217 protein-coding genes, 1 tRNA gene, 2 riboswitches and 4 other annotated features are annotated in these 230,686 nt (G+C 39.7%); of the genes, 49 read left to right on the plus strand and 169 right to left on the minus strand.

Features of this window, described 5'->3' with window-relative positions; genetic code table 11:
* Positions 1-226 precede the first annotated feature (226 nt).
* The 5 genes from AC1TPB_RS08490 to AC1TPB_RS08510 form a co-directional block, all read right to left on the minus strand.
* Positions 227-697: a GNAT family N-acetyltransferase gene (locus tag AC1TPB_RS08490; RefSeq protein ID WP_482076085.1), complete on the minus strand. Its 471-nt coding sequence runs from the start codon at positions 695-697 to the stop codon at positions 227-229.
* Positions 698-762: 65 nt separating this feature from the next.
* The gene (locus AC1TPB_RS08495; RefSeq protein WP_482076086.1) at positions 763-1,377 is read right to left on the minus strand and encodes a DJ-1/PfpI family protein; all 615 of its coding nucleotides are present in this window, start codon (positions 1,375-1,377) and stop codon (positions 763-765) included.
* 59 nt (positions 1,378-1,436) lie between these two features.
* Positions 1,437-1,515, minus strand: a riboswitch (ZMP/ZTP riboswitch).
* Positions 1,516-1,572: 57 nt separating this feature from the next.
* On the minus strand, positions 1,573-2,790 hold the full coding sequence (locus AC1TPB_RS08500) for a purple acid phosphatase family protein (protein ID WP_482076087.1): 1,218 nt from the start codon (positions 2,788-2,790) through the stop codon (positions 1,573-1,575).
* Between the two features lie 379 nt (positions 2,791-3,169).
* Positions 3,170-3,520 (minus strand): hypothetical protein, encoded by a 351-nt coding sequence (locus AC1TPB_RS08505; protein ID WP_482076088.1) that lies wholly within the window; start codon positions 3,518-3,520, stop codon positions 3,170-3,172.
* Complete coding sequence (locus tag AC1TPB_RS08510) at positions 3,514-4,071, minus strand: MFS transporter (protein ID WP_482076089.1); 558 nt, start codon at positions 4,069-4,071, stop codon at positions 3,514-3,516. Before AC1TPB_RS08510 ends, AC1TPB_RS08505 begins: the two co-directional genes overlap by 7 nt.
* 592 nt (positions 4,072-4,663) lie before the next feature.
* Between AC1TPB_RS08510 and AC1TPB_RS08515 the strand changes: the two genes are divergently transcribed.
* The gene (locus tag AC1TPB_RS08515) at positions 4,664-5,671 is read left to right on the plus strand and encodes an IS1595 family transposase (RefSeq protein WP_482076090.1); all 1,008 of its coding nucleotides are present in this window, start codon (positions 4,664-4,666) and stop codon (positions 5,669-5,671) included.
* Between the two features lie 69 nt (positions 5,672-5,740).
* On the opposite strand, the gene AC1TPB_RS08520 is transcribed toward AC1TPB_RS08515, so the two are convergent.
* The 8 genes from AC1TPB_RS08520 to AC1TPB_RS08555 form a co-directional block, all read right to left on the minus strand.
* The gene (locus AC1TPB_RS08520; RefSeq protein WP_482076091.1) at positions 5,741-6,244 is read right to left on the minus strand and encodes a hypothetical protein; all 504 of its coding nucleotides are present in this window, start codon (positions 6,242-6,244) and stop codon (positions 5,741-5,743) included.
* Between the two features lie 490 nt (positions 6,245-6,734).
* Positions 6,735-7,454 (minus strand): nucleoside phosphorylase, encoded by a 720-nt coding sequence (locus AC1TPB_RS08525; protein WP_482076092.1) that lies wholly within the window; start codon positions 7,452-7,454, stop codon positions 6,735-6,737.
* The gene (locus AC1TPB_RS08530; protein ID WP_482076093.1) at positions 7,455-8,129 is read right to left on the minus strand and encodes a sulfite oxidase-like oxidoreductase; all 675 of its coding nucleotides are present in this window, start codon (positions 8,127-8,129) and stop codon (positions 7,455-7,457) included. It lies immediately after the preceding gene.
* 96 nt (positions 8,130-8,225) lie between these two features.
* Positions 8,226-9,149 (minus strand): ABC transporter permease, encoded by a 924-nt coding sequence (locus AC1TPB_RS08535; protein ID WP_482076094.1) that lies wholly within the window; start codon positions 9,147-9,149, stop codon positions 8,226-8,228.
* Positions 9,133-10,200, minus strand: coding sequence for an ABC transporter permease (locus tag AC1TPB_RS08540; RefSeq protein WP_482061427.1), 1,068 nt, complete (start codon positions 10,198-10,200; stop codon positions 9,133-9,135). The genes AC1TPB_RS08535 and AC1TPB_RS08540 overlap by 17 nt, the downstream gene beginning before the upstream one ends.
* Positions 10,193-11,692 carry an ABC transporter ATP-binding protein gene (locus AC1TPB_RS08545; RefSeq protein ID WP_482076095.1) on the minus strand — a complete coding sequence of 500 codons (1,500 nt, stop codon included), beginning with the start codon at positions 11,690-11,692 and terminating at the stop codon, positions 10,193-10,195. The genes AC1TPB_RS08540 and AC1TPB_RS08545 overlap by 8 nt, the downstream gene beginning before the upstream one ends.
* A gap of 70 nt (positions 11,693-11,762) precedes the next feature.
* Complete coding sequence (locus tag AC1TPB_RS08550; RefSeq protein ID WP_482076096.1) at positions 11,763-12,818, minus strand: BMP family lipoprotein; 1,056 nt, start codon at positions 12,816-12,818, stop codon at positions 11,763-11,765.
* 207 nt (positions 12,819-13,025) lie between these two features.
* The gene (locus AC1TPB_RS08555) at positions 13,026-13,490 is read right to left on the minus strand and encodes a MarR family winged helix-turn-helix transcriptional regulator (RefSeq protein WP_482076097.1); all 465 of its coding nucleotides are present in this window, start codon (positions 13,488-13,490) and stop codon (positions 13,026-13,028) included.
* A 248-nt stretch (positions 13,491-13,738) separates the two neighbouring features.
* Between AC1TPB_RS08555 and ilvD the strand changes: the two genes are divergently transcribed.
* Positions 13,739-15,424, plus strand: coding sequence for a dihydroxy-acid dehydratase (ilvD, locus tag AC1TPB_RS08560; protein ID WP_482076098.1), 1,686 nt, complete (start codon positions 13,739-13,741; stop codon positions 15,422-15,424).
* A gap of 1 nt (position 15,425) precedes the next feature.
* On the opposite strand, the gene AC1TPB_RS08565 is transcribed toward ilvD, so the two are convergent.
* On the minus strand, positions 15,426-15,611 hold the full coding sequence (locus tag AC1TPB_RS08565; RefSeq protein WP_482076099.1) for a hypothetical protein: 186 nt from the start codon (positions 15,609-15,611) through the stop codon (positions 15,426-15,428).
* Positions 15,612-15,787: 176 nt separating this feature from the next.
* Between AC1TPB_RS08565 and AC1TPB_RS08570 the strand changes: the two genes are divergently transcribed.
* Positions 15,788-16,063, plus strand: a complete 276-nt coding sequence (locus AC1TPB_RS08570; RefSeq protein ID WP_482076100.1) for a hypothetical protein — start codon at positions 15,788-15,790, stop codon at positions 16,061-16,063.
* A gap of 74 nt (positions 16,064-16,137) precedes the next feature.
* Here AC1TPB_RS08570 and AC1TPB_RS08575 read toward each other — a convergent pair whose 3' ends face one another.
* Complete coding sequence (locus tag AC1TPB_RS08575) at positions 16,138-17,505, minus strand: polysaccharide deacetylase family protein (RefSeq protein ID WP_482076101.1); 1,368 nt, start codon at positions 17,503-17,505, stop codon at positions 16,138-16,140.
* A gap of 182 nt (positions 17,506-17,687) precedes the next feature.
* Between AC1TPB_RS08575 and ytvI the strand changes: the two genes are divergently transcribed.
* Complete coding sequence (ytvI, locus tag AC1TPB_RS08580) at positions 17,688-18,812, plus strand: sporulation integral membrane protein YtvI (protein ID WP_482076102.1); 1,125 nt, start codon at positions 17,688-17,690, stop codon at positions 18,810-18,812.
* Positions 18,813-18,920: 108 nt separating this feature from the next.
* Here ytvI and AC1TPB_RS08585 read toward each other — a convergent pair whose 3' ends face one another.
* From AC1TPB_RS08585 to cymR, 18 genes are all read right to left on the minus strand, one after another.
* Complete coding sequence (locus AC1TPB_RS08585) at positions 18,921-20,726, minus strand: peptidoglycan D,D-transpeptidase FtsI family protein (protein WP_482076103.1); 1,806 nt, start codon at positions 20,724-20,726, stop codon at positions 18,921-18,923.
* Between the two features lie 134 nt (positions 20,727-20,860).
* On the minus strand, positions 20,861-23,059 hold the full coding sequence (locus AC1TPB_RS08590; RefSeq protein ID WP_482076104.1) for a methyl-accepting chemotaxis protein: 2,199 nt from the start codon (positions 23,057-23,059) through the stop codon (positions 20,861-20,863).
* Between the two features lie 260 nt (positions 23,060-23,319).
* Complete coding sequence (locus AC1TPB_RS08595) at positions 23,320-25,419, minus strand: methyl-accepting chemotaxis protein (RefSeq protein WP_482076105.1); 2,100 nt, start codon at positions 25,417-25,419, stop codon at positions 23,320-23,322.
* Positions 25,420-25,860: 441 nt separating this feature from the next.
* Positions 25,861-27,117 (minus strand): peptidase U32 family protein, encoded by a 1,257-nt coding sequence (locus AC1TPB_RS08600; RefSeq protein ID WP_482076106.1) that lies wholly within the window; start codon positions 27,115-27,117, stop codon positions 25,861-25,863.
* A gap of 14 nt (positions 27,118-27,131) precedes the next feature.
* Positions 27,132-28,064 carry a peptidase U32 family protein gene (locus AC1TPB_RS08605; protein WP_482076107.1) on the minus strand — a complete coding sequence of 311 codons (933 nt, stop codon included), beginning with the start codon at positions 28,062-28,064 and terminating at the stop codon, positions 27,132-27,134.
* Positions 28,065-28,095: 31 nt separating this feature from the next.
* Positions 28,096-29,223 (minus strand): endolytic transglycosylase MltG, encoded by a 1,128-nt coding sequence (gene mltG / locus AC1TPB_RS08610; protein WP_482076108.1) that lies wholly within the window; start codon positions 29,221-29,223, stop codon positions 28,096-28,098.
* A 108-nt stretch (positions 29,224-29,331) separates the two neighbouring features.
* Entirely contained in the window at positions 29,332-29,646 is a 315-nt protein-coding gene (locus AC1TPB_RS08615; RefSeq protein WP_482061441.1) for a DUF1292 domain-containing protein, read from the minus strand.
* A gap of 5 nt (positions 29,647-29,651) precedes the next feature.
* Positions 29,652-29,942, minus strand: coding sequence for a DUF1292 domain-containing protein (locus tag AC1TPB_RS08620; RefSeq protein WP_482061442.1), 291 nt, complete (start codon positions 29,940-29,942; stop codon positions 29,652-29,654).
* 16 nt (positions 29,943-29,958) lie between these two features.
* A complete protein-coding gene (ruvX, locus tag AC1TPB_RS08625; RefSeq protein ID WP_482076109.1) occupies positions 29,959-30,366 on the minus strand; it encodes a Holliday junction resolvase RuvX in 408 nt (135 codons plus the stop codon).
* A gap of 18 nt (positions 30,367-30,384) precedes the next feature.
* Positions 30,385-30,645: an IreB family regulatory phosphoprotein gene (locus AC1TPB_RS08630; protein ID WP_482061444.1), complete on the minus strand. Its 261-nt coding sequence runs from the start codon at positions 30,643-30,645 to the stop codon at positions 30,385-30,387.
* A 48-nt stretch (positions 30,646-30,693) separates the two neighbouring features.
* Entirely contained in the window at positions 30,694-33,327 is a 2,634-nt protein-coding gene (alaS, locus tag AC1TPB_RS08635; RefSeq protein WP_482076110.1) for an alanine--tRNA ligase, read from the minus strand.
* 460 nt (positions 33,328-33,787) lie between these two features.
* Positions 33,788-34,858 (minus strand): AI-2E family transporter, encoded by a 1,071-nt coding sequence (locus AC1TPB_RS08640; RefSeq protein WP_482076111.1) that lies wholly within the window; start codon positions 34,856-34,858, stop codon positions 33,788-33,790.
* A gap of 187 nt (positions 34,859-35,045) precedes the next feature.
* Positions 35,046-35,600, minus strand: a complete 555-nt coding sequence (locus tag AC1TPB_RS08645) for a hypothetical protein (protein WP_482076112.1) — start codon at positions 35,598-35,600, stop codon at positions 35,046-35,048.
* Between the two features lie 71 nt (positions 35,601-35,671).
* The gene (locus AC1TPB_RS08650) at positions 35,672-37,057 is read right to left on the minus strand and encodes a hypothetical protein (RefSeq protein WP_482076113.1); all 1,386 of its coding nucleotides are present in this window, start codon (positions 37,055-37,057) and stop codon (positions 35,672-35,674) included.
* Positions 37,058-37,283: 226 nt separating this feature from the next.
* Positions 37,284-37,484, minus strand: coding sequence for a hypothetical protein (locus AC1TPB_RS08655; RefSeq protein WP_482061449.1), 201 nt, complete (start codon positions 37,482-37,484; stop codon positions 37,284-37,286).
* Between the two features lie 12 nt (positions 37,485-37,496).
* Positions 37,497-38,033, minus strand: a complete 537-nt coding sequence (locus AC1TPB_RS08660; protein ID WP_482061813.1) for a PRC-barrel domain-containing protein — start codon at positions 38,031-38,033, stop codon at positions 37,497-37,499.
* Between the two features lie 125 nt (positions 38,034-38,158).
* Positions 38,159-39,310, minus strand: a complete 1,152-nt coding sequence (locus AC1TPB_RS08665; RefSeq protein WP_482076114.1) for a cysteine desulfurase family protein — start codon at positions 39,308-39,310, stop codon at positions 38,159-38,161.
* 20 nt (positions 39,311-39,330) lie between these two features.
* Positions 39,331-39,759, minus strand: a complete 429-nt coding sequence (cymR, locus tag AC1TPB_RS08670) for a cysteine metabolism transcriptional regulator CymR (RefSeq protein ID WP_482076115.1) — start codon at positions 39,757-39,759, stop codon at positions 39,331-39,333.
* Positions 39,760-39,916: 157 nt separating this feature from the next.
* Between cymR and mnmA the strand changes: the two genes are divergently transcribed.
* The gene (gene mnmA, locus AC1TPB_RS08675; RefSeq protein ID WP_482076116.1) at positions 39,917-41,020 is read left to right on the plus strand and encodes a tRNA 2-thiouridine(34) synthase MnmA; all 1,104 of its coding nucleotides are present in this window, start codon (positions 39,917-39,919) and stop codon (positions 41,018-41,020) included.
* A 141-nt stretch (positions 41,021-41,161) separates the two neighbouring features.
* Here the strand turns inward: mnmA and AC1TPB_RS08680 are convergent, their stop codons facing one another.
* A complete protein-coding gene (locus tag AC1TPB_RS08680; RefSeq protein WP_482076355.1) occupies positions 41,162-41,998 on the minus strand; it encodes a hemolysin family protein in 837 nt (278 codons plus the stop codon).
* 370 nt (positions 41,999-42,368) lie between these two features.
* Between AC1TPB_RS08680 and AC1TPB_RS08685 the strand changes: the two genes are divergently transcribed.
* Both AC1TPB_RS08685 and AC1TPB_RS08690 read left to right on the plus strand, forming a co-directional pair.
* Complete coding sequence (locus tag AC1TPB_RS08685; RefSeq protein ID WP_482076117.1) at positions 42,369-42,938, plus strand: copper resistance CopC family protein; 570 nt, start codon at positions 42,369-42,371, stop codon at positions 42,936-42,938.
* Between the two features lie 64 nt (positions 42,939-43,002).
* On the plus strand, positions 43,003-44,031 hold the full coding sequence (locus AC1TPB_RS08690; protein ID WP_482076118.1) for a copper resistance D family protein: 1,029 nt from the start codon (positions 43,003-43,005) through the stop codon (positions 44,029-44,031).
* A 124-nt stretch (positions 44,032-44,155) separates the two neighbouring features.
* Here AC1TPB_RS08690 and AC1TPB_RS08695 read toward each other — a convergent pair whose 3' ends face one another.
* The 9 genes from AC1TPB_RS08695 to recJ all read right to left on the minus strand — a co-directional run bounded on the left by AC1TPB_RS08695 (position 44,156) and on the right by recJ (position 56,890).
* Positions 44,156-45,469: a replication-associated recombination protein A gene (locus AC1TPB_RS08695; RefSeq protein ID WP_482076119.1), complete on the minus strand. Its 1,314-nt coding sequence runs from the start codon at positions 45,467-45,469 to the stop codon at positions 44,156-44,158.
* A 35-nt stretch (positions 45,470-45,504) separates the two neighbouring features.
* Positions 45,505-46,335: a class I SAM-dependent methyltransferase gene (locus tag AC1TPB_RS08700; protein ID WP_482076120.1), complete on the minus strand. Its 831-nt coding sequence runs from the start codon at positions 46,333-46,335 to the stop codon at positions 45,505-45,507.
* A gap of 271 nt (positions 46,336-46,606) precedes the next feature.
* Positions 46,607-47,365 (minus strand): tRNA threonylcarbamoyladenosine dehydratase, encoded by a 759-nt coding sequence (locus tag AC1TPB_RS08705; protein ID WP_482076121.1) that lies wholly within the window; start codon positions 47,363-47,365, stop codon positions 46,607-46,609.
* Positions 47,366-47,394: 29 nt separating this feature from the next.
* Entirely contained in the window at positions 47,395-49,200 is a 1,806-nt protein-coding gene (gene aspS, locus AC1TPB_RS08710) for an aspartate--tRNA ligase (RefSeq protein WP_482076356.1), read from the minus strand.
* Positions 49,201-49,245: 45 nt separating this feature from the next.
* Positions 49,246-50,493, minus strand: coding sequence for a histidine--tRNA ligase (hisS, locus tag AC1TPB_RS08715; RefSeq protein ID WP_482076122.1), 1,248 nt, complete (start codon positions 50,491-50,493; stop codon positions 49,246-49,248).
* A 396-nt stretch (positions 50,494-50,889) separates the two neighbouring features.
* Positions 50,890-51,164: a binding site (T-box leader), on the minus strand.
* A 272-nt stretch (positions 51,165-51,436) separates the two neighbouring features.
* Positions 51,437-51,883: a D-aminoacyl-tRNA deacylase gene (dtd, locus tag AC1TPB_RS08720; protein ID WP_482076357.1), complete on the minus strand. Its 447-nt coding sequence runs from the start codon at positions 51,881-51,883 to the stop codon at positions 51,437-51,439.
* 71 nt (positions 51,884-51,954) lie between these two features.
* Positions 51,955-54,141: a RelA/SpoT family protein gene (locus AC1TPB_RS08725; protein ID WP_482076123.1), complete on the minus strand. Its 2,187-nt coding sequence runs from the start codon at positions 54,139-54,141 to the stop codon at positions 51,955-51,957.
* Between the two features lie 188 nt (positions 54,142-54,329).
* Entirely contained in the window at positions 54,330-54,842 is a 513-nt protein-coding gene (locus AC1TPB_RS08730) for an adenine phosphoribosyltransferase (RefSeq protein WP_482076358.1), read from the minus strand.
* 53 nt (positions 54,843-54,895) lie between these two features.
* Positions 54,896-56,890 (minus strand): single-stranded-DNA-specific exonuclease RecJ, encoded by a 1,995-nt coding sequence (gene recJ, locus AC1TPB_RS08735; RefSeq protein WP_482076124.1) that lies wholly within the window; start codon positions 56,888-56,890, stop codon positions 54,896-54,898.
* A gap of 104 nt (positions 56,891-56,994) precedes the next feature.
* Between recJ and AC1TPB_RS08740 the strand changes: the two genes are divergently transcribed.
* On the plus strand, positions 56,995-57,123 hold the full coding sequence (locus AC1TPB_RS08740; RefSeq protein WP_482076125.1) for a hypothetical protein: 129 nt from the start codon (positions 56,995-56,997) through the stop codon (positions 57,121-57,123).
* Between the two features lie 13 nt (positions 57,124-57,136).
* Here the strand turns inward: AC1TPB_RS08740 and AC1TPB_RS08745 are convergent, their stop codons facing one another.
* From AC1TPB_RS08745 to AC1TPB_RS08760, 4 genes are all read right to left on the minus strand, one after another.
* On the minus strand, positions 57,137-57,529 hold the full coding sequence (locus AC1TPB_RS08745; protein WP_482076126.1) for a cation transporter dimerization domain-containing protein: 393 nt from the start codon (positions 57,527-57,529) through the stop codon (positions 57,137-57,139).
* 306 nt (positions 57,530-57,835) lie between these two features.
* Positions 57,836-58,771, minus strand: coding sequence for a protein translocase subunit SecF (secF, locus tag AC1TPB_RS08750; RefSeq protein ID WP_482076127.1), 936 nt, complete (start codon positions 58,769-58,771; stop codon positions 57,836-57,838).
* A complete protein-coding gene (gene secD, locus AC1TPB_RS08755; protein ID WP_482076128.1) occupies positions 58,761-59,996 on the minus strand; it encodes a protein translocase subunit SecD in 1,236 nt (411 codons plus the stop codon). Before secD ends, secF begins: the two co-directional genes overlap by 11 nt.
* A gap of 82 nt (positions 59,997-60,078) precedes the next feature.
* Positions 60,079-60,336 (minus strand): post-transcriptional regulator, encoded by a 258-nt coding sequence (locus tag AC1TPB_RS08760; protein WP_482076359.1) that lies wholly within the window; start codon positions 60,334-60,336, stop codon positions 60,079-60,081.
* A 275-nt stretch (positions 60,337-60,611) separates the two neighbouring features.
* On the opposite strand from AC1TPB_RS08760, the gene spoVB reads away from it, so the two are divergent.
* Positions 60,612-62,213, plus strand: a complete 1,602-nt coding sequence (gene spoVB / locus AC1TPB_RS08765) for a stage V sporulation protein B (protein ID WP_482076129.1) — start codon at positions 60,612-60,614, stop codon at positions 62,211-62,213.
* 1 nt (position 62,214) lies between these two features.
* Here spoVB and AC1TPB_RS08770 read toward each other — a convergent pair whose 3' ends face one another.
* Complete coding sequence (locus AC1TPB_RS08770) at positions 62,215-62,985, minus strand: DUF421 domain-containing protein (RefSeq protein WP_482076360.1); 771 nt, start codon at positions 62,983-62,985, stop codon at positions 62,215-62,217.
* 191 nt (positions 62,986-63,176) lie between these two features.
* Between AC1TPB_RS08770 and AC1TPB_RS08775 the strand changes: the two genes are divergently transcribed.
* Positions 63,177-63,557, plus strand: coding sequence for a TIGR04086 family membrane protein (locus AC1TPB_RS08775; RefSeq protein ID WP_482076130.1), 381 nt, complete (start codon positions 63,177-63,179; stop codon positions 63,555-63,557).
* Positions 63,558-63,608: 51 nt separating this feature from the next.
* Here AC1TPB_RS08775 and yajC read toward each other — a convergent pair whose 3' ends face one another.
* Genes yajC through AC1TPB_RS08795 form a run of 4 tightly spaced genes read right to left on the minus strand, consistent with a single transcriptional unit; the run spans position 63,609 to position 68,265 of the window.
* The gene (gene yajC, locus AC1TPB_RS08780) at positions 63,609-63,920 is read right to left on the minus strand and encodes a preprotein translocase subunit YajC (protein ID WP_482076131.1); all 312 of its coding nucleotides are present in this window, start codon (positions 63,918-63,920) and stop codon (positions 63,609-63,611) included.
* Between the two features lie 14 nt (positions 63,921-63,934).
* Positions 63,935-65,071 carry a tRNA guanosine(34) transglycosylase Tgt gene (gene tgt, locus AC1TPB_RS08785; protein ID WP_482061469.1) on the minus strand — a complete coding sequence of 379 codons (1,137 nt, stop codon included), beginning with the start codon at positions 65,069-65,071 and terminating at the stop codon, positions 63,935-63,937.
* 38 nt (positions 65,072-65,109) lie between these two features.
* Positions 65,110-66,156: a tRNA preQ1(34) S-adenosylmethionine ribosyltransferase-isomerase QueA gene (gene queA, locus AC1TPB_RS08790; protein ID WP_482076132.1), complete on the minus strand. Its 1,047-nt coding sequence runs from the start codon at positions 66,154-66,156 to the stop codon at positions 65,110-65,112.
* Positions 66,157-66,159: 3 nt separating this feature from the next.
* Positions 66,160-68,265, minus strand: coding sequence for a SpoIID/LytB domain-containing protein (locus tag AC1TPB_RS08795; protein ID WP_482076133.1), 2,106 nt, complete (start codon positions 68,263-68,265; stop codon positions 66,160-66,162).
* A gap of 188 nt (positions 68,266-68,453) precedes the next feature.
* Here AC1TPB_RS08795 and AC1TPB_RS08800 point away from each other — a divergent pair, with 188 nt between their 5' ends.
* The gene (locus tag AC1TPB_RS08800; protein WP_482076134.1) at positions 68,454-68,582 is read left to right on the plus strand and encodes a hypothetical protein; all 129 of its coding nucleotides are present in this window, start codon (positions 68,454-68,456) and stop codon (positions 68,580-68,582) included.
* Between the two features lie 38 nt (positions 68,583-68,620).
* Here the strand turns inward: AC1TPB_RS08800 and ruvB are convergent, their stop codons facing one another.
* The 9 genes from ruvB to AC1TPB_RS08845 form a co-directional block, all read right to left on the minus strand.
* Positions 68,621-69,622 (minus strand): Holliday junction branch migration DNA helicase RuvB, encoded by a 1,002-nt coding sequence (gene ruvB, locus AC1TPB_RS08805; protein WP_482061472.1) that lies wholly within the window; start codon positions 69,620-69,622, stop codon positions 68,621-68,623.
* Positions 69,623-69,642: 20 nt separating this feature from the next.
* Positions 69,643-70,278 carry a Holliday junction branch migration protein RuvA gene (ruvA, locus tag AC1TPB_RS08810; RefSeq protein ID WP_482076135.1) on the minus strand — a complete coding sequence of 212 codons (636 nt, stop codon included), beginning with the start codon at positions 70,276-70,278 and terminating at the stop codon, positions 69,643-69,645.
* Positions 70,275-70,778: a crossover junction endodeoxyribonuclease RuvC gene (gene ruvC / locus AC1TPB_RS08815; protein WP_482076136.1), complete on the minus strand. Its 504-nt coding sequence runs from the start codon at positions 70,776-70,778 to the stop codon at positions 70,275-70,277. The genes ruvA and ruvC overlap by 4 nt, the downstream gene beginning before the upstream one ends.
* Positions 70,779-70,967: 189 nt before the next feature.
* Positions 70,968-71,648 (minus strand): BofC C-terminal domain-containing protein, encoded by a 681-nt coding sequence (locus AC1TPB_RS08820; RefSeq protein WP_482076137.1) that lies wholly within the window; start codon positions 71,646-71,648, stop codon positions 70,968-70,970.
* A 359-nt stretch (positions 71,649-72,007) separates the two neighbouring features.
* Complete coding sequence (locus AC1TPB_RS08825) at positions 72,008-74,554, minus strand: LysM peptidoglycan-binding domain-containing protein (protein ID WP_482076138.1); 2,547 nt, start codon at positions 74,552-74,554, stop codon at positions 72,008-72,010.
* 274 nt (positions 74,555-74,828) lie between these two features.
* Complete coding sequence (locus tag AC1TPB_RS08830; protein ID WP_482076139.1) at positions 74,829-75,563, minus strand: SWIM zinc finger family protein; 735 nt, start codon at positions 75,561-75,563, stop codon at positions 74,829-74,831.
* Positions 75,564-75,584: 21 nt separating this feature from the next.
* Positions 75,585-78,275 carry a DEAD/DEAH box helicase gene (locus tag AC1TPB_RS08835; RefSeq protein WP_482076140.1) on the minus strand — a complete coding sequence of 897 codons (2,691 nt, stop codon included), beginning with the start codon at positions 78,273-78,275 and terminating at the stop codon, positions 75,585-75,587.
* Between the two features lie 331 nt (positions 78,276-78,606).
* Entirely contained in the window at positions 78,607-78,915 is a 309-nt protein-coding gene (locus AC1TPB_RS08840) for a nucleotidyltransferase family protein (protein WP_482076141.1), read from the minus strand.
* Positions 78,916-79,031: 116 nt separating this feature from the next.
* Entirely contained in the window at positions 79,032-79,208 is a 177-nt protein-coding gene (locus AC1TPB_RS08845; protein WP_482076361.1) for an HI0074 family nucleotidyltransferase substrate-binding subunit, read from the minus strand.
* Positions 79,209-79,597: 389 nt separating this feature from the next.
* Here AC1TPB_RS08845 and AC1TPB_RS08850 point away from each other — a divergent pair, with 389 nt between their 5' ends.
* Together AC1TPB_RS08850 and AC1TPB_RS08855 are read left to right on the plus strand one after the other, a co-directional pair.
* On the plus strand, positions 79,598-79,726 hold the full coding sequence (locus tag AC1TPB_RS08850; protein ID WP_482076142.1) for a hypothetical protein: 129 nt from the start codon (positions 79,598-79,600) through the stop codon (positions 79,724-79,726).
* 60 nt (positions 79,727-79,786) lie between these two features.
* Positions 79,787-79,915 (plus strand): hypothetical protein, encoded by a 129-nt coding sequence (locus tag AC1TPB_RS08855; protein ID WP_482076143.1) that lies wholly within the window; start codon positions 79,787-79,789, stop codon positions 79,913-79,915.
* Between the two features lie 37 nt (positions 79,916-79,952).
* Here the strand turns inward: AC1TPB_RS08855 and pheA are convergent, their stop codons facing one another.
* From pheA to AC1TPB_RS09090, 47 genes are all read right to left on the minus strand, one after another.
* Entirely contained in the window at positions 79,953-80,825 is an 873-nt protein-coding gene (gene pheA, locus AC1TPB_RS08860; RefSeq protein WP_482076144.1) for a prephenate dehydratase, read from the minus strand.
* On the minus strand, positions 80,825-81,808 hold the full coding sequence (thrB, locus tag AC1TPB_RS08865) for a homoserine kinase (RefSeq protein WP_482076145.1): 984 nt from the start codon (positions 81,806-81,808) through the stop codon (positions 80,825-80,827). Before thrB ends, pheA begins: the two co-directional genes overlap by 1 nt.
* A 4-nt stretch (positions 81,809-81,812) precedes the next feature.
* Positions 81,813-83,099 (minus strand): homoserine dehydrogenase, encoded by a 1,287-nt coding sequence (locus AC1TPB_RS08870; RefSeq protein WP_482076146.1) that lies wholly within the window; start codon positions 83,097-83,099, stop codon positions 81,813-81,815.
* 49 nt (positions 83,100-83,148) lie between these two features.
* Positions 83,149-83,586 carry an ACT domain-containing protein gene (locus AC1TPB_RS08875; RefSeq protein WP_482076362.1) on the minus strand — a complete coding sequence of 146 codons (438 nt, stop codon included), beginning with the start codon at positions 83,584-83,586 and terminating at the stop codon, positions 83,149-83,151.
* Between the two features lie 114 nt (positions 83,587-83,700).
* Positions 83,701-85,041 carry a GTPase ObgE gene (gene obgE / locus AC1TPB_RS08880; RefSeq protein ID WP_482076147.1) on the minus strand — a complete coding sequence of 447 codons (1,341 nt, stop codon included), beginning with the start codon at positions 85,039-85,041 and terminating at the stop codon, positions 83,701-83,703.
* A 13-nt stretch (positions 85,042-85,054) separates the two neighbouring features.
* Positions 85,055-85,789 carry a Spo0B domain-containing protein gene (locus AC1TPB_RS08885; RefSeq protein ID WP_482076148.1) on the minus strand — a complete coding sequence of 245 codons (735 nt, stop codon included), beginning with the start codon at positions 85,787-85,789 and terminating at the stop codon, positions 85,055-85,057.
* A 150-nt stretch (positions 85,790-85,939) separates the two neighbouring features.
* Entirely contained in the window at positions 85,940-86,251 is a 312-nt protein-coding gene (rpmA, locus tag AC1TPB_RS08890; RefSeq protein WP_482061482.1) for a 50S ribosomal protein L27, read from the minus strand.
* Positions 86,252-86,267: 16 nt separating this feature from the next.
* Positions 86,268-86,612 (minus strand): ribosomal-processing cysteine protease Prp, encoded by a 345-nt coding sequence (locus tag AC1TPB_RS08895; RefSeq protein ID WP_482076149.1) that lies wholly within the window; start codon positions 86,610-86,612, stop codon positions 86,268-86,270.
* Between the two features lie 11 nt (positions 86,613-86,623).
* Positions 86,624-86,935, minus strand: coding sequence for a 50S ribosomal protein L21 (gene rplU, locus AC1TPB_RS08900; RefSeq protein ID WP_482061484.1), 312 nt, complete (start codon positions 86,933-86,935; stop codon positions 86,624-86,626).
* A 16-nt stretch (positions 86,936-86,951) separates the two neighbouring features.
* Positions 86,952-87,033: a sequence feature (ribosomal protein L21 leader region), on the minus strand.
* Positions 87,034-87,077: 44 nt separating this feature from the next.
* A complete protein-coding gene (locus AC1TPB_RS08905) occupies positions 87,078-88,289 on the minus strand; it encodes an Rne/Rng family ribonuclease (RefSeq protein ID WP_482076150.1) in 1,212 nt (403 codons plus the stop codon).
* Positions 88,290-88,322: 33 nt separating this feature from the next.
* Entirely contained in the window at positions 88,323-89,204 is an 882-nt protein-coding gene (locus AC1TPB_RS08910; protein WP_482076151.1) for a M50 family metallopeptidase, read from the minus strand.
* Positions 89,197-89,958 carry a peptidoglycan DD-metalloendopeptidase family protein gene (locus AC1TPB_RS08915; protein ID WP_482076152.1) on the minus strand — a complete coding sequence of 254 codons (762 nt, stop codon included), beginning with the start codon at positions 89,956-89,958 and terminating at the stop codon, positions 89,197-89,199. Before AC1TPB_RS08915 ends, AC1TPB_RS08910 begins: the two co-directional genes overlap by 8 nt.
* A gap of 676 nt (positions 89,959-90,634) precedes the next feature.
* Entirely contained in the window at positions 90,635-91,786 is a 1,152-nt protein-coding gene (locus tag AC1TPB_RS08920; RefSeq protein WP_482076153.1) for an FtsW/RodA/SpoVE family cell cycle protein, read from the minus strand.
* A gap of 5 nt (positions 91,787-91,791) precedes the next feature.
* A complete protein-coding gene (gene minD, locus AC1TPB_RS08925; RefSeq protein ID WP_482061489.1) occupies positions 91,792-92,583 on the minus strand; it encodes a septum site-determining protein MinD in 792 nt (263 codons plus the stop codon).
* Between the two features lie 4 nt (positions 92,584-92,587).
* A complete protein-coding gene (locus AC1TPB_RS08930) occupies positions 92,588-93,250 on the minus strand; it encodes a septum site-determining protein MinC (protein WP_482061490.1) in 663 nt (220 codons plus the stop codon).
* 58 nt (positions 93,251-93,308) lie between these two features.
* Complete coding sequence (gene mreD, locus AC1TPB_RS08935; protein WP_482076154.1) at positions 93,309-93,839, minus strand: rod shape-determining protein MreD; 531 nt, start codon at positions 93,837-93,839, stop codon at positions 93,309-93,311.
* Positions 93,836-94,720, minus strand: a complete 885-nt coding sequence (gene mreC / locus AC1TPB_RS08940) for a rod shape-determining protein MreC (RefSeq protein WP_482076155.1) — start codon at positions 94,718-94,720, stop codon at positions 93,836-93,838. The genes mreD and mreC overlap by 4 nt, the downstream gene beginning before the upstream one ends.
* Positions 94,721-94,759: 39 nt before the next feature.
* Positions 94,760-95,785 (minus strand): rod shape-determining protein, encoded by a 1,026-nt coding sequence (locus AC1TPB_RS08945; protein WP_482076156.1) that lies wholly within the window; start codon positions 95,783-95,785, stop codon positions 94,760-94,762.
* Between the two features lie 41 nt (positions 95,786-95,826).
* Positions 95,827-96,516, minus strand: coding sequence for a RadC family protein (radC, locus tag AC1TPB_RS08950; protein WP_482076157.1), 690 nt, complete (start codon positions 96,514-96,516; stop codon positions 95,827-95,829).
* 30 nt (positions 96,517-96,546) lie between these two features.
* Complete coding sequence (locus AC1TPB_RS08955) at positions 96,547-97,200, minus strand: Maf family protein (protein ID WP_482076158.1); 654 nt, start codon at positions 97,198-97,200, stop codon at positions 96,547-96,549.
* A 73-nt stretch (positions 97,201-97,273) separates the two neighbouring features.
* Positions 97,274-97,516, minus strand: a complete 243-nt coding sequence (locus AC1TPB_RS08960) for a DUF4321 domain-containing protein (RefSeq protein WP_482076159.1) — start codon at positions 97,514-97,516, stop codon at positions 97,274-97,276.
* Positions 97,517-97,574: 58 nt separating this feature from the next.
* Positions 97,575-98,909, minus strand: a complete 1,335-nt coding sequence (locus tag AC1TPB_RS08965) for a hypothetical protein (RefSeq protein WP_482076160.1) — start codon at positions 98,907-98,909, stop codon at positions 97,575-97,577.
* 193 nt (positions 98,910-99,102) lie between these two features.
* On the minus strand, positions 99,103-99,513 hold the full coding sequence (locus AC1TPB_RS08970) for a hypothetical protein (RefSeq protein WP_482076161.1): 411 nt from the start codon (positions 99,511-99,513) through the stop codon (positions 99,103-99,105).
* 163 nt (positions 99,514-99,676) lie between these two features.
* Entirely contained in the window at positions 99,677-101,068 is a 1,392-nt protein-coding gene (gene murC / locus AC1TPB_RS08975) for a UDP-N-acetylmuramate--L-alanine ligase (protein WP_482076162.1), read from the minus strand.
* 7 nt (positions 101,069-101,075) lie between these two features.
* Positions 101,076-102,458 (minus strand): bifunctional folylpolyglutamate synthase/dihydrofolate synthase, encoded by a 1,383-nt coding sequence (locus tag AC1TPB_RS08980; protein ID WP_482076163.1) that lies wholly within the window; start codon positions 102,456-102,458, stop codon positions 101,076-101,078.
* A gap of 23 nt (positions 102,459-102,481) precedes the next feature.
* Complete coding sequence (locus AC1TPB_RS08985) at positions 102,482-105,127, minus strand: valine--tRNA ligase (RefSeq protein WP_482076164.1); 2,646 nt, start codon at positions 105,125-105,127, stop codon at positions 102,482-102,484.
* Between the two features lie 247 nt (positions 105,128-105,374).
* Positions 105,375-105,611 (minus strand) — a binding site (T-box leader).
* Between the two features lie 60 nt (positions 105,612-105,671).
* Positions 105,672-107,405, minus strand: a complete 1,734-nt coding sequence (locus tag AC1TPB_RS08990) for a methyl-accepting chemotaxis protein (RefSeq protein WP_482076165.1) — start codon at positions 107,403-107,405, stop codon at positions 105,672-105,674.
* A gap of 197 nt (positions 107,406-107,602) precedes the next feature.
* A complete protein-coding gene (locus AC1TPB_RS08995) occupies positions 107,603-108,967 on the minus strand; it encodes a LysM peptidoglycan-binding domain-containing protein (RefSeq protein ID WP_482076166.1) in 1,365 nt (454 codons plus the stop codon).
* A gap of 85 nt (positions 108,968-109,052) precedes the next feature.
* Positions 109,053-110,018, minus strand: a complete 966-nt coding sequence (locus AC1TPB_RS09000) for an RluA family pseudouridine synthase (RefSeq protein ID WP_482076167.1) — start codon at positions 110,016-110,018, stop codon at positions 109,053-109,055.
* A gap of 206 nt (positions 110,019-110,224) precedes the next feature.
* Positions 110,225-111,523, minus strand: coding sequence for a glutamate-1-semialdehyde 2,1-aminomutase (gene hemL / locus AC1TPB_RS09005; RefSeq protein WP_482076168.1), 1,299 nt, complete (start codon positions 111,521-111,523; stop codon positions 110,225-110,227).
* Between the two features lie 5 nt (positions 111,524-111,528).
* On the minus strand, positions 111,529-112,524 hold the full coding sequence (gene hemB / locus AC1TPB_RS09010) for a porphobilinogen synthase (RefSeq protein WP_482076169.1): 996 nt from the start codon (positions 112,522-112,524) through the stop codon (positions 111,529-111,531).
* A gap of 14 nt (positions 112,525-112,538) precedes the next feature.
* The gene (gene cobA, locus AC1TPB_RS09015) at positions 112,539-114,089 is read right to left on the minus strand and encodes a uroporphyrinogen-III C-methyltransferase (RefSeq protein ID WP_482076170.1); all 1,551 of its coding nucleotides are present in this window, start codon (positions 114,087-114,089) and stop codon (positions 112,539-112,541) included.
* A 4-nt stretch (positions 114,090-114,093) separates the two neighbouring features.
* Positions 114,094-115,041 (minus strand): hydroxymethylbilane synthase, encoded by a 948-nt coding sequence (gene hemC / locus AC1TPB_RS09020; protein WP_482076171.1) that lies wholly within the window; start codon positions 115,039-115,041, stop codon positions 114,094-114,096.
* A 116-nt stretch (positions 115,042-115,157) separates the two neighbouring features.
* Entirely contained in the window at positions 115,158-115,787 is a 630-nt protein-coding gene (locus AC1TPB_RS09025; protein WP_482076172.1) for a precorrin-2 dehydrogenase/sirohydrochlorin ferrochelatase family protein, read from the minus strand.
* Positions 115,788-115,807: 20 nt separating this feature from the next.
* A complete protein-coding gene (locus tag AC1TPB_RS09030) occupies positions 115,808-116,626 on the minus strand; it encodes a cytochrome C assembly family protein (RefSeq protein ID WP_482076173.1) in 819 nt (272 codons plus the stop codon).
* 64 nt (positions 116,627-116,690) lie between these two features.
* Positions 116,691-118,064, minus strand: a complete 1,374-nt coding sequence (gene hemA, locus AC1TPB_RS09035) for a glutamyl-tRNA reductase (RefSeq protein ID WP_482076174.1) — start codon at positions 118,062-118,064, stop codon at positions 116,691-116,693.
* Positions 118,065-118,251: 187 nt separating this feature from the next.
* Positions 118,252-118,650: an adenosylmethionine decarboxylase gene (gene speD, locus AC1TPB_RS09040; RefSeq protein WP_482061511.1), complete on the minus strand. Its 399-nt coding sequence runs from the start codon at positions 118,648-118,650 to the stop codon at positions 118,252-118,254.
* Positions 118,651-119,055: 405 nt separating this feature from the next.
* Positions 119,056-119,649, minus strand: a complete 594-nt coding sequence (locus AC1TPB_RS09045; RefSeq protein ID WP_482076175.1) for a non-ribosomal peptide synthetase module — start codon at positions 119,647-119,649, stop codon at positions 119,056-119,058.
* Positions 119,650-119,934: 285 nt separating this feature from the next.
* Entirely contained in the window at positions 119,935-120,624 is a 690-nt protein-coding gene (yihA, locus tag AC1TPB_RS09050; RefSeq protein WP_482076176.1) for a ribosome biogenesis GTP-binding protein YihA/YsxC, read from the minus strand.
* A gap of 1 nt (position 120,625) precedes the next feature.
* Positions 120,626-122,968 (minus strand): endopeptidase La, encoded by a 2,343-nt coding sequence (lon, locus tag AC1TPB_RS09055; protein ID WP_482076177.1) that lies wholly within the window; start codon positions 122,966-122,968, stop codon positions 120,626-120,628.
* Between the two features lie 37 nt (positions 122,969-123,005).
* On the minus strand, positions 123,006-124,712 hold the full coding sequence (lonB, locus tag AC1TPB_RS09060; RefSeq protein WP_482076178.1) for an ATP-dependent protease LonB: 1,707 nt from the start codon (positions 124,710-124,712) through the stop codon (positions 123,006-123,008).
* Positions 124,713-125,162: 450 nt separating this feature from the next.
* Complete coding sequence (locus AC1TPB_RS09065) at positions 125,163-125,603, minus strand: hypothetical protein (RefSeq protein ID WP_482076179.1); 441 nt, start codon at positions 125,601-125,603, stop codon at positions 125,163-125,165.
* 266 nt (positions 125,604-125,869) lie between these two features.
* Positions 125,870-126,979 carry a flavodoxin-dependent (E)-4-hydroxy-3-methylbut-2-enyl-diphosphate synthase gene (ispG, locus tag AC1TPB_RS09070; RefSeq protein ID WP_482076180.1) on the minus strand — a complete coding sequence of 370 codons (1,110 nt, stop codon included), beginning with the start codon at positions 126,977-126,979 and terminating at the stop codon, positions 125,870-125,872.
* An 88-nt stretch (positions 126,980-127,067) separates the two neighbouring features.
* Complete coding sequence (gene clpX / locus AC1TPB_RS09075) at positions 127,068-128,330, minus strand: ATP-dependent protease ATP-binding subunit ClpX (protein ID WP_482061517.1); 1,263 nt, start codon at positions 128,328-128,330, stop codon at positions 127,068-127,070.
* A gap of 23 nt (positions 128,331-128,353) precedes the next feature.
* Positions 128,354-128,941, minus strand: a complete 588-nt coding sequence (clpP, locus tag AC1TPB_RS09080; RefSeq protein WP_482076181.1) for an ATP-dependent Clp endopeptidase proteolytic subunit ClpP — start codon at positions 128,939-128,941, stop codon at positions 128,354-128,356.
* Between the two features lie 253 nt (positions 128,942-129,194).
* Positions 129,195-130,484 (minus strand): trigger factor, encoded by a 1,290-nt coding sequence (tig, locus tag AC1TPB_RS09085; protein ID WP_482076182.1) that lies wholly within the window; start codon positions 130,482-130,484, stop codon positions 129,195-129,197.
* A gap of 99 nt (positions 130,485-130,583) precedes the next feature.
* Positions 130,584-131,444, minus strand: coding sequence for a hypothetical protein (locus tag AC1TPB_RS09090; protein ID WP_482076183.1), 861 nt, complete (start codon positions 131,442-131,444; stop codon positions 130,584-130,586).
* Between the two features lie 237 nt (positions 131,445-131,681).
* Between AC1TPB_RS09090 and AC1TPB_RS09095 the strand changes: the two genes are divergently transcribed.
* Positions 131,682-132,788 carry an HD domain-containing phosphohydrolase gene (locus AC1TPB_RS09095; RefSeq protein WP_482076184.1) on the plus strand — a complete coding sequence of 369 codons (1,107 nt, stop codon included), beginning with the start codon at positions 131,682-131,684 and terminating at the stop codon, positions 132,786-132,788.
* A 137-nt stretch (positions 132,789-132,925) separates the two neighbouring features.
* Here AC1TPB_RS09095 and AC1TPB_RS09100 read toward each other — a convergent pair whose 3' ends face one another.
* The 5 genes from AC1TPB_RS09100 to AC1TPB_RS09120 form a co-directional block, all read right to left on the minus strand.
* Positions 132,926-133,300: a hypothetical protein gene (locus AC1TPB_RS09100; RefSeq protein WP_482076185.1), complete on the minus strand. Its 375-nt coding sequence runs from the start codon at positions 133,298-133,300 to the stop codon at positions 132,926-132,928.
* A gap of 351 nt (positions 133,301-133,651) precedes the next feature.
* A tRNA-Arg gene (locus AC1TPB_RS09105) sits at positions 133,652-133,728 on the minus strand.
* Between the two features lie 110 nt (positions 133,729-133,838).
* Entirely contained in the window at positions 133,839-134,087 is a 249-nt protein-coding gene (locus AC1TPB_RS09110) for a YolD-like family protein (protein WP_482076186.1), read from the minus strand.
* Between the two features lie 15 nt (positions 134,088-134,102).
* Positions 134,103-134,576 carry a YhjD family protein gene (locus AC1TPB_RS09115; protein ID WP_482076187.1) on the minus strand — a complete coding sequence of 158 codons (474 nt, stop codon included), beginning with the start codon at positions 134,574-134,576 and terminating at the stop codon, positions 134,103-134,105.
* Positions 134,573-135,835 carry a DNA polymerase IV gene (locus AC1TPB_RS09120; RefSeq protein WP_482076188.1) on the minus strand — a complete coding sequence of 421 codons (1,263 nt, stop codon included), beginning with the start codon at positions 135,833-135,835 and terminating at the stop codon, positions 134,573-134,575. Before AC1TPB_RS09120 ends, AC1TPB_RS09115 begins: the two co-directional genes overlap by 4 nt.
* 191 nt (positions 135,836-136,026) lie before the next feature.
* On the opposite strand from AC1TPB_RS09120, the gene AC1TPB_RS09125 reads away from it, so the two are divergent.
* Positions 136,027-136,824, plus strand: a complete 798-nt coding sequence (locus AC1TPB_RS09125) for a DUF2935 domain-containing protein (protein WP_482076189.1) — start codon at positions 136,027-136,029, stop codon at positions 136,822-136,824.
* 83 nt (positions 136,825-136,907) lie between these two features.
* On the opposite strand, the gene pdxR is transcribed toward AC1TPB_RS09125, so the two are convergent.
* Positions 136,908-138,404 carry a MocR-like pyridoxine biosynthesis transcription factor PdxR gene (pdxR, locus tag AC1TPB_RS09130; protein WP_482076190.1) on the minus strand — a complete coding sequence of 499 codons (1,497 nt, stop codon included), beginning with the start codon at positions 138,402-138,404 and terminating at the stop codon, positions 136,908-136,910.
* 110 nt (positions 138,405-138,514) lie between these two features.
* Here pdxR and AC1TPB_RS09135 point away from each other — a divergent pair, with 110 nt between their 5' ends.
* Together AC1TPB_RS09135 and AC1TPB_RS09140 are read left to right on the plus strand one after the other, a co-directional pair.
* Positions 138,515-139,150: a pyridoxamine 5'-phosphate oxidase family protein gene (locus AC1TPB_RS09135; protein WP_482076191.1), complete on the plus strand. Its 636-nt coding sequence runs from the start codon at positions 138,515-138,517 to the stop codon at positions 139,148-139,150.
* An 85-nt stretch (positions 139,151-139,235) separates the two neighbouring features.
* A complete protein-coding gene (locus AC1TPB_RS09140) occupies positions 139,236-139,709 on the plus strand; it encodes a hypothetical protein (RefSeq protein ID WP_482061528.1) in 474 nt (157 codons plus the stop codon).
* 102 nt (positions 139,710-139,811) lie between these two features.
* On the opposite strand, the gene AC1TPB_RS09145 is transcribed toward AC1TPB_RS09140, so the two are convergent.
* Together AC1TPB_RS09145 and AC1TPB_RS09150 are read right to left on the minus strand one after the other, a co-directional pair.
* A complete protein-coding gene (locus AC1TPB_RS09145) occupies positions 139,812-140,648 on the minus strand; it encodes a sugar phosphate isomerase/epimerase family protein (protein ID WP_482076192.1) in 837 nt (278 codons plus the stop codon).
* An 18-nt stretch (positions 140,649-140,666) separates the two neighbouring features.
* A complete protein-coding gene (locus tag AC1TPB_RS09150; RefSeq protein ID WP_482076193.1) occupies positions 140,667-141,746 on the minus strand; it encodes a Gfo/Idh/MocA family protein in 1,080 nt (359 codons plus the stop codon).
* A gap of 252 nt (positions 141,747-141,998) precedes the next feature.
* On the opposite strand from AC1TPB_RS09150, the gene AC1TPB_RS09155 reads away from it, so the two are divergent.
* Positions 141,999-142,826, plus strand: a complete 828-nt coding sequence (locus tag AC1TPB_RS09155) for an AraC family transcriptional regulator (protein ID WP_482076194.1) — start codon at positions 141,999-142,001, stop codon at positions 142,824-142,826.
* Between the two features lie 203 nt (positions 142,827-143,029).
* Here the strand turns inward: AC1TPB_RS09155 and AC1TPB_RS09160 are convergent, their stop codons facing one another.
* Positions 143,030-143,629, minus strand: coding sequence for a P-loop nucleotide/nucleoside kinase family protein (locus tag AC1TPB_RS09160; RefSeq protein ID WP_482076195.1), 600 nt, complete (start codon positions 143,627-143,629; stop codon positions 143,030-143,032).
* A gap of 175 nt (positions 143,630-143,804) precedes the next feature.
* The gene (locus AC1TPB_RS09165; protein WP_482076196.1) at positions 143,805-144,146 is read right to left on the minus strand and encodes a hypothetical protein; all 342 of its coding nucleotides are present in this window, start codon (positions 144,144-144,146) and stop codon (positions 143,805-143,807) included.
* Positions 144,147-144,274: 128 nt separating this feature from the next.
* Between AC1TPB_RS09165 and asnB the strand changes: the two genes are divergently transcribed.
* Complete coding sequence (gene asnB, locus AC1TPB_RS09170) at positions 144,275-146,119, plus strand: asparagine synthase (glutamine-hydrolyzing) (RefSeq protein WP_482076363.1); 1,845 nt, start codon at positions 144,275-144,277, stop codon at positions 146,117-146,119.
* 40 nt (positions 146,120-146,159) lie between these two features.
* Here the strand turns inward: asnB and AC1TPB_RS09175 are convergent, their stop codons facing one another.
* The 3 genes from AC1TPB_RS09175 to rph all read right to left on the minus strand — a co-directional run bounded on the left by AC1TPB_RS09175 (position 146,160) and on the right by rph (position 148,141).
* Complete coding sequence (locus AC1TPB_RS09175; RefSeq protein WP_482076197.1) at positions 146,160-146,651, minus strand: hypothetical protein; 492 nt, start codon at positions 146,649-146,651, stop codon at positions 146,160-146,162.
* Between the two features lie 98 nt (positions 146,652-146,749).
* Positions 146,750-147,400, minus strand: coding sequence for an XTP/dITP diphosphatase (locus tag AC1TPB_RS09180; protein WP_482076198.1), 651 nt, complete (start codon positions 147,398-147,400; stop codon positions 146,750-146,752).
* The gene (rph, locus tag AC1TPB_RS09185; protein WP_482076199.1) at positions 147,401-148,141 is read right to left on the minus strand and encodes a ribonuclease PH; all 741 of its coding nucleotides are present in this window, start codon (positions 148,139-148,141) and stop codon (positions 147,401-147,403) included.
* A 408-nt stretch (positions 148,142-148,549) separates the two neighbouring features.
* On the opposite strand from rph, the gene AC1TPB_RS09190 reads away from it, so the two are divergent.
* The gene (locus AC1TPB_RS09190; protein ID WP_482076200.1) at positions 148,550-150,181 is read left to right on the plus strand and encodes an S-layer homology domain-containing protein; all 1,632 of its coding nucleotides are present in this window, start codon (positions 148,550-148,552) and stop codon (positions 150,179-150,181) included.
* A gap of 145 nt (positions 150,182-150,326) precedes the next feature.
* Here the strand turns inward: AC1TPB_RS09190 and AC1TPB_RS09195 are convergent, their stop codons facing one another.
* A complete protein-coding gene (locus AC1TPB_RS09195) occupies positions 150,327-151,379 on the minus strand; it encodes a GerMN domain-containing protein (RefSeq protein ID WP_482076201.1) in 1,053 nt (350 codons plus the stop codon).
* A 307-nt stretch (positions 151,380-151,686) separates the two neighbouring features.
* On the opposite strand from AC1TPB_RS09195, the gene AC1TPB_RS09200 reads away from it, so the two are divergent.
* Positions 151,687-152,226 (plus strand): phosphatidylglycerophosphatase A family protein, encoded by a 540-nt coding sequence (locus AC1TPB_RS09200; RefSeq protein WP_482076202.1) that lies wholly within the window; start codon positions 151,687-151,689, stop codon positions 152,224-152,226.
* A gap of 149 nt (positions 152,227-152,375) precedes the next feature.
* Here the strand turns inward: AC1TPB_RS09200 and AC1TPB_RS09205 are convergent, their stop codons facing one another.
* Complete coding sequence (locus tag AC1TPB_RS09205) at positions 152,376-153,377, minus strand: MBL fold metallo-hydrolase (protein WP_482076203.1); 1,002 nt, start codon at positions 153,375-153,377, stop codon at positions 152,376-152,378.
* A gap of 120 nt (positions 153,378-153,497) precedes the next feature.
* Here AC1TPB_RS09205 and AC1TPB_RS09210 point away from each other — a divergent pair, with 120 nt between their 5' ends.
* From AC1TPB_RS09210 to AC1TPB_RS09220, 3 genes are read left to right on the plus strand one after another with little or no spacing between them, the layout of a single operon-like run.
* Positions 153,498-154,835 (plus strand): spore germination protein, encoded by a 1,338-nt coding sequence (locus tag AC1TPB_RS09210; RefSeq protein ID WP_482076204.1) that lies wholly within the window; start codon positions 153,498-153,500, stop codon positions 154,833-154,835.
* On the plus strand, positions 154,832-155,950 hold the full coding sequence (locus AC1TPB_RS09215; protein ID WP_482076205.1) for a GerAB/ArcD/ProY family transporter: 1,119 nt from the start codon (positions 154,832-154,834) through the stop codon (positions 155,948-155,950). The genes AC1TPB_RS09210 and AC1TPB_RS09215 overlap by 4 nt, the downstream gene beginning before the upstream one ends.
* Entirely contained in the window at positions 155,928-157,025 is a 1,098-nt protein-coding gene (locus AC1TPB_RS09220; RefSeq protein ID WP_482076206.1) for a Ger(x)C family spore germination protein, read from the plus strand. The genes AC1TPB_RS09215 and AC1TPB_RS09220 overlap by 23 nt, the downstream gene beginning before the upstream one ends.
* A gap of 27 nt (positions 157,026-157,052) precedes the next feature.
* Here the strand turns inward: AC1TPB_RS09220 and fni are convergent, their stop codons facing one another.
* On the minus strand, positions 157,053-158,135 hold the full coding sequence (gene fni / locus AC1TPB_RS09225) for a type 2 isopentenyl-diphosphate Delta-isomerase (RefSeq protein WP_482076207.1): 1,083 nt from the start codon (positions 158,133-158,135) through the stop codon (positions 157,053-157,055).
* 265 nt (positions 158,136-158,400) lie between these two features.
* Between fni and AC1TPB_RS09230 the strand changes: the two genes are divergently transcribed.
* Together AC1TPB_RS09230 and AC1TPB_RS09235 are read left to right on the plus strand one after the other, a co-directional pair.
* Positions 158,401-158,952, plus strand: coding sequence for a copper amine oxidase N-terminal domain-containing protein (locus AC1TPB_RS09230; RefSeq protein ID WP_482076208.1), 552 nt, complete (start codon positions 158,401-158,403; stop codon positions 158,950-158,952).
* Between the two features lie 308 nt (positions 158,953-159,260).
* On the plus strand, positions 159,261-159,590 hold the full coding sequence (locus AC1TPB_RS09235; protein ID WP_482076209.1) for a hypothetical protein: 330 nt from the start codon (positions 159,261-159,263) through the stop codon (positions 159,588-159,590).
* Between the two features lie 99 nt (positions 159,591-159,689).
* Here the strand turns inward: AC1TPB_RS09235 and AC1TPB_RS09240 are convergent, their stop codons facing one another.
* The 3 genes from AC1TPB_RS09240 to mdh form a co-directional block, all read right to left on the minus strand.
* Positions 159,690-160,646 carry a sugar kinase gene (locus tag AC1TPB_RS09240; RefSeq protein ID WP_482076210.1) on the minus strand — a complete coding sequence of 319 codons (957 nt, stop codon included), beginning with the start codon at positions 160,644-160,646 and terminating at the stop codon, positions 159,690-159,692.
* Between the two features lie 117 nt (positions 160,647-160,763).
* Entirely contained in the window at positions 160,764-162,905 is a 2,142-nt protein-coding gene (gene recQ / locus AC1TPB_RS09245; protein WP_482076211.1) for a DNA helicase RecQ, read from the minus strand.
* Between the two features lie 132 nt (positions 162,906-163,037).
* Positions 163,038-163,991, minus strand: coding sequence for a malate dehydrogenase (gene mdh / locus AC1TPB_RS09250; RefSeq protein WP_482061552.1), 954 nt, complete (start codon positions 163,989-163,991; stop codon positions 163,038-163,040).
* Between the two features lie 98 nt (positions 163,992-164,089).
* Here mdh and AC1TPB_RS09255 point away from each other — a divergent pair, with 98 nt between their 5' ends.
* Positions 164,090-164,233 carry a hypothetical protein gene (locus tag AC1TPB_RS09255; protein ID WP_482076212.1) on the plus strand — a complete coding sequence of 48 codons (144 nt, stop codon included), beginning with the start codon at positions 164,090-164,092 and terminating at the stop codon, positions 164,231-164,233.
* 129 nt (positions 164,234-164,362) lie between these two features.
* On the opposite strand, the gene icd is transcribed toward AC1TPB_RS09255, so the two are convergent.
* Positions 164,363-165,658: an NADP-dependent isocitrate dehydrogenase gene (gene icd, locus AC1TPB_RS09260; protein WP_482061553.1), complete on the minus strand. Its 1,296-nt coding sequence runs from the start codon at positions 165,656-165,658 to the stop codon at positions 164,363-164,365.
* Positions 165,659-165,747: 89 nt separating this feature from the next.
* Between icd and AC1TPB_RS09265 the strand changes: the two genes are divergently transcribed.
* Complete coding sequence (locus tag AC1TPB_RS09265) at positions 165,748-165,921, plus strand: hypothetical protein (protein WP_482076213.1); 174 nt, start codon at positions 165,748-165,750, stop codon at positions 165,919-165,921.
* 1 nt (position 165,922) lies between these two features.
* Here AC1TPB_RS09265 and citZ read toward each other — a convergent pair whose 3' ends face one another.
* Complete coding sequence (gene citZ, locus AC1TPB_RS09270; RefSeq protein WP_482076214.1) at positions 165,923-167,035, minus strand: citrate synthase; 1,113 nt, start codon at positions 167,033-167,035, stop codon at positions 165,923-165,925.
* 299 nt (positions 167,036-167,334) lie between these two features.
* On the opposite strand from citZ, the gene AC1TPB_RS09275 reads away from it, so the two are divergent.
* Both AC1TPB_RS09275 and AC1TPB_RS09280 read left to right on the plus strand, forming a co-directional pair.
* Positions 167,335-168,858 (plus strand): Ppx/GppA phosphatase family protein, encoded by a 1,524-nt coding sequence (locus tag AC1TPB_RS09275; protein WP_482076215.1) that lies wholly within the window; start codon positions 167,335-167,337, stop codon positions 168,856-168,858.
* Between the two features lie 122 nt (positions 168,859-168,980).
* Positions 168,981-169,247 (plus strand): hypothetical protein, encoded by a 267-nt coding sequence (locus AC1TPB_RS09280; RefSeq protein ID WP_482076216.1) that lies wholly within the window; start codon positions 168,981-168,983, stop codon positions 169,245-169,247.
* Here AC1TPB_RS09280 and ppk1 read toward each other — a convergent pair.
* The 9 genes from ppk1 to AC1TPB_RS09325 all read right to left on the minus strand — a co-directional run bounded on the left by ppk1 (position 169,230) and on the right by AC1TPB_RS09325 (position 180,866).
* Positions 169,230-171,290, minus strand: coding sequence for a polyphosphate kinase 1 (ppk1, locus tag AC1TPB_RS09285; protein ID WP_482076217.1), 2,061 nt, complete (start codon positions 171,288-171,290; stop codon positions 169,230-169,232). The genes AC1TPB_RS09280 and ppk1 overlap by 18 nt on opposite strands.
* 117 nt (positions 171,291-171,407) lie before the next feature.
* Positions 171,408-171,800, minus strand: coding sequence for an FxsA family protein (locus tag AC1TPB_RS09290; protein ID WP_482076218.1), 393 nt, complete (start codon positions 171,798-171,800; stop codon positions 171,408-171,410).
* Between the two features lie 79 nt (positions 171,801-171,879).
* Entirely contained in the window at positions 171,880-172,341 is a 462-nt protein-coding gene (locus tag AC1TPB_RS09295; RefSeq protein ID WP_482076219.1) for an acyl-CoA thioesterase, read from the minus strand.
* A 200-nt stretch (positions 172,342-172,541) separates the two neighbouring features.
* On the minus strand, positions 172,542-174,296 hold the full coding sequence (pyk, locus tag AC1TPB_RS09300; RefSeq protein ID WP_482076220.1) for a pyruvate kinase: 1,755 nt from the start codon (positions 174,294-174,296) through the stop codon (positions 172,542-172,544).
* A gap of 188 nt (positions 174,297-174,484) precedes the next feature.
* Complete coding sequence (locus AC1TPB_RS09305; protein WP_482076364.1) at positions 174,485-175,468, minus strand: acetyl-CoA carboxylase carboxyltransferase subunit alpha; 984 nt, start codon at positions 175,466-175,468, stop codon at positions 174,485-174,487.
* Positions 175,458-176,324, minus strand: coding sequence for an acetyl-CoA carboxylase, carboxyltransferase subunit beta (accD, locus tag AC1TPB_RS09310; RefSeq protein WP_482076221.1), 867 nt, complete (start codon positions 176,322-176,324; stop codon positions 175,458-175,460). Before accD ends, AC1TPB_RS09305 begins: the two co-directional genes overlap by 11 nt.
* A 38-nt stretch (positions 176,325-176,362) precedes the next feature.
* On the minus strand, positions 176,363-176,551 hold the full coding sequence (locus AC1TPB_RS09315; RefSeq protein ID WP_482076222.1) for a glutamate decarboxylase: 189 nt from the start codon (positions 176,549-176,551) through the stop codon (positions 176,363-176,365).
* A 98-nt stretch (positions 176,552-176,649) separates the two neighbouring features.
* Entirely contained in the window at positions 176,650-177,138 is a 489-nt protein-coding gene (locus AC1TPB_RS09320; RefSeq protein ID WP_482076223.1) for a phosphatidylglycerophosphatase A family protein, read from the minus strand.
* Between the two features lie 68 nt (positions 177,139-177,206).
* Entirely contained in the window at positions 177,207-180,866 is a 3,660-nt protein-coding gene (locus tag AC1TPB_RS09325; protein ID WP_482076224.1) for a DNA polymerase III subunit alpha, read from the minus strand.
* A 454-nt stretch (positions 180,867-181,320) separates the two neighbouring features.
* Here AC1TPB_RS09325 and AC1TPB_RS09330 point away from each other — a divergent pair, with 454 nt between their 5' ends.
* The 3 genes from AC1TPB_RS09330 to AC1TPB_RS09340 all read left to right on the plus strand — a co-directional run bounded on the left by AC1TPB_RS09330 (position 181,321) and on the right by AC1TPB_RS09340 (position 182,974).
* On the plus strand, positions 181,321-181,650 hold the full coding sequence (locus AC1TPB_RS09330; RefSeq protein WP_482061564.1) for a YtrH family sporulation protein: 330 nt from the start codon (positions 181,321-181,323) through the stop codon (positions 181,648-181,650).
* Positions 181,650-182,162 carry a sporulation membrane protein YtrI gene (locus AC1TPB_RS09335; RefSeq protein WP_482076225.1) on the plus strand — a complete coding sequence of 171 codons (513 nt, stop codon included), beginning with the start codon at positions 181,650-181,652 and terminating at the stop codon, positions 182,160-182,162. Before AC1TPB_RS09330 ends, AC1TPB_RS09335 begins: the two co-directional genes overlap by 1 nt.
* Before the next feature lie 503 nt (positions 182,163-182,665).
* A complete protein-coding gene (locus AC1TPB_RS09340; protein ID WP_482076226.1) occupies positions 182,666-182,974 on the plus strand; it encodes a YtpI family protein in 309 nt (102 codons plus the stop codon).
* A gap of 6 nt (positions 182,975-182,980) precedes the next feature.
* On the opposite strand, the gene AC1TPB_RS09345 is transcribed toward AC1TPB_RS09340, so the two are convergent.
* Both AC1TPB_RS09345 and AC1TPB_RS09350 read right to left on the minus strand, forming a co-directional pair.
* Positions 182,981-184,363, minus strand: a complete 1,383-nt coding sequence (locus AC1TPB_RS09345) for a DRTGG domain-containing protein (RefSeq protein WP_482076227.1) — start codon at positions 184,361-184,363, stop codon at positions 182,981-182,983.
* Between the two features lie 129 nt (positions 184,364-184,492).
* Positions 184,493-184,801: a hypothetical protein gene (locus tag AC1TPB_RS09350; RefSeq protein WP_482061568.1), complete on the minus strand. Its 309-nt coding sequence runs from the start codon at positions 184,799-184,801 to the stop codon at positions 184,493-184,495.
* 182 nt (positions 184,802-184,983) lie between these two features.
* Here AC1TPB_RS09350 and AC1TPB_RS09355 point away from each other — a divergent pair, with 182 nt between their 5' ends.
* The 7 genes from AC1TPB_RS09355 (at position 184,984) to asd (ending at position 192,745) form a co-directional block, all read left to right on the plus strand.
* Positions 184,984-186,426 carry a YheC/YheD family endospore coat-associated protein gene (locus AC1TPB_RS09355; protein ID WP_482076228.1) on the plus strand — a complete coding sequence of 481 codons (1,443 nt, stop codon included), beginning with the start codon at positions 184,984-184,986 and terminating at the stop codon, positions 186,424-186,426.
* Positions 186,386-187,528: a YheC/YheD family endospore coat-associated protein gene (locus AC1TPB_RS09360; RefSeq protein ID WP_482076229.1), complete on the plus strand. Its 1,143-nt coding sequence runs from the start codon at positions 186,386-186,388 to the stop codon at positions 187,526-187,528. Before AC1TPB_RS09355 ends, AC1TPB_RS09360 begins: the two co-directional genes overlap by 41 nt.
* A gap of 165 nt (positions 187,529-187,693) precedes the next feature.
* Positions 187,694-189,070: a YheC/YheD family endospore coat-associated protein gene (locus AC1TPB_RS09365; protein ID WP_482061571.1), complete on the plus strand. Its 1,377-nt coding sequence runs from the start codon at positions 187,694-187,696 to the stop codon at positions 189,068-189,070.
* Positions 189,067-190,194: a YheC/YheD family endospore coat-associated protein gene (locus AC1TPB_RS09370; RefSeq protein ID WP_482076230.1), complete on the plus strand. Its 1,128-nt coding sequence runs from the start codon at positions 189,067-189,069 to the stop codon at positions 190,192-190,194. Before AC1TPB_RS09365 ends, AC1TPB_RS09370 begins: the two co-directional genes overlap by 4 nt.
* 24 nt (positions 190,195-190,218) lie before the next feature.
* Positions 190,219-190,716, plus strand: coding sequence for a hypothetical protein (locus AC1TPB_RS09375; RefSeq protein ID WP_482061573.1), 498 nt, complete (start codon positions 190,219-190,221; stop codon positions 190,714-190,716).
* Positions 190,673-191,773: a YheC/YheD family endospore coat-associated protein gene (locus AC1TPB_RS09380; RefSeq protein ID WP_482076231.1), complete on the plus strand. Its 1,101-nt coding sequence runs from the start codon at positions 190,673-190,675 to the stop codon at positions 191,771-191,773. The genes AC1TPB_RS09375 and AC1TPB_RS09380 overlap by 44 nt, the downstream gene beginning before the upstream one ends.
* A gap of 180 nt (positions 191,774-191,953) precedes the next feature.
* Positions 191,954-192,745, plus strand: coding sequence for an archaetidylserine decarboxylase (asd, locus tag AC1TPB_RS09385; RefSeq protein WP_482076232.1), 792 nt, complete (start codon positions 191,954-191,956; stop codon positions 192,743-192,745).
* Between the two features lie 61 nt (positions 192,746-192,806).
* On the opposite strand, the gene AC1TPB_RS09390 is transcribed toward asd, so the two are convergent.
* The gene (locus tag AC1TPB_RS09390) at positions 192,807-193,592 is read right to left on the minus strand and encodes a helix-turn-helix domain-containing protein (RefSeq protein ID WP_482076233.1); all 786 of its coding nucleotides are present in this window, start codon (positions 193,590-193,592) and stop codon (positions 192,807-192,809) included.
* 257 nt (positions 193,593-193,849) lie between these two features.
* Between AC1TPB_RS09390 and AC1TPB_RS09395 the strand changes: the two genes are divergently transcribed.
* From AC1TPB_RS09395 to AC1TPB_RS09405, 3 genes are read left to right on the plus strand one after another with little or no spacing between them, the layout of a single operon-like run.
* A complete protein-coding gene (locus AC1TPB_RS09395; RefSeq protein ID WP_482076234.1) occupies positions 193,850-195,157 on the plus strand; it encodes an aminotransferase class I/II-fold pyridoxal phosphate-dependent enzyme in 1,308 nt (435 codons plus the stop codon).
* A 36-nt stretch (positions 195,158-195,193) separates the two neighbouring features.
* Positions 195,194-195,451 (plus strand): hypothetical protein, encoded by a 258-nt coding sequence (locus tag AC1TPB_RS09400; RefSeq protein ID WP_482076235.1) that lies wholly within the window; start codon positions 195,194-195,196, stop codon positions 195,449-195,451.
* On the plus strand, positions 195,420-195,680 hold the full coding sequence (locus AC1TPB_RS09405) for a type II toxin-antitoxin system RelE family toxin (RefSeq protein WP_482076236.1): 261 nt from the start codon (positions 195,420-195,422) through the stop codon (positions 195,678-195,680). The genes AC1TPB_RS09400 and AC1TPB_RS09405 overlap by 32 nt, the downstream gene beginning before the upstream one ends.
* 102 nt (positions 195,681-195,782) lie before the next feature.
* On the opposite strand, the gene AC1TPB_RS09410 is transcribed toward AC1TPB_RS09405, so the two are convergent.
* The 14 genes from AC1TPB_RS09410 to AC1TPB_RS09475 all read right to left on the minus strand — a co-directional run bounded on the left by AC1TPB_RS09410 (position 195,783) and on the right by AC1TPB_RS09475 (position 208,182).
* Positions 195,783-197,018 carry an ABC transporter permease gene (locus tag AC1TPB_RS09410; RefSeq protein WP_482076237.1) on the minus strand — a complete coding sequence of 412 codons (1,236 nt, stop codon included), beginning with the start codon at positions 197,016-197,018 and terminating at the stop codon, positions 195,783-195,785.
* Complete coding sequence (locus tag AC1TPB_RS09415) at positions 197,018-197,770, minus strand: ABC transporter ATP-binding protein (protein ID WP_482061578.1); 753 nt, start codon at positions 197,768-197,770, stop codon at positions 197,018-197,020. Before AC1TPB_RS09415 ends, AC1TPB_RS09410 begins: the two co-directional genes overlap by 1 nt.
* A 141-nt stretch (positions 197,771-197,911) precedes the next feature.
* Positions 197,912-199,426: a DEAD/DEAH box helicase gene (locus AC1TPB_RS09420; RefSeq protein ID WP_482076238.1), complete on the minus strand. Its 1,515-nt coding sequence runs from the start codon at positions 199,424-199,426 to the stop codon at positions 197,912-197,914.
* A 100-nt stretch (positions 199,427-199,526) separates the two neighbouring features.
* Entirely contained in the window at positions 199,527-200,300 is a 774-nt protein-coding gene (locus AC1TPB_RS09425) for an SDR family NAD(P)-dependent oxidoreductase (protein WP_482076239.1), read from the minus strand.
* Between the two features lie 158 nt (positions 200,301-200,458).
* Positions 200,459-200,917 (minus strand): chemotaxis protein CheX, encoded by a 459-nt coding sequence (locus tag AC1TPB_RS09430; RefSeq protein ID WP_482076240.1) that lies wholly within the window; start codon positions 200,915-200,917, stop codon positions 200,459-200,461.
* 360 nt (positions 200,918-201,277) lie between these two features.
* Positions 201,278-202,171: a 5'-3' exonuclease gene (locus AC1TPB_RS09435; RefSeq protein ID WP_482061582.1), complete on the minus strand. Its 894-nt coding sequence runs from the start codon at positions 202,169-202,171 to the stop codon at positions 201,278-201,280.
* Positions 202,172-202,235: 64 nt separating this feature from the next.
* On the minus strand, positions 202,236-203,441 hold the full coding sequence (locus AC1TPB_RS09440; RefSeq protein WP_482076241.1) for an aminotransferase class I/II-fold pyridoxal phosphate-dependent enzyme: 1,206 nt from the start codon (positions 203,439-203,441) through the stop codon (positions 202,236-202,238).
* Between the two features lie 14 nt (positions 203,442-203,455).
* Positions 203,456-203,824 (minus strand): arsenate reductase family protein, encoded by a 369-nt coding sequence (locus tag AC1TPB_RS09445; protein WP_482076242.1) that lies wholly within the window; start codon positions 203,822-203,824, stop codon positions 203,456-203,458.
* Positions 203,817-204,971, minus strand: coding sequence for an RluA family pseudouridine synthase (locus AC1TPB_RS09450; RefSeq protein WP_482076243.1), 1,155 nt, complete (start codon positions 204,969-204,971; stop codon positions 203,817-203,819). The genes AC1TPB_RS09445 and AC1TPB_RS09450 overlap by 8 nt, the downstream gene beginning before the upstream one ends.
* Positions 204,971-205,543, minus strand: a complete 573-nt coding sequence (locus tag AC1TPB_RS09455) for a cob(I)yrinic acid a,c-diamide adenosyltransferase (RefSeq protein WP_482076244.1) — start codon at positions 205,541-205,543, stop codon at positions 204,971-204,973. The genes AC1TPB_RS09450 and AC1TPB_RS09455 overlap by 1 nt, the downstream gene beginning before the upstream one ends.
* A gap of 144 nt (positions 205,544-205,687) precedes the next feature.
* Positions 205,688-206,848 carry an aminotransferase class I/II-fold pyridoxal phosphate-dependent enzyme gene (locus AC1TPB_RS09460; protein WP_482076365.1) on the minus strand — a complete coding sequence of 387 codons (1,161 nt, stop codon included), beginning with the start codon at positions 206,846-206,848 and terminating at the stop codon, positions 205,688-205,690.
* A 65-nt stretch (positions 206,849-206,913) separates the two neighbouring features.
* The gene (locus AC1TPB_RS09465) at positions 206,914-207,414 is read right to left on the minus strand and encodes an Lrp/AsnC family transcriptional regulator (RefSeq protein WP_482061587.1); all 501 of its coding nucleotides are present in this window, start codon (positions 207,412-207,414) and stop codon (positions 206,914-206,916) included.
* A gap of 149 nt (positions 207,415-207,563) precedes the next feature.
* Positions 207,564-207,923 carry a spore coat protein gene (locus AC1TPB_RS09470; protein WP_482076245.1) on the minus strand — a complete coding sequence of 120 codons (360 nt, stop codon included), beginning with the start codon at positions 207,921-207,923 and terminating at the stop codon, positions 207,564-207,566.
* 40 nt (positions 207,924-207,963) lie between these two features.
* The gene (locus AC1TPB_RS09475; RefSeq protein ID WP_482061589.1) at positions 207,964-208,182 is read right to left on the minus strand and encodes a hypothetical protein; all 219 of its coding nucleotides are present in this window, start codon (positions 208,180-208,182) and stop codon (positions 207,964-207,966) included.
* A gap of 197 nt (positions 208,183-208,379) precedes the next feature.
* Between AC1TPB_RS09475 and AC1TPB_RS09480 the strand changes: the two genes are divergently transcribed.
* Positions 208,380-208,514, plus strand: a complete 135-nt coding sequence (locus AC1TPB_RS09480; RefSeq protein WP_482076246.1) for a hypothetical protein — start codon at positions 208,380-208,382, stop codon at positions 208,512-208,514.
* A 27-nt stretch (positions 208,515-208,541) separates the two neighbouring features.
* On the opposite strand, the gene cysK is transcribed toward AC1TPB_RS09480, so the two are convergent.
* The 5 genes from cysK to AC1TPB_RS09505 form a co-directional block, all read right to left on the minus strand.
* Entirely contained in the window at positions 208,542-209,459 is a 918-nt protein-coding gene (gene cysK, locus AC1TPB_RS09485; protein WP_482076247.1) for a cysteine synthase A, read from the minus strand.
* 94 nt (positions 209,460-209,553) lie between these two features.
* A complete protein-coding gene (locus AC1TPB_RS09490) occupies positions 209,554-210,771 on the minus strand; it encodes an MFS transporter (protein WP_482076248.1) in 1,218 nt (405 codons plus the stop codon).
* 97 nt (positions 210,772-210,868) lie between these two features.
* On the minus strand, positions 210,869-211,363 hold the full coding sequence (locus tag AC1TPB_RS09495; protein ID WP_482076249.1) for a hypothetical protein: 495 nt from the start codon (positions 211,361-211,363) through the stop codon (positions 210,869-210,871).
* 128 nt (positions 211,364-211,491) lie between these two features.
* On the minus strand, positions 211,492-211,914 hold the full coding sequence (locus AC1TPB_RS09500) for a DUF350 domain-containing protein (protein ID WP_482076250.1): 423 nt from the start codon (positions 211,912-211,914) through the stop codon (positions 211,492-211,494).
* 395 nt (positions 211,915-212,309) lie between these two features.
* Complete coding sequence (locus AC1TPB_RS09505; protein WP_482076251.1) at positions 212,310-214,670, minus strand: endonuclease MutS2; 2,361 nt, start codon at positions 214,668-214,670, stop codon at positions 212,310-212,312.
* Positions 214,671-214,880: 210 nt separating this feature from the next.
* On the opposite strand from AC1TPB_RS09505, the gene AC1TPB_RS09510 reads away from it, so the two are divergent.
* The 3 genes from AC1TPB_RS09510 (at position 214,881) to AC1TPB_RS09520 (ending at position 216,059) form a co-directional block, all read left to right on the plus strand.
* On the plus strand, positions 214,881-215,240 hold the full coding sequence (locus tag AC1TPB_RS09510; RefSeq protein WP_482076252.1) for a phage holin family protein: 360 nt from the start codon (positions 214,881-214,883) through the stop codon (positions 215,238-215,240).
* Positions 215,241-215,397: 157 nt separating this feature from the next.
* Entirely contained in the window at positions 215,398-215,784 is a 387-nt protein-coding gene (locus AC1TPB_RS09515; RefSeq protein WP_482076253.1) for a cupredoxin domain-containing protein, read from the plus strand.
* An 80-nt stretch (positions 215,785-215,864) separates the two neighbouring features.
* Positions 215,865-216,059, plus strand: a complete 195-nt coding sequence (locus AC1TPB_RS09520; RefSeq protein WP_482076254.1) for a hypothetical protein — start codon at positions 215,865-215,867, stop codon at positions 216,057-216,059.
* Here the strand turns inward: AC1TPB_RS09520 and zapA are convergent.
* From zapA to AC1TPB_RS09550, 6 genes are all read right to left on the minus strand, one after another.
* The gene (zapA, locus tag AC1TPB_RS09525; protein ID WP_482076255.1) at positions 216,042-219,146 is read right to left on the minus strand and encodes a cell division protein ZapA; all 3,105 of its coding nucleotides are present in this window, start codon (positions 219,144-219,146) and stop codon (positions 216,042-216,044) included. The two genes, AC1TPB_RS09520 and zapA, sit on opposite strands and share 18 nt — an antisense overlap.
* A 107-nt stretch (positions 219,147-219,253) precedes the next feature.
* Positions 219,254-221,695: a phenylalanine--tRNA ligase subunit beta gene (gene pheT, locus AC1TPB_RS09530; protein ID WP_482076256.1), complete on the minus strand. Its 2,442-nt coding sequence runs from the start codon at positions 221,693-221,695 to the stop codon at positions 219,254-219,256.
* 115 nt (positions 221,696-221,810) lie between these two features.
* Positions 221,811-222,845 carry a phenylalanine--tRNA ligase subunit alpha gene (pheS, locus tag AC1TPB_RS09535; RefSeq protein WP_482076257.1) on the minus strand — a complete coding sequence of 345 codons (1,035 nt, stop codon included), beginning with the start codon at positions 222,843-222,845 and terminating at the stop codon, positions 221,811-221,813.
* Between the two features lie 432 nt (positions 222,846-223,277).
* Positions 223,278-223,521, minus strand: a binding site (T-box leader).
* A gap of 14 nt (positions 223,522-223,535) precedes the next feature.
* Entirely contained in the window at positions 223,536-224,042 is a 507-nt protein-coding gene (locus AC1TPB_RS09540; protein WP_482076258.1) for a hypothetical protein, read from the minus strand.
* A 3-nt stretch (positions 224,043-224,045) separates the two neighbouring features.
* The gene (locus AC1TPB_RS09545) at positions 224,046-224,186 is read right to left on the minus strand and encodes a hypothetical protein (RefSeq protein ID WP_482076259.1); all 141 of its coding nucleotides are present in this window, start codon (positions 224,184-224,186) and stop codon (positions 224,046-224,048) included.
* Between the two features lie 29 nt (positions 224,187-224,215).
* The gene (locus AC1TPB_RS09550; RefSeq protein ID WP_482076260.1) at positions 224,216-225,394 is read right to left on the minus strand and encodes a copper resistance D family protein; all 1,179 of its coding nucleotides are present in this window, start codon (positions 225,392-225,394) and stop codon (positions 224,216-224,218) included.
* 210 nt (positions 225,395-225,604) lie between these two features.
* Here AC1TPB_RS09550 and AC1TPB_RS09555 point away from each other — a divergent pair, with 210 nt between their 5' ends.
* The gene (locus AC1TPB_RS09555) at positions 225,605-226,984 is read left to right on the plus strand and encodes a Glu/Leu/Phe/Val family dehydrogenase (protein ID WP_482076261.1); all 1,380 of its coding nucleotides are present in this window, start codon (positions 225,605-225,607) and stop codon (positions 226,982-226,984) included.
* Positions 226,985-227,350: 366 nt separating this feature from the next.
* Here the strand turns inward: AC1TPB_RS09555 and AC1TPB_RS09560 are convergent, their stop codons facing one another.
* The gene (locus tag AC1TPB_RS09560) at positions 227,351-227,626 is read right to left on the minus strand and encodes a hypothetical protein (RefSeq protein ID WP_482076262.1); all 276 of its coding nucleotides are present in this window, start codon (positions 227,624-227,626) and stop codon (positions 227,351-227,353) included.
* Positions 227,627-227,708: 82 nt separating this feature from the next.
* A complete protein-coding gene (locus AC1TPB_RS09565; RefSeq protein WP_482061602.1) occupies positions 227,709-228,668 on the minus strand; it encodes an aldolase catalytic domain-containing protein in 960 nt (319 codons plus the stop codon).
* Between the two features lie 167 nt (positions 228,669-228,835).
* Positions 228,836-228,996: riboswitch (cyclic di-AMP (ydaO/yuaA leader) on the plus strand.
* Positions 228,997-229,000: 4 nt separating this feature from the next.
* Here AC1TPB_RS09565 and AC1TPB_RS09570 point away from each other — a divergent pair.
* Positions 229,001-229,435, plus strand: a complete 435-nt coding sequence (locus AC1TPB_RS09570; protein ID WP_482076263.1) for a hypothetical protein — start codon at positions 229,001-229,003, stop codon at positions 229,433-229,435.
* An 81-nt stretch (positions 229,436-229,516) separates the two neighbouring features.
* Here the strand turns inward: AC1TPB_RS09570 and AC1TPB_RS09575 are convergent, their stop codons facing one another.
* The gene (locus tag AC1TPB_RS09575) at positions 229,517-230,587 is read right to left on the minus strand and encodes a branched-chain amino acid aminotransferase (protein WP_482076264.1); all 1,071 of its coding nucleotides are present in this window, start codon (positions 230,585-230,587) and stop codon (positions 229,517-229,519) included.
* Positions 230,588-230,686 lie beyond the last annotated feature (99 nt).

Raw genomic sequence — 230,686 nt, forward strand, 5'->3', positions numbered from 1 at the left:
ATTCCGTTTGAACATCCAACGTCATGTACATACTCATCTCTCCCTTGAGACAAGTATGTAGCATGTCGTCAAAACTGTACATCTTTATTCAAGCAATTCTGTACATATTTAGACTAGCATTTATATCTTCTGAAGTTCGATTCTTATTTGAGGCAACATAGCTTGCAAATTGCTAGTTCTTCCTAGCAGTATGTTGAGTTATAGTTTCCGGTTAGTTCAATAACTGTTAGCCCCACTTTTTCACAAAAGTAACTCTATGATAGTCTGTTTCAAAGAAATCCTTTTCAAAATCAACTTGCTCATAACCAATATTGCGGTAGAAAGTTAACGTTTTTTCATTTCCAACATGCCCCAGAGTTTGTAGAATCACCTTGTTCCCACCAAGTAAGTGAACTTGATTACATATGGTATCAAGCAATCCTTTTCCGATTCCCTTACGTTGACTTTCCTTATGAACTGCTACCCCAACTATTTCATAAAGTCTTTTTTCGACATCGAAAATATATCCAGCATGACCGAGAACAATATCGGTATGTGCCACGTAATAACCGCAAATCTTATGATCCTGTTTCTCCAGAAAATCAGACCACCTCAATGGGTATTTCTCAATGATGAATTTTGGAAATTGAAGAGGGTGACTTGCCATAATATTTTCAACATGACTTCGGTCATTATCTTCCAATAAACGTATAATCAAGCCTTCACCCCCCTGAATTACTGGAAGCTATTGATAAGTACAACTTCCAGTCGTAATCCTTAAGTTTAACAATATTCATCACTCGTGTGCGGCATGAAAATACTTGACAATTTCCCCGCCTGATAGTAAGGGTAATCCATCATCTTTTGGACCTTCTTCACCACATCCTTATTCGTTAGTGATTCAACAAGGTACAACCCTAAATCAATTGAAGCTGAAACACCTCCGCCGGTTAAAATATTCCCATCGCGTACAATCCGAGCCTTAACAACCTCTGTGCAATAAGGAATCAACAATTCATAAGCAGCTGGATTCGTTGTCGCTATTTTATCAGTTAAGAACCCTGCAGCACCTAAAAGCAAAGCCCCCGTACAAACAGACACTTTGTATTCCACATCTCGAGCAGTTTGTATCCAAGATATAAACTCTGTATCGTATCTCAATTCTCTGGTAGACATGCCGCCGGGAATAAATATTAAATCATACTTAGACAGATCTGGGCTAATATGCTTTATCTGTATTGTCATACCACGGTCGTCTGTAATTTCCTCGCGTTTTGCACAGAGATCCCAAGACACATTTTCTTTAACATTTAGAATTTTCAGCCAAGATACCGCTTCATAAAATCCGACAAAGTCCAATGTTGTCATCTTGTCAAAAAGAATATACGCTACTTTCACCCCATAACACCTTCCCTTTCATGGATAGAAACACAAAAAAGCATCTGATCTTAGATCAAATACTTTGCCCAGGCGAACGGCGTATGAAATATGTGCTTCCTCGTGGTACTCCACGTTTCGCCAGTCACACATACCAAATATTTACTTTATTATAGTCTGAATTATCTATTACATCAAGTTAATTTTTACTTATTATTACTGCTTAATCGTAAAGGAATCCAGTAAATCCCCGTTAACATCGTAAGCGTTGTAGTTCAGCTCAGTTGCGGAGACGGTTACTGTTCCAAACATTTGCAATCCATTCTGGAAATGAACGGCTTGATACTTTTTATACTTTTTCTTTTCATTAAATTTCGTCCCCGAAGCGTTCATCGTAACGTAAACCGTACCTTCAGTAATCGGATTGGATTGAGCCTCAACAACATTACCGTCGATCAACGGATAACTTCTCGAATATTCGTGGTTATGACCTTGCAACACGAGCTGAACACCATACTTATCAAATAATTGTACCCAATCATCTGCTTCATTAAAGCGACTGCCGCCATATACGCCGCGATGCATAGAAACGACAATCCACTTCTGCGGATGTTCCTCTAACACTTGTTCTAACCAACTCGTTTGTTCATTAATATCCCCTTCGGTATTCATACTAATATAGAGCATATTACTATACTCAAAATAATAACTTGTCTCTGCAATAAGCTTATTCGCCCCATTTAACGGCATCTTAAAATGTGAATGATAACTACTCGCCATTCCTTTCAGTTGTTCATGATTACCTGTTGTCGGCATAAATGGCTGACTCTTAAGTGATTTACTATATTGGAAGAACCATTTCCACTGTTGTTCAACATTTGGATCTTCAGTCATATCGCCGCTATGCACAATAAATTGAGCTTCTGGCAATGTGTTTATCGCTTTTGCTAATGTTTGTCCCCACACTTGATAATCATTTTCAGTCTCACCTTGTGAATCTGTTACGTGAATAAATGAAAACTGCTCCTGGTCAGCACTGTAGATTTGGAATATGGCATTGTCACTACGTAACTTTTTGTTCTCTCCACCAACACGATATGTGTAACTCATGTTCTCTTGCAGATGATCTAATCTCACAGAATAGCGATAATAAGTCTCGTCATTGCTATTCCTGTATTCCTTTACGGATGCTGCCGTTGTTATCACATGATCAGAATTCCATGAGTCGTATTCCGTACTACTAACCCACTCTATATAAGGTTGAACTTCTAACTGTGTAGAACTCCAACTTATAATACGCGTTGTATCATCTACAATCGAGATCGTTACTCCGTAAGGCTTCTCATTGTTATGTTTTTTCCAATACTCTACTATACCAATACCTATCAGCAATATTGCGATAATGATCACTATTATTAATTTATCTTTCTGCATGTAATCTCACCTGCTCTCATCCCTTTTACAAAAGTTTAACATGAAATTCTATTGACAACCATTCAGCGTACTTTCAGTTACTATTCATTTTCATATAAGCATTCGACTTTACAATATAACTATACATTGATTACTACGAAATAGAAATGAGGTGTACTATGAGTCAATCGTTAAAATATCGCAATGAGTTCAATTATTATATTAGTCCTCATCAACGTTACATGTGCTTTTTTCTATAATTCAACTATTATCGGCTCACTAGTTATAGATAACTAAAAAAGCTGAATGTATAAGTATAGGATCTGGATAGTTCCAGTCTTACTTAGCTGCATTCAGCTTTCTATTATACACCTATTAACGTTCATAGTTCACTTCGTCATCAAGGGCTTCTTTTCGAACTACCACTTAAAGTAACTACCTCTTGGGGCTCTTTTCGAATGCATAATAGTATTAAAAACTGTGCCGATGCCATCACTATTATTATGATTGGTAACCAAATCGAATCAAGATCATTTGCAAAAACAATTAATAAAATAATGGTACAGATCCGTCCTAAGTTAAGGAATAATTCCCTCATTACGACAGCTTCTACCTTCAATTGTCCCTTTAATGGTAATGTATTAATCGATCTGTAGAAATGCGATGTCAATGAGTTTGTAATTAATGGTGTACACATCGAGTATATAATCATAAAAATAACAACTGACCATAAATTAACTTCAATTAACAATAAAAGGGCTCCATCTGATGAATAATAAGTCCTGCTAATGCCGGTCCTGCCAACCCTGCTAAATTGAATGTAATCGTATTAATAGCTAGATAACGGATACGATTACGCTCGGTCGAAACATCATACTGTAAAACCAAATACCCCGTCCAGCAATACCCTCCAGCAATACCATTAAGCAATGCAAATATAATGTAGTATTGAGGTGCTGCTTCACCAGTTACAATAACTAGCAAATAGAAGATCGCGAAAAATGAAATTCCAAGTCGATACACTACCATTCGATCAAGTCTCTTTGCTACTAAGCCACCGACTGCAAATGCATCTGGCGTAATTGCAAAGTTAATCATGTTATACACCGCATTGATTGTAAAGTCACCTGTCAGTCTCCACAAGTACAAATTGAGGAATAATCCTGACATCGATGCTCCGAATTGAAAGAAAGCATGAATAGTAAGTGAGACGACAGCTTCTTTGCTGAGACGAAGATCTAGTGGTAATGAATCACTCGTAAAAAATTGCTTTATTCGAGCAACGAGACTACCTTGTGACATACTGTTCTCTTCCTTATATAAAACAGCTTTCAACTCGCCAAAATAATAAAATTATTGTCGTCTTACATTGTGATAGATGCAACTCCTATTGTAATACATCTTTATCACCGATACTTAACAATATTGTAGTTCCATTTGCAGTGTAGATTTTATATGGTAAGTTAGATTTAATCAGTTGTAGAGGGGATGAGACGATGGCTGGAAATATCTATTACATTATTTATTCAATTGGCTTAGTAATTGCGCTCTGTATTCTGCTGATCATAATAAAATTAATAAATCGCAAACGCGTAATGATAGTTGTGCTCATTATTTCTATTCCAAGCTTCATCCTATGTCAGACATACTTTTGGAATTTCACGTTCAATAGTTATGTAAAGAGTTATTTGTTCTCTAGCGAAAGTTTTGCCTGTGAATTTGAAAAGGAACTGAAAAACATTACAATACCACTGCCTGAGCGAACTGTACTTAAAGCTAAAGAAGATGCATGTTCACCTTTTTATTTTACTTATAGGCTGTTTTCGTATAAATTGTTGCTTTCTTGACCACCCTTATAAAGGGTTGCTATAATTGGGGTCAAGGAGGCGTTTTTATGTGGTTGAATGTGTATGAAAATGCAAATGAACTTTCAAGGGAAGAGCAATTAGCACTCTTCAACGCCTTGAAGAACGATTTGTTTCCAAACGAACCTGACAAGTTTTTGAAACTACTGACGGATATTCGTGAAAGCCGATTTAGCAATGGATTGGCTTGTTTACATTGTGGAAGTGTAGCGGTAAAAAGAAACGGAAAGTATAAATCACGTCAACGTTATCTTTGCAAGGATTGTAATAAAACATTCAACGATATGACGAACACTCCGTTCTCTGGCTCTCATTATCCTGAAAAATGGGTGAAGTATATAGAGTTAATGGTGGAAGGATACACATTGCCGAAAATCGCAAAACGCCTAAAAATACACATTTCTACTGCTTTTTATTGGAGACATAAGGTTCTATTTGCATTACGTTCGCACAAGTTTAATCAAATGCAAGGCATAATTGAGAGTGATGAAACATTCTTTCCAGAGTCATTCAAAGGAAGAATGGTCACACATCGGAAACCGAGGAAACGTAGAACTCCTGACGAAAAACGTGGAATTTCGGACCTTAAAATTGCAGTTGTAGTTGCACAAGACCGTAGTGATAATATAGTTGCAGTAAAGGCAGAAACGGGGCGTGTTAGAGCAGAGGAAATTGACACTGCGATTGGTGAGTATATTCCCCCCTCTTCTTTGCTATGTACAGATACAGCGACTAACTATAAGAAGTTCGCTAAAATCAAGGGATTACAGCACGAAACTATCAACGAAAGGCAAAAACAACGTGTAAAGAAAGGCATTTACCACGTTCAGAACGTCAATAACTTTCATAGTCGCTTAAAGACATGGATTAGAAGGTTCCAAGGGGTAGCCACTAAGTATCTTGATAACTATCTTTATTGGTTCAGATGGTTAGAAATAGACAAGCATTTGTCCTATGAAAAACAAGTAGAACAAATGCTCATTTCCGCATGTCAAAAATCTAATTACACAACAGTCGGAATGCTTAGGATTGCATAAAACCCCAATTATGGGGTATGAAGTAAATCAGTCCTTATTCGTCATTCTACTGTATTAGCAAAGCCATATTTAATTGAGCTTTATACTAAAAACTTGCTCTTTCGCTTCAATCGCTGGCGAATCAATCACTTTTTTAATTCTATCGAGTTTGCTATCGTCTATATCTTTAATGTAAATATATACTTTATTATCCTTTTCGTTTGTTGCAATAACAGATATACCTAAATCGAGCATATTATCAGTTAAGACTTTAACAACTTCATCAAGGTATTTTAGTGAATAGTTCACACTATGAAGTTCAACATTATCTAATTTCACCTTGTCCTTGAAATCATCTGTATCTCCAACAATATTAATATGATAAATGCCATTATCTATATATAACCCTGCATATTGTTCATCATTAAGATGTAAGCCAATTATATTAAGTATATATGGTTTTTGTCGTTCAGAAGATTGAGATACATTAGATTGGGAATCGCTTAATTGAGGAACCTTGGATTGAGTATTACAACCAAATAATACGATAGACATAAGTGCCAAAAATAAAGTAAATAGTAGTAATTTTTTCATTAACATAAACCTCCAACGTAATATATTCCTAATATTCTATATAGACGAAGGTGTACCTTGAAATGTTTCATTTAATGTATATATTAAAAAACAACAAACTTTACGAAAACAGCCTACTTATATTAGTGAAACTGAATTTCAATCCTTCTACGAAAAAGAGTTAACTAGACTGAAAACTTCAGATTTAATTCAAAACTACCATTTCATCCAAGAAGGTGTTCGCGGACAAAAGGATAGGAGCGGATTTTTTGTTAAGTTAGCTACTGGATCAAACATAGTTATTTCTTTTCAGGCAAAGAATGTTAATCATTTAGCCATTACATATGTACGGGACAATTAATTAGAGCTAACTGTAGCGTACGATCGAAACTATTAATTCAAGAGATTCATCTTACAATACATTTAAAGCAAATAGGGAACTTCATGATCTTCCATGAAGTTCCCTATTTGCTTTGTCGAGCATTATATATGTCTCAAGTTAATCATATGATTAAGCCAGTTTCACCATAGCTTCAAGCGCTGCTTTAATTTCACGTTCAACAGCATCACTTACTACGTTTGTATGTGGGTCATAACCTTCAGCTAGATCAGAATCTGCATAGCCATCAAGTGCTACAATTGCTCCAGCACGAATACCGCGAAGAGAAGCGATCACATACAATGCTGAAATCTCCATCTCTACTGCTAGTGCACCTGAAGCTTTATATAGTTTGTGAGGTATTTCTACTGGTCCATTGAAAAATACATCAAGCGTTACAGTAATACCTTTCTTCACAATACCACCTTGCTCTTCTGCAGAAGCAAATAGCGCATTAACAACTTCGCTATCGCCAATCGCCGGGAAACCATCAGGTACTAATTGTTTAGTTAATCCATCTGTACGAATGGTACCCGTACTTACGATCAAACTTCCTGCAGGATGATCAGCAGAGTAAGAACCTGCTGTACCTACACGAATAATCGTATGGACGCCACCTTTAATGAGCTCCTCGAAACATACCGCAGCACCAGGGCAACCTACACCATGGCTTACAACAGCTAATTGTACACCTTTATACGAACCAACAAATGTACGGTACTCACGAGCATAAGCCAGCTCAACCGTATCAGTTAGCATATCTGCAATTTTCTTCGCACGACGTGGATCTCCACATACGATAGCAAGACCTGGCAGTTGCTCTGAATTAACTTCAAGAATAGATAAAAACATTTAGTCAAACTCCTTCCCATGCCACTCATCTTCTGGAAGATCAAATCCATCTCCAGAGAAACGTTGTTCGGCAAATGGTTCTGCATAATTATGAAATCCATTTTGTTCCCAAAATCCTGGTTGATCCTCAACCATAAATTCAATTCCAGTAATCCATTTCACACTTTTCCAAAAGTAAAGATGAGGGATGACCATCCGTAGTGGTCCCCCATGCTTTTCAGTAAGTGGCTCACCATCAAAAGTATGTGCTAATAAGATATTGTCCCGCATCAAATCCGCTAAAGGTACATTAGCTGAATAATCACTATCCCCATGGATCATCACATATTTCGCTTCAGGCTTAACGCCGAGCAATGGTAACAAATCTGTAAACTTAATACCAACCCAAGTTGTATCGAGCTTAGACCAACGCGTTACACAATGAATATCACAAGTAATTTTCGTTTGAGGCAGCTTCATTAAGTCATCAAAGCTAAAGCTACGAATGCTGTCTACTTCACCAAACGCTTTAATACTCCATGTAGACATATCATAATACGGTACTTCACCTTCAGTAAGAATTGGAAAGCGATCAGTAACGGTTTGTCCAGGAGGTACACGATGTTGAAGCTCAGGTGGTACTTTAGCAGCTAATGGTGCCTTTACTTTTTTCAAACGTTCAGCTTTCTTATGCATATCGACGACCTCCTAAAACTTTTCTGCGCATCTTGGATTAACTTCCTTGTACAGAAAAGTACTTCGGAAGTATAAACTTCAACTTTTCTGCTCTTCCTAGCGTGAACTTCCGTTAGACTTTTTCGCTTCGTCTTTGTATCCATTGTTTTTGAAGAAGATCATCGCAATAATCGTTACAACAAACGGAAGCATAGCTGAAAGATTTGACGGAATAGAGAAGTTTTGCAGTCTATAGCTCAATGCTTCCATAAACCCAAACAATATACTCGCTCCGGCTACTCCAATCGGATTCGATTGACCTAGCATCGTTGCTACTAACGCGATAAAACCACGACCGCTAGTCATACCCTCATTAAACATCGTTACATTACCAAGTGACAGCTGAGCACCTGCAAGTCCACAAAGTGCACCCGAAAGTAATACCGCAAAGTATTGGATTTTACGAACCGGTAAGCCGATGCTACGAGCTGCCGTTGGATTCTCTCCAGCTGCAAGTAGGCGGAACCCTGATACCGTTTTATATAAGTAAAGTTGTAATAAAATTACGATCGCAATCGATACATACACAAGAATCGATTGACCAGAAATAACATCACCGATCCATGGGATATCCTTTATTAATGGAATATCAATCTTAGGTAGGCCCTGCATATCTTTATCGTAATAGGCTCCCTTTACATTGAAAATCGCACGAAGGGCAAACGTTGTTAGTCCAACGGCTAAGAAGTTAATAGCAATACCTACGACAATGACATTCGCCTGTAAATTAATACTCATATAGGCAAAGAGTAGTGCGAACAACAGTGAACAACCAATAGCGAACAAGATCGCCATTGTAATACTACCTGTTAAGTAATTACCAAGAATAGCGGAAAATGCACCGACTAAGATTAGACCTTCCAAACCAACATTAAATAGTCCAACTCGTGCGCATATTGCTCCACCTAAAGCTGCAAGCAAAATCGGTGTAATCATACGTAAAGCTGCAGCGAATAAGGAGACATCAATTAGTTGATCCATCTTTCGCCCCCGCTTTCTTGCGTTTAATGAATGAAATTGTAAACTTAGCTGTTATAAACAAAATTAATACAGCTTGGATAATGCTAGATACTTCTAGTGGAACATCGGTATTACGCTCCATTCCCATTCCACCAGTTTGCAATGCAGCGAGGAAAATAGCTGCAATGGCTGTACCAATAGGATTCGAGCTTGCTAGTAATGTAGCCATAATCCCCGTCCAAGCATAATTGGCAGATACTAATGAACCATCAAGAAAACGGTACGAAGTACCTAGCACATCAGATGCACCAGCAAGACCTGCAAAAGCACCACTGATCAGCATACTAACCACCATCAATCGGCCGCGATTGACACCACCATAGCTTGCAAACAGGGGATTACCGCCCAACATCCGAATTTGGTAACCTTTTTTCGTATATTTAATAAATAAAAACAATCCAATTGTCGCAACAATTGCGATGATAAAGCCGATATGAAGTGTCATCCCTGAAAAGAGCTTGGGAAACCATATTGTTTTATCAATCATTTGCGTCTGGGACAATGCTGAATTCGTTGTACTATCTTTGAACGGATAGGCAACCATATACCCCGCAAAAAGTGATGCGATATAGTTAAGTAAAAGCGTTGTAATTAATAAGTTCATGCCGAATCTAGAATCTAACCAGCCTGCAAGAGCAGACCAAAGACCAGCTACAACCATAGCTGCCATAATAGCTGCGATCGCTTTGAACCAAGCTGGACCTGGTACGTAAAGTGCTGTTATTGCAGCACTTAAAGCTCCTAGAACCATTTGACCCTCTGAACCCATATTGAAAAATCCTGCTTTGAATGCTAATGATGCACCAAGACCAACTAAAATAATCGGAGTGGCACGAGCTAATGTACTCGTTAAGAAATAAAAATTTCCGAAAGCACCGTTCCACATTTCTTTATAAGTTTCAATAATATTTCCATCAACGACCAGAATTGCGATCGCACCGATCACAAGACCTGCAACTATTGCAATTAGCGGCTGTAATAGCGACTGTAAAGTACTCTTCATCTTATCCAACAGCTTTTCCTCCCGCCATTAGTAGACTAATTTGCTCTTCAGTAGCTATAGCAGCATCTAATTCGCCAGCAATTTTACCTTCATACATAACTAAGATACGATCTGCAAGCTTCATAATTTCTGTCAATTCACTTGATACTAGCAAAATACCCGCTTTTTCATCACGACGTTTTAATAACTCTCCGTGAATAATTTCCATTGCACCGACATCTACACCTCTAGTAGGCTCAGCAGCAATAAGAAACGGCGTTTGCTGGGCAACCTCACGTGCAACAATCAGCTTTTGTAAATTACCACCGGATAAATATTGAGCCTTAGTGCCCAGTGAACCTGTTTTAATTCCATATCTTTGAACCCACTCAGACACGAGCTTTTTAATTTTATTGCCTTGAAGAATTCCATATTTACTCGTTGATTCCAAATGTCCCATTATTCCATTATCAGAAACGGTTGCATCTTTGGACACTCCCCAAAGGTATCGATCCTCAGGAATATGTGCAAGTCCACTTTCACGAATTTGCTTCACAGAAGCACCGGTTACATTCATACCTTGTATTGTAATCGTTCCTTCATCATAAGGCATCAATCCGGAAATTGCTTGTAGTAGCTCTGACTGACCATTCCCAGATATGCCAGCTATACCTACGATTTCACCTTCACGCACGTTGAAATTAATATCGTCTAGTAATGGCTTGGTTTTAGTACCTTTAATAGAGAGGGATTGTACATTAATAACTGGTTGTCCATATTCAAGCTTTCGACGTTCAAGCTTAACAAGCTCCCGTCCAACCATCATTTTAGATAGCTCTTCTTCATTCGTATCAGCAGCATTCACTGTGCCAGTAATATGACCATCACGAAGTACTGTAATACGATCAGCTACTTCCATAATTTCACCGAGTTTATGACTAATAATAATAAAACTTTTACCAGTGGCAGCAAGTTTTTTGATCGAAATCAAAAATTCTTTGACTTCTAGAGGTGTTAACACACCTGTCGGTTCATCTAGAATAATGATTTCAGCACCTTGATACAATACTTTCAATATTTCTACTCGTTGTTGCATTCCTAGTGAACAATCTGCAATTTTTTGCTTAGCATTAACTGGCATTCCGTATTGCTGGGATAATTGCAGTGTTTCTTCAATTGCTGTTTTACGATCAAACTTCAAACCTTTACTTGGCTCACGACCAATAACGATATTCTCTGCAATCGTAAATGCCGGGAACAACATAAAATGCTGATGTACCATCCCGATGTTTTGCCCGATAGCGTCCGTTGGATCATGAAATGCTACAGCTTTGCCATTAATTCTAATTTCACCACTTGTTGGGCGTTCCATGCCATACAAAATGCGCATCAACGTCGTTTTACCTGCACCATTTTCACCGATAAGCGCATGAACTTCACCTTTACGCAAATTAAAATTAACACTATGATTAGCAGTTACAGAGCCATACGACTTTGTTATACTGTCCATCTCAAGCAGCATATAGACGCTCCTTTCAAACAATTAAGCCGGCTGCAGTTACTGCAGCCGGCAAACTACTTATTAAAATATATTATTTTGTAATAGAAGTGTCGATAGTACCGGCTTTGATACCTTCAGCAATTTCTTGTAGCTGAGCAATATCTTCATCAGTAAGTTTTTCACTACGTGGAGATTCACTTTCTGTTGTTACGAAAGTAAGACCTACACCGCCTTCAGCTAAACCATAATAGCTAGTTCCGAAGTCAAATGTATTTTCAACGAATAGTTTAACTGTATCATAAGTAACAGTATCAACTTCTTTAAGTTGAGATAGGATAACATGCTCAGGATCGATTACCGTACGGTCAACGTCTTGTCCAGAAGCATAGAAGCCTTTATCTTTTGCAGCTTCAAATATACCAAAGTCACCAACTGCAGCCAAACCAGCGATAAAGTCAGCACCTTGTGCGTTTTGTTGAAGTGCAAGTTCTTTTGCTTTTGCTGAATCCACATAACTACCTACATAAGCAGTTAAAACTTTTGCATCAGGATTCGTATGAGCAAGACCTTTTGCAAAACCAATTGTATACTTGTCCATTTGTGCGCCTTCAACAGCAACAACATTACCTACAATGTTGGACTCTGTTACAAGACCTGCAGCAGCACCTAATAGGAAGGATGCTTGATTTTCAATGAAAGCAGCACTTCTAACATTAGGAATGCCTTCAATGACATGGTCAATAATTGCAATCGGAAGATCTGGGTTTTCAGCTGCGATTATTCTTAATGCATCTTCAGCTTGGTAAGTTGCAGTAATAATCATGTCATACCCTTCAGCAACTGCAGCGCGGAAGTGTTGTTCAAACATATTAGCATCTGAAGCTTCCATCGTTCTAATTGTAACTCCAAAGTCTTCACCAGCTTTTTTGAAACCTTTATCCATTAGTTCGAAGAATGGGTTAACACCAATTTGTTCAGGAAGAACCATAGCAATTTTAATATCTTTGTTTGCTCCATCAGTTGTACCCTCTGTGTTAGTACCGCTGTTGTTAGTACCATTTGAACCTTGATTTGCATTGTTACCACATGCAGCCAATAGGCCAATAACTAGAACCATTGACAATAATAAAGTAAGTCTCTTTTTCACTGTGTGTTTCTCTCCTCATCCAAATTAGAAATTCGACAAATTACTACCTTATCTTACACAATTATAGCTACAATTTAAGTGTTAATTAATAAACGCCACAAAAACGACACACTTAATAGCGTTTACACTGTCATTCTGCGACAAAATGGGGCTATTTGATATTAACTAAACTTAATTACATAGTAATTTGTGCCAAACGAGCCGTTTTCATTCTTTACCTGTAGAATTAAAATTCACCATATTTTGCTTCATTTTATTAAATAGATACATTCCATTCTCCATTTCTTCGCTAGTAAGGTCCGCGAATAAATGAATCATTAAGTTTTTCCGCACCGCTTTAATTTGCTCTACATGCTTTTCTCCGACTTCTGACAGCTTCAACAATACAACACGTCGATCATGCATATCTTTCTCTCTCGTAACAAATCCTAATTCGATTAGTCGATCTGATAAGCCTGTTACCGCTCCACATGTAATATATAACTTATCTGCAATATGTGATGCTTTCGTTGGACCATTTTCTGATAATTGTGTCATCATTCTAGCATGAGTGATACCGAGTCCCGATATACTGTATTTCCCCCAGTATGTATTAATGATGCTTCTGATCTCACGAAAGGATTCATCTAATCTATTCATTAACTCCTTATTATCTTCAAAATGATTATCCATTTCGGTCCCCTTTTCAAAATGCTTTATTTACTACGTTGATATAGAGTCTAGTATTCATTTTAATGACCAATTCGTATTATAGTATATCAAATAATACGCAACAATGGCGCAGTTCGGTTCACATTACGGTTATTACTTTGTAGCCAAGCACTATTGAGTATGCTAAAATTACAACTATAATCATTTATCATGATCATAACAATTTAACTATTTCACTATAGTGTATACGTACAAGGAGGAACTTCCACATGGCAAAGAAAAGAATGCGTTCTGATATGATTAAAAAAGGTTTTGACCGTGCGCCACATCGTAGCTTGCTACGTGCTGCTGGAGTAAAAGAAGAGGATTTTGACAAACCATTTATCGCGGTATGTAACTCATACATTGATATTGTTCCAGGTCATGTTCATCTTCAGGAATTTGGTAAATTAGTTAAAGAAGCGATTCGTGAAGCTGGCGGTGTTCCTTTTGAATTTAATACTATTGGCGTAGATGATGGTATCGCAATGGGTCATATCGGTATGCGTTATTCCCTTGCTAGCCGTGAAATTATCGCTGACTCTGTAGAGACAGTAGTTAATGCTCACTGGTTCGATGGTATGATCTGTATTCCGAACTGTGACAAAATCACACCTGGTATGATTATGGGTGCGCTTCGCGTTAACATTCCAACCATGCTAGTTAGTGGCGGACCAATGAAGGCTGGTAAAACATCTGATGGTCGTGCGATCTCACTTACAAGCGTATTTGAAGGTGTTGGTGCTCACCAATCTGGTCTTATCAATGATGAGCAGCTTTACGAACTAGAAGCATATGGTTGTCCTACTTGTGGTTCATGTTCAGGTATGTTCACAGCTAACTCAATGAACTGCTTAGCTGAAGGTCTTGGACTAGCATTACCTGGTAATGGTACGATTCTTGCCGTTGCTCCTGAACGTAAAGAATTCGTGAAACAAGCAGCTCGTCAATTAATGAAACTTATCGAAATGGATCGTAAACCTCGCGATATCGTTACAAAAGCAGCAATCGACAATGCTTTTGCCCTTGATATGGCGATGGGTGGTTCTACAAATACAGTACTTCATACACTTGCTATCGCACATGAAGCAGGCATTGAATATTCAATCGAAGAAATCAATGAAATTGCTGAACGTGTTCCTCATTTAGCAAAAATCGCTCCAGCATCTGATTATCATATTGAAGATGTGCACAATGCTGGTGGTGTTAGTGCTATCATTCATGAGTTATTGAAAAAAGACGGCGCATTCGACGGCGATTGCTTATCTGTATCTGGAAAAACAATTCGCGAAAATGTTGAAGGCTGTGAAATTCAAGATACGGATGTTATCCATACAATCGACAATCCACATACTGCTCGTGGTGGACTAGCTATCCTATTCGGTAACATTGCTCCTAACGGTTCCGTTATCAAAACTGGTGCCGTTGACAAATCAGTAGGCGGCTATCATAAAGGTCCTGCTATTTGCTTCGATTCTCAAGATGAATGTCTTGAAGCTCTAGCTCAAGGTAAAATCAAAGAAGGTCATGTTGTAGTTATTCGCTACGAAGGCCCTCGTGGCGGCCCAGGGATGCCTGAGATGCTTGCTCCAACTTCGGCAATCGTTGGTATGGGTCTAGGAGCTAAAGTTGCTCTTATCACTGATGGTCGTTTCTCTGGTGCCTCTCGTGGTATTTCTATTGGTCACGTTTCTCCAGAAGCTGCTGATGGCGGTCCAATAGCTTTTGTTAACGATGGCGATGAAATCGAAATCGATATGAATAATCGTACGATGAACCTGTTAATTAGTGATGAAGAGTTTGAAGCTCGTAAAGCCGCATGGCCTGGATTCGAACTTAAAATCAAACGCGGCTACCTAGCTCGTTACGCGCATTTGGTGACTAGTGCCAACACAGGCGCAGTAATGAAAATGTAACTTAGAGGTAGTTCAAAAAGTGGACTTTGATAACGATGATTGGCTGAAGTAGCTTATTCGACATCGCAGTTGGAACGAACTTGGAAAGTACGGTTCGCATGTACCAATAACGTACATTTGCGCTTCCGCCTTTCTCAAGTAGCGTCCCAACTACTCGGTTCTGAAAGCCCACTTTTTGAACACTCATTGTAAGTTAGTTCAAATATACAAAAAAGCATGCTGATTGATCAGCATGCTTTTTTGTTGTAACCAATATATAATTCACTGAAATAACCACTAATAGTATCCAAAACCCCATTTACAGTATTTATTAAAAATAGTATATTTAAGTTGTTTATTCAATGTAATTATGGAGGTTATTATATGCTTGAAAAGGTTCACCCTTATTATTATTTAGGTGGAATCATTGGATTAGTTGTAGGTTTTGTCATTTCAAAAATTTATCTAATATGGGCTATTTTACATCAGCAAAGTAACACACATTTGTCAACTTCGTGGAACAGTGATACACCACCACTTTGGTTAACAGCCACCGAACATTCAGCAATGTTTACTTTTTGGGTTGTCCTTATTTATATTATCATTGGTGTAATATTTGTGAGAATAAAATTCAGTGCAACCAAGAATAGAAATGACTAGAACAATAAACGAGGCTTCCCGGAAAGTCGAATTAGTTTCTACTTTCTAGGTAGCCTCGTTTTAGTTTTCATATATTAGTTCGTAGTTAACACTTCTTGCTGTGTACTAATCATTTCTTGTTGCTTCGTTGCACTATAAGTATGATCCAGTGGCATATATTGCTGCAGACGTTCGAGCGTCATTAGCAAGATTTTAGGTTCCTCTTGAACCTGCTCACGAACACGACGAGTAGCGGTAAAGGTCTGAGTTGGAGTTAATATTTTCATCAACCATTTCAAATAAATTTTAGTGCTCGATAGAAATAACCCCTTAGGCATCTCATGTATTGAAAAACCCAATTTATCCGCGCCACGATTAATCATAGTAATCCCTTGAATCGCTTTAATTGGCGTGTTCTTTGCCTCATCCGTAATTCGTAATGCTAATGCCGGCAATGCTCGCTCTACTTCACGAATTGTTTTCACTGCAACGACTAAAGGATTTTTCGATGTGAATGCAATATGAGATAGCTTCCTGTTGTCAAAGTGAAGCTCTACGATTCGGTCACCTTGTGAAAGAGTCTGCCCATCATTCATCATAAGCGATTTGCCTTTATATTTGATCAAACGATAATGGAACATCGGCCCGTTATGTGATTCGATATCTTTCAATCTCATAATCTGGTGAAATACTTTCTCCCAAGTTAGCCATAATGATATCATTATTTTTTTACTGCGCGAAAATTTTTTCTTACTATTTTGTTCGGTCACTTTAATCATGCTTTCAATGTTAACTAGCTTCATTTGCTGCATGGTTGCTGCTTCGAGAAATACTTCTAAAGCAATAAGCATACTACGCGGTGCGTTTACATCTGCACCAAAGGTTCTTCCACAGTCATGTAGTAATAGCACTTCACCTGGCTGTAGTTTCTTCATTAATCGAGCTTCTAACTTTTCCGCCGATATTTTTTTAAGCCAATCACCGAAAAGCGATGACCATAAAATAATATTAAGTCGTGACACATTGCCATAGTCGAACAAATTAACGATCCCCCATGGTGGTCGATAGTAAATGGAACGTTGTCCCGTTACCTCTTCAATAATATCATTGGTCATTTCAATATGTTTACGAACCGTTTTCGGTCTCATAAACCAATTCGTCTTATGCTCATAATTATGAACACCAATTGTATGCCCTTCATCTCTCATTCGTTTCAATAATTCAGGATTTTGTTTCGCATGTACTCCTACAACAAAGAAGGTTGCTTTTGCATCATATCTTTGTAATAAGTCTAGTAGCTGTGCAGTATAGTTAGGATCCGGTCCATCATCAAATGTTAATGCTATTTCATGATTCGCTTTCCCCTTTTTGAATACTTGATACCCAAATACTCTACTTAAAATTCCCGGAATAAATGCGTAGAAGGTCATGAAATAAAATCCCAATGTTAATATGCTCTCCATGATTGTCTTCCTCACTATAATAATGATATAGTCAATATATAATACATAATAAGACCTAATGCACTAACTTTAATTGTATCATAATTGCATTAAATTCTCACTAGTAAGATCAGTAAGATTATTTTTTTCGGGGTATGAACCTATTACTTGCCTTATTAAGCTATTGAAAGGATGATTGCTACTTGTTATCTTTCTACAAAAAATATTGGAGAACAGCTTTTGATATTGCGCTCATTATTGTAACAGTCCTTCTTATTATGTGGCTATTTAGTGTCGTGTACAATATTGCAAAGCCCATTTTTTACTCCTTTATTATTTTCATGTGTATTGAACCTCTTGCCAAACGTCTTAATAAATGGGGATTGAAAAAGAGCATTGCTTCTGCCATTTCCGCTGTACTATTCGTTCTCATTGCCCTTGGATTAATCGGCGCACTCATTATTGTTGCAACGATGCAAGGTATTGAATTAGTTAATTTACTCCCGCAATATCAGGAGCAGTTCACTTCAGAAGTGAATAGATGGCTACATTATTTCCAAGACAAGATGAATCAACTACCAATCGACTTTAGCTTAACTGATAAGCTTACAAATACACTAGAACAAGCATCTACGAAAATACAAGGATGGTTAATGGCTGGATTGACATTTGTTATCGGCTCGATCACTTCATTCACTTCATTTATAGTCAATGCCGCTGTCGGTCTAATCTTAGCCTATTTCTTAAGTATTGAAATTGTAGATTGGAAAAAGCTGGCATCCGATAAAACACCTAATACATTCAAAACTGCATTTTTCTTCTTAAGAGACAATGTATTAAAAGGGATTTGGATATACATTAAAGCGCAAAGTAAACTAATTAGTGTTACTTTTGTTGTTATTCTTATATCTTTATTGCTACTAGATGTTAATCATGCATTCGTTATTTCATTAGTTGCTGCTATCTTTGACGTATTGCCTTTACTCGGCGTAAGTACAATCTTTATTCCATGGATTACGTATTTATTTGTAGTTGGTGATACTGAATTAGCTATTTGGATTACTGTGCTTTGGCTTGTTGTTGTGCTAGCTCGACAAATGCTTGAACCCAAAATTACTGGTGATTCTTTAGGCGTATCAGCATTTACAATGTTAGCATTTATGATGATTTCCTTATCATTATTTGGTGTAGCTGGATTGATTCTATCACCAATTCTACTTATTCTGATTAAAGCGTTGCTCGATCAAGGATACTTAGAACAATGGATCAGAAAGCCCATTGGTGAATACGATAAGCCCGAAAAAACCATTGTAAATGAAGAGGACTAACGTCATCGCGCAAGTTCAGAACAATCATGAATAAATTAGATCGAATCCATAAAGGGGCAGTATCAAAGTAATCGCCAATAGCGACCTTTGATACTGCCCCTTCTTTAACTACTCATGCTCCGCTACAATATCCATAATTTCGCGAAATATTCTCGTAGCATGATTTCGCGAACCACTAGGCTGCTCTTGTACAAGCACCGATAGTGCATACTTTGGCTGTTCAGTCGGTCCATAGCCGATAAACCATTGATCATTATGCCCTGTATGTTTGCCGCTTAATTGTGCAGTACCTGATTTTCCTGCTACATGCCATTTCCCGCTAGCAATCGACATTCCCGTTCCCTGCTGAACGACTACTTGCATGTAATGCAAGATTTTCTCAGCCGTTGCTGGATGAATATTGTATTTATTTTCATGCCCTAGATGAACTGGCAGCTGCGCTAATGCTTGACCGTCAGCATAGTTTATTTGTGACACAATTCTATTCTCGTATTGTCTCCCACGATTAAGTAAAGTTACAACCATATTAGCAGCCTGCAAAGGCGTTAGGTGAACATCCCGCTGACCAATGCTTGACTGTGCAATGACACCTCCATCCTTCGTGTTCAAATCATGAAATACAACACCATTCTCTTCCTCCGCTAATAAGCGTAGAGGGGATGAGATCGGTGCGTTCCCTTCATCTTGATGCCAGCCTACTTTTTGAACGACGCCAAGTGCATTTGCCGTTTCATATAGTTGATTAGCTGTTAGCCGTTCTGCTAATGTGGCAAATACAACATTACAGGAGTTAGCGAACGCCTCTTCTAATGTTTGATCGCCATGTCCGCCTTCCTTCCAACAAGATAGGCCATATTTACCATACTCACCATTACAATAAAAATGTTCAGCATCGTCTACCACATTATATTCAATAGCAGCTGCTGCAGTTACAATTTTATAAATGGATCCTGGTGAATATGCTGTAAGTGCATGATTTCTAAGAACGTGATCATTACCTTGTCGTAATTGCCCAGGTAATAATTGCGGCCTGGATACCATTGCTTTCACATCACCATTGTTAACATCTAGTAAAACTACCGCCCCTTCAATAACATGCTGCTCATCCAAATATCGTTCAATTTTATTTTGAAGCTCAAGATCTATTGTCGTAACGATCGTAAGTGGATAATACGGATTCGTTGACTCGATACGTCTCAGTCCAATTCCAGCTAATTGATCATACCTGCCATCCAATGTGTAAGTGAGATAAGACGGTCCTAGCCCATGCAAATATCGATCAAGAGAATATTCCAACCCAACTATGCCAACCTTACTATCTCTACTCCAATTCGTTAATTGATTGATCTCAGAGCTATATACCTTTTCTGTCCATTCAGGAAACTCAGCAACAGTCCCAATAAAATGTTTCTGTTCATATTGTTTCGGGTAACGATCACGATATGCAACGATCTCTAGACCATAGAGATGCAGTTCTTGTATGTCGTCTACTTGTTGCTTAGTTAGTCTGATCGGCTCATTAGACATATCTTCTAGAAACGCCGCACTGTCCAATACACGAACGAATTGCTGTAGCTGCTCGGGCGATTTCCCTAGAATAGTAGCTAGCTTAGCAAAATGAGTAACATCAATTTCTTTCCATGCATGGACTGGATAAAATGCAACTGTATTATATTGTTGACTTGTAATTGATCGTCCATGTTCATCTACGAAATGTCCTCTTCCATCATCAATCATTAGCTTCTTCATTCGTTGATTCACTGCACCTTGCCGCCAATCATAATATTTATACTTACTACCATTTTGTTGAAACATGGTCGTCGTTGGACTAATCTGCAAGTAGATAAGTCGACATGTATACATAAACATTACGCTAGTAAATATAATAGCTAACCAAATTGCTCTACGCTGCATTGTTTTATTCTCCATGCTCATCATAATAACTCTAGTATGACTACTTACTATGCAGATTAAACAAGAACAACATTAGAAAACAGTAAAAAGAGCTAACGACGCGCAAATATCACATCGTTAGCCCTTATATAATATTAGATTCTGAACTTAGAAATCGAATCCTTCAAACCATTCGATACGGTTTCAAGTTTTACTGACAAGTCAACCAAGTTTTGACTAATACTTAATTGTTCTGTACTTAGTGATGCTACTTCTTCAGAAGTTGCCGAGGACTGTTGTGCTACTGCACTAACATTATTCATAGAATCACTTAATATTTCTTGTGACTTATTAAGCTCAACAAAGGCATCCGTCACTTGATTCATACTTTGTTTAAATGTATCCATCTGAGCTTGCACCGTTAAAAACAGTTGATTTGCCTCTTTAACAGAGACAATTTGCTCTTGGAACAATGGATATGCTTCCGATAGCACCCCCACGGTTTCTTCAATCTCACTAGTGATGGTACGCGTAATTTGTGCTACAACCTCAATTGAATTTTTCGATTGATCGGCTAGCTGTCTAATTTCATCAGCTACGACCATAAATCCTTTACCTGCAGCACCGGCACGAGCAGCTTCAATCGTTGCATTCAATGATAATATATTTGTTTGCTTCGTTACAGCATTCAATACATCAAGAATTTTCACAATCGATGTTGTACTTACTTTTAAAGCATTAACTTTATCTACCATTGCACGAGTCATTTGTTCAGTTGTACCAGTTTTATCAATTAGGACGCCCATATAACTAGTACCTTGAAGGCTCGCTTGTTCAACTTCATTCGCTGAAATTGACATTTGTACGTTATATTCATTAACTTGTATCATCTGATCATTCAAAGTATTCGTATGATCTGTACCTTTTTCCGCTTCCATAGCCAGACTTGACGCACCACCTGCAATTTCTTCGGTAGCAATGGCAATTTCTTTCGCTGCTATTGAAGTCTTTTGAGAGGCATCAGTTAATTCAGCTGCCGTTTTCAGTACTTCAGCAGCAGAATATGTGGTTTGCGTAGCTAGCAATGAGATTTGTTCCATCATCTCATTGAAATTAACGGAAAGCAGTCCGATCTCATCCATTCTTCTATTCAATGTTGATCGTACAGTCAAATCACCCTTAGCACCTTTTTGCATTAAGCCTGATAAAGCATTTAACGGTCTTCCAATGAATCTAATAATAATAATACCAATTGCTACTGCTAACAAACATGCAATAATCGCAGTAATAATCGTTATATTACGAATCGGTGCAGCTTGTGAAATCAAATTTTCGGTTGGAATAGAAGCCACTACTTTCCAATCTTCGTTACCTTGTAGAACTTCGTATATTGCCAAATACTGTTTATTATTTTCACCTTTAAGCTTCAAGCTATCTGACATTTCTGCTTGATCTTCTTTCTGGGGAATCACAATATTAGGAGTTTGACCGTATTGACTAGCGTCAGACGCCTTTACATATTGATTATTACTATTGACTATCACAATTTCACTACCATTACCGAAATCCACTTTCGCTAGAGACTCAAAGAAACTATCTATATTGAATTCTATCACTAACATAAATGATAATTCAGCATTATTCAAATTACGAACGACACGAGCTAGTCCAACTGTTTCGTAAGCGTTCGACTGGCTAATACCGTCTGCTTGAGGCTCAATCCAATTAGGACTACCCGCTTTTACTATAGTTGACTTGTACCATTCCGTATTTCGAAACGTTTCTGCATCTTTTTTCGTATTTTCAAGATCTTCATTCGTTCCAGTAATAATCGGTTCTAAAACGTCGTTAAATGGTATTACTGTAATATTTGTTATCACTGTATTCGTTACCATAAAAGTAGATAATTTATCGGTCACTGCTTGAGACGCTTGAATTTGCTCATATGTATTATCTGTTAATTGTAATGTATTCATATTTTCAAGAAAATCTTTGTCAAACATAATTTGAAACGACGTCTCATTATAGCTATTTAGTACCGTATCCGTACTATAACTAACTTGATTGATTGTTTGTATACTGGAGTTGGATACATTGCTCTCAATTAATCCTTTTGACTTTTGATATGAAATTGTTCCGATAGTAATAACACAAACAACAATACTAATAAAAATAAGTATAAATAATTGTACTCCAATACTGTTCAAGATCCCGATATTCCCTTTTTTATTCAGTTCTTTGACCTTATTCTTAGCAGTATCACTTAATATTTTCAAATTTCCCTTTATAGAACTGCTTTTCTTGTGAGAATCATCTTGTTTAACAGTACTGTCTTCGTTAAGAGATTTCTTCATGCTGACGAGCACCACCTTATTTTATTGTAAAACATTATCATTTTCTTCGAACGTACAGACCTATTTTACCATCCAGATTGTACTAATTCTATATAAATATTAGATTTTTTATGAAGTAGGTATAAAGCAGTTATAAAATAGGTATGAAGTGATATGGCATATTTTTCATAATTACCAATAATGGACCCAAAGAACTAATCACAAAAAAACTGTAAAGGATTGCTTTGAAAGCACAATCCTTTACAGCACTTATATTGTCGTTATTCTACTTTGAATTGGGATAATGCATCTTTTAATTTAGTAGAGACTTCGTTAAGTTCAGCAGATAATGTTACAAGATTATCACTAATACTTAATTGTTCACTACTCAAGCTTGCAACTTCCTCCGAAGTTGCAGAAGATTGCTCCGCCACCGCGCTGACATTCGTCATTGCATCATTCAAGACTGTTTGAGATGCTTCAAGTTTATTAACAGACTGTGTTACATCTTCAAGTCGAATAATTAGTTGATTCATCTGACTTTGAACACTTACAAATATACTATTCGCTTCTTTCACAGAGTTGATCTGCTCTTGGAACATTGGATATGCTTTTGATAACACATCAACCGTCTCTACAATCTCTGATTGAATACGATCAGTGATTTGTGCAACAACATCAATGGACTGTGTTGATTGGTCAGCTAGTCCACGAATTTCATTAGCTACAACCATAAATCCACGTCCAGCAGTACCCGCCCTCGCCGCTTCAATCGTAGCGTTCAATGATAGAATATTCGTTTGTTTTGTTACTGCATTAAGTACATCCAAAATTTTCACTATCGAACGTGTGCTATCTTTCAAGGAGTCCACCTTTTCAACCATCTCACGTGTCATTTCCTCGGTCATTCCTGTTTTCTCGATTAATTCAGCCATATAAGCAGTACCTTTGCCACTCGCACATTCCACTTCATATGCGGATTGCACCATTTCTAGATTAGCAGTTAGCACTTGTTTCATCTGATCGTTAATCATAATCGTTAGATCATTGCCTCTTTCTGCTTCAACAGCAAGACTTGTTGATCCGTTTGCAATTTCCTCAGTAGCTACAGCAATTTCTTTAGCAGATATTGCTGTCTTACTAGATGCGTTCGTTAATGTTTTCGCGGTTACCATTACAGCTTCTGCTGAATTTTTAGTTTGACTAGCTAACGCTGTAATTTGGATCATCATCGAATTAAAGCTTTTATTCAGCTGTCCAATTTCATCCTTGCGATTGTTATTTTTCGAACGAACCGTTAGATTTCCCTTTGCACCTTCAGTCATAAGATTTCTTAACTGAACGAGAGGTCTACTTATCGTGAGCATTACAACGATTGAAATAAGAATAGCAATAATTGCAGCAGCTATTGCTACAGTGACAGTTAAGCCACGAATAACTTCAGCATCTTTTACTAATTCCTTAACAGGAATTTGCCCAGTTAATGACCAATCAGCATATTCTAATTTTTTGTGCATTAATAGTACTTCTCCAATATTGTCTAGCGTAACACGTATACTATTTCCAATCGATCCATCTAATTGGAAAGGGGCAGAGTTAGCAATCAGACTAGAATCATAATTAATCATATATTCATTTTCACTATTCACTACCGTTATTATACTTTCTGATCCCAACGATACATTGTTAATTTGTTCTTGTATATCTTTAGTTGAAATATCTACTACTAAAATATAACTTGCAACACTTGAACTTGGATTTTTGATTACTCTGGCAACACCAAAGCTAGGTGTCGCCGAAGTATGTGTTATTGCCTCTTGTCTTGAAGGTAACCAAACTATTTTGCCTTGTGCATCAATTACTTCTTGAACCCATTCTTCCTGTGCTTCACTTTCCACTTTAGCAGTTTGAGAGGATCCAGCGGTAATAACACTAAGCTTACTATTAAGTGGAATAAGTGCGATACCTGTAATATTAGCATTACTAAACAAAAAACTTTGAAGCTTCGTCGTTAATAGCTTCGTCGATTCAAATTTCGAATAATCATCTTCACTTGCAATAATAGTATCTGTATTTTTTTGAAATTCATTATCAATCATAATTTGTATTGTGAGTTCTTCATAACTCTTCAATATATTATTGAGGTTAGCACCCAATTGATTGACAGTTTGTTGACTTGACTCCGATATTTTTCGTTCAATAATTGCTTTAGATTGATTATAAGCCAACATCCCCATCGTTATAACGCAGGCCAGAATCCCCCCCATAATATAGAGGAATAACTTGATCCCTACCGATTGAAACGGATTCGTTTTAATCTTCGATAATATTTCAGATTTCTCTAATTCTTTTTTATTGTTGGCTTTTTTCGTATTATTCAACTGACTGCACCATCCTTTAGCATTAACGTAAGAGCGCTTACAAAAAAGTGGTTACGTTTTCTTTTATTTTATGTATACTATTCCCTATTATTTTCTATATGCGTTTGATTGTCAATCTTTAAAACGAAAAAGACCCCTTTATGCATTATAAAGAGAGTCTTGACATATGTTCACAAGCATCAAAAACATTGTAACGAAACCCAGCAACGTGTACGGTACGAGTACACAAGCGGACATTTGTTCAGCACGAAGTTTCCAATAAAGGTTCAAAAAGTGGGCTTTCAGAACCAAGCAGTTGGAACGCTACTTGAGAAAGGAGGACACTCCAGTGTACGTTATTGGTACACGAGTCCCACACTTCCCAAGTTCGCTTCATATTCGATGCCGAATACGCTACGTCAGCATACGCATCGTTATCAAAGCCCGCTCTTTGAACTACCTCTAACGGATCTTTTTACGCATCATGTCCATCGGCTCTACCGGTTTCAAGGTACGGATACGAATTTTTTGTAGTGGATGGCGAGCGACATCTAGCGCATTCCCATCAAGATCAGTAATTTCAGTTACTGTTTGCTTGAAGAAGCGACCTTTTGGACCAACAAATTCTACTTCTTGACCCACTTTAAAATGATTGCGTTGTTCGATTATGGCAAACTGTGTAGCTGCATCATAATCATGGACAACTGCTGCAAAATCATAAGGTGCTGCTTTTTCCTCAGCAGTGTAAATATGATCTTCAGCACCCGGAACATCAAGGAAGAAGCCAGTATTAAGCGGGCGATTAGCTGCTTTGTGAATTTCATCAACCCACGCTTGCTTAACCTCATAATGATCTGGATCAGCCATATAAGCATCGATTGCTTGACGATAAGCATTAACTACAGTAGCTACATAATGAATACTTTTCATTCTACCTTCAATCTTAAAGCTATCTATGCCTACATCAATGAGATCTGGAATATGCTCTAGCATTCCCAAGTCTTTTGAACCCATTGTGAAAGGATCCTCTTCCCCTTCATTAACCGGAGCTCCCTCAAGAAAGAGATCATATTTCCAACGACACGATTGACAGCAACCACCGCGATTAGAATCACGATCGGTAAAGTGATTGGACAACACACAGCGGCCTGAGAATGACGAGCACATCGCTCCATGAATGAAGGCTTCTAGCTCAACATCAACATTTTTTTTGATTTGTTCAATTTCCTCGAAGCTTGTCTCCCGAGCAAGTACAACGCGTGGCAGACCTTCATCCTTCCAGAATTGAACAGTTTTCCAGTTCAAGACAGACTGCTGTGTACTTAAGTGAACTTCCATTTTAGGTGCTACTCGTTGTGCAGTTTCAACAATAATTGGATCCGCAGCGATAATCGCGGCAATACCAGCCTCTTCAAGATTTCGCAAATATTGTTCGATTCCAGCTATATCTTCATTATGTGCATAGATATTAGTCGCGACAAATACTTTAGCTCCATATCTCGCAGCAAATTCCACGCCTTCCTTCATTTCTTCGAATGTGAAGTTATCGGCGTTAGATCTCAATCCATATGATTGACCACCGATATAGACAGCATCTGCTCCATAATGCACTGCAAATCTTAGCTTTTCAAGATTACCAGCTGGTGCTAATAGCTCCGGTCGCTCTAATCGATTACGTTCACCATAATAACGACGCTTGCGTTTCATAGTAGTACTCATCTATTGTGTTCCTCCTAATATACTTGCTCTTTGAAGAAGAAGCCGAAGCTTAGTTCGCGGTTGGGATCTTGAAGCTCTCGAATGGTATCCAACAATTGCTCATCAAATTCATAGGTTTCAGGATCAGCCAAATATTGTTCAATCGCCATGCGATATGCTTTAACAACGGCTACGTTATATTCGGTAGATTTGAGGATACCCTCAATTTTCAAACTATCTACTTCACAATCTAGCAATTCATGTAAATTTTCTAGCATACAAATATCATCAGAACTCATAATATGGGTGCCATATTCATCTTCGAAGATCGGATATCGTTCGTCTGGGCGATCATTTTCCATAAGATATAATCCAGCAGCTTTTTGAATATTAGCATATCTCTCTTGTTCACCATGATAGTCTGTATAACTTTGAATTAGTGATCTTTTGGAATGATACATTGCCGTCATACCATGAACTTGTACTTGGATTTGTAGCGTGCTTTTTTCTTTTGTATCTACTACTTGTTCCATATTCAACTCACGTGCTAATACATAGCGTGATGTCCCACGACGCGCCCAATATTCAGCGGTTGCATAATTCGTAGAGGTCATCTCAGCATTCCAATGAAGACTTACATTAGGTGCATACTCTTTAGCGGCTACAAGCACTGCAGGATCGCCATAGACGATCGCGTCGACCTCATACTGTGCTAAAGTCGTCAAATAAGCTGGTAACAGTTCTACCGTCCTGTTATCCATTAGATTATTCATCGAAACATAAAGTTTACCATTTTTAGCATGTGCTATAACAACAGCTTCTTTGATCATAGCTAGATCAAATTGACCCGCTAATCTACTACCAAACTTCGCTTCCCCTACTACTAACGCAGTAGCTCCAGCATCTAACAATTGTGCACATTCATCCAAATTAGCAGCTGTACACAACAATTCCGGATTATAAGACATTAACGCTCACCTCACCAAAGTAAACGGCTCATTACTGAGCCGTCGCCTTACTCTTTTCAATATTTTTCAAATGCTGATTATAAGTTTCAGCAAATAAATGTGACTGTGTTCCATCTTTTTTCGTTACATAATAATAGTAGTTATGCTCTTCCGGATATAGTGCAGCCTTAATAGATTCTAAGCTTGGCGTTGCAATTGGTCCAGGCGGAATTCCATCAATAACATAAGTGTTATAAGGACTATCTAGCTTCGTATCCTCTATTGATAATAATTCCTTTTGTTCACCTAAAGCGTATTGAATCGTCGCATCTATTTGTAAACGCATTGGTTTCTTCAATCGGTTATAAATAACACCAGCAACTGTAGCACGTTCACTATCCACAACAACTTCACGCTCAATTAATGAAGCTATCGTTAACATTTCATGCATCGATATCCCTAACTCATCTAGCTCATCAGACCAATTCTCTGGTAATGTAGCGAGCTTACGATCCTGCTCCTTCAACATACGGATAATAACGTCTTCTTCCGTACTATCCTTGACAATTTCATACGTATCTGGGAAAAGATATCCTTCTATTCGATTGATTAATTGAGTGGTTTCCTCTGGGATATTAAGTACATTTTCTGCACCTGACCAACTACGAGACTCTTTCGTTAACGTAATGAACTTTTCTTTATCTACAAGTCCCTCAGTCGCTAGCTTGTCCGCCATTTGAGCAATCGTGAACCCTTCTGGAATGGTAAATGTGACCGTTTCCTGGGCAATGACATCACCTGCATTCAGCTTTGCAATTACTTCTGCTTTATCCATACCAGGTGTTAATTCATACTTCCCTGCTTTAAAGTTATCGCCCTCGTCTTTCAACACTAGGTAGTAACCAAAAATAAATCCATTTTTAATAATTCCATTTTCTTCAAGGAGCTTTGCTACACTATTAGCAGAGCTGCCTTTAGGAATCGTTACTTCAAGAGACGTTCCAGATTTGGTCGGTTCAAGCTGATTCCATAAATAGAACAAGCCACCCGCTGCAACGAGCACCATAAAGAAAAACAATGAGAAACATACCCAAAAAGAAACAGCCCATTTCTTAGGTTTATTACGTTTCCTCTTTGGCTTCTTTTTATTTTCTTCTACAGATTTTTCTACATTCTCCAAGAATCTAACACCTCAATATCTATCCGTTCTTCGGACATTTGATTATATTTTGAATATCCTCGTCAAAAAGAGCGGTGATATGCCGCTCTCTCTGTAAAACATTTTCAATTAAGGTCGTTCATCGCTAACAAATTGAAGATCATCGTATGCTTCAGAAACAGCTTCCCATTCCTCTTCATCAACGATACTCTCTAATTCAACTTCGTCATTTTGTTTATACACTCGAAGAAATTCAAACTCATCTTCAGCCTTCATCACCTCTGTTTGTAACACTACATATGTAATGTCTCCCCAAACAAATTCTTGTATAATGAAGAAAGCTTCAACACTTCCATCATCTGTAACAAGTTCGATTTCTAGACCAAAATGATCTTTAAGTGTGTCTCCAACAATTGGAGCTGTATTTGGATGCTCAAAAGCCATTACAATTATTCCTCCAACTCACCAAGTAAAGTGTTGAACGTTTCTTCAACAATTGCCCACTCTTCTTCATCATCAATTGTAAACAATTGAAGATCATCGCCTTCTTCTTCATAACGGAAAGCATAGACTTCGTCTTCTTCCTCATTTTCAGAAATAAGAGGAACAACCATCATATATTTTTTATCGGAATCATCTACTTCAAATTTCATAATGACTTCAAACTCTTCCTCGTTGCCATCTTCATCTGGAATATAGATAATTTCTGGTTCTTCATAGTTTTGCTCGTTATTTGTCATTTTTACCCTCACCTTTTCATTTAGAATCAAGATAATTTTGCAAAATAAGTGTAGCCGCTAACTTATCTACCACTTGTTTTCGCTTCTTCAGACTGATCTCAGCTTCTTTTAACGTTCGTTCTGCCGCAACTGTGGTCAATCTTTCATCCCAAAGGTGAACAGGTAATCCAAGCTTTTCCCCAATTTGCTGGGCAAATGCCATACAAATCTCACCGCGTGGACCGATCGTACCGTTCATGTTCTTTGGAAGTCCAACCACGACCTCAGAAACCTCATTTTCCAGTGCAATTTCCGCAAGTCTGTCGAGTTCTCCACCGTCTCGTCGTGTCTCAACAACGGTTAGCCCTTGTGCCGTCCAACGAAAAGCATCACTTACCGCAACGCCAATGCGACGATCACCATAATCCAAACCCATGACTCTCATATTTGTTCGGCCCCTCAATTACTCTTTCTTGTGCAAGAGATAAAAGCGAACTAACTCTTCAATGAGCTCATCACGCTCTTTCTTGCCGATCATACTTCTAGCATTATTATGACGCGGGATGTAAGCCGGGTCTCCTGACAACAAATAGCCGACGATCTGGTTAATCGGATTATAGTCTTTCTCAAGTAAGGCATCATATACCTTAAGCAGAACATCTTCTGAGGAATCATCACCCTCAATTTTCACGTTAAACTTCATCGTCTGATCCATTGAATTCATCAGCTACACCCCCTAATACGTATACCATACAAGTATGGCTTAGTTCTACTATATCACATTTGCTTGACTAACAACTAGTTCCTGTGCAAGTTTCAATGCATCATTAAGTTTTTCTACATCTTTACCGCCAGCTTGTGCCATATCAGGACGACCGCCGCCATTACCACCACATAACAACGCAGCTTCCTTAATGATTTTCCCTGCATGGAATCCTTTTTTCACAAGATCTTGTGATACTGCTGCTGCCAAATTAACTTTATCTTCTGCTGCTGCACCAAGTACGATAACGCTAGTTGGTAGCTTCGTTTTTAATTCATCTACAATACTACGTAAAGATTCCATATTGGATGCATTTACTTTCGCAGTTAAAATAGAAACTTCCCCTACTTTAACAACGGCATCTAACAATGAACCCGCTTCGATATGACTTAGCTTATGCTGCAGAGATTCATTGTCGCGAATTAATTCCTTCACTTGACCATTTAATGCATCAATACGTTTTGGCACATCAGTTACATTACTTTTCAGTTGTGCTGCCGCTTGTTTCAACAGATCAAGCTGAGATTCATAGTATAAATAAGCTTGTTTTCCAGTTACAGCTTCAATACGACGGACACCAGAACCGATCCCACTTTCGCCTAGCAGCTTGAACAGACCGATCTCAGATGTGTTGTTAACATGACAACCACCGCAAAGCTCGATAGAATATTGGCCCACTTGTACAACGCGTACAACATCACCGTATTTCTCACCGAACAATGCCATCGCGCCCATTGCTTTTGCTTCATCAATTTTCTTTTGCTGAATAACAACAGGCGTACCTAGCCAAATTTGCTCATTTACTCTTCTTTCAATATCTACTAGCTCTTCAGCTGTAATAGAACCGAAATGCGAGAAGTCAAAGCGTAAACGTTCGCCTTCTACTAATGAACCTGCTTGATTAACATGATCACCTAATACTTCTTTCAATGCTTTGTGTAGTAAATGTGTAGCCGTATGGTTTTTCACAACATCTTCACGAACCGCTTTGTTCACTTCCGCTGTTACGTCAGCATTCACTTTTGCTACACCTTCAACAACGATAGCATGATGAAGTGTTTGACCATGAGGTGCTTTCGTCACATTCTCAACTTCGATAACGAAGCCTTCACCAGTAATTGTACCTCTGTCACCAATTTGACCGCCACTTTCCGCATAGAAAGGAGTCTCATCAAGCAATAGCAATACTTGCGTACCAGCCACAGCTTCTTCTTGCAACAGTTCTTCGCCTACTAAAGCTGTTATTGTGGATTTTACTACCAATTCAGTATAGCCAACAAATTCACTTTTAATCGTAAGATCAGCAAGCGGTCCTCCTTGAATCTTCATAGAAGCAGTATCTTGACGAGCAGAACGAGCACGCTCTCGCTGTGCCTGCATTGCTGCATCAAAGCCATCGCGATCGACTGTCATCCCTTGCTCCATCGCAAAATCTTCTGTTAAGTCAAACGGGAAACCATACGTATCATATAATTTGAAAGCATCATCACCATTAATTACCGTAATGTTACTCGCTTTAGCTTGATCAACAAGATTAGACAGTAATACTAATCCATCTGACAATGTTTCGTGGAAACGTTCTTCCTCTATACGAATAACCTTCTCAATAAATTCACGTTTTTCCACTACTTCTGGATAGTAGACGCCCATTACATCACCAACGATGCCAGTAAGACCATATAGGAATGGCTTGTCTACACCTAGTGCTTTACCGTAACGTACTGCACGACGAAGCAAACGACGAATGATGTAACCGCGCCCTTCATTAGATGGCATAACGCCATCACCAACTGAAAATACAACGGTACGAACATGGTCAGCGATAACTTTCAATGCGACGTCTTGTTCTTCGGATACTTTATACGATACACCTGCAATTTCACATGTGCGATTAATAATCGGCATAAATAGATCTGTATCAAAGTTAGAATCTACATCTTGCAAAATAGAAGCTAGACGTTCTAGACCAGCACCTGTATCGATGTTTTTATTGGGAAGCGGAGTATAGCTACCATCTTTATTATGGTTAAATTGTGAGAATACAAGGTTCCATACTTCTAAGAAACGCTCGTTTTCACCACCTGGCCAACATTCAGGATCATTAAGATCACCGTATTTCTCGCCGCGATCATAGAAAATTTCTGTACAAGGACCACAAGGACCTTCACCGATATCCCAGAAGTTTTCTTCTAGCTTATAAATGCGCTCTGCTGGCACGCCGATCTTCTCATTCCAGTAGCGATATGCTTCCTCATCTTCTGGATAAACGGTAACAGAAAGACGCTCAGGATCGAATCCAATCCACTTCTTGTCCGTTAAGAACTCCCATGCCCAAGTAATAACTTCTTCTTTGAAATAATCTCCGATTGAGAAGTTACCAAGCATTTCGAAAAATGTGTGATGACGACGAGTTTTGCCAACATTCTCAATATCATTTGTACGAATACATTTTTGAGAGTTCGTAATACGTGGATTTGCTGGAATTTCACGACCATCGAAATATGATTTCAATGGTACCATACCTGCGTTAATCCATAGTAAAGATGGATCATTATGTGGAACTAGAGAAGCACTTGGTTCAATAGCATGTCCTTTACTTTCAAAAAAAGCTAACCATTTTGCGCGAATTTCACTTGCTTTCATTATTTAGCCTCCCAAAACTTTTCATATTATACTCGATATACTTCTCTGTGATGAAAAGTTACATCGATAGCTTAACCTTTTTTTCGTAACTACTTGTTATACTTCTACGTTATATTGCTGCATATTTTTGTGAACAAAGACAAAAAAGCCCCTGTTAGAACAGGGACGAATGTTATTTCGCGGTACCACCCTGGTTATTGTGTGCATAGCAACACAATCGCCTTCAAGGACAATAACGGGTCCACCCGATGAGTTTCACTCACACTCAGAAAATAGCTTTCTGTTATCCTTCATTAGAAGCGTTCTTCCAACCAATTCACTATGAATCGGAACGCTATCTCTGGCTAATGGGCTATAACATCATTGTTTTCGTCAACGCTTTGTTGTTATTGTATGTTCAACTTGTTGAACGACCCTTACAATAGTTCTGTTCAAATTATAGCTAGTGGATTTAGCACTGTCAAATAATCTTTCTGCGAACGTAGTAGGCAAACATATGCTGGACAATCACTTTACATGTCGCAAAGATCGGAATAGCTAAAATCATTCCTACAATCCCAGCAATTTGACCTCCAACTATAAGCGCAAAAATGATCAATAGTGGATGTAAATGTAACGTACGACCTACTACTTGTGGAGAAATAATGTTTCCTTCAAGAATTTGACATATCGTATTGACGATCACAACAAGCAACATCATTTTCAATGATACTGTCGATGCCATCAGTAAGGCTGGAGCAGCGCCGATAAACGGTCCAACATACGGAATAACATTAGTAATTGCAACGATGCTGGCGAGTAGCAATGCATAAGGCATGCCAACTAACAAATAACCGACATATGCTAACGTTCCAACAATAATACAGACTAATAGTTGTCCGCGTATATAACTTCCTAACGCATCATCAATATCCTTTAACAAACGAATCGTGTTTTTACGGTGTGACTTAGGAACATACTTAATTACGGCACGTTCAAACACATCAAAATCTTTCAAAATATAGAAAGCCAGAAACGGTACAACAAAAACTACGAATAATGTGCCAACCATCTCACCGATATTATTAACAAATGTAAGCAATGTTTCAGAGATACGTCGCTCCATTAATACTAATGATTTGTTGACACCTTCGCGCAAACTTTCTGGGAATAGTGCATTGTTATTAAAATCTATAACCAATCCCTGTGCTCGCATCGTTAGCTCGGGTAAATGTTTATTCAACTCCTGCATCTGATCGATGAACATGGGAATGAAATTAACGATAATGACCGTTAAAACCGCACAAAACACAGCATAAATTAATAATACTGCCATCGTTCGTGGTACTTTCCGTTCATGTAACATCGTCACCACAGGATTAAGTATGTACGAAATGATCATTGCCACAATAAACGGACCAAGAACAGCCTTCAAAAATGAAAAGATGGTTGCAAGAATCGGCTTAAGCAAAAGCAGAAAATAAATAACTACTAATAGCAATATCGCATAAATTAAAATAACAAAAAATCTATTTTTCGTAAATCGCTCCAATCGTCACACCACCTTTATTCTAACTATTCTTTGCCATTATATGTACAAGTATTCCTATTCAGCACAAAAAGCAGTAACTCTTAAGATAAAGAGTTGCTGTTTTTTGAGATAGTAATGACATATAGCTTAGACCAATGATGCGTTATGTTTCATTTGATGGACATACCAAATGTTATTAAGTTAGAAACTAAAGTATTTCATCTAGCAAGAGACTAATTGCCCCTAGGGAAATATTGTCTGGTAGATCCTCTTTCAATATACTAATAAGTGAAGTGACGTACACAGTCTCATCTGTATCTGAAGCTCCGGATATTTCATTGTTCACTCGCTTCGCAGAAATAGCTAATAATGGATCTGTATCCTGTTCGTCGTTCGGTATTGTAATTGATGTTATTACAAAACCTTCTGTAACTGAGTCTACCCCATATATACTTACACAAATGAAATATTCTGTGGACGTTTCTTCTATTATGTACCCTCCTGGTGCTATACGAGCCTTATCTTTATACTTATCCATTATTGCTGGTTGCACATCGTCAGAATTACCACTCTCCCAGTTGAGATGCGAGGAGTTTTTTGAGTATACTAGCTCTGTATATAAAATTGATAATTTCTTAGATTCATTTTCAATCGCATCCATACTAGGAGATGAAGAATCTTCATTGAGCATCAAACTCCCGCTACAACCTAACTGCAACCCTAAAATCAACACAATGATCATCAATTTTCGTATCGTCTTCATAGTTTCTTGTTCTCGCCCTCTCTCTCACAATTCACCATCTTAATGTATCCACTTAGTAATCCATAAATTTTTCAAAAGACGACAACCTGGTCTTGTGTGTTCATATAAACGAGATTGCCATCTGACATCCATCCCAATAATATCCCCACTCCTATAAATTCGAATGTGCGTAGCTCTGGGTCGTAAATCCATATTTGATTAGATGTAGCTTGAAAGGCCGCTAACCTGCCATCTATTGACCAATTCATTGTATAAAAGTACCAATAATCCGAATCGTTCATTTGCAAGAATATATCCTCGATCATCTGCTCGGATATCCGTTCATCCTTGTAGATCGTGAATTGCTTATCATTAATATTCAATAATACCTCACCCGTCGTATTACTTTCATTAATATCTGCTGGAAGAATAATATTATTGTCATCTTGCCAACTAAGCCGATATTCGAAAAGGAAACCATCACTATGAGACACAGATGCAGCATTTTCATAGGTATCAATAATCTTTCCTTTGTTATCCAAAATAACTAAGTCTGCGGAAGGTCCGATAGACTCATCATGTGCATATAAAATAGCAATTTTCTCTCCATCAGGCGATGAGGATATTCCGTACACCGGTTGATCAAATTCTTCTAATTTCTGCAAACTAAAGTTGTTCAGATCTACACGATACAACATCTTGCTTCCAACTACTATATAGGTATATCCATTATAAAATCTATCCGAGAACATCTCGTGGTATCCGGAGTCATTAATTCTCAAATTATAATTTTTATTATCGATGGAAGGTATATTAATTATCGAGTTTGTTGCAATATCAAAAAGATGGTGCTCATCACCACTATTGAACAGAAATAAAGGATCTTTCGATCCGTCAACTGTAATAGCTTTGATCGTAGGTCCGGCCCATGCTGACAATACTTTATTTACACCAGTAAGAGGATTTCTTAAAGTCATACTTGGTTGGTCTCCCTCAAAAAGTCCAACAAGTATGTTACGATATGGCATACTCTTATCTTCGAATAAATCTCCATCAACCGTAGTAGCTTTATCTAGATTGAACGAAAAAGAAAATACAATCTCATCTAACAATCGAAAACGAATGAGTAGAAACTGTGGTGACTGCCATTCTAGAGAGTATTGTAAATCTGCATCAGCATCACTTTTGATCAAACTAAGATCAATCGCTTGTTGCAGCGAGTCCTTATCCATATCAACTTTTGATCTCACTATGATGACTCGTTCACTACCATCTTTACTCGAAAGTTCTTCCATAGTAAGATATGGCTTTTCTTTAATTATTGAAGGATTCGGAGTTTCATTTATTTCGACAGGTGTTAATTGCTCCACTTTTTCTGTAAGCAATGGGATAGTTGAATCATTATTCGAGATCATCACTTCGCTCTTACAACCAGTAAGCGCTATGACTAAGATCAAGATTAATGTAAGGTAACGCATGCTTAACACTCCCTTATTCCAATTACAATTGATTAGAAGCTATATATATTACATTTTAACCCATAATAATACAAGACGAATTCCCCACACTAAAGTTGCATGAATAGACATACAAAAAAAGAAGGCCCCGCAGCACATATGCGAATCACGACTACTTGCGAGTCATCATTCTATGCTACAAAGCCTTCTATCAGTGATACATGCCAATTAAAAAAATAATCGCATGTTAATTTAAGTGTATTTCTGGTTGTTCCACGGATTCATCATAAAATAAATCATCCAATGAACTTAGTGTACCATCTTCTTCAACTTGAAAAACAGACATTTTATCACCGTTGACTGTAAGTTCTATGTAGCAACCCCAGCAATAAAATTGATGTGATCCGATTTTACCTATATCTTTCGAGTTACAGTTCGGACATCTCATAAATATTACTCCCTATACTCTGACATTGGAAGCTGCGACTGGCTCCAATTCTGATTCACTAACAGCAGGAACGATAATCGCATCTTCACCAAGTAATACTTCATTGAGATCACTCGGCGTTCTGAGCCATTTTCGTCCTTCAATTAGATCCGAAACAAAACCATCTGTAAGCTCATAACCTACTATCTGTGTATCCTGAAATGGGTAAAAATATACATCGGAGATGCGACCAAGTTGCGAACCTGTCACTGTTATGACAGGCATGTCCTTCAAATGAACGACTCCCATACAATAAGCACGCTGCAGTAACTGCTTTTTTCCTGTTAAAACTTGCGCTTCATCAGCGATAAAAACCGCATCATCTCCACAAGTTAACACCGCACTCCATTGCACTGTACGCACCTTCACAGCAAACCATTTTGCATATTCAAGCACTAGACCTTTCAACTTCCAATGCTCATCGAACCAAGCATCCTTCACGACTCCAACTTTTTTGCCATTGTTAATCGTTAGGACAGGTAATCCAATTAATTGCTGAAGTCTGATCATCACTTGTGCTGCCTCCTTCAAACTTTTCATTCAATGAAAAGTTACTTCGTAAGCATATTACTTAACTTTTCATATACTTCTTGAAGTACTACTTTTAATATGAAAAGTGCTTCGGAAGCATATTACTAAGAGTGGATTCGTTTTACAATACTTGCAACTATTGTCGCAGCATCTTCGATTTCCTCTATAGTATTGCCCATTCCAAAGCTAAATCTTACAGCACTATTTAATCGATCAGCACTTAGCCCCATTGCTTTCAACACATGTGAACGTTCTAACGATCCAGAAGTACAAGCCGAACCGCTTGCAACTGCAATTCCTGCTATATCTAAATTCATCAACATGCTTTCGGTATCAACACCAATAAAGCTAATGTTTACGATATGAGATAATCCATGATCAAGATCACTATTCACGATGATCGGATACTTTTCTAATTGTTGTTGTAACAGCTCTACCCATCTATTACGAAGATTTTTCACAAAAGGTTGCCATTTTTCGCGCTTGTTCACACAAATGTCAAGAGCTGTTGCAAAACCAACGATGCCAGCAAGATTTTCCGTTCCTGCTCTTCGCTTTCTTTCTTGGGAGCCACCTTGTTGTAATGCTTCAATCGGAGTGCCTGTCGCTATATATAAACCACCAATGCCTTGAGGACCATTAATTTTGTGGGAGGAGAAACTCATGAGATCAATCGGTAATTGTTGAAGAGAATACGGAATTTGTCCAAGTGTTTGTACAGCATCAACATGAAATAGCGCCCCTACTTGATGAACAAGTTCACCTATTTGCTCAATAGGTTGAATAGTGCCCACTTCATTATTGCCGTGCATAATACTTACTACAGCCGTGTGTTCGCTTAATGCCTCTTGCAGTTCCGCTATATTCACATAGCCTTGCTCGTCAACAGAGACAATCGTTAAATCGAATCCTTCATTGTTAGCAAGCCATTCCATCGAGTGGATAACCGCATGATGTTCAATTGCAGACGTAATAAGCTGCTTTCTCCCCTTCAATGCTTGTGCTCTTGCCACGCCAATAATTGCCAAGTTATCACTTTCGGTTCCACCAGATGTGAACGTAAATTCATTAGGTTTGCACCCGATTATTGAAGCAATCATGTCTCGGGACTGATTAAGGCTATGTTTAGCGTTTCTTCCAAAACGATGAATACTTGAAGCATTTCCTGGACCTTGTTGCATTGTTGCAATCATTGCCGCAATAACGTCTGGATGAATCGGAGTTGTTGCTGCATGATCAAAGTAGTATGACTTCATATGCTCACTTCACTCCAATATTAAATATAGAACATATAGCTATCTTTGCTATCTTTGCTCTGATCTTCTGTATAATTAATTAGATCGTCCAAAGTTGTAGAATCCATAACATTAGCAATACTATCACGAATACGTAGCCATAGATTACGTTTCGCAGGATCATCTTCTTCCGTAAAGTCCACTGGGGATATTGGACCTTCGAGAACTCGAATGATATCACCTGTTGTAATATCTGCTGGTTCTTTGGCCAGTATATAACCACCATATGCCCCACGAATACTTTTCACATAACCTGCATTACGTAGCGGTGCAATCAGTTGCTCCAAATAATGCTCTGATAAATTATTTTTTTCAGCAATACTTTTCAAGGATATTGGACCTTCTCCAAACTTCAAAGCCAATTCCATCATTATCGTTAATCCATAACGACCTTTAGTAGAAATTTTCATATTTCTATACACCTCTTATAATTCATTGTATTCCAATTATTCTTATATGGTATCATAACTATCTACAATCGTCTCCATTTTCACAATAGTTATTCGTGAAATACTATAATAATTATGTTACAATATAAAATGCTTGAATGAACAAGGTGGTGTAATTATGTCAAATCCTAATCAGAACACTAGAGTCGTTATCGGTATGTCGGGCGGCGTTGACTCTTCTGTTGCTGCATTATTATTGAAAGAGCAAGGCTATGAAGTTATCGGTATTTTCATGAAAAACTGGGATGATACAGATGAGTTTGGACATTGTACAGCTGAAGAAGATGCTGAGGATGTTCGTCGTGTCTGCGACCAGATCGGCATTCCATATTATACAGTTAATTTTGAGAAGCAATATTTCGATAAAGTATTCTCTTATTTCTTAGATGAGTACAAGCGTGGAAGAACACCTAATCCTGATGTTATGTGCAATCGTGAAATCAAATTTGGCGATTTCCTCAAAAAGGCAGAAGAACTAAATGCTGATTTTCTTGCTACAGGTCATTATGCCCAAGTTGAGCGTGATGAAAATGGTGTAACGAAATTGTTACGCGGCATAGATTCTAATAAAGATCAAACTTATTTCTTAAATGCACTTAATCAACAGCAATTAGCGAAAGCGATGTTCCCGATCGGTCATCTGCCTAAGCCAGAAGTTCGTAAAATTGCGGAAGCTGCTGGACTTTATACTGCTAAGAAAAAAGATAGCACAGGCGTTTGCTTCATCGGTGAACGTAATTTCAAACAATTTTTAAGTCAGTACTTGCCTGCCAAGCCAGGCGATATGATCGATATTAATACCGGCGAGAAAAAAGGGCGTCATGACGGATTAATGTATTACACATTAGGTCAAAGACAAGGTCTTGGTATCGGTGGCAATGGTAATGGCAATCCATGGTTCGTTGCTGAAAAAGATTTGGAAGCTAATATATTGTATGTCGTTCAAGGTGATACTCATGAAAGCTTGTATTCTGCAAGCTTAGTGGCAACGAATATGAACTGGATTGTTGCAGATGCTCAGCCAGAAACGTTCGAGTGTACGGCCAAATTCCGCTATCGCCAACCCGATCAGCAAGTAACGGTGCAAAAGTTGCCTAATGGTGAAGCTTTTATCACCTTCGCAAGGCAACAAAAAGCGATTACACCTGGACAAGCTGTGGTATTATATGACGTCGATGTATGTCTTGGTGGCGGTACGATCGATAAGGTGAACAAGATTTAATTTAATCATGTAAAACTTTATTAGTATATATGCAAAAAAAAAGACCTTATTGAGCTGAGTTTTATCTCGCTTCATAAGGTCTCGTTATTTACTCCCAGTTCCCATCGTCGTTAATCTAAATTATTTTCAACAAATGAACAGTTAACATGATCTCTCGTCGCAATTAGTAGTTGCTTGTAACCGCTTTACTCCGATAGATGTAATTCTCAGCTGATCCATTTGTTCAATCGTAAAAATATATTTTTCATCTTCTTGTTCATACAATACAGATTGACCGATATGTGGCGGAAATTGAATGTTGGCATACATATATCCACCGATGGAATCCATATCGTCTACTTCAAGTCCGATATTGAAATATCCGTTCACTTCTTCAACAAGCAGCATTGCACTTAACATATAATGATCATGCTGTAGTCGAATAATCTCATGCTCATCTTCATCAAATTCATCCTGAATATCGCCTACAATTTCTTCTAATATATCTTCAAGCGTCGCCATTCCTGAAGTTCCACCATATTCATCAATAAGCAAAGCAATCTGCGTCTTCTTCTTTTGCATCATCGTTAATAAAGTAGATATAGCTATCGTATCGGATACCGTAATAATTGGCCTAATCCATTGCTGCCATTGGTATTCCGTTGTTTTATGATCATACTTTGCAAGTAAGTCCTTAATATGGACAAATCCGATAATATCATCTTTATCATAATTAACGACAGGATATCTCGTTCTCATATGACTAATCGCGGTTTCAATATTGACGGATAATGACTGGTTACACTTTAAGCAAATCATATCAAGTCGGGGAGTCATCACCTCTCTAGCTGTTTTTTCACCGAAGTCGTATTTTGGATACCCTCCCATATTAAATTTATTCACACGACTACCATAATCTCTGCGCTTTAGTTTCCAAGGTGCAATCCAAGTTTTATTAATGAATACGCAACCACAATAAACAACGAAGAGTATACTCATCTGCAAAACCGTCCATCCTATTGACGCTGGATCTTCCAAGTAAGTTTATGCCATCCGGAAAAAATCAGATGACATACACCTCCCTTCATTATTTTCTAGAAGTTAGCCTTCTTGATAGATAAAGTATATATATTCGTGCATAGCAAGTTTTTATTACTTCCAACCAAAAACGTTACCCTTTATATTTTCATAGTTACTATATTTTCTATTGTTCATAACTTGTTCTTACTCTTGATGGTTAACAAGCAACTTTATGTTGTTTCATTTGCTATAATGCTAGTGTGTGCTAATAATCATTGGCTTTTCGATGTTACTTTCTATTACGAAGTAACTACTCGAGAAGTACATAAAAGTTTTAGGGGGATTTACATTGAAGAAGACTGTCTGGTTACTATGTTTATTATTACTCTTGGTTCCAACGCAAATATTTGCGCACTCGAAGGTTACTGAATCATCTCCTGCTGCTGATGCAACAGTAGATTCGACTCCAGAGAAAATTACGATTGCATTTAATACAACGATTGCAACGATGAGTACATTCAAATTATTTAACGAAAACAACGAAGTACAAGTTGTTGACAATATTAGTGTATCTGATCATGAATTAACTGGTGATATACCTTCAACTTTAGATAATGGTGTGTACACTGTGAATTACAATATTATTGGTGCCGATGGTCATGCGATTGATGGAAGCTACTCATTCACGATTAATGCTCCTGAAGCAACACCGACCCCAACTGAAGAAGCTACGAATAGTGAGCCTGAAGCTACGATTGAACCTACGGTAGAACCAACAGTAGCGCCAACAGTGAGTCCAAGCGTTGAAGCTGAGCCAGCTACTGAACCTGAAGCAAAGAAAAATCAAATATGGCCTTATATTGTGATCGGCTTAATTATCGGTGCAGCCGTTGCGTTTGCAGCGAAAAAACGCAAATAATATGGCTTATGTTTCTGAGAGTTTATTATATATCTGCTTTTCGCTAGTATTGGGATACTTTATTTTGCAGCTAGTTCCTGTTGCTTATAAGCCAACCATTGTATTTCCTAAGTGGTTACTGCTGTTATGTGTCATTGGTATTCCCATCATGTCGTATATTCCTTTGCACCTTATCGTGATTCAATATGCGCATGCATTTCAATTAGGCTATATCCCGATGATCCGGAGCATTTTACTCGATCTACCGGTAGGCGAGGCATGGTTATGGACGCTATTAGGCTCTGTTGGATTGGCGCTCATGGTTGGAATTCCTGCTTTCGCCAAAGATCGACATATGCCTAAAGTGGGGCTGCTACTTACGTTATTACTTTCTGTCTGGTTGGGATTCGCTAGTCATGCAGCTTCATTAAGCTCATTCCGAGGGCTAGTCGTTCATACTGGTCATTTTACATCAGTTATTATATGGCTAGGTATTTTGTTCATCGTGAGCTGGTTCGCAACTGACTATAGTCAATGGGAGAAGTTTCTTCGCTGGTTTTCACCACTTGCTATCGTATGTGTACTTATGTCATTAATTGCTGGTATAACGTTGATGTCGTTTACTACAAACCAATATAATAATGGGTTAATGCTCAATTTCGGTCAATATTTGCTCATAAAGCATATTACGATTTTGCCATTATTATGGCTAGCTTTCAGTAATGGTTATCTATATCCAAGAAGAGTGAAAAAAGAACCCATACTATCACCAAAAGGCTTTTTACGTGCTGAAAGCATATTAGCATTAGTTGTACTTATTATTACAGCGATGATGGGGCAACAAGCACCTCCGCATAATGTCGTTGAAACATTACGAACAGAATCACCATCTCGATTGTTCACGTCATTATATCAAGGCTCATTCAGCCCTGATATGGAGCTACTATGGCAGTTCAATCTCAATAGTGTAATGTTATGGCTTGCGGCGCTGCTCATGCTCTATGTATCTTATATCGCCTTTAGGCAGCGTAAAATATGGGTTATGGTCATCGTCTGTCTACTATTCATCGTACTCGCATACCTTGGCTATATGTTCGGCATAGTTGTAAAATAGCTTTTATACGAAGGGGCATCCTGCAATCATTATATTCAATGATTGCGGGATACCCCTTATTTCTTCTCTTCAGATAGCATCATTTCGATGAACCTATCCTATTCCTTTGGGATTATCCCGTTCACTACTTACTACGCTTTCGACGCTCTTGGTTTTGACGGATTTTATCTTCCATTCCTTGTTCCGTTGCTTCATAGATCGTTGCATGGGCAATTTGATCGGGCAAATATTGCTGCTTCACATAATGATTAGGGTAATCATGTGGATACTGATACCCTTTATGACCAAGCTTTTCTGCACCTTTATAATGTGTATCGCATAAATGCAAAGGTACCTCTGTCATCCCTACTTGTTCAATCAATGACGTTGCTTTACCTAAAGCAATAGCAATGGCATTAGACTTCGGACTTTCAACCGCAAATAATATCGCTTGTGCTATATTATATTTCGCTTCTGGAAAACCAATTTTATGATAGGCATCCATTGCATTAACGGCCTGCACCATCGCTTGCGGATTGGCTAAGCCAATATCCTCGCTACATGCCACAATAAGCCTGCGTAAAAATGTCATCGGGTCCATGCCTAACTTCTCTACCGCATATAAAAACCAATAAAGCGCAGCATCACTTGAGCCACGTATACTTTTGTGAAATGCCGATAGTACATCATATTGTGTAGAAGTATCTGCTCGTACTGTACGCTTTCTAATCGATTCCTGTGCTACCTCAATGGTAATATGTACGGTACCATCTTGCGCTGAACTAGTCGTTAATGCAGCCAGTTCCAGCGCATTAAGCGCACGACGAATATCGCCTCCAGCCATCTGAGCCAAATGCTCTAATGCATCATCGTCAACGACAAGCTTCATAAAGCCTAGCCCGCGCGGTTCATTGACAATAGCCCGCTCCATTGAAATTTTGGCATGCTTTGCCGATAGTGGCTCAAGCTGAAATAAAGTTGAACGAGACATTAATGCGCCATTCACATGGTGAAATGGATTTTCCGTCGTTGCACCAATAAAAATAATAATCCCCTGTTCGACAGCCGGTAATAATGCATCTTGACGTGATGTGTTGAAACGATGTACTTCATCGAGAAAGAGTATCGTTTTGCGTCCATATAATACTTTGTTCGTTTTCGCAGACTCAATTACTTCACGAACTTCTTTAACCGAAGCTTCTACTGCGTTTAAACGAACAAATTGTGCCTCGGTTGATTGCGATATAATATGAGCAAGCGTCGTTTTGCCACAGCCAGGCGGACCATAGAGTAAGATCGAGCTAATCTGATCGCCTTCGATTGCTCTACGTAATAATTTGCCTTCACCGACAATATGCTCTTGTCCAATATATTCGTCTAGCTGCTGAGGTCGCATGCGATCTGCTAATAATTTATGCTGAGCAGTTGGTTGCTCCTCATCTAATGTAAATAAGTCCATTATCTCACTTCCAAATTCATAATCTCTACCTTTGATTATAACATTTGTCCCCAATATATATCAGTCCGATATAACATATTAACTATGCCATTTTGCTCGTGCTTGGCAAATATTTGCGCAATATGAGCGATATACTCATCATAACGAGCATCCGTTTCCTGTAGTGAAAAAGATGACGATTGAATTCTTCCGAATAACCCTTCGCGATCGAGCTGCTGCACATATTGATAGCTAGTGAGCTGCGGTTCATAACCACCATAGAACGGCTTCAAAAAAGCTTGACTTATATGCTTATGCTTCACTTCATCGTATTGCTTACCATACTTTAGAAATAACTGGTCATAATCGTTCATAAATGCGGATGCTCCAACATCCCGTTGATTCCACAGCAGCACAACCTGCCCGCCCTGCTTTAATATTCGTTTGAATTCTTCCCGTGCTAGTTCAGCATCGAACCAATGAAAGGCTTGTGCACAAACGATATGATTAACACTATCATTAGCAAGGGATGTCTGTTCTGCACTTCCACTGCTTATACTTAGCCGTTGCTCACTCTGAGTATTTTCTACATTTCCATCGCCTGTTCTCAATCGTTGTTCATTCAAGCTGTTTACTGTTAAATAGGTGTGTAAATAATCGATTAACGCAAAGCGCATATCATCATTCGGTTCCACAGCAACGACATGGAGATGTTGATCCAACATTTTTTTCGTGAAAATACCCGTCCCCGCTCCGATATCTGCTACAACATCACTGCCTGTAATCCCTATTTCCTGAAGCAAATGCTGAATAACCTCTTGTGAATAGCTTGGACGATACTGCACATATTGCTGAGACCGCCCAGAAAAACGTTCTGTAGAATTCATTGCGACCATCCTTTTAAATATGATATTTTCCATCATACAGGAGAGTATTATTATACGTCTATGAGTGGGCTTTGTTTCGCGAATGAATGGTACTTTTACCCTTCATTCCCTCTTCTGAAGAATAGAAAGAGGTTACCTTCAACGATTGAAGATAACCTCTCAACTATTTTGCCATCTGCGATGACTTATTTACTAACTACATTTTTGAACTAACTTTCCAAGTTCGCTTCATATTCGATGTCGAATAAGCTACGAAGCCTAATCCTCGTTATCAAAGTCCGCCTTTTGAACTTACAGCTAATAAATCCTTCACAACTTCGCTCGCCGCTACAAGTCCTGCTACGTTAGGAACGAAAGCATTACTAGAAGGTGGTTGTTGTGCTTTGCGGATTTCTGGCGCATTGTCAGGTACAATACGCTGTGTAACGTCTTCACGCGGCTTAATTGGATCCTCATCGGAGAAGACCACCTTAACCCCTTTTTTGATTCCATCCTTGCGTAGCTTCGTTCTTACGATGCGAGCAACAGGGTCGGTGTGCGTTTTGGAAATATCAGTAATTCTAAGTCGAGTAGGGTCCCATTTATTAGCAACACCCATACTTGAAATAATTGGGATATTACGAGTTAAGCACTCTTTAATAAGATGTACTTTATAAATAATCGTATCCGATGCATCGACAACATAATCAAGATCATAAGCAAATAATTGCTCATATGTCTCTTCTGTGTAGAATATCCGCAGCGAAATAGCATCACAGTCAGGATTAATTAATTTGATACGATCACGCATTAGATCAGTTTTCGGCTGTCCAACAGTTGTCGTAAGCGCATGAATTTGACGGTTAATGTTTGTAATATCTACAACATCTTTGTCAATAAGAATCAATCTGCCTATACCTGTTCTTGCTAATGCTTCAGCAGCAATTCCACCAACGCCACCGATACCAAGAACAGCAACCGTACTACCTTTAAGCTTTTCTAATCCTTCTGGACCCATCGCAAGCTCGTTACGAGAAAATTGATGAAGCATGTTGCTAATCCCCTTTCGCGCCCTACTGATTATTCAGTTTTGTCAGCGTTAGCTACCGCTTCTGCAACTGGCTTAGGTTTCACAACTGTGCGAATATGAAGCTGCTCAAGTTGAGACAATTCAACTTCAGATGGCGCATCACATAATAGATCTGTTGCATTAGCTGTTTTCGGGAATGCAATCGTTTCACGAAGATTAGTACGACCAGTTAGTAACATTACAAGACGGTCGAAGCCGAATGCAATACCGCCATGTGGAGGTGTACCATATTCAAATGCATCTAGTAGGAAGCCGAATTTCTCTTGCGCTTCTTCCATAGAGAATCCAAGTGCAGCGAACATTTTCTCTTGTACATCACGTTTGTAGATACGCATAGAACCGCCACCAACTTCATAGCCGTTCAAGACGATATCGTAAGCTTGCGCACGAATTTGTCCTGGATCAGTGTCGAAGAATTGAACATCATCTTCATTAGGACGCGTGAACGGGTGATGTTCTGCTACATAACGTTTTGCATCTTCATCGTAGCCAAGTAATGGGAAGTCAACAACCCATACAAATTTGAATGCTGATTCATCAATCAGTTTCAAGTCTTTACCTAATTTCAGACGAAGGTTGCCAAGTACGTCAGCAACAACTTTTGGTTTGTCAGCTGAGAATGTTAATAGATCGCCTTCTTCCACGTTCAAACGCTCTGTAAGTGCAGCAATTTCTTCAGGTTTCAAGAACTTAACGATTGGACCTTTCCAGTCGCCATCTTTAATTTGAATCCATGCAAGACCTTTACCGCCATAGCGTGCAGCAAACGGTTGTAGATCATCAAGTTCTTTACGGCTCCAGCTTGCACAGCCTTTAGCGTTAAGTGCTTTAACAACACCGCCACCAGCAGCAATAGAAGCAAATACTTTCACGTCACTTGTTGATACGATATCTGTAATATCTTCAATTTCAAGACCGAAACGAAGATCTGGTTTATCTGAACCATATTTGTTCATCGCGTCTTTATGCGTAATACGTTGGAACGGAAGTTGTAGTTCAACGCCAACCGTTTCACGAAGTAATTTCGCCATAAGATCTTCCATCATGCCAAGCAATTGATCTTGAGACAAGAATGAAGTCTCAATGTCAACTTGCGTAAACTCAGGTTGACGGTCAGAACGTAAATCTTCATCACGGAAACAACGAGCGATTTGGTAGTAACGCTCGATACCACCAACCATTAGCAATTGCTTAAAGATTTGTGGAGATTGTGGTAGGGCGAAAAATTCACCTTCATGTACACGAGATGGAACGAGATAGTCACGTGCACCTTCTGGAGTACTCTTCGTAAGAATTGGTGTTTCAACATCGATAAAACCATTACCGTCTAAGAAGTCACGGAAAATTTTCGCTGCTTTCGAACGAAGCAACAATGTTTTTTGCATTTCCGGACGACGAAGGTCAAGATAACGGTATTTCAAACGAATAGACTCATCAACCTCAACACCATCTTCGATTGGGAATGGAGGAGTTTTCGCAGTATTCATAACTTCGATTTCAGTAACACGAACTTCAATTTCACCAGTTGCAAGATTGGCATTAAATGTTTCTGGATCGCGTTCAACAACCGTACCTTTCATAGCAAGTACATACTCATTACGAGCACGATCAGCGATTTCTAGTGCTTGACCAGAGATATCCGGGTTGAATACCGTTTGCACGATACCTGTACGGTCACGCAAATCAATAAATAATACGCCACCAAGGTCACGACGGCGTTGTACCCAGCCGTTCAATGTTACTTCAGTGCCTACATCAGCTTTAGTTAAAGTACCGCAGTTTACGGTTTTTAGCATAGACATTTCATTTCCTCATTTCATTAATATATAGTATTTTCGTTACTAACCTTGAATGACTTGTGCTAGCTCAGAGAAAGCTACTTGACGTTGCTCCCCTGTCGCCATCTCTTTCAGCGTAATCTCACCATTGGCAAGTTCATCATCACCGAGAATAGCCGTGTAACGAGCCTGTAAGCGATCTGCAGACTTCATCTGAGCCTTCATCTTGCGACCTTGATAGTCACGTTCAGCTTTTACTCCTGCTTTACGTAACTGATAAACAAGCTTAGTCACTTGACGATCCGCTTCTTCACCAAGAGCGACAAGATACACATCCAACTCATTAAGATTTGGAATTTCCGTTTCTTGATGTTCAAGTAATAGAACAGTACGTTCTAATCCAAGACCGAAGCCTATACCTGGTTGATCAGGACCACCAACTTCAGCAACTAATCCGTTATAACGGCCACCAGCGCCAACGGTATCGATTGCGCCAATACCTTCAGCTTTAAATTCAAATACTGTGTGCGTGTAGTAATCGAGACCACGCACAAGACGGTGATTAATTTGGAATGGAATTTCCATGTCCATTAGATGTTGCTTCACCTTTTCAAAGTGAGTTTGACATTCTTCGTCCAAACTGTCCAAAATCGATGGTGCATCTGTAAAGTGTTTTTGATCAACTTTACAATCCAATACACGAAGTGGATTACGATCCATGCGAGACTGACAGTCTTTACAAAGAATTTCACGTTTCGGTTCCAAATAAGTAAGTAGCTTCTCACGGAATGCAGCGCGAACCGCTGGAGTACCTACAGAGTTGATCTCAACACCAACACCTCTAAGCCCAACTTCTGTGTAGAAGGTGTAGCCCAGCGCGATGACTTCTGCATCTAGCGCAGGATCAACTGCACCGATGGCCTCAATCCCAAACTGATGGAATTGACGATAGCGGCCAGCTTGGGGACGCTCATAACGGAACATAGGACCCATATAGTACAACTTAGTCAGATCTGGCTCTCCGAATAACTTGTTCTCTACAAAAGAGCGTACAACGCCTGCTGTACCTTCTGGACGAAGTGTTAAGCTGCGCTCTCCACGATCGATGAACGTATACATCTCTTTCTCAACGATATCTGTTGTTTCACCAACACCACGCTGGAACAGTTCAGTAGATTCAAAAATCGGTGTACGTATTTCTCTAAAATTGTAGCGACTACAAATTTCACGAGCTTTCTGCTCGACGAACTGCCATTTTTCTACGCTTCCTGGCAATATATCTTGCGTACCAGGCGATTTCTTGAATGACATTGCGATAACCCCCTTAAACTTTTCATATCATCTCTGTAAGGTCAATTTTGGCACTACAGCTGCACATATTGAGCTACTCTCACTCTGTAAGGCCAATTTTGACACTACAGCTGCACATATTGAGCTACTCTCACTCTGTAAGGCCAATTTTGACACTACAGCTGCACATATTGAGCTACTCTCACTCTGTAAGGCCAATATTGACACTACAGCTGCATATATTGAGCTACTCTCACTCTGTAAGGTCAATTTTGGCACTACAGCTGCACATATTGAGCTACTCTCACTCTGTAAGGCCAATTTTGACACTACAGCTGCACATTAGTGCCGAGCAGGTCATTTTGAACTACCTCTAAGGAAACACAAAAAAACTCTCGCTCCTTCTGACTAATAGCCAAAAGGGACGAGAGTATTATCTCCCGTGGTACCACCCACATTTCGAATATCTAGCAACTAACAAGTTGATCTTGCAAAGTCGCAGCTATTCGCTCCATACGATTATCGTCCGTAACACGCATAAAACTAATGTCGCACTTATGTAAATAAGTACCGTTCATCTTATGTTCTCGGGGATGTTATTCACTCAATACATATAAAGGTGCTTTCAGCCAATTGACACCTATCTCTGGGTATAGTGGAGTTGAGTTACTTCTTCCCGTCTAGGAATAAAATATTTAGTTGTTACTGATATCACATTTTACTTGTCTTACCGACGAAAGTCAATATAGAACTATATCAACCGAAAAAAGACAGAAAAAAACCTGCGGCATATCCGCAGGCCATAATAATATATTATTAAAAAGGGGGTCGAGATTTATTATAGGTTAATGATGTTAAAGGAACATTATCATTATATTACAAGTTGATTACAAAAAAGAAAGCGTTTCAATTGCCTGTCTATCCGTTTTTGCGGAGGGCACACTCACTTCTATAAGGGGCGTGTCTACTTCTCTTCCGTATCAACAATAATTGTAATCGGGCCATCATTAACCAAACTTACATCCATCTCTGCGCCAAATTGACCTGTTTCAACAAAAAGCCCTTTGGCACGCAGCAAATCATTAAACATAAGATACATTGGCTCTGCATGCTCTGGCCTTGCCGCCTTCATAAAGCTAGGGCGCCGACCTTTGCGACAATCTCCAAATAGCGTAAATTGTGAGACAGACAATATGCTCCCGCCAGCCTCCGCAATATCTAAGTTCATCTTACCCGATTCATCTTCAAATATTCGCAGTCCAGCTAGCTTGTCCGCCATCCACTTAAGTTCTTGCTCTGTATCCTCATGGGTAATACCAACGAGCAGCACTAGCCCTTTATCAATCGCACCAACTTGCTCCCCAGCTATCGTAACATTGGCTGCTTTACTACGCTGTACAACTACTCTCACTTGCGCTTCCGCCTTTCTCAAGTAACGCTCCATCGTCTTGGCTTGCGAAAACCCTCTTATCGAACTTACCTTTATTGCATAATCCGTTGCACAGAATAAATATCTTGAATTTTTTTAATCTTCTCGACGACATTTGTCAGATGCTCTGTATGACTAATCAGAACCGTCATATGGATAATCGCCACCTTATCTTTCCCTGTTCGTCCAGATACCGCACTAATATTAGTTTTCGCCTCGGATACAGCTTGAAGCACTTCATTCAATAATCCACGACGATCGCTACCAGTAATTTCAATATCGACACTATAGTTGGCATTCGCCGAAGCTACCCACTCTACTTCAATGACACGATCTGCTTCTTCATTATCTGTACCGAATGGAATATTCAAACAATCCATGCGATGCACAGATACACCTCTACCGCGTGTAATATAGCCGATAATAAGGTCGCCTGGAACAGGATTACAGCATCTTGCAAAGCGAACAAGTAAATTATCTACGCCTTTAACTCTGACACCATTATTGTTATTTCTCACACGCTTGCTAGCCGAGCTGCCTTTTATTTCAGTAATTTCCTTCGTCAGCTCGATCTGATTCGCTTCTTCTTGTTCCCGACGAAGTTTTTCAGTAAGCTTCGTTACGATTTGTGCAGCAGTTATGCCCCCAAATCCAATCCCAGCCATCATATCTTCAATATCATTAAATGAGAATTTGGTCGCCGCTTCCTGTAGCTTATCATCAGTCATCCATAGATGTGGCTCAAGACCAAGACGTTTTAGCTCGCGTTCAATTAAATCGCGACCCTTTGCGACATTTTCCTCACGCTTTTCCTTCTTGAACCATTGCTTAATTTTACTTCTTGCATGTGAAGATTGAGCAATTTTCAACCAATCGGAGCTAGGTCCATAGGAATGTTTACTCGTCAATATTTCAACGATATCGCCTGTTTTTAATTTATGATCAAGCGGTACAATTCGACCATTTACTTTAGCGCCAATCGTACGATTACCGACCTCAGTATGAATACGGAATGCAAAATCTAAAGGCACAGAACCCGCTGGCAGCTCGATAACTTCACCATTTGGCGTAAACACAAATACAAGATCAGAGAAGAAGTCCATTTTCAGTGATTCCATAAACTCTGCCGCATCTTGTGTTTCATTCTGCAATTCAAGAATTTCGCGGAACCATGTCATCTTATCGCCAAACGTACCATCAGGAACGACATTACCTTCCTTATACGCCCAGTGCGCAGCAATACCATACTCAGAAGTAAGATGCATATCCCAAGTACGAATTTGCACTTCCGTCGGTTCACCATTCGGACCAATAACCGTCGTATGTAGCGATTGGTACATATTCGCTTTAGGCATGGCAATATAGTCTTTGAAACGACCTGGCATCGGTTTCCAAAGCGTATGAATAATACCTAACGTAGCGTAACAATCTTTAATATTTTCAACGATGACTCGAATAGCAAATAAATCATAGATCTCGCTGAATTGTTTATTGCGCGTCGTCATTTTTTGATAAATGCTATACAAATGCTTCGGACGTCCTGAGATATCACCTTCGATACCCATTTCAGCTATCTTTTCACGAATGCGACTAACGACATCTTCAATAAACGCTTCACGTTCAACCCGTTTCTTCTTCATCAAATTTGCAATACGATAATATTGTTGGGAATTCAAATAACGGAGTGCAATATCTTCCATTTCCCATTTAATCGCAGAAATACCGAGACGATGAGCAATTGGACAGAAAATTTCAAGTGTTTCATAAGCAATTCTACGCTGTGATTCCTCTGATTGATATTTCAACGTACGCATATTATGCAAACGATCAGCTAATTTAATAAGAATAACTCGAATGTCTTGCGCCATCGCAACAAACATTTTTCGGTAATTTTCATTTTGCTGTTCTTCACGTGATTGGAACCTTATTTTTTCTAATTTTGTCAAACCATCTACAAGCATCGCGCAAGTTTCGCCAAATTTCTCGCGAACCGTCTCAAGATCGACCGTTGTATCTTCAACGACATCATGAAGCAGAGCCGTCACAATGGACAGCACGTCCATACCCATATCTAATACGATATCTGCAACCGTTAAAGGATGCAATATATAGGCCTCACCTGATTTACGTACTTGCCCTTTATGGGCTTGATCTGCAAAATCATAGGCCTCCCTAATCAGCTTGAGATCTTGCTCTTTCATATTGATTGATGCTTTCTCAATTAATTGCTCTATGCCCATGATAAGATCCCTTCCCAAGCTAGTTCATCTAAAGTCCGAGCTACTTTTTTTCTGTTTCTAATTATTATGCCTGTTTTATACCTATTACGTCAATGTACCGTTACAAAAACAGACCGCTACCTTATGCAAGATCAACATAATCGCTCTGCAAGGGTAGTCGGCCTATCGCCAAATGTTAACTATTTTTATTAATAAGTCATTAAGGTTTGAACCTCAACGCCTTCCATTTTTTTTCTTCCGTCAAGATATGAAAGCTCGATCAAAAACGCTGCTCCAACTACCTCGCCACCGCACTGTCTAATCAGATCAATAACCGTTGCAATCGTACCGCCCGTCGCTAACAAATCATCAGCTATAAGTACACGTTGTCCTGGCACAATTGCATCCTTGTGCATAGCTAGCTGGTCAGTACCATACTCTAGTGAATAACTGGCACTAATCGTTTCACCAGGTAATTTACCACTTTTACGAATCGGTACAAAGCCTACGCCAAGCTCAAGCGCAAGTGGAGCGCCGACAACAAAACCACGTGCTTCAGGTCCAGCAATAACATCGATTTGCAGATGCTCTACTAATTTCCGAAGCTCAACGATCGAAGCTTTATAAGCCGCTCCATCTTTCAATAACGTTGTAATATCTTTGAACCGAATTCCTGGTTTTGGATAATCTTCAATGACACGAATATAATCCTTAAAGTTAATCGTTGAATTTGACACCATTCGTCAACCCTTTCTGTGACTGCCTGAACTTGCATTCATTGCGTTTCAAATTGCAACTTAGCATTATTATAACGGGCTGAGCTCGCTAAATCTTTTTTCTGTGGAGAAGCTAACGCTTCAATCTGATGAGCATGATTAATAATAAACCCAAGCTCCTCAAAAACTGCTACGATCAAATCAATTTCAACGCTTTGTAACCCACTGAGCTTACTAAGTTTTTCGTATAAACTATGTTTGGGTACGATCCCTTGCTTACGAATATACTGATAAATGATACCAAATTGTTCTCGTGTTGGGAATACTTTTATCACTTCTTTTGGTACATGTATATCTTGTAATTGAAGCTGTGGCTTCCTGATCGAGTTCCATTCATTGATAGAAAGCTCTCCTACGACTTCAATCGACTCGGGAACGATTAATTGCTTCGCATAATCCCCCATACCAAAGCCAATAACATCGAGCGTCAGTTGTTGATCTTTGAGCAACAGCTTAAGATGTTTACCTTCTTTGCCAATCGCCCTACGTTCAGCAAGATTAGTATGCTTTACGAGCACACGCGGTGAAGGATTACTCATACCAAACGGCTCTAATAAAGATAATTGCTTAATTGTGTCGATTGTAATATCTTGTAAATCGCAGGAAAGATCAATTTTCAGCTTCGGTATCCAGTCCTCTTCCGTTAACCATTGTACTGCTAAAGAGTCAAGTTCCGCTTCTAATCGAGGTAAATTATCAATACGTACCGTCATTCCTGCAGCGGCCTGATGACCACCATAATGCTCTAACAATGAATCGCACTCTGTTAATGCAGCATGGAGATCATAACCTTCAATCGATCTAGCTGAACCTTTTGCTGTTCCTTTCTCAGCATCAATTCCAAACACAATAACAGGCTTATAGTAACGTTCTAACATTTTCGAAGCAACGATGCCTATAACGCCAACATTCCATCCCTCTTGGGCGAGTACAATAACATTAGGTGCTGATTGCCCCGCTGCTTGAAGCTTGCTCTGCCACTGTGCTTCCGCTGCTTGAACCATCGTTTCAACAATCAGTTGACGTTCCTTATTCAAATAATCTAGCTCGGTCGCAAGTTGAATCGCTTCCTGCTGACTAGATGAAGTAATCAATTCCACAGCTTGCTTCGCATGTTTCAGTCTGCCCGCTGCATTAATTTTTGGAGCAATTCCAAAGCCAATATTCGCAGCGCTCAATTCACTGATATTAATACCACAAACTTCAGCTAGAGCACTAAAACCAATCTGCTCGCCTTTTCGCAGTTCCGCTAGTCCATAACTTACAATAATACGATTCTCGTCTTGTAGCGGCATAAGGTCGGCAATGGTGCCAAGTGCCACGATACCAGACCATTGCATTGGTGCACCCTTTAATAACGCCGTTGCCAGCTTAAATGCTACACCAACACCTGCTAATCCTTTGAATGGATAAGAGCAATGCAACTGCTTCGGATTCACAACTGCAGCTGCTTGAGGCAATTGTTCTGGCGGTTCATGATGGTCTGTAATAACAACGTCGATACCTAGTAGTTTAGCGTATTCTACCTCTTCATATGCACTAATACCAGTATCCACAGTTACCATAAGTGTGACACCTGCTTGATGAGCTTTATCAATTGCCCCTTTATTCAACCCATAACCTTCTAACATTCGGTGTGGGATATAATAGTCAAACTGCAATTCTAGTTCAGCAAATGTAAAATAGAGCAATGATGTACTTGATACACCATCCGCGTCGTAATCTCCATAAATCCAAACCTTTTCTCCTTGTTCCTTCGCCAGCAATATCCGCTGGACAGCTTCATTCATCCCTGCTAGCAAGTATGGATCATGCATTTGGGCAGGTGTCCCATATAAAAATGCCTCTATAGAGTCAGCGTTATTATACCCACGCTGAATTAATAATTTAGTTACAAGAGTGGGAATAGTTAGTTGCTTACTTAATTGTGTCGCAAGTTTTTCATCCTCTTGGGACCAAGTAGCTAACTGCCAACGATTTTTACGTTGAATCATCTCACCAACTCCTTTCAATGTTATCAAAGTCCACGTTTTTGAACTACATCTTCCAATCAAGGTTCAAAAAGTGGGCTTTCAGAATCGAGCATGTGAAGCGTTACTTGAGAAAGGCGGAAGCGCAAGTGTACATCATTACGTACACGCGAACCGTACTTTCCAAGTTCGTTTCAGATGCGATGTCGAATAAGCTACGGCAGCATAATCATCGTTATCAAAGTCCACGTTTTTGAACTACATATATAGCTACTGCAATATTGTCGGTACTTCATCGTGAGCAGTGGAGTGGTTTGATTTGTACGGATAAACAGGTGCAAACGGCTTCACATGAACGATGACATCAGTAAGATGAGTAAAACGATGCATCAAGAGCCAGCGTACACGTTTGGCAATATCATGCCCTTCCTGCACTGTAATCTTCGGATTAACATTAATCGTTAATGTCGCAACAACATAATGCCCTTGTTCCTTCGCATCACAATTCTCAATCGCTACCACGCCATTAATGCGTTGTACTACTTGTAAAATACGCTCTGAGCTATCGGAGTCGTTAGTGCATTCATCTGTAAGGTGAGACTTAGAGAAAAGCTTCTTTAGCTTACTCAATAAGCTCTTTTGTTTTTCAACATCTGCTGACATCTGATCCTCCTAAAACATTTCAGGGCTTTATCATGAAATGTACTTCGTAAGCATTCACATCGTTTCTACGTCTTTCAACATCTCATTATACCATAACTATTCAAAAATTCTTCACAAAAAACAATCCTCCAATTGCTAGTCTTTACTAACAATTGGAGGATACTATTAAAGCTGATTCTGAGAGCTTGCTTTTCAAACTTCCGCTTCCAATCAAGATTCAAATGCGGGCTTTCAGATGCGATGTCGAATATGCTACGTTAGCATACTCATCGTTATCAAAGTCCGCTTTTTAAACTTCCTCTTCAACTAAATTACTGGTTCCTTCTTCGGTGAAGGCCCAGCAACTTTCGGTTTCTTAGTCTTTTCTCTCTTTTTCAAATCAAACCAAAGTGGGCTCGCCAAGCATACTGTTGAGTAAGCACCACTTACAAGTCCAATTAGAATAGCTAGTGAGAATAGACGAATCGATTCACTGCCGAATAAGAAGATTAATAATGTAACAATAAACACAGTTAACACCGTATATAAGTTACGAGCCATCGTTTGCCAAATACTCGCATTTACAATTTCTTGTAGTTGTTCTGCATTTTTATGAGGTTTAAAGCGTAAGTTCTCACGAATACGGTCAAATATTACGATTTTATCGTTAATAGAATATCCAAGAACAGTCAGAACGGCTGCAATGAATGGAAGATCTACTTCTAATTGGAAGATAGAGAACAATGTAACTACAACAAAACAGTCATACAATATCGTAAGATTAGCTGCTAGAGCAAATCTCCATTCAAAACGAATCATTACATACAACATAATTAATAGAGAAGCAGCAAGAATTGCCCAAATTGTTTTAACGGCAAGCTCTCTCGCTAAGTCTGCTGATACAACAAAAACTTCAAATTCCATCTGATCGCCAAACTTACTCATGAGGGCCGTTTGAATAGCTTTCACTGAATCAGCAGGTAAGTCATCACCAAAACGAACAGAAATACGTTCATTATTCGTTCCACCTACTGTCGGTATTTCATCATAGTCCAGTCCCGTTAGTACATCAATGACTTCAGCTTGTGTTACGCCATGATCGGCTACTGCGTCCATCGTTGTTCCGGACTTAAAGTCAATACCTAAGTTCATCTGGAAAATTAGCAGCGATACGATTCCAATTATAACTAGCAAGATCGAGCCTGTTAAAAATTTCTTACGATTTTTCACAAAGTCATATCGAATTTTATAATCAAAGTGCACGGATATCTTCCTCCTTCACACCATAATATTTCGGTTTCATAAATGCATTACTGCTTACTAATAACGTAAGAAGGAATCTTGAAAAGTAAATATTTGTAAGCATACTAACGATAATACTGAATATCATCGTTAAGGCGAAGCCTTTAATTGCGCCATCTCCGATTACATATAATGCAATACTCGCAATAATAGATGTCACGTTCGCATCCATAATTGTACGGAATGAGCTCTTAGAGCCTGCTTTCAAGCTTGAATACATACTTTTCCCTGTACGAATTTCCTCTTTAATCCGTTCAGCAGTAATAATATTAGCATCGACCGCCATTCCGACACCAAGTACAAACGCCGCGATACCCGGAAGCGTCAACGTTGCCCCCATCCAATTGTGTACTAATAGCAGTAGCCATGCGTACGTAATAATCGAAATGCCGGCAACAAAACCTGGTACACGGAAAATAATAACCATGAACACTAACACGATTAACGAACCGATCACACCAGCGGTTACTGTATCTTTAAGGGATTCCAATCCTAATTTGGCACCAACACTTTGTGCATACTTCTCAGTAAGCTTCAATGGCAATGACCCCATATTAATCAGGTCACGCAATTCCTCCGCTTCGGCACGCTCTGCATTACCGAGTGAAATTTGCGCGGATCCACCTGTAATTGGCGTATGCACACTAGGACGTGATATCTCTTCATCATCCAGATAAATAGCTAGGTAAGAACCTACTAGCGTAGTCGTTACATCAGTAAATTTCTGAGCATTTTTCAATTCGATCGTTACGACCGGACGATTCAATTCATCAGAAACTACGCCAGCACTGTTTTCTTTGAAATCCGTACCGTCTAACATAATCGTACCATCAGGCGCACGGAAAGTAAGATTAATTGGCTTAGCCAATAATTCTCTAATCTCTTCTTCATTCGTTACACCAGGAAGACGAACACGAATGCGGTTGGTTCCCTCTGGTAACACCTCTGGTTCCGCAACACCTGAGGCATTAATCCGCTTTTCTAAGCTTTTCGCAGTTTGCTTCAATGCTTCTGGTGTTACGGTGCCACCTTCTTCAAATGGTGTAGCCTCATAAAGCACTTCAAAGCCGCCTTTAAGATCAAGTCCTAGCTTTACATCTTTCAGTATAGCAGGGCTTGTCCAAGCGATCATGCCAAATAGCACAACAACCACTACGACAAAGGCAAGCAATCTTTTCATAACCATACGTCAATAATCCCCCTTAGATCTCAATATTCCCATTATACAGATGTCGAAATACGGCGTCAAAAAAAAAAAGAAACTCCTCCTAATCGAAAGAGTCTCCTTTGTATGCACTTAACATTAAATAGTTCATAAATTGAGTTGCTCTTAAAGATAAAATATCATTTACAAGCTGATGAAGCTGGGGTTGTCCACTTTTCACATAGCGAGAACTAACACATGCCCACACTTCCTTTGCCTTAACATGTTCATATCCAAGAAGATGTAGTTCTTCCGCTTTGCTTGTGCAAAGCTCCTCCATCGAATCATTCCACTCTATATTAGACAATTGCTGCACCCCCAAACTTTTTGTCGCTTCTTGATTAACTTCTAAAGTTGACAAAAAGTCACTCCGAAAGCATATGACCAACTTTTCATTAGCATCTCAATATGACTTCTCGTAATTGAAAAGTACTTCGGAAGCATAAGCTGCACCTAAGATCCCCATATCTACAGTGTACTTAGTACAATTCGCTGCCTACTCACTTTTTTCCTGCTTGTATTTATTATTTTCAGACATGTAACGGTATAGGTCAAGCATAGTCTGTAAAGTAGGGTCAATTAAGTGAGGTGTAGCAAATGACGAAGCAGAGCTTTATTAAGGGAGCTATGATACTGCTTATTGCAGGTGTATTAAATCGTATTCTTGGTTTTATTCCTCGCATTACATTACCACGTATTATCGGAGCTGAAGGTGTTGGTATTTACCAATTAAGTTATCCTTTTCTCATCGTGTTGTTAACATTTATAACAGGCGGTATTCCACTTGCGATCGCCAAATGGATTGCCGAAGCACAATCGATAGGTGATGAAAGAAGAGTAAAGCAAATTTTCAGAACGGCAATGATTTTAAGTGTATCGATCGCCTTATTTCTAACAAGTATTATGCTTCTGTTTGCACCAATCTTTATTAAGTATGTTATTCCTGATCCAAGGGTGTATCAATCCTTTCTCATGATGTCACCAATGCTGCTTATTGTAGGTATATCCGCTGTATATCGCGGTTATTTCCAAGGAAAACAAAATATGATTCCAAGTGCGCTATCGCAAACGATTGAAACGCTACTTCGGATTGTATTTTCATTAGTGTTAGCTTATATGTTACTTCCATATGGATTAGCTTGGGGTGCAGCAGGAGCGATGCTAGGAGTTGTGATCGGAGAAATTGGTGGACTTGCTGTCATGTTGCTTAGCCATGCACGAGATAAGAAAAAGCCAGTAGATACTGTTAACCATTTAACGATATTGCCAGAAAACGAACAAGCTGCTCCAGTTATTGCACAAGCGATGAAATCCCAATCTATTCTTGCCAAGCTGCTTGCACTTTCTATTCCAGTGACAGGCAGTAAATTAGTCGGTTCATTGAGTTATTTATTAGAATCTATTTTTACAGCTCGAAGCCTCGCTGCTGCTGGTATTATTACGGGTGTCGCAACTGCACAATATGGTGCGCTACAAGGAATGGTTATGCCTTTAATATTGCTACCTACAGCGTTAACTTATTCACTGGCTGTATCACTTGTTCCATCACTCTCAGAGGCTGCTGCGCAAAAACAATACCATTTAATCCAAAAAAGGCTTCATCAATCGATGCGTATTTCATTAGTCGCTGGCGCACCGTTCACAATCATTATGTTTTTGTTCGCGGCACCAATTTGTGAGCTTTTGTACGCACATGGTGAATATGCTCCGATGCTACAACTCATTGCACCTATAGGCATTTTTATTTATTTACAAGCTCCATTACAAGCTACCCTGCAAGCTTTAGATAAACCTGGCGTTGCGTTAATGAATACTTTTATTGGAGCAACGATCAAAATTGCACTTATCATTCTTTTGGGATCAAATCCTCAGCTTGGCATTCAAGGGGTTTTAATCGCTATCGCCATCAATACAGTACTAGTCACTTTATTACATAGCTACAGCGTGAAGCGTTATGTCGGCTTTACAATGCACGCGATGGATTTTATTAAAGTAGGTGGTGCAATCATCATTACAGGTGCATTTGCCCAATATGTGATGTCTTTACTCGCAAATCAACCGCTAGGTATTAGTTTACCTACCGCTTGTATCGTTGCGATGATTGTCTATATCTTTCTAATGTTTGTAACGAAAATTATTGATAAAGATGATCTCGTCAGAATTCCATACATTGGAAAATGGTTTGCCTCAGATCATTAGTTTATTTTTTGTTATTACCCGCATCGATATAAATGCGCTCTTTATGATCAATCGTGCAGAGCAATACTTCTTTAAAATGATGAGCGCCTTTTTCTTGAATAATATTTTTAAGCCAAAAACGCGTTTTGTTAATTTTATCCAAATTCTCATCCTGTACCTTTCCATCCATAATTAATGGGATAGGTAACATTTCATAACGAAAACCTGGAGGAATTATTCTCTGAGAAGATTGATTAGGCTCTACATTATTCGATTCATTAGTTGATTTTTCATTTTCATCAAAATTTTCTGAGCTAAGAGAACCGCCGACTATTACATCATCATTACTTTTCGGAATAACAGATAACTTTCCACTTGTTTCAAGAATCGCAAAGTCAATTTCCGATATTGATGTTACACCATTTTCTCGTAGCTGCAACATAAGATCATCCAGATTATAGCGTTGCTTTTTCAGTTCATCACGATATATTTCACCATTGGCCACAACAACGGTGGGCTTACCATCTAGTAGCAGCCTTATTTTACGACTTTTCATGGAAAGAAATGCAGATATGATTTGAATAATAAGAAGGATCACAATCGGTACAATACCATGCATTAAATTATCGTCAACTTGTTCAATCTCAATGACCGCAATCTCCGCAATCATGACAGAAATAACAAGATCCAATACGGAAAGTTTACCGATTTCACGTTTACCCATTATACGTAATACAAGAAATATGATCACATACATACCGAACGTACGTAATGCTAACGAATACCATTCCATCATCTGTAGTTCCTCCAGTCACTCAACGTTTCATGTATGTACTATTGTGATCGCTTAGTGATTAGATCATGCACCTATGATTCGTATAGATAATGGGAATCACATTTAACAAATATATTGAGATAGAACTTGTACTAAAATTGCCCATTTTCCCATATGGTTAAATGAGCTACATTTTAAGGAGGTATGTGATGAGTACTGGAACAAGAAAATTATTTGCAATGCCACTGCTAGCAGGCATAACATACGCATTACTATGGCTAGCTGCAGGAGCTCTTATCGTTTCACTCTTCTTACACTTTACTGAAATGAAAGAAAGCAGCCTAGCAACAATGGCTTATGTCATTCACGGCGTTGCGGCATTAATTGGAGGATTGAGTTCAGGGAAGCGTGCGCAATCAAGAGGCTGGTACTATGGAAGTACATTAGGTATTCTATATGGAATTATTATTATCATTGTTAGTTTCTTAGCTTCCGATATTGCCTTAAGTCTACATAGTTTTCTGCTATTACTTACTGTCATTGGCACTGGCGCTTTCGGGGGTATGGTTGGCGTAAATTTACGCAAATAAAAAAAGGATGAGCGCATCATAACGATACGCTCACCCTCTTTTATTATGTATCTAGTCTGAAGAAGGTGCAGATTGTGATACAGTGCTAACTGCACTGCGATCAAATGTAAGCTTTGTAGTATCATTGACGCGTAGTACAACAGAATCGTCAGTGATTTCAGCGATCGTTCCATGAAGGCCACCAATCGTTACGACTTTATCGCCTTTTTTCACTTGATTAAGCATCAAATTACGGGCTTTTTGTTTCTTCTGTTGTGGACGAATTAATAAGAAATAGAATACCACAAACATTAGAATAAATGGACCAATAATCGTCCAAATATTACTTCCTCCTGTAGCTGCAGCTGCTAAAAAGATTGACATAGTTTTCACCCCTTTCAAAATCCTCTAGTATTGGCATTATTCAAACCATATTGCTCAAAGAATTGATCTCTAAAATCAAGTAGAGAATCATTCATTATTGCTTCTCTTACATTTTTCATCAAATTAATTAGGAAATGAAGGTTATGATTCGTTGTCAAACGAATACCGAATGTTTCGTCTGCCTTCAACAAATGTCTAATATATGCTCTTGAGTAGTTTTTACAAGTGTAGCAATCACAATTCGGGTCTAACGGACCAAAATCTTCAGCATACTTTGCATTACGTACAACAAGACGACCTTGACTAGTCATTAATGTACCATTGCGGGCAATACGAGTCGGTAATACACAGTCAAACATATCAATTCCGCGAATCGAACCTTCAATTAGAGCATCTGGTGAGCCAACCCCCATAAGATAACGAGGCTTATCAAACGGTAAATGCGGCACAGTATAGTCAAGTACCTCATACATGATTTCCTTGGATTCACCTACACTTAGTCCACCTATAGCATAACCCGGGAAATCCATGGAAGTCAAATCTTTGGCGCTCTGTACACGCAAATCTTCGAACATACCACCTTGAACAATGCCGAACAAAGCTTGATCATGCTTGCGTTCATGAGCAGCTAGACAGCGTTCTGCCCATCTTGATGTACGTTCCGTCGATAGCTTCACATAATCATACGTTGCTGGATACGGTGGGCATTCATCAAATGCCATCATAATATCCGGTCCTAGTGCATTTTGAATTTCCATCGCTTTCTCGGGACTAAGGAATAGTTTCTCACCACTCAGATGTGAACGAAATTCTACACCTTCCTCTGAAATTTTGCGACGTTCACTTAGACTGAACACTTGGAATCCACCACTATCAGTCAGAATTGGACGATCCCAATTCATAAACTTATGAAGTCCGCCTGCTTTTTTCACAATGTCATGCCCTGGTCGCAAAAACAAATGGTATGTGTTGCTCAATATAATTTGCGCATCCATCGTTTTCAATTCTTCTGGACTCATCGTCTTAACCGTTGCTTGTGTACCTACAGGCATAAAGGTAGGTGTTTCGATAATACCGTGTGGCGTATGTATCCGACCTAATCTTGCTCCTGATTGTTTGCACTGCTTAATAAATTCATATCTAATCGCCAAGTTGTTCACGCGTCCTATTCTCTCATTTATCATTCATTTTAATATATAAACATGGCATCTCCGAAGCTGAAGAATCGATATTGCTCCTGCACTGCTTCATGATAAGCATGCATAATATGCTCACGACCTGCTAGCGCACTAACTAGCATAACTAAAGTGGATTTCGGCAGATGAAAATTCGTTAATAATGCGCTCACGAGCTGAAATTGATAGCCCGGAAAAATAAATATAGACGTCCATCCATTACATGCTTCTAGCTTGTCCTCTTTGAAACGTTGCCCTATCGTCTCTAGCGTTCGTGCTGAAGTTGTACCTACCGCTACTATTCTACGGTTTTCATCTCTTGCACGTTGCACAATTTGTGCAGTTTCTTCACTTAATTCATAATATTCCGCATGCATCTCATGCTCTTCAATCGTATCGCTAGACATCGGTCTAAATGTTCCAAGTCCGACATGCAACGTGATGTAAGCTAATTGTACACCTTTGGCTTGAATTTGTTCAAGAAACTCCTTCGTAAAGTGTAGACCTGCTGTCGGAGCTGCCGCCGATCCATCATGCTTAGAATAGACAGTCTGATAACGTTCCTTCTCGTCTAACTTTTCTTTAATGTAAGGTGGTAAAGGCATTTCACCTAATTGATCAAGCAGTTCGTTGAATATCCCATTATAGTTGAACTTTACTGTTCGTCCACCCATATCAGCTTCTTCTTCAACTGTAGCTGTTAAGATCGGTTCGCCCTGCTCATTCTCACCAAAGCAAAGTACGGTGCCTACCTTAATACGTTTGGCAGGCTTAGCAAGTACTTCCCATTTATCACCTTCAAGCTGTTTCAATAATAACAATTCAACTTTAGCACCAGTGTCTAGCTTTTTACCAAGTAATCTTGCTGGTAGAACTCTTGTATCATTAAGGACAAGCACATCACCAGCTTGTAATTTGTCTGCCAAATCCGTAAAGACACCATGCTCCACTTGACCGCTATCTTTCCTTAGCATTAGAAGGCGAGATGACGTACGCTCTAATAAAGGCGTTTGTGCAATAAGCGCTTCTGGTAAATGAAAATCAAATAAGTCTACATTCATCGTCTATTCATCCTTAGTAACAGTTGTACCTGTATAATAGTATTTCAATATATATCGATAGTCATACCCTTGTTCAGCAAGACTATATGCACCATATTGAGACATCCCAACACCATGCCCATTGCCTGTTCCATCATATTGATAGCCTGCCTCATAAGTAGCAGCTCGTACATTACCACTACCATCAAGTACATACATATACTCTCCACTTACCGTTGCAGTATTTCCATTAGCGCCAATAACTTGCAATGTTTTCGCACCATCTGTTTTCGTGCGACCGTTTTGATTAGCACCGAGAATAACTATTTTCCCTGTCTCTTCAATGCTGAATAATGTACTTTGCAGCGAACCACCTACTCCTAAAACTGCTCGGAAATCAATTGGTTTAGCTATTGGTAAGGTCTTCCCATTAACCGACACCTCTAATGCTCGACCGGATACCCCTACTTTACTAACAGTAAAAGAAGAAATATTGCCAGATACCGTATTAGGCAACTTCGCATTAATCGCTGTAGCTATTTCAGTGCTACTATATGGTCCTCTACGCCAGTTCATTGAATTGGATTGGATAACCTTCTCAAGTGCAATTAATTGTACCCCACTATTAATTTGAGTGACGGCTGGAATCTCCGCTTGCACAAGTGGATTACGACGAATATTTGTCGCATCTGTATTAGATAATAAAATTGGTTTACCCGCTTCATTGGTCTTACCTGTATCTTCAACCAAGTCATCGCGAATATACCCTACTTTTCCATTCGGTAGTACAACACGATACCAATAATTCAAACCTTTTTCTGCGATCGCATCAGGGCTGGAAACACTTTTCAAGTAAGCAACCTCATTATTCCAAATTTCTTTGGCATCGGCTGTTACTCCGCCTGCATTTGCAGAATATAATGTTTCAATTAATTTACCATTATAAGTAATGACTTCCCCTTTCGTCTCATCAACTGCCTTCGTCGTATTGGCAGATTCAGAGTTAGCACCATAGTATGCTTGACTCGTCGTCGTATCAACGACATGAGCTACAACAAACCCCATACCTGAATATAGCGCATAAGTTCGTGCAGCAACTGCTTGTGATTTCAATGCTTCTAGTGGCCATGACGGATACATTTCGATCGCAACTACGGAATATAAATATTGCTCAAATGGCAATTCATTCACGACATACATAGCGTTGTTCAACGCTCCGATCTCCATAGTACCGCGATAAGATCGCTCACTACGCTCTGTTACTTTAATTAGACCTTCTTTATCCGCTTTTACCGATACCGTCAACTGTGGATTATATAAATATAATTCATTAGACGAAGCTGCAGCATCCGTTGCCGAATGATCAACTCTCAAAAGTAGCATATCTTCGCTACCTTTCAGCTCTTTCAACGAACTACTTACTTTACTAGCAGCTGCCTTTACTAACCCAACCTCAGCAACCGTGCCAACCATTCCAACAACTACGGAATATTCTAGTTTGCCTGTACCGTTTAATTTCATACCAATAGCAGTATTTAAGCCTTGAGCGCCGAATTTCGCTGCTGCAGCTTGTGCATCCGCTTTAGCAGGATAGCTACCACTTTCAAGTGCATACGGACCGTATACCATAGGCGCAGACTTCAACAGAGCAGATAGTGTTGCATTACTTTTCCACTTCGTAGCTGCCGTAGTCGCGTCACTATTACTAGCATACCCACCTTCAAGAACTTGGTACGTTACTTTATCGTTTTTACTTAATGATGTTAGAAATGGCGTACCACCAGCAGTTTTCACAGCCTTAAACACTTGTTGTGCTGCGGTGAAATCCGTTGATTCAAACAAATTAACCTTATAATCATTCATTGCCAATCTCAGCCCAGCATTAGCAGGGAAGCTTAACCATTCTGTAGAATTCGAAGCTGATTTCACCGTTAATTTCATCGCAGCAGCCGAAGATAACGTCGCCACCTTCGTTATGCTTGAGTATTTTTTCGGAATATCAACAAACAACGCTACCCGAATTTGATCAAGTGACGGAACTGCCGCCTTCGTCGGCGCTGAAACTGATAGCGATAGTAACAATGTAATTACGACACTTAATATTAAGCTTTGCTTAGCTATTTTCATCATATTTATCACTTCCTTATCATTCAATAAACGTTCTAAATTATTCCCTTAGCCCTACCCAGCAACGTGAACGTTTCAAGTTCACGAGCGATAAGCCCTTTACAACCTCGCAGCATTACCCAGCAACGTGTACTCCTGAGTACACGAGTGAAGAATGTTTAGCACGAGGCTTAAAATGGAGGTTCAAAATCGTGGGCTGTCAGAATCGAGAAGATGGAGCGCTACTTGAGAAAAGCGGAAGCGCAAGTGTACGTTATTGGTACACGCGAACCGTACTTTCCAAGTTCGCTTCATCTTCGATGTCGACTAACCTACGTTAGCCAATCATCGTTATCACAGTCCACGATTTTGAACTACCTTACCTCTCGGGGATGGGAATGCCTAGATGGTGATACGCCTGATCAGTCGCCACCCTCCCACGAGGAGTACGCTGCAAAAATCCGATCTGCATTAAGTATGGCTCGTAAACATCTTCAATCGTTATCGACTCTTCACCAATCGTAGCGGCAATAGTGTCTAAGCCTACAGGGCGACCAGAGAAATTATTAATCATCGCATGTAACATTTTATGATCAATATGGTCTAAGCCCATCGGGTCTACTTGTAACAATTCAAGCGCCGCATTAGCAATATCATAAGTAATGATGCCATCACCACGAACTTGTGCAAAATCTCGAACACGCTTTAACAATCGATTTGCGATACGAGGTGTTCCTCTAGAACGTAATGCAATTTCGTGGGATGCTTCACCAACAATAGCTACATCAAGAATTTCAGCAGTGCGCGATACGATAAATGCTAGCTCATCTACATTATAATACTCTAGTCTACTTACTACGCCAAAGCGATCTCTTAGCGGGGCAGATAGTTGTCCTGCTCTTGTCGTTGCACCAATCAATGTAAATGGCGGGAGATCTAGTCGAACTGAGCGTGCACTTGGCCCTTTACCAATCATAATATCAAGCGCAAAGTCCTCCATTGCAGGATACAATACTTCTTCTACTGTACGATGCAACCGATGAATTTCATCAATAAATAGCACATCGCCTTCTTGTAAATTAGTAAGCAGCGCAGCAAGATCACCTGGGCGTTCAATAGCAGGCCCAGACGTTATTCGTAAGCTAACACCTAGCTCATTGGCAATAATATTAGAAAGCGTCGTCTTCCCTAAGCCTGGTGGTCCGTACAGTAGAACATGATCCAAAGCTTCCTTACGTAGCTTAGCCGCTTCAATATATATACTTAATGTTTCTTTTGCTTTAGATTGTCCAATATATTCATTCAAATAACGAGGACGCAAGCTAAGCTCCACCGCTTGTTCTTCCATCATTAGATTGGCGGATATGATACGATCATCCATTTCAGCTTGACCCCTTTCCGTCATCCTTTAAATAGCTGTTGTAATGCCTTCTTCATCAGTTGATCAACCTGCTCGTCCGCAGCAACTTCATGCTGTAACACTTGCCAAGCACGATCTAATTCTGTCTCCGTATAACCTAGAGCCTTCAAACCATCCTTCGCTTCTTTCCACGCTCTTCCTTCAGCAATTGCTTCATGTGGAGCGTCTTCATATTGTAAAGTAAAGCTACTAAGCGCTCCACCATGCAGATCGATTCCGATACTATCTAACTTATCCTTTAAGTCAAGCACAATACGTTGCGCTGTTTTTTTACCAACCCCTGGTAATTTCATAAGATAAGTAAGATTATCTTGCTGAATAGCAGCTACCAATTGCTCTGGCTTGCCTGCTGATAGCATACCAAGCGCTACCTTTGGTCCAATGCCTGAAACATCAAGCAATTTACGGAATAACGCCTTTTGCTGCCTCGACTCAAAACCAAACAATAATGTTGCATCTTCACGAGTGTGGTAATGAATATGTACCATTGCTGGTTGCGGCATCGCTTGAAGTGCATATGGATTAGGCGAAAACACACGATAACCAATATCATTTACTTCGATTACTGCATAATCAGCTTCAATAAAAGCAATTTGGCCCTTAAGATAATCGATCATTGATGCTTCACCTCATTAATTTTTTGTGTTAACACTACCGAATGCGCATGACATATGGCCACTGCTAATGCATCTGCTACATCATCAGGCTTAGGAATAGCGCTAAGCTTTAAAAACATTTTCACCATCTCTTGCACCTGTCTCTTCTCAGCTTTACCATAGCCAACAACAGCCTGTTTAATTTGCAGTGGAGTATATTCTCCAATAGATAAGCCGCGCTGTGCAGCTGCTAATGTAATAACACCTCTAGCTTCACTTACCGCAAAAGCATTTGTAACATTTCGATTGAAAAATAGTTTCTCTATCGCAACAGTATCAGGCTTATATTTATCCATTAATGCGCCTGCTGACTCATATACTTGTAACAATCGCTCCGCTTGGGGCGTATGGGCTTCCGTCTGGATTGCACCATATTGCACAGGAGTTAATTTATGACCTTCTTTATCAATAAATCCAAAACCGACGATTGCAATCCCTGGATCAATTCCTAGCACTCGCATTCCATCACCTCTAATAATCTGCTAGACAATCGCATATCCAGTAAATAATAATACTATCATTTCTTATGAAAGCTTGTCTAACGTACATTATAGCAAATGTTAGTTGCTATGAGAACAAATGTTTCAGTTTTCAATAGTATAGTCTACAAAAAAAAGACTTATCGGCATTTAATCCGATAAATCTTTTAACTATTGCTCTATCGCTTCTGACATCACATTCTCATGTTGCGAAAAACGTTCCATACTATATTCACTATACGTAGATAGCACGCTGTCATATTCATCAATATCTCTAATTCGAATACCTGTCATTAAATGTTCGAGCTCTTGATCAGGTAAACTACTTTCTAAGTAAGGGACATTCAATTGAAAAAATGTTTTCATTATTTTTTCTTCAGATGGCAGCCCGTCAAACAATGAAAATTCGCCTTCACTATTCATTCCAAAGAAAGCATTTTTCTTACAATAAGGAGATAAATCATCTATTTTTTCTACGAAACGAATTAAGGTATAAGATTGATCGACCGTTAGCTCCCAATTAGGATTTTGCTCAGCCATGATGACAACCTGTTCATAATTCAGTTGATCCAATTGCTCTATTTCCTCTCCACATACATAGACACGGTGTAATATGGTCTGGATTTTCTTATCGCCATTAAGCCATGTAGATAGATCATCAATTGCATAATTAACAATATAGCTTTGTTGCAGTTGAGCATTAACCGTTCCAACACTCATTGCAATGAAGCAGAGAAGTACTATACTACTTAATAAAGTTTTCATATGCAATGCTAGGAACAATTTTCTACGTATGCTACCATTCTGCTTAAGCTTTCGCTTTATCCGTTTCCACATCGAAGTATATCTCATGCTGTCTCCTCCAAAAACTTTTTGTAGCTTCTTGATGGACTTCTACGATACAAAAAGTACATCGAAAGCACAAGCTTAATCATATTGTATAGTGTTGTCATAAAATATTATTTTAGTCTTGCTTTTTCTAACTTCCCCCATAACACAAAAAAAACTTAGAACAACGATATATCATCGTTCTAAGTCTTTTCGGTTTGGCTGTCAGCACCAAGAAGATGCACTCCAGCGGAAGCGAGTAGCGCAGTGTACGTTTTGGGCACACGAGCACACGCAGGCTTTCGATGGAGGGCATATTCGACGCCGACTACGCTACTCCGAGGTACATCGTGATCACAGTCGGATGTTTTGAGCTACTTCTCCTAAACGTTGAGCCAAGGCTTGTTGCCTTGGGGTTTCTTCCGCGACTCCCTCGTCGCTTGAATAGTTACTTTTTTGCCTGTTTTTTTCACCTTTGTTGCTGGACCAAACTTACTAACCTTGTTCGCAGCTTCCTGAACGTATGGTTGGGGCGTTCCACCACAGCCACAGTCCGTATTCCATTGATTTTGGTACCCTTTGTTCTGGTAACCTTGGTTCTGGTAGCCTTGGTTCTGGTAGCCTTGGTTCTGGTAACCTTGATTCTGGTAGTCTTGGTTCTGGTAGCTTTGTGTGTTCGCTGCATAATGCGTTGGCGGGTACATAGCTGATTGAGCTGTTATTGTTGCCCCGTTCGGATTCATATTATTACCGTAATTCATCGGTTGAACATACCCCCAGTTCCCTTGAGTTGAGGGCGCCTGACAGCCACATGGATTGTAATACTGCATTGGTGCATACGATGGATATGGTGATACTGGCACTTTATAACTCGGATTCATCATTGACTTGAATTTCCCCATATTAGGTTGGATCACGGAGTTAGGCGTTTGGTACTGATGCAACATTTCTGCATTAGGGAAATACGGATGCTGTTCCAAGTCAGCAGGCAAAGGCTTATATCCAGAGTAGACTTTATTAGCGACTGGTGCCATTTTGGAGTTTGCTACCGGCATCATTTTTGTTGCCATGGGCTCTAGTTTCGAATTAGCTACTGGCATCATTTTTGTTGCCATAGGCTCTAGCTTCGAATTAGCTACTGGCATCATTTTTGTTGCCATGGGCTCTAGCTTCGAATTAGCTATTGGCATCATTTTTGTTGCCATTGGTGCCATTTTGGCGTTTGCGACCGGCATTACTTTTGCTGCGACCGATTCTACTTTCGCATTCGCATTAGCGACCGGCATTACTTTTGCTGCCATTGATTGTACATTCGCATTTGCATTGGATAATGGCATAACTTTCGTTGCCATTGATTCTACATTCGCATTTGCATTTGCATTAGCTAATGGCGCGACTTTCGTTGCCATCGATTGTACATTCGCATTTGCATTAGATGGCATAACTTTCGTTGCCATTAATTCTACATTCGCATTTGCATTGGATAATGGCATGACTTTCGTTGCCATTGATTCTACTTTTGCATTTGCATTGGATAATGGCATAACTTTCGTTGCCATTGATTCTACATTCGCATTTGCATTGGATAATGGCATAACTTTCGTTGCCATTGATTCTACTTTCGCATTAGCGATTGGCATTACTTTTGTTACGACCGATTGTACCTTCGCATTTGCATTAGCGATTGGCATTACTTTTGTTACTACAGCCTCTGCTTTCGCTGCCGTGATTGGTTCTGTTTTCACCTTAATTGGGGCGACTGTTTGTGCAGTAACCGCCGGCTTAACTTGCATCGGTGCAACAGTTTTCGGCCCGGTTTGTGCAGCTATTACTTGCTGCTTAGGTACAGCAGTAGTTTTCGTTACATTTATAGTTGGAGCAACATTAATAGTTGGCGATATTTGAATCGGAGTTGGCTGCTTCGCCGGCGCTGCTTGTGTAGGCATCATTTGATTATTAGCTTTTTTCGGGGGCATCATTTGATTGTTGGCTTTCTTTGGATTAATCATGTGTTGATTTGCTGCATTCTGATTAGCTGACATATTTGTTGCTTGCTGAGCATGAAATTGACCAGATAAGTCTACGGAATAGGATTTTGGGATATTAATAATCTCTCCGACCTGCAACACATTCGGGTTAGCAAGCTGCTTGTTAGCTGCAACAAGTTCATTCAGTGGAATATTCCAAGCATTAGCAAGCTTCCACATAGTATCGCCTGACTGTACAATATATTTCTGTTGTGTAGTAATGTCAACATTTGGAATGCCTGATGGAGGCATTGCTCCTTTGGGAATTAGTACCTTCATACCGACAGTTAATTGATTCGGATTCGTAATATTAGGATTCAGTGCAATAATGTCATTAAGTGCTACACCGTATTTTTTTGAAATATGATATAACGTATCACCAGACACTACTTTATGCATTTGAAACCCAGGCAATAATTGTTGTAATATTGATGGAATAGTAGGCAAGGATACTGAAACATCAGGAGTAGTAAAATGAGGTGGCGTCGATGCTGCTTGAGCAGTTACTTGCTGTTGAGTTGCTTGGTGCATTCCATCGTGAGCGGCAGTTGTGGCTGTTTTTGGTATGTTAATGACATCACCAGTTTTCAGCACATTTGGATTATGAATATGCTTATTAACTGCAATAAGGCCAGCTAATGAAACTCCCCATTCTTGAGATAATTTCCACATCGTATCCCCTGGTGTTACAACATGTTGATGTATAATTCCCATATGCATCCCTCCGCTTCCCCCACTTCCCACCGACGTTGAAATAGATGGGATTCTAAGCTTGGATCCAATTTCAAGATTATAAGGATCCTTAATGTTTGAATTATGATTCAATAACTCTTCAACAGTGACATGATATTTTTGAGCAAGATGAAATAGCGTATCACCTTGCTTAATGATGTGTATCTTCACTACATATTCCTCCTATACACAATGATAATCTTAATACGGGGCATTATTCCGTATGCAGTCTATACATCGTATGCAGAAACTAGGCAGTCGTCACAATTCCACACAAAAAAACCTAATAAAATTTCATTAGGTTTCTTTGGTTTGTACTATTTTATTAAATTATCTTCAATTGAAGATTTTAGTTCACACCTATCCAGAATCAAATCATACAATAAATCCTACAATAAGTTGATCCATTCCCGTTTCCCATGAAGAATTCTAACATTATTATAGCTCATGATTGATCTAACTCAATGCCGAACACCTCTGAGATATCTGCATCAGCCATAACTCGGCGTCCTCTGCCCTTCGGCTTGCCAAGCAAGCTTTGTGACTTCTGCGCTAGCGATTCAGAGATCAAATCATCGATACAAACTCCTCTCAGTACAAAAAACAAGGCAGCATCCTCATCAAACCTAGCTCCGATACCATATAGTGCTGCTGCAACATGCTTACACATTTTAGCGGAGTCAGGACAGCTGCAGTCTAACACAATCTCCTTCGGTGCGGGAAATAGTCCCTTTCCCTTAGTCGTAAACAGCTCCGTAAGTCCTTTCGGGAATTTCCCCCCTACTAACTCCTGAAGCGAGCTAATTTTCCCAACGCACTCTTTCACCATCGCATCCCATGTTTCTTTCGAGAGGGGAGCGATCGTAATACCTACCTGATAAGGTTTTGAAGAGCTACCTTGAACAAGTGCGGTTACCTTGCCCTCCGTAATTTCCAGGTCAAGTACTGCGCCGTGCCGGACATAGCTGCGTCCTCTGTCAATCCGATTTGAATAATCAGCGTAACTTTCTAAATTGCTACTCCAAGATTTTCCCCACCAGGTTTTCGTTATCGTTCTCCCTGTAATAACGACCGGGGCAATAGATGGGATTTTCTTCTTCAGTTTCGCTACTGCCTGTTCTGCTTTCTTCTTCCTCTGCGCCACAGGAACATATTCCGGAAACTCATTATAAAATACCACTTGAGATTCTCCTCTCAATAATTAAGTAGTCAGCTTCATTAGATCCATAATCTGCTCGTTATTCATTTCCGTAATCCAGTTCTCCTGAATATCAGGAATAATTTCATTTTGTAGCTTCATTTTACTCTCAATAATTTGATCAATTTTCTCCTCAATTGTTCCTTCCGTAATAAACTTATGTACAATAACATTTTTCTGCTGCCCAATTCGAAAAGCACGATCCGTTGCCTGATTCTCAACTGCTGGATTCCACCATCTGTCGAAATGAATGACATGATTGGCGGCAGTTAGATTTAGGCCCACTCCCCCGGCTTTAATCGACAGCACCATAAACGGCACATATTCATTACCCTGAAACTCAGCCACGATTTCCTTGCGTTTGCTAACGGCCGTCTCCCCATGAAACACAAGTCCTTGATGATGAAAAATCTGTTCCAGAAAACTACGCAATGACTCTGTTATTTCCTTGAATTGCGTAAAAATAATAACACGCTCTCTCTTTTCATAGATCGTCTCACAAATTTCTCTCAGTCTTGCATATTTGCCACTTTCCGTCTCTGAATAAACATGCTGACCTAGGTACTGGTCGGGATGATTACATATTTGTTTAAATCTCATTAACGCTGCTAGTACGAGGCCCTTGCGCTCAATTCCTTCTTCAGCAGATTCAAGCTTCTGTTTTAACTCCTGCACAAGCTTATTGTACAGTAGAATCTGCTTTTTGGTTAAACTAGCATAAGTCTTCATCTCAATTTTATCAGGTAGATCAGTAATGATCGATTTATCGGTCTTCAGTCTTCTAAGTATAAATGGGCTTACGACCTGCTTTAATCTGGTATAACCATCCATAGATTCACTAATGCTTTTCGTAAATTGAGTAAATTCCTTTGCTGTTCCAAGTAAACCCCTATTCAAGAAATCAAATAACGACCATAGATCAGACAAACGATTCTCAATTGGCGTACCTGTCATCGCAATTCGAAAAGAAGCCTTAATTTGCTTAACTAACTTCGTCTGCTTCGTTCCTGGATTTTTGATCGCCTGAGCCTCGTCCAAAATCAATGTATCCCATGTACGATTTGTCAGCCAATCATATTTGGAGATCATCCCGTATGTCGTAATAAACAATTCGTGCTCTTCTAGCTTCCCATCATGCTCACTGATCTCTTTATTCTCTGATGGATGAAGAACCATATAATTCAACGAAGGAGCAAACTTACTAATCTCGTTCATCCAGTTGCCGATTAATGAAGCCGGTACGACCAGCAAAGCCTTCTCCTGTTTCCTCGTCCTTATATAATTCAGCAACGCTATGACCTGGATTGTTTTTCCTAACCCCATATCATCCGCAAGACATGCGCCAAGACCGAGCTTCTTCATCATATAAAGCCAACTAAGACCACGCTCTTGATATACGCGTAGGCTAGCTTGAAAATCATCACCTGCAGTGTCCAGCCGTTCCATCTTCTCAGGATTCGTCAACCGCTCTATAACCGAATCTAGCCATTGTCCGTTCGTAACATCAAGCTCAACCGCTTCCTCTTGTATATCGAGTATTTTCCTCGCATTTAATTGAAGCCTCATTGTATCCATCAGGCTAAGTCCGGATCCACTTGTTAATTGCTGCGCCTGCTCATAAGCCATAAGCGCTTCCTGCAATCGCTTATGGTTAACCTCAACCCATTTACCCTTAATAAAGGTGAGTCCTTCTTCCTCTGTAAGCAACCGTCTCAGTTCATCAGCATCCACTGCTTCACCCCCAAGCCAAAGCTCCGCATCAAACGCTAATAAAGCATCGCTACTCAAATAAGATGGAGGCTTAGCCCCTACGTTAACCGTTAATTTTAACTTATCCGATTTGTTCTTCCACCACTTCGGAATGCGGCACAAAATTCCTGATTCCTCGTATATCTCTGCTTCCTTTAGAAACGTATAGGCCTCATTAGCAGTCAAGCCGATCGGATAAAAAACATCACCCGACTGTTCTAGCTCTGAGATAAAAGAACTTCTTTCTGCAGCCCGATTAACAGTTGAGAGCAGTTCTAGTAGCTTTCCGCTATTCTCACCGTACTCCAGCAAAGCATTCTTGAGCGGAAGATGTCTCGACTTTCCCTGATCGTTCGATTCCGTTGCGTAGGTCGCTAAAAAAGAGAAAGGATACTCTCCCTCCTGCTTATTCTCTACAAGATGGAAGTAGACTCTTCCCGCAAGATGAACGGGGGATTCGCTTTGCATCAGCAGTAGTGCGATACTGCCTTTATGCCCTTGCAAATGATAACTATAGGCACGGTGAAGCTCCTCCCAGGCGTTTTCTAGCCAGTCTTGATCCAAATATTGCGATCCTATTATAAAAGGAGTATTACTTAGTATTTTCTCTACTTCCAACTCTTCAAGCTCTGCCCTAGCTTTCTCTCGTAACACTTCAGCATCTGGATTCTCAGCAAGCTTTCTAACGAAGAGATTCGCTACTCGAATAAGGTAGCTAAGAGATTCTGACATCGCTGCAGTGCGTCTCATCAGACCAAGCACGAACCAAACTGATTCATACTTTTGAAGATAATGATTATATATAGTATTCTGCACAGCAAGTTGATCACAGCCTTGCTGCTCGACCACTGTCTGCCAATCAAGCTTAAATTGACCATTCGGATGAATGATCGCGATAAGCTGTTTATTGTGAAATTCGCCACGATAATCTTGGTTTGTCTCCATCTTAATTACACTCCGTTCAGTCAGTACATAACTAGTGTTGTCATCTATTCTAATGATAGCATAGAAGGATTCTATCTCCAATATTAGGAGATATCGAAGCTAAAAAATAATTATCGCAATAAACCGCAATCACCTTCTACTGGAATAAGCCCCAATTAAAAAAGCATATTCCTTACCTCGTTGTTCGAGATAAGGAATATGCTTTTAGTCGAATTTTTAATTGTTAACTGGATTTCACCCATCTAAGGACTTTTCTATTCTGTCATTAACTTATCAATTCGCTGCTTAACCTCTAGCAAACACATGTCTCGCATTCGAAAACATTAGCGATTCATCGTTGATAAAATCTTTTACCGACTCGATCGATATGTTCTTTTAGGTCTTGGTGATTCAATGAATGGTAATCTACAATATCTATCATGTAAGGAATGGGCAATTCCTCATTAATAAAGGATTGTAATGTTAGAGCTAGATCGGCAGAGCATTGTTCACCTTTAATCGCAAGGTCAATATCGCTCCCTTTTTTATAATTCCCCTTCGCTCTACTACCAAACAGAATGACTTCTTCAACTTGGGGATATTTCAAAAAGGTTTCCCGAAGCAGATTAGCTGATTTTGTTGTTATACCAAAAGCATTCATACTTCTGACCCTAGTCTATCGCCCACTTGTTTCAACGCTGAATAATATTGATCAGCAATCAGTCTAAATGCCAATTCAGCAATGGATTCATAAGTATGAGCCATAAGACTTCTCTTTTATAGCATATCCAACCACATCTCACCATCATCAATAAGTTCATATTTAACTGCTTCTTTTATCGTATCTCTAGGAAATTTTACGACTACATCATAATCCTCAAGATAGTCTTTAAGTGTTTTCCATGCTAATTCAAAAGTAAATTCGTAAATTTGGATAACTCCGGCTTTTCTAATTTTGAAAGCTCCCTTTAGCCAGTGCCTCCTCTAAAATTTAAAAAGCTTTCTCATAATTTTGAAAACGCTGTTTCCATCTTATATCGGTGTTCATTTTTCAGATCCCACCTTTTTAGATAATTTTTAACATTCCCACAAACTATAAAACAATGCCCGCTCGTGTACGATAGGCGTACACGAGGCTTCAAATAAAAGCTCAAAATCGTGGGCTGTCAGCACCAAGAAGATGCACTCCAGCGGAAACGAGTAGCACAGTGTACGTTATTGGTACACGAGCACACGCAGGCTTTCGATGGAGGGCATCTTCGCCGCCGAATCAACTACGAAGCATAATCCGCGTGATCACAGTCCGCGATTTTGAGCATCCTATTACAATAAGGGTTCAAAAAATGGGCTTTCAGAACCGAGCAGGTGAAACGTTACTTGAGAAAGGCGGAAGCGCAATTGTACGTAATTGGTACATGCGAACCGTACTTTCCAAGTTCGTTTCAGATGCGATGTCGAATATGCTACGTTAGCATACTCATCGTTATCAAAGTCCATTTTTTGAACTACCTATTACAATAAGAGTTCAAAAAATGGGCTTTCAGAACCGAGCAGGTGAAACGTTACTTGAGAAAGGCGGAAGCGCAAATGTACGTAATTGGTACATGCGAACCGTACTTTCCAAGTTCGTTTCAGATGCGATGTCGAATATGCTACGTTAGCATACTCATCGTTATCAAAGTCCATTTTTTGAACTACCTATAAGAGTTGTTCGTATTTGTAGCTTGGGTAGCACCCTAACACCCTCACCTGACACCCAATCGCTTCCACTTCCTGCAAGGCAGATTGTAGTAAAAACTCCTCAAGCGAAAAGTTAATTTCAATATAAAAATAATAACTACCTAGCTTCTTCTTCGTCGGACGTGATTCGATTCGTGATAAGTTAATTCTTCTCCACGCAAACGCTGATAACACTTGATGCAACGCACCAGCATAATCTTCAGGTAGTGTAACAAGAATGCTTGTTTTCACATTACTACTCTCACGAGCTGTATATGGCTTATCACCAACTAAGAAAAAGCGCGTGTAGTTGTTATTATGATCGGTAACTGATTCCACTAATATATCTAATTGATTATTAACGGAAGCCGTCTTTGTCCCAATCGCCACGATACCTTCACCTGGATGATCTGCCACAATCTTCACTGACTCCGCCGTACTACTTACATGCTCCGTTGCAGCATGTGGTATATTTTCGCGAATAAAGTTAAGACATTGCGACATCGCGACAGGATGGCTAATTACTTTTGTTACTTTCGAATAATCTAACTGCCCCGAATCAGTTAATAACTCTGAACGACGACCGATAAGATTTTGATTCGAAGGATATACCCATTCCGCTTGGATAGGTAGATCTACCTCATGAACAAGCCAATCTAAATGTAAACTTACTGAACCATCAATCGTGTTTTCTATCGGAATAACGCTATAATTGCTAATACTATCCACAGTTGAGCGAAACACATCGGCAATCATACGATGATGCTTCCATTGCACCGAGTCCTCATTGAAAAATAACTTGGCTGCTTCGTCTGATACTGATCCTGCTGGCAATAGAGCTACAGTGTTCATTAGTGTCCTTCTCCTTTAACCAAATCCATAAACGCGATTGTTTCACCTTGCGTAGTAGATTCGTAAATGACTCGCGCGCCATAAATATCAGGAGATAGCCACATCGTAGTAGCTGTAATGCCCTCCTTCTTCATGCACTCAAGTAAAAATTGTTCAAGTTCCTCTTGCTGCGTACTTTGTGAATCAACAAATGCAATTAAAGTAGGCCCTGCACCACTAAGCGCCACTCCTAGTGCACCTTTGTTTGTAGCATGCTCCAAAATATATTCCATTCCAGGAATTAATGCTGCACGATATGGCTGATGCACGCGATCTTGCATTGCAAAGCGAATTAATTCTAGCTGACCTGACGCTAATGCTGCGACAAGTAGCGAGCTACGACCTATATTGAAGACAACATCAGCTTTACTATATTGAGCTGGCAAAGCATGTCTTGCTTTTTCAGTTGAAAGTTGAAAATCCGGTACAATGACTAACGTTTCAAGCGTACTAGGAGGTGTAAGCTTCACGTATGGAGCTGTCACTTCATCCCATGAAGATATGACAATACCACCAAAGATTGACGCTCCTACATTGTCTGGGTGTCCTTCTAGCTCAGTTGCCATATGGAATAGCTCGTCCGGCGTTAATTTGTTTCCAAGCAACGCATTGGCAGCTACTAGTGCACCAACGATTGCTGATGCACTGCTCCCTAAGCCACGAGTTAACGGAATCTCGCTATACATACTTATTTTCAGCGCTTGCTCTGGTATCCCCACCTTAGCGAACACCGATTGCGCTACTTTATATACCAAATTATTGTGGTCTGTCGGAATACCTTCCATACCATCACCATATAAATGAATCTCTGTTTGCTCCGCTACAGTAAGCTCTAACCATGCATATAATGATAAAGCCATACCTAATGCATCAAAGCCTGGACCCAAATTAGCAGTGCTGGCTGGAATTTTCACAACTACCGATTGTTTTTCTATTTTGTTCATATACTTATCCCTCTACTCGATATACGCTCTTCACTTCATGAATAACATCAATTGCATTGAATGATGAAAGTACATTTTGAATAGCGGCTTTGCTAGCATCATGTGTAATGACGATAATCTCAGCATCAGTTTGATTTTCGTTAGGCTGTTGCAATACAGATTCTAAGCTGACTTCATGATTAGCAAATTCCTGCGTAATACGAGCAAGCACTCCCGCACGATCAGCAACTTTAAGCAGCAAGAAATATTTAGAAGAAATTTGATCATCTGTTTTCAGCACCGTTTGTTTATACGCTGTATTTACTCGTTTACCACTAATACCAAGCTTAATATTTTTACTTACTGCAACAAGGTCAGCTACGACAGATGTAGCTGTTGGCATTTCACCCGCACCTGCGCCATAGAACATCGTTTCACCTACAGCTTCACCATATACTAGCACCGCATTGAATACACCGTTAACTGAAGCGATAGGATGAGAATTTCTCACCATAGTAGGCTGAACGGATACGCTCACTTGATTTTCATCACATTCAGCGATACCTAGTAATTTCAATTGATAACCAAGTTGCTTCGCATATTGAATATCTTCTTTTGTAACAGTAGATATTCCTTTAACAGAAACATCGTCCAAAGAAACAGCTGTATGGAAACCAAGACGCGCTAAAATCGTCATTTTACGCGCTGCATCAAGTCCTTCGACATCACTTGTAGGATCCGCTTCCGCATAACCTAGTGCTTGTGCTTCTTTTAGTACATCGTCATAAGATGCACCTTCTTGCGTCATTTTAGTTAATATAAAGTTTGTTGTACCATTGACGATACCCATTATTTTTGTAACGCGATCTGAGGAGAAACCATCAATAAGTGTTCTAATGATTGGAATTCCACCAGCTACACTCGCTTCATAGTACACATCACATCCATTGCGTTGTGCAATTTCTAATAATTCCGCTCCGTATAGCGCCATTAAGTCTTTATTGGCAGTAACAACGTTTTTACCAAGATTAAGTGCTTCAACGATATAATCCTTTGTATCTGTCGTTCCACCCATCACTTCGATTATTACATCGATTTCGGGATGACGAACAATCTCCCAAGCGTCTTCTGTTAATTTTTCACGATCAACTTCAATACTGCGGGCTTTGTTCACATTGGAAACGAGTATTTTTACAATCTCAATAGAGCTTCCTACTTGATTATGCAAATCCTCTTGGTGATTTTCCACGATACGAACAACACCAGTACCTACAGTACCTAGACCTAGCAGTCCTACTTTAATTGGTTTCATCTATATCCCTCCAGAGTTAAATTTATTACCGTGGTTGTTGTTATACTACCTACCCCTGACCGATTACTGCCGCATGACGTACCCCAGCCTGCCCCTTCAACAACTGTACAAATGGTTCAATATCCTTTGATAAGCCAGAAACATCTATAGAAAGTACTACATTGGCATAGCCTTGTAATGGAATACTTTGATTCATAGTAAGTAAATTACCACCATGTGTAGCAATGATACTAAGCACGCTAGACAATATACCCGATCGGTGTTCTAAGTCCATCGCTATCGTAATAATTTGCTCCCTAGCCATTTCAGCTAATGCATACACACCATCCTTGTATTTATAGAAAGCACTTCTACTCAATCCCACTTGTTCAACTGCTTCATTGATCGTATGTGCTTTTCCACTTTTCAATATTTCCTTTACCTGAATCGTCTTTATGATCGCCTCGGGCAAAATATCCTCTCGGACGACAAAAAATCGAGCAGTCATCATTGTCCTCCTAGAAAAGACATTTGTTCTCTTATAGTGGACATTATATCGAATATACGATTTAATTACAATAGGCTGTACAAAAAAAAGACGACCTTAGTCGCCTTTTCATCGTTAGCTATTTGGATTATAATCTGAACCTTCGAAGAATTCAAAAGAGAATTCGCCAATACGAACCGTATCGCCATCTTTCGCCCCGCGTTTACGAAGCTCTTCATCAACACCCATATTACGTAACATACGTGCAAATTTCATAACAGCATCATAGCTCGTCATATTAAAGCGTTTCATAAAGCGATCCACTGCTTCACTTTCAAGCACAAAATCTTCATTCTCACGAGAAATTTTGAAGCTCGCTTCTTGTTTACGCTCGAATTTGAACACTTTACGTTGCTCGCCTTCTTCAGCTACAATGTCTTGTGCTTGCTCTTCAGCAAGTTGCTTCTCAACAATATCAAGTACATCCGCAGCTTTATAAAGAAGATCTTTAATACCCTCTTGAGTTAATGAAGATATTGGAACGATAACATGCTCTTTTTCACCGTCATACTCTTTCAATTGCTCTAAAAAAATTTCCATATTATCCGCAGATTGTGGCATGTCCATTTTATTAGCTGCAATAATTTGCAAACGGTCAGCTAGCTTCTCATTGTAAAGACTTAATTCATTATTAATTTTAATCCAGTCATCAAATGGATCACGACCATCTGTCGCTGACATATCAATAACATGAATAATAACACGAGTACGTTCTACATGACGTAAAAACTCATGACCAAGTCCAATTCCTTCATGAGCACCTTCAATTAATCCAGGAAGATCAGCCATAACAAAGCTTCTTCCGTCACCAACTTCAACTACACCTAAATTGGGTGAAATTGTTGTAAAGTGATACGCACCAATTTTCGGTCTCGCTCCAGAAACGACGGAAAGCAATGTTGACTTACCTACGCTTGGGAAACCAACCAAGCCAATATCTGCCATTACCTTCATCTCAAGAACTACCCAGCGTTCTTCACCAGTCTCACCATTCTCCGCGATATATGGAGCTGGATTAGTTGGCGTCGCAAATCGCATATTACCACGACCACCACGACCACCTTTACCAATAATAACTTGTTGCCCGTGTCTCGTAAGATCGGCAATTATTTCCCCTGTATCATCGTCAGTAATGGTTGTACCAGGAGGAATACGTACAATGGTATCTTCCGCACTTGCTCCGTGCATTCCTTTAACTTTACCACGTTCACCACGGTCAGCTTTAAAGTGTTTTTGATAACGGAAATCCATAAGCGTTCTTAAACCTTCATCTACACGGAAGATTAAATTACCGCCATTACCACCGTCACCACCATAAGGCCCACCATTTTCAACGTATTTTTCACGTCGGAATGAAATTAGACCATTACCACCGTCGCCGCCTTTTACAAATATCTTAGCCTTATCAACAAACATGACTTGCCTCCGTTCACGCTCTAGTTATCTGCAAATCAATTTGCTCGACTGATAATGCACCGATGATTTGTACAGATCTAGCGCCATTCAACTGCTGTTCTATTTTTTGTTGCCACAACTCTTTATTACGCAAACTACCATTAAATGTAAAATGTATTTTCAAATGATCTTGATTGTTCTCAAATTGTAATTGGAGAATCGGCTCTGATGACATATCCATATCTGCATACAATCGATACGCCGATATAATAGATATAATAATCTCGCTTACTTGCTCATTCTCTATAGTCATCGATCGTTGTTCTTCATTAGAGACGAAACTAACTTCTAAAATGAAATTACTCGGAATCGTTCGAAAGCCAATTAGATAACTAACAAGATAAGGTTCCTCTAGCTTTGAGATTGAACTCTCCGCTAACATCTTCCCCTTTATTCGTTCTACATATTCAGTAATACGCTCTTGCTTGCCAAGTCGAATATAACCAAATAGTACTTGTAGATCATTCATCCAATCATGACGATGATGATTCATCGTTGAAATCCATTGCTTATGTGTTGATTTTAACGTCAACGATAGCTGTTCCTTGTGTATCTTCTGCTCCACATAATAATAAATAGCACCAATAGCTGCTACCCAAATTAATGCAAGTAGATTCATCCAACTGTGACTAGGCCAAACGAAGATTAATATTGCAGGTATAAAAGCAGTAAGCCATAGCCAACGTCGCCATACGTACCATTGCTCCATCTAGCAAATCCACCTCTTTAATTCACATGACTACTTCTAATGAAAATTCAAAATCGTGATCACAGTCAGCAATTTTAAACTACCTATTATACCATTATTGAAAAATAGCCCCGACCATGCAATGCTGGAAGGGGCTACTTACGTTCGTTATTAAGCTTCTACTGCTGCAGCAACTGGTGCTAGTTCAACTGGGTATACGCTCACTTTTTTGCGTTCACGACCCCAACGTTCAAACTTAACCACGCCGTCAATCATAGCATATAACGTATCATCTTTACCGATACCTACGTTAGTTCCAGGGTGAATTTTTGTACCACGTTGACGGTACAAAATGCTACCACCAGAAACGACTTGACCGTCTGCACGTTTAGCGCCAAGACGCTTAGAATGAGAATCACGACCGTTTCGAGTAGAACCTACACCTTTTTTGGATGCGAACAACTGAAGATTTAATTTCAACATCTAGTGTCCCTCCTTCTTAACTGTTATTTGAATTGCGATCATGTATCGATACATGATCACCATATGATTGAGCGATCGAATCAAGCATCACAATCATAGACTCAAGCAATAACTGAAGCTTATCTTCCACTACTTGATCCGCGATTCGCGGAATAGGAGAAGATAACCAGCCATTCTTCATCTTAACTGGAAGCTCAACTCCCGCTAACGCTTCGATCGCATTCACTGTACCAACCGATACAGCAGATACACCTGCACAGACAATGTCTTTACCGTGTTTCGCATAATTAGCATGTCCTTCAACAGCGAATGATGCAATACGATTGTTATCGTTTTCTCGTACAATAGTGATCGTAATCATCTTAGCTCCTATTAAGCTTCGATTTTTTCGATTGTTACTTTAGTGTACGGTTGACGATGACCTTGTTTGCGTTTGTAGTTCTTTTTCGCTTTGTATTTGTAAACAATGATTTTTTGACCTCTGCCGTGTTTCTCCACTTTTCCTGACACTTTAGCGCCAGATACAGTTGGAGTACCTGCAACAAAACCGTTGCTACCTGATACAGCTAGAACTTGGTCAAAAACAATGTTTTCTCCCTCGTTACCATCAAGCTTTTCGATGTAAATTACATCGCCTTCTTGAACTTTATACTGTTTACCACCAGTTACGATAATTGCGAACATAGTTGGTGCACCTCCTTATTTGTCGAAGACTCGCCTAATCAAGGTGTCATTGTTTCCAATGAGCTTAAACCCGACTCGTGCGGTACTTGCATCATTCACATTTGTGAACAATACACCAAAACATTGTATCATAAGTAGCCTATTACTTCAACTGAATTTCTTGTAATAGTTTTGAAGTATAACTATCTCGAGTTTTTTTACGTGTTAATTCCATTAATCCAAGCCTTGTCCAACCAAAGACAACACATTTCGCTCCATCGAATTTAACAGAATCATATAAAATTTTGTAGATACGATTACGATTTTCTTCATGCTCCATATCTATAAAATCAATAATTACAATACCACCTGTATCTCGTAAACGTAGCAATCTAACGATTAGCTGTGCTGCTTCAGCGTTGGTCTGATACAATGTATCTTCTAAATTATTATGACCAACGAATTTGCCAGTATTCACATCGATAACCGTTAACGCTTCGGTCTCTTCCCATATAATATAGCCCCCGTTTTCAAGCGGGATTTTACGTCCAAAAGCTGTCATCAATTGTTTGTGCACGCCATGTTCTGAAATAACTTTATGCTGTTGCTGTACAAAGCTCCGTATATTCGGTAATTGTTGCGGTGCAATCAGTTTCATAATAAGCTGAACTTCAGCTTGAAGCTCGGGTGAACTTACCCAAATCTCATCAACATCTGATTGATATAGATCACGAAAGATACGCTGTAGCAATTGTTCTTCACTCTGAAGCAAATACGGTGCCTGCACCTTTTCAGACGTTTCAGAAATCTCTTTCCATAAATGACGAAGAGTCGATACGTCTGACTGTAATGATTCCATCGTTTCACCAATAGCCGCCGTTCGCATAACAATTCCTTCATTATTAGCGATTAGCTGAGCTGCCATTTGCCGCAAACGCTCCTTTTCATGCTCATCTACAACTTTTTTGGATATACCAATATAATTTGCATAGGGCATATAAGCTAGCCATCTTCCTGCCAAATTATAATGAGTCGTTACACGTGCACCTTTATTGCCAAAAGGATCTTTCACTACTTGCACTATAAGCTCTTGACCGGGATAGGTAACTTGAGAAATGGTTGGCTTCTCTTGAGGTTGTTTATCCATATTAGGATCAAGCATATCATTTACATAAATAAATGCATTTTTCATAATACCAATGTCAATAAATGCAGCCTGCATACCAGGCAATACATTTTGCACGATGCCCTTATAAAAATTTCCTACTAAGCTACGTCCTACTGTTTGCTCCACGAAGAATTCCGTCAGTTGTCCATCCACTAATAGCGCTGCTTGAGTATGAGCTTCGTCCCTATGGATAAGCAATTGCTTCATTTCTCGTCACCACCTTTATCCGTTTCTTTCATTTTAACGGAAAAGTTCTCCAACTGCACGATGAAGATTAATCCCATCTGAGCTATATTGCAAAGTCTCTTGCTCAGAGTATAATTTTACTCCTTGTGTGGTGCTATCGACAACACATAAAAGATGCAGCTGTTCTCGTTTGAATCTTTTGAACACATCATATAAGCTTTGCTCTGATTGCGCTAAAATTGGCACAACTCGTGCTCCCGTAGCTTCAAGCTCATGTACACGCTTCACACGAAATAGTAGAAATCTATAAAATAAAAAAGGAACATGTCGATGATAGGTCAGGTTAGAGTATAGTAAAAATATTCCGATCATTAATTCATTCAATTTAATTCCTTGAACATTCAAGAAAACAGGAAGAATAGCATATCCAATGAGAATAATGCTACAAACAATACTCATTCTAGCCGTCCACAGGAGAACATTAAAAAATTGATAGCGATAACTTAACATAGCTAGTACTATTTTACCACCATCAAGCGGCAGTATCGGAAGCATATTGAACGCCGCTAGCCATAAATTAGCTTGAATAAGATAGTTTGTCCATTCTAATGACCATAATCCCAAGTCTCCCATGATCCAAGCAAAGGCAGCCATCCAAATATTTTGCAATGGCCCTGCAATAGCAACAAGCCATTCATCTTTCGCCGAAGCACCATTTCCCTCGTCAACTTCAACTACGCCCCCAAAAGGTAATAATCTAACTGCCTTTACACGCCAGCCAATCGCAAGTGCCATAACAATATGCCCTAATTCATGCACAATAACGAGTAAAAACAAAATGATTAACTCAAGAAAATATCCTGTCAGCATAGATGCTAACAATATCATAATAAATAGTGGATGAAGACTCCATTTGATTTGCAGCCATTTATTCAACTGAAATCACTTCCAACGGATCAATATACTGTTCCCCCTGCTTCATCGCTAGAAATAACACACTATAATCTTCATCTGCAATAGGTGCGAGCTTACCGATGCTTGCTCCAGCTTCTACCCAGTCACTAACTTCCACATTAACTTCATTCAACCTTGTATATATTGACATACGATTATCAGCATGCTGAATAATTACACTATCCTGCTGCTCCCTTACAAGAATTACTCTCCCTTTTGCTACCGCATGAACTACCGCATTCGAATCGCCCGCAATTTCCACACCATTAAGCAATTGTGCAAATGAATGCAGAAGAATGCCATTTTGGATTGGTGCAATCGCTTCAACATTCTGATTATGTTTAGCCAATGCTAGCTCGCTTTTATTACCGAAGCTAGGAATAAAAGATGGGGAGCCCGAGAAAATATCTTCATACCAGCTAGCTACCGCTACAAAGTTGATTGATGTTTGTAATTCATGATTCAACCAAACTTTCCCTTTATCAATGTAAGGGTTTGAAAACTGCGATGCCACAAAAATAACAACGAGCAATACCAATGCAATAATTGTCTGTATTTTTAAATGTCTGAAAAAACTATACGTTTTTGAGGAATCACCTTCTGCTAGCACAGCGTGATCTTCTGGGGCGTTACTTTGGTCGCCTCCATGCTCCCATGGATTTGCATTCAACTTCCAAAACTTTTCAGGATCATTCTCTACATTTGATGGCCGTTTACTCAACATAATCAACTCCATTTCCATTCATCTTCCTAATACGTATGAATGGAACCGCACAAGTATGCACTACAAGGCGAGAAAAATGGACAGGTTCAGCGTTGTAGCTACACTACAAGTGAAATTAGTTCTAGCATAGTGGTTCCGTTGTCTCCGTAACACCAAATTTGACACTACAGCATCACGTATTGCGCAACTTTCACTCTGTAACACCAAATTTGACACTACAGCATCACGTATCGCGCAACTTTCACTCCGTAACACCAAATTTGACACTACAGCATCACGTATCGCGCAACTTTCACTCCGTAACACCAAATTTGACACTACAGCATCACGTAATAAAAAAAGCCCACCAATAAATATTGTGACTAGCACACATTTATTGGAGGACTACTATGAAATACTTAGCAACGTGTACGCCTGCGTTCACAAGCGATCACTGTTCTCACGAGGCTTAAAATATGGTTCAAAATCGTGTGCTGTCTCCCGCCAAGAAGATGCACTCCATCGGAAACGAGTAGCACAGCGTACTTTATTGGTGCGCGAGCACCTACAATGTTTCTGCAAGAAACATACAACGGAAGCTTATGCTAGGCTTTCGATGGAGGGCATATTCGATGCCGACTACGCTACAGCGCGTTACCTCGTGATCACAGTCCGTGATTTTGAACTTTCTCTAATTTTGAACTTCATTTTAGTCGGGTAGCTCGTACATATGCTGATGCGATCTAATACTAAACACAAGTCCAATACAAAACATATTGATCAGCAATGAAGTACCTCCGTAGCTAATGAACGGAAGTGTAATCCCAGTAATTGGCATTAATCCAATCATCATGCCGATGTTTTGGAAAATTTGAAACACGAACATCGAGACAATCCCTATAATCAGATACGAAGCTCGCCTATCTTTACAATTGAAGGCGGCGATAATCATCCTGTAAATTAGCAAGAAATATAGTAGTAACAGTATCGCTGCACCTTGAAAACCAAATTCTTCCCCAATAACAGCAAAGATTGAATCTGAATACGGATACGGAATAAAACCACCATTTTTCATCCCACCTTGAAGATAACCTTGCCCTGACAATCCCCCAGAACCTATCGCTTGAATCGCGTTTACCGATTGATGACTTGCATCAGAAGATGCTTCATTAGGATTCAAAAAGGTATTGATTCGCTCATACCAATGTTTTTTATCTTGGTCAAAAAGATATTTCTCAATTTCTTCATTGAACGTATTGAATAGAAATAAGATGCTTGCTATCATGACTGCGCAGGTTGCAATACCAATCAGTACATGCCAATGCTTTACATTACCTATCCATAACATGCCGACAACGATTACGAAGTAAATAATGGCATTACCAAGATCAGGCTGGGCCATAACAAGTCCAAATGGTATAATCGAAAAAATTCCGATAGGAATAATATCTCTACGGAATCGTAGTTGTTCACCTTGTCGTCTACCCATTAGATAGGCGATACCGACAATGAGAAATAACTTAACTGCTTCAGCAGGCTGAATGGACAATTTCCCATCAAAAAGTGAAAACCAACCAATAGCGCCATTAATTTTTGATCCAAACGGAAATATAAGAATTAATGATGCTACGCCTATAATATAGAGAATCCACCATGATTTCAATACGATCCGGTAGTCAATGAACACAAATAATATGACAACAGCAAATCCGAGAATATAGTACATTAACTGCCTATTTTCAGAGCCATGATACAATATCGTATTTTGGGTAGCACTTCGTAGAACAATATAACTGAAGGCCATTAAACCAATAAGAATGATTAAGATCATCCAGTCAATTTTTTTAATCTTATTAAGCAACTATATCATCCCATTCCAAAAAGCTTTCTGATCTTTTTGAAAGTACCTACTTTTTCATCAAGCACCATCAAAGGAACCATATCTCCAAGCATACGTCTAGCGATATTACGATAGGCAATCGCCGCTTTGTAAGCAGGATTCAAAGCAACTGGCTCTCCATGATTGGCACTAGCAATTACTTTTTCATCATCCGGTACAATACCTAACAAATCAATTGCCAGCACTTGGCAAATATCATTAACATCAAGAATATCACCTGATTTCAACATACCCGGACGTATACGATTAACAATTAATTTTGAAGGTATTTTGTTCTGCTCAAGCAACCCGATTACGCGATCAGCATCACGAACTGCTGTCGCTTCTGGTGTAGTTACGATAATCGCACGGTCAGCACCTGCAATCGCATTACGGAAGCCTTGTTCAATGCCTGCTGGGCAATCGATGATAACAAAATCATGAGTTTGCTTCAATTCATTCACAATTTTACCCACTTGATCTGGTTTAATCGCATCTTTATCTTTCGTCTGGGCTGCTGGTAGCATATACAGCTCATCGAAACGTTTATCTTTAATAATCGCTTGCTCTAAGCGACAACGATTTTCTGCAACGTCACAAATATCGTAAATAATCCGGTTTTCTAGTCCCATAATAACATCCAAATTACGAAGACCAATATCGGTATCCACGAGTATTACTTTCTTCCCTAACAATGCAAGCGATGTACCTACGTTAGCAGATGTTGTTGATTTACCAACTCCACCTTTTCCAGATGTAACAACTATGGCTTCTCCCATTCTCTTACACTCCCCTCATCATAATTGGCAGTCTATTCTCTCGATGTAGTAGCGTTAGCTTCTGTATAATCATCGCATTATCTTGTATATATGCATATTCCATAAAACCATCTGTTGCTTCCCACTCTTCCAGAGGTCTACTAATAATTTCATGGATTTTCAATTGAGTCGGCTTAAGATACGAGGCAACAATAATCGCATCCTCTCGTCCATTAGCACCTGCATATGCTTGTCCTTTAAGCGAGCCCATAATATAAATATCACCACTACAGCGGACTACTCCACCTGGATGCACATCACCTATGAGCAATAAATCTCCGTCAAACTCAATAACTTGGCCAGATCTAACGATCATTGACATAACCTTCATTTCAGCATGGGCCTTATTTTTATCTTCGGGAGGTATATCGCTTTCAAATGCTTGGATCATAAGATTACCTTGCGAACGAATAATATCCGAAATTGACTTCGATTGTTCTTCCGTAATAACTCTTCGTCCAAGCTTAATAGTAATATGAATTAAAGGACCAGATAATAATTGTTGATGGGTTTTTTCGATTTTATACTTTAACTCGGAAATGAGCACCTCGAATTCACACTTATCGTCGAGAAGGAAAAGCAGACCATCCTTGACACCCTTTATCATAATATGCTGTTTTTCAGTCATCTAAGTCCCTCCCAACGTAATGTATTCTCGATATGTTCAAGCTATTCCTTCTTAGCGGCTATAATTCCTCAGCTGAATCTGAAGAACGTCTTTGCTTTCCTAGCTCAAACATTTTACGTACTGGTATGTAGATGCATAGTGCAAAGACAAGCTGCAAAAATAAACTTGGTAAAATATATTGAATTAATGCCCACGGATAGGAACCCGTCGTAAGCTTAAATACTTTATTAACAAAGTATAACGCTGAATCATATCCAATCGTTGCAAAACCAATAGTCGAAATGGCAAGCATAAGTGTAGCTTTTTTACGTTCTAGTAAAATACCACTCAAATAGCCTATCAATCCCATGAAGAAGAAATGAGTGCCCATAACATGACCGTAATACATAATATCCTGTAGCAGTCCAAATCCCATACCTAATGCAAGCGCTTGATGACGACTACCATACATGGAAGCGAAAATTACCATTACAAATGTAAAATGAGGAATAATTCGATCACCATAACTGCTAGGTATTATCCAAGGCATTAAAGCTCCTTCTAATACAAAAACAATAAGTATGATCAGAACGATTCGATTCAAGCTCATGGCGTAAGCTCCTCATCTTCGGTAATTTGCGGGATTTTCACAACGAATACTTCTGTTAATTGATTTAAGTCAACAAAAGGCTTAATCGTTGCCTCATATGTTAATCCGAAATCACCAACCTTCAATGATTCAACCGTACCAATTTGCAAGCCTCTAGGATAAATATTACCTAGTCCAGATGTAATGACGATATCTTCTTGTACCATCGGGTCATCCTCACCAATTTTCGTCATCATAATGCGCTCCAGTTCAGCATCATAATCTGTAAGAATACCGAATGAATCTTTTTCTTTATTCATAACCGTAGCTGAAATCGCGTTAAATGCTGTCGATAAAGAATTAAGCTCCGTGTATGGCGTAACAGAAGCCGTAAACGGTGTTACAGCATTAACTAGACCGACTAAACCATCAACGGTCACAACTGCCATATCTTTTTGTACACCTTGTTTGGAGCCTAGATTAATGTTAATCGTCCGATTATTCGCATCATTACTGACCGAAATAACCTGTGCGATCATGTAAGTATAATTATACATTTCCTTCTGGTGTGCAGTGAAATCAAGTTCATCTTGTAACCGTTCATTCTCATTTTTCACAAAATTATATTCAACTTTATCTCTAGCATACTGAGCAGCAAGCATACGAAATTGCTCGTTTTCTTCATAGATAGAGGACAAGTTCTTCATATCTTGAAAGAAGCCCGCTACTGCACCAGCGGGCCGATAAATAACTTGTTGAATACTACCTATAGCATCTTTCAAAAACTTCTCAGGCCATGTAAGGGATTGTCTACCACCAATAGACAATCCAATCATAATAATAAATATTAGAAAACCGATCATCAACAAAAAAAGTCGCTTATTCTTTAATAAATTGAACAAAAGTTTTCACCTGCCATGTGTGAGATTCCAGGCATAAGCTTAGCGCTTAGATTTGAGTGAAGTTTTTGATCTGAACAAATCAAGATGCTCTAACGCAAGTCCTGTTCCAATCGCTACACAATCCAAAGCATTGTCCGCTACAATAACCGGCATTCCCGTCTCTTTTTTTAATAGTTGATCCAAATTAGCAAGTAGTGCTCCACCACCTGTTAATACAATGCCACGATCTATAATATCTGCTGATAATTCAGGAGGACATTTTTCAAGTGTAACTTTCACTGCGTCTACAATTGCAGTAACTGTATCCATTAATGCTTCCGTCACTTCATCAGAGGAAATCGTTAATGTTTTCGGCAATCCAGTTAACATATCGCGGCCACGAATATCCATTGTTTTCGGCTGAGTTAATTTTGTTGCTGAACCAATTTCCATCTTCAGCTGTTCAGCAGTGCGTTCACCAATTAATAAATTATAATGCTTTTTAATAAACTGGATTATCGATTCATCCATATTGTCACCTGCAACACGGACAGAACGACTAGTTACAATACCACCAAGTGAAATAACGGCAACTTCCGTTGATCCACCACCAATATCTACTACCATGCTACCCGTTGGTTCCCATACAGGTAGATTTGCTCCAATAGCAGCTGCAAATGGCTCTTCGATCGTTTGCGCTTCTCTTGCACCTGCCTGCTTAGCTGCATCCTCCACAGCACGTTTCTCAACTGCTGTAATGCCGGAAGGGACACAGATCATAATATTCGGATGATTTCCGAATAAAGAACGGCTTTTCTGAGCCTTTTTAATAAAATATTTAATCATTGCAGAAGTAATATCAAAATCAGCAATAACGCCATCTCTCATGGGACGAATCGCACTAATATTACCTGGTGTACGTCCAATCATGAGCTTTGCATGTTCCCCTACTTCTACAATTTCCTTTGTATCATTACGAATCGCGACCACAGATGGTTCGCGCACGACAACACCTTTTCCTTTAATATACACTAAAGTATTAGCTGTGCCTAAATCAATTCCTAAATCTTTCGAACTTCCAAACATGATGTAACTCCCTTCTAGTCGGTCAATCCCTATACATTATATTATAGATAGCCCTGCTCCTTCAAACTAACGAATTTTCCATCGCCAATAACAAGGTGATCAAGTACCTCTATACCAATTAGGGAGCCCGCTTCAACCAGTCTCTTCGTAATCTTAATATCCTCTGGACTTGGTGTAGGGTCACCGCTAGGATGATTATGAGCACATACTATAGAAGCACTACTATTACGTATTGCTGCACGAAATACTTCTCTTGGATGAACCAATGATGCATTCAATGTTCCAACAGATAATGTTTCCTTCGCAATAATCCCGTTCTTCGTATTCAAAAACAGACATATAAAATGCTCTTTCTTCAAATATCGCAGTTCCTCCATAATGTACATTGCTGCATCATTAGGACTTTTCACAATTACAGTATCTCCAAGCCTGCTGCGTGCAACACGCTTGCCGAGCTCAATTCCTGCATGTAATTGTAATGCTTTTGCTTGTCCAATTCCTTTAATAGCGGTAAGCTCATCTACACTCATATCTACCAGTTGTCGCAAACTTCCGCAATGCTGTAGTACCGTTGTTGCCAATGCTACAGCTGATTGGTTTTTCGTGCCTGTTCTAAGCAATATCGCTAATAACTCTGCATGACTTAATGCATCGGCCCCATATGTCATCATGCGCTCTCTAGGACGTTCGTTATGGGGGACATTACGCAAGCTAGACCCACTGTCTGCCATGTCCATTTCCCACCATTCCTTATCAATTAGTTATTGTAATACCATTACATCAAAATGCATTAGCATTTCTGCCACGAGCGAAACTGGCAAACCGACAACATTAAAATAGCAGCCTGTAATAGAATCAACGAGGATAGAACCTTTCCCTTGAATGCCATAGGAACCGGCTTTGTCAGCACTTTCTCCAGTTGCAACATAGGAACGAATCATTTCTACAGAGAGAGGACGCATCTTTACATGAGTCACCCGATGTTGTACAAGCGTCTCACCAGTACGTGAATGAAGTAATGTTACTCCGGTTAGCACCTGATGTTCTCTGCCTTGTAAACGCATCAGCGTCGTGACAGCATCTTCGATGGAAGTAGGCTTCCCTAATATATCATTATCCAACACAACAATCGTATCTGCAGCTAATATTAATGAATTCTCATCAAAAGAAAAATCTAATACTTCTCTAGCAAGAATAGCTTCCCTAACTGCAGTCGCTTTAGCCAAGCTTAACTGTTCCACCGTTTCACTTGGCGACCAATCTGCTTGAATAGTTTCGTCCGTATCCAAAGAAAAAACAGACACCGGCAAGGAAAGGTCGAGTGTGGCGACCAGTTCCTTCCGGCGCGGTGACGATGAAGCCAGTACTAACTGACTAATCGATTGATGATTATATGACTTTATGCATTCATCCATCTGCTTACTACTCCTTTTTAACGCTCACTTCCATGCAAGACATCGTAGTCACAGTCAAGCATTTGAACTCCAATTATAGCTTACGATACCACCATATCGCTACTAGCATTCCTATAATGCTCAGTAGACTAATATTAATCTCTATCGATAAGTCAACGACAATGACATGAAGATCAAAGAATGGTGACCATTCCGTCGTGATTCCTTTTGTTAGAAAGGTTAGTCCTGGTACCGCATCAAGCCAGTAGCCGATAAGTGAACCTGCAAGTAAACCTAGTAGAATGAGCAATAACAATATCCACTTACTTTTCTTCAACAGTCCAATCCCCTCCCTGACTACATCTTACTGTTTCTATTATACGCACCAATATAGTCTATGACAATCCGTTAACTTGCTCAAACCATTCTTTTTGTGCAAGTACCGCTTTTATAATTGCTGCTTCTACTCCCCAAATGTTTTTTGCACTTGGTTTTTCTTGGTATTTCAGTAGCTGTTGTTGTGCTAGTTGTAACGATTGTTGTAATTGTGTTGCTTGCGATTCATTCGCAGTACCTTTGAATCCATCTATCGCTTCTTGTGCAATAATTTCCCATTTGTCGTATTGCATTTGCGATGCTTGTTGCGCAGATGAACCTATAACGCTAAGTGTAGGCTGCTCTAATTGTGCAGCTACAAGATCAGCATACATTCCGATAAGCTGATTACTACTTTGAACATACGATTCTAATTGCGTTGCTTCACCATCGTATTGTACTTTTTCTGGTAATTGCAATACTATTTCTTTACGATATAATTCAAATCCTGATACTGCAGTTTTGAACGGCTCTATATTATTCAGTGAAGTAGCGATAGCTGCATAGACAAAATATTTACCATTATTTACTTGCGTATATTCTGCAGCATAACCTGCTTTTTGCAAAGCGGCAATCACTTCATCTCTTGTATCTTCTTTACTAAATACCCCTGCCTGTAACAATTGATAGCTATACTGGGCTTCAGACATATTAAGAAATACCGTCGGAACATTGTCAACTGTAGTTGGTAATACTTCTGCTTGATCGACTACTGCATCACCTATTACGGTAGATTCCGTTGACTTACTACTTGGCCAATGCACAGACCCAAATACTTGGACAAGCAACAAATAACCGAGTAAAGTCCCCGTTAATACTGCGCACAGTACAGCAACTAATCCATTCGTCCAACTAAACTTCCCTTTGCGTCTACTTACTTGCACCTCGTGTAACAGTGGCTCGCCATGCAATGTCGGTGCTGTCCAGTCTGGTTGATGTGAATCATCATGCAATTTCGGCGCTGTCCAGTCTGGTTGATATGCATCATCATACAAATGCGACGCTCCCCGATCAAATTGATGTGAATCATCACGCAATTTCGGTGCTGTCCAGTCTGGTTGATATGCATCATACATGGAACGCGATGCCTCAAGGTCATAGCTGTCTAGATCGATATGTTGATGCTGATGCTGTTCCTGTTCTGCCAGAGAAAGCCGCCCCTCATTTAAAGACGCTCGTACTTCTCCAGTATCTGCAAGGACACCATCACTATTACGAATTAATTGCTCTAATTGCTCAATATTCAACTCTTGTGTAGAATCAACCTCGCTCACTATTGGATGTTGCTGCTGTAAAGAATCTATTTTATTTCCATTACGATCAAATCGATAAGTAATTCGGTTTTGATGTTGCATTTCTATCACTCTCCTTCTTTTATCTCTATAAGTCTATGAAACTTTCAGACATAATATGATAGAAGATTGCGGAGAGAACTAATCAAAGTGGTTGTGGGTAGCGCTACGTGAACCAATCGCTGTTCCGATCGCCGTTGTACTCGGATTTATTGTAATAGGGATAGCGGTATAAATCCGAGTACAAAAACGACCGCTATCGCTTCTCCACCAGCGATTGGTTCTCTTTGCTACGGTGGAGGTGGATGAAAGGATGCGTAACTGTAGCGTCGTTTTTGGCGTTACAGAGCGTAAGTAGCAATGTATGCGTAGCTGTAGCGTCAATTTTGGCGTTACAGAGCGTAAGTAGCAATGTATGCGTAGCTGTAGCATCGTTTTTGGCGTTACAGAGCGTAAGTAGCAATGTTTGAGTAGCTGTAGCGTCGTTTTTGGCGTTACAGAGCGAAAGTAGCAATGTTTGAGTAGCTGTAGCGTCGTTTTTGGCGTTACAGAGCGAAAGTAGCAATGTTTGAGTAGCTGTAGCGTCGTTTTTGGCGTTACAGAGCGAAAGTAGCAATGTTTGCGTAGCTGTAGCATCGTTTTTGGCGTTACAGAGCGTAAGTAGCAATGTATGAAGGAGCTAACAAAGTAACTTTTTCACTTATTTCGACTCGCAGTGTAGATGATGGGGAAATTGCCGAAAATAAAACAGCATCCAAGTAGGGTCATATAGACGACCAAACTTAGATGCTATTTGAAGGCTAATGCTAATCGAAAGCTAATGCAAAGTATTATCCTTTTATAAATTCGCCAAGCGCATGAGAAACTTTCCAAATATCTCCAGCACCCATCGTAATGACTAGATCACCCGGCCCAATTGTTGCTTTCAATTGCTCAAGCACTTCTTCATTCGTAGCGATATATTGTACATTGTGTTGACCACTGGCTTTAATCAATTCAACTAATTTTTGCGATGATACGCCCTCTATTGCTTCCTCACCAGCAGGCGAATAAATATCTGTAATAATAACAGCATCTGCTTCAGGGAATGCTTTACTAAATTCATCTAGTAAGAAGAATGTACGTGTAAAGCGCTGCGGTTGGAATACGACAGTAATACGCTTCCCTGTTGCTTTTGAGGCATTAATCGTTGCCACAATTTCCGTTGGATGATGAGCATAGTCATCAACAATAAGCATGTCACGTACGTCTGCCATCACTTGGAAGCGACGCTTTGCACCTACGAATAATGTGATTGCTTTACGTAGCGCTTCAAGCTCAACACCAGCCTCTAAGCATGTAGTGATTGTTGCTATGGCATTGTACACATTGTGTATACCTGGTACTGATAGCACGAATTGACCTAATGATGTTCCATGATAAGACAATTCAAAGCTAACCGTACGGTCACCTTCGATAATATTACTTGCCATATAATCTGCTTGCTCATAAATGCTATAAGTAATAAGTTGCTGTTCACGTAATGTAGCATCCTCATATACACGAGGCAATAACTCTCTAACATTATGATCATCAAAACATACAATTACTTTGCCATCAGTCTTCACTTGCTTCAAAAACTGTACGTAGGCCTTTTTAATATTTTCAAAATCACCATCATAATTTTCAAGATGATCAGCTTCAATATTTGTAATAACAGCGATTTCCGGGAAATAATGAAGAAATGACCCATCACTTTCATCAGCTTCTGCTACAAGGTATGATCCTTTGCCAGCTTTAGCATTTGTTCCTAGATTGACGATTTCACCGCCAATAATATAAGTAGGGTCCTGCTTTGTCATTTCCATCACAAGTGCAATCATAGAAGATGTTGTCGTCTTGCCATGTGCACCAGCAACAGCTATACCTGAAGTAGCATTAAGTAGTTTAGCTAACATTTCCGCACGATGTAGCACCGTAATGCCCGCTTCTTTAGCTGCCACAAGCTCGATATCCTCTTGACTTATCGCTGTAGAATATACAACGATCGTAGCCCCTTGCATATGAGAGACATCGTGTCCGATCACAATCGATGCGCCTTGTTCACATAATTTTTGAGATAATGCTGAATGTGCAACATCAGATCCTGTTACTTTATAGCCCATTTCCATAACGACTTTAGCGATAGCACTCATGCCGTATCCACCAATTCCAATGAAATGAACATGTTCATTTGCTTTCAAAGAGAATTCACCAGCCTTTTTCTGCATCCTTGTTGTGTAGCATATACGAGCGTACGTCTCCTATCAAATACAATGTACCAGTAACAACTGCAAGATCTGATTCATTTGTTTCTTCAAGTAATAGCTGTATTGCTTGCTTCCAATCCTTCTCTACAATAACTCGCGGAGGGTTGGAAAGATTAAGTTCAACTACAAGATCTTGCACCAGAGTAGCTAATTCATTGGCATCTTTCGCCATCCGATAATTAGGCTCTGTTAAGATCAATGTATCCGCTAATGGTAATATATGCTTCAACGTGTCATGGTGACTCTTATTCTCAATCATTCCCATAACAAGATGCAATTTTTCATATTTATAAGTTGTCTTAAGTGCGCTTGCCAGTGCTGCAGCACCTTCTGGATTATGTGCACCATCAATAAGTAGACGTGGTTGCTGCTGAATCATCTCCAAACGTCCAGGCCAAGTTGTCATTTTCATACCTTCAAGTAAATCTTCATCACTAACAATAAGTGCTTGGTACTGACGTAAAATTTCAATTCCCATCATCGCTACCGCAGCATTTTGACGCTGATGCGCCCCGCTTAACGTAATCGTAACCTCTTCTATATTACGGAAAAGACCTTCAAATCGGAATTGCTGCTCAAATTCATCAACATATAATGGCATTTGATCAAATTGCTGCTGATATAAATAGATTGTGCTTTTTTTCTCTTTGGCATACTGCGCAATCACTTCAATCGCTTCGGGTTGCGTGACACCTACAATAACTGGCACACCCGCTTTAATAATCCCTGCTTTTTCAAGGGCAATCGCTTCAAGCGTATCGCCTAATCTGTCCATATGATCATGACCAATATTCGTAATGATCGACAATGCTGGCGTAACAACGTTAGTGACATCCAATCTACCACCAAGCCCCGTTTCCCACACTACATAGTCAGGATACGTTACTGTTGCGTAGAATAGAATAGCAATCGCCGTTGTCACTTCAAACATTGTTGGAGAACCTAGTTCAGTTGTTGCCATTGCTTCAGCAAGTGGACGAACTTTATTAGCCAACTCCAACAATACATCCTCTTCAATATCTTCACCATTATACTGTAAACGATTCGTAAACTTTGTAATATAAGGTGATGTGAATGTACCTACATCATATCCGCTTTTTTGAATAACATGAGTAAGAAATGAGCATACAGAACCTTTACCATTCGTACCTGCAACATGAATAAATTTCAAACGACGATGAGGATTACCTAGACTCTCCAGCAATTGTTCAATGCGTTCAAGACCAGGGCGAATGCCGAATGGAATCAACGAATTGATCCACTCGGTAGCCTCCCCATAAGATTCCATTGAGCTTACTTGTTGTTGGTTCATTTCTACGCTCATGAGAATACCCCTTTTCTAATCACCTAATTAGTACGCAATTCAGCAATACGGGCAACAACTTTATTACGTTTTTCTGCATAATCATTCATCTTCGCACGTTCTTCGTCAATAACTTTTGCAGGAGCCTTCGCAACAAAACCTTCATTCGAAAGTTTTTTCTCAACGCGCTCTACTTCTTTGTTCAAATGATCAACTTCTTTTTCTAAACGAGTAATTTCCTGAGCAATATCAAGTAGACCTGCTAGTGGCAAGTACAGATCTGCACCTGTAATAATAGCAGACATTGCTTTTTCAGGAGCTGAAATTTCAGTAGAAATTTCAAGCGAAGACGTCCCACAAAAACGTTTAATAAACTCTTCGTTGGAAGCTAGAATACGATACTCAGCATCAGAAGCTGGTTTCACAAGCAATTCTACCTTTTTACTCATCGGTACATTTAATTCCGCACGAATGTTGCGGATAGCACGGATCATTTCCATTAGCAGTTCCATTTCTTTCACTGCTTCTGGAGCTTCCAGCGCAGCATCATATACAGGCCATGCAGCAAGTGTAATCGTCTCGCCATCATGTGGTAGATGCTGCCATATTTCTTCAGATATGAAAGGCATGAATGGATGAATCAAACGCTGTGTACGATCAAGCACATAAGCAAGTACTGATTGCGTACCAGCTTTTGCTTCTGCATCGTCGCCATTCAAACTTAATTTGGAGAATTCGATATACCAGTCACACAGATCATCCCAAATAAAGTTATAAAGCACGCGGCCTGTTTCACCAAACTCATAGCTATCAACTAGTCGTGTCACATCACGAACGGCTTCATTCAAGCGATGCAAGATCCAGCGATCTGCTGTTCCGAGCTTGCCGGTAATATTAATGTCTTCATAAGTGAAACCTTCAAGATTCATCAACGCGAAGCGAGAAGCATTCCATATTTTGTTAGCAAAGTTACGAGCTTGTTCTACCTTCTCATAACGGAAGCGCAAATCTTGACCAGGCGTACTACCTGTTGAGATCATAAAGCGCATAGCATCGGCACCATATTGCTCGATAACTTCAAGTGGATTAACACCATTTCCTAGTGATTTAGACATTTTTTGACCATCTTTATCACGTACAAGTCCATGCAATAGCACATCTTGGAATGGCATTTCATCTGTAAATTCAAGTGCTGTAAAGATCATCCGTGATACCCAGAAGTAAATAATATCGTAGCCAGTTACAAGTACATTCGTTGGATAGTAACGTGCTAAATCATCAGTCTGTTCTGGCCAGCCTAATGTTGAGAACGGCCATAATGCAGAACTGAACCATGTATCTAGTACATCATTATCTTGACGTAGATTAGCATCGGTCTGATCTTCAGCAGATACGATAATCTCGCCATTTTCATCATTATAAAATGCCGGAATACGATGTCCCCACCATAATTGACGAGAAATACACCAATCACGCACATTTTCGATCCAGTTCAAATAGATCTTTTCAAAACGATCTGGCACGAAGCGTACGCCTTTACCAGACTTTTGAGCAGCAATAGCCGCTTCTGCAAGTGGTTTCATCGCTACAAACCATTGTGTAGATAGATACGGCTCTACAACTGCTCCACTGCGCTCACTATGACCAACTTGATGTAAGTGATCTTCGATTAATACACACACGCCCTGCTCTTGTAGATCACTTACGAGCTGCTTACGGCAATCGAAACGATCCAACCCTTTATATGGACCTGCCTCATCGTTCATCGTACCTGTTTCGTCCATCACAATAATTTGCGGAAGGCTATGACGCTCACCAACTTCAAAGTCATTCGGATCATGTGCGGGCGTAATCTTCACTGCGCCAGAACCAAAATCCTTCTCTACATATTCATCTGCAATAATTGGAATTTCACGATTAACAATCGGAAGGACAATCATCTGGCCGATCAAATGTTTATAGCGATCATCTTCGGGATGTACTGCTACTGCTGAATCACCTAACATCGTCTCCGGACGTGTAGTTGCCACTGTAATAAAGCCGGTTCCGTCTTTCAATGGATAACGTAAATGATACAAGTGACCGTTAACCTCTTTATGCTCCACTTCAATATCAGACAACGCAGTACGAGCTACAGGGTCCCAGTTAATAATTTTTTTACCACGATAAATTAATCCTTTTTCGTATAGACGCACAAACACTTCACGAACTGCTTTATTCAGACCATCGTCAAGTGTAAAGCGTTCACGTGAGTAATCAAGAGATAGCCCCATTTTTGCCCATTGGTCGTGGATTGTCTCAGCATATTGATCTTTCCATTCCCATACTTGCTCAAGAAATTTTTCACGTCCAAGATCATGTCTAGAAATACCTTGCTCACGTAGTTTCTGTTCTACTCTTGTTTGCGTTGCGATACCTGCATGGTCAGTACCAGGCAGCCACAATGCATCATACCCCTGCATACGCTTAACACGGATAAGAATATCTTGAAGTGTAAAATCTAACGCATGACCAATATGCAACATTCCTGTTACGTTCGGGGGTGGAATTACGATTGTATATGGTTCTGCCTCGGGACGTTGACCTGCTTGAAAGTAATTACCTTTTACCCAGAAGTCATACCATTTCTGTTCCGCTGCCTTCGGATCATAAGTCGTTGGCATCGTTAAATTAGATTGATTATCTGACATTTGTTCATCCTCCTAAAACTTTTCGTAAGCTACTCGATTGAACTTCACTGTAAAGAAAAGTTACATCGAAAGCATAAACTAAAACTTTTCATTAGCTTCTCTGAATAACTTCATAGTATTGAAAAGTTACTACGAAAGCATAAACTAAAACTTTTCATTAGCTTCTCGATTGAACTTCACTGTAAGAAAAGTTACATCGAAAGCGTGGGCATACCAAAATTTTGCAACAAAAAAGCCTTTCATCCTACAAAAGGACGAAAGGCTAGCTTCCGTGGTACCACCTTAATTCCACACTACAAAACCGTAGCGTGGCTCTCATAACAGATAACGGCTGTGACCGGCCTAACCTACATCATAGCTACGCTATGCTCAGCAAGGCAATTCAGAGGTGACCCATATACCTGTTATCCTGCAGAACCTTTCAGCGAACAGTTCTACTCTCTGAAGGCAACGTAAGTATATTATTCCTCATCAACATTATTACACATATATCAATATAATAACGTATGATCAGGCTGTCGTCAATTTCTAACGATGATATATGCTATTTGATTTTGAAATAGGCTACGGATTCATTCAATGTATCCACGACAGCCCCTAGTTGTTCGGACGCAGCAGCTATATTTTGCATCATCGCTAATTGCTCTTCAGTAGCGGCTGCGACCGATTGAGATCTCACGAAAATTTGAGATGTGCTTGCCGCCGCATGATCCATTGTCGCGGAAATTTCCTCGGAGCTCGCTGACATTTGCTCTGTAATCGCCGATGTTTCATGAATTTGAGTTACAATGTGGGCGACAGACTCCATAATCGTAGCAAAGCTTTGATTAACTTCCTCCATCATACTTGAGCCCGATCTAGCTACCTGCTTCGTCGTATTCATCGACTCGGATACACTAGAGATCTCAATTCTCGTTTCTTGAATCAAGCGGTTGATGCCCTCCGCTGATTCATGTGATTGCGAAGCCAAGAGGCGAATTTCATTAGCTACAACACTAAACCCTTTGCCGTGCTCACCCGCTCTTGCAGCTTCAATAGAAGCGTTTAAAGAAAGTAAATTGGTTTGCTTTGCGAATGTTGTAATGCTCGATGCAATCTCCCCAATCTCATTAGATTTATGTGTTAAAGACTGCACTATTTCAGATAACTGCTCCACTGAAGCAAGCATATTTACAATTTGCTGCTGAAGATTGATTAGTAACTTATTACCAACTTCCGCATGACGCGAAGTTAGCGATGAATGTTCCGCCATTACGCCTGAATTATCAGCAACTCTTTGAATTCCAATCGCCATCTCTTCAATCGCACGGCTCGTCTCTTCACTGCTTTTCACTTGCACTTCCACATCCTGATTCATCTCTTGAATATCCATAGTTACATGCTCAGCCGCTTTGGCAGATTCCTTGGAACTATCCGATAGCTCAATCGAAGCCTCACGAACAAATAAGGTATTAGAAGCAATCGTTCCAATAAGCTCTTTCATTTTGACCAGCATTATATCGACGGCTTCCGTTATTTTACCAAGCTCGTCGTTGTCATACTTGGTCTGCGGCTCATGGCGTAGATCTCCCGCTGCAACGTCACTAGTAACGCTAATGATTTTCCGAAGCGTTTTCATGATCTTCCTAATTACTGCTACACCGGCTATCGCCAAAACAATGAGAATGATAGCCACGCCAGTATAAAGCTTTGTAGCTGTATTACTATTTTGTTCATTAATATCTACAATACTATTCAGGGCGTAATCATCCAGAATTTCGCCAATTTGATCCAAGCTCGAGCGAGCTTGTTCAAAGCTTGCTAACAATTGTGTATCATCCATGCCGTCATTCGCTGATTTCAAAGCGGCATTCGTATCGATAACCCACTGATCGAAAGAGGTTTGAAAATCCGTTGCATTTTGTTCAATCGTTTCCGTCGTCTCCGCATGAGCAGTTTCCATAAGCTCTTTCTTTTGCAAAATATCCAATGCTTGTCCGACTCTTTCATTCGCTTGCTCAATATTTCCTGTCAAAACTTGCAGCTGAGCTGATTGCTCATCCCCACTTAATGTACCCAGCGTCAGCAGCTGAAAAGCTGTTAATGCTTGATACATATCGCGATCAGCATTCAGTATAAGTGAGGTACTTTGACCAGTCGTTTCATACAAAGAAGAAGTCAACTGATCTACAATAGAATTGTTTTGTTGCACAAAATATACACTTGAACCCATATACATCATTGATGGAATCAATATCAGCAAAATGAGGCGCGTACGTATCGATAGTCTTTTAGCCAATGATAATTCCTCCATATTCATTCTTTTCTCACAACTATATCGGATAATCGTTTAGTGGATGTTAGCAAACTGTTCGTTTTTCGAAAAACAGCAAAAAAAAGGTCCAACGGCATAGTAGCCACTGAACCTATTTACCTATATGGTTGAATACTTTTATTGGAAAGTAATGTAATCATCGACGAGTTAGCATAATATTTCTAGGGTAAATATAATAATTGCCCTTCAGAAATCGCTGACTCATGCAAATTATTACGCACTAACAACTCTCGCGGATTGATACTATAACGACTTGCAATTTGTTCTAATGTATCTGTTTTTTGCACAATGCACATCCGAATCCGACGGAACTCGTTCTGATCAGGGCGCTTGCTTAAAAATAATTGTTGCCATTCAATTTCCTCATCTACAACATGAGGCTTAGAAGCTTCCTCAAGCTGCCTCTCTGTTTCCAATTGTAAAAGGGTAGCTTGATGAGCAGCTTGTTCGCGCAAACTAGAAGTTAGAACAGAACGAATACCTAATGTTTCATTCTGATTTGAACTACTATTTAAAGCGATATGAACGGAGTGTTCTTGGCTTGTTGGCTCGCTAGTGCCTTCCACTGCTTCGATGTAAGCGGACTCCACAGACTCTTGCTCCGTTTGCAGATCTCGTTCTGCTTCGTGCATTTCATACTCTTGCTGTTCTCTTCCTTGCTCTAGCGGCGCTTCACTCACAAATTGACCCCAAGGATTCGATGCTGCTTCATGAGCTGCATCGGTTGGTTCCTCTACATAAGCATCAGCAGTATATTGTTGAGCCTCCGCTTCTCGCTTAAGATCCTCATCATTGTATGCGTACAAGACCGCTTGCTCTTCTTCATGCTGGGCGACTTCGTATTGATCTTCATTTTCAATGACTTCATACTGCTCATCTTGCCCGGCAGCTTCGTATTGCTCGGTACGTAGCTCTTCATGTATTTGCGCAAACACATGCTCTGAAGTTTGCTCTTCTTGCAAATAGCTTGCATAATAGGATTCGCTCTCAACCACTTTTTCTTGGACAATTTGTCTTTGCGCTTCAGCTGTTTCATACTGCTCACTTTGCTGCGCTTCCGTTAGCTCCGTAGCCCACTCAACAGCCTCTTCTTCCGATTCACTACGTTCATGGGATACTGTAAATGCTTCCGTCTCCCACTCACTCACTTCTTCCTCATGCTCAAGCGTAATCCCACGCAATGAAAGGATACCTGTAATATTGAGTGCCCGAGACGATAACAAGACGACATCAAACGTATCGATATCGACCGTAATCTCCTCTATTCTTGACACTCGATTCATTGGAAGCGATATTTCTACAGGAATCCAATGCTCTAACGCGACTTGCTCGTCCTCCGCTCCTTGTGCGCGATAAATCCCGTTCAAGACAAGCTGACCTTGCAATACAGCCTGATCTCCTTGTTCTATCACTTGAATGCGTGGAACAAGCTCAATTTCTTCAAGCTCATCAATCGCTGCGACATTGTCTGGCAAATGTACACGTTCATAAATATCAAAGCGCAGACCATTATTTACTTCAGACATTTGAATGCCTCCCTTCACATAATGAATGCTTGTTTTATTCTAGCTTTCACTATTTATCTATATGGTGAAGGGAGCTTTAGCATGACTATCTTTTTGTTATATATTGCTTTATTTCTGCATACCATGCTGGCAGCTTTGCTTGTACATACACTTGTTCAGATGTTAAAGGATGAATAAAGGTTAGACTTGCTCCATGCAACGCTTGATGGTTAATCCATTTGGTGTCGCCACCATATAATTTATCACCTACTAACGGATGACCTAGATGCTTCATATGAACACGAATTTGATGCGTTCTACCCGTCACCAGCTTCAACGCAACCTCCGTATAATGCTCATATTTCGCAACAACATGATAGTGTGTAAGCGCTGATTCTCCACTTGCTGTTACAACTCTGCGCTTAGGCTCACGTCGATCTTTGCCAATCGGAGCATTTACTGTCCCTGCATCGGTCAATAATACACCGTGAACAATCGCTATATACTGTCGATCCACTTCTTTGTTACGCATTTGCTCATCTAGTTTTAGCTGTGCAAGTTGATGCTTGGCATAAAGGACAGGGCCCGATGTCTCATCATCTAATCGATGGATATGTCTAACGAGAATTGGATCTTGCTTATTAAGCATATAGGCAGCTACAGCTACGTCGAGTGTATTTTGCTGACCTTTAACCGATCCATGGACTGGCATTCCTGCAGCCTTATAAACGACTAAGCAATGTTCATCCTCGTAAAGCATTTGAACCATATCGTGACCTGAGCTCAACAATTGCCCAGCGCTTCGATACACTTCGTCACGGGTTATATCAACGTCTTGATAAGCTAATAAATGTAACAGATCGCCATTCCACTTTATCCCACCAACAGAAAAAATCTGATTCAACCATTTGGTCGGGAAAAAGGAATAGGCTAGTAGCCATTGTCGCACTTCATGCGGATGACTACCAGCCCCTGGCTGTGTATGTGCTTGCTCGTCATCTAACATCTCACCTAACCGTTTCCAGTTCAATACGAGATCCAAGCCTTGGCGAGTTATAAGCTGATGAAACACAGCATTCACCCCTTCCAATAGAAGTTCAAAAAGCGGGATTTCGAAAGCCGAGAAGATGGAGCGCTACTTGAGAAAGGCGGAAGCGCAAGTGTACGTTATTGGTACACGCGAACCGTACTTTCCAAGTTCGCTTCATATTCGATGTCGACTAAGCTTCGATAGCATAATCATCGTTATCAAAGTCCGCTGTTTTGAACTACCTCTTTTTATTTATTGACTAGCGTTGATAGTGCAACATCATGTGCCGCAATCGTGTTGGCGATATCCTCATCAGAATGCACAATCGATAAAAATAATCCTTCGAATTGAGAAGGCGGAACACTCACACCTTGATTGAGCATCTCTGCAAAATACGCTTTGAAATGATCTAGATTCGCTAACTTAGCCGTCTCGAAGTTAGTAACTTGCTCATTGGTGAAGAATGGACATACCATGGAGCCAATCCGATTAACCGTTAATGGAATGCCATGCTTCGCCGCATTCGCTTCGATACCAGCCTGCAATGCTGCACCTTTTGTTTCAAGTTGAGCATACGCTTCTTTGGTCATTAATTGCAACGTCGCATAACCTGCAGCCATCGCAAGTGGATTTCCTGATAATGTACCTGCTTGATAAATCGGTCCACTTGGGGCAATTTGCTCCATAATGTCACGACGACCACCATATGCGCCCACTGGCAAGCCACCGCCAATAACTTTACCGAAGCAAGTTAAGTCAGGAGTAACGCCTAAGCGCCCTTGTGCACAGTTGTAATCTACACGGAATCCTGTCATAACTTCATCGAATATAAGCAGACTGCCATATTGTGTTGTTAGCTCACGCAGTCCTTCTAGGAAGCCAGGCTGAGGAAGGACTACGCCCATATTACCAGCAATCGGTTCAACGATGACACAAGCAAGCTCTTCACCATAACGAGAGAATGCCAGTTTCACGCCTTCAAGATCATTGTAAGGGACTGTAATCGTGTTCGCCGCTACTTGCTCAGGAACACCAGGAGAGTCAGGCAGACCTAGTGTCGCAACGCCTGAGCCTGCTTTAATAAGTAGACTATCCGCATGGCCGTGGTATGAGCCTTCAAATTTCAATATTTTAGTACGGTTTGTAAAGCCACGTGCTAGGCGAATCGCACTCATCGTAGCTTCCGTACCAGAATTGACCATCCGTACAATATCCACAGAAGGTACACGTTCACATACTAATTCTGCCATCAATGTCTCAATTTCAGTCGGTGCACCAAAGCTCGTCCCTTTCACTGCAGTCGCAGTAATCGCTTCAATTACTTTAGGGTGAGCATGTCCAGCAATAAGCGGGCCCCATGAAAGGATGTAATCTATATAATTATTTCCGTCGATATCATAGATGCGACTTCCTGCACCGCGTTCAACATAGACAGGTGTTAACCCTACTGATTTATAAGCACGAACAGGACTATTCACACCGCCAGGTATAACTTTTTTGGCACGTTCAAACGCTTGCTTCGATAATGTATCTATTCTTTGAGCCATTACTTCTACTCCTCCTTCAACCATTTCGCTACATCTTTGGCATGGTAAGTAATAATAATTGATGCTCCTGCACGTTTCATGCTTAGCAGTGTTTCCAATACAATTGATCTTTCGTCAACCCAACCATTGGTAGATGCTGCTTTCACCATCGAATATTCAGCACTTACGTTGTAAGCAACAACTGGTAGATCGAATTGCTCACGCAATGTTCGCACAATATCAAGATAGGCTAGCGCTGGCTTCACCATTAGGAAATCAGCTCCCTCTGCTACATCACTTTCAGCTTCTCGCGATGCTTCCAAGGCGTTAGCAGGGTCCATCTGATACGTTTTGCGATCACCGAATTGTGGCGCTGAATGAGCGGCATCGCGGAACGGACCATAAAATGCCGAAGCATATTTTACGGAGTAGGACATAATCGCAATATCTTCATAACCCGCTTCATCTAGCCCTTGACGAATAGCAGCAACAAAGCCGTCCATCATATTAGATGGGGCAATAATATCAGCTCCTGCTTTCGCTTGTGATACGGCCGTTTTCACTAGCAAGTCAAGTGATGCGTCATTATCGACTGTTGCTATTTGCGTCGCTTGATCAAGATGAACAACACCACAATGACCATGATCTGTAAATTGGCAAAGACATGTATCCGCTATAACAACGAGCCTAGGAGCCCATACTTTAATCGCTTTGATCGCCTGCTGAACAATTTCATTATCATCATATGCCGAACTACCGACAGCATCTTTATAGTTAGGGACACCAAACACTAGCACGGATTTGATTCCGAGTGTCACAACTTCCTCGATTTCCAGCTTCAATTGATCCATCGATAGATGGTAGACACTCGGCATAGACGGAATTTCTTCACGAACATTTTGACCATGTGTAACAAATATAGGATAGATAAGATCTTCAGCATGCAATCTATTTTCTCGTACCATACTACGTAATGCAGTAGAACGACGTAATCTGCGATTTCTGATTATTGGAAATGTCATCTTGCTCGCCTCCATTATTGTTGCGCTAATCGTCCACGATATTGTACTAGTGCGGCAGTTAACGATTCAACAGTCGCTTCCTCAGCTTCTAGTGTAACTTCAAGACCGTATTCACGAATGGTAGCTGAAGTAATCAGTCCTATACTTGCAAGCGGATATTGCTTCAGCAACGCTATAGGATCGTCAATTCCCCCTTGCTTCAATACCGTTATTAGATTTTTCACCGTTGAGGAACTTGTGAACGTGATCATATGAATATGTTTTTCTTTCAACCATTCAAACACAAGTGGCTCCTGCTGCGCTGCCACGACTGTCTCATATATGCTAATCTCATCAGCAATAATACCTTTAGCACGTAACTGCTCGGGTAGAACGGAACGTGCAAGATCACCTCTAGGCAATAACATTCGTTGTCCCGCTGATGCAAATTGCTCTAATGTCTCGACCAAACCTTCCGCATCATAACGAGCAGCCTGATGATCAACAATCAAGCCACGTTCGTAAAGCGCTTCGCTAGTTTTAGGTCCAACAGCCGCTATCTTCGCAGCACTGAAGCGACGTATATCTACTTTATATTGCTTCAACCATTCGAAGAAATAGTGAACACCATTCTCACTTGTAAATACAAGCCAATCATATCGCTGGGCTTGCAATAAGTTTTGTTCTATAGCTTCAACTTGCTCAGGTAGTGAGCTTTTCTTCACTTGGATGACAGGGAATTCGCAAGGTTCGCCACCAAGTTCCTCAATAAGTGAAGCAAATTCACTAGCTTGCGACCTAGCACGAGTAACAAGTACACGCATCCCGAATAATGGCATGCGTTCATACCATTGCAATTGCTCGCGTTGTTTTACGACATCACCAACAATGATGATAGCTGGAGATTTGAAGCCCGCATCAGCAACCTGCTCGGCAATTGTACTTAGCGTACCGACGATGGTCTCTTGCTCAGGCGTTGTCCCCCAGCGCACTAAAGCTATTGGTGTATCGCTACTACGACCATGCTTCATCAATTGACTAGCAATATATTCAAGCTTAGCAACACCCATTAGAAATAATAACGTACCCGTAGCATTCGTAACTTTATCCCAGTAAATTGAAACATCTAGCTTATCAGCACTTTCATGCCCTGTAATAATCGATAATGATGAAGCGTGATCTCGATGCGTAACAGGAATACCTGCATATGCAGGAACTGAGATCGCAGAAGTAATACCTGGAATGATCTCAAACGGAATATTATGCTGGCGGAGCAATCCTGCCTCTTCCCCTACACGACCAAAAATAGTTGGGTCGCCACCTTTCAATCTCGTTACCGTATGACCTTCAAGTGCAAGATCAACGAGTAATTGATTAATATCTTCCTGCTTCATCGTATGTCGATCCGGCAGCTTACCTACATATACTCGCTTCACATGATCCGGTGCATATCTAAGCAATCTCGGACTTGCTAAGCGATCGTATACAATTGCCGTACATTGCTCTATACATTGCATACCACGGACGGTAATTAGTCTGGGATCTCCCGGCCCAGCACCGACCAAATATACTTTCCCCTTATTCATCGCATTAAACCTCAATTTCTGCTAAGATTTCACGTGCCCCACCATCTAACAGCAATTGGGCAACTTCTGCTCCCAATTGTATAGCATCCGTACCACGACGAATTTCTTTCAACAATACTTTACCATCTGGTGAACCGACAATACCTGTCAATTCTAGCACTACCGCATCTGCTGAACGTTCAACAATGGTTGCATGTGCACCTAACGGTACTTGACAACCACCTTCTAGCGTGCCCAGAAAACTGCGTTCAGCAGCAACCGTTAGAGCAGAATCAGCATCATTCAATATTTGTAATAATTTCACAACGATATCGTCTTGCTGGCGGCACTGAATGCCTAATGCTCCTTGCCCAACGGCAGGTACACATACATCTAGCGGTAGCAGCGTTGATATTTTATCTTGCCAGCCCATTCTTGTTAGTCCTGCAGCTGCAAGAACAATCGCGTCGAAGTTTTCCGTTTCTAATTTGCGAATACGAGAATCAATATTTCCGCGAATCCATTGCAGATCAAGATCTGGTCTTGCATGCTTTAACTGACTACTGCGACGTAAACTACTTGTACCAACTTTAGCCCCTTGCGGCAGGTCCTCAAACGTATCAACACCACGCATAACAAGGCAGTCCTGTGGAGATAGACGTTTCGGCACAGCTCCGTTAATAAGCCCTTCTGGTAGCTTATAAGGCATATCCTTCATACTATGTATCGCCATGTCGATTACGCCATCAAGTAGCGCTTGCTCGATTTCCTTAACAAACAATCCTTTACCGCCAACTTTAGATAATGTGACATCAAGAATTTGGTCACCTTTTGTAATGATTTTATGTATTTCAAATGTGTACGGTAAATCATGTACCTTACAGATTTCTTCAAGCTGCTTAATGACTTGTCCTGATTGCGTTAACGCCAACTGACTTTGACGTGTACCAACTTTAATAATTCTAGCTTCCATCGCTAATTCCTCGCCTTCACTATGTATGACTTCATTCGCTTCATATTCGATGTCGACTAAGCTACGTTAGCATAGTCATCGTGATCACAAGTGAATGTTTTGAACCACCTCTATGATCACTGTCGTAGTTTTCTATACCACATATCATACTCTGTTGGAGAAACTTGAAGCACCTCTTGCAATGCCTGCTCGGTAATTCGAGCACTGATCGTTAAGTCAATATCATCCCGCTCCAGATCAACTCTAAGGCGTGACATTAATTGTAAAGCGTCCGCATACGGTTTAGCAAATTGAGCCTCTAGCTCACGCTTCAAATACTTCGTTAAGGCAGGACTCGTTCCTGAAGTTGAAATCGCTAATGTGAGTTGACCTTCACGAATGATCGCTGGTGTTATAAAGCTTCCTTGCTCGCCATCACTAACATTACACACCAATTTCCCTTTATTCAAGGCAGCCTCAGTAATAGTGCGATTCAGCTCATCTTGATCCGTTGCTGCAAACACGATAGTGAACTGTTGTACTAATGCTTCATTATACATCGACGGAATCCAAGTTAATGATTCGTGAAGAGGTAATAACTCTTGCAATGGCTCACTAATATTCGGCGCGACAATAGTAACTGAGCTAGCATTTCCTGCAAGTAATCCTGTAACTTTACGGGTAGCGATTACACCTCCACCAACGACGAGACATTGATGATGATGCAAATTAACCATTATGGGATAGTACAGAGAGTTTTGCTCCATAACCATCTCCTCCTGCACATTTAGTGGAATGACGAAAACTCACTCGAAAACATATTAATAAGTTGAAATGCGTACGCTAGTAAATACAACTTGGCAATCCTTTGTCCTGATCGCTGATTAACAGAACGCTGATAAATAAAATATCCATAAATAGCAAGCGCACAAAGTGAAGTGACAATCTGAATATCTAACAGCATGTATGCCCTACCTTCCACGACTAATGAAATCGCTGCAATTGCCAACGACATAATCAATAGTGGAACTCCGATAATAACCATTCTTTCACTCGAACGATCCATAACTTCAAGACTCGGAAATCTACGCAACCATTTGGTCCATTTTTTACGTTTCAAGCTATGATGTACAACCAGATACATGATCGATAGCAAAGCCCCGATCGTCAACACTGCGTAAGCGCTAATAACAAGACTAATATGTACATAAAGCAATTCTTGGGTAGCTTGCCATAGTTCAAGCGAACGCCCTTCTTTCGGAGAACTATACATATTAAGGGCAAACACTGAAAACCCAATAACATTGACGAAAAACACAATCAGTTCGATCTTATAATATCTGCTAATAATAAATGATACCGTAATTAATATCCACGAAAACAGTTGCAATATATCAAAGGTAGTAAATTGAAACAGCGGTAGTCTTAATTCCGTTAGTAACCGGAAGATTAGAAATGCTCCAGAAAGCAACCACACAAAAACAAGTAGCCCTGTGCCTAGTTGTTTTGCCTTCCGATTCTCAGAAACAAAATCAGAAAAATAAAACAATAGACTCAGGGCATAAATATATATAAAAATATCATAGATCCATAGATCCATATCCATCACTGCACCACCCTGTGTTCTACTTCATTGTGTTGTTCGAAACGATAGGGCTATAAAACTTTTGTTAAGAGCGTACAAGCGCAGCAAGTTTTTTGGCAGAACGGACAAACTGTGAGCGATCCTGTATAGCTGGCTCTTGTACTTTCTGCTCTGCTTTTTCTAGCTCGTCTAATTGCTCTTTCAAATCAAATAACTGTACGAATAAATCCATTGCTTCATCTGCTTTTTTGGTTCCAGCTAATTCCTTTACGCGTAGTATAGGATCCTGAACCATCTGATTGACCATACTCTTCGTCAATTTACGAATAACTTTCAGCTCTTGTTCAGACAGATTAGGCAACTTATTAGACAAGCTTACCATTGTTTCTTCATGCACTTTAGCTGCTTTCGTTTGTAGACCGCGAATAAGCGGAACAACACCTAGTGTCTTGAACCAGCTATCGAACAAGGCAATTTCTTCTTGAATCATCACATTAATCTTCGTCGCTTCCTGCTCACGTTGCGCTAGATTACTTTCGACAATCCCATGCAAATCATCAATATCATATAGGAAAACATTATCTATTGTTGCGATGTTCGGATCAAAATCTCGAGGCACAGCAATATCAATCATAAATAATGGCTTAGAACGACGCTTCGCCATAATAGCTTGTACATCTGCAGTCGTCAGCACGAATTGCTTAGCAGCCGTTGAGCTAATCATAATATCGACATGCTGCATCTGCTCATTCGCTTGTTCAAAGTTATAAGCAATACCATCGAATTGAGCAGCCAATTGCTTCGCTTTCTCCAATGTTCGATTGACGACATTAATCTGAGATGCGCCATTGGCATGCAAATGCTTCGCCGTTAACTCTCCAGTTTCACCAGCGCCAAAAATCATCACTCGCTTATTAGCGAAGTTACCAAAAATTTGTTTGCCTAGCTCTACCGCAGCATAACTAACAGATACAGCAAGCTCACCAACTCTCGTTTCAGAATGAGCACGTTTGGCTAGCGTGACCGCTTGCTTAAACAGCATATTAAACACAGTCCCCGTTGTTTTCAACTGCTGCGCTTCAAGAAATGCTTGCTTCACTTGTCCAAGTATTTGCGTTTCACCAATAATCATCGAATCAAGACCACTTGTTACTTTGAACAAATGTTCGATTGCTTCATGATCCTCATACATATATAAACTGTTTGTGAACTGCTCACGTGGCAGACCAAACCATTGTTCCATAAATAATCTAACATAATGACCACAGATTTGTGCACGATCAACGATCGCATAAATCTCAGTGCGGTTACAAGTTGCGACAATCACACATTCCATAATACTCGTTGTGCTTTTCAACTTTATAAGTGCTTCTGTTAATTGTTCTTCAGCCAATGCGAAGCGTTCTCTAACTTCGACAGCTGCGGTCCGATAGTTCAAGCCGACAACAATAATATGCATGGTGATCCCCTTTCCGAAATGTAAAGCCAATAATTTATAATAAGTATAGCATAATAATATTTCGCAAATTCCTCTATATTTGACTATTATTCGAATTATATCGACGTATTATACCTATTGTTCGCAATATCACAATCGCTCCATAGGAAAAGGCCATAGACTTTCGTCCATGGCCATATCTGCATTCTTATACTAGTTCAATTTGTTTTAGTTCAGGTTCAACGATTTGAAGCTCACCCATACCACGAACTAGTTTCTTAGCATGTGTTGTTTGTGGCTTAAGCACTGAAAGCATATAATCGATTGCTACCTGTGGATCTACTGTTTCGCCACAAGTATAACAATCCAGTGCAGCAAATCCTCTTTCAGGATACGTATGAATCGAGAGATGGCTCTCTGACAACAGCACAAGTACCGTTGCGCCTTGAGGTTCAAATTGTTTTGATTGAACAGATAGCACTGTAGCTCCACAAGCCTCCGCTGCCTCAACCATGTGAGATTGTAATACCTCCGCACTGTTTAGCAAATCAAAATCGACACCCCATGCATCAACAGCAACGTGTCTTCCGAAAGTAGAATATTCCATCCTTCGGTTCCCCCTTCCTAGGAATAAAATGTTTGAAAAATTTCATCCGCTAGGACCTACGTCATTCACTTCTCGAGGGTATAATCTCTCGTAACATTACAATGTCCTGAGTGAATCCTGGTTCCTAATTTTGAACAACCAATTTGTTTTCAACGAGAATAAAAATAACATCTTATAGAGTTAATTGCAATAGTTATTTTGTAAAAATTCTGTAAGTTTTAATAATATTTCTAGTCTCTCTCTAATTTACTCAAGATAGCTAAATATTGCTACTCATTTCTCAATATTCATTCATTTTTTTCCATTCTTTACTTTTAACAAAACATTATCATGCACTACTAATTTGTTGACTGATAAGAAAAAACGAGCAGGTTATTACCCCGCTCGTTTTTACATGTACTATGTTCAGTTTGCTTCCAACGCGAATAATTTGAACGTTAATGCTTTCAACTGCTCATCAATATTGTTCAACTCTAGATCGTTGCTTACTTGATTTCGAAGCTCTAGCCACTCATCAATCGCTTGATAAATAAGCTTAATTTCTCTTTCAATTAAACGACTATCAAATACACGTTGTAGCTTTTGAACGGTATTCTTTTTCTCGAATACCGTGCGCTCACCTTTATCATTCTTCTCAATGATACGGTGAACACTGCCACTCTTATAATGATATTCCATCGTATAATGACTATAAATCCGATTGACAATCGCACTGCCACGGAATGCGGATACCGCTTTTCGCATTGCATTAGTCAGCTTTAGTTCGACAATTCGGCATGTAAGTTCACATACATATTCATCATAATGACGTTCAAACGTCATACGAATCGCCTCGTGTCCAGCTACATCTTCTAGTACCAGTGATTGGTTACCATTCTCAAGAATGAGTACCTGAAGGCGCAATTGTTGCTCCTCCATAAAAATAATAAACTTCGATAATTCAGAACTACTTAACTCAAACCTTGCATTAACATACTCTGTGGCTATCCGCTTAGCCATAAAAATCTCCTCAATTCTTCGCTTTCCAAGTAGATGAAGAATATCTTAGAACTCAGAAAGGCCGAATACATGCTTATATGTTATATTATACGAGATTTGCGTTCTATATTCCTGCTCCCCATACATGAAATTCCATCGTATTTCACGAAATAACGGAATTATCGCAAAATTTCTTGAACAATCACTCATAATGCTTACTAATTATTAAGAAGTTCTCGTGAATCCTACCCTGCTTGCCGAAAAATATAAATCTACTAAATTAATATCACGAAAAACACTACTACATTATTGTTGATCTTCAATCGTTTCAACAATTGATGCAGAATCTTTTATTTCCGCTTCCGTTGGCTCTACTACCCCATCTTCCACAGGTAAAGACATTCCAGCATCTTCGATCGCTTGCATAATATGACCCCATAGCTCATCACGACCAAGCCCAGTATCCGAAGAAAATAGTACAACTCGATCCTTCGAGCTAGCGCCAAGCGTAGTTTTGATCATTTTCATATGTTTGTCCCATTTGGAGCGCGGTATTTTATCAGCTTTCGTACATACGATACAGGTGGGGATCTCATAATGCTTCAGCCACTGATACATCAATTGATCATCTTTAGATGGTTCATGACGAATATCGATAACTAGAAGCTGCAATACTAGCGGCTCACGAGATTGTAAATATCTTTCGATCATAATACCAAATTCTTCACGCTGCTTCTTGGATACTTTCGCATAACCATAACCAGGAAAGTCAACAATATAAATATCTTCGTTTACTCGGTAATAGTTCAGTTGTTGCGTTTTACCAGGCTGTGAACTCGTACGCGCTAAGTTTTTACGCATAATCATCTTATTAATTAATGAGGACTTGCCGACATTAGAACGACCTGCCAGAGCAATTTCTGGCAAGCCATTATCTGGGTATTGTTCAGGGCGTACGGCACTAATTATAAATTGTGTATCTTTAATTTTTATCATGTTATTGCTCCTCATTCTCGTTTGCTACTAAAGCATGCGCAAGCACTTCATCTAGATGAGCGACAGGAACAAACTCTACCTCTTGCTTTATACTTTCTGGAATATCATCAAGATCTCTTGTATTATCGATAGGTATAAGCACCTTTTTAATACCAGCTCGATGTGCTGCTAATGATTTTTCTTTCAAACCACCGATTGGCAACACTCTACCTCTTAATGTTATTTCCCCTGTCATTGCAACTTCTTTGGATACATAGCGACCACTAAGTGCTGATATAAGTGCTGTTGCCATTGTTATCCCAGCTGAAGGTCCATCCTTAGGTATTGCACCTTCCGGAATATGAATGTGAATATCTAGCTTTTCATGGAAATCCGGTGCTACTCCAAGCTCTTTGGCATGCGCTCTGATGTAGCTGAATGCTGCTTGCGCAGATTCCTTCATCACATCACCAAGCTTACCCGTTAGATTAAGCTTACCGCTACCAGTCATTGTTGAAACTTCGATCACAAGTGTATCGCCACCAACTTCCGTCCATGCTAGCCCTGTAACCGCCCCAATCTGATTCTGAGCATCAACCATACCATATCGGAACCTCGGTTGTCCAAGCGATAGCTTCACCTGCTCACGATCAATATGGATGGTTTGCAGTTGCTCATCAGAGACGAAAGCTTTCGCCGCCTTACGAGATAATGCGGCAATCTGTTGCTCAAGGTTTCGCACACCAGCCTCACGAGTGTACTCACGAATAATGAAACTAATCGCTTCATTATCGATCGTCAACTGTTCCTCCTGCAATCCATGATCAGCACGTTGCTTACGGAATAGATAGCGCTTGGCAATCTCTAGCTTCTCTAGCTCAGTATAGCCGGGTACTTGTAAAATTTCCATACGATCAAGCAATGGACGTGGTATGGTCTGTAAGGAATTAGCTGTCGTTACGAACATAACGGATGACAAATCAAACGGAACCTCTACAAAGTGATCGCTGAACGTAGAGTTCTGCTCTGGATCTAATACTTCAAGTAACGCGGAAGAGGGATCTCCGCGGAAATCGGATGCCATCTTGTCAATTTCATCGAGTAGAAATACTGGATTTTTCGTCCCGGCAGACTTCATTCCTTGCATAATTCTACCTGGCATAGCACCAACATATGTACGACGATGCCCGCGAATTTCCGCTTCATCACGCACGCCACCTAGAGAAATACGAACAAATTTACGACCAAGCGACTTCGCAATAGATTTCGCTAGAGAAGTTTTACCAACCCCTGGCGGTCCTACAAGACAAAGGATTGGTCCCTTCAGCTTTTTCACCAGCTTTTGCACAGCCAAATACTCCAGCACACGTTCCTTCGCTTTTTCAAGCCCGTAATGATCGTCATTCAAGATTTGCTCAGCATGAACAATGTCCAGATCATCATCCGTTAACTTATGCCACGGCAAAGCAAGCAACGAGTCGATATAATTACGAATGATTCCACCTTCTGCTGAAGATTGTGGCATTTTCTCAAGACGATCTATTTCTTTATTAACCCTCTCGGCAACCGATTCAGGAAGCTGAGCCTCTTCTAACTGAATACGCAGCTCTTCAGTTTCACCAAGGCGACCTTCTTTCTCACCAAGCTCCTTCTGAATCGCCTTCATCTGCTCGCGCAAATAATATTCCTTTTGCGTTTTTTCCATCTGCTTTTTCACGCGCTGATTGATTTGACGTTCCATCTCAAGCACTTCGCGCTCATTGTTAAGGAGATCAAGTAATGCTTCAAGACGTTTTTCTACATCAGTCGTTTCAAGAATTTTTTGCTTATCTTTAATCTTCAGAGTTAGATGACTTGTAATCACATCGGCAAGACGTCCCGCTTCTTCAATATCAGATACTGCTGCATACGTTTCAGGCGTTACTTTCTTGGAGAGTGAAACATAATTTTCAAATTGGCTCAGCACCGAACGCATTAATGCATCCACCTGCGGCGTTTGCTCTGTTGGTTCAGGCAATTCCTTCACGACAACCTCATAATATTGTTCATTATCAAGATAATCTTGAATTTCGGCACGAACCAATCCTTCCGCTAGCACTCGAATAGTTCCATTAGGAAGCTTCAGCATTTGCTTCACTTTTGCAATCGTACCTATTCTGAAAATATCTTCTTCAAGTGGGTTTTCAATATTCACCTCAGCTTGAGATACTAGTAAAATATTTTGATCATCAAGCATCGCCTTTTCAAGCGCGCGGATAGATTTATCCCTTCCCACATCTAAGTGAAGCACCATGCTGGGATAGACAAGTAAGCCCCTAAGAGGGAGCAAAGGAATTCGGCGTGTTTTTGTTTTGCTAGAACCCATTCCAGCACCTCCATTCTACATACTCTCTAACATCTTATCACTCAAATGATTCCGCCTGCAAATATGGATATGTTGGAGCACTGAACAAATTCAACTTCCATTGCTCTGTTTGATCCTCATCATTCCATTGTGCTAATTCTGGAAATACATGCGAAAGCACTTCCTCAATGCGAGAAACCGGAATAACTTGCAAGCCATTCAGGTCAGCAAATATTTCTTGCCAGTTTTCTCTAGGAATAATAACACGAACTGCGCCAGCTTGGAAGGCTGCTTCCACCTTAGCTAGCACACCACCAACTGGCTTTACATTACCATGTATCCCAATTTCACCAGTCATCGCTAGGCGATTATCGATTGGCGCATTCAATATTGCTGACGTAATCGCTGTGGCCATAGCAATACCTGCTGATGGTCCGTCAACCGGTGAACCGCCAGGGAAATTAATATGTAGATCGTAGTCCTGTGGATTAAGACCTTTCAAACGAAGCACGGTCAGTACATTTTCGATAGATCCTTTGGCCATACTTTTTCTCCTTAACGTACGAGAGCCACCACCCAGCTCCTCTTCATCAACGACACCTGTAATAATATATTGGCCTTTCCCTTTAGCGACCGGAATAGAACTTACTTCAATTTCAAGCAGCGCCCCCATACTTGGACCATATACCGCTAGCCCATTTACAAAGCCAATTTGCGGAACTAATGGAACTTTACGTTCTGGTCTTGGTGGTATTTGACTACTATTAACAACCCATTCAATATCCATCGCCGTAATTTTATCCCTTTTTTCAGATAATGCAAGCCCTGCCGAAAGCTGAATAATATTAACAGCTTCACGTCCATTCGTTGCATACTGCTTTACAACATCAATCGCTTCAGGACAAGGTGCAAAACCAATTTTCACAACAGCATTCTCAGCAACTTCCGCCACCTCATCAGCAAGTAACGGACGGAAATATACTTCCATACATCTCGAGCGAATAGCAGGTGGAATTTCTTGCGGCGAACGAGTTGTCGCTCCGACTAAGCGGAAGTCCGCAGGCAATCCATTTTGAAATATATCATGAATATAGCTAGGAATATGACTATCTTCTGAATTGTAATAGGCACTTTCCAGAAAGACTTTGCGATCTTCTAGTACCTTTAATAACTTATTCATCTGGACAGGATGTAATTCACCTATTTCATCAATAAATAGAATTCCACCATGCGCCTTCGTAACCGCACCAGCCTTCGGCTGTGGTATACCTGCTACACCCATTGCCCCAGCCCCTTGATAGATTGGATCATGAACCGAACCAATTAGAGGATCCGCAATACCTCTTTCATCAAAGCGTGCAGTCGTAGCATCTATTTCTGTAAATTTGGCAGTTGGTAGAAATGGTGACGATGGATTACGTTTCGCTTCTTCTAGTACAACCCGTGCCGCTGCAGTTTTGCCTACTCCTGGAGGACCGTAGATGATGACATGCTGCGGATTAGCGCTGCATAGCGCAGCTTTAAGAGCCTTAAGTCCATCCTTCTGTCCTACAATATCATTCAGCGATTGCGGTCTTGTTTTCTCAGCTAACGGCTTCGTTAACGAAATTGAACGAAGCTTGCGAAGTTTGTCCATTTCCTTACGTGATTCCTTATCTACTGCTACTTTACTCATCTTCTGATTACGTAATAGATTGAAGAAATATAATCCAATTACGACAGCAAAAAACACTTGAATAATCATTAACAATACGCTCATATTCATTATTAACCCCACTCCTCTTATTATTAAACTTTCCCGTATTACATAGTATTACCTTCTAGCAGATGGAATAATCTTGGTTGGGAAGAGAAATAATTAAGGGGGTGCTGCGAGAACCAATCGAAGACCGCTCCGAGAACTAATCACTGTTCCAATCGCCGTTGGCCTCGGATTTATTGGAATAGGGAATAGTGGTATAAATCCAATGACAAAAACGACCGCTATCGCTTTTCCACTAGTGATTAGTTCTCTCCGCTGTGGCATAGGAGAGCGATTAGTTGTCTCCGCTATTGCAGTAGGTGGAGACAACTTAAAATACAAACAAAAAACGGACGTTACTTATGTTTGCATAATAAATGCAACTAAGTAACGCCCTTATTAATGCAAGTTCACAACGTGAGTTTTTGCTTGATAACTGATATATGGTAGCTCCGATGCCGATTACGCTTCGCTTCAAATGAACACAGCGCCAACAAAAGCACTCATGAATATTGCTAAATAAATTAATGTAATCCACGGCTGATAGTCTAGATACATCTCTTTCCACGTCATTGCCCATGGATGACGAATAAGTACCCAACCAATTAGATCAATAATGATCGTTAGCAGCATCCATGATATTCCGATAATAAGAGCTTCGAGCCATAGATTGTCTGATTGTACTTTAATGAAATAATAATATGAGGCTATTGGCCAGAGAATGATGTTATATAGTGCATGATACTTTACCGTTGCTGCATATGACTTAATATCGTACATTGATTTCACAGGTTGTATTGTATCTTTATCCATCTTGAGCACATATGCATTGAAGCATGTATGTAATATACCGACAAGTGTAACTAAGATGTAAGCAATCAAATACCAAAATATAGACAACCCAAATTCCATCATATCTTTCCTTCTTACGCTTAGGATGTTATCCAGTTTTATCTAAGAAGTCTTTCTTCCAAACGAACAATATATATCATACCACAAAATTACATCATTCAGAATTTATTACCAATTATATATTTTATGAATTTAATTGATAATTTCAGAATGTATAGTAGCACGATTTGTCGTTTATATTCCTGACAACCACCCCCTAATAAAAAATGCCCTAGCAACTTCACAGTCACTAGGGCATTTTTTATTAGGGCTTCATATTTATTTATTTATTAGTGCTTTATATGTTCTTTACGACCAGGTATTTCTCCTGTTTCTTCGAACACACGTACAATTTCATCGATTTCCTTCTTCAGTTCTGATAGCAATTCCGCCTCAGGCACTTTACGAATCATCTCTCCATAACGGAACAGCATGCCTTCACCACGCGCACCTGCAATGCCGATATCAGCCTCACGAGCCTCACCAGGACCGTTAACCGCACAGCCTAGTACAGACACTTTGATAGGTACCTTTATCTTAGAAATATACTCTTCTACCTCGTTGGCAACTGAGAACAGATCAATATCAAGACGACCGCATGTCGGACAAGATACAAGCGTTGCTGCATTCGTAATTAAGCCAAATGTTTTCAGTAGCTCACGAGCAACTTTAACTTCTTCGACAGGGTCAGCAGATAAGCTAATACGCAATGTATTACCAATACCTAGCGCTAACAATGCACCAATACCCGCAGAGCTTTTGATCGTTCCAGCATTCAATGTACCCGCTTCGGTAATACCAAGATGAAGTGGATATTTGATAACTTCCGCAGCCATAGAGTACGCTTTGATCGCCATCGGAACATCTGAAGCTTTCAAAGACACGATAATATCATGGAAGTCTAATTCTTCTAGAATACCAATATGATACATCGCACTTTCTACCATTGCTTCTGGAGTAGGATAGCCATACTTTTCTAGCAAATGATTTTCAAGTGATCCCGCATTAACACCGATTCGAATAGGGATCCCCTTTTCTTTACAAGCTGCAACAACTGCTTCTACCTTTTCGCGGCGACCAATATTACCTGGATTAATACGAACTTTATCAATCCCATTTTCAATGGCACGTAAAGCAAGACGATAATCAAAATGTATATCAGCAACTAGAGGAATATGAATCTGTTTCTTAATTTCCTTGATCGCATCTGCCGCTTCCATATTGTTAACGGTAACACGAACTAATTGACATCCAGCTTCCTCAAGACGTAATATTTCCGCAACGGTTGCTTCCACATTAGCCGTCTTTGTTGTACACATACTTTGAATAAGAACCTCATTACTTCCACCAATCGTTAGATTACCAACTTTGACAGGTACGGTGTTCTGACGTAAGTACATAGTTATCTCTCCCATAAATGGCAAAGTCCACCCCTTGCTCTGATAATGCACAGCATGAGGTGGTTACTTTGTCTGTTTTCAAGTAACGTTAAGCACTTTCTTCCTTCTTATTATCCTTCTTTTCAGGTTGGCTAAGTTCCGGAACAATTTTACTCGTTACAGTATCTTCAGTTATGACGCAAGTCGTTACATCTTCACGAGATGGAACTTCATACATCAAATCAAGCATGATCCCTTCAATGATCGCTCGAAGACCACGAGCACCTGTATTACGCTTAATTGCTTCTTTCGCAATCGCATCAAGTGCCTCTGCTTGGAACTCCAACTTCACATTGTCAAGCTCAAGCAATTTTTGATATTGCTTCACTAGTGCATTTTTCGGTTCGGAAAGAATACGCACCAATGCTGGCTCATCTAGCGGCTCTAGAGTTGAAATAACAGGGAGACGCCCAACAAACTCAGGAATCAAGCCGAATCTCAATAAATCCTCAGGCAACACCATAGACAAATACTCACCTGGTTTCAGATCCTTCTGAACTTCACCAGTAGAGTTAAAACCAATCACTTTTTTACCAATTCTACGTTTAATGATTGATTCAAGACCGTCAAATGCACCACCACAGATGAACAAGATATTCGTCGTATCAATTTGAATAAATTCTTGATGTGGATGTTTACGTCCACCTTGTGGAGGAACAGAAGCTACTGTACCTTCAAGAATTTTAAGCAACGCTTGCTGAACACCTTCACCAGATACATCACGTGTAATCGATGGGTTTTCAGATTTACGTGCTACTTTATCAATCTCATCGATGTAAATAATACCGCGCTCAGCTTTTTCCACATCATAATCAGCAGCTTGGATTAATTTCAGAAGAATGTTCTCAACATCCTCACCTACATAACCAGCTTCAGTTAGAGACGTAGCATCAGCGATAGCAAATGGTACATTCAAAATACGAGCCATCGTTTGCGCTAGTAATGTTTTACCAGAACCTGTAGGTCCTAATAGTAAAATATTACTCTTCTGCAACTCAACATCCTCAATTTTACTGCCTGTATTCACACGTTTGTAGTGATTATACACCGCTACGGATAATGATTTTTTGGCAAAATCTTGACCAATAACATATGAATCAAGTGTCGAACGAATTTCCATTGGTTTCGGAATATTCTTCAGATCCACTTCTTCTTCTTGTCCAAGCTCTTCCTCTACGATTTCAGAGCAAAGATCGATACATTCATCACATATATAAACGCTAGGGCCTGCAACTAGCTTGCGTACCTGCTCTTGCGATTTACCACAGAAAGAACATTTCAATTGAGCTTTCTCATCATTGAACTTAAACATGCATTCACCCCTTCATTCCAATATTAAACTATAGGTGAAGTAATCACCTTATCTATCAACCCATATTCCAAAGCTTCTTGAGCACTCATGAAGTTATCGCGATCTGTATCACGATCAATCTTCTCATATGTTTGACCAGTACGGTCTACATAGATTTGATTGAGCTTTTGCTTTGTTCTAAGTATCCAATCCGCATGAATCTTAATATCTGTAGCTTGACCACTAATACCACCAAGCGGCTGATGAATCATTACTTCCGCATTAGGAAGCGCAAAACGTTTGCCTTTTGCACCTGCTGTAAGTAGTAGAGAGCCCATACTTGCAGCCATACCCATACAGATTGTGCTCACCTCTGGCTTGATATATTGCATAGTGTCAAATATACCCATACCTGCTGTCACTGAACCACCAGGTGAATTGATATAGAGATGGATATCCTTTTCAGGATCATCCGCAGCTAGGAATAACAATTGAGCAATTACTGCATTCGCAACATCATCATCAATCGCACTACCAAGAAAAATAATACGATCTTTAAGCAAGCGAGAATAAATATCGTAAGATCTTTCCCCACGATTCGTCTGTTCTACAACGATTGGAACTAAGTTCATGCGATCAACCTTCTTTCATCTTATACTTAATGTGAACACTTTTATTGTATCACGTTGGAGAAGTGATGTCATTTTTCCAATCAATTCTGTCACTACTTTTAATCTTATTACTCATATGTATACGGTCATTCAAAAGCTATATGTATATTATGTAAGCAGAAACTTCATTAGCAAGTCCATCGTTCAAAAATAAGGCACGTATACTTACGTGCCTTATTTCTTATGTTATGTTCTGCTTTATATGTTGTACAAATTAAACAGCTACACTATTGCTAACTAGGAATTTAATTGCTTTACGAAGCAATAGATCCTCAGTCAAGTTTTCTATGTTGCCATTTTTCGTGAAGATTTCACGAATTTCTTCAGCTGGACGGTTGTAAGCTGTAGAAAGGCTAGCTAGTTCCTCGTTAATATCCTCTTCAGATACTTCAATAGATTCAGCTTTAGCAATTGCTTCTAATACAAGATTGTTAAGAACGCGTTTTTCTGCGTCACCCTTCATTTGGTCACGAAGCACTTGCTCGTTTTGACCAGAGAATTGGTAGTACAGATCTAGAGTCATACCTTGAGAGCTTAGACGGTTTTCGAAATCTTGTAGCATATAGTTTTGCTCAGTTTCTACCATTGCTGCAGGAATTTCTACAGTAGCTGCTTCAGCAACTTTAGCGATAACTTCTGCTTCTTGAGCTTGAGCTGCTTCTTTTACTTTGTTTTCTTGTAGCTTGCTTGCAAGATCTTTTTTGTACTCTTCTAGAGTATCAAATTCACTTACGTCTTTTGCAAACTCATCATCAAGAGCCGGAAGCGTTTTGCGTTTAAGCTCATGCAACTTAACTTTGAAAATTGCTGCTTTACCAGCTAGACTTTCTTCTTGGTAACCTTCTGGGAATGTTACTTCAACATCTTTGAAATCACCAAGTTGCATACCGACTACTTGTTCTTCGAATCCAGGAATGAATGAACCTGAACCTAGTTCAAGAGAATGACGTTCAGCTTTACCACCTTCAAATGCAACGCCATCTACATAACCATCAAAATCGATTACAGTAACGTCACCATTCTCAGCAGCACCTTCTTCAACAACATTAAGCTCAGCATGACGTTGTTGTAGACGCTCTAATTCAGCAGCGATTTCTTCTTCTGTAACTTCAGCAGTAACTTTAGCAACTTCTACGCCATTGTAAGCACCTAGAGTTACTTCTGGTTTAACTGTAACTTTTGCAGTAAAGATGAATACTTGTCCTTTTGCAAATTGCGTTACATCGATTTCTGGACGATCAACTGGTTGAATGCCAGTTTCTTCAATAGCTGCAGAATATGCGCCCGGAAGAATGATATCAATTGCATCCTGATACAAGCTTTCAATTCCGAATTTTGATTCGAAGATTGAACGAGGTACTTTACCTTTACGGAATCCAGGTACATTTACTTGTGCTGCAACTTTCTTGAAAGCTTGATCTAATGATTCTGATACTTTCTCAGCATCCACTTCTACGTTGATTGATACTGTATTTGATTCTATTTTTTCCCAAGTTGCTTTCATTTTATGCTTTCCCCTCCAAAATGCTCATGCATTGTATGTTTTCACGTCTAATAAACCACTCTATTATATACAAGTTAATCATTATTTTCAAGGTAATAATTAATCGATATCTTGCAAGTATAGAGCTACCTCACGAATTACTCGACTAGCTTGCTCATATCGGAAGCGATATTCATTCGTAATTCCATATGTTTCACGGATATCGTCATCCACGGCATACCCATAAACAATGAGTTGCATCGTATGATGTAATCCAGCAGCAAAGCAATCTTCAATGTACTCTTCTTCATTCAACATCCATCCATAACTACGCGTACCATATATGCATTGTAAACATTCTAACCATAGCTCAGTAACTAATATTGGCATTGTTACATCCACTTGTTCGAGTGCTAACATCGCTTTGTCTAATATAGCATTGACAGAATTCGGAAATTCATTCATTGATAATGGAGTTTCTTCAATGAGAAGATGTACTGTTTCATCCATGCGATTCAGTTGTACGGTACCAGAGCAACCTCTTTTTTTCAAGCATTGTAATGCTTTAAATTGTACCGCAGAGGTTAGTGTAGCCTCTTGGAGCCAATTAATCAACTGTTCATTTAATTCAGGAGCGTCCAAATACGTTGCACGCTCCAGTGTGAGCATCTGCTGATCCATCGGTATTGACGACTTTAGAGTTTCCATAAGTTTAGCAGCAGCTTCTGTAGAATTAGTAGAACCATAATCACTTAACGCAGCTCTTCTAAATTGTTCCTCTAAGTCTTCATGCTCAAGTCCATCTGCCTCATCGACAGACGGAAATGATTCTTCTAGCCAATTAAGAAGATTTCCCCACTCGATAGCATGCTGACGTTCATCACCTTGACAGCTCAATAAAAACTTCAATAAATCTTTGGCTTCTTCAAACTGCTCACCTTCCAGCAGCTTAGTCAATTGAATTTGATGTTGGTCAAGCATCGCTGGAAATAAAAATATATTTTCAGAAAAGTTCTGTTCTTTATTACTATTATCGGAAATATTAACACCACCTAATGATTAGCTGAGAAACGACTTTTATTTTTCTTCCGTCAAATTATACCATGAACACTGACCTGGCAACTGTGTTTTCTTTAGTAATAAGCAGGATTTTATCACTTTTTGGAGAATGATTGTAGTATGTAGTCGAAAAAAATGCATAAGATAGGGGAACGCATTGTGATCACTGAACATACACCTGAACGTTTACTGCATATTATTTTCAGCTATGTGGCGAAAATCCCAGTATCTCACAATCTACAAGATCTGCTTATGCTAATGGCTAATATGGGAAAAGAAATGATTCTTGCTGACCGCTGCTCCGTTTGGCTCATTGATCATGACAACAATGAGCTTTATACAACCGTAGCTCACGGCGTCAATGAAATTAGGATTATGGCTGGGTCAGGTATTGTCGGCTCGGCAGTCGCACAAGGCATTCCTATCGTTATTGAAGATGCTTATCTTGATCCGCGTCACAACATAGAAAATGATTTGCGTACTGGCTATCGCACAACATCAATGATTACAGTTCCCTTTCGCAACAGTGACAATATCATTATCGGCGCCTATCAAGCGATTAATAAAATGACGGAAGCCGCTGTTTTTTCCGATCAAGACTTAGAGTATTTGACGCTTGCAGCTTCTTATGCCGGTAAGTCGTTAGAAACGTTTCTATTACATCAGGAAATTGTCGATACACAACGCTCGCTAATTTCCGTCATGGGAGAAATTAGCGAGCTGCGTTCACGCGAAACCGCTAATCACGTTAAGCGTGTTGCCGCATATTCCTATATTTTAGCGCTTGGCTGCGGACTGAGTCAAGCTGAGGCAGAGTTGCTTCGTGACGTATCGCCTATGCACGATATTGGCAAAATCGCTATTCCAGATAATATCTTGAACAAGCCTGATCAGCTCACAGTAGATGAATATACGATTATGAAAACCCACACTTTAATCGGTCAGCAGCTACTCGGATCATCACAGCGCAAGCTGCTTCATACCGCCGCTATTATCTCAGAGCAGCATCATGAAAAATGGAATGGGACAGGTTATCCTCACGGCCTAACAGGAGAAGAAATTCACATCTTCGGAAGAATTACAGCAGTCGCTGATGTGTTTGATGCATTAAGTACTGCACGAGTGTACAAGCCTGCTTGGGATATCGATAGAATAATAGCATTATTCCGTGAAGAACGCGGTAAGCATTTCGATCCAGCGATCGTTGATATATTTTTCGACAAGCTGCCCGAGTTACTTAACATTAAAGAGAGCTTAGCTGATTGATGCATTGCTAATAATGCATGGCTTGCACTGCGCCTTACTAAAGAAATAATATTGGAGCACACAAATACGCCTAAACCGTTGCTACTGCTAAGGTTTAGGCGTTTCTTCTATCAAATTTACACCCACTTAATAATCAATTATCTATTTTTCAATTTCTCTATATCTGTTTTTACTTTCAACTGCTCACGATTCAGAATATCGATGCCGAATTCATGAGTATTAAGAGTAGATGTTGTTTTCTTATCGGATTCCTTGACTAATTCTAGCGTTTCAAGTATTGCACGACGAATCAATGGAATATCGGAAGTATCAGCTTTGACATGACTAACTTCCACTTTGATATGACTAACTTCGGTTTTGATCTGACTAACTTCAGTTTTGATCTGACTAACTTCGGTTTTGATCTGACTAACTTCACTACGAATTTCTTTTTGTTCAGTCTCAACTCGTTCTAGTCGATTGTTTATTTGTTGCAACGTATCTAACATTTCGCTCAATAATTGTTCACTCATTGTTCATTCCCCCTCAATTAATGATCTCGATATTTCTTTCGCATAAATTTCGTCTATATCATGTAGTTTGTAGTAAGTATCTGATTGAGATTTGCTAGGTGATAGATTATCGGTGCATCCGAATAATTAATCAGTATTTTATGCAATAAGTTCAAATATATTGTACTACATTATTCAATCAAACTAAACTAAGTTCAAGAAACTCAAACAAATATCGGTTAGAAGGTGATAAAAATTGAAAGCATAGCATATTCTCGCCAAGATGGCATTATAACAAAAAACGCCTAAACCGTTGCTACTGCTAAGGTTTAGGCGTTTCTTCTATATGGTAATCGTTAAATGGAATAGTAATGGCGTCCCAGGAGGGATTCGAACCCCCGACAACTCGCTTAGAAGGCGAGTGCTCTATCCGACTGAGCTACTGAGACGCGGCACAAGAAATAATATATCACAACGCCGCGCACGACGCAAGACTTTTTTTATTTCTCTCTTAAACTCGCTACCAAGCGGTCAGCGAGCTCATCTATATTGTTTCAAACTAATTGGCATTATTTATCTCCATAATGTCCATGAAGGGTACTTTCGTTAGCTTGCCGTCTCCTTCAATGTGAACAAGTCTTGTTCGTGAATCTAATTTGACTACTTTCCCTGTAACAGATTCATCCCAATTCCAAACCTCTAGCTGCAGCTCTACTTCTTCTTGATAGGCTTCGACTAGGCGCTCGCCCATATCTTCCAAAATCATTTCATCCCTAGTAGGTCGTTTCGTCCCCTTATACTTTGCCATACTATCCCCTCCATATTACTCTTTCCCCGTTCTCAGTTTGATTCCAAGCTCCTCTGTATATTTGGTCATCCTAATGCTTATCGCAGAACGCATTGCTTCTCTCACAATGCCAAACCTTTCTTCATATCCTCTACAATAATATCGAAAATAAAGGATACCATCATTCGTCTCTTCACTAACTACTTCTATGTTTTGATTTTTCAATTCTCTCTTTAGCACATAGTAATCGTCGGAAACGCGGAACATGATGGTCTCTAAGCATCTCATAACCACTCCCTTTAAAGCAATATGTGAGAGTGCCATATCGTCCATACACTTTTTTATCATCGTAATCATATGTGGCAGTATAATATAGTCTCGAATCTTCGTCAGCTCTTCTGGCGTAGGTCTGCCCGTTAATTTATTATTGTCCCGTTGATCATACTGTTCCTTGTGCTCGGTTAGAAGCATTTTCGATTTCCACCGCTCATTACCATCCAATTTACTCATTTAAAATGCCCTCCGATCTGTCCTGCTCTTTCACGAGCCACCCCTACGTCTAATAAAGACGATGCACGCATAATCGCAGTTTCTCCGAAACGATCTTTGATATGATCTGCAGCCTTCTCCAGCTCATATACTTTAGCACGATCATTGAATAGGTCGAGTTGCTGCGCATCGTCTCCCGTTAACTGCGTAAGCGATATCGCAATATGGCTCACTGCCAAGCCTCTCCAATGATCATTAAATAATCGCGATACAACTGTGATAAGCTCATGCGTAATGGATGTGAAATGACGTAACGTCATTTGACGATTAAATGTATATCTCCGGTTACCATCTGTCTCGCCTACAGCAAGGGTTACGACTCTTCCTTGGTATCCAAGTCTCCGCGCTCGACTACATACTTCAATACAGAGTTCGAGTAATACAACCTCGATATCCTCCTTTTGGTCGTACAATGAAGCTTTGAGCGTCTTGCCATGACCAATTGACTTAGGTTTTCCATATATTGATGAAACGACTGGACTAGGATCTATCCCTCTAGCCGTTTGCCAGTAATATTCAGCTTGAATGTCGCTTTGCTTGCCCATAATTTTAGACATCATCCGCTTGAATTCAGGTAATTCCATTGTTGCAATGTCACCAATTGTATGAATCCCACGCCCTACAAATCGCTTAGTCATACGTGAGGCTACCATAAACATTTTATCGATTGGCAAAGACCATAGCTGCTGCTCAATATTGCTTTGATCCAAACGAAATATCCCTTCGCTCATCTGTTTAGCAAAATTATCTGTTGCCATCTTAGCTAAAATTTTCGTAGGACCAATTCCTACCCTAGACCATACTCCGGTTGATAACATAACTTTATGCTGTATTTGTCGCGCAATCTCTTCGGCAGACCCATACATCCCCATAGACCCGGTAACATCTAAAAATTGCTCATCAATAGAATACGGTTCCACTAGATCAGTGAAAGTCTCAAATATTCTCGTAATTAACAATGAAATTGTAATATAACGTTGCATACGTGGTTTCATGATTACAAGCTCAGGACATAAAGCTAGCGCCTCACTCGCCCTCATAGTCGTCGATACACCACATGCTTTAGCAATCGGACATGCCGCTAATATTATGCCTGATCGGCGTTCTGGATTGCCTACAGCAATTGGCTTCGTCAAGTATTCCGGGTGGGCAGATTTTTCAATGCTCGCATAAAATGATTGGCCATCTACAAGGAGTATAGAGCGCTCATGAGTTGACATCCCTAACACCATCCTCCATTTACGAACACTTGTTCTTATTTTATTATACACCAAACAAACGTTATATATGCAACTTTTAAAAAATTCCAATTTCGTTATCTTTACTGCGAATCATTAATAATGACAGACATAGGACGAAATCCCTTTACATATAGTCTTAAATGATTGAACTTACAAAGGAGATGTTGTCATTGGCCGATCAGTTTGTCGTTCGTTCCTTGGAAGAAATAAGGTTTTGGTCACGGATCATGAAGGAACATTCGCTCTTTCTTAGATTAGGTTTCAGATGTGACGATACTCAATTGATTAATGAAGCGAACCAATTTTACTCCACGTTTGAGGCTATCGAAAATAAAGCTAATGCTCTTACGTTCGGAACAGATCCTAATGTAATTAGAAAATTCAATGAAGATGTCCATACTGCCGTTTCTTATATTTGGGCCTTCAAAAGAAAAGTACTTGGTCTAATCGTTACATGTCAGTTACCTGGTGCCAATAACTTCCCGCTACTCGTTGATCATGTTAGTAGGGAAGCTAATTATTTCCGAAACCGCTTATCAGAATTAAATGCAGGACGATTAGAGCCTTTACCTGATGCGATCATCGATGAAAATGTGTTCTTCCTCAAAATCATGGCCGATCATGCCAAATTCATTAGTCACTTACTCGATCCTTCTGAGCGTCAGCTCGTAGAACAAGCTAATAACTTCAGTCAGGAATTTGACCAATTACTATTTCAAGCACAGGATTTAAGCTCGATGCGTCCGCAAGCGCAAACAGTGCCGCTGCTTGATCAATTCCTTGATCAAAATAGAGTGTCCGTTACATCGCTTCGTGACTTCAAAAAGACTGCTAAAGACTTAATTGAAGCCTGCCGCATTAAAAGCATTATTCATCCACTACTAGCAGATCATGTGTTTCGCGAAGCAGAACATTTCCTCGTTATTATTGATACGTTTGAAACTAGCTTGAACAGTAATCTTGCTTAGTTTTCGCATTTTTGATTGGATATAAATAAAACCCAAGAATGCTGTTAAACCAACATTCTCGGGTTTTAAGTTTGGTTGGATTTTTATTTGGATTGGACATTCTGGACAACCCCAACATTGCTCCGTGCCTCTACCATGCGCATGACACCATCCGTAATTTGCTGCTCATCCAGATGAGCAAAACCTAGACAAAACGCTTGTTCACTATCCCCTAGATAAGACCCTCTTACATCTGCTACCTGCACATTCAATTGTTCACAACGTCTTAGAAACGGCTCAAACTCCACTTCCATCCCTTTCCATCTTGTGTAAATATGTAAGCCTGCATCGATTGGATAAAGCTCTAAAACATCTTGCATCTGCTCCATTAGAAGTTTTAATAATAGCTCCGCTTTTTTACGATATATCCGCTTCATCCGTCTAATATGTCGATCATATAACCCCGTATTCATAAAGTCCGCAAGTGCACGTTGTTCAATAATGGAACTAGGATGTCTTTCGTACACCTTCTTAGCAATCGTGAACCAATTTTTCAATGCATCTGGTAATACAGCATAGCCAAGTCTAATATTTTGCATCATAGTTTTTGAAAATGTACCGATATAGATGACTCTTCCATTCCGATCTAAAGACTTTAACGGTTCATTCGCTCTTCCATAATGGCGAAATTCACTGTCATAATCGTCCTCAATAATGTATGCATTATTTTCCTCAGCCCACTGCAAAAGCTGTTGTCTTCTTTCCATACTAAGAACAACACCTTTCGGAAATTGACGGCTGGGTGTAACAATTAATAGTTTGTATGAGCAAGCTTTACTAGTAGCAAATACAATCCCTTCATCATCTACAGGAAAAGCATGAACCTTCCCTCCAACAGAGTGCACAGCATTGCGTAACCCAACGTAATGAGGGTTTTCCATTGCTACAGCATCACCTTCATTAATTAACAATTGGATGATTAAAGCGATCGCTTGCTGAGAACCATTAACAATAACAACATTGTCAGCATTAACTTTTATCCCTCTAAATGTATGTAAATGCTGCGCGATACTTTCTCGCAGCGGCGCATGTCCCTCTGAAGAATAGGCATCGACACTCTCCTTCTTATATTGTTCTCGCACTTGCTCAAACATTAGTCGATTCCATTCATGAACTGGAAAATGTCTTACGTCTACTTGTCCTAAAGTGAAGGATATAGGATTAGCACTTCCACGTTGAACTTGCGAAACTTCTCCTCGATGAAGTTCAATTTCTACTAAACGTTTGCCCCAATCTGACAATTCAGCATCATTTACAGGCAACTTAAGTGAACTATCGTTAACATCAAGTTGATGATAGATAACGAATGTCCCGCTTCCCATTACACTTCGAACAAACCCTTGCGAATGCAATCGCTCATAAACTACATTAACGGTGCCACGAGATAATCCGTATGTCGAAGCCAATTGTCTACTCGAAGGAAGCTTCGTCCCCGCTGAAATAGTGCCTCTCAATATCCCTGCTTTCAACGCATGAAATAAAGCATCACTTTTGTGACCATACTGCTCAAAATATTTATAATAAGGCAAATACAGCTCCAACTTGCTCACTCCTCTAAAGTGGTACAGTAAAAAGATTATAAATTGGACCTTTTTAATTGTCTCTTCTAGTTATACAATAAATCTCATTACTAATGTAGAGGTGATTGTTCGTGAGAAGAAAAGAGTTTGCTATGGGTGATGAAAATATCGAGGACGTCATTGCTTTTCTTGAAGAAATGACTTTTGGTTTCCTGGGGACGATCGGAGAAGACGGCTATCCCAACATTACACCGCTTAACTATGTATATTACAACGGAGATATTTATTTTCATGGAAGTAAAATCGGTGAAAAAATGTCTACTCTTGCAGCCAATTCAAAGGTCAGCTTCTCTGTGGCCAAAGAATACGCGATCATCCCCTCTTATATGAATGATCCAAAATATGCTTGTCCTGCAACCGCATTTTTCAAATCCGTACTATTTAGAGGTCAAGCTGAAGTTGTTCATGATCTTCAAGTGAAATGTGATGTATTTACTGCATTTATGGAAAAGCTACAGCCAGAAGGCGGCTACGATGCGATTGTTCCTTCCGATCAAGGATATGCAAAACAGGTCGCGGCTGCTGCCATCGTTAAAATCCATGTGGAAGAGATGACAAGCAAATTCAAATTCGGACAAAACTGGTCAGAGAAAAAAAACAAAAAAGTAAGTGAGCAATTAGTTGATAGAGATCAAAATCTCGATCAAGAAACGGTAAGACTTATGAATCTTTACTGTCCTCATATGAAAGATCAAACTAGCAATTAATAATATGATAATGGATAGATTCGTACTGTAGCAACGATGAGAAGGTAAGGGATTACATTAAAAATATATTTAAGGAGAATTAAATATGAACCTTCCAACATTCAGTGAGAGAGATTTTTATAATAGATTTGTTAGATTGCGAAAATCTAACTCAACAACCCTAAAGGAAATTTTTTTTCAAGCATTTTGCAATGTTAAGTCTCATAGATATGAAAGATACTTAGCAAACAAAAATTGGCCAGTCTGGTCAGCAATGCCCTATGAGTGGGATATTGTCACAAAAGACGACTTATTACATTCCCCTCCCTTCACGGGTAATGTTTATGTAGGGTGGGATTATGAAGATCCTTACGTAGGTATGTATGGACTTGGAAGTTACTATTTGTTTCAATTACCTTTCACAAAATTTATGAATCATTATGAATCTTTTCCGGAGAATACTTATGTATTTGACGATAAATTAGAACTCGCATTAGTGTCGACCAGTTTGGAATTTAGTAACTATATACCAAAAATGCGACTTTACACTAGAACTAATGATGAGAGATTGTATATATAGAAGAAACGCCTAAACCTTAGTAAATACAAGGGTTTAGGCGTTTTTTCTACTACTGTATGAAAATACGATTAGTTTCGACAATGCCAATCTTTCCTAGATCTGTTATATTCCTGCTTCAACGAAAACTTTGTCAAAGCCCCGCTTAGAGCGAAGTACAAGTTCTTCTACAGACTCCGTTGGAGCTTCTGCCGTCAATACTTCCTGAGAAATCGCCCCTTGATAGCCAATAGCTTGAAGCCCCTTCAGAAAGCCTACCAAATCAATAACGCCTTCACCCGGATATAGTCGCCCGTTATCAAGTGCCTCCGATACTGGTACATTGTGCGCATCATTAATGTGAACATGTACAATCTGTTCAGACCTTAGCGACTTAATATCCGCCACCGTCATTTCATTGGTGTACCAGTGATAAGAATCAAACAAGAGGCCGACATTTCTTTCATCTATCGCTTCGATTAAAGCCAGTGTCTCCTCCATTGTCCAAATGAAAGGATTAGCCCAGGTTGTACGTAGATGGTGTGGACCGACGAATTCTAGCCCTAATCTAATACCATATGCACCAAGTATTTGTGCACATGTACGTAAGCGGCGGATAGCAGTCGTCATAAATGCCGCAGCCTTTATGTCCGTCGAAGGAAGAATATAGGTGCAGCAGCTATAGCAGCCTAGTGTAGACGCTGCTTCTGCTGCTTTTGCTAGCTTAAGTATCCCCTGTACAAATAGCTCCTCTGTTGATCTCCACTCTACAGGCAAACCAATTGAACCGATGCCAACACCATTCTGAGTCAATAGCTCCCTTGACTTGTCTACTCCATATTGCTGAATCAATGACTCCGCCTCGATATCTACAACATCAAAGCCATATGTTCCTGCTAAGTGGATCAACTGCTCAGTACTTTCCAACGCTCCTAGCCCTGCACTTGATAAGCCTCTAAGCATAATATGAAGTCTCCTTTTTTAGTCAAGTTCCCAATTCAATTTCACTTCATTACCTGTACGAGACGATTCATAGATCGCATCTAGTACAAGATTATTCGTAAATCCACTCCATACTGATGTAATTGGTTGCTTACCTTCACGAATACAGGCTAAGAAGTGGCGGCTCATACGAGCACGTTCGCCTTCATCATTGTCAGGCTTAATCAGATCTGTCTCGATTGGAGTATCGAATTTCTCAGTTAAAAACTTGCCTTTAGCACCTTGATAGCTAGCTCCACCCTCAGAGCCCATCAGATGGATAAATGGACTATTATCCGTGTCCATATGTACCGCCCAGCTCACTTCAAGTGATAGCGTGCTGCCATCCTCCATCTTAATCAACGCTGTTGCCAAATCCTCTACATCATAGGTTCCATTCCAATTGGGGGTACCCCATGTTCCAATCCCCTTACGCACTGGACCAAACTCCGCATAGGTTGCGCCATATACTGAAACCGGCTTCGGATTACCCATTAGATATAGTGCCAAATCAAGCATATGAACACCAATATCGATAAGTGGTCCGCCACCTGACTGATTCATTTGCGTGAACCAAGTCCCCCAGCCTGGAATACCTTTTCGACGGAACCAGCCAGTTTTTGCTGTATAAATTCTTCCTAGCTCACCGCGATCTATTTGCTGTTTAATTTGCATAGGTATCGATTCCCAGCGCATTTGATGACTAACCATAACAATACGGTCGGACTTCTGACTTGCTTTTACAATTTGTCGAGCGGATTCAGCATTAATAGCCATTGGTTTTTCGATAAGAACATGCTTACCCGCTTCAAGCGCAAGTAGCACTAAATCCGCATGATATTGATTCGGCACACCAATAACTACAGCATCAATATCATCACGCTGGATTAAAGCTTCGGCACTTTCAGCTACATATGGTATGCCATATTGCTTAGCCTTATCATTGGCAGCCGCTAGATAGACATCGGTAATCGCTATAACTTCACATTCATGAACTAGCTCTGTAAATTCTTTGGCATGAACACCGCCAATATTTCCCCCACCAATAATACCTATTCTAATTTTATTTTGTTCAGACAAGATAATACCTCCTCAAATTTTTCATTAGCTACTTGATTTACTTTCCTGGAAATGAAAAGTACATCGGAAGCATAACGTAAGGTTTCATGTAGTAAGCGCTTTATCATTATAAAATATGCATTGATTCCTTCTATCATCTTAGAATATACTTCAATAGAAAGATTGCTGTTTTTTCGAAATAAGTCTCATATCTTCGGAGGATTGAATCATATCATGACTTACTTTCCCGATTACCTGAAAACGTATCCCAATATGAATACTGCTTCTCCACTACATATTAGTATAAATAAGCTGGAACATGGTTTTCGACCACATCGCCATGACTTTTTGGAATTTTCTTATGTATTTGCAGGGAGCGGCTTAGAATCCATCAACGATACTACACATCGTATGGCTTCAGGTACGTTTACTTTCTTACTCCCTTATCAAGTACATGAAATCATTACAGATAAAGGAAGCAAGCTTCAACTATACAATTGCTCCTTCAGTATGGATTTACTTATGGAGACTAGACAAGAGCAAACATTGCTCGATGTACTAGATCACAGCATACTCCCACCTTTTATTCAATTAGAGGGTGACGACCTTGCACATATGCAGCAGCTTATCGAGGACATGTATCGCGAATACCATAGTGAGGAGCCTTGGCGTGAATTGATGCTGCAAATGAGATTGAAGGAGATTTTAATATACTTTGATCGCTATCGACGCAAGCATGCTAATCAACCGATCATTACCAATTACGGTAACAAGGGAAGAGCAGCAGTCTGGCCAATCATTCACTATATCCATCGGCACTATCAGGACAATTTGACACTGGCAGAGCTAGCTAGTACTTTTGCACTTAGCATGTCGCGGATTAGTGAAGTAATTAAGCATACAACCGGTCAAACCTTTGTTCATTTCCTGCATGACTTAAGATTACGTCATGCCTGTAGTCTACTAATCTCAACAGACTTAAGTGTATCTGAGATTGCGCTTGAAGTAGGCTATGGCTCCTACACTACCTTCTCACGAATTTTCAAACAATCCAAAGGCATTGTACCCAAAGATTATCGCAAGCTGAAACAGCTTAGCTAATATATGCGTTATAGCATCTACAAAAGCATAAAAAATTGATAAGTGCTTATCGCCTCATCATAAATTAGCTAGCATAGCCAAAACATTTAAGTTACAAAACAAAAAAGCAGCGATCGTTTGCATAAACGATGCTGCCCTGTTGTTTGTAGATTCAATGATTATCGTATTTAATAGTAAACAAATTTCCATCTTTAAAGTCATTACTACTTGGTAACATAATTCATTACAAAATCAATCAATTGCCGTTCTTTCTCTTTCGTCAATTCTCCACTGTTGTCGAACACTAATATCGAATGATCTGGCAGTTTCCAGTTAATTTCCGGAACAAAGTTAACGCGTTGTTCGAAGTCACCCCAGTTATCCAGCTTCCAACGATCACGTTCCGTTTGACGGTCAATAATACGATTGTGTTGAAGCTCGATATCTTGCAGTGTTACCACAATAACCTTCACATCCACTTGCTCTTTCGTCAGCCCTGCTGCTCCAATAACATCTTCAATCCATTGTTGATTACGAAGCTCCGCTGTAAATGGCGAGATCATGAAAACGTTTTGTCCTGCTGCCAAATTTTCGATACAAATATCTTTGGTTGTATCATATTCAAGATCACGAAGATTCTCTTTATAAAACTGAGAATCACGATCATTGACATCCAAACCTTTCAGTTTAAGAAACGCTTCGACAAATCGACCACCTACTGTATCGCGATCTAGAAACGCTGCTGGTAGATGCTTACTTAAAATTTTTGCTACCGTTGTTTTTCCTGTACCTGCTACTCCTACGAAGAAAACTAATTTTTGCAAGATGAAATCCTCCATTATGTTGTGTAAATACTCTTCTTAATCTCTCACAAAGTATAGAAAAATGTCAACCGCATTACAAAGGAATAGCTGAAATACTTAACATTTATTTCTCACATTGTGTCATATTCTCTAACTAGATATGCTCGTCTATGTACGTTCACAACAAATTTTTTGTCTAAAGTATTCTCATTTGTTCAATATGCCGCCTTGTTTCGTCAGTACCGAGCTTGTATAATTCTTGGTAAAGCTGCTGCAGTCGATCATCATGCATATCGTTGACCATACTCATGTCAGGACTGTTGTTATGCAATTGAAACATCGTCTCTAGTGTGCCCTCATCACTATTTCCCACCTTATGAAACTGTTCAATGACCCCATCCCGCTCGCTAGCATTAGCTATAATGACCAGATGATAAGGAGCAATGTCTGGCTGCTCATAAAGCTGTCTTGATTGCACATTTACGTAATAAATTTTACGGTTGTCCTCTGTATGATCAATCCCATTCTTATCCATCATTTTCCTCCAACGCTGTATATAATAAAAGCTTATTATTAGCTTCTCTTATGGACAGACATTTTATTCTCATTTGCACATATACGTTATAGTATGTAAGGTTAGTGTCAAGAAAGAGAGGAATGAAGCTTATGTGTGGTATGACAGGATGGATAGACTGGCAGAATAACTTACTGCATAGCAGTGAACTACTTGAAGCCATGACAGATACACTCACACCGCGAGGTCCAGACGCCGCTGGAACTTGGTTATCTGTACATTGTGCATTCGGACATCGTCGGCTTGCAGTAATGGACCCCAATAATGGTGCTCAGCCAATGGTGAGATATCGGGAAAACGATCAATTTATCATCGTATATAATGGTGAAATATACAATGCGCAAGAGCTTACCGAGCAATTACTTTCCTATGGTTGGCGATTTACAACAACTTGCGATACGGAAGTATTGTTAACAGCGTATATGCACTGGGGAAAAGACTGCTTGGAGCATTTGAATGGTATATTTGCATTTGCTGTATGGGATGTTCAGCAGGAAGAATTATTTCTAGCAAGGGATCGGCTCGGTGTGAAGCCACTCTTTTTCGCTGACCAAGGCACCCGCTTCATATTCGGTTCTGAATTGAAAGCATTACTAGCTCATCCAGAAGTCAAACCCGAAGTTAGTCGCGAGGGATTGGCAGAAATATTTATCGTAGGACCAGCCCGTACTCCCGGCCATGGTGTATATGAAGGAATATCAGAGCTTAAAGCAGGACAATGTATGACGATTAATAAATCGGGGACGAGGTTACAAACATATTGGAAACTTGAAAGCAAAGAGCATGAACATACGATGGAACAGACCGTAGATCATGTTCAAGAGCTTCTATTAGATACAATGAACCGACAAATGATTAGTGACGTGCCCATTTGCACTTTGTTATCAGGTGGTCTAGATTCAAGTGCATTAACCGCAATGGCAGTACAATTCTATCGCGATAAAGATGATAGTCCTCTTCATACGTACTCTGTTGATTACGTCGACAACGATAAACACTTCAAGGCACATTCATTCCAACCTAATAATGACACTCCGTACATCGAATTAATGACCTCCCATCTGTCTACCGTTCATCATTATGTGCAGTTCGATACACCCGATCTCATCTCCGCATTATATGACGCTACGATTGCAAGAGATTTACCAGGTATGGCTGATATCGACTCCTCCCTACTTCTATTTTGCCGTGAAATTAAAAAGGATGCTACCGTTGCAATTTCTGGCGAAGCAGCTGATGAAATTTTCGGAGGTTATCCATGGTTTCATAAGGATGAAACGTTATATGCAAGGCAATTTCCTTGGTCACTTGCCACACAATTCCGCAGTACTATTATTTCGCCTGAACTAATTGATTGGATTAAGCCGCAGCAGTATGCAGCGCAAAGATTTGAAGAAGCTACTTATGAAGTTCCTCACTTGCAAGGTGAAGATGCTCATCTGCGCGCAGTAAGGCAAATGTCCTATATGAATATTTCTAGATTTATGCCAACGTTGTTAGACCGTAAAGATCGGATGAGTATGGCTGCTGGTCTTGAAGTACGCGTACCATTCTGTGATCATCGCTTAGTTGATTATGTATTCAATATTCCATGGGAGTTCAAAACATCGGGAGATCGTGAGAAGGGAATTTTGCGCCAATCATTACGAGGAATATTGCCCGAAGAGATTATTACAAGAAAGAAAAGTCCTTATCCTAAGACGCATAATCCTGCCTACTTGGCTGCCGTTACCGGATTAATGAATGATATTTTGCATGATGATAGCTCTCCGATATTGCAACTCATTAACAAAGACGTTATTGAAAAAGTAATGAAATCCGATCAATCCTCTTCCTTAATACCATGGTTCGGACAATTAATGTCGGGTCCGCAGCTCTACGCTTATCTGTATCAAATTAATGTGTGGATGAAAGAAAACAAAGTTAGTATAGTGTAAATGCGCTGGGGTACGCTGCGAGGACTATCGCTGTTCCGAGCTAATTAATGAAACTTTTTGCTTTAATTAGCACCGTAGCACGGATTACTAGACAAACAATGAAACTTTTTGCTTTAATCAGCACCGTAGCACGGATTAACAGACAAACAAGGATACTTTTTGCTTTAATCAGCACTGTAGCACGGATTAACAGACAAACAAGGATACTTTTTGCTTTAATCAGCACCGTAGCACGGATTAACAGACAAACAAGGATACTTTTTGCTTTAATTAGCACCGTAGCACGGATTAACAGACAAACAAGGATACTTTTTGCTTTAATTAGCACCGTAGCACGGATTAACAGACAAACAAGGATACTTTTTGCTTTAATTAGCACCGTAGCACGGATTAACAGACAAACAAGGATACTTTTTGCTTTAATTAGCACCGTAGCACGGATTAACAGACAAACAAGGATACTTTTTGCTTTAATTAGCACCGTAGCACGGATTAACAGACAAACAAGGATACTTTTTGCTTTAATTAGCACCGTAGCACGGAGCTGATTGTTATATGAAAATAAGGATGTTTCATCTGTTACCCAAGCCCCTCGGTAATGATGAAATCATCCTTATTTCATATTATAAGTTATTGTAGGTCAAACATTGTCCGAAGTTGGGGCATTAATTGCTTCAATGCTTCGCCTCTGTGACTGATCTTACCTTTTTCGTCTTTGCTTAGCTGCGCCATACTACAGTCCAACTGAGGAACGTAGAAATATGGATCATAACCAAATCCTCCATCACCAAGTGGACGATCTGTAATAATACCAGGTACAAGCCCTTCAGCCACGATAAATTGCTCAGTGTCTGGAATATACAATGCTAATGCGCAGCGAAACTGTGCATTACTTAACAATTGCGAGCCATCTGCAAGCGGATCAAGCGCTAACTGCGCATCCAATTGCTGAAGCACTTGGATCAGCTTCGCATTATTGCTTGAATCCGTCGCTCCTTCTCCAGAAAACCGTGCAGAGTATACACCTGGCGCACCATCTAGTGCATCAACAGACAAACCGGAGTCATCAGCTAACACTGGAACTCCAATGGCATCGCCAGTCACTTTCGCTTTAATCTTGGCATTAGCGATAAACGTATCCCCATCTTCAACGATATCGGGAATAGACGGATAATCGAATAAGCTTTTCACTTCGATGCCTAGCTTGGCGAAGGCATGAGCGAATTCTTTTACCTTACCTTCATTTTTCGTCGCAATGACGATTGTCGTAATGGCGCTCATCTACTCACCTCTAATTTTATCAGCAGCAGCACCGATCGCTTCTTTCTGCTTTTCAATCAGATCTTCAATTCCTGCCTCGGCTAGCTCTAACAATTCATTAAGCTCTAATCTTGTAAATGGAGCCTCTTCGCCTGTTCCTTGAACTTCAACGAATTTGCCGCTACCTGTCATCACAACGTTCATATCTACTTTTGCTTTGGAATCTTCTTCATAGTTCAAATCAAGCATCGGTATCTCATTAATAACGCCAACACTTACCGAAGCAAGAAAATCATTAATCGGATATGTAGCAAAATTATGCTGTTTCGCTAGATGTTCAATCGCTAAGCAAAGGGCAACAAATGCACCTGTAATTGAAGTTGTTCTCGTACCGCCATCAGCTTGCAGCACATCACAATCTAATGTAATCGTACGTTCGCCTAACGCCTGTAAATTAACAACGGAACGAAGTGCTCGTCCGATAAGACGTTGAATTTCCATCGTACGTCCTGTTAATTTACCACGATTCGCTTCACGATGATTTCTAGTATGCGTTGCTCTTGGAAGCATGGAATATTCTGCTGTTACCCAGCCTTTACCTTGACCTTTCATAAATGGTGGAACGCGCTCCTCAACAGAAGCTGTGCAAAGCACCTTTGTATCACCAAATTGGATTAGCACTGAACCTTCAGCATGCTTGTTAACGTTTGTTGTTATTATAACGGGCCGAAGCTCATTAGGCTGACGACTGTCAATTCTCATATTAATATGCCTCCTAAAACTTTTCATTTTCATCCGTAATACATCTCATAGCAGAAAAGTATTGGATAAGAAAATTCTATCTTATTGTAATCTATATGTACATGTTCAAGAAACGAACTTCAGATATGTACAACATTTCTTATTGTAACAAAGCATCTATGTAAATGCACCAGTAAATTGTATCTAGCTCTTCATATTTCCCTACAATTCCCTCCTTTAAACTACCCTCTCAAACAATCTTAACCTACTTTATTTTGGGAAAGAGATGTAGTCATGTGAATTATCATAAAAAATATCCAATATGTGTTAAAATATATAATGTCACAAAAAATAGTTATTATGACTTTACAAGTAAACATAGTAGTTTTATGCATTCTATTATATGAAAATGAATTGGGGGATGAAAGAATGAAAAAAATAATTAAAATGGTTATTACCTTAACCATCCTAGTATCAATCGGATTACCATTTTCATTGTCAGCAAATATGATCCAAGATATTGAAGTACATGATATCAAGGGACATTGGGCAGAAGCAACAATTAAACAGGCATTAAAGAAGGGGTATGTAACTGGTTATGCTGATAATACTTTTAGACCTAATGCTAATATTACAGGGCAAGAATTTATTGCCATGCTCGTGAGAGCACTACAACTTCCAGTAGATCTAGCTCAAGCAAAAGATTCATGGTTTGATCCATACTCTCAAGTTATTAAAGAAAACAAAATATATAATGGAAATTCTAAATCGTTAGAAACATCCATTACCAGAAAAGCAATGGCTGGTATTTTGGAAAATGTGACACATGAATATGGTAAAACGGCATTATTTGAAACACAAAATAAGATATATACCGATTTTAATCGTGTAATAAAAATGTATCCTGAATTTAAAGCAGATATAAAAGTGATTGAAACTAACCTTAAGACGGATTTTGATTGGAGTGATTTCAATTCACCTCGTCAAAACAAATTAAAAATTATGGACTGGTATAGAACAATCCAACCCAAATTTATCGAAGAAAATGAATTGGCAGGTAGATCATATTGTAGTGCAATACTATATGATGGACGTGAAGATAATGTTGAGACTATCGACTGTTTAAATGCGAATGAAATGGAAATATTCCCTAGCTATAAGCGTCATTTAGACTTTGCTGAACGTTTCTTGATGACAACCAGAATAATACAAAAGAACGTTGATAAATATTTCGATGCAATGGATTCAGATCAAAAGTTGTTTGAGGTTATTCGACGTGGTTTGATGTCAGGTACAGGTAAAGGTAATCTTTCACTAAATGATGTGACAACAAGAGCTCAAGCAGTAGTCGTTATTGAGAGAGTTCAAAAATACCTAGCAGGAGATGTGTTACCTATCGACAAATACGCCTTACAAACTGCAGAAGTTAATTGGCATAAAACAAATCTATTTAGTATTTGGCCTGACTTTTTTGGTATCGAGAATGCAGTTAAATTTAAAGAAGAATTATTGAATTTCGAATCCAAATATTATAAAGGATCGATTACTGGCATATATGTCATTGATACAGATGATCCTAACCACCCATACTGGAATAAAATCAAATACCCGATGAGTGAACTGTATCGGGATTCATGGAGCGGTGGCCAATTCCCCATCGAAAATATTAAAAATGCTTATATCATTGTTTATACCCAAACACCTAACGAATTGAAAAATAATTTAGAGTTGCAAGTTACCATGTATGGTATTGGGGAGGGTCATATTAATGATGGAGGTATGACGGAAGAGCGAATAACCGAGATGAAGAGAATAGGAGCAGGTTCCTTCGAAGTTATGCAAAACGTTAATCATACATCGAAAGGCACGACGAAAACTGTACATATGAAGGTTGTACCTAAGAAGAACATAAAAGTTGATTCATCAACACTTTTGAGATTAACTACAGGCGTTCCTTCCGATAGAGTATTAAATGACATTAGTTTAACTCCAAATGCAGTTTTAAATACGCCACATGATTCGAGTCATCGGGAATTCTACTCTATTTCTGAATTGAAATAGCACAAAAAGTATATTGGTATCTATTAATTACTTTACTTGAATAATTACAAAAAGCCTTCCAAAATGAATTGGAAGGCTTTTCGTTACCATGAGAAAGGCTAGAACCTACACGGGCGCGCCAGCTCAAAATCCTTAGCGAGCCTAATTACATTTTCAATGCATTCACATTTACAGGAATTGATACCGGCTCACTGTAGGAGTTGTTATTTTCGTCAAAAATATTAATGTCACCATTCATACGTACTTGAACGGATTGTACACCAGTATTTTCAGCTACAGATAGAATCACTGCTTTCAGCATTTCTGAAGGTACGAATTGTCCCGCTTCATAGGCAACATCTTGAAGATCAATATGAACAACGCCATCATACTCTTCGATTCCAGTTACAGCTACATCTGGCAGAATGACTGAAGTTAATGTTTTCGCGTTTTGCGGACCTACGATAAGCTGTTCAATCGCCGCTACCGCTTGAGATTCGGTACGATTAATCATACGAGTAACTGGAACGAAATACTGTTCTTCATTCACAGTTTCTGCTGAGAAGTAGATCGTTACTGGAGATGCTTGTGAATAATTCACACCTTCAGCTAGCTCAATATTAATTCCGATCGAGCGATCTATTACCGTTGCAAGTGGATATTGTGCGACGGGCATTTCACCTAGAGCCTCGCCATCGACTTGAATCGATACACCTTCAACACCTTCTAGAGAGGTTAGTGTCCATGTAATCGCCTCAACTATTGCACGCTCATCACCTGCATTATAATCAATAAATGGCTCTGAGAAGTTAACCGTTACGATGCCTGTCTCTTCGTTCTGCTCATAAGATAACACTTCAGTCCCTTGTGGTACTAGTGCCCGAAAATTAGCTGGTAATGCTGTAGAGTACATCCCTTGATCGACCATAATTTCTAGCAATTTACTACCTACTACTTCTTCTTCAGCCAACGCCATCGGTAATGAGATCGGAGCAAGGTAACCATTCTGATCTTGCAAATAAACTGTGTATTGTGTAGTACCCTCAATAGTATTGAACCAACTGCTTGTCTGTTCATCTTGACCTTCAATAACTTCTGTCTGTGGTGGATCTATCGCCTCAGAAGCAGATTTCGAGAATAATCCACATCCTGTAACTAACATCGGAACCACCATCAAACTTAATAGCGCTGTTGAACGCAACCATCTTTTCATTTCCATTGTATAAATCCTCCCCTATTTTCATCAAAAACTTTGTACAACTTGTCTTTTATAGTAATATGTATACGAGCCTTACAATTTTTAGACCAGTTTTGTCCAAAATAACATCTGCTTTCATGTATTTTTCTTTGAAGTGAAGTAAAGCAAGTAAAAAACGAGAGTTTAGCTTATGCTTCCGTTGCTACTTTTTGTTCCAATGAAGCATCTCTGGAAGCTACAAAAAGTTTAGTTAATGCTTACGAAGTGACTTTTTATTAACATGAAGTATATCAAGTAGGCCAATTAAAAGTTTTAGGAGGGTTTTGATATGTTATACACAGGTAAATATAGTTTGAATAGTAATGCTGTTGCGCAGGCGACATATAAACTATTAGAAGAACGCGGAATAACGACAACTCATATTGCTGAACTTGTCCATTTTCTGCAAAAAGATTATTCAACCGACTTAACAGTGGAGGATTGTATTGTTCATGTTGAAGCTGTGCTGTCCAAGCGCGAAGTTCAGAATGCTGTCTTGACGGGAATTCAATTAGACATTCTAGCAGAAGAAGGAAAACTAATTTCCCCGCTTCAAGAAATGATTGAGCATGACGAGGGCCTTTATGGCTGTGATGAAATTTTAGCTTTATCAATTGTCAATGTGTACGGAAGTATCGGATTCACTAACTTTGGCTATGTTGATAAATTAAAACCTGGTATTCTAAAAACACTTAACGAAAAGAACGGCAAAGATGTTCATACATTCCTTGACGATATTGTTGGGGCAATTGCTGCTTCTGCTGCGAGTCGTTATGCACATCGCAAACAAGCCGAACGTGAAGGTGCAACAACACCTCCGTTAGACTAATGATTTATATCCTATGAAGGTACCTAATATAATTAGTAAAAAAAGCAAACAGCAAGGGAATATTCCTCTGCTGTTTGCTTTTTTTTGTAGCGTACTATTGGATTTAACTTTCTATCCTACATTTGATGATAAAGCTCTATTCGCATGGATTACTTATCGATCGTTTCGCTCGTAAATAAAATTCCTTCATCTGTCCTCACACTATTGATGCGACCTTGTCGAACCAACTCTTCCAGATGAGCAATGATTTCAGTCAAAGCAAAACGCATGTTATGAGCATTAAGATGAAGATGAGTACCAAATATCCATTCGCAGCATGTGTAAGCATCTACTGCCTGTTGCTCGATCACATATTGCTCGATTTTTTCAAGACGACGTTCATGATGAGCAATAATTTCATAAATTCTTTGCGAAAATTGCTCAAACGGCTCGCGATGTCCTGGCAGTGCAAGCTTTACGTCAAGCTCAGCGATTTGCTGCAAATTTATAATAAATTCATGTAGCACATCTTTGTCTTCACCTGGAATAACACCAACATGCGGCGTAATTCGTGGTAGCACCTGATCCCCGCAGATAATGATTTGTTGTCCTCGTTCATAGAACATAACTTGTCCATAAGCGTGACCTTTTGTTTCAATGATCTCCCAGTTGCTATTACCTAGCTCAATCTGATCACCTGCTACAATATATGTAACTGCCGGAAATGGCTCTACTCTAGATTGAAACTGTTGTAAATTGAGCAATATTGCTTGTTCAACAGGTACAGGTACACTATGCATCTGCAAGAGCGCTGACATAGCACGCTCATAATACGCGCGCTCATCGCCCCATAGCTTCAGCGTATATTGATAGGCTTCCTCCGTCATATAAACAGGCGCCCCGCTTAGCTGCTGAACAAACCCTGCTAACCCAAAATGATCTGGATGCTGATGTGTTATAACGATTTTCACACAATCTTTCCACTCCAACTCCAACTCAGAAAGCACTTGCATCCATACTGCAATACTCTCATCCGTTTTTAAGCCTGGATCAATAATCGTATAGCCCGTTTGTTCTAATATAATATAGCTATTAACCCATTTCAAAGAAAATGGGACAGGCACTTTTATTTGAATAATATATTCGGTTTGTCGTTGCCACAATTGTTCCATCCTACTCTCTCCAATCCTCTACATCCGTTTTTACGTACCTTATATAATAACGGTCATTTTAGCATAGTTTTGAAAAAATAGCGCATACTACCTTTAATTATTTGGAAAAGGGTGGGTGCAATGTTAGAACGATTAAAAGTGATCTTATCTCCATCGGAAGATTTAATACAAAAAGAACTAACTCATCCAATTAGTAAACAAACGATTGAGCTTGCATTCTATCTACCATTGATTGACGAAGCAAAAATCAATAAATTTATTACCGTTCCTTTCTCCAAAAATGAATACCCTATTTCAAGTTTATTTCAGTCTAACTCTAACTTTAACGTCGTAGAAGACCCTGCTAGTTGGGTAGATCTGTTATTACGTGGTCAAGCATTAATACAATATCAAAACATTATCTATGCATTTGATGCGATGCATTATAAATATAATGATGCTCCAGTAACGCAAGTTGAAAGCACCATTCGTGGTCCACAACATTCCATTAGTGAAGATCCAATGATTGCACTCAATCTAATTCGCAATGCCTATATGTCACCCGAACTTACAATAGATCTAACACAAGTAGGTACTATTTCGCAGACTAGTCTCTATATTTTATATGACCAAAAGAAGGCAAATCAAGATACATTGAAACTTGTTATGAATAAAATTGAAGCCATTCATCTGGATTTAATTAATTCAACTGGAGAGCTAGAACGAATACTTTCCAGCAAAAAATATCAGTTATTTCCTACATTATTGATGACTGAAAGAGTCGATCGTATTTCGCGAGCATTGTCACTTGGGAAAATTGTGCTTGTCTTAAAAGGTTCTCAATACGCGCTTATTTTACCTGTTACCTTCTTTGATTTTATCCATGCGGTCGAGGATCACTATGAGTCATTTTGGATGACTAGACTACTTATTGCCGTACGGTATATCGCACTGTTCATCACAGTGACTTTGCCGGGACTATATATCGCTGTCTTGTCCTACAATCCGGAGATCTTCCGACTCCAACTCGCCTTTTCTCTCGTTGCGAGTCGATCTGTTGTTCCATATCCATCTTTCGTTGAAGTATTCATCATGCTCGTTATGATTGAAATGTTATTGGAATCAAGTATTCGTATTCCGAGATTTATCGGACCAGCATCCACAACCGTAGGTGGTCTAATTCTTGGTAGTGCCATTCAACAAGCTGGATTAGTTAGTAGTGTCATGATCATTGTCACTTCACTTATGGCCATTAGTAATTTTGTGCTTCCTGTCTATTCGATGACATTGGCCGTTAGATTCTTGAAGTATCCGATCATCATTATTGCTATCTTCTTTGGCCTAACTGGCGTATGTGTCGGATTATACTTCTATATTGTTTATTTGTGTAATATGAGAAGTTTTGGCGAGTATTATTTCAGAATACGTGGTAAATTCACTCCGCAAGAAGGAGATATTGGACAGGCAGGTGCAAGATGAATCGTTACTTTTTCTATAACTACTTTATTGTTTGCTTTACCAATATAATGTTACTCATCCCCTACTTTTTGACATCTGAACGATATAGTGGAGCAGTTATGTCGATTGTTCTTAGTCCGATTGTAGGATATATATTTCTATATATGTTCACTTCCAGCTTATCCAAATTCCCTGGTAAGGCATTACCAGAGATATTTAGCCTGTTCTACCCGAAATGGGTAGTAAACATAGTAATGGTATACAAAGCAATACTTATTGGTATAGCTGGATCATTGGTTATTTCTACCTATGCAATAATCATTACTAGCTTTTTGAACCCTAATGCTAATCAGTACGTCATGCTTATATTGCTGTTGACAGTATGTGCTTATGCGGCAACTCGCTCAACAGTCAGTATTGCTTTCATCTTAGAAATAGCATTGTTGCTTAGCCTTCCAGTTCTTGCTTTCGTGATGTACAAAACAATTAAAAACCCATTGATGAATTGGGATGCTGTACGTGTAGTTGCTAATCACATCGATCATATGCCAACGCTACTCTCATTTGCTTGTGCAAGCTTCGTTTTTACGGGCTATCTGAATATGGGTCTTTTCAATCGTATACTACCGCCTAATTTCAAATTCAAGTACTTATGGTCATATCCACTTATAGCTTTTGTCTTTCTATTAATCACTTTCTTTGTACCCATTGGAATCCATGGAACGGAGACAGTAGCTCAATATGTTTTTCTATGGAGTGCAACTACGGATTCTACTCGCATGATGTACGGATTTATCGAACGAATGTTATTTGTTTTCTTAATTGTACTTATCAACATCGCATTAACGTTTACAATAATTGGATGGCATATGGTCATCGAATATATAAGAACCATCATTCCAAAAAATGTCGTTGATCCTGATGAGAAGAAACCCCCACTTCGAAGCTATATTATAGCAGGATGCATTGTAATTATAACGTTTGTCACCATGTTAAAAGTTAATGATGTTGAAATGTTAAAATTCTCAGCTTATTTTCTAATATTTAGATTATTCTCTGAAACATTAACAACGACTTGGATCTATATTTTAAGTAAGAAAAAGGTGAGAAAGTATGAGAAAAAAACTGCTTCTTAGTACTGTTTTTCTTAATATCATTTGTATCTTACTACTCAGTGGATGTGGATTCAAAGATATTGATAAGCGCTACTTCGTTGTTGCTACTGGCATTGATTATTCAGGTGATGATGAAAAACCATTTCGAATAACTATTAAATTAGCTGTACCCTCAGTAAGTATTGATCCTGGTAATGCAAAAACTCAAGTCGAAGCAATAAATAGTGCTACTATTGCTGAAGGTGTTCGAATGCTGAAAGCTCAAGTAGATAAGGAGATCGATTTCGGCCATTGTAATGTATTTCTGATTGGTGAAGAGATGGCTAATCGTAACATTCAAGATATTGTGTATTGGATGGCAAGACGAAGAGATATACAGAACATTGCAGCTATTGGTGTCGGAACACCTACAGCTGAAGACACTATTTCCAAGCAGCCTACTGTTGAACGTATTCCAGGTAACGCATTGAATCTATTTTTCAGTAATGATGCTACTGACTCATCATTTACGTATGTAGAACTTTTGACAGACCTTTTCCGAAGAGTCAACGAGAAAGGTCTTGATCCCATACTACCAATAGTTGAAATGCAGAATGATACCACCTATATTGTCAATCGTGTTGCTTTACTTAACAAAGAGAAAATCACTCTCATTTTAACCCCAGAAGAAACACAGCTATTTAATCAAGTTTCAGGTCACTTAAAAGTTACAAACGTTTACGGCTCATTTCCAAAACCACCATATGTCGTAGCAATTAATAGCATTAAAACAAAATATTCCATTAAAAACGAGGAACAACCTACTGTTAATATGAAAATAGACCAAGTTGTTGCATTCGAAGAAGCACCCGTGAATGAAAAATCTGAGGATCATAATAAAAAGCTCAAAGAATTACAAGATGCATATTCCGAACAAACTCAGCAGTTACTTGTGAAGATTCAAGAAGCAGGTGTCGACCCATTGGGGTTTGGTTTAAGATACAGAGCTGACTATGATTTGGCAGACTTTGATGAAAATTGGCCAGCTATTTACAAAAGTATGAAATTCAAAGTAGATACGAGTATGAAAGTTAAGGATTCAGGATTGTTAAGATAATTGTTAGCACAAAAAAGCATGACTGACTTATTGACGAATAAGTCGATCATGCTTTTCTAATTGTGATATGGTTCCAGCACCAATGCCAAACATTGCCACCTTTAATTCATACTCAATCTTCTCCATCTGTTGCAATAATGATAACTCTTTTGGGCTCATAAATTGCTGTTTCGACAGTGAATGATCGTCGATTAATTGTACTGCATGCCCAAGCAAGGTACGTCCAAACCCTGCTACATGTGCACCTAAAGCTATGGCCTTGGCAGCATCCACTCCAGTATGTAAGCCACCGCTCCCGATGATAAGGCATTGACTTGCCGCGGCTGATACTTCTCTAATACTATCTACTGTACTTAAGCCCCAGTCAGCAAAGCTACTTGCCGCGGCATATTGGATTTTCGATGATGTGCGATAGCGTTCAACTTGACTCCAAGATGTACCACCCGCTCCAGCAACATCAATAAATTGCACACCAATATTTCGCAGTGCTACAGCTGTTTCTCCGTCTATTCCCCAGCCTACTTCTTTCACACCGATCGGTATTTCTGTTTGCTTAATTACTGACTCCAATTTCCGTAAGAGATCCGTGAAATTCGTATCGCCTTCAGGCTGGAACACTTCTTGCATACTGTTCATATGAAACACTAGTGCATCTGCCTCTGCAAGTTCTACAAGGCGTAGACATTGATCATTGGTAACTCCATAATTCAATTGAACTAAACCAACATTCGCAATAATTGGAATCGTCGGAGCAAATTTCCGCATTTGAAAGCTATAGGCAAGTTCCTCATTCTCAATCGCCGCACGCATCGAGCCTAGTGCAAGTGACCAACCTCGCTCCTGTGCAGCAATTGCTAACTGTTGATTAATTCGCGAGGCTAGTTCGGTTCCGCCTGTCATCGAACTAATTAATAATGGTGTTGCGACTTGCTTATTGAATATCTTTGTAGAGAGATCAATGTCTTGAAAATCTATATTAGGAAGCGGATTGTGTTTGAATCTCCAGTGCTCCAGTCCAGTACTAATTCCTTCTGCTTGAACATCTTCTTGTAGACAAATCGATATATGCTCGTCTTTTCTCTTCGATGTCTTAGAATGGTCATTCCCCATGGGATTTCGCCTCCTTTAACGTTGTCTAATCAGCTTGTTATTTTCTTCACAATCATTACATACAAGCTACACTATACTATATATGAAAAGACTAAAGATTGAAAGTCAGTAGCTAGAAGGAGAATATAATAGTTGCAAACCAATCTACAACAAGGAATATAATAGTATAAATTTACAAGAAATGGAATTCTAGTTATAATCGGACGATGTCATATTTCACAAAAACTAATCACACTAGAGGTTTAAACCGATTGGAGGAAATATTTTGTTACTACGTAAATTCATGCTTTCCGTACTTGTATTAGTTGCTTTAAGCGCCACCTCGCCAGCATACGCTAGCGCTAACAGTTCTAACATTCAAGTTTTCATTAATGACAAGCAGCAACAATACGATGTGAATCCCATTATGGTGAATAACTCTGTCCTTGTTCCCATTCGTCCTATTTTCAATTCATTAAATGTTAATTTCGAGTATGATTCCAGTACAAAAACGATTATAGAAAAACATAATAACACTACGATCGAGCTTCAAATTAATAATCCAATTGCCCTTATAAATAATGATAAATTGAAGCTTAATCAGCAGCCAACTATTATTAATGGGTATACATATGTACCAATTCGCTTTATTTCTGAATCATTCCAAGCTAGCGTAAAATGGGTTGCGAAGGAAAATGCAGTTCGTATAATCTATGCAACAAAGGTTGGCGTTTTCCAATCCATTATAGATGATGACTTTATGTCATATTCCAATCTACTGGCAATCAATTCTTCACTTGCAAATGAATCAGTCGAACATGTAATATTTTCCAATTAGCACTATCCTATGCAGTTACTCGAGAATCAAAAGAAGTTGTTGCCTATATTTTAGAAAATAAACTTGTTAATCCCGCAGACTCAGGACGATTTAACGACATTTTCACTTACTTTGGTCTTTCAAGTCCAACATCAACTGTATCTCGCTACATTTACAAAACAGACGAAATTAGAAAACTATATAAATTTGAGCAGAATGCTTCACCAGAATTTGCGTCATTGCTCCACAATTATGGATTTAGACCCAATTCATACGATATTATAACGTCTATCAAAAGTTATCCTGATGCTAATATAGCCCATCTTGATATGCTTCTAAACTACGGTGCTGATCCAAATGGTATGACGTCTGAATCTGTCTTTCTATCAGATGAGTATACAGATATTCATTTTTTTTCCATAACTCATCCACCTGATCCATCTTCTAAAATTCCAGTTATTGAAACAGCTTACCGTGTTCTTGCTTGGAATGCTGACTATTACAATATCGATAAATTTGATTTGCTTGTTGTGAAGTATGGGGCAAGTCTATCCCCGCTCAATGTAAATCAGCTTGACCGTTTAATACAAGTTATTAAGCATAGTGACCATAATGTATTGCTCGAAAAAATCGAGAAAGAACATGCTAGTCGCGGCTAAGTGTACAAATCAAACCGGCACAATTCCAATATACGGAATTGTGCCGGTTTTTATCTATTCCTTAATTTACGATCCATTACTATCCGCCACTACTAATTATTATCTTTCTACCCATACTTGTGCTGACAGACGGCGCTCTACATCTTTCCAAGTCGGAAGTGCTTCCCAATCTCCATGGGTTTGAACGACAATTGAACCAGTGACACTTGCAATGCGAACCGCTTCTAATGGCGATAGACCTTTAGCTATACCCGCCAAGAAACCTGCACAGAATGCGTCTCCTGCTCCTACCGTATCAACGACCTGCTCAGCAGGATAGAATGGCACATGGACTTCGTGCCCATTCTCATAAATAACATTGCTATCGCCTTTACCTTTTACGATACTAATTGCATTTAAAGCATGTAGTTTCTTATCAATCACAGCAGCATCGGTTGTATTATATAACAACTTCAACTCATCCCAACCAGGCAAGAAGTAATCTGCTTGCTCTGCTAACGGTAGTATAACTTCTCTTGCTGCTTCGATAGTCCACAGTTTCAATCGTAAATTAGGATCGAAACTTACCTTCACTCCTGCTTGTTTTGCTATTTCTACCGCACGGAATACCGCTAGCTTACAACTCTCACTAAGTGCAGGTGTAATGCCTGTAACATGGAGAATTTGTGCACTACGAATATATTCTTCATCCAGATCATCAATAGATATTGTACTTGCAGCCGAGTGTTTACGGAAATAATGAACTGCTACTTTACCACATACTAATTCGCGAAGCATCATACCCGTTGATGCTTGTTCAGTGTAAGTTACATGGGATACGTCGACACCTTCACCACGAATTGTTTTCACGATACGCGATGCAAAAGGATCTTCCCCCAACTTACTAAACCAACCAACATCGACACCTAATCTAGCTAGTCCGATGGCAACATTACTTTCAGCTCCACCGAAGCCTTGCTGTAACTTCTCGGCTCTTTCAATTGAATGATTCTGGTCCGGCGTGAATAATGCCATCGTCTCTCCAAATGTAATAATCTGTGGTTTACGTCCAATCATAATCGTTGCCCCCGAATCTAATCTTTTGTTTAGTATTTTTAGGATCACTTTGCAGTGATTATATAAGAATAGTGTAACAAAATGACCGACGCTTTCATATCCCTATATTCCCATATTTTACTGCAAACTACGTTTCGTCAATGCAACTTGGATTTGGAAGTAACTAAGATGATCAGGTAACGCTTCCTTAATGTTTCTCAATAAACTTGCATCTACATCAGGAAGAACTGTCATAATTAAAGATTCATCGTCTGCTGAAAGCAATGTCTCCCATTCCAATGGATGCCCTTCCTCAGCAGCACGTAATATATGCTTCTCAACTGTCTGCTGTGAGAGTTGACGATCGGTGGCAATTTGTTCGATTGAACTTCCTGCTACATAATCCTCATAGCTAATTAGATGACTCGACTCCGTTGAAGATTGACGAGCTGCTCGTTGATGTTGCAAAGCTAGCTCAGCAAGGTCAAGCTCCTCTACTACTTCTACACCTTCTTTAGCATACTCCGCCATTACAGCCTCACCATATTTTGCAGCTTTAGCTTGTCCTATACCTTTTACATCCAATAGCTGTTCGATATTCATTGGCTGTGCTTCGGCAATAAGGCGTAATGTTGCATCGGAGAAAATCATAAATGGTGGAATGTTCTCCTTCGTCGCCTGCTCCTTACGCCATGCTTTTAGCTTCGCAAAAATAGGTGAGGCATCTTGTGACGAGTTCGCTAACAATTGCTTCACTTTACCTCTACGACGTTGCCACACTTCTTCTGTACCATTTAGAACAGATAATGCTCGCTCGGTCACATTAACAACAGGATATTGGCCGTCACTTAGCACTAAGTATTGCTCGGCAACTAGCCAGTTCAACCAATCTGCAATTTCTTTCTCTGCATAATGACGCATTAATCCATACGTAGTTAATTGATCTAATCTTGAAGCGAGTAATCGTTTATCTTGCGAGCCTTTCAATACTTTTGCAGCCATCGTTACACCAAAGCGACCTTTCATTCTTCCAACACAGGACAAAGCCATTTTAGCATCTAATGAACGATCAATCTTCTCACTCGTATCGAGACAACTACTACATTTACCACATGGAGTAACTGATCTTTCACCGAAATAGTCAACAATATATTGTTGCAAGCATTGATCGGTACGACAGTAGTTCATCATCGTATGGAGCTTGGCTGCTTGTACTGATTTTCGCGATTCATCCCCCATACCTTGCTCAATCAAAAAGCGTTGAATATGAAGATCACTCGCTTCGAACAGTAAAATACATTCACTCTCTTCACCGTCACGTCCTGCTCTGCCTGCTTCTTGATAATAGGACTCAACATCGCCAGGCATCTGCCAGTGCAACACATAGCGCACATTCGGTTTATCTATCCCCATCCCAAATGCGTTCGTAGCCACGATAATTTTACTATCATCAAACCGGTATTTCTCCTGCGCTTGCATCCGAGCTTGATCAGACAAACCGCCATGGTATAGCTCAGCACTAAAACCAGTCTCTACGAGCCGTTCATGTACAGCCTCAGCTTCTTTACGGGTTGCCGTATAGACAATACCCGATTGCTGCTCACGCTCTTTGAGGAAGTCACCCAAGAAGCTATACTTATTCACACCTGTTACTACCGACAACGATAGATTAGGTCTAGCGAAGCCAGTCACATATTGCGCAGGATTTTGTAACGCCAGCATTTGAACGATATCTTCAGCAACTTCTGTTGTCGCTGTTGCCGTAAAGCCCGCTACAATCGGTCGATCCTTCATGCTTGAGATTGCTAATGCCAGTTGACGATAACTCGGTCTAAAATCATGACCCCACTGGGATACACAGTGCGCTTCATCAATCGCGATAAGTGGTATCGTTAGATGCTCCGTTAATTGTTGGAACATCGGTGCGTCAAATCGCTCTGGCGCAATATATAATAACTGATACTCCCCGTTAAATGCATTACGCAACGTATTTCTATATTGCTCGGCACTTAAAGAACTATTCAAATAAGCAGCAGCTACACCAAGGCGGTGTAACGCATCCACTTGATCCTTCATCAACGATATTAAAGGAGAAATGACAAGTGTTGTTCCAGGCAGTATCATTGCTGGAATCTGGTAACAGATCGACTTACCGCCACCTGTTGGAAGAATAGCTAATGTATCTTGTCCATTCAATATGCTATGTAAAATATCTTCTTGTCCAGGTCGAAACTCATCAAAACCATAAACTTTTTTGAGAACAGCTTGTACTTGATTCATTCTTTCGTTCACCTCATATTTATTGCTATTTATCTATATTAACACAATAAAAGGCCTTGCCGATGTAGAAATGATAGAGATTCATTCTCTATGTTTTCTATACCATCGATAAGACCTTATTCATTGCAGTAATTAGATATCTAGACCTGATTTCACAACCTCGATAACAGCTGCTACAGAGTCGGCAGATTTATTTAGCGCAGCTTGTTCTTCTGCAGTAAGCTCAAGTTCAATAATTTTCTCAATCCCGTCGCCACCAAGAACAGCTGGAACACCGATGAATAAGTCGTTATAACCATACTCACCTTCTAAGTAAGCAATGACTGGAATGATTCGTTTCTTATCTTTCAAAATAGCTTCCGCCATTTGAACAAGCGCAGCAGCAGGTGCGTAGTAAGCACTACCGTTACCAAGTAGGTTAACGATTTCGCCACCACCAACACGAGCGCGTTGCACAATGGCTGCGATACGATCAGCAGGGATCAATTTCTCGATTGGAATACCTGCAACGTTAGAATAACGAACAAGAGGTACCATATCGTCACCATGACCGCCAAGCACGAAGCCACGAACATCTTCAACCGATACATTAAGCTCCTGAGCGATAAATGTGCAATAACGAGCTGTGTCAAGCACACCAGATTGACCAATTACGCGATTTTTCGGGAAACCAAGTGTTTGGTAAGCAGTGTAGGTCATTGCATCAACAGGATTGCTTAAAATAAGTACGTAAGCATTAGGGCTAGTCGCTTTAATGTTCTCACATACAGACTTCACAATAGCTGCATTGGTGTTAACTAGATCATCACGGCTCATCCCAGGCTTACGAGCAATACCGGCAGTAATAATAACGATATCCGAATCTTTCGTATCTTCATAGTTAGCAGTGCCTGTAATATTAGCATCCACGCCCATAACAGGAGTCGCTTCAAGCATATCTAGCGCTTTGCCTTTTGTAGGGTTTTCAAGAGGTGCAATATCAACTAATACGATATCTCCAAGTTCTTTTTGAGCGAGCATTAATGCAGCAGTAGCACCTGTAAAGCCAGCACCAACAACCGAGATTTTTTTACGTGTAATGGCCATTGTCATTAAACCTCCTAAAATTTTTTATATACTTCACGAGTTACTACTGTGTATTTGAAAAATCTCATCGAAAGCATACACTTAGTTTTTCATATGTAATGATTTATGTAAACAAAGAGAGCCAATATGGCTCTCTTTGTTTGAATGCTATTCAAGCAATGTATTATAGTTTTGAACTACCTATTCCAATAAAGGTTCAAAAAGCGGGCTTTCAGAACCGAGAAGATGGAGAAAATTTTTGAAAGGTGGAAGCGCAAGTGTACGTTATTGGTACATGCGAACCGCACTTTCCAAAATTAGCTTCATATTCGAAGCTGACTAAGCTACAACGCATACTCATCGTTATCAAAGTCTGCTTTTTGAACTACCTTTTAGAGGTTGCTAATGATTTGGTTAGCGAACTCAGAGCACTTCACTTCTGTAGCGCCTTCCATTAGACGTGCAAAGTCATAAGTAACTGTTTTGTTATTAATTGATGTTTCCATACCTTTGTAGATAAGGTCAGCAGCTTCCTGCCAGCCTAGGTGCTCAAGCAGCATTACGCCAGAAAGAATAACAGAACCTGGGTTAACTACGTCTTTATCCGCATACTTCGGAGCAGTACCGTGAGTTGCTTCGAAAATTGCATGACCTGTCAAGTAGTTAATGTTCGCTCCTGGAGCGATACCGATACCACCAACTTGTGCAGCAAGTGCATCGGATAGGTAGTCACCATTCAAGTTAAGCGTTGCGATAACATCAAAGTCAGTTGGACGAGTTAGAACTTGTTGAAGTGCAATATCAGCAATCGCATCTTTAACAATAATTTTACCAGCCGCTTCAGCTGCTGATTGAGCAGCATTAGCCGCATCTACGCCTTCAGCTGCTTTGATACGATCATATTGATCCCAAGTGAATGTTTGCTCAGCAAATTCTTGCTCAGCTACTTCATAGCCCCAAGTTTTGAAAGCACCCTCAGTGAATTTCATGATATTACCTTTATGAACTAATGTTACTGTTTTACGGTCATGTTTAATTGCATACTCAATCGCAGCGCGAACAAGACGTTTTGAACCTTCAGCAGATACTGGCTTAATACCGATACCAGAAGTTTCAGGGAAACGAATATTTTTAACATTCATTTCTTTTTGTAGGAATTCGATTACTTTCTTAACTTCAGCCGAACCTTCTTGGTACTCGATGCCTGCATAGATATCTTCTGTATTTTCACGGAAAATAACCATATCTACAAGCTCAGGGCGTTTAACTGGTGAAGGAACACCATCAAAGTAACGAACAGGGCGGATACAAGTGTATAGGTCAAGCTCTTGACGAAGTGCAACGTTCAATGAACGGATACCGCCACCGATTGGTGTAGTAAGAGGTCCTTTGATCGCTACGATGTATTCGCGAATTGCAGTTAGTGTATCAGCAGGTAGCCATTCTCCATAACCGTTGAATGCTTTTTCACCAGCAAATACTTCGTACCAAGCGATTTTTTTGTCGCCGTTATATGCTTTTGCAACAGCTGCATCAAGTACACGTTTGGACGCTGCCCAAATGTCACGACCAGTTCCGTCACCTTCGATGAAAGGAATAATCGGTTGATTAGGAACTTGCAGTGTACCGTTTTCGATTGTAATTTTCTCGCCCTCAGTAGGCATAGCGAATTTTTCAAATAGTGACATGTAATAAAATCCTCCTTAAAATTGGTTAAATCTATATTTTAGTGCTGTTTGAGCCTGTTCAGAAGTCCGTTTTGAATTACCTCATTATAATGAGGATTCAAAAAGCGGACTTTCAGAACCGAGAAGATGGAGCGCTACTTGAGAAAGACGGAAGCGCAAGTGTACGTTATTGGTACACGCGAACCGTACTTTCCAAGTTCGCTTCATATTCGACGTCGACTAACCTACAACGCGTTACTTCGTTATCAAAGTCCGCTTTTTGAATTACCTTTGATCAATACTGATATATTTGGCATTAACTGGTCCCACATACTCTGCACGAGGACGAATTAGACGGTTATTCTCGTACTGCTCAAGAATGTGAGCACTCCAACCAGATACACGGCTAATTGCGAATATCGGCGTGAACAAATCACGGGGAATTTGTAAAGCTGTATAGACGGAAGCTGAATAGAAGTCTACATTCGGCTTTAAGCCTTTTTGACCTGTAACAAGCTCCTCGATTTGTACTGACATTTCATAAAGTTCCATATTGCCTGTAAGTTTACCAAGCTCATAAGACATTTTTTGTAAATGTTTTGCACGAGGATCACCATTTTTGTATACACGATGACCAAAGCCCATAATTTTCACTTTATTTGCTAGAGCTTTTTCAATATAAGCATTCACATTTTGTTTGGAGCCGATTTCCTCTAGCATAACCATTACAGCCTCGTTGGCACCACCATGAAGTGGTCCTTTCAAAGCTCCAATAGCAGAAGTAACACCAGAATATAAATCAGATAGAGTCGCAACAGTTACACGTGCAGCAAAGGTAGAAGCATTCAATTCATGATCGGCATGAAGAACTAGCGCTTGGTCTAGTGCTCTCACGGCAACGTCTGCAGGCTCTTCACCAGTTAACATATATAAGAAATTGTGAGCGATAGAAACACCTTGCTTGGGAGCAATAGGTTCTTTCCCTTCACGAATACGAGCAAAAGCGGCCACAATTGTAGGTAGCTGTGCTTGTAATTTAATCGCTTTCAGTATGTTCGCTGATGGAGACATTTCATTACTTGACGTATCATAAAGCGCCAGACTTGAAACCGCTGTACGAAGTGCCGCCATTGAATTTGTATCTTTAGGATATAACTTAATCCCTTCAATGACTTCCGCTGGAATAGCTGCATACTTATCTAGGCTTTGTTGCAAATCTGCTAGTTCTGCACGATTTGGCAATTTACCGTACCAAAGTAAATAGGCAACTTCTTCATATGATGCATGCTCAGCGAGATCATCGATATCAATTCCACGGTATGTCAAAATTCCATCAATAATAGAACTGATGGATGATTGTGCTGCTACAATACCTTCAAGACCTTTTGTTGCTGTCATCGTTCCCTCTCCTTTATTATTGAATGAATGAGTGCTAGAAAATCGGACTAACCTATAACCACTAAATTCAATGATATAGGATTTTGTCAGAAAAGTGAACAATAACGAGGATAAAAATGCTTTATCGCTATCATTGATATATTGAATCAGTATGTATTTTCATAGCTTGTACATTATATCATACTTCGTATTAATTCTTAAAGAAATGTGAATATTTATATTAAAGTAAATAAAAAGCTTCGTCATATTGTGATAAACTTATGAGCAAGTAATAATGATGGTTACGCAGGAGGAAAATTATGACACAACGTTATGGTATTATCGATATCGGATCGAATTCTATTCGACTTGTAATATACGAAAAGACAGACAATGGTGCACACCGCGTCGTTGATGGTAATAAGCGCTCCGCACGACTAAGCAGTAAAGTCAACGAACAAGGCGAGCTTAATGATGCTGGAATCAATGATCTCATTGAAACACTGCAAATATTCACATTACTCTCTTCACAGCATAAGCTCGTTTCACTTGTTCCAATCGCAACAGCAGCTATTCGTAATGCGACCAATCAGCAAGCGATCATTGCGCGGATATATGAAGCTACTGGACTGCAAATTCGAATACTTACTGGTGAAGAGGAAGCGGAATATGGTTTCCTTGGTATGGCCAATTCATTAACTATCCAAGACGGCTTTTTACTTGATATTGGAGGTGGCTCCTCCGAGCTCACATTATTTCTTAACCGAAAAATCGTTCACTCGTTCTCCTTTTCGTTCGGCTGTGTAAGCTTCAATAAAAAATACGATAGTCAGCAAGGATTAAGTGATCAACAGCTACAATCTATGCAGCAAGATGTTATAACTGAGTTGAATAAACATCACTGGATTTCACAGTATGCCGAGCTACCACTTATCGCAGTTGGTGGAACTGCACGTTCATTATGTAAAATTCATCAAGCAGCTGCACATTACCCATTCACGAAAACACATAACTATCCTATTCCAACCCAGCAAGTTGAAGAGCTCTTTCAACATTTACGTCAACTGCCACAGGACAAACGTAAAAAAGAAGCTGGATTAAGTAAGGATAGAGCTGATGTCATCGTTCCAGGAATTGCTGTACTGTCTACAATTTTTCAATATATTCAAGGTTCACACTATATTATTTGCGGTGCCGGCTTACGAGATGGCTTATTTCATAAACTATTTTTCCATGAACAGCCTCTATTACAGCATCCACTGCAATATAGTGTACAAAACCTAATCGCCTTACATACAGCTGTCCCTCGTGCTCATGTTGAGCTTGTTAGCACATTAGCAGGTCAGTTATTGCAGCAGCTTCACAATGATACGTCTACTTTAGAACAGTGGTCCTTATATCTTGATGCAGCTGCAAAGCTTTATCGCATCGGCGCTACAATCGACTACTATGATTATAGCAAGCATACCTTCTATCTTATCATCCATTCGCATCTGAACGGATTATCCCATAAGGAAATATTACTTGTTGCAGCGATTGCATCTTACCGAAGCAAAAACAAAACACGTAACGAGCTGAAGGATTATAGCGAGCTCATTGACAATGAGGATCTTGAGCTCATCTGTAAATTAGGGATGCTGCTACAGCTTGCCGCTGCACTGGATCATAGTGAAACCCAAAGCTTTGACCGTTTAGTTCTAGAAATAACGGAAGATAAAATGATGATACAAGCTAATACCGACACATCTGAATTATCGATTGAACAGCTTAAAGTTAAAGATCTAGTTCATGATTTCAAAAAGCAATGGAATGTGGAGCCCGAATTAATAGTTGCACCGCTCTAATGCGAACCGATCCGCGAAACGAGCGGACCGTATGTCCGCTCACTCGCCTAACAAAAAAAGCTGCACGAGCTCACCACTTACAATGCGGTGAGCTCGTACAGCTTTTTTCGTGATCACAGGCAATGAAACGAAACCGAGCAACGTGTACGGTACGAGTACACAAGCGGCCAATCGCTCGAAGCTTCCAATTGAAGTTCAAAACAACGAGCTTTCAGAACCGAGAAGATGGAACGTTACTTGAGAAAGGCGGAAGCGCAAATGTACGTTATGGGTACATGCGAACCGTACTTTCCAAGTTCGTTTCATATTCGACGTCGACTATGCTACAACGCTTCACATCGTTATCAAAGTCCGCTGTTTTGAACATCCTCTCAGCCCTTCCATCTTGACACCTGCTGCGCAATATACTGACTCCGAAACGGTTCTTCATGTTCTCGCTCAACGACTTCGTATTGACCAGTCATTCTCAGCTGTCTAGATTTTATATTATCGCTAAGACTCATTTTAAGCAGTACGATTAGTGTGTTTTTCAGCTCATTGTCAAATACTGGACATAGTAACTCTACCCGCTTTTCAAGGTTTCTCGTCATCCAATCAGCACTTGATAAGTACACCTCTTCGGCACCATCATTATAGAAATAGACAATGCGAGAATGTTCAAGATAACGATCAACAATACTAATTACTTTAATATTTTCACTTAGCCCTGGCACCTCAGGCTTTAAGCAGCAAACCCCGCGAATAATCAATTCAATGTTCACACCTGCAATCGATGCTTCATATAGCTTATTGATCATTTCTTGGTTCGATAAACTGTTCATTTTCGCAATGATTTTTGCCTCTTTGCCTGCATGTGCATGTTCTATTTCCCGATCAATTAACTTAATTAGCTTTTGCTTCAAACCGTTAGGTGCGACGGCAAATGCCTCCCAGTTACGCGGCACGGAATACCCTGTTACCTCATTGAAGAGCGCTGAAGCATCTGCACCAATCGTATCATTACTTGTCATTAGCCCTATATCTGTATATGTTTTTGCGGTAGCTTCATTGTAATTACCTGTTCCAACATGAATATAACGTTTCAATCCATGTTGCTCTCGACGTACGACTAGCAATATTTTTACATGTATTTTTAAGCCGACCAATCCATATACAACGTGACAGCCCGCTTTTTCTAGCTGCTTTGCCCAAGCAATATTTCTTTCCTCATCAAATCTCGCCTTTAACTCGACGACCACAGTAACTTGTTTGCCCTCTGCTGCCGCATACTCCAGTGCTTTGACAAGCGATGATTGCCCGTTGACACGGTACATCGTCATCTTAATCGCCAACACTTCAGGATCACGTGCCGCTTGCCATACAAACTCATTGACCGGCTCAAACGATTCATAGGGATGATACAATAACACATCTCTATGAGCGATAACACTCATAATATCTTCTGTATCTTCAAATTCTTGAGCGTACTGTGGCTCAAACCTCTCATTACGAAGCTGATCATGACCTGGAACAGAGCCAGAGAATTTCATCAAAAAGCTTAGATCAAGCGGTCCGTCGATCATAAACAGACCATCATTGATTTCGAGTTCATCCTTTAACATCGTTAGCGCAAATGGTTCAATATCTCGCTCAACTTCAAGACGAACTGGAACTCCCCATTTCCGACGACGAAGCTCCTTCTCTATTTCCTCTAATAAATCCTCCGCGCCTTCTTCATCAAGTGTAAAATCCGCATTACGTGTTAAGCGGAATGTACTTACTGCAAATGGTGTGTACCCATTAAATAATGTATGAATATAAGATTTCAATACATCTTCTAGTAAAATGAATTCTTGTTTTTTACTATTTCCACGACCTGGAATGTTAATAAATCTCGGTAAAATACTCGGAACTTGAAGGATCGCAAATAAAGGTTCATCATGATTTCCTTCATGTTCATGTCGCAAAGATACAGCAAGATAGAGCTCTTTCGTATGAACATGCGGGAAAGGTCTACTTTGATCTACAGCCATTGGCGTCAATACAGGAAACACAATATTATAATAATAATCCTCTATCCACTTCTGTTGCGTACCATTCAAATCCGCCATGCTACGAATGAAAATGCTTTCCTTATTCATGCATTTCACAATATCACGGTAAGTACGATATTGCTCAAGTACGATGCCCTTTGTTCGATTTTGCAATCTTTTCCATAAACCTTCAGGTGAATATCCTGTAAAGTCCATTTTCGTTAACCCTGCTCGAATCTGTTCTTGAATCCCTGCAACACGTACACTCATAAACTCATCCAAATTAGATGTTACAATAGCTAGAAATTTCGCTCTCTCTAATAATGGATTGGTTGAATTTTGCGCCTCTTGCAACACGCGACGATTAAATTCAATCCAACTTAGATCTCGGTTAAGATACGGTGATATTTGCTTCGACATGAGTCTTCCCCCAATGCAGTAACGTTCTATACTGATGGCCCAGCAATACTGCAATAGCTTAACTATATGACAGAATCATTAAAATTAATGCAAACAATTGTAAAGTAATTGTTAACTTTACAACCGATTGATTGTAAATTTACCGTTTCGCATATTTTTTTCTATCCATTTCAATATAAATCCCTCAAGAATTGGACGTGTAAATGGTAATAGTAAAATCAAACCAACGATATCACTTAAAAAACCTGGGATAAGCAATAAAATCCCGCCTGCTAATATGCATACTCCATTAATAAATGAGCGACCTGGAATTTGTCCCGTGCTCATCTGACGTTGTGCCTCCAACCACACTTTCTTACCTTCCAGCAGGGTGGCAACTGCGCCAAACAGGCTCATACATAATAGAAGTACAAATGTATTCCAGCCACCAATCCAATCTCCCACTTGTAATATTCCCCAAATTTCAATAATAGGTAACAAAATAATTAATCCTAAAATCCATTTTCTCATATGACTCACCTCCTTAAACTTTTCATCAACTTCCTTACATTACTTCCTAGTAGATGAAAAGTACTTCGGAAGCATTAACCTAATTATTGGTTATCACTTCATATAATTCGGGCATCACTTTAGATATACGAGTAGGTTGAAAGCTCGTATTCACCCATACATGCTTCGTACCACCATTAACGAGCAATTCTCCTGGTAGATCTGCTTCATTAGTATACTCGGCAGAGATGAATTTATCGTGAGAAACTTTACGCACCTGTGACTCAAACGCTATTCGCAGTGGTGTACATTGTTCCATGCGCGTACATACGATGACCATATCATCATACTTCGCGGGTGAGACGTATTTCACAGCAAGATCAATCACAGGCAACAATAAACCTTTGGCTTCGATATCACGATAATCTTGCCCCATACTTCTTATCCATTCAGTACGTCCAATTTCGAACCAGGTTACATAATTCCCATGAAAAACTACACTCATTTGATCTGTTTCTTGATATCTTACTCTAATTGGATGTGCGTACCAGAAATCCTTCATATTTCATCCTCCAAAACTTTTCAATAACTACTTGTAATTGAAAAGTAGCATCGTAAGCATTAACCAAACTTTTCAATAACTACTTGTATTACTTCTTTGCTATTGAAAAGTAGCATCGTCAGCATACTTACTAATTATTTATAGACAAAAAGCGACGGTGAAAATCACCATCGCTCTTAATTTTATAATTATTGATTGAATTAAAGTACTTTAGATTGTCCGGAGTAGATGTATCCTGTTTCAGAATAAATCGTAACTTCCATACCATCTTTCAAAATTTCAGTTGCATTTGTAACACCTAGAACAACAGGTGTGCTTAAGTTAATGCCGCAAACAGCTGCATGGCTAGTGATGCCGCCTTGCTCTGTAATTACTGCACTAGCTAATTCAAAAGCAGGAATGAAATCTTTATCAGTAGATACTGTTACTAGCACATCACCTTTTTGCATTTTAGCATTAGCTTCAGCAGGTGTACGTGCGATTACAATTTTACCTGTTACATTTTGACTACCGATACCTTGTCCAGTAGCTAATAGTTCGCCAATATGATGAATTTTCATCAAATTAGTTGTACCAGCTCGTCCAACAGGAACACCTGCCGTAATAACAATCGTATCGCCAGCAGATAATAGACCAGTGTTCATTGCGCCTTTAACAGCGTTTTCGAACATTTCATCTGTTGTATCAGCTTCAATACCTTTAACAGGGAATACCCCCCAATTTAGAGCTAGTCCACACATCACTTGTTCTACAGGTGTAACCGCGATGATAAGAGCTTTTGGACGATATTTAGAAACTACACGAGCAGTGAAACCACTTTGTGTAGAGGTTACAATCGCTTTTGCATTTAGATCAAGCGCTGAGTTAGCTACCGCTTGGCTAATTGCTTCTGTTACTGATTTTTGTTGGGCGCTAGCTTGTTTCATGAAAATCTCACGATATTCAAGCGCTTGCTCAGCACGCTCAGCAATACGAGACATTGTCTCAACAGATTCAGTTGGGTATTTACCAGCAGCTGTTTCACCAGAAAGCATAATTGCATCTGTTCCATCGAAAATCGCATTCGCTACGTCACTTGCTTCAGCGCGAGTTGGACGTGGATTACGTTGCATGGAATCAAGCATTTGCGTTGCTGTAATAACTGGCTTACCAGCTACATTACATTTTTTAATCATCATTTTTTGAACTAGTGGGACTTCCTCAGCAGGAATTTCTACTCCTAGATCGCCACGAGCAACCATTAGACCGTCAGATACTTCTAGAATTGAATCTAGGTTGTCCACGCCTTCTTGGTTTTCGATTTTAGAAATGATTTGAATATGACTTCCATTATGCTGTTCTAGTAATTCACGAATTTCTAATACATCACTAGCTTTACGCACGAATGAAGCTGCAATGAAATCAACGCCTTGTTCAACACCGAAAATGATATCATTTCTATCTTTTTCAGTAATACCTGGAAGTGAAATTTTCACTCCTGGAACGTTAACTCCTTTTTTCCCTTTAATAGGACCACTGTTAATGATACGGCAATGAACTTCTGTTCCTTCGATACTTTCAACCTTCAAGCCAATTAAACCATCATCGATTAGAACAGTTGAACCAACAGACAAATCATTAGGAAGATTTTCATATGTTACTGGAATACGATTAATATCTCCTAATATTTCCTCTGTTGTTAATGTAATTGCATCACCTTGTATAAGCTCGATAGGTTCTTCCTTAAGCTTACCTAGACGAATTTCCGGACCTTTAGTATCTAACAAAATTGCTACTGAAGTACCAAGCTCCTTATTCGCAGCACGAATGTTAATAATACGATTTCCGTGTTCCTCAAAATCTCCATGAGAGAAGTTAAGACGTCCTACATTCATTCCTGCTTTAATTAGTTTCTTCGTATTTTCCAACGATTCGCTGGATGGTCCAATGGTACAAACGATTTTAGTTTTACGCATGATAGGTTCCTCCGATATATTGCCTGAAATTCATTATTAATAGTATCACCAAAGTGTCATAATTCCAATACAAATTATGACACTTTTTAACATCTTCATAATATCTTAAAATTCGGCTTCCGATCTAGTATTTCATCTAATTTCCATGTCAATTGAAATTTACATATATTGGTTGGTTGCAACAGTAGTTATTCGATAGCTTGACTAGCTTCTTGCTGAGCCATCGTATAGTAACCAATTTTCCGGAATTTCAAATATCGATCTTCGATCAACTCATCTGCAGTCATCTCTAATAACTCTGTCAAATGCTTGTCGATTGCCAACTTTATATACTCTACTTGCTCGTCCATATCGCGATGTGCACCGCCCTGCGGTTCGCTAATAATATCCTCGATAATTTCAAGCTCTAATAAGTCTTTTGCAGTTATTTTCATTACTTCTGCCGCTTCATCTGCTCGGGTTGCATCTTTCCATAGAATAGATGCTGCACCGTTTGGTGAAATAGCTGAATAAATTGCATTTTCTAACATTAGTACCCGATTACCTACGCCAAGAGCTAGAGCACCGCCGCTACCGCCTTCACCAATGACGACGCAAATAATTGGCACACCAAAGCTTGCCATCTCTCTTAGATTACGTGCAATAGCTTCGGACTGACCGCGCTCTTCGGCAGTATTACCAGGATAGGCACCCTTTGTATCGATAAACGTTATAATTGGGCGTTTGAATTTGTTAGCCTGTTGCATGAAGCGAAGCGCTTTTCGGAAACCTTCTGGGTGAGGACTTCCGAAAAATCTGGCAATGTTGTCACGTGTATCCTTACCACGTTGATGACCAACAACCGTTACTGGTATTCCATTGAACTTGGCTAGTCCACCAACAATCGCTAGATCATCAGCAAATAGACGATCACCATGCAATTCAATAAAGTCAGTGAAAATAGCTTGAATGAAATCAAGCGAAGTAGGACGCTGATGATGACGAGCAAGCTGCACTTTTTGCGCAGCTGTTAGCTCACGATACATAGTATCTTCAATCTCCTTACAACGATCCTCAAGCCTTGCAATCTCTTCCGAGAAATCAATGCCTTTTCCATCACTCAAACTTTTCAACTCTTTAATTTTATTACGCATATCATTTAATGGTTTTTCAAAAGGTAACTCACTCACCAGTAGTAACCTCCTTAACACAGTGCATATCTAGCAACTTAGTGATCATCGAACGCATATCTTTACGATGAACAACTTTATCTAATTGACCATGTTGCAGATTGAATTCAGCAGTTTGGAAGTTATCTGGTAACTTTTGACGAATCGTTTGTTCAATGACAATACGTCCTGCAAATCCAATTAATGCACCAGGCTCAGCTAAATTATAATCGCCAAGGCTTGCAAAGCTAGCTGATACGCCGCCCGTTGTTGGATCTGTAAATACAGATATGTACAAGCCACCGTCACCTTGAAATTTCGCTAGTGCAGCACTTGTTTTGGCCATCTGCATCAAACTAAGAATACTTTCTTGCATTCTCGCACCACTTGAAGTTGAGAATATAATCATCGGAAGCTTCTTCAAGTGTGCGCTTTCAATGGCTCTCGTTATTTTTTCTCCCGCAACTGACCCCATACTTCCTGTAAAGAAGTCAAAGCTCATCGCTGCGACAATAACAGGGAATCCACCAATTGTGCCTTCACCAGTAATAACAGAATCATGTAAGTTAGACTTTTCTTTTTGCTGCTCCAACTTCAGCTTGTAGCCTGGGAAATTCAATGGATCAACAGACTCCATCGTTTCATCGTATTCAACACGAAGACCTTCATCTAAAGTCATAGCAATACGCTCTCTCGCATTTAAACGACCGTGATAGCCACAAGTAGAACATACCTTCAGATTCTTTTCTAATTCTTTACTGTACTGGATATTTCCACATTTTGAACATTTGTTCATTAATCCTTCTGGGACTTCACGTTTAGGACGTTCAGATGGTATTGTGGCATATTTTTTCTTCGAAAATAAATCTTTAATTTGCACGTTTCACACCTCTTTGGGCGCAATTGAAACTACGAATCCTACGGGCGAATAATGGTGTCGAAAACTTCACGAATCTCTTCTACTTCACCTGATGGGACAAGAATTTCAAATTGCTGTTTGGACAAATTGACAGGACGGATCTTAACTAAAAATCCTTCTTGTATAAGTTTATCTTTAATGTTTTCTGCTGCTCTCTCAGTAGGCGCAATATAGAATACCGTCCACATGGGAATACCTCCTACAACTCCATGTTAGTAGGTGTATACCACTATACATCTACTATTCCCGTCAAAGGCCGTATAATGAACCAATGATAACATAACTACTAACAATCGGGCAAATCATATTGATTCGCTTTGGCATCGCCATGTGCAATTCTTGCAGACGCTGCAGCTGCTAGTCCAGCTACGAGATCATCAAGAAAAACATGGATACCATTTGCTTTATTATTCAACTGCTGTAAAATCGCTGGCTTAACTTTGTCTAAGTAACCAAAACTGGTTAGACCGATCATTCCGTATACATTAGTAATGCCGAGTGCAAGTGTTTCATCTACACCAAACAGAGGTTCATCTCTCTCCATAATGGACTGTAGCGGCTCCGGCAATAACTTCCTCTCTGCCAGGTCATCTAAAGCAATACCTGTATAAAGCGCATATTGAACTTCCCGCTTCGACAATACTGCGCGTACACTGACAATACATTCATCCATAGTCAAAACTGGGTTATATTTTATCTGCAATAAAAATGCGATTTCAGCAATATCAGAAATCTTGACGCCTCGTTGTAAAAGTAATTTTTCAATTGGGATCATCACATCCACTCCTCACATTATGCTGTATCGATATGCATATGCGATTAAAGTCGTAAATGTGCCTATTATTACTTAATGACAATGGAACCTTTCCCAAGTAAGTGCTCTACCTCTAGTATAAATTGCTCGTTAGGAGATACACGATATTGCTCGCTTAATGCAACAATTTGACCGGTTCGTTCATAGAACAATACGATAACTAAATTACCTTGATGCTGCAATATTTTATTTTGAAGTAGCGCTAATATTGTAGGCTGTTCAAACTTTTCGTTAATTTTAATGAATACTTTTTGGGGTGTTGCTTGTTTTTGTTGATTAGCTCCTTGTGTCTTCACTTTAGCATCAGATGACCCGTTTATGTGAGAAGTAGCACCAGTCAACATTGCCTCAACCGTTGTCGGCTCTGCATCCGTAACTTCTCGTCGCGGAGCTGAAGAAAACTTCGCCGTTCCCTTACTCTTACTCCGTTGCCATCTATCTGCTTGTCCTCTTAAGCGCTCTACATGTTTAGCCATTTCTGCCATTGGTTCATCACCAACAATGACAACATCATCCACAATTAATTTGATCTCATCCTCTTGATTTTGGACAGAAGCAAGCATAAGCACTAAGCTGTCCTTCACTAAGGAAGCACTACATTTACGCCATGTACTCGCAAAAACAACAGCCTCGATACGTACGATTCGATCTTCAACTTCTGCAAATGCCATTGCTTGTCCATTTTTACTTGTGTAAGGACGAACAGAAGCAATACGTACTGGAACTACAGCTTTGTAGCCTTCTTCTCGATCATAAAGTTCAATTAAAGAATCGAAATTTTGACCTTGTAGCACATTTAACAATTCATCAAGCGGATGTCCTGACAAATACATCCCGAGCAATTCATATTCATGCTCTAGCTGCTCTGTCATTGTGAAGTTTCGAATATTGGGTAATTCTACGTCCCAGTTTTGAATTTCTTCAAAGCCAAATAGTTCAATTTGTAAATCATCGCGTTGTTTCTTCCACTTCGTTACAGCTTCTAGCATATCATCTAGTGCTGCTAATAATTGCGCACGATGTCCCTCAAACTGATCAAAGGCTCCCGCAAGCACAAGTGATTCTAATACTCGCTTGTTCACCACTCGCAAATCTACTCGTTTGCAGAAATCAAGCATAGAAAGATACGGTTTCTCACTTCTACCTGACACAATAGAGTCAATGGCTTGTGTACCTACATTTTTGATTGCAGCTAGACCGAAGCGTATCCCTTCATACGTTGGTGCAAAGTTCAAGCCACTATTGTTCACACAAGGCGGTAATACAGCAATCCCCATTCGTGAGCACTCGTCCACATATTGCGCAGCCTTTCTCATATTGCCAGTCACTGACGCAAGCATTGAGGCCATAAAAATAATTGGATAATGCGCTTTGAACCAAGCTGTACGAAAAGCTAATACGCCATAGGCAACAGCATGCGCTCGCGGGAATCCATAATCTGCAAAGCGAACAATCATATCATACACTCCATTGGCACTTTGCTCATCGTATCCCATGCCAATGCTACCTTGCACAAAATGTGTCCGCTCTTCATCAAGCACTTCACGCTTTTTCTTAGAAACCGCTCTTCTTAATAAGTCTGCTTCTCCTAGCGAAAAGCCTGCCATATGAGATGCAATCTGCATAATTTGCTCTTGGTATACAATGATACCGTAAGTATCTTGCAAAATATGGCGAAGTGAGTCGTGAGGATATTCGACAATAATTTTGCCATGCTTACCATCGATATACTTCGGAATAAATTCCATTGGCCCTGGTCTGTAAAGTGCTAACACAGAGACAATATCTTCGAAGTTAGATGGCTTCATGTCACGTAATACACGTCTTACACCCGTTGATTCTAACTGAAATATTCCGGTCGTTTCGCCTTTACTTAGCATTTCATAGGTTAGTGGATCATCATCAGCAATTTGCTGGAAATTAACTTGTTGCTTATGAAGCTCCTCAACCCAGCGATGTGCTCTTCCCAAAATCGACAATGTTCGAAGTCCTAGAAAATCCATTTTCAACAATCCGACGGCTTCTAAATTCTCCATAGAATATTGCGTCAGCAGCATATCTTCGCTACCAATTTGAAGCGGTGTATATTCCGTTAATGGCTGTGCTGCAATAACAACGCCTGCAGCATGCGTAGAAGAATGTCGTGGCATACCTTCTACTTTAATAGCCATATCAATTAATTTTCTAGTGCTCACACTTCCATCGTAAGCAGCACGTAGCTCCTTGCTTTGTACTAATGCTTGCTCGAGCGTAATCCCCAGCTGATTCGGAATAAGCTTAGCTGCTCGATCAACTTCTTGAAATGCAATATTCATCGCCCTACCAACATCGCGTATTGCAGCCTTCGCAGCCATCGTACCGAATGTAATAATTTGCGCGACATGCTCATCGCCGTACTTTGCTCCTACATATTGAATCACTTCGTCACGGCGCTCATCATCAAAGTCAATATCGATATCAGGCATACTTACCCGCTGCGGATTAAGAAAACGTTCAAAGAGCAGCTTGTACTTAATTGGGTCTACATCTGTAATATGAAGGCTGTAGGCAACGAGACTCCCAGCACTTGAGCCACGACCAGGTCCTACTGCAATATGGCTTTCTTTTGCAAACCGAATGAAATCCCAAACGATGAGAAAATAATCCTCATACCCCATCTTCTCAATGACAGCGAGCTCGTAATGTAGTCGCTCCGTAACCGTTTGACGGAATGTGGCATCATTATGCCATTGCTGGCTATCGCCATATCTTAAATTCATCCCGTCGATACATAGTTCTTGAAGATATGAATTAGAAGTATGCTGCTCTGGAATTGGCCAAAACTGCGGCAAATTCGCTCTACCTAGCTGTAATTCAACATTGCAACGTGCAGCAATTTCCGCAGTATTACGAATCGCTTCTGGTACATGCTGAAAACGTTCTACCATTTCAGCACCTGTTCTCAAATACAACTGATCGGTTTCCATCTTAAGTCGATCTTCATCTTGTAGTGATTTACCTGTACCGATACAGATCAACACCTCTTGCATCGCTGCATCATGCGGGTCAATATAGTGCACATCATTCGTCGCAACTAAAGGTATATCTAGTTCTTCTGCTAATTGAATCATCAGCGTCTCTGCTTGTTTCTGCTCTAGCATGCCGTGGTTTTGAATCTCTAGATAATAACGATCTCCAAATATCTCTTTATGGCGCAAGGCAGCAGCTCTTGCTTCATCGGCACGTTGATGTAGCAAATGCTGATTAACTTCCCCACCAAGACATGCACTTAAGCATATAATGCCTTCGGAATGTTGACGTAACAGCTCATAATCAGCACGTGGCTTATAATGCATCCCTTCAACTTGTGCGGTCGAAACGATTTTCATCAAGTTACGATACCCTTGTTCATTCTCAGCTAATAAGATGAGATGATAGATTGGATTATCTTTGCGATTCCCCTTTTCAAAACGAGAGCCCTCAGTAAAATATATTTCACAGCCAATAATCGGCTTAATATTATATTCCAGACATGCTTTATAGAAGGCAATAGCTCCATACATAACACCATGATCAGTGAGTGCTAAAGCTTTCATCCCTTTGCTTGCAGCAGCCTTAACGAGCTCCTTAATTCTGGCTGCGCCATCTAACAAGCTGTATTCACTATGAACGTGAAGATGTACAAATTGCTCTGCCATTGTTGTGCTCATCAATTCTCACCCCTTCTACTACAAGTTCAGGTACTTACTTACTAACTTAAATGAAGGTTCAAACAGCGGGCTTTCAGAACCAAGAAGATGGAGTGCTACTTGAGAAAGGCGGAAGCGCAAGTGTACGTTAATTGGTACACGCGAACCGCACTTTCCAAGTTCACTTCATATTCGACGTGATTAAGCTTCAAAGCCAATCATCGTTATCAAAGTCCGCTTTTTGAACTTACCCTACTTTATTCCTATCATTTTATCATATTAAGTAGGGACACGCCCATACAATGATATATAGCCATTTGCGTCATCGAAATTTATGCTTCCGAAGCTACTTTTCATGATCAGAAAGTAATACAGGTAGAACATAAAAAGTTTGGTATATGCTTCCGAAGTACTTTTTAATTTCTAAGAAGTATTTCATGGGGTAAAATTAAAAAGTTTAAGGAGGTATTTTAACTTGAATGAGTTCCTTTCAAAAGCAGGACTTGATTTCTTTGTCGCCTTTGGTATTGTATTAGGCGGGTCGCTCCTTGCAGGTGTCGGTGCAGTATTTATGCTAATGCCTCCGGCAACAGTCATACTAGATACTGCTTCTCGACTTAAAATATGGGCAATTGTCGCAGCAATTGGAGGATCTATCGATCCAGTACGTGTCATTGAGAGCAATATTAGTGCTGGGCAAATCTCACCAGCCATTCAACAAATATGCTTTATCTTGTTCGCTTTTCTCGGAGCACATACCGCTACTGAGCTTATTAAGCTAGCATGTAAGGGGGCAATCACCTAATGCGTTTACCACCCTTTGAGCGTTACTTCCGTTTGCTGCAACTTATAGGGGTATTCATTATTGGATTATTGGTGGGAGCTATCATATTGAACACATTGCATACCGCACAATTTGAAGCATTCTACAACTCAAGATCCGAACTAGAGGAAAAATTAATTCAGTATGAGGAGCACATTAATAACTTATCACAATATAAGACACAGCATACCGTCATCAAAAGCTTACAGCTACGTATAGAGGATGAAAATAACGTAACTGAAAAACCAAAACTAGACACATTAACTCAAAGTGAACTACTTAAGCAGGTGCGTGAAGATCTGTCGATATTTATCGGGCAAAGTATATACGATATCGACTCCAACGCACAATTCGCACGAAAAATATTAGAAAAGAAAGTGTACTCCGGCGTATTAGACAATGATTACACCATAGAGATGAAAACAGTCTTACTAGTTGATAATAAGCTACAAGTATGGATGGTTGTAAGAAAATACACACCACCACCCTCATAGCAACAAGATATCTTCACTCACAAAAGCCCGCAGTTTGAACCTATACGATTAGAAGAAATCTAGAAATAAATATGATACAATAAGCAACATCTAGAGAATGAGCTATCAAATGATAGCTCATTTTAATGTGGTTCAATATGCTACATAGCAGCACCCAGCAACGTGTACGACTGTGTACACAAGCGGGCAATGAACCTAGTACGAAGCTTTAAATGCGGTTCAAAGCGCTCCAAAGCAGCACCCAGCAACGTGTACGACTTGAGTACACAAGCGGGCAATGAACCTAGTACTAAGCTTTAAATGAAAGTTCAAAATCGTGGGCTGTCAGCACCAAGAAGATGCACTTCAGCGAAAACGAGTAGCGCTAGTAGTTGTAATTGGTACACGAGCACACACAGGCTTTCGATGGAGGGCATATTCGCCGTCGACTACGCTTCGTCAGCACAATCATCGTGATCACAGTCCACGATTTTGAACTACCTCTAAGAAAGGAGATGGTAGATGTGTCTTTGTTTATCCAGTGGTTCCTCTCCCCCGTCATCTTCATAAGTGCCTTATTCGCTATCTACTTTAGCGTGAAGTCTAGACAAGCAAAGGAGCCAAATAAGAAAGGTATCCTTGGCGGGAAGCTTAATATAAGTATGGGAATTATGCTTATATTCATCTCATTCGTACAGCTCTTTCTATCGAATGAATCCACACTACGTATTGTGCTAGGGGCGGTGTTCTTAGTACTCGGTATTTTCAACCTATTCGCTGGAATGCGTAATTTGAGTTTCTATCAAAGAAAAGCTGCTCAGCATAAACAATAATTTCGTTTAATATGGATCGATCATTTGAGCCGCCAAAATTGCTTTGGCGGCTAAGCCTTGTTTGTCTGTTACTGTAATTTCTATTTTAGTAACCATCCGACTTAGCTCTAAAGGCTTGGCTGAAATCGAGATATCGGTTTCGATTGGCAACGGGCGAAAGAAATACGTATTTACACTATCCAATAGAAAATCCCGTTTAATCGTTTCTCTAATCATATTACGAGCAGCCTGTGCCATTAATGTGCTTAGTAAGCCCTCTGATGCCATTCCGAGAGCACCTGACATTTGAGGTGTAATCTTCCCTCTAAACACCATACTCGCATCTTCACTAACAATATCTGATTCCAGTACAAACCCCGTCCATATTAAATTTTCAAATGTCTCTCCAGTTTCAGGCTGTTTCCCAGCAAATCGCATAGCATCAAGTACTTCTTTTCTAGTTATAACCGCTAATAATTTCCGATGTCGGTCGACAATGGGTAGCAAATCTATACCCTCTAATGCCATCGTATGGACGGCGGACGTTACTGTAATATTAGGCGCTGCAGTAATTGGATGCTTCGACATTATTTTGTCTACCTGCATACTGTCCTCTGCTCCTGCTGCATCCTTTGCCGTCATCATCCCAACGACTCTACCACGATCATCCAGTACAGGAAATCGTGCAGATCCCGTCGTTTTGAATAACTCATAATACTCGGCAATAGTCTGTCTCGTATACATCACATCAGCCGGTTTCGTAAATGTTACGATATCTTCAAGTAGAATGATCTTTCTACGAATGAGTCGATCATACATTGCTCTATTAATCATTGAAGCAACTGTAAATGTATCGTGACGAGTAGATAGTATTGGCAATGCTAGCTCATTCGCTAGATCAATGACTTCTTGTTCAGGCTCAAAACCACCCGTTAACAATATGCCAGCGCCTTGCTCTAACGCTCGTCTATGTACATTTTTGCGGTTACCTACAATAAGTAGTGATGCCTCGTTAATATAGCGTAGCATCGCTTCTAGCTCCATTGCTCCAATTACAAATTTCTGGAGTGTTTTTTCAAGCCCTTCTAATCCACCGTGTAATCGCCCCTCAACGATTTCAGCTACTTCTCGAAACGATAATTGATCCAGCGCTTCTCTTCGTTTGCGATCTATACGAACAGTTCCAATTCTTTCCTTCGTTGAAACCAATCCAGTAATTTCGGCATCCTTAAACGCTTTATAGGCCGTTCCTTCGCTAACCTTCAACTCTTTAGCAATTGCTCGAACGGAGATGCGCGTACCTACAGCTAGGCTTTGTATGTGATTGATAATTATTTCATGCTTTGTCATCGTTGCCGATTGATTATTCTGATCATTAGATATTCCGTAATGTTTGGTGGTCATCATCATCACCCTTTCATTACTATTGTAGCATTTCCATATAAATTAGCTACATCGGAACGGTCTCCATAAATGCTGACACAAAAAATCCCTAGCCAGATCAACACTGGTTAGGGATTGTATAGTATTTACGCGAAATTAAGATGCCGTTCCTTTGACTTTTTTCTTATTCCCTTCATTCTTGCCTCTGCCTTTCATGATAGCGATCAGTTTCTTCTCGAAACGAAGTGAGCGCTGGCGCTTGATCTGCTTAAGTCTCTCACGCTTATTCTCACTCATTAAAATAATATTGCCATTGGCAGCGATGACAAGTGCCGAAAAAGCTACCCATATGATCCAAAATGCATTTGCTAAGGGATCAGCTGACATTCCCATTTTAGGTAATGCAAAAAATAACATAACGACAGCTAGTCCCAAATTTATAAATGGTAATAATTTAAGCTTCATATATAATCATCCCCTCTCTCATAATTAATTACTTACTAGAGCATATGAGAATGATTCAGCTTGTATGCTATTTTTTGCGAATCACCAACAAGTCTTTGCCTACATACTATACTCTAACCCTATTACCGAAATATGCCACCAAAGTTATAACGTTCTAACGGAAGTCCGAAAGGAGCGCAAGTATGTGGAAATCCAAATTTATCGTTCCTCTTTATATTGTCGATAGCGTCGCTCATGACACTATCCATATTAGTGAAACGATTATGAAGAAGCAGAATATTCCCAAAGCACAGCATATTACAATTCAATTTGGAGTTCATACCCATGCTGTAAAAGTATTGCCAAATCCAAAAAAACAAGGGCTATATATGCACCCAACAATGGCTCAGCAATTAGGTATTCCACTATTAACAAGTAAAACTATGCAATTTGATATTCAATATTTGAGTAAGCTTACTACGATTAAATTAGGACCACTACTTTCAGTCCTCATTAACAAAGAAACAACTGAGGATATGAATAAACCTTTCGGTGTTATTAGTTCATTTTGTCGTGAGTTGGCTGAATCTTGCCATGCCACGGGCGCAACTGTTTATTTTTTCACCCCAACCTCTATTCCTTTAACAGGTACGATCATTAACGGTTGGATATTGGATGGAGAATGGAAGAAACGTCCGATGCCATTAGCTGAAATTATTTATAATCGATTACCTACACGGACAATTGAGAATCAAGCCCATGTACAGCGACTATTCACGCAAACCGCTAAAAAACACAATTTATTTATTTTTAATGAACGTTTTCTTGATAAGCATGATGTCTTTCATGCACTTGGGGACGATGAAAGCGTCAAGCACTATTTGCCAGAGTCATTGCTTTTGGAAGAGTATTCCACCTTGGAATATATGGTTAGCAAATATGATGTGCTTTATGTGAAACCCGTTCAAGGTAGTCTAGGTAGAGGGATTTATCGTATTACAGCATTAAACAATCAGAAAATGATCACGTTAGAAAAAGCAAGTTCAACATCGCAAAAACCACTCAAATTCCCAACAGTATCTAGCTTATTTCGCGTACTCAAACCGAAACTAGCGCAAAAAAAATATCAAATTCAACAAGGCTTATCGGTACTACAAGTAGGCCGGAGTCCAGTAGATTTCCGAGCACTTGTGCAGAAAAATGCTAAAGGCGTTTGGAGCATTACATCAATCGTAGCAAGAACAGCTGGAAATGAACGATTTGTCGCCAACCTAGCACGTGGTGGAACAATTGATACAGTCACTAATACGTTATCGCGAACAAATCTATTACAACATCTAGATGCTGCTGCTATGCTCGTCGCTTTAAAACAAGCAGCTATTGCGATAGCACAGTCGATCGATAATAATATCGATGCACATTTTGGTGAATTAGGAGTAGACCTAGCTATCGACATTCACGGCAAAGTATGGCTATTAGAAGTTAATTCTAAGCCATCCAAAAATGATAACACCCCGTTGCATAATAATAAGATACGACCTTCAGTCAGAATGGTAGTTTCTTATGCAAAATATCTAACTGGTTTTGAGGAAGGGAGAAATCCCCATGGAAGTCATAGAATTAGGAATAGCCGTCGCAAAAATTGAATACTCGGAAGATAGCACTAGAATCGATGTGTTACTGCCCGAGCCTAAGTTTTATCAACAATTAAGTCAATTAGGTGAGCAGCATAATATAGCTGTATTTATTTTTTCTGCTAATGAATGGCAGCAGCATGATCAGTTACTTTTCGGCTTTCGTTACACACAACAAGGCTGGAAGCGCCAATCTGTGCCTTTTCCAGATGTCGTGTTCGATCGTTGTTTTTACGCAAGTTCCAAGGATCGTATAAAGATGGAATCCGCACTTGCTGCTCTACGGCGCCAAAAACCTTATCATCTCATTAATAATTATCTACCAACTAAATTACAAGTTTACGATCAACTTAACACCGAAGAATTGTTAATTCCTTATTTGCCTCATACTGATTCTATTCAAACACTACCCGAAATTTCACAATGGCTAAAGCTATATCCGCAAGGCATTATTCTCAAACCAGCTGCAGGTATGCATGGCAAAGGTGTTGTTCATATATACTATAATCCAGAGCTACAACTCTATCAAGTAAGTGGACGTAATCTTCGTAATGATAGCTTTGAAACTAGCTTCTCACGTGAACTTTCTTTGTTGAAATGGCTCTACAAATTCAAGAAGCATTTACACTATGTTGTTCAGCCTTACTTCTATTTACGCGATGATAAAGGGCAGCCTTTCGATATTCGAGTACTACTACAAAAAGATGATCATGGCAGGTGGCAACAGACAGGCAGTATTGCAAGGGTAGGTAGACAAGATGGATTAACATCAAATTTACACGGCGGTGGTGAGGCACAATTGCCATTACCACTATTGTCGAAAAATTTGGGCAGCTATAAAGCAGAACGTTTACTACAGGAAATCCATATAATAAGTGGGCAAACAGCTATTGCCATCGAGCAGCATTTCGGACGCTTTGGAGAGCTTGCATTAGACTTTGGTGTCACTCCACAAGGACGCGTATGGTTATTAGAATGTAATAGTAAGCCCGGTCGCCAAGCTTTCAGTATTGGCTTAGATCGTAACGATGCACAGCTTGCAATCGAGCGACCACTCCAATATGCAAAGTTTTTGTATGATCATTATCGCTATAAGCAATATGCCGTCAGGTAAGTTAAGCAAGATAAGTAAGCTAAACAAGTTAAGTATTGGCGAGCAAGCAGCTACATTTTCCAAGCCAGGTTCAAAAAGATCGCTCGTACGTTACCAAAAATGTCATCTGATCGATTTGAACTTCTATGTAGATTAACTTTGCTCCAACAATCAGGAGGTACATTGATGAGTCTTACCATTTGCAACATACACTTCTCACAGCAGCCTGAGCAGGTCGTATATGCTTCCAAATCGCTCATCCAAGAGCTGCAACTTAATACGTCTAAGCCCCTTATTATACGACTAGGGCAGAAGGAAATAAAAGCATTAATAAAGCCATTAAAGCGTGCGGGTAAACATCTATATTTATCATCCGGTATTCGCGAAATCATTAAAGTTCCAAGCAGCGGTACTATTCATCTGTTCCCCCGTGATACTAATGATATTCAATTAGGACCTCTCATCGGCATATTAACCGATGTTATCAAACCTGGCGAAGGCTCACCCTTCAACTCCCGCTCTTCATTCGTTAAACAAGTCATTAAAGCGGGTCATAACAAAGCGTATACATTCGGCTTTACACCAGCCGATATTAATTGGCAAAATAAAACAATACACGGTTATTTTCTCAATGCACAAGGGACTTGGTTTCGCCGCGAAGTAGCTTTTCCAGATGTTATCTACAATAGATTACCCAATCGAAAGACTGAAATTGGACCATCGATGACCGCATTACGAGAACGTTTTGTAAAAATCGGTATTCCCTTTTTCAATTGGAGTTTCTTGAACAAAGCTGATGTATACGAATTTCTCGACAATGACCCTGAGGCGCTACTTCATTTACCCGAATCAGTGACAAATCCTTCGCAAGAAAAAATGAAATCGATGCTTCATCAATATAAATTTATCTACTTTAAGCCCGGTACCGGCAGCCTAGGCTATGGCATCTACAGAATTACGTATCACCAACAAAATGGCTATTTCGTTCGATATCGTAACAATCGTACGAATACGCTATTGAAATTTACAAGCTTCGAAAAAATGTATCGCACACTATCGTTAAAGCATGGGGAAGGAATAAAAAACTATGTTGCTCAACAAGGTATCCGCTTAATTGAATTAGATAAATGCCCTGTCGACTTCAGATTTCATATGCATAAAGATATTAATAACGAATGGCAGCCTGTCGGTATCGGAGCAAAAAAAGCGGGTCGTGGTAGCGTAACAACTCATATGAAAAGCGGAGGTACATTACTCACACCTCAGCAAGCACTCCAATATTCGTTCGGCAATCGAACACATGAGATTCTAGAAAAAGCAAAGAATATTTCTGTTAAAATTTCCGAAGCGATTGAGCGAAACTATTCACACCGACTTGGTGAACTTGGATTAGATATCGGAATAGATCAAAATGGTGATGTGTGGATGTTCGAAGCTAATGCAAAACCAGGCAGATCTATTTTTAAACATCCCGAGCTTCGAATCGCAGGCAGAGAATCATTGAATCATATTGTGGAGCATTGCTTATATCTTAGTCAGTTTCAAGGGGGCGGAGTATCTTGAATAGTCCCTCAATAGAAGAAACCCCCGATCTTAATCAATTTGTAAACAATGTATTTGCGATCTTAACCTCTAACGATGCGCAAGGAAAAATGCGCGGTAATCGAAGTAATTTTATCGATATTATTCAAGCAGGACGGGAAATGGGATTTACCGTCTATGTACTTCCCGTCGAGCACCTAACGTTGAATCGCGAGCAATTAAGGGGTTATGTGTATGTTACTAATACCAAACGTTGGATACAAAAATGGATGCCTTTTCCGAACATTATATATAATCGCATCCCTCTTCGTTCCTATGAAGAAACCGCTGCCGTGAAAACAAAGTTGGCAGCTTGCCAAAAAAATTCAGATCTAATTTTATTCAATCCAACGTTTTTCAATAAATGGGAATTACATCGCTGGTTACGCCGTTCAAAAATTACAAAAGCCTATATTCCACTTACTCGTAGACTCAGTAGCGCTGCTACACTTGAAGATATACTACAACAGCACTCTTATTTGTACTTGAAGCCAGAAAGCGGAAAAGCTGGAAAAGGTATTATGACCATTGTCAAAAAAGAAAATAATACTTTACCTTATCGACTGAACATTCAAGAGAAAACGTACAGTACTACCTTCAATTGTGCAACGTTCAAAAAACTTTGGGCACGTATTCAACAAGAATGTGGTACTGTTCCATATATTGTGCAACAAGGGATTCCATTAGCGACGTATCGTAACCGCAAATTTGATCTACGCACCTTGATCCAGAAAAACGGAAGTGGAAACTGGGAAATTACAGGTCTTGGAGCACGAATAGCAGGAAGTACAAGTATTACAACCCATGTACCTCGTGGTGGTAGTATTGATGAGCCGCTGAAATTGCTAACCCATGCATTCGATACGACAGAAGCTCAGAATATTATAGATAAAGCATCTAAAGCTGCTATTAAAATTGCTAATCAAATTGAGCGCAGTGCAAATTATCGACTAGGTGAGATGTCTATGGATATTGGAGTGGATCAACTCGGGAATGTTTGGTTCTTCGAAGCAAATTCTAAACCGATGAAATTCGATGAACCACATATTCGTAAAGCATCATTACAACGCATTTTTCAATATAGTCAGCATCTACTCAAACAATAGCTGAAAACAGGAGGTGCAACATTCATGCTAACTCGTCACACTTCCAGATCTTGGAATAAACAGAGAGCAAAAATTTTGAACTTTATTAGCCACTATGGAGAGAAAAGAATTACGCTTGCCACACTTCACAGTTTACGTGCGCTCTCTGATGAACAACTAAACTACCAATCATCACCTGATATTGTTCCAGCTTCTGTTGTTACTTTCAGCGATCAAGGTAAATTAACAGGAGTAGGATATGCCATTGGAGATGGTAGTGGACATTGTCTCATCGTAGTGCGACCAGAGGACCGAAAAAGCGGTATCGGCTTTCAAATTATGAAGGAACTTATCGATAATCTAGACTGTTTTTCATGTCATGTTGCGATAGATAACATTTCTAGTTTGACACTTTGTTTCAAAAATGGACTGCATGCTGTATCCATGTTCAAAGGTCCGACCGGAAAGGCAACCTTACGTTTTGAAAGGAGTTCAGTTCATGGCGCGGCTACTGTTAGGAATACTAACACTATATCTCAATGACAACAGAATATTAGAAGAACGAAAAATATATGAGCAAATGACGATTGAAGCCGCACAGCTTGGTATTAATATCATTGTGTTCACGCCCGAAGATATGTCGACACATCAGGCGAAGGTTAGAGCTCATTATTTCGATACCACTCAAAAACGTTGGGCGCGGAAATGGGCGAATATTCCGAAGTATGTCTTCGATCGTTGTCGCTTTCAGAAATCACATCGCATGAAATCATTACAAACATTTAAAGCGCAATATCCCAACATTCATTATTTGAATAAACCCATTGGGCATAAATGGATTGTTCATCAGAAACTAGAGGAACATCTCCCTATTCGCCCTTATCTCCCTCATACGATCCACTATTCAAATGTAGCGGATATTGCCTATATGTTAAATCTATATAAAGTAATTTATCTTAAGCCTGTAAACGGCACAGGTGGTCGTGGCATTCTACGTATCGAAAAATCATCCAATGAGATGGTTTTTATTGAAGGAAGAGATCATGACCGTAATATTATATCTCCACAAAAATTAAGTCTATCATCACTACGTACTTTTGTGCAGAGATGGAACGGGCTTAACTCTAATTATTTGATTCAGCAAGGTATTCCCTTACAGCTTGCTAGTGGGAGAGTACATGATTACCGCGTACTCGTTCAAAAGGATGGAAATGGACAATGGAATGTAACGGGGTGTGCAGGAAGGATAGGAGCTAAACGCAGTATTACGGCAAATCTTCATGGTGGCGGATCTGCAGTTCCGATGGAAAAATTAATGCGTAGCTTTATCGATAACAATATTAATATAGCTGCTGTACAAAATCAGGTAAATGATCTTTCCATCGAGATCGCTTCATATCTAGAAATGTGTTATTTTACATTGTATGAGTTAGCGATTGACATTGCAATTGATCGCGAGGGTCACATATGGATTATTGAAATTAACCCTAAGCCTGCACGTGAAGTATTCAAAGAGATAGGTCTTCTTGAAGTGTATAAAAGTGCAATTCGCAAACCACTTGAGTATGCTAAATATCAATATTTAAAAAATGAAAGTTAATAAGCAAAATGCCAGCTGCCTGACAGCTGGCATTTTCTGTTCCTTACTGGAATCTACAGATAACTATTGCATCAAATGCAGTAGCCGTTTACTATTATAGTTTAATCATGCATTATGTATCATCGGTATCAATTAGTGCTTTCTATATTATTTAGAATAAAAAAGGAGTTACAACCTATTATGTTGAAGTCGCTATTACGCGCAATGACTGAGCTAACCTCTCGAAAATGGATTTCTCGTATTACAGGCGCATTCGCACAGTCTCCTGGAAGCCGTATTTTCATCCGAAAATTCGCTTCAATATATGGGATAAAAGTTGCAGATGCAGAAAAACCAATTGAGCAGTATCGAACGTTAAATGAGTTTTTCACCAGACGACTAAAGCATAACCTTCGTCACATCGATACGACAGCTTCTGCACTTATATCACCTGTTGACGCTCTTATTACTAGTTGTGGCGTCATTCATAACGGAACGATTGTAAATGTGAAGGGACAAGACTATTCCGTCTCAGAATTGCTAGCAGATGATGTGCTAGCCAATAAGTTTCTTAACGGCTATTATTATGTGCTGTACTTAAGCCCAACTGACTATCATCGTATTCATACTCCAATCGAAGGAACGATTATTGGCCGAGTACATTTGCCAGGTAAAGTATACCCTGTTAATAACTTTGGACTGACTCATATGAAGCGAGTACTTAGTCGAAACGAACGTTTAATTACATATATTAAAAGTAATATGAATACAGTAGCCGCTGTTAAAGTTGGTGCAATGAATGTAAGCAGCATTCATTATGTACATAATCATAAAGTTCAAGTTGAGCGTGGTGAAGAGCTTGCATACTTTGCGTTCGGCTCCACTGTAGTATTACTGACGGAGACTAACTCGTATGAAGCTGACCCTGCTGTTCAATTGAATAGCAAAGTGTTGATGGGACAAAAACTTGGGACAATGGTTGAAAAATCATAAAGACAGATACAAAACACGTAGTTATCTGAATTTCTCGTTCAGTTAGCTACGCGTTCTTTTGTTATCTTATTTCAGATGGGTTTTTTCCAGTGTACTGTTTGAACTGACGGCTAAAGAAAAATATATCTCGGTAGCCCAGTGCATCTGCTACTTCGGTCACATTCATCCCCGCATGAGTTAGTAAATATTGCGCTCGATCTATTCTCGTTCGAATCATATACGTTTGAACAGACATACCTAATACTTCTCTAAACTTCATTGAAAAATATCGAGGTGATAACTGTGCGCGCATCGCAAGATCTTCAACGCGGTGAGCAACACTAGGATTTTGTCGAATAAAGTTAGCCACCTCATGAATAGCTTCGGTTAACTGATTACTTGCTTTTTTCTCTGTTGGCGTCTGGAAATCCGCACGAAGCAGATGAATCATTATTTGTTTCAAAACAAGCTTAGCTTCTTCCTCCGCAGCAAAAGTTTGAATAAGAAATAATCGAACATAACGAGATAATAAAAATTCAAAGTCTATCGTATCTTTTAGTACGCGATAGCGCTTTGGAATGACCTCTACATCTTCTTCCGTAGCAAAGTGAATATATGTTAGCACTAATGGCTTTTGTGGATTATGTGTAGCACTCGTATAATCTCCTGGGCGGAATAAGAAGCAGCTTCCAGGACCTACCTCGTGATGTACGCCGTTAACTTCAACATCTCCTTCTCCGCTCCATACGTAGAATAGATCAAAATTCGGCATAGGTTTTTCTCGTCTTGCCCATCTCCAACCTGGCTCACAAACAATTTTTGCAAATGCAGGCTTTAGCACTAGCTTCTCTGGCGATATGTCTAGCATAATTGACCACTCCTACTACTTTATTTCTTAAAATCAAATGTAATCTATTAAAGTCTCTATACAAATTGTGCAAAAAATAATACCCCTATACTCCATTATAATTAAACTTGCGAAAGGTTCAACAGAAAATTAATGCAAATTGCTTGATTGAAACTTTTTTCAGTTGTTCATGGTCTAGTTGCAGTAATAATGTTATAATATGTGCGACTGCACTAACCTATAAATATGATTGATTTCGGAAGGATGGAATGAAGTCCATGAACCCATTAGCTCAGCAACTTAATGAGACGCTGCAACAAGAAAGTCCCGCTGTCTATGACATGTTATCTAATCTAGGGAAAGCAATTTACTTCCCGAAAGAAGGTATTCTTAGCCAATCTGCAGAAGCAAAGGCTAAAGCAAAAAAGTATAATGCTACAATTGGTATTGCAACTGAAGGTGGCAAGCCAATGCACCTTAAAGTTATCCAAGATACTTTAAGCGCTTATGATCCTAAAGATATTTACGAATATGCTCCTCCTGCAGGTAAGCCGGAACTTCGTACTGCTTGGCGTGAAAAAATGGTAAAAGATAATCCTTCATTAGCTGCTGTACAAGCTGAGATTAGCAATCCAATCGTAACGAATGCATTAACGCATGGTCTAAGTATTGTTGCTGATCTATTTGCCGATACAGGGGACGCTGTTATTATCCCGAATAAAAACTGGGAAAACTATGAATTAACTTTCGGTGTTCGTCGTAATGCTGAAATCGTGGAGTATCCACTATATAATGAAGATCAACGATTCAATAGTGATGGTTTACGCGAAGCATTGCTTGCTCAGAAGGGCAAAGGTAAAGCTATCGTTATCTTAAACTTCCCTAATAATCCAACTGGTTATACGCCAGATGATCGAGACGGCGCTGCTATTGTTGCTGCAATTCAAGCGGCAGCTGAAGAAGGTATTAAAGTTGTTGCAGTAACTGATGATGCTTACTTCGGATTGTTCTTCGAGGATACAATGAAAGAATCTTTATTCAGCAAATTAGCTGATCTTCATCCTAATGTACTGGCTGTTAAAATTGATGGTGCTACAAAAGAAGAATATGTATGGGGCTTCCGTGTAGGCTTTATTACTTATGCTTCATCTTCCAAAGCAACACTTGCAGCACTTGAACAAAAAACGATGGGCATTATTCGCTCTACAATTTCAAGTGGTCCTCATCCATCTCAAACTTTTGTCTTGCATGCACTTAAATCTCCTGAATTCGAAGCTCAAAAAGCCGAAAAATTCGAGATTATGAAAAATCGTGCGAACATTGTAAAAGGCTTGCTAGATAGCGGTCGCTATGGCGATGCATTGCAATACTATCCGTTTAACTCTGGATACTTTATGTGCTTGAAGCTTTCCAATGTAACTGCTGACGCTGTTCGTCTATTACTTCTAGACAAATACGGAATCGGAACAATTGCGCTTGGAGATACCGATCTTCGTGTTGCCTTCTCTTGCATCGAAGGCGAGCAGCTAGAAGACTTATTTGATTGCATCTATAAAGCAGTTGTTGAACTGACAGAAGAAGCTTAAGATTCAATAACAGTAAGAATTAAGGGAGGTTCTAATATGGCCATAAATAATGAAGTTATCGTCGATTTATTTGAACAGTTGCCTGAAAAAGACAAGCAATCTGCATTGGATTACTTGCAGTACCTTTCCATCAAATCAATCAAAGATCGTCCTGATTGGAACGAAATTTCCCTGTTAGATCCTGATGATATCCCTTTGAGTGATGAAGAATCACTGCAGATTAACTCAAACGAAGGATTTGTCTCGGGGAAGGAAGCTTATCGTGAATTCAACCTTAAAGTTGATTTACCATAAACGAGCTTTAAAATTTTTAGAAAAACAAGAAGCTCTAGTTCAAGATCGCATTGTAAAAGGATTAAAAAAGCTTACTGTGCGACCGCCGATCGGTGATATAAAACCCCTCAAGGGTGAAGAAAAACTTATGCGCCTACGAGTGGGTACATATCGTATCATATTCGAAGTGCATATTAGCGAAGGAACCATTTATATTTTAACAATCGACAACCGCGGTGATGTGTATTGATTCTGTGTTTATTACGTGAAAATTTTATAAAATTCCAATAAACTCTATCTAAAAACAAAGAAACCATTCCCTTTGAATTATTGGGAATGGTTTCTTTGTTTCTTAATCCAAATCATCGACTTCTTTTTCTAGCTTCCGCTTCATATTGAAAGCACGAATGACAGGATATAGTAATGCGAACATAATCATAACGATAACCTGTGAACCATGTCCACTCCACATCGGAGTCGTCGTCATTAGTAGAACAAAAAGCAACATATAGCTTAATATTCGATCGATCATAATGATCTGTTGTTGCTGAAGCTTTAACTGCATCGGGAATATATCTTTCCAAATCGCGTAGCGATGTACTTTGCGTAATGAGCCTATTTGCAATGTTATAATTATACCAAACAGTATATAACTAATAACTGTTCCCCATCCATCGATGCCATTACCTGTAGCCGCTAAGTAGTTAACAAGTCCACCGAGAATAAGTAATCTTATACAAATACCACCGATTTCAGTACGTACGAACGTTATCAAATGTAAATATACGAATGTATATTGCTTCCGATATGGTACGAATGGAATAATCCAGCTCAAATATTTTCTTTGCTTCACAATAGGTGGACCAACACGTACATCAATGAACCAACTAAAAAATGAATAGAGGCGTCGCATCGTGATTCGTTCTTCTGTAATTAAGCGATCCCATGGAAATTGTTGCTTACTCGTCACTCTATAGAGAGTAGCTAGCATAGCTATTACAATAACCGTAAGACATAACATACCCCAGTGACTTGAAAGTAGCCAACCCAGCAATAACATAAACATTAACAGCCAACGGAATAATCGCATAATGTTCCGATTCATTGACCAGACCAACTGGCGTTCCTGCCAAGCCAGTACATGATTCACAGCTTTCAACAATACGAGTACCGTTATAAATATTATCGGTTGATAAGCATCGGTTTGACGATATAACGGCCAATATATCAATGTAACAATTAACAGATAAATGAAGCCATTTCGCAATGAGCGAATATGAGACTTTTTCATATACGAATGCAAGCGATGCTCCATCGGCATAAGAAATATCGTATCTGCTTCTTTCAACCACGTACGCAGAGGACTATAGCTTATTAATGGTGTGAGCACGAGCGCACCAATGAGTTCCAACGGGAAATTTTCCGGTACATTATTGATTAAATTAACATATTGAATAATGCTCACAATACCAATGAGCGAAAGAAAAGCCGGAAATCCACTCCGCATCATATAATTAATATATGGCAAAACTTCTTTCATGAAAGCATGCTTTCGTTTCTGCCATAAATGTACCACATCAGATGACATCAGACTTCCCCTCCATTTAACAATTCATAGAAGGCTTCCTCTAGGTTTCTCGCTTGACCTCCCCCTTGATTAGCTTGATCAAGCATTTGCTGTAATGTTCCTTGTGCCACCACTTGACCACCATCTAGCATGAGAAATCTATCACAATAGTGTTCAATTGTTGCAAGAATATGTGAGCTCATTAAAATCGATGAACCATTTTTCTTCACTTCCTCAAGCTCCTGAAGCAAGGAACGAATCCCTAGTGGGTCAAGACCGAGAAAAGGCTCGTCAATGATGAATAAAGACGGTTTTGCTAATAAAGCACTCATAATCATTACCTTTTGTTTCATCCCTTTGGATAGATGGGCTGTAACTGCTTTACGCTTTTTCTCCATATGGTAACGTTGAAGTAATTGTTCAACCTGTTGTTCATATTGTTTCTGCGGGACACTATATGCCATCGCTGTTAAGCGCAAATGTTCCTCTACCGTTAACTCTTCGAAAAGAACAGGTGTTTCTGGTACATAGGTGTAACCACTTCTATACTTTTCAACATCATCCTGCAAGGTCGTCCCATTAATCATAATGGTTCCTTTATGAGGAGTCATTAATCCAAGAATATGTTTAATTGTGGTGCTTTTTCCAGCCCCATTAACTCCGATAAGACCAATCATCTCACCTGACTCAATATGTAAATTAATATTTTGAATGATCGCTTTACGTGGACTGTATCCTCCACTTAATTGTTCAACACTTAATACTGTACTCATTCGTTCACCTCATTCTTTTCTTCATATAAGCATACCTAATTTCTACATGAATATCAAAAAAAGAGTAGAAGCAAATTGCTTTTACTCTTTAACCTTACATGTCTTAGGTAGTTTAATAGCAGAGTAAATCCACCGTATTACTTAGTTATCAGTAGATTGTCGCTTTTCTTTCAACCACTTAGGAGCACCTTTATTTTTACCGCTATTTGCTTTTTTCTTTGATTTAGCTTTTGCAATTGGACCAGTTTTTTTGTCTTTTTTCAGACTACCATTATTGCTAATATCAGAATTGCTCGAAGTGGAAATTTGACGTTCTTCACTTGATTGGTTTGTTTCTTGAGCTTTGATAACTCCACTGTTATCGTTCGCAGTCGAACTTCCTTTTAATGGAGTAGACTTGATCGTATCCGTTTGTTTCCCCTTGCTAACACTCGCTTGTGGTCGATCCGAAGCTGCTGCCTGCTTAAGAGGAATCGACTTCTCCGCTGGCTTGTATTTCGTTGCTTCAGCTACTTGAGCTTCATTCAACAATTTACCACGGAACAATATTCTTTCTTCAATCTTAATATTCAATTGCTTCATGAATTTGTCCATAATGAACTTTTCATGTGGCGTAATAATAGATATAACTAGACCTGATTTCCCCATACGACCTGTTCTACCTGCTCGGTGAACATAATGATCAGCATCGACAGCTGGCTCAATCTGAATAACTAAAGGTAGATCAACAATATCGATACCACGAGCAGCAACATCAGTAGATAATATCGCATCAAGCTTGCCTTCGCGGAACGCTGTTAATGTCGCTGATCTACGTTGTTTATCAGCTTCACCAAATAACGATTCGATCTTGAATCCTTCATATTTCATCTTCGTTTCCCAATTGGAAATTTGATTCGTATCATTGACGAATAACAGTGCGGAAGAAGCATTCACGGTGCGAAGCAATCGTCTTGCTGTATCTAGCTTAGAACGTTGATCACATACTACATAGAAATGTTCGATGGTGCTTGCTACTTTTTCTGCTGGTGTAATCATAATATGATGAGGTTGTTTCATCCAACGACCTTCATATCTGGACATTGTTGTTTCTGGATACGTAGCAGAGAAAAATGCAGTTTGACGAAACTTATTAACACTGAATAGTAAATTCTCAGTATCTGTAGGTGTGCCTAGCTCAAATGTTTGGTCTGCTTCATCGATAACTAGATACTTAACTTGATGAAGCTTCAGACGTTTACTCTTAACTAATTCATTCATACGACCAGGTGTACCAATAACGATATGCGGATTAAGCTTCAATTTTTCAATTTGACGCTTTGTAGCAGCGCCACCAATTAATTGTTGAGCCTTAACACCTAGCAGCTCTCCATAACTCTCAGCCACACGGAAAATTTGCATCGCCAGCTCTTGAGTAGGTGCAAGTACTACTGCTTGAATCGCTTTTGAGTCAACATTAATAGTTTGCAAAATAGGTAGCAAAAATGCCAATGTCTTACCACTACCCGTTTGCGATTTGACTGAAATATCTTTGCCTTCTAACAATAATTGAATCGCTTGTTGTTGCACCTCGGTCGGGTCAACAATACCTTGCTTTATTAACTCTGAACTTAGTACTTCATTAATTCCAAGTTCTGTCCACTTCGTACTAGACATATTAAAATCCTCTCTTTGCCCATTAGGGCCTCGTTGATGTATTTGTGCTGTTTGAATTAACTTTAAATGAAGGTTCAAAAAGTTCTCTTTTTGAACTACCTTACTTCTTATTGAGCCACTTGCCTGCTACTCTGTCAATCCATCTAGGACAAAGCTGATACATCTTTAATCCAAAGGCTGGAATACGTGGTAGACTCAGCTCTGCACGCTGCGAATAGAGAAGTTTAATGATTTGCTTAACTACATATTCAGGCTGCATAATAAGCCATGAAATATTTTTAACGTAATTGCCATCAGGATCAGCAATATGGAAAAACTCGGTGTTTATCGGACCAGGATTAACTGCAGAAACTTTGATTGGTTTGCCCCTTAGTTCCATTCGTAATGAATTAGTGAACCCTAGTACCGCATGTTTTGTTGCAGCATAGGAGGTTGATTTGGCATTCCCGATCATTCCTGCTAATGATGCTATATTAACAATATGCCCGCTACCAGCACGTTCCATAATCGGAAGTACAGCTTTTGTGCATCGTACAATTCCCATATAGTTTGTGTCCATCATTTGTTCATATTCTGCAACTGATAAATCTTCAATACTATCAAATTTTCCATAACCTGCATTGTTAATCAATATATCAATTTTTCCATAAGTAGCAACAATATGATCTACTGTCGATTCAATATTAGCTAGATTCTGCACATCCATGACGTAGATCGCAGCTCGCCCTGATATTTTTTCTAACGCGAGAGTTAGACGTTGTTCATTTCTTCCTGTCAGTATCGTTATTGCACCTAAAGCAGATACTTGCTCGGCAAGAAGTGAACCAATGCCGCTTGAGGCACCAGTAATGAGTATTACTTTATCATTAAGCATCTATATCACCCACCAACAGTGTACTTCATAATAATTGAGAAAGCAAAATTGAAAACTGCTAGATTGCAATTTTCATATATACAATATGCTGCAGATGATATCGTCTATCTAACGACATCGTAAGCATGAAAAAAGCTCCCTCTCAGGGAGCTAGTATATTATTGAACTACAACTTGAATATCCAATTCTCCAATGCCTTCAATGATTAATGGTACCGTTAAAGCTTTAGTACCATCGAATCCAGCTGCTTGTGCCATTTCCATAATTTTGGGAGGTGTAATATCTACTGACATTCCCTGATTGGATAAAATAGTACTTGCATTTCCACTAATCATATTACTTAGTTCCGAAATTGCACTTCTTCCCATTTCATCAAGTTCCGATATAACGTAACCGCCCATCATTGCCGAAATTATCTTCAAAGCAACACATTCTTTTAAGCCAAATATGATATTGCCATTCATTTGACCATTTAGTCCGATATGAATCCAAATGTACTCTTCTACAAACTTAATATCCTTGACAGATACTTGACCAGTAGAAGGGCGTACTTGTATCACTTGTTCAATAACCATTTTGGCTGAATCCAAAAACGGGTTAATAAATTCCACTTTCACTATTCAGTCGCTCCCCTCTGTATAAAATATCTCAAGTGGTTAACTAATGCCTATTATACAAGATCATCTAGGTCAAGTACACTAAAACTTCGCAACTTTACTACTAGTATCAACCTTCCACCTACAACTACCAGCATCTTACTTCCTAATTATGAGATATTTGTTACGAGGGTTGGTCTGGGTAATCTACAATTTTCTACTATTTTCTACCTCTTCCAGTGAGTTGAATATACCTTTATACCTAGTGGAACAGTAAAAGGGCGCTCCGAGAACTAGTCATAGTGCGAAGGCGATTCGATGCCGAGTACACTACTGTGCATTACCGCGTTATTACAGTTGGCGATTTTGAACTTCCGCTAGCTAAACTTCAGCTAGTGTTACTCCGTCTACTAACTTAGCTAGACTCCCAAACTCTAACTCTTCGAACTTGTCGTAAACATTCTGCTTATCAAAGCACCACACACATTGCTCTTCAACTAATGGTTCAAGCGGTGTTTCACAGTGAATCGTTGCTAATTGGCGAGACAAATGAAGCATATCAAGATCCGCTTCTATTTTACGACTAATCGTTGCCGATACTTTATCTAATGATTCTAGTAATTGATCAATAGACCCAAACTCCTGTATTAGCTTATGAGCTGTCTTTTCTCCAATACCTTTAACGCCAGGATAATTATCGGCTGTATCGCCCATTAATCCTTTAACATCAATAATTTGCGCCGGAGTCAATTGCTTCTCCTCTAGCAAACTAGCAATTGTATATAGCTGATAGTTTCCGATACCTTTTTTCATAATTGCAACATAAACAGACTCATCGATCAATTGCAGCATATCGTGATCTCCCGTTACAATAATAACTTCATGATCTTGTCCAAGCGTTTTCGCTAATGTGCCGATACAATCATCAGCCTCATAGCCTACAATACCGATATTAGGTACATCAAAACTACTCACAACTTCCTTCACAAGATCAAATTGCGGAATAAGATCTTCTGGAGCTGGTGGACGATTTCCTTTATATTCCGTGTACTGCTCACTACGGAACGTTTTTGATCCCATATCCCAACAGCAAATCACATGGGTAGGCTTGTACGTTTGAATGGCATCTAGAAAATATCGAACAAATCCGTGAACGGCGTTCACTGGTACACCTTGACTTGTTCTTCTTATTTTCCCGGTAAATGATGTTGCAAAATAAGCACGAAATAATATTGCCATTCCGTCAACGAGTAAATATTTTTGCTTCTGTGACATAGTACAACCTCTTTCTATCATTCATTTCAAATAAAGTTTAATTACACTTCCAATAAAGGCTCTACTACCTCTTCTGTTGTATAAATGAGCCCAGTCTTATTGCAGCTTCCACCAAGCGCTGTTCATTCTCTACTAACGCTATTCTAACATAGCCTTCACCTTGAGTACCAAAGGCATCTCCTGGAATAACGACGACACCAGTCTCTGCTAGCAGTTGCTTGGCAAAGCGACGTGAGCTCCAGCTCGTATTCGTCATATCGCCATTAGCTAGTTCTGGTAGTTTTGCCCATACAAACATCGTCGCCTGCGGTGAGGTCACTTGCCAACCAGCTTCATGTAAACTTCTTATAAACTGATCTCTTCTGCGCTGATATACATCACCCGAACGAACAAAATCAGTACTATACATCGCTTCATCAAGTGCGACAATTCCAGCTTCCTGCACAGGGTCGAAAACACCGTAGTCAATATTTGCTTTCAATTCAGTGAGCGCACCAACTACATCTGCATTTCCAACCATAAAGCCAATACGACAGCCTGCCATATTGAAGCTTTTCGATAAAGAGTGGAATTCCACAGCAATATCTTTAGCACCATCTATTTGCAAAATACTAGGAGCCATAAATCCATCGTATCCCATTTCTGAGTAAGCAAGATCATGAACAATAAGTACATTATGTTGCTTAGCAAACGTAATTAATGATTCGTAAAATGCTAGATTTGCAACAGCTGTAATCGGATTGTTCGGATAATTTAATAGAATGAACGCCGCGCGCTCCCATACTTCTCGCGGAATAGTTTCAAGCTGTGGTAAATATTGATGTTCTTCTACTAAAGGTATGAAATAGGGTTCTACCCCTGCAAGTGCAAGTGATGCTGTATAGATTGGATATCCTGGATCTGGCACGATAGCAATGGAGCCTCGCGGGGCAATTGCCATCGCTAAATGTGCTAGACCATCTTGTGAACCTGCAATCGTACAAACTTCTGTTGCGGCGTCTAATGCTACGCCAAAACGGTGCTTCATCCATTCTGCTGCTTTCTCGCGAAACGGTAAGCCCGACTTCAATGCAGGGTAGGCGTACATATCTTCTTGTAGCGCAAATTGTGATAATACTTGGCGAACCTTCAATGAAGGAGCTCGATCTGGACTGCCGATTCCAAGATCGATAACGTCGATACCTTGAGCTACTGCTTCACGTTTCCACGCGGAAACTTCTGAGAATATAGAAGATCCCAGTTCTGATAATAACTGTGTTTTTCTACTCATAATGTTGTCACCCATTACTTCAAGCCCCAAACCTTTTCATAGTTCTCTTGCTTATAGCCAATCGTTACTGTTTCACCATCTGTTACAATTGGTCGTTTAATGAGCATGCCGTTCGAAGCTAGTAATGCTAGCTTTTCATCCTCGCTAAGCAATGGGAGCTTGTCCTTCAATCCTTGCTCACGATATACATCCCCTGAAGTATTGAAAAACTTCTTCAAGTCTACACCACTAATCTCAAGTAATTGCTTGAGCTCATCTACGGTAGGTGTCGCTTCTACAATATGACGTTGTTCTAGTTCTCTACCTAATGCTTTCAAAGACTTCACTGCACTGCGGCAAGTTCCACATTTCGGATATTCATAAATCGTTAATCGCTTAGTCATAGTTATTCCCTTTCTTCATCATAATCTGTAGCTGTTCAAAGTCTGCCGGCATAGCTGCCGTCCATTCCATGTACTGCTTCGTTATCGGATGAGTAAACGCTAATTTTTCTGCATGCAATGCATGTCTTGTAATAAGTTGTTCGATCTGCTCTATTTGCACGGTCGGATCACAATAAAATTTATCACCAACTAGTGGGTGGCCAATGCTACTCATATGAACACGAATTTGATGAGTTCTACCTGTATATAGCTTCATACGAACAAGCGAAAGCGCATCATTCTGATGATCAGTTCGCTGTTCGATAGACAGCAACTCTGACTCTCCGAACTTCACAAAAGATGATTCAGACTTCAAAGATGACAATTTAGATGTTACCCGAGACAATTCTACGCTTTCTAAGACAGTATATTCGGTCTGCGATGGATATCCGTCCCCATCCTTACAAACAACTCTCAGATGAGGCTGAGCCTTATCACGATCAATCGGCGCATCAATCAAGGCTGTTGCTGGCGAAGGAACCCCATATACAAATGCTATATATTGCTTATCGAAGTCATCCTGCTGCATTTGCTCCGAAAGCTGCTGATGGATAAAACCGTTTTTCGCTATCGCAACAATGCCCGATGTTTCTTCATCTAATCGATGAATAGGTCTAAACCGAAAGCGCTCACCTTTACTTTTCCAATAATGAACGACACCGTTAGCTAACGTATTCGTATAGTGTCCATGAGTGGGGTGAACAACGATTCCAGCAGGTTTGTTGACAATAAGCAAGTAGTCATCTTCATAAATGATCTCGAGCGGCATCTCCTGCGGTAAAATATCCGTCGATTCCTCACGCTGCATTCTTAGCCTCACGACCTCCCCTGCTTGAACAGGTGCTGAAGTATAAACTCTTTCTTCATTGATCGTTAAGCCATATTCCGTTAGCCGAACTTGTGCAAGTAATTTTCCAGATACTTTATAATATTTCTCAAGTACTTCTCGGATCTTTTTCCCTTCATCCTCTTGACGTACAACGACAGATAAAGGAGCATAATATTGCTCTAGTAATTCTAAATTTTCAGTTGTTCCATATATAACAGAGGTCGCAGTAGCATCAGCAAGATGTTTCACAACTCGACCTGTCCATCTTGGTGTTGTCATTATTTTTTCTTCCCTTGAAATACGTTTGCGCTACGTACATATTCCGTATCTTTAGTTCCACATTGCATATTAGCAATTCTTGCTGCCGCAAAGAAATAATCAGACAAACGATTTAAGTAAGCAAGAGCTTGCTCATTAATTTCACTCTGCTCTGCTAGCGCGACAACACGCCGTTCTGCACGTCTACATACCGTTCTGCATATATGTAACGTTGCTGCAAGCTGAGAGCCACCAGGCAGGATGAACTTCGTTAATGCCGGTGCTGCTTCACTATGTGCATCAATCCATTGCTCTAACCGTTCAATTGGTTCTACTGTCATCTTATATGTTTGACCTTCTACAGCATAAGCAAGATCAGAACCAGTATCAAATAGCTCTTGCATAATCTCATACAGCTCTATGCCCAAAGCTTGTGTAGGCTCAAAGATTTCAGCCTGAGCCGCTGCAAGACCTACAAAACTATTCAACTCATCAATCGTACCATACGCTTCAACTTTAGCATCAGTTTTCGACACGCGACCACCGATTAAACTTGTCATACCTTTGTCTCCGCCTCTAGTGTACAGCTTCATATTGAATCCTCCTACAACTTTTCATGATACTTCTTGATTTACATCTTGCGAATGAAAAGTCGCTTCGTAAGCTCCAGCTCAACTTTTCATTTACGTAAATAATAGGCTCGACATATATGTCGAGCCTACTTATACATTTAGCTATTACTTCAGTTTGTGTACAAAATTACCGATACGTTCAATCGCTTCCGTTAATGAAGCAACGGATGTTGCATAAGAGCAACGAAGATGGCCTTCACCACCAAGGCCGAATACCTCACCAGGAACAGCAGCAACATTCGCTTCTTCAAGCAAACGCTGAGCAAATTGTTCACTCGTTAATCCTGTAGAAGCAATCGATGGGAATGCATAGAATGCACCTTGAGGCTCGTGACATTGAAGTCCAATTTCACGGAACCCTTGCACAACAAGACGACGACGCTGATTGTATGACTCAATCATCTTATCTTTTTCCTCAAGCCCATTTGTTAACGCCTCTAATGCAGCATATTGTGACATGACCGGCGCACACATTACAGTGTATTGATGAATTTTCAGCATCGCTGAAATAATTTCTGTATGACCACAAGCATAACCAATACGCCAGCCTGTCATCGCAAATGCTTTCGCAAATCCACTAACTAGAATAGTACGATCCTTCATACCAGGTATCGCTGCAAAACTAACATGTTTTGAACCATATGTTAATTCTGCATAAATTTCATCGCTAATGACAATAAGATCATTCTCTTCCACTACCTTCGCAATCGGCAACCAATCTTCATAAGTCATAATACCACCGGTTGGATTGCTTGGATAACAAAGAATAAGAACTTTAGATTTTGGAGTAATTGACTTTTCCAACGATTCTGCCGTCAATTTGAATTGATCCTTCGCAAAAGTTTCAATCCCTACAGAAACTCCTCCGCTAAGAACCGTTATTGGCGAATACGAAATATAACAAGGTTCAGGAATTAAAATTTCATCTCCTGGAGATATTAACGCACGCAAGGCAAGATCAATTGCCTCACTACCACCCACCGTAACTAAAATCTCATCCGCTGGATTGTATTCCACTTGAAAACTATTATCTAAATAAGCGCCGATTGCATCCCTTAATTCTGGCATACCAGCATTTGAAGTATATTGAGTTTTCCCTCGTTCTAGAGACATAACTGCAGCCTCACGAACATGCCAAGGTGTTACAAAATCAGGTTCCCCTACACCAAGTGTAATGACATCCTTACGCGTACTAACCAGATCAAAAAAACGACGAATACCTGAAGGTTTAATATCTCTTACGGATGGATTCAAGAAATCTTTCATTGATCTAGCTTGTACTGGCACGGATGATACTTGCGATGCTTCGTTTGTCATCACGTTCACCCTTCTTATGGGGACACCATCATACGATGATCACTTTCATGCTCCTCGAAGATAATGCCGTCCTGTTTATATTTTTTAAGTATAAAGTATGTTTTAGTAGATAAAACTGCTTCAATTGTTGATAATTTATTTGAAACGAAGGAAGCAACTTCCTTCAAACTATTTCCTTCAATCTCAACTTGTAAATCATAAGCCCCTGACATTAGATACAGCGACTTAACTTCTGGATACAAGTATATCGTTTCGGCAATACGATCAAAACCACGTCCGCGCTCTGGTGTAATTTGCACTTCGATTAAAGCCGTAACTTTCTCGTCATTCATCTTACTCCAATTCACAATCGTTGCATATTTCACGATGACATGGTCTTGCTCAAGGGCGGCGATGGCCTCACGAACTTCCTCAACGGCGACGTCAAGCATCGTCGCAATTAATTCCGGCTTGATTCTGGCGTCCTCATGCAAAAGCTCAAGCACCTTTAATTGAAATTCACTAATTCCTAACATGATTTTACTCCTTCCCACTTACCTGTGGTGTATAGCAACAAAGCTATGTACGTTATTTTACACTGAATAGATACGTTCTGCAAAGATAAAAAAGACCCTATTAGGGTCTTTTTCACTGCAAATCGTATTTTACTGCCGTTTTCACACTATTAATGCATTGAAGTGTACAATGGCGCCGTCTGATGTTGATTAGCTAAGCTATTCATCTGTAACCAACTTTGAGTTTGCTGTTGTTGCGCAGAATAGGATTGCAACTGCTTGTCTAACTCCTTTTTCGGAGCAACAGAAGGTGCTTGATACATATTTACTTGAGACATTACGGTATAAAGTTGACCTTGCATCGTTAATGTTTTATTCAAAAGCTCAGTAAACATTTGTCGAATCATCGGGCAATTTGATTCCGTTGCCGCAGTTGCATATTCACGAACGACTCGTTTTAAATCCGCTAGTACTGTACCCGCAAGATCTTCCTCAGTTAGTATAGACTTTTGATTGGTATTTGTAGTCATTGATTTCCCTCCGTTACATCATGAATGATCGTAATGAAAATTAATTCATGCCGATAGGTGCTACTGCCTGATGCTGCTCAATCGATTTCATCAACGTATTATAATGATCTTGATGAGTTTGCACCATCGCTTCACAACAACTTTTCAACGCTGGGTGAGTTGATGCTGCAACAACTGCAGCAGTTTGACGTAACAACAAATCCTCATTCGATATGGAATCAATCACATACTCAAGTTCTTTGCTCGACATCGGTTGCATTCACTTCATCCTCCTAACATATTCGCAAATAACTGCAAACTTAGCATGAGCCATTATGCCGCCTGCTATACGAACTAATAGTTAGAAAAAAAGGGAAATACATTTATGTAGGTTCAAAAATCGGGCTTTCGATGGGGACGAGCTTCTCCGTCGACTACGCTACGCGGGCTTTCAGAACCAAGAAGATGGAACGCTACTTGAGAAAGGCGGAAGCGCAAGTGTACGTTATTGGTACACGCGGACCTACAATGTTTCTGAAAGAAACATACATCGGAAGTTTATGCTATACTTTCCAAGTTCGTTTCATATTCGACGCGAATAAGCTACGTTAGCATAATCATCGTTATCAAAGTCCACTTTTAAAACAACCCCATGCTTAGGTAGCGTTCCCCGGTGTCCGGCGCAACACACAGCACCCGTTTCCCTGGTCCCAACTTGCGCGCAATTTGCATAGCCGCCCACACAGTAGCTCCTGATGATGGTCCGACAAGAATCCCTTCTTGTCTAGCAAGCAGTTTCATTGTCGCAATCGCATCCTCATCAGCAACTTGAATAATTTCATCATAAATCGATGTATTCAAAATAGCAGGAATAAAGCCAGGACTTGTACCTACCAGCTTATGAGTGCCCGGCTGACCCCCTGAAAGTACAGGTGAGCCTTTCGGTTCTACAACAGCAATATGAATATGAGGCAATTTTTCTTTGAGTACTTCACTCGTCCCGGTAATCGTCCCTCCTGTCCCAGCAGAAGCTACAAATGCATCTAATCGACCTTCCGTCTGCTCCATAATTTCTAGGGCTGTCGTTATACGGTGAATATCGGGGTTAGCTTCATTTTCAAATTGATTAGGTATAAATGAGTTCGGTATATCGTTTTGAAGCTCTATGGCCTTCTCAATCGCTCCTGACATGCGTTTTTCCGCTGGCGTCAACACAACCTCTGCTCCATAAGCTTTTAACATGGCAATTCTTTCTTTGGACATATTATCAGGCATAACGAGTATAATGTGATATCCTTTTGCAGCTGCATTCATCGCGAGACCAATACCTGTATTTCCACTAGTTGGTTCAATAATCGTCGCACCTGGCTGCAGCGTTCCATTCAACTCCGCCTGGACAATGAGATTGTAAGCAGCACGGTCTTTGACACTGCCACTTGGATTGAAGTATTCCAGCTTCACAATAACTTCTGCGCTCTTGGGTTCTGCTATACGATTCAATACAACAGCTGGAGTATTTCCGATCAAGTCCATCACACTGTTAACCACTTTCGGCATCGTTAATCCCCCTAAAAAATTTCATTACTTCAGAATAGTCATTACAGAGATGAAAAGTAGCTCCAAAAGCATTTTTTCACTTCTCCGTCACAAACTACTTCAAAATTCCAGTTCTGCCATAGTCATCACGAAATAATTTACGCATCCAAAACCATCCTAATATCGGAACTGAACCTACAATTAATAACATCCATACTAAACCTTGCTCCGTATTATTCCACAGCAAATAAGCAAAGAATGGAATCAAACCAATCATTCGTCCCGTCGTTAGACCAAGCTCTCGAAATACGATCAATTCTTCTCGTTTTTCAACCGATTGTTGTGATGCGCCAATCAAGTCAAAAATTCGCGAAGTAATCGGAATGATATACAAAGGGTATAACATCGCTGTTCCTACACCAAACCATATTAATGAATGATAGTGTATCCCCCAGAATAGCGGAATAATTATGATCGCTAATGAAATAACACCAATAAACATCGACCATATTCTCCACTTTGGCTTCATATAACGACCGACAATCCAGTAACTTATTAAAGCAGTAACGGATGCCCATAAACTATACATTCCTACTTTGGCTTCATCGTTTGTCGCAATATAAACAACTAACCCTATTAAAAACATAAATACACCTTCACGAACACCTTGCGCAACGATAACGGCAAATGCCCTACGCCAACTTGTATCTGAGCTCCTTAATTGCTTGAGGGGATGACTCCAATCATATTTACCTTGAACTGGACGTTTCTTAATATAAAAACTTAATATACCGCAACAAGCAAAAATAACTAAAGAACTTGTAAAAATAAGCTGATAACCTCGCAAATCAGCTAGCATACTTATTAACAAGCCAGATGACCACGGTGCGACTATACCAGCAAATGCGATAAGCAATCCTTGCCAACCATTAAAACGATCGCGTGTATTAGGTTCTGTAATTTCAAAATAAACGACGTTATAAGCAATCCAGAAGAGGCCGAGGCCCATTCCACTTATTAAACCAAGCACAATTGGAATGTCACTAGCGCCTTGCTTCACCCATAGCACAATACTATAAAAAACGCCCGAGAGCAGACACCCCGCTCGCAGGCAATTTAATTTATTTCCTTCTTTCACCCATTTACCCGCAATATAGAATGTTATTCCTCCCACACTATATTGGGCTAACGCATACAGCGCAACAGTAAAGTAAGATTGACTCGCTTTCCACAAGTAAACGGGAACAAATGTACCTGACAGTAAATTAGCAAAGCCAAATGAAGTATAAATCGCAAGCAATATCATTGCTTGTTTGTCTAATAATTTCGCCATCTAATCACTTCCCCAAAAAATAGGATTAAGCTATATTAGCTCGATGATAAGATACCCTTAGGCTAAAGACGACATACTAGTACTTTTGTTCCAACTACTATATATCCGGCGTTAATGCGTCAAGTAGCTGCTTACGATCAAGTAAATCTAGATAGCTGTCCGTACGATAACAAGTTGGGCAGACGTACCAGATAACTTTGAATGATTTATTAACTAACGGTAAACCACTAGCCGGTGAAACTTTAGATTCGAATTGTCCATCCTCACCAACAACTTGCAATCCTGCTTCAACCATATATTCACGACAGTTCGTGCATTCAGGCATTTCAAATTGCTCATTAAGAATAGCTTGAAGCGAACTATTCGCTGCTATTTCACGTGTAGTTCGTAAAACCCCACGGTCATCATCATCCCAATCAGAATCATTGGGATCAGCGTGTTCATCTTCCATCTCTTCATCATCTAAATCTATCTCTAACGTTCTATAACCGCTAATTTCATTTTCACAGTGCGGACAATTTTTTTCAGGACCGATCTCCGCATCCCAAATAATATCTGATTCACACCATGGACAAGTTGTTTGTGATTCCATTATTAACTCCCTCTCTAAACACATCTAATTGGATTACAGGTTTGCTACATAAATTATGCCAATAACAAAAAACAAAACTGCAACTACAGCAAGTATTCTTGACAAATTTTTCATACAAAACACCTACCTTAGATAAGAATAGTCGCACCGATTACATAGGATAGCGAAATAGAAATAATCATAGCTATTAATCCTACCGCACGATTATCATTGGCTAGCTCCTCATCTATTTTAAATATCGGTGTCAAAAATTCAAATAAGAAGTATGCAACAAGCAAAATAATAAAGCCATAGGTTCCCCAAAGTAAATTCTCATAAATTGAGCTATTCATTGAAATAGAAAATCGGAAAATATTACAAATCCCAAAAATTTTCCCTCCTGTTGCCATTGCAACAGCCACATTACCACGCTTAATTTCATGCCAGCAATGGTATTTTGTCACTAACTCAAACAATGATAGAAATACGATCAATGAGAATATGGTCACAGAAATATACACAATCGAAGCGAGATATTCATTTTCTAATAACCAATCAATTTTAGGACTCATCCTATACTCCTCACTTTACAACTTTCTAAAAATCTCCTGTAAGCAGGTGGCAAAGCCAACGACCTTATTGTAATCCCCAACAAGCAGCTGGCAGAAGGCCAGCGACCTTGATGCATTTCCCTACCAAGCAGGTGGCAGCGCCAGCGTCGTTGATGAAACCACATTCAAATCTTCAAAGCATAACCATCTAGTCTTTTGAACTAACTTCAAATGAAGGCTCTAAACGTTCAGCTGTCAGCACCAAGAAGATGCACTTCAGCAAAAACGAGTAGCACAGTGTACGTTATTGGTACACGAGCACACACAGGCTTTTGATGGAGGGCATATTCGCCGTCGAATACGCTACGTTAGCATAATCCGCGTGATCACAGTCGGACGTTTAGAGTTACCTCTCTCTATTTGAGTTCGGCTATGGTGACTCCGATGCCACCCTCCCCATAATTCCCATTACGATAAGCTTTCACATGGCTGTGGCGGCGTAAATACTCTTGAATGCCTGAACGAAGAACTCCTGTACCTTTACCATGAATAATATATACTTGTCCCATTCCTGCTAGGAATGATTCATCGAGGAATCTGTCAACTTCAAGGATAGCTTCATCCAGTGACTCACCACGTAAATCAAGTTCCATTCGAACGGAGTCTTCTTTGGTCCGCTTAAGTGTGGCTGCTTGCTTTTGTGGTTGCGCTGGTGCATTAGATTGAGACTGTAACAATTCCAGATCATCTAACTTGACCTTCATTTTCATAATTCCAAGCTGTACCGTCGCTTCTTGACCATGAATATCAACGACATGCCCTTTAGAATTAAGACTATATACTTTAACTTCATCGCCAGCATGTATTTTTTGTTTTTTACCATCACGAGCGGGCTTTGTCTTCACTTTTAATTCTGGCTCTGCATCATCTAAGCGGCGACGAGCTTCTATTAGCTTATGCTCCTTGATCGACGCCCCTTCTTCCATCGCTAATTTACGAAGATCAGAAATGATAAGTTCAGCCTCTTTACGAGCTTTCGCGATAGCAGCAGTCGCTTCATTTTGCGCCTTGGCAAGCAGGTTTTCTTTTTGTTCTTCAAATTTCAATTTATCTTGTTCATGCTTTATACGTAACTGCTCCATCTCAAGTCGCAACTTTTGCGCAATATCACGATCGGATTCTGCTGAAAGACGATTTTGTTCCAATGAAGCAATCATACTTTCAACCTTCATATCCTCATCGCTAACTTCGCCCCTAGCTACATCAATAATATTTGAAGATAAGCCTAATCGTTCCGCTATCGCAAATGCATTACTTCGACCAGGAACCCCTACGAGCAGTCGATAAGTTGGACTTAGCGTAGCAATATCGAACTCCATACTCGCATTGATTACACCTTTTCGGTTAAATGCGTATGCCTTCAATTCAGAGTAATGTGTTGTTGCAATTACTCTACATTCTTTGGCATGAATATGTTCAAGAATTGCAATAGCTAATGCAGATCCTTCAGCCGGATCAGTACCCGCTCCAAGTTCATCCAGTAACACTAAGCTTTTCGACGTCATGTCTTGCAAAATTCGAATAATGTTCGTCATATGACTGGAGAACGTACTCAAATTTTGTTCGATACTTTGCTCGTCACCAATATCAGCGAAAATGGCATCAAATACACAGAGTTGACTTCCGTCCTCTGCAGGTACAAACATGCCAGACATTGCCATTAAACTAAGTAAACCAACCGTTTTTAAGGATACCGTTTTACCGCCCGTATTAGGCCCCGTCACAATAATGGAGTGATACTGATTACCAAGCTCAAGCTCCAACGGTACAACTTGACTTGGATCGATTAATGGATGCCGTCCCTTTTTCAACTTAATATATCCACGATCATTCATACGTGGGCAAATAGCTTTCAATATATGAGCATACCTTGCTTTAGCAAATGTTACATCAAGCTTAGCAATGAGCTCCTGATCATATAAAAAATCTTCTACACAATCGGCGACTTGAGCAGTAAGCTTTTGCAGTATTTTCTCGATTTCTTTAATTTCTTGAACTCGCATCTCTCGAAGTTTATTATTCAACGTCACAATAACTTCTGGTTCAATAAATAATGTCGCACCAGATCCTGATTGATCATGAACGATACCGCCAAAGCTAGAACGATACTCAGATTTTACAGGAATAACAAAGCGATCATTACGCAATGTAATAATCGCTTCCTGCAGCATTTTCTGCACAGAAGATGATCGAATCATATTTTCAAGTTTTTCCCTTACTCTACTTTCACCTAATCTAATTTCCCGGCGAGCCGTTGCTAGCTCTGAGCTAGCTTGATCGAGTACTTCACCCTGTTCATTGATACATGTCCAAATTGCTTCTTCAAGCTCACGATGCTCACTTATTAGCTCAGTGATGTTCAGTAACGAAGGAACTGGATATTCTTCATTAACTGTTGAAATATGTCTCTTCACACGACGACTTCCTCGCGATGTAGATGCAATCTCAATCAGTTCCGAAGCATTCAAAGTACCACTAATTCTTGCTCGATGTAATGAAGCACCAATATTAAAAATACCGCCAAATGGAGCAGATCCCTTCAATCGATCTGCAGCAAAGGCTTCATCTGTTAATTGCAATAAATCTTTAACAATTTCTATATTAGTAGATGGTTCTATTTGTTCAACCATTTCTTTACCAATTGAAGTCGCTGCATGCTCCTTCAATTTCACAATTATTTTTGAATACTCCAATGTTTTCAATATTTTGGCGTTCAATAATAACACCCCTTAAACTTTTCATATACCTTCGATATTATTTCACCAAAATGAAAAATATATCGCAAGCATTGTCTTGCATTACTTATTATAGCGTGAAAGTTGTAATTCTTGTACCACCAATACATATTATTTTGTAATATGGTAACACTTATTAGAGGATCATCGTTCATGCATCATCATAAACCATTTTTACATGGAGGAATGTAAATGAATTTTCTAGGACATGTTGTTAGATTTATCGTTTCAGCATTAGTTTTAATGCTTGTGAGCTGGATTGTTCCACAATTTTCAGTAGGTGGCTTCTGGAGCGCATTATTATTAGCGCTAGTCATTGCCGCTCTAGGCTGGATCGTCGAAGGTGTCTTCGGTAAAAAAGTCACTCCTTTTGGCAGAGGTATCGTAGGTTTTCTAATTAGTGCTCTCGTCATTTGGATCGCTCAATTCATTATCGGTGGAGTGAGCGTAACGATTCTTGGTGCTGTCCTTGCAGCTCTTGCTATCGGTATTATCGATTTATTCATACCGATTGCTAATCCATATGAAGCTGGAGAACGCCATAAATCATAACATTTATTTAGGTCCTTCATCTATGATGAAGGACCTAAATATGTTTAATCCAGCTCGCGTTGCAATATTGTCATCTTGTTGTCACTTGAATTAATGCCATTCAGCCTAATACTGGTATACAATGGATATGGTTATTATATTATAGGGGGTAAATGTCATGAAAAAATGGTTAGTGTTAACGTTGGTTACAGTATTAATGGTAGTATTGGCAGCTTGCGGCTCAGCTTCAAATAGTAATGGCAAAGCTGATTCAATCAAAGTCAGTGAAGATGAAATTGCAGCTGGTTCACTTGTAATCACAGCCGAAAACTGGAAATTCGATAAAGAGTATTACGCTATCCGTGCGGGTGAGTCCATAGAATTAACTGTTGATTCAATCGATGGTGTCCATGGAATCGAAATTATGAATACGGAGTACGCTAATATTATTAACAATAAAACGACTGCTGTTACAATTACAGAACCTGGTACATACGAGGTTCGTTGCTCTATACCTTGCGGAAACGGTCACCGTACGATGGTTACAAAGCTTGTAGTAGTATAATTATTATGGTGAATTGAAAAGTCGCTTCTTCGTTAATTTGAAGAAGCGACTTTTTTCATTTTCCAATAAAGGTTCAAAAAGTGGGCTTTCAGAACCGAGCAGGTGAAGTGTTACTTGAGAAAGGCGGAAGCGCAAATGTACGTTATTGGTACATGCGAACCGTACTTTCCAAGTTCGCTTCAGATGCGATGTCGAATACGCTACGTCAGCATAATCATCGTTATCAAAGCCCGCTTTTTGAACTTCCCATTATAAAGCTAGCTTTGTTCGATTAGTTCAATCCATTCATTATACTCCGTTTGCAGCTTAGAATATTCACGCTTCAATTTTTCATGTACCCCAGTTAATTGTTCCAACTTTTGCTCGACAAGCTCGACTTGTTCTAGAGATTGCTTTTCCATCATGCTGGCTGCAGCTACTTCTTGTAGCTCAAGCTGTTGTCCATACTGCGTAGCTTGTTGTTGGAATTGCTCTGTCTGCTGCTGTAAATCCAGCAACTCGGACTCCAATTTAGCCAACTGCTGCCGCAATTGATGCTCAGCCTCACTTTGAATAGATAATTGATCTTCTAGTGACTTAATATTTTCCTCGGTTATCAACATCTTGTTGGTCGCTAATCGTTCCTTCGTTGCAGCTACTTCTAGATATTGTAGCAACTCCTCTGACTTATCAGCATCCTTCTGATGAAGAATTTCAAGATCGGCATATAACTTCGATACATGATTATAATTGTTCTGAAGTTCATCTAATTGCTGCTCAAGCTGTGTGACTTGAGGAAGCAAAAGATTTTCTTCCGACTTCACGTTGGCTAGTTCTTGTTCTAGCTTGCTGCGGTACGCTACTTCTTCTGCATTAGACGACTTCACTCTTGCTAGTTCTTGCTCTAGCTCACTGCGATATGCTATCTCTTCTGCATTAGACGACTTCACATTCGCTAGTTCTTGTTCTAACTTACTGCGATACGCTAATTCTGCTGCTTTCGATGCTTTCATATTTACTAGTTCTTGTACTAGCTCGCTGCGGTACGCTATTTCTTCGGCATTAGATGACTTCACGTTGGATAGTTCTTGTTCTAGCTCGCTGCGATATGCTATCTCTTCGGCATTAGCAGACTTCATCTTTGTCAGTTCTTGCTCTAGCTCGCTTCGATATGCTATCTCTTCTGCATTAGATGACTTCACGTTGGATAGTTCTTGTTCTAGCTCACTGCGGTACGCTACTTCTTCTGCATTAGCAGACTTCACGCTTGCTAATTCTTGTTCTAGCTCGCTGCGATACGCTAATTCTTCTAGATTAGCAGACTTCATGTTGGCTAGTTCTTGTTCTAGCTCACTGCGATACGCTAATTCTTCTACATTAGCAGACTTCATGTTGGCTAGTTCTTGTTCTAGCTCACTGCGATATGCTAATTCTTCTACATTAGCAGACTTCATGTTGGCTAGTTCTTGTTCTAGCTCACTGCGATATGTTATCTCTTCGGCATTAGCAGACTTCATGTTTGTCAGTTCTTGCTCTAGCTCGATTCGATATGCTAATTCTTCTGCTTTCGATGACTTCACGTTGGCTAGTTCTTGTTCTATTTCGCTACGGTATGCTATCTCTTCTACATTAGCAGACTTCAAGTTGGCTAATTCTTGCTCTAGCTCGCTGCGATATGCTAGTTCTTCGGCATTCGTAGACTTCACGTTTGCCAGTTCTTGCTCTAGCTCGCTGCGGTATGCCACTTCTTCTGCTTTCGATGCTTTCACGTTTGCAAGATCTTGTTCTAATTCTTCGATCAATAAGATCGTTAGTTCTTGTTCATTCATTTGCTCTATATTTTGTTTCTTCAATTGTTCCTGTTCTACTTGCAGCTGCTCATTGCGCTCACCTAATCGAACTACCTCAGTAGTAGTCGCTTCCAGCTGAGTAGATAATTGACTTGATTGCGACGAGCTATCTAATAATTGCGCGGATAATTGATCTCTTTCCGCTATAATCCCTTCGATCTGCTCTTCTTGTGCTAGTTGCTTTAAGCCTTCCTCAAGCAATTGTTCACTTAATTGCTCGATTTCGTTATGTAAAGCAAGCTTTTGTTCTTCTAGCTGCCCAGTTTTTCGTTTGTAGTCTTCTGTTTGATTATGACTTGATGTTAAGTATTTCTCTAAGCTAGCAACTTCATTTTGCAGTGCTTCAACCTGAGCTTTCTCTGATGCGATAACGGTCTCTAACGTTTGTTGTGTCTCTTCTAATTCACGCGCAAGGGATGCCTTCTCCATCTGCGCTAGTTCTTGCTCAGAGGATAGTTGTTGTGCTAACAATTGCTTGGCATCTTCTAAAATCACTCGAGCACGTTCTGCTTGATCCAATTCTGATCGTAAAACTTCTTCCTGCTCCATAGCGAAGAGAATTTGCTCATCGGCTTGAGCTAGACGTAACTCAAAACCTTCTTTTTCTGATTTATTCGTAGCTTGAAGTTCATTCAATTGCTCTGAAAGCTGTTGCTTATCCTGATCCCATTCCGATTGAAGTTCAACATTGCGTCGTTCAAATTCAATACGTAATGACTCTAATTCATCTTCTAGCCGGGTTTTAACTGCACTCGCCTGCTCGGAATACTCTATTAATAACTTTTCCGCAGCTGCTAGCTGATCATTGAAACTAGCTGCTGCATTCTCTTTTTCAGCGGCTAACTCTGTATTTTGAGCAATAAGTTTTTCTGCATCGACTTTTAATTTTGCTAATTCTGTCTCAAATCGACCTTTTTGCTGTAATAATACTAGCTTTTGCTCAAGCACCGCATTTTCCGTTAATTCCTGAATTTGCTTATTATGCTCTTCTTGTAGCACAGTAACATTTTTCTCAAGTTCAAGTTTTATCGCTTCTGATGTTGCTATAATTGACTCTAATTCTGTTAAATGAGCAAGTTGAACTTGTTCCTGCTCTTGTGCGAAAGTTACTTTCAATTGCGACTGTTGCTCATCGCTTACTGTTTGTTGCTCTATAAGTTGCTGGGCATGTAATTGCTTCAACACAGTAAGTTCTTCGCTAGCTTGAACTTTATATTGTTCATATTGAGCTAACAATTGTTCCATACGCTCTTGTTCTAATTGCAGTTCCTTCTCCGTTATTAGTAATCGTGCCTCTTCAGCTTGCAGTCTACTATTTTCACGACGTACACGGAATATTTCCTCGGTAATTTGAACAGCTGCTAAAACTGCTAATTTATGTGTATCAAGAACAGGGTAGCTTTTCGCGAGCTTTTGCATGCTTTCATCTATTGATGCTGCTACCTTTTTCATATATTCTACGCTTGAATGACCTTTTATTTTATACTGACTACCAAATATATCAACATGTACTACGATTGCTTCGTTTTCCATGTGTATCAACTCCTAATCCATGAAGTGCAATAAGGCTATGAACGACAAAAAAAGCCGCATCTAAGCTCACTTGGAACTTATTCGATGCGACTTAAGCAATTTCCTGCCTACTTACGTAATTCTGCTGCAAAAGATTGTTCTAATGTAGCCACAACTTGTTCATGAACCGTCGTTACTTCTTCATCTGTTAATGTACGCTCTTTATGGCGATATACTAGTGCAATAGCAACACTCTTCTTATTCGCCCCTAGACGCTCACCAGTGAAGATATCAAATACTTGAACAGATTCCAACAATTCACCTGCAGTATTGGAAATAGATGTTAGCATATCGCCAACTGCAATATTCTGCTCTACGACAACAGCAATATCTCGACCAATTGCTGGATAACGAGGTAGCACCTTATAAACAATATCAGCATTGGCAAGCTCATATAGCGGAGTTAGGTCAAACTCAACAACATAAGCATCAGCCAAATCAGATGTACGTTGCAGTTCTGGATGCAATTGACCGACATAACCAAGCACCTCTTTGTTTCCCTCTATATTCAACATAATTGCCGCTGTTCTACCTGGGTGGAAGTTTGTAGGCTGTGCGGACTCATAGCTAATATATTCACTAACACCAAGTGCTGCAGTAATCGTTTCAACAACACCTTTGGCATCATAGAAATCATAAGCAATCGATTTGGAATTCCAACCAGCTTCCGTACGATTTCCTGTTAATAATGCGCCAAACCGTTGTTTTTCTTCAGGAAGATTCGTTAATACTTCTTCATCACTGTGGAATACACTACCGATTTCAAATAAAGCTACCGATTCATTTTTACGATTACGATTATAAGCTGTAATATCGATTAATTGCGCGATCAGACTAGTACGAAGCACACTGCGATCTTCACTCATCGGCATTAATAGCTTAACAGCTTTCGTGTTTTGCGCTAATTCTGGGAACAATGTCGTATGAGTAGGGCTAGTGAAGGAATAACTAATAACTTCAAGCATCCCTGAATCAGATAGACGTTTACGTAGTTCACGACGAATCGCTTGCGGTTTCGTAAGAGCACCTGGAATAACTTCACCGTAAATTGGTGTAGTTGGTATATTATCGTATCCGTAAATACGTGCTATCTCTTCAATTAGATCGACATCTAATGTAATATCGCCACGACGCGTTGGCACTTGTACTGTGTATTGCTCATCGCTTGACACGTCATAAGGGAACTCAAGACGATTGAAAATAGTTCTAACTTCAAGTCCAGACAATGAAGTTCCTAGAAAAGTATTAACTTTGTCCAAAGCTACTGTAATGGAAAGTGGCCCAGCTACTTTACCAACAGCTTCTACTACTCCATCAAGCACTAACCCTTCACCTAGTTCAGCGATTAAAGCGGCTGCGCGATCAAGTGCTGGAATAACACGTGCTGGATCAACTTCTTTTTCAAAGCGAAGGCTTGATTCAGAACGAAGACCAAGTCCGCGAGAAGTTTTGCGAATCGTGCTACCTGCGAATTTAGCCGACTCAAGTAAAATATTAACTGTTTCAGCTGTAACCTCTGTCGAAGCGCCACCCATAACACCAGCAAGACCGATTGGCTGCGCGCGATCAGCGATAACAAGCATATGAGACTCTAACTTGCGTTCTTGATCATCAAGAGTAACTAGCACTTCTCCCTCTTTCGCTAAGCGAACAACAATTTCACCACCTGGCACTTTATCCGCATCAAAAGCATGAAGTGGTTGACCGTATTCAAGCATAACAAAATTTGTAATATCTACGATATTATTAATTGGGCGAACGCCAGCAGCAATTAATTTGTTTTGCAACCACAACGGTGAAGTTGCTACTTTTACACTTTTAATATATCGTGCTGAATAGCGCGAACATAATTCGCTATTTTCAATCGTTACTTTAATATGTTCAGCAGCTTTTTCAGCTGTATCGATAACATTAGCTTGTGGAAGCTTCACCTCACGGCCTGTCAGTGCCGCAACCTCGTAGGCAACACCAATCATGCTAAGTGCATCAGAACGATTTGGCGTAAGATCAAGCTCAAGCACATGATCATTAAGATCAAGAACATTCTCAATAGGTGTTCCAAGTGTAAGCGTAGAAGGCAATACAAGAATTCCTTCTTGTTGCTCTTTAGGAAGAAGCTTATCATTAATTCCTAACTCTTTCGCAGAACAGATCATACCTTGTGATTCAACACCACGTAGCTTTGCACGTTTGATTTTGAAATCTCCTGGCATTTTCGCTCCCACTACTGCAACAGGAACGTATTGACCTGCATCAACATTAGATGCACCACATACGATTTGTAGCTCTTCTCCAGTGCCTACATCTACTTTACATACATTCAGCTTATCTGCGTCTGGATGTTTTTCCTTCGATTTCACATAACCAACAACTACACCCGAAACTCCTTGATTTCTAGCCTCAACGATATCGATCTCAATACCGCCACGCGTCATCATTTCTGCTAATTCAGCAGCAGTTATATTTGATAGGTCCACATATTGCTCTAACCATTTATAGGATACTTTCATTATTTTCCGTCCCTTCCTTCACCGACAACCGATCTTTTTTACCATAATGGATAGCCTCGATAGAGGTTTTCTCACTTTCAATGGAATTGCGTAACAACCGTTATGAGCGCTCGCTTTACATTCGAGCAAATTGAGATAAGAATCTTGTATCATTTGTGTAGAAATGACGGATATCATCGATACCATATTTCAATAGTGCGATACGTTCGACTCCCATTCCAAAAGCGAAGCCCGTAACTTCATTCGGATCGTAGCCACTCATTTCAAGGACACGTGGATGAACCATACCGCAACCAAGAATTTCAAGCCAACCTGTTCCTTTACACATACGACAACCGCTACCACCGCATTGTGCACATGTTACATCAACTTCAGCACTTGGCTCTGTGAATGGGAAGAAACTTGGACGCAAACGAATTTGTGAATTTTCACCAAACATTTGTTGTGCGAACTGTAGCAAAGTCCCTTTCAAATCGCTCATCCGAATATTTTTACCAACTACCAATCCTTCAATTTGATTAAATTGGAAGGAATGCGTTGCATCGTCATCATCACGACGATATACTTTACCCGGGCAAATAATACGGATTGGAGTTTCTCCACGACTTGCTTGCATCGTACGCACCTGTACAGGGGATGTTTGTGTACGCATAAGAATTTCTTCCGTAATATAGAACGTATCTTGCATATCACGAGCAGGATGGTCCTTTGGTAAGTTAAGAGCTTCAAAGTTATAGTAATCAGTCTCAACCTCTGGTCCTTCAGCAACAGAATAGCCTAAGCCAATGAAAATATCTTCAATCTCTTGGGCAACTTTGTTCAATGGATGAATCGAGCCTGTTGCTAAATTACGACCAGGTAACGAAACATCAATCGTTTCCTCGCTAAGCCGTTTATTCGTTTCTGCCTGTTGGAAGAAGTTTTGTTTCTCATCCATTACCGACTCAATCGCTGCACGAACATCATTGACCACTTGCCCAATAACAGGTCTTTCTTCGGCACTCAGACCGCCCATACCACGCAATACTTCTGTAAGTGCACCTTTCTTACCAAGATACTTTACACGCAGCTCCTGCAATGCATTAACATGCTCAACATGCTGTAATGCAGCTAGCGCTTCAATGCGCAATGCCTCTAATCTTTCCTTCATTGATCTCGCCTCCATTGTTTTTGTAATACAAAATAAAAGTCATTAGAATTAAAATAACTGGATAAATGTTCATAGATCCGACTAATCGCATTATGCGATTCTGTTAACTTTCATAAAGAAAGTTAACTAGGAGCTTAACCACGGAGCATCACCTACAGCTTTCAAGCGATTCTGTTACCTTTCATAAAGAAAGTTAACTAGGAGCTTAACCACGGAGCATCACCTACAGCTTTTCAGCTTTACTTCGAAGCATTATTCGCTTGTCAGCATCGAGAAGATGACATGAAGCTAGTGACGCGAGTAGCGGAGTGTACGTTATTGGTACACGAGCAACACAGCTAGCGATGAATGGCATATTCGAAGTCGAATATACAGCGTAGCATAATCATCGTGATCACAAGCGAAAAAACACAAAAAGGTCCTTCCTCCCTATACAGGGACGGAAGAACCGTGGTACCACCCTAATTCAGACATATCGAACATAAAACTTTCGATATACCTCTTAGTCCCTGTAACGACGGGTCATCGTGTAGCTCTACTGATTGACATAAGTCAATGTTCAAGTACAAGCTCCAGAGTGAATTTCAGTTATCAGTTGCTATAGGAATGCTCTCAATCTACGGCACTCCATCCCTGTATAGATGATTAACGTACTTATCTCTTTCATAGCCTTCAAGTATTACATACTCATTATAGTATAGACAAAATAACTTGCTCATGCAAGATTGAACTTTTTGAGTGCAAAGGTGATCCACCATATACTCCGTTTTTACCGTCTATGACGTACTTTGGGTACTTTTTCGGCGCATGGACTCCATTTTTAACGTCTATAACGCACTTTGGGTACTTTTTCGGCGCATGGACTCCATTTTTAACGTCTATAACGCACTTTGGGTACTTTTTCACCGCATAGACTCCGTTTTTACCGTCTATAACGCACTTTGGGTACTTTTTCGGCGCATGGACTCCATTTTTAACGTCTATGGCGCGCATTGGGTACTTTTTCGGCGCATGGACTCCGTTTTTACCGTCTATGACGTACTTTGGGTACTTTTTCGGCGCATGGACTCCGTTTTTACCGTCTATGACGTACTTTGGGTACTTTTTCGGCGCATGGACTCCGTTTTTACCGTCTATAACGCACATTAGGTGCTTTTTCACCGTATAGACTCCATTTTTACCGTCTATGACCCTCATTGGTTACTTTTTCACCATATAGACTCCGTTTTTACCATCTATGACCATCATTGGGTACTTTTTCGGCGTATGGACTCCATTTTTACCGTCTATGACCCTCATTGGGTACTTTTTCGGCGCACGAAGGGTACTTTTACTTTTCATTCCGTGTATCTGGGCACACTGGAGCTTGATTAATCATTACTAAACTTAAAATCAAAGCTTCGCTCATGTCCATCTTCGAATGTCATAATTACTTTCGCTTGCCACTGGCTTGGGTACGGTAAGTTCAAATCCTTCATCACAAATCTAGATTCATTGAAATTTTCGAAGCCAAATTCATCTTCAAGCTCAGCCTGTACTAATGCAATGTCTCTTGCCGATCTGGCTGGCTTATCCGCTGCAGACAACGACACATCTACTGTTGCTACTTTCCCTTCCTCTTCTAATGTCCATAGCGTTATACTTAGCTGATTCGGACCAGGCGCATTAGGAGTCAGCTTCACTGTGTAATGTAACTCATCACCCATTTTATGAACGTTCAATGTATTATTCATCTGCGGCATCGGACTAATCTGACTTATTACTGATGCAAGCGTAATAATTACTGTTAACAAAATAGCTTCCAGCCACATAACACGCAGTGGATCTTTTTGATGCTTCACAATTTTCATTCGAGCAGCATACCCCAAGCTAATAGCTATGCTAATTACTACAATTTTGATCAATAGCCATTTACCCCACGATGTATAAAGTAGATATAACCCGCTTGGTAATATAAGTATCGTTAGTACAATACCACTAACGGCCACCAGTGCTATCGTTATCCATAATATTTTCGAGAATTTGTTCATAAATTCAGCGGCAATAGCTTTATCATGTCGCCAAATTATCCACAGCTTGATTACACCACCAATCCAAATTGCCGCACAGGCTAGATGGATATAATCAAATAGTATTCCGATCTGACTAGTTTCAAGAGCTGCAATATGCCCATTCATAGCCTCCCCAAAAAGAATAAGCCATGCCCAAATCACACTCAATACGCCATCGAATTTCTTTAAAAGTAAACCGATAATTGCCATAACCAATAAGTAAATCAAACCTTTGCCTGTAGAAGTATTCAACAGTAATTCCTTCCATTGAATCGAATCTGCACCAAAGATATTAAGCCATTGCATCGATTGAACACATAGTACTAATATAACCGCAATGACCAAAAACTTAGTTAGCTGCTGAGCACGAAGCCCAATACGTCCTAATACCGACGGTTCCCACTTCATTCCTAATAATGAATTGGCAATAATTAATCCAGATGTAGCTAACAAGGTAATGAGTAAAATCACATTACTTATATACAAAAGCGTATCCATTATGTCACTTCCTAATTATGTAGTAAAATTATTACTTTTCTATACCTTATTGATCTAGTTCAGTGTAACATAGGAGTTATATTAATGTGTTGCAACTTTGTTAACATTCAACTAATCGAAACACATTATATAATAAACGATTGTATCATTCTCGGTTAGCAGCACATCATATAAAGATACAACGTCAATATGATTAGGGAGCTGAATTTAATGGGAAGACAAACTGGCATGATCGTTCAACAAGCTTTAGATATCTTGTCGGCTGATCCTGTAATTTTACCGTTGCTTAAAGGAAATACTCGCGAGCAAATTTTCCAATCGATAGGCGCCATTCTTTCTACACCCAATAAAACTCATAAAGCTTATCTAAGAATTACGTTAGATAATGGTAATGTTGTGCGAATTCCTGCCTATCGAATCCAGCATAATGATGCGATTGGCCCCTATAAAGGTGGTATACGATTCCATGAATCTGTCAATGAAGACGAAGTAAGTAATCTTGCAGCGTTAATGACTTTGAAAAATGCACTACATGATGTTCCATTCGGTGGTGGTAAAGGTGGCGTAGGAATTAATCCACGTCAATACTCTGAACGTGAATTGAATCTTATATGTAAAAAGTATGTACAATATTTCACCGACATTCTTGGTCCTGATAAGGATATTCCTGCTCCTGATATGGGTACTGGTGAGCGCGAAATGGATTGGATGACCGCAGAGTATAAGAACATTCATCCTGGTAAACCTTATCTAGGTAGTTTCACAGGAAAAAGTCTCGTTTCTGGTGGCTCACTTGGTAGACGTGAGGCAACCGGAAAAGGTGTTTACTTTACATTCAAATATATGCTTCAATCTTATATCCGTAGTAACTTATCTACACTTGAAACATATAATAATCCATATCTGCCTATTGCAAAAAGCTATTTGGATCGCCCGCTAACGATTGCGATTCAAGGCTTCGGCAATGTAGGCGCAGTTATTGCACAGGAAGCTTTCCGAGATCAATCTGTTCAACATACCGTTGTTGCAGTTAGCGATCGCAATGTTACGCTATTCAGCGAAAAAGGGCTACCGATCGATAAGCTATTACAATATAGTTTAGACCATGCGGGTGAACTTCCTACAACAACTGAAGCATGCGCCGAATATCATATTGAGGCTGTCATTCAAGATCGTGAAGCTGTGCTTTATCAAGATGTTGATGTATTGTTCTTAGCTGCATTAGAGGAACAAATTCACGAAGGTAATGTGAGTCAAGTAAAGGCAAAGTGGATTGTTGAAGGAGCGAATGCGCCAATTACTGGTGAGGCAGACGATGTATTAGCTGCCAAGAATGTCATTGTCATTCCAGACATTCTTGCTAATGCTGGAGGAGTAATCGTCTCTTACTTTGAGTGGTTGCAAGGCAAAGATACACAATTCTATAGTGAAGAACGTGTATACGAGTTACTTTATGAGAAGATGCAAAGAACATTAGATCAAGTGTTTCCGCTGTTTTTCAGTCAAAATCATCAGCTTCGCCAATGTTGCTACAATCATGCGGTGATGAGGTTGTCCCAGGTTCTCTACCGTCAAGGCAAGCTCTACTAACTCCGACGTGATCACGATGAGTAGCTTCGTAGCATAGTCGACTGCGAAGATGGCATTCATCGCTAGCTCCAGTGCTCACGTACCAAGTACGTACGTTGTGCGCTTCGCGTCACTAGCTTCATCCCATCTTCTTGATGCTGACGTCGGAGTTATGCTCCGATGTCAACATTGGGAGCAGCGCTGCTGCTTGGGTTACCTTGAATTGACATTCGTCGGATTGTGAGCGTATGCTATGCGTCGGATAAAAGATAAACACAACAAAAAATCCTATCCCCTAATTGGAGTACAGGATGTACTTCATCACAATATACTTTAAAACATTGGATCATAGGATTCTTAGACGTATCAGATCTTAATTATCCAATTTCAGGATAGGCCTAGTTTTCTATTTACGTCAGCCACCGAAGTCTGTAGCGCCAATTTTGGCGCTACAGATGCACTTTTCGAGCTAGCCTTACTTTGTAACATCATTTTTGGCGCTACAGATGCACTTTTCGAGCTAGCTTTACTTTGTAACATCATTTTTGGCGCTACAGATGCACTTTTCGAGCTAGCTTTACTTTGTAACATCATTTTTGGCGCTACGGCTACAAAGATTACTGCTGCTCGAAGGGCCATAACTTCTTTTGAGACAGTCGTCACAAATATTAGACCAAAAACTTATACTTTCTAATACGTCAAAAAAAAAGGTTAGTTCATCTCTGAACTAACCTTTATGTTACACTTATTTATTTGCCATTTCTGGAGTTGTAAGTTGATCGTAGAATTCTACGTATTTATCTTTGTCCTCTGAGTTTCTAAGTGCCATCGCAGAACGTGGATGCTCATCAAGTACACCGGTTACCATGTACGGAATATTGTAACCCCACTCTACTTTGTCACGCATAGGAACCATATGCTGCTCGATCATATCAAGCACAGGACGAATATTGTATTTTGTATTTTGAAGCTCTGTTACTAGCAGCTCAGTGTTACAGTTACCTGCAGCACGACCCATACCGTATACAGATGCATCAAGTAGTTCAACACCTTTACCACCAGCAAGAAGCGTATTAGCAAAAGCAAGTTGAAGGTTATTATGAGCGTGAACGCCTAGACGTTTGTTAGGAAGATGCTCAAGGAATTTATCAACCAAATAACTCATATCATTTGGCTTCATACTTCCGTAAGAGTCAACGATATATACAAAATCAACAACGCTATTGTTAATTAATTCGAATGCTTCGATCATTTGATTTTCAAGAACATTAGACAACGCCATAATATTAATTGTTGTTTCATATCCACGGTCATGGAAAATTTGAACTAGTTCAAGAGCTTTGTCCACATCTTGAATATAACAAGCAACACGGATTAGATCAATCATACTCTCACTACGAGGCAAAATATCATTTTCATCAACGCGACCGATATCTACAAGCGCAGAAAGCTTCGTTTGACCTTTATTAGGAATTACTGTTCTAAGAAAGTCATCATCAAGGAATCTCCATGGACCAGCTTGGTCAGCACCCTTTAGCAATTTAGGAGAGTTTTTGTATCCAATTTCCATATAATCAACGCCAGCTTCATTCAAGCTATTGTACAAATGTTGAACAAATTCAACGCTGAAATCCCAATTGTTTACAAGTCCGCCATCGCGAATCGTACAGTCTACAATTTTACAATGATTAGTTTTGGATTGCATATCTGATACTCCTTTTATTCAGAACATAGTTCATTTTTTAATCATCATACTTGAATTTCATAAATAACGCAAAATAAAAATAATTGTGCACTTATGTATCAACTGAATCTTTTCGCTTATCAATAGCTTGGTTTCGTTTACAAATATGTATTAACAAAGTAAACTAATATTATATTTCGCTTAATTTTTCGTATGAAAAAGCGGGGGAACCAAACAGAATCGATTTTTTTCGATTTTAAGGGGTGAATCAAGTCTAATTTATAGACAGTAGGGCCACTCTCTAGCCCGAACCCGACAGCTAACCTCGTCAGCGTGAAAAGGAGAGATGTGCAATGACAATTTGTCCATCTAATGATTTTCAAAATTCCCCAACAGATTCAATGATTTTTCAAATTCAGCGAATCGAAATTTTCGTCATTCCTGCACTTGCCATCGATGCCAATGGTTATCGTGTATGTCTGAGAATTTCAAGCAGTAGAGGCCATGGCTGGAGTGAAATCTTCGTCGACGATTCCGAAATTAGCTTTGATCTACAAGATTGGGAGCACCAACTCGCCACGTTTATCGGTCCATGTTCTATCCATACTCTTGCGGAGCTAATCTCCTCTCAATTACAGCAATCAACCTTTTATGATCAACGTGCGATTTATCTATTCACTAATGCATTACATCAAGTTAATTTTTTACCTGATTCAGATAGCAATTCAGAGGTTGATGAAGAGTTAATATTAAGACGTCGAGCTGTTGCTTACCTGTCTATACGTTAACAAAAAATCCCCTGCTATATGGCGATACTGTAATGATCCTTTGTCATTACAATCCATAAGGTGGGGGATTTTTATATGTTATTATGAGTCTAAGCTAACTACCCAACCGAATGGATCTTCAACTTTACCCGTTTGAATACCAGTAATTGTATCGTACACTTTTCCTGAGATTTCACCGATGTTGCCATTATTAATAACTAGTTTTTCACCATGATAATTCAATTCTCCAATAGGTGAAATAACTGCCGCTGTACCTGTACCAAAGGCTTCCTCTAGCTCGCCTTTATGATGAGCCTCGACTAATTCTTCAATAGATATACGACGTTCTTCAACCGGAACGCCCCAATGCTTCAGTAATGTAATAACTGAATTACGAGTAATTCCATCGAGAATACTACCATTTAGCATTGGTGTATGAATGACACCATTAATTTTGAAAAATACGTTCATGCTACCTACTTCTTCAATATAACGTCTGTGCACGCCATCCAGCCATAGAACTTGAGAATAACCCTGCTCCTTTGCTTGCTCTTGCGCATTGAGTCCCGCAGCGTAGTTACCTGCTGTTTTCGCTTCACCTACACCACCTGCAACTGCACGTACAAACTCAGATTCCACGTGGATTTTAACAGGATTAACCCCTTCAGTATAGTACGCACCTACAGGAGACATAATGATCATAAATAGATAGTTTTGTGATGGATTTACACCAAGAGATGCCTCTGTAGCAATAATGAATGGACGAATGTAGAGACTCGTCCCTTCAACACTTGGAACCCAATCTTGATCAACCTTCAATAATTCCATCAAACCATTGTAAGCCATATTTTCATCAAGATGCGGAATACTTAGACGAGCGTTTGAACGGTTAAGACGCTCAAAGTTTTTCTTAGGACGGAATAGCTTAATTCCATTGTCCGTTCGATAAGCCTTCATCCCTTCAAATACCGTTTGACCATAGTGGAATACTTTTGCAGCAGGGTCCATTGAAATATTTTGATAAGGTACAACTCTGCCTGAGTGCCAACCTTGACCTTCTGTATATTCTAAAATAAACATATGATCAGTATAATAATGACCGAAGCCAAGCTTTGTTTCATCAAGCTTAGATTTAAGATTTGTCGAACGTTCAACCCCAATAGTATGATCCATTATGAAATTCTCTCCTTAGAAATTGTTTTATTAATTGAATGATACCATGGTTTCCAGTATATTTATAATATCTATATTATGTTGTTGCCATACCTTAAA

It is taken from the genome of Paenibacillus sp. Y951 (genome assembly GCF_056786395.1).

Bases quoted from the DNA above. Each gene is read 5' to 3' on its own strand.
- AC1TPB_RS08500 (WP_482076087.1), bottom strand. From the start codon at position 2,790: ATGCAGAAAGATAAATTAATAATAGTGATCATTATCGCAATATTGCTG.
- AC1TPB_RS08510 (WP_482076089.1), bottom strand. From the start codon at position 4,071: ATGTCACAAGGTAGTCTCGTTGCTCGAATAAAGCAATTTTTTACGAGT.
- AC1TPB_RS08515 (WP_482076090.1), top strand. From the start codon at position 4,664: ATGTGGTTGAATGTGTATGAAAATGCAAATGAACTTTCAAGGGAAGAG.
- AC1TPB_RS08520 (WP_482076091.1), bottom strand. From the start codon at position 6,244: ATGAAAAAATTACTACTATTTACTTTATTTTTGGCACTTATGTCTATC.
- AC1TPB_RS08525 (WP_482076092.1), bottom strand. From the start codon at position 7,454: ATGTTTTTATCTATTCTTGAAGTTAATTCAGAGCAACTGCCAGGTCTT.
- AC1TPB_RS08530 (WP_482076093.1), bottom strand. From the start codon at position 8,129: ATGCATAAGAAAGCTGAACGTTTGAAAAAAGTAAAGGCACCATTAGCT.
- AC1TPB_RS08535 (WP_482076094.1), bottom strand. From the start codon at position 9,149: ATGGATCAACTAATTGATGTCTCCTTATTCGCTGCAGCTTTACGTATG.
- AC1TPB_RS08545 (WP_482076095.1), bottom strand. From the start codon at position 11,692: ATGCTGCTTGAGATGGACAGTATAACAAAGTCGTATGGCTCTGTAACT.
- AC1TPB_RS08555 (WP_482076097.1), bottom strand. From the start codon at position 13,490: ATGGATAATCATTTTGAAGATAATAAGGAGTTAATGAATAGATTAGAT.
- ilvD (WP_482076098.1), top strand. From the start codon at position 13,739: ATGGCAAAGAAAAGAATGCGTTCTGATATGATTAAAAAAGGTTTTGAC.
- AC1TPB_RS08565 (WP_482076099.1), bottom strand. From the start codon at position 15,611: ATGAGTGTTCAAAAAGTGGGCTTTCAGAACCGAGTAGTTGGGACGCTA.
- AC1TPB_RS08570 (WP_482076100.1), top strand. From the start codon at position 15,788: ATGCTTGAAAAGGTTCACCCTTATTATTATTTAGGTGGAATCATTGGA.
- AC1TPB_RS08575 (WP_482076101.1), bottom strand. From the start codon at position 17,505: ATGGAGAGCATATTAACATTGGGATTTTATTTCATGACCTTCTACGCA.
- AC1TPB_RS08585 (WP_482076103.1), bottom strand. From the start codon at position 20,726: ATGCAGCGTAGAGCAATTTGGTTAGCTATTATATTTACTAGCGTAATG.
- AC1TPB_RS08590 (WP_482076104.1), bottom strand. From the start codon at position 23,059: ATGAAGAAATCTCTTAACGAAGACAGTACTGTTAAACAAGATGATTCT.
- AC1TPB_RS08600 (WP_482076106.1), bottom strand. From the start codon at position 27,117: ATGAGTACTACTATGAAACGCAAGCGTCGTTATTATGGTGAACGTAAT.
- AC1TPB_RS08605 (WP_482076107.1), bottom strand. From the start codon at position 28,064: ATGTCTTATAATCCGGAATTGTTGTGTACAGCTGCTAATTTGGATGAA.
- AC1TPB_RS08615 (WP_482061441.1), bottom strand. From the start codon at position 29,646: ATGGCTTTTGAGCATCCAAATACAGCTCCAATTGTTGGAGACACACTT.
- AC1TPB_RS08620 (WP_482061442.1), bottom strand. From the start codon at position 29,942: ATGACAAATAACGAGCAAAACTATGAAGAACCAGAAATTATCTATATT.
- ruvX (WP_482076109.1), bottom strand. From the start codon at position 30,366: ATGAGAGTCATGGGTTTGGATTATGGTGATCGTCGCATTGGCGTTGCG.
- AC1TPB_RS08630 (WP_482061444.1), bottom strand. From the start codon at position 30,645: ATGAATTCAATGGATCAGACGATGAAGTTTAACGTGAAAATTGAGGGT.
- alaS (WP_482076110.1), bottom strand. From the start codon at position 33,327: ATGAAAGCAAGTGAAATTCGCGCAAAATGGTTAGCTTTTTTTGAAAGT.
- AC1TPB_RS08645 (WP_482076112.1), bottom strand. From the start codon at position 35,600: ATGAAGACGATACGAAAATTGATGATCATTGTGTTGATTTTAGGGTTG.
- AC1TPB_RS08650 (WP_482076113.1), bottom strand. From the start codon at position 37,057: ATGCGTTACCTTACATTAATCTTGATCTTAGTCATAGCGCTTACTGGT.
- AC1TPB_RS08655 (WP_482061449.1), bottom strand. From the start codon at position 37,484: ATGAGATGTCCGAACTGTAACTCGAAAGATATAGGTAAAATCGGATCA.
- AC1TPB_RS08660 (WP_482061813.1), bottom strand. From the start codon at position 38,033: ATGATCAGACTTCAGCAATTAATTGGATTACCTGTCCTAACGATTAAC.
- AC1TPB_RS08665 (WP_482076114.1), bottom strand. From the start codon at position 39,310: ATGAAGTCATACTACTTTGATCATGCAGCAACAACTCCGATTCATCCA.
- cymR (WP_482076115.1), bottom strand. From the start codon at position 39,759: ATGAAAATTTCTACTAAAGGTCGTTATGGATTAACGATAATGATGGAA.
- mnmA (WP_482076116.1), top strand. From the start codon at position 39,917: ATGTCAAATCCTAATCAGAACACTAGAGTCGTTATCGGTATGTCGGGC.
- AC1TPB_RS08680 (WP_482076355.1), bottom strand. From the start codon at position 41,998: ATGAGTATACTCTTCGTTGTTTATTGTGGTTGCGTATTCATTAATAAA.
- AC1TPB_RS08695 (WP_482076119.1), bottom strand. From the start codon at position 45,469: ATGGACTTATTTACATTAGATGAGGAGCAACCAACTGCTCAGCATAAA.
- AC1TPB_RS08700 (WP_482076120.1), bottom strand. From the start codon at position 46,335: ATGAATTCTACAGAACGTTTTTCTGGGCGGTCTCAGCAATATGTGCAG.
- AC1TPB_RS08705 (WP_482076121.1), bottom strand. From the start codon at position 47,365: ATGCTTCATCAATTTTCTCGTAACGAGCTTGCGATGGGTCCAGAAGGA.
- aspS (WP_482076356.1), bottom strand. From the start codon at position 49,200: ATGCTAAAAACCGTAAACTGCGGTACTTTAACTAAAGCTGATGTAGGC.
- hisS (WP_482076122.1), bottom strand. From the start codon at position 50,493: ATGTCATTCAAGAAATCGCCTGGTACGCAAGATATATTGCCAGGAAGC.
- AC1TPB_RS08725 (WP_482076123.1), bottom strand. From the start codon at position 54,141: ATGGGCATAGAGCAATTAATTGAGAAAGCATCAATCAATATGAAAGAG.
- recJ (WP_482076124.1), bottom strand. From the start codon at position 56,890: ATGATTCAACGTAAAAATCGTTGGCAGTTAGCTACTTGGTCCCAAGAG.
- AC1TPB_RS08745 (WP_482076126.1), bottom strand. From the start codon at position 57,529: ATGTCAGCAGATGTTGAAAAACAAAAGAGCTTATTGAGTAAGCTAAAG.
- secD (WP_482076128.1), bottom strand. From the start codon at position 59,996: ATGGTTATGAAAAGATTGCTTGCCTTTGTCGTAGTGGTTGTTGTGCTA.
- spoVB (WP_482076129.1), top strand. From the start codon at position 60,612: ATGACGAAGCAGAGCTTTATTAAGGGAGCTATGATACTGCTTATTGCA.
- AC1TPB_RS08770 (WP_482076360.1), bottom strand. From the start codon at position 62,985: ATGGAATGGTATTCGTTAGCATTACGTACGTTCGGTATGTATGTGATC.
- AC1TPB_RS08775 (WP_482076130.1), top strand. From the start codon at position 63,177: ATGAGTACTGGAACAAGAAAATTATTTGCAATGCCACTGCTAGCAGGC.
- yajC (WP_482076131.1), bottom strand. From the start codon at position 63,920: ATGTCAATCTTTTTAGCAGCTGCAGCTACAGGAGGAAGTAATATTTGG.
- queA (WP_482076132.1), bottom strand. From the start codon at position 66,156: ATGAATGTAGACTTATTTGATTTTCATTTACCAGAAGCGCTTATTGCA.
- AC1TPB_RS08795 (WP_482076133.1), bottom strand. From the start codon at position 68,265: ATGATGAAAATAGCTAAGCAAAGCTTAATATTAAGTGTCGTAATTACA.
- ruvB (WP_482061472.1), bottom strand. From the start codon at position 69,622: ATGGATGATCGTATCATATCCGCCAATCTAATGATGGAAGAACAAGCG.
- ruvA (WP_482076135.1), bottom strand. From the start codon at position 70,278: ATGATCGATTATCTTAAGGGCCAAATTGCTTTTATTGAAGCTGATTAT.
- ruvC (WP_482076136.1), bottom strand. From the start codon at position 70,778: ATGCGAGTGCTAGGAATTGATCCAGGGATTGCAATCGTCGGTTTTGGA.
- AC1TPB_RS08820 (WP_482076137.1), bottom strand. From the start codon at position 71,648: ATGAGATATACTTCGATGTGGAAACGGATAAAGCGAAAGCTTAAGCAG.
- AC1TPB_RS08835 (WP_482076140.1), bottom strand. From the start codon at position 78,275: ATGGAGACAAACCAAGATTATCGTGGCGAATTTCACAATAAACAGCTT.
- AC1TPB_RS08840 (WP_482076141.1), bottom strand. From the start codon at position 78,915: ATGAATGCTTTTGGTATAACAACAAAATCAGCTAATCTGCTTCGGGAA.
- AC1TPB_RS08850 (WP_482076142.1), top strand. From the start codon at position 79,598: ATGGGCTTTCAGAACCGAGCAGGTGAAACGTTACTTGAGAAAGGCGGA.
- AC1TPB_RS08855 (WP_482076143.1), top strand. From the start codon at position 79,787: ATGGGCTTTCAGAACCGAGCAGGTGAAACGTTACTTGAGAAAGGCGGA.
- pheA (WP_482076144.1), bottom strand. From the start codon at position 80,825: ATGAACACTGTAGCTCTATTGCCAGCAGGATCAGTATCAGACGAAGCA.
- thrB (WP_482076145.1), bottom strand. From the start codon at position 81,808: ATGAACAAAATAGAAAAACAATCGGTAGTTGTGAAAATTCCAGCCAGC.
- AC1TPB_RS08870 (WP_482076146.1), bottom strand. From the start codon at position 83,099: ATGAAACCAATTAAAGTAGGACTGCTAGGTCTAGGTACTGTAGGTACT.
- AC1TPB_RS08875 (WP_482076362.1), bottom strand. From the start codon at position 83,586: ATGACTGCTCGATTTTTTGTCGTCCGAGAGGATATTTTGCCCGAGGCG.
- obgE (WP_482076147.1), bottom strand. From the start codon at position 85,041: ATGTTTGTTGATAAGGCTAAGATATTTGTAAAAGGCGGCGACGGTGGT.
- AC1TPB_RS08885 (WP_482076148.1), bottom strand. From the start codon at position 85,789: ATGGAGCAATGGTACGTATGGCGACGTTGGCTATGGCTTACTGCTTTT.
- rpmA (WP_482061482.1), bottom strand. From the start codon at position 86,251: ATGTTGAAATTAAATCTTCAGTTGTTCGCATCCAAAAAAGGTGTAGGT.
- AC1TPB_RS08895 (WP_482076149.1), bottom strand. From the start codon at position 86,612: ATGATTACGATCACTATTGTACGAGAAAACGATAACAATCGTATTGCA.
- rplU (WP_482061484.1), bottom strand. From the start codon at position 86,935: ATGTTCGCAATTATCGTAACTGGTGGTAAACAGTATAAAGTTCAAGAA.
- AC1TPB_RS08905 (WP_482076150.1), bottom strand. From the start codon at position 88,289: ATGAAGCAATTGCTTATCCATAGGGACGAAGCTCATACTCAAGCAGCG.
- AC1TPB_RS08915 (WP_482076152.1), bottom strand. From the start codon at position 89,958: ATGGAGTTGATTATGTTGAGTAAACGGCCATCAAATGTAGAGAATGAT.
- minD (WP_482061489.1), bottom strand. From the start codon at position 92,583: ATGGGAGAAGCCATAGTTGTTACATCTGGAAAAGGTGGAGTTGGTAAA.
- AC1TPB_RS08930 (WP_482061490.1), bottom strand. From the start codon at position 93,250: ATGACTGAAAAACAGCATATTATGATAAAGGGTGTCAAGGATGGTCTG.
- mreD (WP_482076154.1), bottom strand. From the start codon at position 93,839: ATGAGCTTGAATCGAATCGTTCTGATCATACTTATTGTTTTTGTATTA.
- AC1TPB_RS08945 (WP_482076156.1), bottom strand. From the start codon at position 95,785: ATGTTTGGAAGTTCGAAAGATTTAGGAATTGATTTAGGCACAGCTAAT.
- radC (WP_482076157.1), bottom strand. From the start codon at position 96,516: ATGGCAGACAGTGGGTCTAGCTTGCGTAATGTCCCCCATAACGAACGT.
- AC1TPB_RS08955 (WP_482076158.1), bottom strand. From the start codon at position 97,200: ATGGATGAATGCATAAAGTCATATAATCATCAATCGATTAGTCAGTTA.
- AC1TPB_RS08965 (WP_482076160.1), bottom strand. From the start codon at position 98,909: ATGCAACATCAAAACCGAATTACTTATCGATTTGATCGTAATGGAAAT.
- AC1TPB_RS08980 (WP_482076163.1), bottom strand. From the start codon at position 102,458: ATGAGCGTAGAAATGAACCAACAACAAGTAAGCTCAATGGAATCTTAT.
- AC1TPB_RS08985 (WP_482076164.1), bottom strand. From the start codon at position 105,127: ATGTCAGATAATCAATCTAATTTAACGATGCCAACGACTTATGATCCG.
- AC1TPB_RS08995 (WP_482076166.1), bottom strand. From the start codon at position 108,967: ATGTCTGAAGTAAATAATGGTCTGCGCTTTGATATTTATGAACGTGTA.
- hemL (WP_482076168.1), bottom strand. From the start codon at position 111,523: ATGGCTCAAAGAATAGATACATTATCGAAGCAAGCGTTTGAACGTGCC.
- hemB (WP_482076169.1), bottom strand. From the start codon at position 112,524: ATGACATTTCCAATAATCAGAAATCGCAGATTACGTCGTTCTACTGCA.
- cobA (WP_482076170.1), bottom strand. From the start codon at position 114,089: ATGAATAAGGGGAAAGTATATTTGGTCGGTGCTGGGCCGGGAGATCCC.
- hemC (WP_482076171.1), bottom strand. From the start codon at position 115,041: ATGGAAGCTAGAATTATTAAAGTTGGTACACGTCAAAGTCAGTTGGCG.
- AC1TPB_RS09025 (WP_482076172.1), bottom strand. From the start codon at position 115,787: ATGGAGCAAAACTCTCTGTACTATCCCATAATGGTTAATTTGCATCAT.
- AC1TPB_RS09030 (WP_482076173.1), bottom strand. From the start codon at position 116,626: ATGGATATGGATCTATGGATCTATGATATTTTTATATATATTTATGCC.
- hemA (WP_482076174.1), bottom strand. From the start codon at position 118,064: ATGCATATTATTGTTGTCGGCTTGAACTATCGGACCGCAGCTGTCGAA.
- speD (WP_482061511.1), bottom strand. From the start codon at position 118,650: ATGGAATATTCTACTTTCGGAAGACACGTTGCTGTTGATGCATGGGGT.
- AC1TPB_RS09045 (WP_482076175.1), bottom strand. From the start codon at position 119,649: ATGGCTAAGCGGATAGCCACAGAGTATGTTAATGCAAGGTTTGAGTTA.
- yihA (WP_482076176.1), bottom strand. From the start codon at position 120,624: ATGATAAAAATTAAAGATACACAATTTATAATTAGTGCCGTACGCCCT.
- lon (WP_482076177.1), bottom strand. From the start codon at position 122,968: ATGGGTTCTAGCAAAACAAAAACACGCCGAATTCCTTTGCTCCCTCTT.
- lonB (WP_482076178.1), bottom strand. From the start codon at position 124,712: ATGAATATGAGCGTATTGTTAATGATTATTCAAGTGTTTTTTGCTGTC.
- AC1TPB_RS09065 (WP_482076179.1), bottom strand. From the start codon at position 125,603: ATGATGGAATTTGGGTTGTCTATATTTTGGTATTTGATTGCTTACATC.
- ispG (WP_482076180.1), bottom strand. From the start codon at position 126,979: ATGTACTTACGTCAGAACACCGTACCTGTCAAAGTTGGTAATCTAACG.
- clpX (WP_482061517.1), bottom strand. From the start codon at position 128,330: ATGTTTAAGTTCAATGATGAGAAAGCTCAATTGAAATGTTCTTTCTGT.
- clpP (WP_482076181.1), bottom strand. From the start codon at position 128,941: ATGAACTTAGTTCCAATCGTTGTAGAACAGACGAATCGTGGGGAAAGA.
- tig (WP_482076182.1), bottom strand. From the start codon at position 130,484: ATGAAAGCAACTTGGGAAAAAATAGAATCAAATACAGTATCAATCAAC.
- AC1TPB_RS09090 (WP_482076183.1), bottom strand. From the start codon at position 131,444: ATGCTTGACCAACATCAAATTCAATTGACTAAGCTGCTGGAAGGTGAG.
- AC1TPB_RS09100 (WP_482076185.1), bottom strand. From the start codon at position 133,300: ATGAGTGAACAATTATTGAGCGAAATGTTAGATACGTTGCAACAAATA.
- AC1TPB_RS09110 (WP_482076186.1), bottom strand. From the start codon at position 134,087: ATGGCAAAGTATAAGGGGACGAAACGACCTACTAGGGATGAAATGATT.
- AC1TPB_RS09115 (WP_482076187.1), bottom strand. From the start codon at position 134,576: ATGAGTAAATTGGATGGTAATGAGCGGTGGAAATCGAAAATGCTTCTA.
- AC1TPB_RS09120 (WP_482076188.1), bottom strand. From the start codon at position 135,835: ATGTCAACTCATGAGCGCTCTATACTCCTTGTAGATGGCCAATCATTT.
- AC1TPB_RS09140 (WP_482061528.1), top strand. From the start codon at position 139,236: ATGAACCTTCCAACATTCAGTGAGAGAGATTTTTATAATAGATTTGTT.
- AC1TPB_RS09145 (WP_482076192.1), bottom strand. From the start codon at position 140,648: ATGCTTAGAGGCTTATCAAGTGCAGGGCTAGGAGCGTTGGAAAGTACT.
- AC1TPB_RS09155 (WP_482076194.1), top strand. From the start codon at position 141,999: ATGAATACTGCTTCTCCACTACATATTAGTATAAATAAGCTGGAACAT.
- AC1TPB_RS09165 (WP_482076196.1), bottom strand. From the start codon at position 144,146: ATGATGGATAAGAATGGGATTGATCATACAGAGGACAACCGTAAAATT.
- asnB (WP_482076363.1), top strand. From the start codon at position 144,275: ATGTGTGGTATGACAGGATGGATAGACTGGCAGAATAACTTACTGCAT.
- AC1TPB_RS09180 (WP_482076198.1), bottom strand. From the start codon at position 147,400: ATGAGCGCCATTACGACAATCGTCATTGCGACGAAAAATGAAGGTAAG.
- rph (WP_482076199.1), bottom strand. From the start codon at position 148,141: ATGAGAATTGACAGTCGTCAGCCTAATGAGCTTCGGCCCGTTATAATA.
- AC1TPB_RS09190 (WP_482076200.1), top strand. From the start codon at position 148,550: ATGAAAAAAATAATTAAAATGGTTATTACCTTAACCATCCTAGTATCA.
- AC1TPB_RS09195 (WP_482076201.1), bottom strand. From the start codon at position 151,379: ATGGAAATGAAAAGATGGTTGCGTTCAACAGCGCTATTAAGTTTGATG.
- AC1TPB_RS09200 (WP_482076202.1), top strand. From the start codon at position 151,687: ATGTTATACACAGGTAAATATAGTTTGAATAGTAATGCTGTTGCGCAG.
- AC1TPB_RS09205 (WP_482076203.1), bottom strand. From the start codon at position 153,377: ATGGAACAATTGTGGCAACGACAAACCGAATATATTATTCAAATAAAA.
- AC1TPB_RS09210 (WP_482076204.1), top strand. From the start codon at position 153,498: ATGTTAGAACGATTAAAAGTGATCTTATCTCCATCGGAAGATTTAATA.
- AC1TPB_RS09215 (WP_482076205.1), top strand. From the start codon at position 154,832: ATGAATCGTTACTTTTTCTATAACTACTTTATTGTTTGCTTTACCAAT.
- AC1TPB_RS09220 (WP_482076206.1), top strand. From the start codon at position 155,928: ATGAGAAAAAAACTGCTTCTTAGTACTGTTTTTCTTAATATCATTTGT.
- fni (WP_482076207.1), bottom strand. From the start codon at position 158,135: ATGGGGAATGACCATTCTAAGACATCGAAGAGAAAAGACGAGCATATA.
- AC1TPB_RS09235 (WP_482076209.1), top strand. From the start codon at position 159,261: ATGCTTCTAAACTACGGTGCTGATCCAAATGGTATGACGTCTGAATCT.
- AC1TPB_RS09240 (WP_482076210.1), bottom strand. From the start codon at position 160,646: ATGATTGGACGTAAACCACAGATTATTACATTTGGAGAGACGATGGCA.
- recQ (WP_482076211.1), bottom strand. From the start codon at position 162,905: ATGAATCAAGTACAAGCTGTTCTCAAAAAAGTTTATGGTTTTGATGAG.
- mdh (WP_482061552.1), bottom strand. From the start codon at position 163,991: ATGGCCATTACACGTAAAAAAATCTCGGTTGTTGGTGCTGGCTTTACA.
- AC1TPB_RS09255 (WP_482076212.1), top strand. From the start codon at position 164,090: ATGATTTATGTAAACAAAGAGAGCCAATATGGCTCTCTTTGTTTGAAT.
- icd (WP_482061553.1), bottom strand. From the start codon at position 165,658: ATGTCACTATTTGAAAAATTCGCTATGCCTACTGAGGGCGAGAAAATT.
- AC1TPB_RS09265 (WP_482076213.1), top strand. From the start codon at position 165,748: ATGAGGATTCAAAAAGCGGACTTTCAGAACCGAGAAGATGGAGCGCTA.
- citZ (WP_482076214.1), bottom strand. From the start codon at position 167,035: ATGACAGCAACAAAAGGTCTTGAAGGTATTGTAGCAGCACAATCATCC.
- AC1TPB_RS09275 (WP_482076215.1), top strand. From the start codon at position 167,335: ATGACACAACGTTATGGTATTATCGATATCGGATCGAATTCTATTCGA.
- AC1TPB_RS09280 (WP_482076216.1), top strand. From the start codon at position 168,981: ATGAAACGAAACCGAGCAACGTGTACGGTACGAGTACACAAGCGGCCA.
- ppk1 (WP_482076217.1), bottom strand. From the start codon at position 171,290: ATGTCGAAGCAAATATCACCGTATCTTAACCGAGATCTAAGTTGGATT.
- AC1TPB_RS09290 (WP_482076218.1), bottom strand. From the start codon at position 171,800: ATGAGAAAATGGATTTTAGGATTAATTATTTTGTTACCTATTATTGAA.
- AC1TPB_RS09295 (WP_482076219.1), bottom strand. From the start codon at position 172,341: ATGAAGGATTTCTGGTACGCACATCCAATTAGAGTAAGATATCAAGAA.
- pyk (WP_482076220.1), bottom strand. From the start codon at position 174,296: ATGCGTAAAACTAAAATCGTTTGTACCATTGGACCATCCAGCGAATCG.
- AC1TPB_RS09315 (WP_482076222.1), bottom strand. From the start codon at position 176,551: ATGTGGACGGTATTCTATATTGCGCCTACTGAGAGAGCAGCAGAAAAC.
- AC1TPB_RS09320 (WP_482076223.1), bottom strand. From the start codon at position 177,138: ATGATCCCAATTGAAAAATTACTTTTACAACGAGGCGTCAAGATTTCT.
- AC1TPB_RS09325 (WP_482076224.1), bottom strand. From the start codon at position 180,866: ATGAGCACAACAATGGCAGAGCAATTTGTACATCTTCACGTTCATAGT.
- AC1TPB_RS09335 (WP_482076225.1), top strand. From the start codon at position 181,650: ATGCGTTTACCACCCTTTGAGCGTTACTTCCGTTTGCTGCAACTTATA.
- AC1TPB_RS09345 (WP_482076227.1), bottom strand. From the start codon at position 184,363: ATGATGATGACCACCAAACATTACGGAATATCTAATGATCAGAATAAT.
- AC1TPB_RS09350 (WP_482061568.1), bottom strand. From the start codon at position 184,801: ATGAAGCTTAAATTATTACCATTTATAAATTTGGGACTAGCTGTCGTT.
- AC1TPB_RS09355 (WP_482076228.1), top strand. From the start codon at position 184,984: ATGTGGAAATCCAAATTTATCGTTCCTCTTTATATTGTCGATAGCGTC.
- AC1TPB_RS09360 (WP_482076229.1), top strand. From the start codon at position 186,386: ATGGAAGTCATAGAATTAGGAATAGCCGTCGCAAAAATTGAATACTCG.
- AC1TPB_RS09365 (WP_482061571.1), top strand. From the start codon at position 187,694: ATGAGTCTTACCATTTGCAACATACACTTCTCACAGCAGCCTGAGCAG.
- AC1TPB_RS09375 (WP_482061573.1), top strand. From the start codon at position 190,219: ATGCTAACTCGTCACACTTCCAGATCTTGGAATAAACAGAGAGCAAAA.
- AC1TPB_RS09380 (WP_482076231.1), top strand. From the start codon at position 190,673: ATGGCGCGGCTACTGTTAGGAATACTAACACTATATCTCAATGACAAC.
- asd (WP_482076232.1), top strand. From the start codon at position 191,954: ATGTTGAAGTCGCTATTACGCGCAATGACTGAGCTAACCTCTCGAAAA.
- AC1TPB_RS09390 (WP_482076233.1), bottom strand. From the start codon at position 193,592: ATGCTAGACATATCGCCAGAGAAGCTAGTGCTAAAGCCTGCATTTGCA.
- AC1TPB_RS09395 (WP_482076234.1), top strand. From the start codon at position 193,850: ATGAACCCATTAGCTCAGCAACTTAATGAGACGCTGCAACAAGAAAGT.
- AC1TPB_RS09400 (WP_482076235.1), top strand. From the start codon at position 195,194: ATGGCCATAAATAATGAAGTTATCGTCGATTTATTTGAACAGTTGCCT.
- AC1TPB_RS09410 (WP_482076237.1), bottom strand. From the start codon at position 197,018: ATGTCATCTGATGTGGTACATTTATGGCAGAAACGAAAGCATGCTTTC.
- AC1TPB_RS09415 (WP_482061578.1), bottom strand. From the start codon at position 197,770: ATGAGTACAGTATTAAGTGTTGAACAATTAAGTGGAGGATACAGTCCA.
- AC1TPB_RS09420 (WP_482076238.1), bottom strand. From the start codon at position 199,426: ATGTCTAGTACGAAGTGGACAGAACTTGGAATTAATGAAGTACTAAGT.
- AC1TPB_RS09425 (WP_482076239.1), bottom strand. From the start codon at position 200,300: ATGCTTAATGATAAAGTAATACTCATTACTGGTGCCTCAAGCGGCATT.
- AC1TPB_RS09435 (WP_482061582.1), bottom strand. From the start codon at position 202,171: ATGTCACAGAAGCAAAAATATTTACTCGTTGACGGAATGGCAATATTA.
- AC1TPB_RS09440 (WP_482076241.1), bottom strand. From the start codon at position 203,441: ATGAGTAGAAAAACACAGTTATTATCAGAACTGGGATCTTCTATATTC.
- AC1TPB_RS09445 (WP_482076242.1), bottom strand. From the start codon at position 203,824: ATGACTAAGCGATTAACGATTTATGAATATCCGAAATGTGGAACTTGC.
- AC1TPB_RS09450 (WP_482076243.1), bottom strand. From the start codon at position 204,971: ATGACAACACCAAGATGGACAGGTCGAGTTGTGAAACATCTTGCTGAT.
- AC1TPB_RS09455 (WP_482076244.1), bottom strand. From the start codon at position 205,543: ATGAAGCTGTACACTAGAGGCGGAGACAAAGGTATGACAAGTTTAATC.
- AC1TPB_RS09460 (WP_482076365.1), bottom strand. From the start codon at position 206,848: ATGAAAGATTTCTTGAATCCATCCGTAAGAGATATTAAACCTTCAGGT.
- AC1TPB_RS09465 (WP_482061587.1), bottom strand. From the start codon at position 207,414: ATGTTAGGAATTAGTGAATTTCAATTAAAGGTGCTTGAGCTTTTGCAT.
- AC1TPB_RS09470 (WP_482076245.1), bottom strand. From the start codon at position 207,923: ATGACTACAAATACCAATCAAAAGTCTATACTAACTGAGGAAGATCTT.
- AC1TPB_RS09475 (WP_482061589.1), bottom strand. From the start codon at position 208,182: ATGCAACCGATGTCGAGCAAAGAACTTGAGTATGTGATTGATTCCATA.
- cysK (WP_482076247.1), bottom strand. From the start codon at position 209,459: ATGCCGAAAGTGGTTAACAGTGTGATGGACTTGATCGGAAATACTCCA.
- AC1TPB_RS09490 (WP_482076248.1), bottom strand. From the start codon at position 210,771: ATGGCGAAATTATTAGACAAACAAGCAATGATATTGCTTGCGATTTAT.
- AC1TPB_RS09495 (WP_482076249.1), bottom strand. From the start codon at position 211,363: ATGGAATCACAAACAACTTGTCCATGGTGTGAATCAGATATTATTTGG.
- AC1TPB_RS09500 (WP_482076250.1), bottom strand. From the start codon at position 211,914: ATGAGTCCTAAAATTGATTGGTTATTAGAAAATGAATATCTCGCTTCG.
- AC1TPB_RS09510 (WP_482076252.1), top strand. From the start codon at position 214,881: ATGAATTTTCTAGGACATGTTGTTAGATTTATCGTTTCAGCATTAGTT.
- AC1TPB_RS09515 (WP_482076253.1), top strand. From the start codon at position 215,398: ATGAAAAAATGGTTAGTGTTAACGTTGGTTACAGTATTAATGGTAGTA.
- zapA (WP_482076255.1), bottom strand. From the start codon at position 219,146: ATGGAAAACGAAGCAATCGTAGTACATGTTGATATATTTGGTAGTCAG.
- pheT (WP_482076256.1), bottom strand. From the start codon at position 221,695: ATGAAAGTATCCTATAAATGGTTAGAGCAATATGTGGACCTATCAAAT.
- pheS (WP_482076257.1), bottom strand. From the start codon at position 222,845: ATGAAGGAAAGATTAGAGGCATTGCGCATTGAAGCGCTAGCTGCATTA.
- AC1TPB_RS09540 (WP_482076258.1), bottom strand. From the start codon at position 224,042: ATGAGGGTCATAGACGGTAAAAATGGAGTCTATACGGTGAAAAAGCAC.
- AC1TPB_RS09545 (WP_482076259.1), bottom strand. From the start codon at position 224,186: ATGAAAAGTAAAAGTACCCTTCGTGCGCCGAAAAAGTACCCAATGAGG.
- AC1TPB_RS09550 (WP_482076260.1), bottom strand. From the start codon at position 225,394: ATGGATACGCTTTTGTATATAAGTAATGTGATTTTACTCATTACCTTG.
- AC1TPB_RS09555 (WP_482076261.1), top strand. From the start codon at position 225,605: ATGGGAAGACAAACTGGCATGATCGTTCAACAAGCTTTAGATATCTTG.
- AC1TPB_RS09565 (WP_482061602.1), bottom strand. From the start codon at position 228,668: ATGCAATCCAAAACTAATCATTGTAAAATTGTAGACTGTACGATTCGC.
- AC1TPB_RS09570 (WP_482076263.1), top strand. From the start codon at position 229,001: ATGACAATTTGTCCATCTAATGATTTTCAAAATTCCCCAACAGATTCA.
- AC1TPB_RS09575 (WP_482076264.1), bottom strand. From the start codon at position 230,587: ATGGATCATACTATTGGGGTTGAACGTTCGACAAATCTTAAATCTAAG.